The 230,686-nt window shown below is 43.0% G+C and carries 189 protein-coding genes, 2 tRNA genes and 2 pseudogenes; 100 read left to right on the top strand and 93 right to left on the bottom strand.

Annotated features, from left to right (window positions below):
- The first annotated feature begins 45 nt into the window (after positions 1 to 45).
- The 5 genes from CH367_RS09645 (at position 46) to CH367_RS09625 (ending at position 5,679) form a co-directional block, all read left to right on the top strand.
- Positions 46 to 1,083: an NAD-dependent epimerase/dehydratase family protein gene (locus CH367_RS09645; protein ID WP_100762281.1), complete on the top strand. Its 1,038-nt coding sequence runs from the start codon at positions 46 to 48 to the stop codon at positions 1,081 to 1,083.
- Complete coding sequence (locus tag CH367_RS09640) at positions 1,080 to 1,784, top strand: glycosyltransferase (protein ID WP_100762280.1); 705 nt, start codon at positions 1,080 to 1,082, stop codon at positions 1,782 to 1,784. The genes CH367_RS09645 and CH367_RS09640 overlap by 4 nt, the downstream gene beginning before the upstream one ends.
- A gap of 3 nt (positions 1,785 to 1,787) precedes the next feature.
- On the top strand, positions 1,788 to 2,987 hold the full coding sequence (locus CH367_RS09635; protein ID WP_100762279.1) for an AZOBR_p60025 family cell surface glycopolymer formation protein: 1,200 nt from the start codon (positions 1,788 to 1,790) through the stop codon (positions 2,985 to 2,987).
- Positions 2,988 to 3,062: 75 nt separating this feature from the next.
- Positions 3,063 to 3,833 carry a tetratricopeptide repeat protein gene (locus CH367_RS09630; protein ID WP_100762278.1) on the top strand — a complete coding sequence of 257 codons (771 nt, stop codon included), beginning with the start codon at positions 3,063 to 3,065 and terminating at the stop codon, positions 3,831 to 3,833.
- A 169-nt stretch (positions 3,834 to 4,002) separates the two neighbouring features.
- The gene (locus tag CH367_RS09625; RefSeq protein WP_100762277.1) at positions 4,003 to 5,679 is read left to right on the top strand and encodes an acyl-CoA dehydrogenase family protein; all 1,677 of its coding nucleotides are present in this window, start codon (positions 4,003 to 4,005) and stop codon (positions 5,677 to 5,679) included.
- A gap of 101 nt (positions 5,680 to 5,780) precedes the next feature.
- On the opposite strand, the gene CH367_RS09620 is transcribed toward CH367_RS09625, so the two are convergent.
- From CH367_RS09620 to CH367_RS09610, 3 genes are all read right to left on the bottom strand, one after another.
- A complete protein-coding gene (locus tag CH367_RS09620) occupies positions 5,781 to 6,980 on the bottom strand; it encodes an adenylate/guanylate cyclase domain-containing protein (RefSeq protein WP_100762276.1) in 1,200 nt (399 codons plus the stop codon).
- A gap of 10 nt (positions 6,981 to 6,990) precedes the next feature.
- Positions 6,991 to 7,317, bottom strand: a complete 327-nt coding sequence (locus CH367_RS09615) for a 7(1) septoil knot domain-containing protein (RefSeq protein ID WP_100762275.1) — start codon at positions 7,315 to 7,317, stop codon at positions 6,991 to 6,993.
- Positions 7,318 to 7,536: 219 nt separating this feature from the next.
- A complete protein-coding gene (locus CH367_RS09610) occupies positions 7,537 to 7,863 on the bottom strand; it encodes a 7(1) septoil knot domain-containing protein (protein WP_425268825.1) in 327 nt (108 codons plus the stop codon).
- Between the two features lie 282 nt (positions 7,864 to 8,145).
- Between CH367_RS09610 and CH367_RS09605 the strand changes: the two genes are divergently transcribed.
- A complete protein-coding gene (locus tag CH367_RS09605) occupies positions 8,146 to 9,705 on the top strand; it encodes an SDR family NAD(P)-dependent oxidoreductase (protein ID WP_100762274.1) in 1,560 nt (519 codons plus the stop codon).
- A gap of 62 nt (positions 9,706 to 9,767) precedes the next feature.
- Here CH367_RS09605 and CH367_RS09600 read toward each other — a convergent pair whose 3' ends face one another.
- A complete protein-coding gene (locus CH367_RS09600; RefSeq protein WP_100762273.1) occupies positions 9,768 to 11,069 on the bottom strand; it encodes a UvrD-helicase domain-containing protein in 1,302 nt (433 codons plus the stop codon).
- Positions 11,070 to 11,206: 137 nt separating this feature from the next.
- Here CH367_RS09600 and CH367_RS09595 point away from each other — a divergent pair, with 137 nt between their 5' ends.
- From CH367_RS09595 to CH367_RS09585, 3 genes are all read left to right on the top strand, one after another.
- Positions 11,207 to 11,539 carry a TOBE domain-containing protein gene (locus tag CH367_RS09595; protein ID WP_100762272.1) on the top strand — a complete coding sequence of 111 codons (333 nt, stop codon included), beginning with the start codon at positions 11,207 to 11,209 and terminating at the stop codon, positions 11,537 to 11,539.
- A 93-nt stretch (positions 11,540 to 11,632) separates the two neighbouring features.
- The gene (locus CH367_RS09590; protein ID WP_100762271.1) at positions 11,633 to 12,277 is read left to right on the top strand and encodes a DedA family protein; all 645 of its coding nucleotides are present in this window, start codon (positions 11,633 to 11,635) and stop codon (positions 12,275 to 12,277) included.
- Positions 12,278 to 12,323: 46 nt separating this feature from the next.
- Entirely contained in the window at positions 12,324 to 13,331 is a 1,008-nt protein-coding gene (locus CH367_RS09585; RefSeq protein ID WP_100762270.1) for a hypothetical protein, read from the top strand.
- A 77-nt stretch (positions 13,332 to 13,408) separates the two neighbouring features.
- Here CH367_RS09585 and CH367_RS09580 read toward each other — a convergent pair whose 3' ends face one another.
- Positions 13,409 to 14,554 (bottom strand): DUF1577 domain-containing protein, encoded by a 1,146-nt coding sequence (locus tag CH367_RS09580; RefSeq protein WP_100762269.1) that lies wholly within the window; start codon positions 14,552 to 14,554, stop codon positions 13,409 to 13,411.
- A 434-nt stretch (positions 14,555 to 14,988) separates the two neighbouring features.
- Between CH367_RS09580 and CH367_RS09575 the strand changes: the two genes are divergently transcribed.
- Together CH367_RS09575 and CH367_RS09570 are read left to right on the top strand one after the other, a co-directional pair.
- On the top strand, positions 14,989 to 15,324 hold the full coding sequence (locus tag CH367_RS09575; RefSeq protein WP_100762268.1) for a hypothetical protein: 336 nt from the start codon (positions 14,989 to 14,991) through the stop codon (positions 15,322 to 15,324).
- 38 nt (positions 15,325 to 15,362) lie between these two features.
- A complete protein-coding gene (locus CH367_RS09570) occupies positions 15,363 to 17,597 on the top strand; it encodes a carbonic anhydrase (RefSeq protein ID WP_100762267.1) in 2,235 nt (744 codons plus the stop codon).
- Between the two features lie 9 nt (positions 17,598 to 17,606).
- On the opposite strand, the gene CH367_RS09565 is transcribed toward CH367_RS09570, so the two are convergent.
- Entirely contained in the window at positions 17,607 to 17,843 is a 237-nt protein-coding gene (locus CH367_RS09565) for an aldo/keto reductase (RefSeq protein ID WP_244284534.1), read from the bottom strand.
- Between the two features lie 196 nt (positions 17,844 to 18,039).
- Here CH367_RS09565 and CH367_RS09560 point away from each other — a divergent pair, with 196 nt between their 5' ends.
- The 3 genes from CH367_RS09560 (at position 18,040) to CH367_RS09550 (ending at position 22,913) form a co-directional block, all read left to right on the top strand.
- Complete coding sequence (locus CH367_RS09560) at positions 18,040 to 18,423, top strand: hypothetical protein (RefSeq protein ID WP_100762265.1); 384 nt, start codon at positions 18,040 to 18,042, stop codon at positions 18,421 to 18,423.
- Between the two features lie 175 nt (positions 18,424 to 18,598).
- A complete protein-coding gene (locus CH367_RS09555) occupies positions 18,599 to 19,828 on the top strand; it encodes a TolC family protein (RefSeq protein WP_244284533.1) in 1,230 nt (409 codons plus the stop codon).
- The gene (locus tag CH367_RS09550; RefSeq protein ID WP_100762263.1) at positions 19,794 to 22,913 is read left to right on the top strand and encodes an efflux RND transporter permease subunit; all 3,120 of its coding nucleotides are present in this window, start codon (positions 19,794 to 19,796) and stop codon (positions 22,911 to 22,913) included. The genes CH367_RS09555 and CH367_RS09550 overlap by 35 nt, the downstream gene beginning before the upstream one ends.
- A gap of 77 nt (positions 22,914 to 22,990) precedes the next feature.
- Here CH367_RS09550 and CH367_RS09545 read toward each other — a convergent pair whose 3' ends face one another.
- The 4 genes from CH367_RS09545 to CH367_RS09530 form a co-directional block, all read right to left on the bottom strand.
- Positions 22,991 to 23,911, bottom strand: coding sequence for a lipase family alpha/beta hydrolase (locus CH367_RS09545; protein ID WP_100762262.1), 921 nt, complete (start codon positions 23,909 to 23,911; stop codon positions 22,991 to 22,993).
- Between the two features lie 429 nt (positions 23,912 to 24,340).
- Positions 24,341 to 25,261: a lipase family alpha/beta hydrolase gene (locus CH367_RS09540; protein WP_100762387.1), complete on the bottom strand. Its 921-nt coding sequence runs from the start codon at positions 25,259 to 25,261 to the stop codon at positions 24,341 to 24,343.
- Between the two features lie 237 nt (positions 25,262 to 25,498).
- On the bottom strand, positions 25,499 to 26,392 hold the full coding sequence (locus CH367_RS09535; protein ID WP_100762261.1) for a hypothetical protein: 894 nt from the start codon (positions 26,390 to 26,392) through the stop codon (positions 25,499 to 25,501).
- A gap of 129 nt (positions 26,393 to 26,521) precedes the next feature.
- Positions 26,522 to 27,346: a hypothetical protein gene (locus CH367_RS09530; protein ID WP_100762260.1), complete on the bottom strand. Its 825-nt coding sequence runs from the start codon at positions 27,344 to 27,346 to the stop codon at positions 26,522 to 26,524.
- A 262-nt stretch (positions 27,347 to 27,608) separates the two neighbouring features.
- On the opposite strand from CH367_RS09530, the gene CH367_RS09525 reads away from it, so the two are divergent.
- Complete coding sequence (locus CH367_RS09525; RefSeq protein ID WP_100762259.1) at positions 27,609 to 28,832, top strand: hypothetical protein; 1,224 nt, start codon at positions 27,609 to 27,611, stop codon at positions 28,830 to 28,832.
- Positions 28,833 to 28,934: 102 nt separating this feature from the next.
- On the opposite strand, the gene CH367_RS09520 is transcribed toward CH367_RS09525, so the two are convergent.
- Complete coding sequence (locus tag CH367_RS09520) at positions 28,935 to 29,759, bottom strand: hypothetical protein (RefSeq protein WP_100762258.1); 825 nt, start codon at positions 29,757 to 29,759, stop codon at positions 28,935 to 28,937.
- Positions 29,760 to 30,038: 279 nt separating this feature from the next.
- Entirely contained in the window at positions 30,039 to 31,115 is a 1,077-nt protein-coding gene (locus CH367_RS09515; RefSeq protein ID WP_100762257.1) for a PA0069 family radical SAM protein, read from the bottom strand.
- Between the two features lie 153 nt (positions 31,116 to 31,268).
- Here CH367_RS09515 and CH367_RS09510 point away from each other — a divergent pair, with 153 nt between their 5' ends.
- The 3 genes from CH367_RS09510 to CH367_RS09500 are packed head-to-tail and all read left to right on the top strand — an operon-like array spanning position 31,269 to position 34,005.
- Entirely contained in the window at positions 31,269 to 31,556 is a 288-nt protein-coding gene (locus CH367_RS09510) for a metal-sensitive transcriptional regulator (protein WP_100762386.1), read from the top strand.
- A 14-nt stretch (positions 31,557 to 31,570) separates the two neighbouring features.
- Positions 31,571 to 31,780, top strand: a complete 210-nt coding sequence (locus CH367_RS09505) for a heavy-metal-associated domain-containing protein (RefSeq protein ID WP_010575996.1) — start codon at positions 31,571 to 31,573, stop codon at positions 31,778 to 31,780.
- Positions 31,777 to 34,005: a heavy metal translocating P-type ATPase gene (locus CH367_RS09500; RefSeq protein ID WP_100762256.1), complete on the top strand. Its 2,229-nt coding sequence runs from the start codon at positions 31,777 to 31,779 to the stop codon at positions 34,003 to 34,005. Before CH367_RS09505 ends, CH367_RS09500 begins: the two co-directional genes overlap by 4 nt.
- Before the next feature lie 58 nt (positions 34,006 to 34,063).
- On the opposite strand, the gene CH367_RS09495 is transcribed toward CH367_RS09500, so the two are convergent.
- Positions 34,064 to 34,687 carry a glutathione S-transferase family protein gene (locus tag CH367_RS09495; protein WP_100762255.1) on the bottom strand — a complete coding sequence of 208 codons (624 nt, stop codon included), beginning with the start codon at positions 34,685 to 34,687 and terminating at the stop codon, positions 34,064 to 34,066.
- Between the two features lie 110 nt (positions 34,688 to 34,797).
- Positions 34,798 to 35,253, bottom strand: a complete 456-nt coding sequence (locus tag CH367_RS09490) for a GyrI-like domain-containing protein (RefSeq protein WP_100762254.1) — start codon at positions 35,251 to 35,253, stop codon at positions 34,798 to 34,800.
- Positions 35,254 to 35,467: 214 nt separating this feature from the next.
- Here CH367_RS09490 and CH367_RS09485 point away from each other — a divergent pair, with 214 nt between their 5' ends.
- Complete coding sequence (locus CH367_RS09485; RefSeq protein WP_100762253.1) at positions 35,468 to 36,178, top strand: PAS domain-containing protein; 711 nt, start codon at positions 35,468 to 35,470, stop codon at positions 36,176 to 36,178.
- Between the two features lie 72 nt (positions 36,179 to 36,250).
- Here CH367_RS09485 and msrA read toward each other — a convergent pair whose 3' ends face one another.
- The gene (msrA, locus tag CH367_RS09480; protein WP_100762252.1) at positions 36,251 to 36,847 is read right to left on the bottom strand and encodes a peptide-methionine (S)-S-oxide reductase MsrA; all 597 of its coding nucleotides are present in this window, start codon (positions 36,845 to 36,847) and stop codon (positions 36,251 to 36,253) included.
- Positions 36,848 to 36,993: 146 nt separating this feature from the next.
- Between msrA and CH367_RS09475 the strand changes: the two genes are divergently transcribed.
- Positions 36,994 to 38,250: an NAD(P)-binding protein gene (locus CH367_RS09475; RefSeq protein WP_100762251.1), complete on the top strand. Its 1,257-nt coding sequence runs from the start codon at positions 36,994 to 36,996 to the stop codon at positions 38,248 to 38,250.
- 4 nt (positions 38,251 to 38,254) lie between these two features.
- Here the strand turns inward: CH367_RS09475 and CH367_RS09470 are convergent, their stop codons facing one another.
- Positions 38,255 to 39,094 carry a class I SAM-dependent methyltransferase gene (locus CH367_RS09470; RefSeq protein WP_100762250.1) on the bottom strand — a complete coding sequence of 280 codons (840 nt, stop codon included), beginning with the start codon at positions 39,092 to 39,094 and terminating at the stop codon, positions 38,255 to 38,257.
- A gap of 222 nt (positions 39,095 to 39,316) precedes the next feature.
- Between CH367_RS09470 and CH367_RS09465 the strand changes: the two genes are divergently transcribed.
- Positions 39,317 to 39,892, top strand: a complete 576-nt coding sequence (locus tag CH367_RS09465; RefSeq protein ID WP_100762249.1) for a hypothetical protein — start codon at positions 39,317 to 39,319, stop codon at positions 39,890 to 39,892.
- A 163-nt stretch (positions 39,893 to 40,055) separates the two neighbouring features.
- Positions 40,056 to 40,586, top strand: coding sequence for an SET domain-containing protein (locus CH367_RS09460; protein ID WP_100762248.1), 531 nt, complete (start codon positions 40,056 to 40,058; stop codon positions 40,584 to 40,586).
- Positions 40,587 to 40,607: 21 nt separating this feature from the next.
- Here CH367_RS09460 and CH367_RS09455 read toward each other — a convergent pair whose 3' ends face one another.
- A complete protein-coding gene (locus CH367_RS09455; RefSeq protein WP_100762247.1) occupies positions 40,608 to 41,207 on the bottom strand; it encodes a DUF2179 domain-containing protein in 600 nt (199 codons plus the stop codon).
- Between the two features lie 217 nt (positions 41,208 to 41,424).
- Here CH367_RS09455 and CH367_RS09450 point away from each other — a divergent pair, with 217 nt between their 5' ends.
- Positions 41,425 to 43,509, top strand: a complete 2,085-nt coding sequence (locus tag CH367_RS09450; RefSeq protein ID WP_100762385.1) for a cellulase family glycosylhydrolase — start codon at positions 41,425 to 41,427, stop codon at positions 43,507 to 43,509.
- A gap of 231 nt (positions 43,510 to 43,740) precedes the next feature.
- On the opposite strand, the gene crcB is transcribed toward CH367_RS09450, so the two are convergent.
- From crcB to CH367_RS09380, 13 genes are all read right to left on the bottom strand, one after another.
- Positions 43,741 to 44,124, bottom strand: a complete 384-nt coding sequence (crcB, locus tag CH367_RS09445) for a fluoride efflux transporter CrcB (protein WP_100762246.1) — start codon at positions 44,122 to 44,124, stop codon at positions 43,741 to 43,743.
- Between the two features lie 54 nt (positions 44,125 to 44,178).
- Positions 44,179 to 44,685, bottom strand: a complete 507-nt coding sequence (locus CH367_RS21000; protein ID WP_244284542.1) for a hypothetical protein — start codon at positions 44,683 to 44,685, stop codon at positions 44,179 to 44,181.
- 58 nt (positions 44,686 to 44,743) lie between these two features.
- Complete coding sequence (prfB, locus tag CH367_RS09430) at positions 44,744 to 45,847, bottom strand: peptide chain release factor 2 (protein ID WP_100762245.1); 1,104 nt, start codon at positions 45,845 to 45,847, stop codon at positions 44,744 to 44,746.
- A gap of 55 nt (positions 45,848 to 45,902) precedes the next feature.
- Entirely contained in the window at positions 45,903 to 46,748 is an 846-nt protein-coding gene (locus CH367_RS09425; protein WP_100762244.1) for a hypothetical protein, read from the bottom strand.
- 3 nt (positions 46,749 to 46,751) lie between these two features.
- Positions 46,752 to 48,032 (bottom strand): phosphoribosylamine--glycine ligase, encoded by a 1,281-nt coding sequence (purD, locus tag CH367_RS09420; RefSeq protein WP_100762243.1) that lies wholly within the window; start codon positions 48,030 to 48,032, stop codon positions 46,752 to 46,754.
- The gene (locus tag CH367_RS09415; protein WP_100762242.1) at positions 48,022 to 50,670 is read right to left on the bottom strand and encodes a valine--tRNA ligase; all 2,649 of its coding nucleotides are present in this window, start codon (positions 50,668 to 50,670) and stop codon (positions 48,022 to 48,024) included. The genes purD and CH367_RS09415 overlap by 11 nt, the downstream gene beginning before the upstream one ends.
- A 91-nt stretch (positions 50,671 to 50,761) precedes the next feature.
- Positions 50,762 to 51,235: a DUF1801 domain-containing protein gene (locus CH367_RS09410; protein WP_244284532.1), complete on the bottom strand. Its 474-nt coding sequence runs from the start codon at positions 51,233 to 51,235 to the stop codon at positions 50,762 to 50,764.
- 37 nt (positions 51,236 to 51,272) lie between these two features.
- Entirely contained in the window at positions 51,273 to 52,064 is a 792-nt protein-coding gene (locus CH367_RS09405; RefSeq protein WP_100762241.1) for a TetR/AcrR family transcriptional regulator, read from the bottom strand.
- Between the two features lie 68 nt (positions 52,065 to 52,132).
- Positions 52,133 to 53,785 carry a cytidylyltransferase domain-containing protein gene (locus CH367_RS09400; RefSeq protein WP_100762240.1) on the bottom strand — a complete coding sequence of 551 codons (1,653 nt, stop codon included), beginning with the start codon at positions 53,783 to 53,785 and terminating at the stop codon, positions 52,133 to 52,135.
- Positions 53,760 to 55,304, bottom strand: coding sequence for a spiro-SPASM protein (locus tag CH367_RS09395; RefSeq protein WP_100762239.1), 1,545 nt, complete (start codon positions 55,302 to 55,304; stop codon positions 53,760 to 53,762). Before CH367_RS09395 ends, CH367_RS09400 begins: the two co-directional genes overlap by 26 nt.
- A gap of 49 nt (positions 55,305 to 55,353) precedes the next feature.
- Complete coding sequence (locus tag CH367_RS09390; protein WP_100762238.1) at positions 55,354 to 56,391, bottom strand: putative peptidyl-prolyl cis-trans isomerase; 1,038 nt, start codon at positions 56,389 to 56,391, stop codon at positions 55,354 to 55,356.
- Between the two features lie 78 nt (positions 56,392 to 56,469).
- Positions 56,470 to 58,545 (bottom strand): methyl-accepting chemotaxis protein, encoded by a 2,076-nt coding sequence (locus CH367_RS09385; RefSeq protein ID WP_100762237.1) that lies wholly within the window; start codon positions 58,543 to 58,545, stop codon positions 56,470 to 56,472.
- Positions 58,546 to 58,728: 183 nt separating this feature from the next.
- A complete protein-coding gene (locus CH367_RS09380; protein WP_100762236.1) occupies positions 58,729 to 60,804 on the bottom strand; it encodes a methyl-accepting chemotaxis protein in 2,076 nt (691 codons plus the stop codon).
- 362 nt (positions 60,805 to 61,166) lie between these two features.
- On the opposite strand from CH367_RS09380, the gene CH367_RS09375 reads away from it, so the two are divergent.
- Together CH367_RS09375 and CH367_RS09370 are read left to right on the top strand one after the other, a co-directional pair.
- On the top strand, positions 61,167 to 61,583 hold the full coding sequence (locus CH367_RS09375) for a hypothetical protein (RefSeq protein WP_100762235.1): 417 nt from the start codon (positions 61,167 to 61,169) through the stop codon (positions 61,581 to 61,583).
- Positions 61,584 to 61,669: 86 nt separating this feature from the next.
- Positions 61,670 to 62,071, top strand: a complete 402-nt coding sequence (locus CH367_RS09370) for a hypothetical protein (protein WP_100762234.1) — start codon at positions 61,670 to 61,672, stop codon at positions 62,069 to 62,071.
- Positions 62,072 to 62,194: 123 nt separating this feature from the next.
- On the opposite strand, the gene CH367_RS09365 is transcribed toward CH367_RS09370, so the two are convergent.
- Positions 62,195 to 63,412, bottom strand: a complete 1,218-nt coding sequence (locus CH367_RS09365) for an aspartate kinase (protein WP_100762233.1) — start codon at positions 63,410 to 63,412, stop codon at positions 62,195 to 62,197.
- Between the two features lie 123 nt (positions 63,413 to 63,535).
- Between CH367_RS09365 and CH367_RS09360 the strand changes: the two genes are divergently transcribed.
- Positions 63,536 to 65,350: a sodium:solute symporter family protein gene (locus CH367_RS09360; RefSeq protein WP_100762232.1), complete on the top strand. Its 1,815-nt coding sequence runs from the start codon at positions 63,536 to 63,538 to the stop codon at positions 65,348 to 65,350.
- 38 nt (positions 65,351 to 65,388) lie between these two features.
- Here CH367_RS09360 and CH367_RS09355 read toward each other — a convergent pair whose 3' ends face one another.
- Positions 65,389 to 65,889: a DUF4442 domain-containing protein gene (locus tag CH367_RS09355; RefSeq protein ID WP_100762231.1), complete on the bottom strand. Its 501-nt coding sequence runs from the start codon at positions 65,887 to 65,889 to the stop codon at positions 65,389 to 65,391.
- A 197-nt stretch (positions 65,890 to 66,086) separates the two neighbouring features.
- Between CH367_RS09355 and CH367_RS09350 the strand changes: the two genes are divergently transcribed.
- From CH367_RS09350 to CH367_RS09340, 3 genes are all read left to right on the top strand, one after another.
- Positions 66,087 to 68,825 (top strand): TonB-dependent receptor plug domain-containing protein, encoded by a 2,739-nt coding sequence (locus CH367_RS09350; protein ID WP_100762230.1) that lies wholly within the window; start codon positions 66,087 to 66,089, stop codon positions 68,823 to 68,825.
- Between the two features lie 135 nt (positions 68,826 to 68,960).
- Positions 68,961 to 69,710, top strand: a complete 750-nt coding sequence (locus tag CH367_RS09345; protein ID WP_100762229.1) for a YebC/PmpR family DNA-binding transcriptional regulator — start codon at positions 68,961 to 68,963, stop codon at positions 69,708 to 69,710.
- A 104-nt stretch (positions 69,711 to 69,814) separates the two neighbouring features.
- A complete protein-coding gene (locus tag CH367_RS09340) occupies positions 69,815 to 70,312 on the top strand; it encodes a crossover junction endodeoxyribonuclease RuvC (protein ID WP_100762228.1) in 498 nt (165 codons plus the stop codon).
- Between the two features lie 40 nt (positions 70,313 to 70,352).
- Here CH367_RS09340 and CH367_RS09335 read toward each other — a convergent pair whose 3' ends face one another.
- Entirely contained in the window at positions 70,353 to 70,883 is a 531-nt protein-coding gene (locus tag CH367_RS09335; RefSeq protein ID WP_208861985.1) for a rhodanese-like domain-containing protein, read from the bottom strand.
- Between the two features lie 250 nt (positions 70,884 to 71,133).
- Between CH367_RS09335 and CH367_RS09330 the strand changes: the two genes are divergently transcribed.
- Positions 71,134 to 72,000 carry an alpha/beta fold hydrolase gene (locus CH367_RS09330; protein ID WP_100762227.1) on the top strand — a complete coding sequence of 289 codons (867 nt, stop codon included), beginning with the start codon at positions 71,134 to 71,136 and terminating at the stop codon, positions 71,998 to 72,000.
- 37 nt (positions 72,001 to 72,037) lie between these two features.
- Here CH367_RS09330 and CH367_RS09325 read toward each other — a convergent pair whose 3' ends face one another.
- The 4 genes from CH367_RS09325 to CH367_RS09310 form a co-directional block, all read right to left on the bottom strand.
- Entirely contained in the window at positions 72,038 to 73,237 is a 1,200-nt protein-coding gene (locus CH367_RS09325; protein ID WP_100762226.1) for a serine hydrolase domain-containing protein, read from the bottom strand.
- 69 nt (positions 73,238 to 73,306) lie between these two features.
- The gene (locus CH367_RS09320) at positions 73,307 to 73,840 is read right to left on the bottom strand and encodes a hypothetical protein (protein ID WP_100762225.1); all 534 of its coding nucleotides are present in this window, start codon (positions 73,838 to 73,840) and stop codon (positions 73,307 to 73,309) included.
- Between the two features lie 11 nt (positions 73,841 to 73,851).
- Positions 73,852 to 74,625, bottom strand: coding sequence for a type III pantothenate kinase (locus CH367_RS09315; RefSeq protein WP_100762224.1), 774 nt, complete (start codon positions 74,623 to 74,625; stop codon positions 73,852 to 73,854).
- A gap of 1 nt (position 74,626) precedes the next feature.
- On the bottom strand, positions 74,627 to 75,385 hold the full coding sequence (locus CH367_RS09310) for a biotin--[acetyl-CoA-carboxylase] ligase (RefSeq protein WP_100762381.1): 759 nt from the start codon (positions 75,383 to 75,385) through the stop codon (positions 74,627 to 74,629).
- A 509-nt stretch (positions 75,386 to 75,894) separates the two neighbouring features.
- On the opposite strand from CH367_RS09310, the gene CH367_RS09305 reads away from it, so the two are divergent.
- Complete coding sequence (locus tag CH367_RS09305) at positions 75,895 to 76,485, top strand: DUF1554 domain-containing protein (RefSeq protein ID WP_165783255.1); 591 nt, start codon at positions 75,895 to 75,897, stop codon at positions 76,483 to 76,485.
- A 167-nt stretch (positions 76,486 to 76,652) separates the two neighbouring features.
- Here the strand turns inward: CH367_RS09305 and CH367_RS09300 are convergent, their stop codons facing one another.
- Together CH367_RS09300 and CH367_RS09295 are read right to left on the bottom strand one after the other, a co-directional pair.
- Positions 76,653 to 77,978 carry a thiolase family protein gene (locus tag CH367_RS09300; protein WP_100762222.1) on the bottom strand — a complete coding sequence of 442 codons (1,326 nt, stop codon included), beginning with the start codon at positions 77,976 to 77,978 and terminating at the stop codon, positions 76,653 to 76,655.
- A gap of 43 nt (positions 77,979 to 78,021) precedes the next feature.
- Positions 78,022 to 78,882 (bottom strand): acyl-CoA thioesterase, encoded by an 861-nt coding sequence (locus tag CH367_RS09295; RefSeq protein ID WP_100762221.1) that lies wholly within the window; start codon positions 78,880 to 78,882, stop codon positions 78,022 to 78,024.
- A gap of 183 nt (positions 78,883 to 79,065) precedes the next feature.
- Between CH367_RS09295 and CH367_RS09290 the strand changes: the two genes are divergently transcribed.
- The 4 genes from CH367_RS09290 to CH367_RS09275 all read left to right on the top strand — a co-directional run bounded on the left by CH367_RS09290 (position 79,066) and on the right by CH367_RS09275 (position 82,023).
- Positions 79,066 to 79,680 carry a TetR/AcrR family transcriptional regulator gene (locus tag CH367_RS09290; protein WP_100762220.1) on the top strand — a complete coding sequence of 205 codons (615 nt, stop codon included), beginning with the start codon at positions 79,066 to 79,068 and terminating at the stop codon, positions 79,678 to 79,680.
- A 202-nt stretch (positions 79,681 to 79,882) separates the two neighbouring features.
- Entirely contained in the window at positions 79,883 to 80,278 is a 396-nt protein-coding gene (gene msrB, locus CH367_RS09285; RefSeq protein ID WP_208861990.1) for a peptide-methionine (R)-S-oxide reductase MsrB, read from the top strand.
- A 141-nt stretch (positions 80,279 to 80,419) separates the two neighbouring features.
- Positions 80,420 to 81,358, top strand: a complete 939-nt coding sequence (locus tag CH367_RS09280; protein ID WP_100762218.1) for an esterase/lipase family protein — start codon at positions 80,420 to 80,422, stop codon at positions 81,356 to 81,358.
- 158 nt (positions 81,359 to 81,516) lie between these two features.
- Entirely contained in the window at positions 81,517 to 82,023 is a 507-nt protein-coding gene (locus CH367_RS09275; RefSeq protein WP_100762217.1) for a hypothetical protein, read from the top strand.
- A gap of 169 nt (positions 82,024 to 82,192) precedes the next feature.
- On the opposite strand, the gene CH367_RS09270 is transcribed toward CH367_RS09275, so the two are convergent.
- Positions 82,193 to 82,453 carry an RNA recognition motif domain-containing protein gene (locus CH367_RS09270; protein ID WP_010575944.1) on the bottom strand — a complete coding sequence of 87 codons (261 nt, stop codon included), beginning with the start codon at positions 82,451 to 82,453 and terminating at the stop codon, positions 82,193 to 82,195.
- Positions 82,454 to 82,484: 31 nt separating this feature from the next.
- Positions 82,485 to 82,666: pseudogene (locus CH367_RS20995) on the bottom strand (hypothetical protein); the annotation flags it as partial.
- A 93-nt stretch (positions 82,667 to 82,759) separates the two neighbouring features.
- Between CH367_RS20995 and CH367_RS09265 the strand changes: the two are divergent.
- On the top strand, positions 82,760 to 83,314 hold the full coding sequence (locus tag CH367_RS09265) for a GNAT family N-acetyltransferase (RefSeq protein ID WP_100762380.1): 555 nt from the start codon (positions 82,760 to 82,762) through the stop codon (positions 83,312 to 83,314).
- Between the two features lie 196 nt (positions 83,315 to 83,510).
- A complete protein-coding gene (locus tag CH367_RS09260) occupies positions 83,511 to 84,611 on the top strand; it encodes a fatty acid desaturase (RefSeq protein WP_100762216.1) in 1,101 nt (366 codons plus the stop codon).
- Between the two features lie 102 nt (positions 84,612 to 84,713).
- Here the strand turns inward: CH367_RS09260 and CH367_RS09255 are convergent, their stop codons facing one another.
- A complete protein-coding gene (locus CH367_RS09255; protein WP_100762215.1) occupies positions 84,714 to 85,166 on the bottom strand; it encodes a DUF1801 domain-containing protein in 453 nt (150 codons plus the stop codon).
- A gap of 193 nt (positions 85,167 to 85,359) precedes the next feature.
- Positions 85,360 to 85,953 carry a TetR/AcrR family transcriptional regulator gene (locus CH367_RS09250; protein ID WP_100762379.1) on the bottom strand — a complete coding sequence of 198 codons (594 nt, stop codon included), beginning with the start codon at positions 85,951 to 85,953 and terminating at the stop codon, positions 85,360 to 85,362.
- Between the two features lie 105 nt (positions 85,954 to 86,058).
- Here CH367_RS09250 and CH367_RS09245 point away from each other — a divergent pair, with 105 nt between their 5' ends.
- Entirely contained in the window at positions 86,059 to 86,496 is a 438-nt protein-coding gene (locus CH367_RS09245) for an acyl-CoA thioesterase (RefSeq protein ID WP_100762214.1), read from the top strand.
- Between the two features lie 188 nt (positions 86,497 to 86,684).
- Complete coding sequence (locus tag CH367_RS09240; protein WP_165783254.1) at positions 86,685 to 87,830, top strand: epoxide hydrolase family protein; 1,146 nt, start codon at positions 86,685 to 86,687, stop codon at positions 87,828 to 87,830.
- An 83-nt stretch (positions 87,831 to 87,913) separates the two neighbouring features.
- Here the strand turns inward: CH367_RS09240 and CH367_RS09235 are convergent, their stop codons facing one another.
- Positions 87,914 to 88,789, bottom strand: a complete 876-nt coding sequence (locus CH367_RS09235) for a LysR family transcriptional regulator (protein ID WP_100762212.1) — start codon at positions 88,787 to 88,789, stop codon at positions 87,914 to 87,916.
- A gap of 99 nt (positions 88,790 to 88,888) precedes the next feature.
- Here CH367_RS09235 and leuC point away from each other — a divergent pair, with 99 nt between their 5' ends.
- The 4 genes from leuC to CH367_RS09215 all read left to right on the top strand — a co-directional run bounded on the left by leuC (position 88,889) and on the right by CH367_RS09215 (position 93,111).
- Complete coding sequence (leuC, locus tag CH367_RS09230) at positions 88,889 to 90,301, top strand: 3-isopropylmalate dehydratase large subunit (protein WP_100762211.1); 1,413 nt, start codon at positions 88,889 to 88,891, stop codon at positions 90,299 to 90,301.
- Complete coding sequence (gene leuD / locus CH367_RS09225) at positions 90,298 to 90,888, top strand: 3-isopropylmalate dehydratase small subunit (protein WP_100762210.1); 591 nt, start codon at positions 90,298 to 90,300, stop codon at positions 90,886 to 90,888. Before leuC ends, leuD begins: the two co-directional genes overlap by 4 nt.
- A 216-nt stretch (positions 90,889 to 91,104) precedes the next feature.
- Positions 91,105 to 92,118 carry a UDP-3-O-(3-hydroxymyristoyl)glucosamine N-acyltransferase gene (gene lpxD / locus CH367_RS09220; RefSeq protein ID WP_100762209.1) on the top strand — a complete coding sequence of 338 codons (1,014 nt, stop codon included), beginning with the start codon at positions 91,105 to 91,107 and terminating at the stop codon, positions 92,116 to 92,118.
- A gap of 84 nt (positions 92,119 to 92,202) precedes the next feature.
- The gene (locus CH367_RS09215; protein ID WP_100762208.1) at positions 92,203 to 93,111 is read left to right on the top strand and encodes a DMT family transporter; all 909 of its coding nucleotides are present in this window, start codon (positions 92,203 to 92,205) and stop codon (positions 93,109 to 93,111) included.
- Between the two features lie 145 nt (positions 93,112 to 93,256).
- Here the strand turns inward: CH367_RS09215 and CH367_RS09210 are convergent, their stop codons facing one another.
- A complete protein-coding gene (locus CH367_RS09210; protein ID WP_100762207.1) occupies positions 93,257 to 93,478 on the bottom strand; it encodes a hypothetical protein in 222 nt (73 codons plus the stop codon).
- A gap of 368 nt (positions 93,479 to 93,846) precedes the next feature.
- Here CH367_RS09210 and CH367_RS09205 point away from each other — a divergent pair, with 368 nt between their 5' ends.
- Both CH367_RS09205 and CH367_RS09200 read left to right on the top strand, forming a co-directional pair.
- A complete protein-coding gene (locus CH367_RS09205; RefSeq protein ID WP_100762206.1) occupies positions 93,847 to 94,458 on the top strand; it encodes a hypothetical protein in 612 nt (203 codons plus the stop codon).
- 210 nt (positions 94,459 to 94,668) lie between these two features.
- A complete protein-coding gene (locus tag CH367_RS09200) occupies positions 94,669 to 95,286 on the top strand; it encodes a hypothetical protein (protein WP_100762205.1) in 618 nt (205 codons plus the stop codon).
- Positions 95,287 to 95,322: 36 nt separating this feature from the next.
- Here CH367_RS09200 and CH367_RS09195 read toward each other — a convergent pair whose 3' ends face one another.
- Positions 95,323 to 96,216, bottom strand: coding sequence for a LysR family transcriptional regulator (locus CH367_RS09195; RefSeq protein ID WP_125226113.1), 894 nt, complete (start codon positions 96,214 to 96,216; stop codon positions 95,323 to 95,325).
- Between the two features lie 94 nt (positions 96,217 to 96,310).
- Here CH367_RS09195 and CH367_RS09190 point away from each other — a divergent pair, with 94 nt between their 5' ends.
- The 5 genes from CH367_RS09190 to CH367_RS09170 all read left to right on the top strand — a co-directional run bounded on the left by CH367_RS09190 (position 96,311) and on the right by CH367_RS09170 (position 103,397).
- Entirely contained in the window at positions 96,311 to 97,300 is a 990-nt protein-coding gene (locus CH367_RS09190; RefSeq protein WP_100762378.1) for a zinc-dependent alcohol dehydrogenase family protein, read from the top strand.
- 117 nt (positions 97,301 to 97,417) lie between these two features.
- Entirely contained in the window at positions 97,418 to 97,966 is a 549-nt protein-coding gene (locus CH367_RS09185) for a glutathione peroxidase (RefSeq protein WP_100762203.1), read from the top strand.
- 55 nt (positions 97,967 to 98,021) lie between these two features.
- A complete protein-coding gene (locus CH367_RS09180; protein ID WP_425268827.1) occupies positions 98,022 to 98,909 on the top strand; it encodes a ChaN family lipoprotein in 888 nt (295 codons plus the stop codon).
- Between the two features lie 41 nt (positions 98,910 to 98,950).
- Entirely contained in the window at positions 98,951 to 101,824 is a 2,874-nt protein-coding gene (locus CH367_RS09175) for a transglycosylase domain-containing protein (protein ID WP_100762201.1), read from the top strand.
- Positions 101,814 to 103,397 (top strand): hypothetical protein, encoded by a 1,584-nt coding sequence (locus tag CH367_RS09170; protein ID WP_100762200.1) that lies wholly within the window; start codon positions 101,814 to 101,816, stop codon positions 103,395 to 103,397. Before CH367_RS09175 ends, CH367_RS09170 begins: the two co-directional genes overlap by 11 nt.
- A 531-nt stretch (positions 103,398 to 103,928) precedes the next feature.
- Here CH367_RS09170 and CH367_RS09165 read toward each other — a convergent pair.
- Together CH367_RS09165 and CH367_RS09160 are read right to left on the bottom strand one after the other, a co-directional pair.
- Positions 103,929 to 104,013, bottom strand: a tRNA-Tyr gene (locus tag CH367_RS09165).
- Positions 104,014 to 104,023: 10 nt separating this feature from the next.
- Positions 104,024 to 104,096 (bottom strand) — tRNA-Thr (locus tag CH367_RS09160).
- A 158-nt stretch (positions 104,097 to 104,254) separates the two neighbouring features.
- On the opposite strand from CH367_RS09160, the gene CH367_RS09155 reads away from it, so the two are divergent.
- From CH367_RS09155 to CH367_RS09135, 5 genes are all read left to right on the top strand, one after another.
- Positions 104,255 to 104,641 carry a hypothetical protein gene (locus tag CH367_RS09155; RefSeq protein WP_100762199.1) on the top strand — a complete coding sequence of 129 codons (387 nt, stop codon included), beginning with the start codon at positions 104,255 to 104,257 and terminating at the stop codon, positions 104,639 to 104,641.
- 61 nt (positions 104,642 to 104,702) lie between these two features.
- Complete coding sequence (locus CH367_RS09150; protein WP_100762198.1) at positions 104,703 to 105,527, top strand: transketolase; 825 nt, start codon at positions 104,703 to 104,705, stop codon at positions 105,525 to 105,527.
- Positions 105,528 to 105,692: 165 nt separating this feature from the next.
- Positions 105,693 to 106,628, top strand: a complete 936-nt coding sequence (locus CH367_RS09145; protein WP_100762197.1) for a transglutaminase-like domain-containing protein — start codon at positions 105,693 to 105,695, stop codon at positions 106,626 to 106,628.
- Positions 106,629 to 106,696: 68 nt separating this feature from the next.
- Positions 106,697 to 107,656 (top strand): polyprenyl synthetase family protein, encoded by a 960-nt coding sequence (locus CH367_RS09140; RefSeq protein WP_100762196.1) that lies wholly within the window; start codon positions 106,697 to 106,699, stop codon positions 107,654 to 107,656.
- A gap of 81 nt (positions 107,657 to 107,737) precedes the next feature.
- Positions 107,738 to 108,244, top strand: coding sequence for an SRPBCC family protein (locus CH367_RS09135; protein ID WP_100762377.1), 507 nt, complete (start codon positions 107,738 to 107,740; stop codon positions 108,242 to 108,244).
- Positions 108,245 to 108,277: 33 nt separating this feature from the next.
- Here CH367_RS09135 and CH367_RS09130 read toward each other — a convergent pair whose 3' ends face one another.
- Entirely contained in the window at positions 108,278 to 109,024 is a 747-nt protein-coding gene (locus tag CH367_RS09130; protein ID WP_100762195.1) for an LIC10920 family plasminogen-binding lipoprotein, read from the bottom strand.
- A 142-nt stretch (positions 109,025 to 109,166) separates the two neighbouring features.
- On the opposite strand from CH367_RS09130, the gene CH367_RS09125 reads away from it, so the two are divergent.
- The 4 genes from CH367_RS09125 (at position 109,167) to CH367_RS09110 (ending at position 115,444) form a co-directional block, all read left to right on the top strand.
- The gene (locus CH367_RS09125; RefSeq protein ID WP_244284531.1) at positions 109,167 to 110,336 is read left to right on the top strand and encodes an LBF_2804 family protein; all 1,170 of its coding nucleotides are present in this window, start codon (positions 109,167 to 109,169) and stop codon (positions 110,334 to 110,336) included.
- Positions 110,337 to 110,475: 139 nt separating this feature from the next.
- Entirely contained in the window at positions 110,476 to 113,979 is a 3,504-nt protein-coding gene (locus CH367_RS09120) for a PAS domain-containing protein (protein ID WP_100762194.1), read from the top strand.
- Positions 113,980 to 113,992: 13 nt separating this feature from the next.
- Positions 113,993 to 114,403, top strand: a complete 411-nt coding sequence (locus CH367_RS09115) for a response regulator (protein ID WP_100762193.1) — start codon at positions 113,993 to 113,995, stop codon at positions 114,401 to 114,403.
- Positions 114,404 to 114,421: 18 nt separating this feature from the next.
- A complete protein-coding gene (locus tag CH367_RS09110) occupies positions 114,422 to 115,444 on the top strand; it encodes an MBL fold metallo-hydrolase (protein WP_100762192.1) in 1,023 nt (340 codons plus the stop codon).
- An 82-nt stretch (positions 115,445 to 115,526) separates the two neighbouring features.
- On the opposite strand, the gene CH367_RS09105 is transcribed toward CH367_RS09110, so the two are convergent.
- From CH367_RS09105 to CH367_RS09090, 4 genes are read right to left on the bottom strand one after another with little or no spacing between them, the layout of a single operon-like run.
- Complete coding sequence (locus tag CH367_RS09105) at positions 115,527 to 116,642, bottom strand: sensor histidine kinase (RefSeq protein ID WP_100762191.1); 1,116 nt, start codon at positions 116,640 to 116,642, stop codon at positions 115,527 to 115,529.
- Positions 116,643 to 116,693: 51 nt separating this feature from the next.
- Positions 116,694 to 117,461 carry a ribonuclease H-like domain-containing protein gene (locus tag CH367_RS09100; RefSeq protein WP_100762190.1) on the bottom strand — a complete coding sequence of 256 codons (768 nt, stop codon included), beginning with the start codon at positions 117,459 to 117,461 and terminating at the stop codon, positions 116,694 to 116,696.
- A 2-nt stretch (positions 117,462 to 117,463) separates the two neighbouring features.
- Positions 117,464 to 119,209 carry an apolipoprotein N-acyltransferase gene (locus tag CH367_RS09095; RefSeq protein WP_165783253.1) on the bottom strand — a complete coding sequence of 582 codons (1,746 nt, stop codon included), beginning with the start codon at positions 119,207 to 119,209 and terminating at the stop codon, positions 117,464 to 117,466.
- The gene (locus CH367_RS09090; RefSeq protein ID WP_100762189.1) at positions 119,209 to 120,264 is read right to left on the bottom strand and encodes a lipase secretion chaperone; all 1,056 of its coding nucleotides are present in this window, start codon (positions 120,262 to 120,264) and stop codon (positions 119,209 to 119,211) included. The genes CH367_RS09095 and CH367_RS09090 overlap by 1 nt, the downstream gene beginning before the upstream one ends.
- Positions 120,265 to 120,350: 86 nt before the next feature.
- Here CH367_RS09090 and CH367_RS09085 point away from each other — a divergent pair, with 86 nt between their 5' ends.
- Complete coding sequence (locus CH367_RS09085) at positions 120,351 to 121,373, top strand: NAD(P)-dependent oxidoreductase (protein WP_100762188.1); 1,023 nt, start codon at positions 120,351 to 120,353, stop codon at positions 121,371 to 121,373.
- A gap of 15 nt (positions 121,374 to 121,388) precedes the next feature.
- Here the strand turns inward: CH367_RS09085 and CH367_RS09080 are convergent, their stop codons facing one another.
- From CH367_RS09080 to CH367_RS09070, 3 genes are all read right to left on the bottom strand, one after another.
- Positions 121,389 to 122,210, bottom strand: coding sequence for an Fpg/Nei family DNA glycosylase (locus CH367_RS09080; protein ID WP_100762187.1), 822 nt, complete (start codon positions 122,208 to 122,210; stop codon positions 121,389 to 121,391).
- A 97-nt stretch (positions 122,211 to 122,307) separates the two neighbouring features.
- Positions 122,308 to 123,207 carry an SPL family radical SAM protein gene (locus CH367_RS09075; RefSeq protein WP_100762186.1) on the bottom strand — a complete coding sequence of 300 codons (900 nt, stop codon included), beginning with the start codon at positions 123,205 to 123,207 and terminating at the stop codon, positions 122,308 to 122,310.
- Entirely contained in the window at positions 123,185 to 123,913 is a 729-nt protein-coding gene (locus CH367_RS09070; RefSeq protein ID WP_100762374.1) for a DNA alkylation repair protein, read from the bottom strand. Before CH367_RS09070 ends, CH367_RS09075 begins: the two co-directional genes overlap by 23 nt.
- A 163-nt stretch (positions 123,914 to 124,076) precedes the next feature.
- On the opposite strand from CH367_RS09070, the gene CH367_RS09065 reads away from it, so the two are divergent.
- Both CH367_RS09065 and CH367_RS09060 read left to right on the top strand, forming a co-directional pair.
- Positions 124,077 to 124,607, top strand: coding sequence for an acyl-CoA thioesterase (locus tag CH367_RS09065; protein ID WP_100762185.1), 531 nt, complete (start codon positions 124,077 to 124,079; stop codon positions 124,605 to 124,607).
- Between the two features lie 15 nt (positions 124,608 to 124,622).
- Positions 124,623 to 125,129 (top strand): MarR family winged helix-turn-helix transcriptional regulator, encoded by a 507-nt coding sequence (locus tag CH367_RS09060; protein ID WP_100762184.1) that lies wholly within the window; start codon positions 124,623 to 124,625, stop codon positions 125,127 to 125,129.
- Between the two features lie 14 nt (positions 125,130 to 125,143).
- Here the strand turns inward: CH367_RS09060 and CH367_RS09055 are convergent, their stop codons facing one another.
- Entirely contained in the window at positions 125,144 to 128,653 is a 3,510-nt protein-coding gene (locus CH367_RS09055; RefSeq protein ID WP_100762183.1) for a response regulator, read from the bottom strand.
- Between the two features lie 424 nt (positions 128,654 to 129,077).
- On the opposite strand from CH367_RS09055, the gene CH367_RS09050 reads away from it, so the two are divergent.
- Entirely contained in the window at positions 129,078 to 131,459 is a 2,382-nt protein-coding gene (locus CH367_RS09050) for a PAS domain-containing sensor histidine kinase (protein WP_100762182.1), read from the top strand.
- Between the two features lie 33 nt (positions 131,460 to 131,492).
- On the opposite strand, the gene CH367_RS09045 is transcribed toward CH367_RS09050, so the two are convergent.
- Positions 131,493 to 132,170, bottom strand: a complete 678-nt coding sequence (locus CH367_RS09045) for a flagellar filament outer layer protein FlaA (protein ID WP_100762181.1) — start codon at positions 132,168 to 132,170, stop codon at positions 131,493 to 131,495.
- A gap of 87 nt (positions 132,171 to 132,257) precedes the next feature.
- Here CH367_RS09045 and ompL47 point away from each other — a divergent pair, with 87 nt between their 5' ends.
- The 3 genes from ompL47 to dinB all read left to right on the top strand — a co-directional run bounded on the left by ompL47 (position 132,258) and on the right by dinB (position 135,308).
- Positions 132,258 to 133,352 (top strand): multi-beta-barrel domain surface protein OmpL47, encoded by a 1,095-nt coding sequence (ompL47, locus tag CH367_RS09040; RefSeq protein WP_100762180.1) that lies wholly within the window; start codon positions 132,258 to 132,260, stop codon positions 133,350 to 133,352.
- A gap of 84 nt (positions 133,353 to 133,436) precedes the next feature.
- Positions 133,437 to 134,192: a ComF family protein gene (locus CH367_RS09035; RefSeq protein WP_100762373.1), complete on the top strand. Its 756-nt coding sequence runs from the start codon at positions 133,437 to 133,439 to the stop codon at positions 134,190 to 134,192.
- Positions 134,193 to 134,219: 27 nt separating this feature from the next.
- Entirely contained in the window at positions 134,220 to 135,308 is a 1,089-nt protein-coding gene (dinB, locus tag CH367_RS09030; protein WP_100762179.1) for a DNA polymerase IV, read from the top strand.
- A 9-nt stretch (positions 135,309 to 135,317) separates the two neighbouring features.
- Here dinB and CH367_RS09025 read toward each other — a convergent pair whose 3' ends face one another.
- The 7 genes from CH367_RS09025 to CH367_RS08985 all read right to left on the bottom strand — a co-directional run bounded on the left by CH367_RS09025 (position 135,318) and on the right by CH367_RS08985 (position 145,152).
- Positions 135,318 to 136,346 carry a hypothetical protein gene (locus CH367_RS09025; protein ID WP_100762178.1) on the bottom strand — a complete coding sequence of 343 codons (1,029 nt, stop codon included), beginning with the start codon at positions 136,344 to 136,346 and terminating at the stop codon, positions 135,318 to 135,320.
- A gap of 4 nt (positions 136,347 to 136,350) precedes the next feature.
- The gene (gene rsx / locus CH367_RS09020; protein ID WP_100762177.1) at positions 136,351 to 137,748 is read right to left on the bottom strand and encodes an LIMLP_03685 family anti-sigma factor; all 1,398 of its coding nucleotides are present in this window, start codon (positions 137,746 to 137,748) and stop codon (positions 136,351 to 136,353) included.
- A gap of 2 nt (positions 137,749 to 137,750) precedes the next feature.
- Positions 137,751 to 138,272: an RNA polymerase sigma factor gene (locus tag CH367_RS09015; RefSeq protein WP_100762372.1), complete on the bottom strand. Its 522-nt coding sequence runs from the start codon at positions 138,270 to 138,272 to the stop codon at positions 137,751 to 137,753.
- Positions 138,273 to 138,617: 345 nt separating this feature from the next.
- Positions 138,618 to 139,940: a sigma factor sigX-regulated lipoprotein SrpA gene (gene srpA / locus CH367_RS09005; RefSeq protein ID WP_100762175.1), complete on the bottom strand. Its 1,323-nt coding sequence runs from the start codon at positions 139,938 to 139,940 to the stop codon at positions 138,618 to 138,620.
- A gap of 284 nt (positions 139,941 to 140,224) precedes the next feature.
- A complete protein-coding gene (locus tag CH367_RS08995) occupies positions 140,225 to 142,105 on the bottom strand; it encodes a RecQ family ATP-dependent DNA helicase (protein ID WP_100762173.1) in 1,881 nt (626 codons plus the stop codon).
- Between the two features lie 9 nt (positions 142,106 to 142,114).
- Positions 142,115 to 144,172 (bottom strand): bifunctional tRNA (5-methylaminomethyl-2-thiouridine)(34)-methyltransferase MnmC2/FAD-dependent 5-carboxymethylaminomethyl-2-thiouridine(34) oxidoreductase MnmC1, encoded by a 2,058-nt coding sequence (gene mnmC, locus CH367_RS08990; RefSeq protein ID WP_100762172.1) that lies wholly within the window; start codon positions 144,170 to 144,172, stop codon positions 142,115 to 142,117.
- Positions 144,172 to 145,152 (bottom strand): LIC10647 family lipoprotein, encoded by a 981-nt coding sequence (locus CH367_RS08985; protein WP_100762171.1) that lies wholly within the window; start codon positions 145,150 to 145,152, stop codon positions 144,172 to 144,174. The genes mnmC and CH367_RS08985 overlap by 1 nt, the downstream gene beginning before the upstream one ends.
- Positions 145,153 to 145,271: 119 nt before the next feature.
- Here CH367_RS08985 and dusA point away from each other — a divergent pair, with 119 nt between their 5' ends.
- The 9 genes from dusA (at position 145,272) to CH367_RS20720 (ending at position 154,658) form a co-directional block, all read left to right on the top strand.
- Positions 145,272 to 146,291 carry a tRNA dihydrouridine(20/20a) synthase DusA gene (gene dusA / locus CH367_RS08980; protein ID WP_100762371.1) on the top strand — a complete coding sequence of 340 codons (1,020 nt, stop codon included), beginning with the start codon at positions 145,272 to 145,274 and terminating at the stop codon, positions 146,289 to 146,291.
- Between the two features lie 33 nt (positions 146,292 to 146,324).
- Complete coding sequence (locus CH367_RS08975) at positions 146,325 to 148,265, top strand: PP2C family protein-serine/threonine phosphatase (RefSeq protein ID WP_100762170.1); 1,941 nt, start codon at positions 146,325 to 146,327, stop codon at positions 148,263 to 148,265.
- Between the two features lie 538 nt (positions 148,266 to 148,803).
- Positions 148,804 to 150,135: a hypothetical protein gene (locus CH367_RS08970; protein WP_244284530.1), complete on the top strand. Its 1,332-nt coding sequence runs from the start codon at positions 148,804 to 148,806 to the stop codon at positions 150,133 to 150,135.
- A complete protein-coding gene (locus tag CH367_RS08965) occupies positions 150,110 to 150,436 on the top strand; it encodes a hypothetical protein (RefSeq protein ID WP_100762168.1) in 327 nt (108 codons plus the stop codon). Before CH367_RS08970 ends, CH367_RS08965 begins: the two co-directional genes overlap by 26 nt.
- A 2-nt stretch (positions 150,437 to 150,438) precedes the next feature.
- Positions 150,439 to 151,059, top strand: a complete 621-nt coding sequence (locus CH367_RS08960; RefSeq protein ID WP_100762167.1) for a hypothetical protein — start codon at positions 150,439 to 150,441, stop codon at positions 151,057 to 151,059.
- A gap of 137 nt (positions 151,060 to 151,196) precedes the next feature.
- A complete protein-coding gene (locus CH367_RS08955; RefSeq protein ID WP_125226111.1) occupies positions 151,197 to 152,042 on the top strand; it encodes a hypothetical protein in 846 nt (281 codons plus the stop codon).
- 54 nt (positions 152,043 to 152,096) lie between these two features.
- The gene (locus CH367_RS08950; RefSeq protein WP_100762165.1) at positions 152,097 to 153,191 is read left to right on the top strand and encodes an SIR2 family protein; all 1,095 of its coding nucleotides are present in this window, start codon (positions 152,097 to 152,099) and stop codon (positions 153,189 to 153,191) included.
- Positions 153,192 to 153,438: 247 nt separating this feature from the next.
- Positions 153,439 to 153,813, top strand: coding sequence for a hypothetical protein (locus CH367_RS08940; RefSeq protein ID WP_100762163.1), 375 nt, complete (start codon positions 153,439 to 153,441; stop codon positions 153,811 to 153,813).
- A gap of 125 nt (positions 153,814 to 153,938) precedes the next feature.
- On the top strand, positions 153,939 to 154,658 hold the full coding sequence (locus CH367_RS20720) for a hypothetical protein (RefSeq protein ID WP_125226110.1): 720 nt from the start codon (positions 153,939 to 153,941) through the stop codon (positions 154,656 to 154,658).
- Between the two features lie 403 nt (positions 154,659 to 155,061).
- On the opposite strand, the gene CH367_RS08925 is transcribed toward CH367_RS20720, so the two are convergent.
- Positions 155,062 to 155,310: a helix-turn-helix domain-containing protein gene (locus CH367_RS08925; RefSeq protein WP_425268819.1), complete on the bottom strand. Its 249-nt coding sequence runs from the start codon at positions 155,308 to 155,310 to the stop codon at positions 155,062 to 155,064.
- Between the two features lie 186 nt (positions 155,311 to 155,496).
- Between CH367_RS08925 and CH367_RS08920 the strand changes: the two genes are divergently transcribed.
- On the top strand, positions 155,497 to 156,687 hold the full coding sequence (locus CH367_RS08920; RefSeq protein WP_125226109.1) for a hypothetical protein: 1,191 nt from the start codon (positions 155,497 to 155,499) through the stop codon (positions 156,685 to 156,687).
- Positions 156,688 to 156,738: 51 nt separating this feature from the next.
- On the opposite strand, the gene CH367_RS08915 is transcribed toward CH367_RS08920, so the two are convergent.
- Both CH367_RS08915 and CH367_RS08910 read right to left on the bottom strand, forming a co-directional pair.
- Positions 156,739 to 157,077, bottom strand: a complete 339-nt coding sequence (locus CH367_RS08915; RefSeq protein ID WP_100762159.1) for a hypothetical protein — start codon at positions 157,075 to 157,077, stop codon at positions 156,739 to 156,741.
- A gap of 65 nt (positions 157,078 to 157,142) precedes the next feature.
- A complete protein-coding gene (locus tag CH367_RS08910) occupies positions 157,143 to 158,786 on the bottom strand; it encodes a hypothetical protein (RefSeq protein WP_100762158.1) in 1,644 nt (547 codons plus the stop codon).
- Between the two features lie 496 nt (positions 158,787 to 159,282).
- Here CH367_RS08910 and CH367_RS08905 point away from each other — a divergent pair, with 496 nt between their 5' ends.
- Positions 159,283 to 159,654 (top strand): hypothetical protein, encoded by a 372-nt coding sequence (locus CH367_RS08905; RefSeq protein ID WP_244284529.1) that lies wholly within the window; start codon positions 159,283 to 159,285, stop codon positions 159,652 to 159,654.
- 34 nt (positions 159,655 to 159,688) lie between these two features.
- On the opposite strand, the gene CH367_RS08900 is transcribed toward CH367_RS08905, so the two are convergent.
- The gene (locus CH367_RS08900; RefSeq protein WP_100762157.1) at positions 159,689 to 160,561 is read right to left on the bottom strand and encodes a tyrosine-type recombinase/integrase; all 873 of its coding nucleotides are present in this window, start codon (positions 160,559 to 160,561) and stop codon (positions 159,689 to 159,691) included.
- Between the two features lie 707 nt (positions 160,562 to 161,268).
- Here CH367_RS08900 and CH367_RS08895 point away from each other — a divergent pair.
- Positions 161,269 to 162,372: a DNA cytosine methyltransferase gene (locus CH367_RS08895; RefSeq protein ID WP_100762156.1), complete on the top strand. Its 1,104-nt coding sequence runs from the start codon at positions 161,269 to 161,271 to the stop codon at positions 162,370 to 162,372.
- 2 nt (positions 162,373 to 162,374) lie between these two features.
- Here CH367_RS08895 and CH367_RS08890 read toward each other — a convergent pair whose 3' ends face one another.
- The gene (locus CH367_RS08890; RefSeq protein ID WP_100762155.1) at positions 162,375 to 163,391 is read right to left on the bottom strand and encodes an O-methyltransferase; all 1,017 of its coding nucleotides are present in this window, start codon (positions 163,389 to 163,391) and stop codon (positions 162,375 to 162,377) included.
- Positions 163,388 to 164,827, bottom strand: a complete 1,440-nt coding sequence (locus CH367_RS08885; protein WP_100762154.1) for an ATP-binding protein — start codon at positions 164,825 to 164,827, stop codon at positions 163,388 to 163,390. Before CH367_RS08885 ends, CH367_RS08890 begins: the two co-directional genes overlap by 4 nt.
- A gap of 260 nt (positions 164,828 to 165,087) precedes the next feature.
- Here CH367_RS08885 and CH367_RS08880 point away from each other — a divergent pair, with 260 nt between their 5' ends.
- Positions 165,088 to 165,498 carry a very short patch repair endonuclease gene (locus tag CH367_RS08880; protein WP_100762153.1) on the top strand — a complete coding sequence of 137 codons (411 nt, stop codon included), beginning with the start codon at positions 165,088 to 165,090 and terminating at the stop codon, positions 165,496 to 165,498.
- 474 nt (positions 165,499 to 165,972) lie between these two features.
- On the opposite strand, the pseudogene CH367_RS20990 reads toward CH367_RS08880, so the two are convergent.
- A pseudogene (locus CH367_RS20990) lies at positions 165,973 to 166,187 on the bottom strand (IS481 family transposase); the annotation flags it as partial.
- A gap of 160 nt (positions 166,188 to 166,347) precedes the next feature.
- Here CH367_RS20990 and CH367_RS08870 point away from each other — a divergent pair.
- Entirely contained in the window at positions 166,348 to 167,208 is an 861-nt protein-coding gene (locus CH367_RS08870) for a DUF5677 domain-containing protein (protein ID WP_100762152.1), read from the top strand.
- A 33-nt stretch (positions 167,209 to 167,241) separates the two neighbouring features.
- On the opposite strand, the gene CH367_RS08865 is transcribed toward CH367_RS08870, so the two are convergent.
- Genes CH367_RS08865 through CH367_RS08850 form a run of 4 tightly spaced genes read right to left on the bottom strand, consistent with a single transcriptional unit; the run spans position 167,242 to position 171,599 of the window.
- Entirely contained in the window at positions 167,242 to 167,838 is a 597-nt protein-coding gene (locus tag CH367_RS08865; protein ID WP_100762151.1) for a tetratricopeptide repeat protein, read from the bottom strand.
- Positions 167,839 to 167,840: 2 nt separating this feature from the next.
- The gene (locus tag CH367_RS08860; protein ID WP_100762150.1) at positions 167,841 to 169,202 is read right to left on the bottom strand and encodes a Kelch repeat-containing protein; all 1,362 of its coding nucleotides are present in this window, start codon (positions 169,200 to 169,202) and stop codon (positions 167,841 to 167,843) included.
- Between the two features lie 31 nt (positions 169,203 to 169,233).
- Complete coding sequence (locus CH367_RS08855; protein WP_100762368.1) at positions 169,234 to 170,649, bottom strand: SBBP repeat-containing protein; 1,416 nt, start codon at positions 170,647 to 170,649, stop codon at positions 169,234 to 169,236.
- 38 nt (positions 170,650 to 170,687) lie between these two features.
- Positions 170,688 to 171,599 (bottom strand): LA_3334 family protein, encoded by a 912-nt coding sequence (locus CH367_RS08850; protein ID WP_100762149.1) that lies wholly within the window; start codon positions 171,597 to 171,599, stop codon positions 170,688 to 170,690.
- A gap of 294 nt (positions 171,600 to 171,893) precedes the next feature.
- Between CH367_RS08850 and CH367_RS08845 the strand changes: the two genes are divergently transcribed.
- From CH367_RS08845 to CH367_RS08820, 4 genes are all read left to right on the top strand, one after another.
- Positions 171,894 to 178,727 carry an RHS repeat-associated core domain-containing protein gene (locus CH367_RS08845; protein ID WP_100762148.1) on the top strand — a complete coding sequence of 2,278 codons (6,834 nt, stop codon included), beginning with the start codon at positions 171,894 to 171,896 and terminating at the stop codon, positions 178,725 to 178,727.
- Between the two features lie 793 nt (positions 178,728 to 179,520).
- Positions 179,521 to 179,799 (top strand): hypothetical protein, encoded by a 279-nt coding sequence (locus CH367_RS08835; protein WP_100762146.1) that lies wholly within the window; start codon positions 179,521 to 179,523, stop codon positions 179,797 to 179,799.
- An 851-nt stretch (positions 179,800 to 180,650) separates the two neighbouring features.
- Positions 180,651 to 181,499, top strand: coding sequence for a CPBP family intramembrane glutamic endopeptidase (locus CH367_RS08825; RefSeq protein WP_100762144.1), 849 nt, complete (start codon positions 180,651 to 180,653; stop codon positions 181,497 to 181,499).
- A gap of 74 nt (positions 181,500 to 181,573) precedes the next feature.
- A complete protein-coding gene (locus CH367_RS08820; protein WP_208861984.1) occupies positions 181,574 to 182,332 on the top strand; it encodes a Rossmann-fold NAD(P)-binding domain-containing protein in 759 nt (252 codons plus the stop codon).
- Positions 182,333 to 182,373: 41 nt separating this feature from the next.
- Here CH367_RS08820 and CH367_RS08815 read toward each other — a convergent pair whose 3' ends face one another.
- A complete protein-coding gene (locus CH367_RS08815; RefSeq protein ID WP_125226108.1) occupies positions 182,374 to 184,704 on the bottom strand; it encodes a PQQ-binding-like beta-propeller repeat protein in 2,331 nt (776 codons plus the stop codon).
- 597 nt (positions 184,705 to 185,301) lie between these two features.
- Between CH367_RS08815 and CH367_RS08810 the strand changes: the two genes are divergently transcribed.
- The 3 genes from CH367_RS08810 to CH367_RS08800 all read left to right on the top strand — a co-directional run bounded on the left by CH367_RS08810 (position 185,302) and on the right by CH367_RS08800 (position 188,639).
- Positions 185,302 to 186,555: a hypothetical protein gene (locus CH367_RS08810; RefSeq protein WP_244284527.1), complete on the top strand. Its 1,254-nt coding sequence runs from the start codon at positions 185,302 to 185,304 to the stop codon at positions 186,553 to 186,555.
- Positions 186,556 to 186,603: 48 nt separating this feature from the next.
- Positions 186,604 to 187,569 (top strand): MBL fold metallo-hydrolase, encoded by a 966-nt coding sequence (locus CH367_RS08805; RefSeq protein ID WP_100762142.1) that lies wholly within the window; start codon positions 186,604 to 186,606, stop codon positions 187,567 to 187,569.
- A gap of 80 nt (positions 187,570 to 187,649) precedes the next feature.
- Complete coding sequence (locus tag CH367_RS08800) at positions 187,650 to 188,639, top strand: cytochrome-c peroxidase (RefSeq protein ID WP_100762141.1); 990 nt, start codon at positions 187,650 to 187,652, stop codon at positions 188,637 to 188,639.
- 452 nt (positions 188,640 to 189,091) lie between these two features.
- Here the strand turns inward: CH367_RS08800 and CH367_RS08795 are convergent, their stop codons facing one another.
- Complete coding sequence (locus CH367_RS08795; RefSeq protein WP_100762367.1) at positions 189,092 to 190,372, bottom strand: citrate/2-methylcitrate synthase; 1,281 nt, start codon at positions 190,370 to 190,372, stop codon at positions 189,092 to 189,094.
- A gap of 116 nt (positions 190,373 to 190,488) precedes the next feature.
- Between CH367_RS08795 and CH367_RS08790 the strand changes: the two genes are divergently transcribed.
- From CH367_RS08790 to CH367_RS08760, 7 genes are all read left to right on the top strand, one after another.
- A complete protein-coding gene (locus CH367_RS08790; RefSeq protein ID WP_100762140.1) occupies positions 190,489 to 191,586 on the top strand; it encodes a helix-turn-helix domain-containing protein in 1,098 nt (365 codons plus the stop codon).
- A gap of 94 nt (positions 191,587 to 191,680) precedes the next feature.
- The gene (locus tag CH367_RS08785) at positions 191,681 to 192,682 is read left to right on the top strand and encodes a M24 family metallopeptidase (RefSeq protein WP_100762139.1); all 1,002 of its coding nucleotides are present in this window, start codon (positions 191,681 to 191,683) and stop codon (positions 192,680 to 192,682) included.
- A gap of 59 nt (positions 192,683 to 192,741) precedes the next feature.
- Positions 192,742 to 193,581, top strand: coding sequence for a metal-dependent hydrolase (locus CH367_RS08780; protein ID WP_100762138.1), 840 nt, complete (start codon positions 192,742 to 192,744; stop codon positions 193,579 to 193,581).
- Positions 193,578 to 194,402, top strand: coding sequence for an SDR family NAD(P)-dependent oxidoreductase (locus tag CH367_RS08775; RefSeq protein WP_100762137.1), 825 nt, complete (start codon positions 193,578 to 193,580; stop codon positions 194,400 to 194,402). Before CH367_RS08780 ends, CH367_RS08775 begins: the two co-directional genes overlap by 4 nt.
- A 9-nt stretch (positions 194,403 to 194,411) precedes the next feature.
- Entirely contained in the window at positions 194,412 to 195,398 is a 987-nt protein-coding gene (locus CH367_RS08770; protein ID WP_244284526.1) for an alpha/beta fold hydrolase, read from the top strand.
- A gap of 127 nt (positions 195,399 to 195,525) precedes the next feature.
- Entirely contained in the window at positions 195,526 to 196,560 is a 1,035-nt protein-coding gene (locus tag CH367_RS08765; protein WP_100762136.1) for a hypothetical protein, read from the top strand.
- Positions 196,561 to 196,576: 16 nt separating this feature from the next.
- On the top strand, positions 196,577 to 197,086 hold the full coding sequence (locus tag CH367_RS08760; protein WP_100762135.1) for a C40 family peptidase: 510 nt from the start codon (positions 196,577 to 196,579) through the stop codon (positions 197,084 to 197,086).
- 33 nt (positions 197,087 to 197,119) lie between these two features.
- On the opposite strand, the gene CH367_RS08755 is transcribed toward CH367_RS08760, so the two are convergent.
- Positions 197,120 to 198,325, bottom strand: a complete 1,206-nt coding sequence (locus tag CH367_RS08755) for a DUF445 domain-containing protein (protein WP_244284525.1) — start codon at positions 198,323 to 198,325, stop codon at positions 197,120 to 197,122.
- Between the two features lie 24 nt (positions 198,326 to 198,349).
- Complete coding sequence (locus CH367_RS08750; RefSeq protein ID WP_100762364.1) at positions 198,350 to 199,237, bottom strand: alpha/beta fold hydrolase; 888 nt, start codon at positions 199,235 to 199,237, stop codon at positions 198,350 to 198,352.
- 139 nt (positions 199,238 to 199,376) lie between these two features.
- On the opposite strand from CH367_RS08750, the gene CH367_RS08745 reads away from it, so the two are divergent.
- Positions 199,377 to 200,378: a class I SAM-dependent methyltransferase gene (locus CH367_RS08745; RefSeq protein WP_100762365.1), complete on the top strand. Its 1,002-nt coding sequence runs from the start codon at positions 199,377 to 199,379 to the stop codon at positions 200,376 to 200,378.
- A gap of 43 nt (positions 200,379 to 200,421) precedes the next feature.
- Here the strand turns inward: CH367_RS08745 and CH367_RS08740 are convergent, their stop codons facing one another.
- Positions 200,422 to 201,321 carry an EAL domain-containing protein gene (locus CH367_RS08740; RefSeq protein ID WP_100762133.1) on the bottom strand — a complete coding sequence of 300 codons (900 nt, stop codon included), beginning with the start codon at positions 201,319 to 201,321 and terminating at the stop codon, positions 200,422 to 200,424.
- Between the two features lie 222 nt (positions 201,322 to 201,543).
- On the opposite strand from CH367_RS08740, the gene CH367_RS08735 reads away from it, so the two are divergent.
- Positions 201,544 to 202,296 carry a hypothetical protein gene (locus CH367_RS08735; RefSeq protein WP_100762132.1) on the top strand — a complete coding sequence of 251 codons (753 nt, stop codon included), beginning with the start codon at positions 201,544 to 201,546 and terminating at the stop codon, positions 202,294 to 202,296.
- Between the two features lie 76 nt (positions 202,297 to 202,372).
- On the opposite strand, the gene CH367_RS08730 is transcribed toward CH367_RS08735, so the two are convergent.
- From CH367_RS08730 to CH367_RS08670, 12 genes are all read right to left on the bottom strand, one after another.
- A complete protein-coding gene (locus tag CH367_RS08730) occupies positions 202,373 to 203,056 on the bottom strand; it encodes a response regulator (protein ID WP_100762131.1) in 684 nt (227 codons plus the stop codon).
- Positions 203,057 to 203,060: 4 nt separating this feature from the next.
- Positions 203,061 to 205,688 carry a sensor histidine kinase gene (locus tag CH367_RS08725; RefSeq protein ID WP_100762130.1) on the bottom strand — a complete coding sequence of 876 codons (2,628 nt, stop codon included), beginning with the start codon at positions 205,686 to 205,688 and terminating at the stop codon, positions 203,061 to 203,063.
- Positions 205,685 to 206,269, bottom strand: coding sequence for a potassium-transporting ATPase subunit KdpC (gene kdpC, locus CH367_RS08720; protein WP_100762129.1), 585 nt, complete (start codon positions 206,267 to 206,269; stop codon positions 205,685 to 205,687). The genes CH367_RS08725 and kdpC overlap by 4 nt, the downstream gene beginning before the upstream one ends.
- Positions 206,270 to 206,279: 10 nt before the next feature.
- Complete coding sequence (kdpB, locus tag CH367_RS08715; protein WP_100762128.1) at positions 206,280 to 208,361, bottom strand: potassium-transporting ATPase subunit KdpB; 2,082 nt, start codon at positions 208,359 to 208,361, stop codon at positions 206,280 to 206,282.
- A gap of 10 nt (positions 208,362 to 208,371) precedes the next feature.
- On the bottom strand, positions 208,372 to 210,045 hold the full coding sequence (gene kdpA, locus CH367_RS08710; protein WP_100762127.1) for a potassium-transporting ATPase subunit KdpA: 1,674 nt from the start codon (positions 210,043 to 210,045) through the stop codon (positions 208,372 to 208,374).
- A 9-nt stretch (positions 210,046 to 210,054) separates the two neighbouring features.
- Positions 210,055 to 210,144 (bottom strand): potassium-transporting ATPase subunit F, encoded by a 90-nt coding sequence (locus CH367_RS08705; protein WP_100762126.1) that lies wholly within the window; start codon positions 210,142 to 210,144, stop codon positions 210,055 to 210,057.
- 128 nt (positions 210,145 to 210,272) lie between these two features.
- Positions 210,273 to 215,483 carry a trifunctional serine/threonine-protein kinase/ATP-binding protein/SpoIIE family protein phosphatase gene (locus tag CH367_RS08700; RefSeq protein ID WP_100762125.1) on the bottom strand — a complete coding sequence of 1,737 codons (5,211 nt, stop codon included), beginning with the start codon at positions 215,481 to 215,483 and terminating at the stop codon, positions 210,273 to 210,275.
- A 65-nt stretch (positions 215,484 to 215,548) separates the two neighbouring features.
- A complete protein-coding gene (locus CH367_RS08695; protein WP_100762124.1) occupies positions 215,549 to 217,627 on the bottom strand; it encodes an NAD(P)-binding protein in 2,079 nt (692 codons plus the stop codon).
- Between the two features lie 67 nt (positions 217,628 to 217,694).
- Positions 217,695 to 218,618, bottom strand: a complete 924-nt coding sequence (locus tag CH367_RS08690) for a hypothetical protein (RefSeq protein WP_100762123.1) — start codon at positions 218,616 to 218,618, stop codon at positions 217,695 to 217,697.
- A 222-nt stretch (positions 218,619 to 218,840) separates the two neighbouring features.
- On the bottom strand, positions 218,841 to 220,562 hold the full coding sequence (locus CH367_RS08680) for a hypothetical protein (protein ID WP_100762121.1): 1,722 nt from the start codon (positions 220,560 to 220,562) through the stop codon (positions 218,841 to 218,843).
- Positions 220,563 to 220,703: 141 nt separating this feature from the next.
- Entirely contained in the window at positions 220,704 to 221,807 is a 1,104-nt protein-coding gene (locus tag CH367_RS08675) for an LIC_10091 family lipoprotein (protein ID WP_100762120.1), read from the bottom strand.
- Position 221,808: 1 nt separating this feature from the next.
- Positions 221,809 to 222,693 (bottom strand): formylglycine-generating enzyme family protein, encoded by an 885-nt coding sequence (locus CH367_RS08670; RefSeq protein ID WP_100762119.1) that lies wholly within the window; start codon positions 222,691 to 222,693, stop codon positions 221,809 to 221,811.
- Positions 222,694 to 222,845: 152 nt separating this feature from the next.
- Between CH367_RS08670 and CH367_RS08665 the strand changes: the two genes are divergently transcribed.
- From CH367_RS08665 to CH367_RS08645, 4 genes are all read left to right on the top strand, one after another.
- Positions 222,846 to 224,372 (top strand): M14 family zinc carboxypeptidase, encoded by a 1,527-nt coding sequence (locus tag CH367_RS08665; RefSeq protein WP_100762118.1) that lies wholly within the window; start codon positions 222,846 to 222,848, stop codon positions 224,370 to 224,372.
- 2 nt (positions 224,373 to 224,374) lie between these two features.
- On the top strand, positions 224,375 to 225,268 hold the full coding sequence (locus CH367_RS08660) for a DMT family transporter (RefSeq protein ID WP_100762117.1): 894 nt from the start codon (positions 224,375 to 224,377) through the stop codon (positions 225,266 to 225,268).
- Between the two features lie 362 nt (positions 225,269 to 225,630).
- Positions 225,631 to 229,653, top strand: coding sequence for a DUF4132 domain-containing protein (locus CH367_RS08650; RefSeq protein ID WP_244284524.1), 4,023 nt, complete (start codon positions 225,631 to 225,633; stop codon positions 229,651 to 229,653).
- A complete protein-coding gene (locus tag CH367_RS08645) occupies positions 229,650 to 230,189 on the top strand; it encodes a hypothetical protein (RefSeq protein WP_100762116.1) in 540 nt (179 codons plus the stop codon). Before CH367_RS08650 ends, CH367_RS08645 begins: the two co-directional genes overlap by 4 nt.
- Positions 230,190 to 230,686 lie beyond the last annotated feature (497 nt).

Genomic DNA, 230,686 nt, shown 5'->3' with positions numbered 1-230,686 from the left:
TCGATTTAGAATTTTGTAATTTTAGAATATAGAAAAGGGATATTTATGGCAAAGAAAGTTTTAGTAACCGGCGGATGCGGATTTTTAGGATCTCACGTTTGCGAATTGTTTCGTAAACAAGGTTGGGACGTAATCAGCTACGATAGTATGACCAAATACGAACTGAAAAGAACCGGTTACGGCACCGAAGCCACAAGAGAATACAACTGGAATTATCTCCAAGGAATCGGAGTCACCATGGTCAAGGGCGACATCCGAAATCTGGAACACCTTTTAGACCGAACTACCGGTTGCGATTTTATCGTTCACACGGCGGCGCAACCCGCGATGACGATCTCTTGGGAAGATCCCGAGTTGGACATGACGACTAACGTTGTGGGAACCTTCAACGTTCTCGAAGTCGCGCGCAAAAGAAACATTCCCGTCGTAAATACGAGCTCCATTCACGTTTATGGAAATTCGATCAACGACAGTCTTAAAGAAGGCGCGACTTCCTATGAAAGAACTCCGGTTGCGATCGGAGAGGATCAGCCTGTGATGATCGGAGAAATATCTCCGCTACACGCGTCCAAGATGAGCGCTGAACACTACGTAAGAACATACGTCGACATGTATAAGATCAAGGCCGCAAGTTTTCGTTTTACCGGAATTTACGGAGAACGTCAGTTCGGCGGAGAAGACCACGGTTGGGTAGCGAACTTTGCGATCCGTTCCGTGTTCGGTTGGCCTCTGAGAATTTTCGGAACCGGTAAACAAGCCCGCGACATTCTTTACGCCGCGGACGGAGCCGAAAGTTATCTTCGTTGGTTCGAAAATCCTACTCCGGGAGTTTTTAACATCGGCGGAGGACCGGATCATAAAATTTCTTTATTAGAATGTATTCATATGATCGGGGACATTCTCGGTAAAAAACAGGAGATTCAATTCGACGTGGAAAGACCGGGGGATATGCGTTACTTCATCTGCGACATCACAAACGCGAAGAAGTTCGGATTCAATCCTAAGTTTAAACCGAAAGAAGGCGTTGAAAAATTGATTCGTTGGATCGAAGCCGATAAGTCCGTATTCGAAGTTAAAAAATGAAGAATCTGGTCGTAATTCCGGCTTACAACGAAGAAGAAACCATTCAAGAAGTCGTGGAGAGGGCGCTCGTTCATTCGGACGTCCTCGTCGTAGACGACGCGTCCAAGGACAAAACTCCGACCATTCTAAAGGCTCTGATCAAAAAACATCCTAAGAAACTGTTTACGATCCGTCACGAGAAGAACACTCATATCCCCGGCGGTATTCAGGACGGGATGAAATTCGCCGTCGAAAAAAAATACGATTCCGTAGTTACGATGGACGCCGGACTTTCTCACGATCCTTCCAAACTTCCCGAGTTTATCAAAACCGAAGCGGATCTTGTGATCGGAAGTCGTGTAACCTCGGACGGGGTTCCACTTTACAGAAAGCTAATATCTTTTACTGCGGCAAAGGTGATGAACTACTGCATTTCTCCGGGATTTTTCGATCTATTCGGTTATCGTCTGAAGGATTGTACTTCGGGTTACAGAAAGTATTCCAAAAGGGCGTTTACCTGGATCGCAGAATCCAAACTCGAATCCATCGCTTTCGACTTTCACATGGAAGCGCTTTCGATCGTAGCAAAAAACAAGGGAACAATCCGTGAGATCGGAATTCATTACGTGTTTTCCAATTCTTCCTTCAATCGAAGAGTGTTGAAACAGGCGATCGGGTTCGCGCTCAAACTTCTCCGCAGAAAACTCGGTTTAGCAGGTTAGAATATGCAGAAATTTGAATCTTTGCTTAAAAAGATCGATTCTCCCTTAAAGGGTTTGATTCTTCTTTTGGGTCTTTACGGTTTCGTAACGTTGTCTCTTTGGTCCCGTTACGAATGGAATCCTTCTTCGATGGTAAACTTCGGGGAAGAATTCATCAAAAAGAACCAAGAAGAATCTCCGAGCGGGGTGATCGCTTTTAAGGGCAAGGAAGGAGATCTTGGAGCCGGTTACGACGGTCAGATTTTTTATTACTATTCCAGATCGATTTCAAATTTTAGTTTTCAATGGCCCGATGGTTTTGACGCGACTTATCGCGCTCCTCGGATCGGTTATCCTTTGCTCATCTCCGTCTGGGGAATTTTCGGTAAATGGGGAAACATCGCGGGGATGTATATTCTCAGTTTGTCCCTGTTATATCTTTCTTATTTGGCTCTTCGAGTTTTGTTAAGGGACAAATCGCATTGGGCGATATTGTATCTGATTTCTCCGTTTACGTTGGCGAGTTATTCCGTTCTTGTTAGCGATACGATTATGGTTTCTTTGATCGTTCTCGCAATTTATTTTTACGAGAAGGAAAGTTATATTCCGTTTTATCTTCTTTCCGGTCTGGCCTTGGTCACGAAAGAACCCGCGTTATTCTATCTTTTCTCCTTAGGGCTGGCCGCGCTTTCGAGAAAGGACGTAAAGAAGATGTTGATCGTAGGTTCCACCTTGCTCGTTCCGGTTCTTTGGCAGATCTATCTCAAATACACTTTGCCGAACTGGACTCCGACGAGACTTGCGGTTTTTATGATTCCTTTCGAAGGAATTTTTAAATATCTTTTGGAACTTGCCGGAAGTTTTACGAGCGGGGGAGGAATCAAACAAATCGTGCGTTCCTTTTCCAAGTTTCCGCTCGTACTTCAGTTTATTACGATGTTCTTAATTCCTTTTACCGGCTCTTGGAAAAAAGGAACGTTTTACAAGGTCGGTTTTTCTTTGGTGATTCTGATGATCGCGATCGCAAATCACTATCACTTCTGGTCCGAGTATATCAACACGATTCGTCTTTTTACCTTTGCGGTTCCTTTGTATCTTTTTATCAAGGCCGAGGACGAGAATATCATCGATCGTCCTTTTTTGATTCTTTTTTTGATCAACCTGGCTTTGATTCTGGCGAGACTTACGGTTCTTTACAAAGTTCAAGACTACGTAATACGATAATTCTCAAAATTTAAGAATTCTTTTTTGACAAACTATTCTGAATCGTAAAATAGAGGCCCGATAGGAAGGGCCTCTATGACGTTCAACGTAAGAATTCTATTCTTCTTAATAATACTTTTCTGTTTTTCTACATTCTCCGTCGGATCCGAACCGGAAGGCGCTAAAGAATCTTCCAAGAAGAAGGATCAATGTGCCGAACTCTACAATCAAAAGAAATTCGAACAAGCCCTGGACCTTTGCAATCAATCGGTCAAGTTGAATCCTAAGGACGATAACGCGATCGATTTCCGGGGTTGGGTCAAAGTGAATTTATATAAATACGAGGACGCGATCGTCGATTTCACGGAAGCGATTCGATTGAATGCGAACAACAGCCAAGCAATTTTCCATAGAGGATACACGTATTACTATATGGGAGAATACAAGAAGGCTCTCACGGACATCAACGAATCCATTCGCCTCAATCCCGAATTCAATCGATCTTATTTGATGCGAGGAAAAATCGGTAACGAACTTCAAACCTATCCGGAAGCGATCGAAGACTTGAATCGTTGTATCGAAGTCGATCCGAATTGGGTGGAGGCCTTGGTGGAACGCGGAGCGGTTTCGATCCGAATGAGTAAATTAGGAGACGCTTATCAAGACTTCGATAAGGTCATTCAACTCGATCCTAAAAACCCTCGTGCGTATTACAACAGAGGAATCATTTTGGTTTCGGTGAATTCTACCGAAAATCCGGATTTTAAAAAGAACGGTTGTAAGGATTTGTATCAGGCCTATACCTTGGGGCACGATAAGGCCGCCAAAGCGTTGGATCATTTCTGTTCCGAATTCTTAAAGAAGTAATCCGTCATTTCGACATAATCCATCGAATTCTTTTATTCTTTCGGATTCTACATCCGTTGAAACCTCCTTTCGTTCCTTGAGAATGCACCTCAAAAAGCAAATGACAGGGGGAGAAGTCGTGATTTTGTAGTTATCAGATTCGAATTTTTTACATCAGGATTAAAAACCCATGAGCGCAACTAATACCGCCGTTGATCAAGCGACCGCGAAAAAAGCCCTTTCTATCTCCGCCGGAGTGATTGTGGAAGTTACAAAAGCCCTGGCTGCACGTTGCAGTGTGAACGGAAAAGTTTCCGTGGATAAGATGGATGCGAACCAACTCGTTCAGTATCAAATCGCGTGGCTTACGGCGGAACAAAAAATCGCCGAAAAGTTTGTGGATTACGCTTGGGATGCGTCTCGTGGAACGGGAGATCTCGAACAAGAAATGGCGATCGTATTCGCGGCGGAAACCGTAAATCATATTCGCACTGAAATTAGCTCCCGTCCTTCCGAATACGGAATCAAAGCGTCCGATCTCGTTTCCAAAATCTTCAACGATGAAATCAATCAATTCTTAGAAAACGCGATGGCGATTCAAAACTATAACGAGATCGCGGATAAGATCGTTGCCAAAGGTCACTTCGGAGCATACGGTCTCGACGACGATCACGAGATGTTCCGCGAAACTTTTAAAAAGTTCGCAGAAGACGTTGTTATGCCGCACGCGGAACACGTTCATAGACACGACGATATCATTCCCGAAGACATCATCGGGGGACTCAAGGATATGGGATGTTTCGGTCTTTGTATTCCCGAGTCTTACGGCGGAATTCAACCGAATGACAGACCCGATAACCTTTCCATGCTCGTAGTAACGGAAGAACTTTCCAGAGGCGGTTTGGGAATCGCGGGATCTTTGATCACAAGACCTGAGATCATGTCCAAGGCCCTTCTCAAAGGTGGAACTCAGGAACAAAAAGACAAGTGGCTCCCGCTTCTCGCTACCGGAGAAAAAATGGCGGGGATCATGGTGACCGAACCGAATTACGGTTCCGATGTTGCCGGAGTTTCCGTCACTGCAAAACCGGCTAACGGCGGTTGGGTGATCAACGGAGTTAAAACTTGGTGTACGTTTGCGGGTTACGCAAATCTTCTTTTGATTCTTTGCAGAACGGAATCCGATCCTTCCTTGAAACACAAAGGACTTTCGATTCTTCTTGCTGAGAAACCGAGCTTCCCGGGTCACGAATTTACTTATACTCAACCGGAAGGCGGAAAGATCGAAGGAAAAGCGATCGGAACCATCGGTTATCGCGGTATGCACTCTTTCGAAGTTTCCTTTGACAACTACTTCGTTCCCGCAGAGAATCTGTTAGGCGGAGAAGAGGGAAGAGGAAAAGGTTTCTACTTCCAGATGGAAGGTTTTGCGGGAGGAAGAATTCAGACTGCGGCACGCGCCCACGGTGTGATGCAAGCCGCTCTCGAAGCCGCTCTTCGTTACGCTCAAGAAAGAGCGGTATTCCAAAAACCGATCTACGAATACAACTTAACGAAATACAAAATCGCGAGAATGGCGGTGATCCTTCAGGCTTCCCGTCAATTCGCAAATCACGTAGCGAATCTTCTCGACGACCACAAAGGTCAAATGGAAGCGACTCTGATTAAATTCTACGCTTCCAAAGTCGCCGAGTGGGTGACTCGTGAAGCGATGCAAATCCACGGCGGTATGGGATACGCGGAAGAATATGCGGTTTCCCGTTACTTCGTAGACGCTCGTGTATTCTCCATCTTTGAAGGGGCCGAAGAAGTAATGGCTCTGAGAGTAATCGCAAAATCTCTGATGGATCAGTACGCGGCGGGTTGATCTAAGATCGATTCGGCAAAAGAGAATCGGATTCAGATTTTTGAATATTTAAAAAACTGAATCCGGTTTTGAACGATGAAAAAGGCGGGTTTTCCCGCCTTTTAGTTCCGAGGAGAATAGATATTTCTTTTTCCGGTGATTCCTTTGAGTTGTCGCTCTCCGAGAAGTTCAAAATTCTCCATTCCGGTTTTAGTCGCAAATTCTTCAGTCGTCAGAATATTCTCACCAAAATCCTTACAGAAAGATTCCACACGGAACGCCTGATTGACAGCGTTTCCGATTACTGTGAAGTCGAGTCGATCTTTGGCGCCTACGTTTCCGTAAACGACATCGCCCACGTTCAACGCCATACCCAAATGAATCTGAGAATCCGGATGTTCTAAGTTCCATTGTATTACGGAATTCTTAATCTTGCGAGCCGCGCTCAACGCCGCCAAACACGCCTTATGCGGATCTTCTTCGGCCGGAAAAACCGCGAGGATCGCGTCTCCGATGAACTTAAGAATTTCGCCCTTTTCTTCCTGAATCGGTTGAGCCGTGAGTTCGAAATAGTTGTCCAAAACTTCCACGATTTTTTTAGGAGAATTGTTTTCGCTCAAAGACGAAAAGTCTCGTAGGTCCGCGCAAAGAATCGCGGCGTAGATGGTTTCTCCGGTTCCTCTTCTGAATTCTCCGGATAAAACTCGTTTGGATGCGTTCGGTCCGAGATACACTTCCAACAATTCGTTGACCGCGAATTTTCTGGATTCCAAATCCAAACGCAAAGATAGAACGCTTCGAATGGAATTTAAGGCGTCGATTTGTTCTTCCGTAAATCCACCGGGTGCGTCGGTCGTCCAAGATATCACACTTCGTATGTCGGTACCGAAAATGGAAACGAAGATACAATAGTCGGTTCCACCTTTTTCTTGTAAGTCGACGCAGATGGGATAGGATAGATCCGCGTCGGGTCCGGTCAACTTGCAACGGATAAAATCCCTTTGTCCTTCCCGGATCAAAAAGATAGGGCTGTCCCTGTATTGCTGTTGTTGTAATCCGTCGTGTGGAATTAATACGACTTGAGTTTCTTCCCCTCTCGTCCAGATGATCGATCTCACCATCACTTCCGGATGCATCGTGGGTATACTCGTAAAAAATCTCCAGACGGGAATTCCCGCTTCGATGATTTTTTGATTGAGAGTTTCGATCAGTTCCTTTGCTTCCAAGGCTCTCGACTCGGGGCTGGACAACCAGTTAAGAATTTCTTTCATTCCTTCTCTTCGTTCCGATATTCTATTTTGTGTTAGACGATTCACGTTCATCAGTCCTGCGTTATTTGAGTCCCGGAGAAGAGGAAACGTATTCTATCTTAACGTCCGGAAAACTAGTGACGAACTTTATCTTCGTATTGGGTGAGGATTCAACCATTTTCCATTTTCCGCAAGAATCCGGGAAGGACTCCACGACCTTAACTTTTAGATCGGAAAAAGAATCCACCACTTTCACTTTGACGTCCGGGAAACTCGTAACGACTTTGATTTTGCCGTATAATTTTTTCCCGTTGAACGTGCAGTCGCCGGCTATGTTTTTATTCTTTGCTTGAACCCCGTTTGCGATGACGAAGAAGAAAAGACAAAATGAGAATAGAATACGTTTCATACACAAGACTCCGTTTGGATTCGGGAAATATAGGTTGGAACGATTCAAACTCGAAGCGGTTCCAAATTGAAACGAATCTCGATTTGTCTTTGTGCTTTTTTGAAGGGAAGAACGGATTTTTAAATAGAGATAGGATTTTGTTTTGATATTATGTTTCGAATTTCGATTTACAAAAAATGAATTCTTGTAAATCGAATTTCATTTTTCCAAACGAGAGACTTAATTCTCTCCCGGAAAGCTAGTCACGTATTGGATTTTTATATCCGGAAAGCTGGTTACGAATTGAACCTTTGTATCCGGAAAAGAATCTACGATCTCCCATTTACCGCAAGAGTCCGGGAAGGAGGTTACTTTTTGAACTTTTAGATCCGGAAAGGAAGTCACTTCCTGTACTTTTACGTCCGGGAAACTCGTTACGATCTGAATCTTTCCATAAAGTTTTTTACCTTTGAATGTACAGCCGGATTGAACGTTGCCGGCGTAAGCCGTTCCGACCGCGATCATCATAAAGATTGAAAACAGTATCAACAATACTTTTTTTGCCATTCGATTCTCCTTGGGCTTCGAATATAACCTGGAAATTAATTATTGAAACTAATTTTTGATGAACGATATCAAAATGGCAATGAACGCTCCCTAATTAGGATGATTCTTTAGAAATAGAGATCGGATGGATTCTCCATCGGATCGTCTTTTCACATCGCCGCTTCGTCAATCACGCGGGCATTTTGTCTCGAAATTGAGTTGCTCAATCGACTCTTTTTTTCGGTATAGTGGAATGAAGGAAATCGATCGAAACCCGTAACAAGGGAATCGTCGACGACGTTTATGAGCGATTCTTCAAAGAACGGAAAAAACAAACTCACCATCGAAGAGATTCAGGAATGCGTTCGATTTCTCGAATCGTTGACCGAAAATCCTGAACTGCTTACTTCCATTCCCGAAAAAGAAAGAATCGCGTTGATGATCGTCGCCGGAAAAATTTCCCGCCCCGATCGAAACGAAATTAGAATTCGCAATAAAACGATCAAACATTCCAGAAAGAAAGAAATCGTAACTCTGGAAAAAAAAGCCAGAGCGCTTACCGGAATCCGCGCCGCAAGAACCGCAACGGTATTCAAGGCTCCTTTGCAAATCGCCGATCAAACCGATATATGGAGAAGCGAAAACGCACCCGAACTTTCCTCTCCTCGCAATTGTTACGTATGTAAAAAAGAATATACGCGTCTTCATTTCTTTTACGATGCGATGTGCCCCGAATGCGGAGAATTGAATTACAAAAAAAGATTTCAAACCGCTTCCTTGCACGGTCAGGTTGCGTTGATCACGGGGTCGAGATTGAAGATCGGTTATCATTCCACCTTGATGTTGTTGAGAGCCGGGGCGACCGTGATCGCAACGACTCGTTTTCCGGTCGATGCCGCATTACGTTTTTCTAAAGAAGATGATTTTAAACATTGGTCCGATCGTCTTCAGATTTTCGGTTTGGATCTAAGACATACGCCGAGCGTGGAACTTTTCGCAAGTTATATCGAAGAGACCGTCGATCGTCTCGATATTCTCATCAACAACGCGGCTCAAACGGTAAGAAGACCTCCGGGATTTTATTCTCATTTGATCAAATCGGAACAATTAGAATATCATGATTTACCGGAAGAGGCCGCTTCTCTTTTGAAACTTCATAAGGATTGTAAGGATCGTCTTACTTCCTTCGGAGGTGTGAACCTCGCCAACGAAGCCGCACTTCCGGTAAGTTGGAACGGAAAGGTTCCCGGAGTTGGAATTCGTTCCTCCGCTCAGCTTTCTCAGATTCCGTATTCTCACGATAATTCTTTCGAACTGGAAACCGTGTTTCCCGAAGGCCAGATGGACGCGGACCTTCAACAAGTCGATCTTAGAAAGACGAATAGTTGGAGACTCAAGCTCGGAGAAATCCAAACCTCGGAGATGTTGGAAGTGCAACTCGTAAACGCTGTCGCTCCTTTCGTTCTTTGCAATCGCCTTGTCGGCATTATGCGAAGGGAGAATACGGGACAAAAACATATCGTAAACGTTTCCGCAATGGAAGGAAAGTTTCATCGATTTAAAAAAGAGGACAGACATCCTCATACGAACATGGCGAAAGCCGCTTTGAATATGCTCACTCATACTTCTGCGAGCGATTTCGCCAAAGACGGAATTTATATGAACGCAGTGGATACGGGTTGGGTTACCGACGAGGATCCGATCGAGTTGTCTCAGAAGAAACAGGATCTGCACGATTTTCAACCACCTTTGGATATCGTGGACGGGGCCGCAAGAGTTTGTGATCCGTTCTTTGACGGAATTCTCACCGGAAAACATTGGTGCGGGAAATTCTTAAAGGATTACTTTCCGATCGATTGGTGAGAACGGAAATTCGCCGATCTTTTCGGATCGAATCTATATTTGTATGTCATAATTCTATAATATCATTCCAAATCTTCCGGCTCCGCTTTTTTGATCCGTTTGAAATAACCGAAAAATTCGTTTTCGATCGTTTCTCTTCTTGAATTTTTGGCCGCTCCTAAAATCAACAGACGATCTTCGGCTCTCGATAAACCGACATACAAAATTCTTCTTTCTTCTTCGATCGTTTCCCGCGGAGAATCGGGTCTTGCGTTCCAACCGTCCGCGAGATCGACGAACACCGTATGAAATTCCAAACCCTTGCTCGCGTGGATCGTCATCAAAAAGGATTCGGGAACGCCCGCTCGGATATATTCGCTAATTCTAAAGTTCGATCGACACAGAATTTTTACGTCGCCTTGCGAAGAATGGATGGCGCGAGCCAGATAAGGAATTAGATCGGCCGCTTCTTCCATCAAAATTCTCCTTACAAAACCTTTTCCCTTGCGGGAAGGGAGAACTTCCTTTTCGATTTTTTCCAGATTCTTTTCGATCGGGATTGCGGATACGCGGATGATTTCGGGTAAGGAACGATAGTTCGTGCTTAAAAAATGAATCTTACAAGGATCGAAATACTTTTGAAAATTTAAAAAGGCTTTCGGTTCCGCACCTCGAAAGCTGTATATACTTTGAGAATCGTCTCCGACTACGACGATCGAAGCGCTGTCCGACAACAGTTGCAGGAACTTGAGTTGTTCCAAGTCCGTATCTTGAAATTCGTCCACGATGATTTTTTGAACGGAACGTTTGGACTCGAATGTCCATTCTTCCCCGTTTTGCAAACCTTCCAAAAATCCGCTCACCAAGTCTTCGAAGTCCAGATAACCTTCTATCTTCTTATACTTTTGATAAGCGACATCGAGATTCTTTTTGATTTCGGAAAAATGTTCTTGGATATAAGGAACGTTCTCCGCCCAAAAAAGTTCGTAAGGGATTCCTCCGATCTCGTCCCGTTTTTGTTTTAGATATTCCTTATAGAACCGATTCTTTTCTTCGGGAGGAAGAATTTTCGGTTTTTGTTTTTTGAACTCGGGATGCCATCGCGTAAGCGCATACAAACAATACGCGTGAAACGTTTGAACTCGAATGGAATCGTTGTCGGTCGCGTTGCGGATTCTTTCAGAAATTTCACCTGCGGCCTTTTTCGAAAAGGTCAATACTAGGATCGATTCTTCCGGAAATAAGTTTTCGACTAAGATTCTTTCGATGATCCCCACCATCGTACTCGTTTTTCCGGAACCCGCGGCGGCCACGACTTGAACGAATCTCGTATCCTCTTCGATCACCGCTTTTTGGGCCGGACTGTATTGAACTTTCTTTTTCATTCCTTTCCCTCGTTCGAATACGGTTCCGGCTTGCGTTTCGACGAAGGGGAGAATTCAATTTTTTTGATGTTCTATGGCGGAGAGAACGGGAAAAGTGCTGTACTTTTACGAAACAAAATCGGAAGTTAGGAGGTAGAATGATGACTCAAAGTCCGGTCCACATTCTTCCCAGAAAACGAACCCGCTTCCGTGCCACGGTTGCGTCCGTGCATCATCACAAAAATCCGGAACAGTCTAGAATTCTTCTCCAAGACATTTGTCTTTTGATTTCGGGGAAATCGGTGATTCAATCCCAGTTGTTTTACTTATCCCGAAAATTCCAATCCATGAATCTCAAAGCGGGAGACGAAGTGGAATTCGACGCGAGAATCAAACCGGATCGTAACGGTTTATCTTCAAACTCGATACGACTGAATTATCCCACGAAAATATTTCGTTATAATCCGGGAAAAGAACGTCTTCTTTTTTAGTCTTTTACGCGTTTGACTTGCCTGCTCGACGATAAATTCTATCCTAAATTGAATTTACAATAGAACCTCGCTCGTCCGAGCAGGGGAGGCATTTTGGAAACCCTTAAGTTTTTTCTCGATTTCTTTCTCAACCTGGAAACGCATTTGGATACGATCATTCAAACGTATCAAAGCGGCACATACGTTATCCTATTCTTGATCATCTTTGCGGAAACCGGTCTGGTTGTGACTCCGTTTCTTCCCGGAGATTCCCTTCTTTTTGCGGTCGGCGCGTTTATCGCAAGAGGTTCTTTGGATTTGGGAAGTACTTTGATTCTTCTCATCATCGCGGCGATTCTGGGCGATACGGTGAATTATGCCGTTGGAAATTTTACCGGCGAAAAGATATTAGAAAAAGAGAAAATACCTCTGATCAAAAAGGAACACTTACAAAAGGCCCATAGTTTTTACGAGACATACGGCGGAAAAACCATCATCATCGCGAGATTTATCCCCATCGTGCGCACTTTTGCTCCCTTTGTCGCCGGAATCGGTACCATGACGTACGTTAAATTTATTGCATATAATGTGATAGGTGGAATTCTTTGGATTTCAATTTTCATTCTCGGCGGATATTATTTCGGAAACCTGGAGTTCGTAAAAAGGAATTTTAAAATCGTAATATTCGCGATTATTATTATATCCGTTTTGCCCGCGGTGATCGAATATCTAAAGGAAAGAAGAAAGAGCAGAGCTTAAAAAGTTTTTCCCATTCAAAAAAGCTCGCTCGGGTTGTTGCAAAACGATGAACTTAAGAGAAAGTTTTATTTCCAAATTCGCGGCGAGCTTTGTGAAACCCAGATTCGAAATCTGGTTCGCGGCCATTCTCATTCCCGAAAACGATCAGGCATTTTGGGTAAGATATTCCACTCTGAATCCGAGAAACAACCGCGATCTTTTTCCCACGGGAGCGCTTTGGGCTTCTTTGTTCGATCGCAAAAATCCGAAAAATCATAGAACCATTGCACAATGTTTTCCTTATGAAAACGTTTTGATAGGGGAGAATGCGATCGAATTTCCGGATGCGTCCGTCGGTCCGGATCACATGCGCGGTTCGATTCAAACTTCCCAATCAGAAACCTTATCCTGGGATTTGGAATTCAGACACAAATTGGAACCCGCGGGTCATCTTCCCCGTTGGTTGGAAAAAACTCCGATTCCTAAAACGAGAAGTATCGTTTCCTCTCCGTTTACGGAAGTCGCGGGTGAAATTCAACTCGCAAAGAAGAAATTCACATTCCAAAATGCGAATGGACATTTCAATCATATCTGGGGAACCAATCGTGTTGCTGAATTGTTTTGGATTTTTGTTCCGAAGTTTGATAACGACTCGGACAACTGGTCCTTAGAGATTGTCACGGTTCGTCCTCAACCTCTTTCGCCCACTTTGACCTTTGTTACTCTTTTGAAGGACGGGGTTCCGATTCATCAGCATTCTTTTTTTCGTTCTTTGAGAAGTAAGACCAAGGTGGAATATCCGAAACTTTCGTTTCAAACCCGTCTCGACGATTACGAAATTACCGTGGAAGGGGAAATGGACAAAGATCAGATCGCGGGTTATATCTATCGCGATCCGGATGGAAGCCCCCGATTTATCGAACAAAGCGATATTGGAACGGTTCGTTGCGTTATACGATACAAGGGTAAGGAGATCGTTCTCAACGCGAAACAGGCCGCCGGCGTGGAATTTCACGGAATGCGGCCTTGGAGAACGGATCACAAGTATCTGGACCCGTATCAAACACAATTTTAGAATATTCTGATATTCGTTTGTAGTTTTGCCAAGTTAACAGACCGCAAGATCGAGCTCGTTTACGGATCGGCGCTTGGCTACGGTTGGCCTTTGCTCAGAAGGTTGATGTTCGACTCGTATCTCGCTCTTTCTCCGGGTAGATCCGATTTTCCGGTCAATTCTATCCCGAGAATGAGATGATTGTTTGCGTCCTTCGTAAACCAGCGGATCAAACCGTGTACCGTAAAAGGCGCCTGCATTCTGAAGAATATATCGAAAACAAAACCGTCCTGTTTCGGAAGGGTTTCGATCAGATGAGGGTGATCAATTTTTACTTTGATTCCCCCTTTGGAAGCTTCCAAAATCTGAAATCGTTCAGCCGTTTTCATGGTGTTCGATTCTTTGATTCTTTCCACCATGTCCTTTGCCAATACCTGAAGTTCCTGCGCGTATTTTTCGGTAAGGGCTTGTTCCTTGCTCTGAACCGAAAAGTAACCGATCGGAATTTGTTCGTCGGCGTGGTTTACGTAAATGATCGGAACGATCAACTCTGAAACGATTTTTTGATCCTTGTATTTCCGTATGCAGGAAGATAGATCGTCGTCCACTTCCTTTTCGTAATTGATTCTTCCCTGTCCGTTGTTTTTGTAAGAATTCGGATCTTGTGTGTTTTCGATGAGAAGATATTTGAAAGTTTTTTTGACGATCTCGAACTTACGATCCAAACCGGGACGGAATGTGTCGATGCTCACGATGTCCTTGGTTCTTTGTTTGAGTCGATTTTTATAATCCTCGAAGTTGACCTTAACCAACGTGGGAATGTTGAACATATTGGCTTCGATGATCGTCTTCGAAGAAACCACATTGGTCATATAAACGGAACCCGGCTTGACGGGAAATCTTTGGTTGTCTCGATTCTTTCTTGCGATCGCGAGCTTTTCCACCTTAAGAGAAAAAACCGATTTTTCCAATTTTTGAAGGAGAATACATTCGAGCTGAATGTACTTAGCTAAAATCATATACAGAACGAAGTTGTTTCCTTCGGGAGATTCTTCCACGTTCGGAAGTTGGACGAGAATTTTTTCACCGCCCTCGAGAATCTTTTTGATGACCGCTTTTCGATCGAAAGGATCGATCTTGAAAGTGAGTTCTTTTTCCAATAAATACTTCGTGATGACGTGATTCTTTTGCTCGATGGATGTGATGATGTCCATCTCTCGTTTCACTTTCTGCAGATATTCCATTGCGTAATGCGTCTTTTAGGAGGATTTTTATGTGAGCATCCGTTCGGGGAATGATTCAGTAAACGAAAAATTGATAACCCAAATTATAAAAAGATAATGCTTCTTATAATGTTGAGAAAAGACTAAGAATTGTCATAAAATAATTTACTGCCCTTCTTTCGCACTCTTGGTGGAAGTTTCTTCGGGCTTGCCGAAGGACAAATATTGAATTCGTGAAAAAATTCCATTCTTCCGATACAATTCGAACGGATTCTTTGCTGAAAAAATGGGCAAATCTGGAATCAAAAACGGTCTAAGAAAAAGATTCGATCCAATTATAACGAGAATTGATTTGCCTGTAGAGGCGCTCTGATTTTGAGTTTCATACGGGCGGCTTTATAATCTTCGATTCTCCGGAAACGGGATTTATAAAGAGCGATCCGATTTGAAAATCTATGAAATTTCTTTCTTACAGTAAGCATAAACTTTTCGTTCTTTTAAGCGCGTTTTTGATTCTTGTTTGTTTGGCTGTTTTGATTCAACCAAACGGCTTTGTTCAGAACGATTCTCCGGTTGCTACCGCAAACGAGTCTTCCGAAACTCCCGAAGCGGAAGCCGAAAAGGAAAAATCAGCCGAACTGAAATTGGAGGATCTCGCTTCTCAAGACGATGGATTCTCCCTTCACTACGATTTGGAACCCGCATTTTACGGCGACTCTTCAGATTGGATCGTCATTCAACATTTTTCCGAAATAGAAAATCCACCTCCAGAACTCCGCATTTCGATTTAACGTTTCGAAATTTTCGGGCCTTGCCCGCAGGAGTTATCATGAATATCTTTCATTCTTTTCCTCGTGTCTCTTGGGACGATCTGAGACACGATTTATCTTCCAGTTTGGTCGTCTTTTTAATCGCGTTGCCTCTTTGTATCGGCATCGCGTTCGCTTCGGGCGCTCCGATCATTGCCGGTTTAATCGGAGGAATCGTGGGCGGAACGATCGTTTCCTTGATCAGTAAATCCCCTTTGTCGGTAAGCGGTCCCGCCGCCGGTCTTACCGTGATTGTTTTCGATTCCATTAGAACATTAGGAAGTTTTAATGACTTTTTATTCGCGCTTTGTATCGCCGCGGTTCTTCAAATCCTTTTGGGTTTTGTGAGAGCGGGGATTTTAAGCAATTTCTTTCCTTCTTCCGTCGTAAAAGGAATGCTCGCCGCGATCGGAGTCGTTCTGATTTTAAAACAGATCCCGCACGCGATCGGTTACGATATGGATTACGAAGGGGATATGGATTTTTTCCAGAAAGATAGGGAAAACACGTTTTCCGAAATTTTGACCGCGTTCTATCGTTTTACGCCGGGGGCGGTCGTTATTTTCGTCGTTTCGATGGTTTTGATTTTAGTTTGGGAAAAACTGAAATTACATAAGAAATTTATAATACATGGTTCGTTGGTGGCCATTCTTGCAAGCGTTTTGTTAAACGAAGTCCTTACCGTGTTCGGTTTCGGAATCGCGGTAGGCCCGGAACATTTGATTCAACCGATTCAATTGAACGGTTTTCAGGATTTGTTTTTGGACGATTACTTCCCGAGTTTCTCCCAATGGAAGAATCAAGCGGTCTATATCGTCGCGATTAAAATGTGTCTCGTCATGAGTTTGGAAACTCTTTTGAATCTGGACGCGATCGAAAAATCGGATCCGCAGAGAAGAATTGCCTCCAAAAATCGAGAGCTGATCGCACAAGGAACCGGGAATTTATTCTCCGCGATTCTCGGCGGTCTTCCGATCACTTCTGTGATCATCCGAAGTTCCGCAAACTTGCAAGCGGGCGCGAGAACAAAACTTTCCGCTTTTCTACACGGGTTGCTGATTTTGTTTTCCTTGATTTTGATTCCGACTTGGATCGCTAAAATTCCTTTGGCTTCTCTTGCGGCGGTTTTGCTCGTAGTCGGTTATAAACTTACGGATTATAGAATTCTCAAAGCGCAGTTTAAAAAAGGAACCGATCAGTTTCTTCCGTTTATCGCGACTTTGATCGGAATCGTTTTTTCCGATATTCTCATCGGGATCGGAATCGGTTGTTTGTTTTCGGTTTTCTTTATCATGAGAAGAAACGTTCTCAATCCTTACGAGTTCAACAAAAAGGACAAGGCATACGGCGTCGAAGTAAGAATCGATCTTTCCGAAGACGTTTCCTTTTTGAATAAGTCGAGTATGTTGTATAAACTCGATAAGGTTCCGGATAACGCGCATTTGATCATCGACGGCTCCAAGTCCAAATACATCGATCCGGACGTTTTGGAGATCATCGAAGATTTCAAGATCAGCGCGGAGTCGCGTAACATCAAATTGGAAATCATCGATGTGACCGCTTCGTATGAGAAGATCAAGAACAAACCTTTCGATTTGGTCGCTCAACAGGATTACAAAAGGCTTTTTGTAAACAATCGCATTTGGGTGGAAGAGAAACTTCTAAAAGACCCGGATTACTTTAAGAATCTTGCATTGGGTCAGGCCCCTCAGTATCTATTGATCTCTTGTTCGGACAGTAGAATTTCCGTGAATGAAATGACCGGAACAAGCGCGGGCGAACTTTTCGTTCATAGAAACATCGCGAACCTTGTCGTCGATACGGATATGAATCTGATGTCCGTTCTTCAATACTCCGTGGAAGTATTAAAGGTTCGGCATATAGTCGTTTGTGGTCATTACGGTTGTGGCGGGGTTAAAGCCGCGATCGACGGAAAGTATCACGGTTTGATCGACGCTTGGTTGAGAAACATCAAACAGGTTTATCGAATGAATCGTAAGGAACTTTCCGGAATTTTAGACGAGGACGAAAAACACGAACGTCTTGTCGAACTCAACGTAAGGGAACAGGTCTACAATCTTTGTATGACCACGATCGTTCAAAACGCATGGAGTCAGGGAACCGATCTACAGTTACACGGCTGGGTTTACGATATCAAAGAAGGGAAAATTCTCGACCTAAACATAGATATCGATAAGGATTTTCACGACTACGATATCTTCCGTTATCAGTTCGAAACACATTCGAAAAGTTGAAATCGTTTTTTAGGGAACCGGACGTCCAGCTCCGGCTTCCCAGATGCGGAACCATTCTTCCGTGGTGAACGCGATATCGAAGGCACCCGCGGCGGACCGGATTCTTTGCGGATCGTTGGTTCCTAAAACGGGAACCAATCCGGAAGGATGTTTGAAAAACCAAGCATACAGAATTTGATCGGCCGTTTTTCCTTTTTCGGAAGCGATCGCGTTCAAGGTTTCCAAAAGAATCAAAGCCTTTTTCAAAAAAGACGTATGGGCTTCCGGTTTGTTATTGGGAATTACGGTTGGGATTTATTTTTATTTTTCCTGAATTCTCAGATTTTAAAAATAAGAACGAGAATGATTTTCTTTTTCGACGAAAGGTTTTTGTCCCTTAAGGATCTGTATAAGAAGGAAGCTTTTTCCGTTGACAAGAGTTTAGGAACAGTAAGCTGGACTTATGGGTTCCGCATTTTTCAAAACCTGGATCGGATGCACTTTGTTGTCCGTTCTCATTTTGACTTTGAATTGCGGACCTATCTGTTGTCTTCAAACCGAGTTTGAAAAACACGATTCCGTTTCGACAAATCCGATTCCTTGTCAACAGGAACAAAATTCTCAGGGAACTCCGAGTTGTGATTGGGATCCGGGCTCGCTCGCATTGTCCGAAAAAGATTCTCAATTTTCCAAACTCATACGGATCTATCTTCCTTCTCATTTTTATTCCGCGAACGTATTCTTTTCATTTTTGATTTCCATAGAACGGGTCGAATTCGTTTCTGAAATTACCGTTAAAGTTTCGGACTTTAAAAGCTCCCTCGATACGATCCGACTTCTGATCTAAACATACCTCCAAAATTCTTTTATTTTCCGGTGATCGATTCGGGTGAACCGTAGGTTTTTCCGTTTCGATTTCCGTGAATCTTTCGTTTTAAGGAGGTTTTATGCGATTGAAACGAAAACGCGCTCTAAAAATTTGCGCGACTCTATCTATTATTTTTATTTTTTCGATTTTTGTTATGCGACTTCATGCGGATGTGAGTTCGCAATTGGACGTACAAGGCATCGTGGGTCTGGCGGAAAAAAATTCTCCCCTGCTTCTTTCGTTGAACGCGGATTTGGAAGCTCTTTTTTATCAACGCAAACAACAGGGCAAAACGCAAAACCCTTCGTTGACTTTGGATTACGGACAAAGAAGCGCCGCGAACGAAAGCGGTTCCGAATATGCGCTTCAATTCGAACAACCCGTGTATTTTCCCGGAAAGAAGGAGCTTCGTCAGCTTCTTGTGGATAACGATTCGAGAATCAAGGAGATTCAACTTGCGGAAGCGAGCAACTCCATTCGGTTCAACGCGATCAAGTTCGCTTATCGTTATTTGGTTTCTGCGGGTAAAAAAAATCACGTTAAGGAACGTTTGAGAAGATTGTCGATCTTGGAAAGTTATATCCGAGCGAGACCGTTCATCACTCCTCAGGCGAAGACGGATCTTTTTATCATTCAAAGAAGGGTCTTGGCGCTCAGAAAACATTTCAACGACCTGGAATTGGATGCGAACAAACAATACGAAGCGATGAACTTGTATCTGATGTTGGAAGCGGTTCCTTCTTTGAGGATTCCGTTTTTTTCGGAAGGAGTTAAGTTTGATTTTAACGATCTTCAAACGAAGGCGATCGCAAGAAATCTAACGTTGATGGCGGCAAAGGGAGAAATCGAACGAGCCAAGACGGAACTCAATCTTGCAAACTTGGAAAAGTATCCGGACTATTCCATCATCAGTCAGGTAGGCGAGGATAAATCGGGGGTTGCCAACCGATTTTACGACTTCGGTTTAAAATTTAGAATTCCGGTATGGGATCAGTTTCAGAATAAGATTTCCGCCGCCGAGGTCAATATAAAGTCCAAACAAGGAATTCTTCATCATCAGGAGAATCTTGTAAAGACCGCGTTCAAACAGGCTTTTCTGGATTACGAACAATCGAAGATCAATCTTAAACTCTTCAATCTTTCCAAGTTAGACGACATCGAAAGCGATCTGATTTACGCGGACGTCGAGTTCAAAAAGGGAAGAATTCTGATGATGAGTTATCTCGAATTGGAGAATCAGCTTCACGAAACACATCACGCGATTTTGGACGCGCAGATCGCTCATATAGAAGCTCTTCTCAATCTTCTCCATATCACCAACGAAAAAGAAATCATAGGAACTTTTAAACATGCTGTCCAGACTTTTGAATATCAGCTTAAATAATCCGATTCTCTCCTCGGGAATTGTTTTTTCTCTATTCGTTTATTCCTTCTTCACTTTGAAGGAGGTTCCGATCGACGCGGTTCCGGACATCACCAACACACAAGTGATTGTGATCGCAAAGACCGGTTCCTTGGATCCCGAACAAGTCGAGAAGGTGGTCACCTTTCCTCTCGAAACGGAGTTGATGGGAATGCCGAATCTGATCGATGTTCGTTCCGTATCTAAATTCGGATTATCTAATATATCTTTGATCTTTAAGGAGAACACGGATATTTATCAGGCCCGAAGTATGGTTTTGGAAAGAATCGCAAGCGCAAAGGAAAAACTTCCTAAAGGGATCGCGCCTACGATCGTACCGAATACTACCGGTCTCGGTGAAATTTTCTTTTATACGGTCGAGGCGAAACCCGGAAGTAAACTCGCGTCCCTTCCCGAGAAAGATCGTTTGCTTTATCTGAGAACGATTCAGGATTACACGGTTCGTCCTCAGTTGAAAGCGCTCGTTCCCGGAATTGTGGAAGTGGATTCCAACGGAGGATATGAGAAGGAAATTCATATCGATCTGAATCCTTTCAAGATGAAAACTTGGGGAATCACGATCGATCAGTTGATCGGAGAATTGTCCACGATCGGTGAAAGTTTCGGCGGTGGTTTTATCGAAAACGACGGAAAGGTCGCGATCGTTCGCGCATACGGAATCAAAAAGAATTTGAATTCTCTTTCCGAAGTCGCCGTACGAAGAACGTTAACCGGTTCTCCGATACGAGTAGGAGATATCGCGGAGGTTAAGGAACACGGCAAACAACGATTAGGCGGCGCAAGTTCCGAAGGAAAAGAGATCGTGTTGGGAACCGCGATGATGTTGCGCGGAGAAAACAGTTATCAAGTCAACGCGGATTTGAACAAGGCCGTTTCCAATCTGAATCTGCCGGAGGACGTTCAGGTTCGGGTTTTACTGGAAAGATCCTTTCTGATTCATTCCACGATTCGAACCGTACTTCGAAACCTTTCCGAAGGTGCGATTTTGGTCGTGCTTACCTTGTTTTTTATTCTCTTCAACATCAAGGCCTCGATCATCGTCGCGATGATCATACCCGGATCGATGTTGTTGACCGCGATCTTTATGAAGATCTTCGGAATCTCCGCGAATCTCATGAGTTTGGGAGCGATCGACTTCGGGCTTCTCGTGGACGCTTCGATCGTCATTACCGAAAACGTTCTGACTCGCTTCGAAAGGGAAAATATTCTTAGCAAAGAAGACAAGATCAAAACGATTCTAAGCGCGTCCTTGGAGGTTTTAAAACCCGTTTCATTCGGGGTCGTTGTGATTATGCTCGTGTATGTTCCGATCTTAACATTAGACGGAATACCGGGAAAGATGTTTAGACCGATGGCCGAAACTGTTTTGTTGGCTCTCGGATTCAGTCTTTTGTTGGCTGTGTTCTTTCTTCCTCCTCTTTTGTATTTTTTCGTAACTCCGACAAACGGTCACAAGGCGAACGAAAAGATCAAAAAGGGAAGAATAGTAACGTTGTATGAAACCTATCTTCCGATCCTTCTCGACAAACCGAAACCGATCATACTCGGATCTCTGGCGTTTTTTATTCTCACCTTGTTTGTCTATTTTAGAATGGGAACGGTCTTTCTTCCCAAGTTGATGGAAGGGGACTTGATGCTCGTGATCGTACGGGAAGGGGACATCAGCACGGAAGAGAGTTTGAAGGAACAAAAGGAGGTGGAAATTCTTTTGATGGGAATGCCCGAAGTCAAAAGTGTCTTTTCCAGAATCGGAACGAGTTCCGTAGCAAACGATCCGATGGGAACGTTCAACGCGGATACGTTCATCATTCTTAAAAAAGAATCTCTGAACGACCTGATGAAATCGGACAATTGGGAGAATTTTTTAAACCGAATTCACCAAAAGGTTCAAGATCGATTCCCGAGTTCCGAGTTGACGCTGAGTCAACCTTTGGAAGCGAGATTCAACGAACTTCTCGAGGGAAGCAGGGCGGATATCAGCGTAAGAATTCTCGGTAAGAATTTAAACACTCTTTTGGATCTTCAAGGTTCGTTGAAGGAAACCTTACACAAGATTCCGGGCGCGGCGGAAGTGGAACTCGATCCGATCATGGCGCTCAGAAAGTCCACCGTAATCGACATAGCTCCCGATCCGAGTAAATTAAAATATTATAATGTATCTCTTCCGTTGTTCAACAGCGTGGTCGAAGCGTCCATGAGCGGATTCGAACTCGGAGGATATTACGAGGAAGAGGTTCGATTTCCGATTAAAATCTGGCTCTCCGAAGACTTTAGAAACAGAGAATCAGAGATATCGGATATAGGAGTGGGGACCGCGGACGGAGGAATGATTCCGATCAAACTACTCGCGTCGATCGAAAAAAAAGACAAGGTCATGACGATCTCCCGGAATAAGTCCAGAAGATTCGTTGCGGTATCCGTCAACCTCCGAGGAAGAGATCTCGAAGGATTTTATTCCGAAGCCAAGGAAAAAATATCGGGTATGAATATTCCGAGCGGTTATTCGGTTTTTTGGGGCGGACAAATCGAAAACTTAGCCAAGGCAAAGGAAAAGTTATCCGTGATTCTCCCCGCGACGTTTCTTATGATCTTTGTGGTTTTGTATCTCGGACTGAAATCGGTTCGACAAGCCTTGCTCGTATTCTTCTGTGTTCCGTTCGCGTTGACGGGAGGGATTTGGTTTCTCTTTTTGAGAGGAATGGACCTGAGCGTTTCCGCATTCGTAGGATGTATCGCGTTATCCGGAATCGCTGTCTTAAACGGGCTTGTTAAGCTGGATACGATTCACAGGATCCGAGAAGATAGAAATCTTTCGGTAAGAGACGCGGTGCTTGAAGGAGCGACGAGCAGAATTCGACCCGTGATCATGACGGCATTGGTTGCTTCTTTCGGTTTTATACCGATGGCCTTCGGTTCCGGACTCGGATCGGAGGTGCAGAAGCCGTTGGCAACCGTGGTTATCGGAGGAATCGTTTCGTCCACGATTTTGACCCTCGTGATTCTCCCCGTTTTTTACTATTGGATGGAAAAGAATTCAGAAAATTAGAATATTCTAATGTTGAATCTGCGTTCTGCGAAACTTCCCGAAACCGGAAACGATCTCGGGAAGTTTTTTAAAACGAATTACTGATTCGATTTTGCGTTGGACGCCATTTTCAAAAAGTAAGCGTTTGTGTCATACCAGAGTTGACCTAGATAAAGCGCGTTTGTCGCTTCCAAATGGTCGATCCCCGTGGTAAGCAACGGGATCGAAGGTCCGCCTTTCCAAGTTCCCCATCTTTGAGAAGAATCCGGAACCACACCGTCGTTCGCGACGCTCATTCCGTAGAAAGGAGCGCCGATCGCACAAATCGGTTGCAGAAGACCCATCGCGGGATGTTGAACCAGATCAGCGACGCTAATCGTTGAACCGTAAGAGAAATACTTCACTCCGGAAACGTTCGGCGCAGAAGCGTTAAACGTTTTCGCTCCGTCGGTTGTGAGCAATTTTAAAGCGGCGGTTGCGTTTTGGCTGGAATCTCCGTAAACCACTCCTGCAAGAGCATCGATGATCGTGGAAACGTATGGAAGAGCCCAGCTCGGGATCACTGCCAAAACGATGTTTGCGATCGGACTTCCTTGGTGAGGAGTGTTGAGAGTGGTCACACTTGCGACCTTGCTACTCATGGAAAGGTTGGAAACCATATAACGCGCATCCAGTCCACCTTGAGAATGTCCGATGATATGAACCTTCCCGGTATAATTGTTCGCGGCCATCGCCGTGAGGATTGCGGTTTTTAATTGAGAAGCTCTGCTTGCACTGGAGTTCAACGCAGTAACGGACGGAGTTAAAACGACCGCGCCTTGACCCGTTAGATACGCCGCATTTCCACCCCAATAGTCGATCACGGTAGAATTGTTTCCCCAACCGAACAAGCCGTGAGCCAGAACGATCGGATAACTTCCCGAAAGAGCTTTCCCGGAAGAACCACCGCCGGATGCGGACAACACACTTGTTAACAGAAAAACAAGCGAAACACTTAATATTCTCATCACACTTTTCATTTATATGTACCTCATGCGCTCCTTATGAGCGCAGAAACAAAATACAAATGAACGAACGGTGTTCAAGAATAAATTGTTAAGCGACATGATTTTGTTTAAAAAACGTATTCGATTACGTACGTCCGTTATATAAAATAAATTTAGAATATTCTTGGAGCTGTATATTCTAAAAATAGAATATATTTTCTAGTCGATGACAAATTTTGTGCGAGCCTGTCGCAGAATCGTTGCGTGATCGTTTTTACGAGGGGACTTTTGGATTCTGAAACGAATCCGTCGATGGAATTCTCCAAAAGAACGCCCCGTGGTTTTGGAAACCACGGGCGCGAAAAATCAGAGGAATTGATCTACGTATACTCTCGGAAGAACGATGTCGTCGTTTACGGACAACGAACATTCTTCCTTAAGTGCGAATGCTGGAATGCTATCTTATTGATTGCTCTTTGCGTTGGACGCCATTTTCAAGAAATAAGCGTTGGAATCATACCAGAGTTGACCCAGATAAAGCGTGTTAGGCGCTTCCAAGTGATCGATCCCGGTAGTTAAGAGAGGAATAGAAGGTCCACCTTTCCAAGTTCCCCATCTTTGAGAAGAATCAGGAACCACACCGTCGTTTGCGATGCTCAATCCGTAGAAAGGTCCACCGATCGCGCAGATAGGTTGCAACAATCCCATCAGAGGATGTTGGATCAGATCCGGAACTGAAATTGTGGAACCGTAAGAGAAATACTTCACGGAACCGTTGTTCGGAGTGTTCGCATTAAACGTTTGGAGATTTGCGGTAGTAAACATCTTCAAGGCCGCAGAAGCGTTTTGATTGGATTGACCCAGAACGACTTGAACCACGGATCCAACGATTGTCGAAACGTAAGGCAACGCCCAACTTGGAATTACGGAATACATGATGTTTGCGATCGGGCTTCCGTAGTGAGGAGTGTTCAAAGTAGTTAAGGAAGCGATCTTACTTCCCATTCCGAGGTTTGCGATCATATAACGGGAATCCAATCCACCTTGAGAATGTCCGATGAGATGGATCTTTCCGGTGTAATTGTTTGCCGCAAGTCCCGCTAAGATTTGAGTCTTAAGTTGAGTCGCTCTTGCGGAGCTGGATTCAAGCGAAGTAACCGTCGGAGTAAATACGGTTGCGCCTTGGTTTCTTAAGTAAGCGGCATTTCCACCCCAGTAGTCTGTGATTGTGGAGCCGTTTCCCCAGCCCAGAGTCCCGTGTGCGAGGACGATTGGATAACTGCCGGAAAGAGGTTTGCTGGAAGAGCCCCCACCGGATGCATACGTAACGTTCGTTATTAAAAACGCTACAGCTAACAAAATTCTCAAATTCACTTTTCTCATTTTCTTCACCTTATTTATTTTCAATTCGAAACGAGTGGAACGTAGCGTGAGGGAAGAATCGATCAAGTAAAAAATAAAAACGAACGGCACTTATACGGAAATTATTTTCCGTTTATATATTGTTATATCGAACGTTCGTGATGTGAAGGGTGGCGCTACACGCAAATTTTAAAACGACAAGGATCTTGAAACGAAGATCTATTAGAATCATCTAAAATTCTAATTTCTATTTCGGTCTTATCGGCCGCTACAATCCCGGATTTGCCGGACGTTTGTTGTCTTTGGAGAATCTGAAAACGATCTCCGAGGATTTTTTTCCATAGGGGAAGGACTTTCGTCGGAAGGGCTGATTCCCACCGGACCAAAGGAGGTGGCCGGAGTAAAACAAACCGGGAACTCGCTCGCTTTTTCAAAACGATCCTTTCCGTTTGTAAGAAAGAAAACGGATTCAGAAACTTGAATGTAGATTTTGTCCGATTTGGAAGACCATCTGATTTTATGAACCGGGGTCTCCTTCCATTCGGGAAGATTCGTTTTTGAAGTCGGTTTAAATTCAGAATCTCCATTCTTACTCAACCATACAAGTTCGGGTTTTAGGAATTCGAGATCGTTGTCGAGAACCGCGACCACAAGCGCCAAAGAATTTCCATCGGGAGAAGGAATCAGTTGGATCGCGACTTGGCCCGGCGCAAGATAAGAAGACAAAACCAGTTCCTTCTTGTTGGCGAGGTCGATCCCGGAAGGGATCCGAGAATAACTTCCGTATTCATCGTCTTTTCCGCCGATCCAATAAACCGACTTCGTATCGGAATGATAATAAACCGTACCGGGTAAAATCCATGAGGAAAACGGAATCTGATTTACGGGTTGAGAAGATTGAATCGGATCGAAAATCCGAATCATAGAATGATAATTTCTTTTGAGAGTGGTTCCCATAAGCGGGTTCCAAGAATCCTTTTCCTGGTAGAGGGTTTCCAGCTGAACGATTTCTTTTCCCGAGGAAGACCAGCCCCTTTCCAGGGACAGGGAAGAATTCTTCCACGTCAAAAACGAACAAGAGGATAAGTAGAATGCGGCGATCGTCGCAAAAACGCAAAAACTTGTATATGAGGTAGTATTTGCAAATTTCATAATATTATACTGAACATTCGAATCGGAGGAGGGGTTTTAAGGAATCAGACCGGAGCGAATTCTTTTTCGTTCCGATCAGGGCAACCCCGCTCAAGAGGAGCGGAATTGCGCATATCGATCGAAAGCGGATTATCTCCAGCCTTCGTTTTTTAACTCACTGTGGTTGAGATACAATCCTGAAGTTCCAACTGAAGGAGCTCTTGTATGTCCCTGAAACTGAGTGTAAGTTACATTCGAGTTAAAGGGCCAAATTCCTTCGCTTTGTGTCAGGGAAGACTGGCATTTACTTAAGCCGCCCGCCTTGTTGTAAGCGCAGGAAGAATGAAAAGCAACCGCGTAGTCGTCCTCACCGGGAAGAATTAAAGAAGCACCGATCATTCCCTTATATCCAGGAACCTGGTATACGGTAACACCGGCGGTGTTGTTGTGATTGTATGCTCCTCTCGCAGTAGAAACGATCAGGGCTTTGTCCATCGCGTTTCCAGCAAACCCGAAAGTGATTCCGTTCAGAGCCGAAGCAAGTTCGGATCCGCCGGATGCGGCGGCCAGCGCGGTAACTTTTGTGAAGTTGTATCCGCGGCTGGAAGCGCTCGCTCCCAAGTTAGCAAGCCAATACTCGGTTACATAACAACCCGCACTGTGACAAACGATCTTGCAAGAGTTTGAGCCTTTGCAATACGTGTTTACCACGGTGGTAAAGTTGGTTTGCGCTCTCGCGCTTCCGTAACTTCTTGGATCGGAAGTTCCGTCGTAACCCACAAATACCTTAGCTCCTGAAACAGAATTTACACTGCTTCCCCAGTAATTATTCACATCCACAGTTCCGGTTCCGTTGTGATTCTTATCAGACTTTCCGTGAACGAACACGGTATAAGTTTGAGCGGAAAGAGCTCCCGCAAAAAGAAATACACAGAGGGCCAGTCCCATCATTCGCTTTGTTTTCCAATTTCTCATCTTTTTTCACTATTCTCCATTTCTTTGGAGAGAAGATACCTTCTCCCGCTCTAAAGATTTGACTCTTCTAATTTTAAGTCAAGTGCAAGTAGTGAATTTTATAAATAACGGACAAAATAAAATAATTTATTTAAAAAAACGCTAATTATAAATAAAGACAAATGTAGTTGCCCCTACTTAGGGAGAATTTACCCTGTTCTCCGAAAAATAAGAATCGAAATGCGTTAGTCGCTCTTTTCTGGGAGTTAAGGAAGAAGAATTCATGAAAACGGGAAATAAATATGTGATCTATGGGCTGATTGTGTCAGCGGTTTTAATTCTAACGGTGTTCGTTTTCTGGCCGGAAGAAAGAGGGGGATCTTGGTTCGAGTCCGACCTGGAAAAAAAAGAAAGAGCGGAAAGAATGGCGAAGAATTCTCCGCCGGGCGGTTCCGGCTCGGCTTTTGATTCCGGAGGTTCGGGGGGCACCTTACAAGACATAGACGACTCCGTCCCTATGGAAAGAATATTAGAAGATTATAAAGAATGGTCCCAGTATCCTCCGAACTCGAGACCTCTCACCAAATACAACGACGATTTGATCAAACCGTTCTATATACAGACTACCGCGATTCCGATGGCGGATTCCGTGGATTCGAAAGAAGCGAACGGTTATACCTGTCAGTTACAACCTATGACCTGGGCGGTGATCGGATCTCAGGACCAAATGCGCATAACGTTTGAATGCAGGGGACCCGAAGGAAAACGGATTCCCGTGGATATTAAAGGCGCGCGTATGTGGAGAGAATTCGACGGTGAAAAATTCGGAGCCTTAAGTCCGGATTACGGAGACAACGGCGTGAACGGGGACGATCTCGCAAAGGATTTGCTCTATACGTTCCAATGGAAGCCGACCGGGAAAGATTGGGGCGATATGATCTTAGAAGTGGAATTCCGTTACGCTCCCGGATTTAAGAAAACCGGAAAGTTAAACACGTCGTTCTTTTCTTCTCCCGGGAAACCGGCCGAACTGAGCGGGGCGTTTTCGGATACGACGAGCGACGGTTCTCTTGTGGTTCGAGTGGGTGTGAACGTTTATAAGGCAGGGAACTATCATCTCGAAGGAAATTTAAAACACGCGGAGACCGGGGAATATATCGCTTGGGGAACCTTCGATTCCAAACTGCCGTCCGGTTACGGAGAAGCGGAATTCTTATTTTACGGAAAGTTAATACGCGATTCCGGTTTGGACGGTCCTTACGTGCTGACGGATGTAAGAGGGCATAGGGTCAATCTTGCGATCGATCCGGAATGGTTCAGTCAAGGAGAAGCGGGTTTGAAAAAGATCCAAGCCGCTAAGACCGTTGAACCCGATCGAGAGTTGATTCTTCCTTATAAGGACTTTTTTAAAACGAAGTTATACGACGTGAAACAGTTCACTTCGAAACTCTGGGACAGCAACGAAAAACAGAGAAGGATCAAAGAATTGGAAAGTATGGAAAGATAAGAATATTCTAAAATTGGAATATTTAGTTTGACCGGATTTCGGTCGAAAGGCAATCCCGCTCGAAGGAGCGGGATTTTTTTTCTTAAAAACGAAATCGGAGGATTATCTCCAGCCCTCGTTTTTAAGTTCGCTGTGATTCAGATACAAACCGGAAGCTCCCACTGAAGGCGCTCTGGTATGTCCTTGAAACTGCGTGTAAGTCACGTTCGAGTTGAAAGGCCAAACTCCTTCGCTTTGAGTCAAAGAGGACTGGCACTGGCTGAGTCCGCCCGACTTGTTGTAAGCACAGGAAGAATGGAACGCAACCGCGTAATCGTCTTCACCCGGAAGGATCAAAGAAGCTCCCGCCATTCCCTTATAACCGGGAACTTGGTAGAAAGTAATTCCACCGGTGTTGTTGTGGTTGTAAGCTCCTCTTGCAGTAGAAACGATCAGAGACTTGTCCATCGCGTTTCCAGCAAATCCGAAAGTTGCGCCGTTCAGAGCGGAAGCGAGTTCCGATCCGCCGGAAGCCGCCGCTAAAGCGGTTACTTTCGTGATGTTATAACCTTTGCTCGAAGCGGTTGCTCCGAGGTTGGATAACCAATATTCGGTTACGTAACAACCAGCACTATGGCAAACGATTTTGCAGGAATTGGATCCCTTGCAATACGTGTTCATTACCGTAGTAAAGTTGGTCTGAGCACGAGCGGTTCCGTAAGTTCTTGGATCGGAGGTTCCGTCGTATCCGACAAATACCTTAGCTCCCGAAACGGAATTCACACTTGTTCCCCAGTAGTTGTTAACGTCGGTTGTTCCTGTGCCGTTGTGATTCTGATCGGACTTTCCGTGAACAAACACGGTGTAAGTCTGAGCAGAAAGCGATCCTGCCATAAATAGCAGGGCACATAAAATCAACCCTACGCTCTTCGTTCTTTTGTTTTTCATTCTCTTCACTATTCTCCTGATATATAAATTAGGAAGGAGTTCCGCAGCATTGTTCAAAACTTACGCGAGTTTAGTCAAGTCCAACTGGAATCTTTTTTAAATAACGGGTAGAATAAAAAATAACTTCATGTTTTTATGATTTTGTTGTTCAGACGAATCGAGTTTCTAAAAAACAATGTTAGTTATCTTTGTTTGTCTTAAAATTGTTAAGCGAAGTGGGCTGAGGCGTGTTGGGAACGAATTTTTTGACCGAGAATTAGAAAGAATTCTCTTTCTATGTCACTGTAATCCCGGAATGAACGATTCTCCTTTTGTTAAGCGAATTCGGTATAGATCAGGAATTCGGAAAATTTTTTTGTTAAGCGACATTCGATCCTCGAGTTCGAGGCGTTTTCGCGCGTTAAAAAATCTTTTCCAAAGCATTTCGGCGTAATTTCCGCTTCCGATCATCCGGGTTTTGTAATCGGAATCGTAGAGTTTTCCTCCCCGAGCTTGTCGTATTAAATTTTCGACCTTATCCTTTTTGAGGGGATAATTCTTCTCAAGCCAATCCATAAACAAGGGAGCGACCTCGTAGGGAAGTCTCAAAAAAACCATTCCCGCGCTTCTGGCTCCGGATGCTTTAGATTTTTCTAATATTCTTTCCAGTTCTATATCGTTCAGTCCGGGAATCATCGGAGCGGCCATCACTCCGGTCGGAACTCCGATTTCGGAAAGTTTTCGAATCGCTTCTAGTCTTCTTTCGGGGCTTGCGGTTCTCGGTTCCATTCTTTTCCATAACTCGGAATCCAGCGTTGTTACGCTGATGAAGGCCTTCACTAAATTCTCGGATGCGAGTTTTTCCAAAAGATCCAAATCGCGGGTGATTAAAAAGGATTTGGTGATCAACGCGACCGGTTGTTTGAATTCCAAGAATACTTTGAGAAGTTCTCTCGTGATTTCCAATTTTCTTTCCGCGGGTTGATAAATATCAGTAACACCCGCGAGTTGAATTGTATGGACTTCTCCTTTTTGTTTCGAAAGATATTTTCGTAGAAGTTCGGGAGCGTTTTTCTTCGCGAATATCTTGGTTTCGAAATCGATTCCGGGCGAAAGATCCACATACGCGTGATTCGGTCTTGCGTAACAGTAGATACAACCGTGTTCGCATCCTCGATACGGATTGATGGATTTCGTAAAAAACAGATCGGGAACGTCGTTTTCGGAAACGATCGTTTTGGCCTTTTCTTCGAGAAGAACGGTCTGAGGCGACATTCTATCATCTTCAAATTCGGGATCCGTTTCTCTGGTTCTGGATTCGAAACGTCCCGCGATTTTGGACTGAGTTCCCCGGTTGATTTTGGGTTTTTCGATCATATTCTTATCAAGGTAAGGGTATACTAATTATAAAAATAGTAAACAAAAAATAAGTATTTTGATGCGAAGTTGAAATATTTTTTCTTAAAAAAAGAATTTCTCGGAATCCGATTTCGTTTTAAAATGTCTATAGTATAGGGGGGTATGGTAGATATGAAACCGAAACACAAACTTCATTCGGATCCGAAGGTTAAGGAGAATCTGATTCTTCGTTTGAAAAAGATCGAAGGGCAGGTCCGAGGGATTCAAGGGATGATCGAAAGGGAAGAATACTGCGACGACGTTTTGAATCAGTTGTCTTCCACGAAGTCGGCCTTGGACGGAGTTTCGAAAACTCTTCTCAAAAGCCATATCCAAACCTGCGTTGTCGAAAGATTTCAGCAGAACGATTCCAAGATCCTGGACGAGTTTATGACGACCGTGGATCGCATTCTTAAATAAATCGGAGGAGAACTATGAAAGAAATTAAATTATCCGTGGAAGGTATGACTTGTGCGCACTGTTTGAAAACCGTCGAGTCCGCTCTTAAGGAAGTCGGATTAACGGGAAAGGCAAGTTTGGAAAACAAGGAAGTCGTTTATCAAGGCGAGGGAACTTCGGAGGAATTGTCCAAGGTTAAGGCGGCGATTCTCGAAGAAGGTTATACTCCGGGCGAAGTCAAATGAGTTCCGTGAAAGATTCTCCGTCCGAAGGTGTTACCCTCGATCTAATCGGGATGACCTGTGCGAACTGCGCGCTACGAATCGAAAAGGGTCTTAAAAAAATTCCAGGAGTTACGGACGCAAGGGTCAACTTCGCGATGGAGACCGCAAAGGTGGAGTTCGATTCTTCCGTAAACGAACGGATCCTTTTGGATAAGGTGGATTCCCTCGGTTATCGCGCTCTGGTTCACGAAGAGTTGGAACTTCACGGCGAAACTGAAAAGGCGCACGAAAAAGAATTCAAAAACTTGAAAGTTCGTCTCGCGGTTTCCGCCGTTCTGTCCCTTCCTCTTCTTTTGAGTATGATCGGACATTTCGGGAAAAATCAACTTTCCGAATATGTATCTTTTCTAATGAACCCTTGGCTTCAATTCGCGCTGGCGAGTCCGGTTCAATTTTGGATCGGCGCTTCCTTTTATAAGGGCGCGTTTCGAGCCTTAAAAAACGGAAGCGCGAACATGGACGTTCTCGTGGCATTGGGAACATCGGCGGCGTATTTTTACAGCGTTTATCAATCCATTCTCACGTTCGGCGCACATCATCACGGAGAAGTTTCTCTTTATTATGAAACTTCTTCCGTGCTGATTACGTTGATTCTTTTCGGAAAATTTTTGGAACATATCGCAAAGGGCAAATCATCGAAAGCGATTCAATCCTTGGTCGGTTTGCAACCGAAGAACGCGAACATCATACGAGACGGAGAAATTCAAGAGATTCCTTTGCTCGCCGTAAGACCGGGCGATCTTCTTTTGGTGAAGGCGGGTGAAACGGTTCCCGTGGATGGAATCGTGGAGGAAGGAAATTCTTCCGTCGACGAATCGATGTTAACCGGTGAAAGTATTCCCGTGGAAAAAACGATTTCGAGTTCTTTGTTCGGCGGTTCGCTGAATCAAAACGGAATTTTAAAACTCAGGGCTTCCAAAGTAGGAAAGGATACTTTACTTTCTGGGATCATTCGAGTGGTTCAAGAGGCGCAAGGTTCCCGAGCTCCGATTCAAAGGATCGCAGATCGAATTTCCGGGATCTTTGTTCCCGTTGTGATTTTGTTTTCGATCGTCACTTGGGTTCTTTGGTATGTTTGGTTCGATCCTTCTAACTTTGCGGGAGCTTTGGAGAAGGCGATCGCGGTTCTTGTGATCGCTTGTCCTTGTGCCTTGGGTTTGGCGACTCCGGTTTCCATTCTCGCCGGATCGGGTAAGGCGGCCACATTGGGCGTTTTGTTTAGAACCGCAGAAGCATTAGAAATTGCTCATAGAGTCCAGACGATCGTTTTCGATAAAACCGGAACCTTGACTTACGGCAAACCGGTTTTGAAAAGTTTGGAGAGTTTAAATTCGACGGAGGAGAATTCTTATCTGGCTCTGGCCGCGTCTGCGGAACAGAACTCGGAACATCCTCTTTCCAAGGCGATCGTTGAGTTCGCAAAGACGAAAGGAATTTCCCTTTCGATTCCGAAGAGCTTCGAGACGATTCCGGGCGGAGGAATCTCCGCGATCGTCGACGGAAAAAACATTTTGATCGGAACGGATCGTCTGTTTGGAGAAAGAGGAATCGAATTAAAACAGGAACTGCTAAATCTAAAACAAAAAAGAGAATCGGAAGGTTCCACCGTGGTTCATCTGAGTGTTAACGGAATTCATTCCGCGATTCTTACTTTGGCGGATACGATCAAGGATTCCACACCGATTGCGATCGAAAAATTAAAATCCCTCGGTATGGAAATCTATATGATCACCGGAGACAACCGAAGAACCGCAGATTCGGTCGCGAAGGCTTGTGGCATTGAACACGTGTTAGCCGAGGTTCTCCCCGAAGGAAAATCGAACGAGGTCAAAAATCTCATGAACTCGGGTAAGGTTGTCGCGATGGTAGGAGATGGAATCAACGACGCTCCCGCCTTGGCCGTCGCGGATCTTGGGATCTCGATGGGAACCGGAACCGACGTCGCTATGGAATCGTCGGATGTGGTCATCATGAACGGGGATTTGATTTCGATCGCGAACGCGTTTGCAATGAGTAGAAAGACCGTTTACAATATTCGTCAGAATTTGTTTTGGGCCTTGTTCTACAACGCACTCGGAATTCCGATCGCCGCCGCAGGTTTTTTGGCGCCTTGGATTGCGGGAGGTGCGATGGCGCTCAGTTCTGTTTCGGTCGTTTTAAACGCGCTCAGACTGCAAAGAAAATAAACGATACAAAATAAAAAAAGAAAAACGGAAAATTAGAAAATTCTAATCTTCCGTTTTGTTATTTTTTTAAGGCTCCGTCCACCCATTCTTTGTAAGAATAAAGATTGCTGATCTTGGAGATATAACCGGAAGCTTCGGGACCGAGTGAAATTCCGTATGTGAGAAATCTCCCCACAACGGGCGCGTAGAAAGCGTCCGCGATCGAAAATTCTTTCCCGAAAAGAAAAGGTCCTTTGTAAGCGGCCAGACATTCCTTCCAGATGGATTCAATTCTTCGAATGTCTTTCCAGGCTTCGTCCGGAAAAGTTTTGCCGTGGAGTTTTTCCACGATATTCATCGATAAATTCTTTCTTAGATCGGAAAAACCGGAATGCATTTCCGCGACGACGGAACGAGCGAAAGCCCTTGCGGCCTTGTCTTTCGGCCATAGATTTTTTTCGGGAAAGGTTTCCGCCAAATATTCAACGATGCTCAGAGTGTCCCAGATCTTGACGTCTCCGTCGATCAGAACCGGAACCTTACCCGCGTTCGAATAGTGTTTTATCTTTTCGTAAAACTCGGGAGTGTTCAACGTAAGGGAAATTTCGGTAAAAGGTATTTTATTTTCTTTGAGTAGAATCCAAGGTCGTAAGGACCAAGAGGAGAATTTTTTATCTCCGATTACCAGTTGAAAATCTGCCATAGAACCAATTTCGCTTAACGATTGGATCTTGAAAATTGAAATTCAAAATTCTTAAGCTCAAAAAACTCTTCAGGTTCGTTGATAAACCCGAAGAGTTCCGCCGATTGTATTTATCTTTTTTCGGAAAGATATAATTTAACCTGTGTTTCCGGAGTCGCCGTAAAATCCATCGGATAGATTTCGTAGTCCACCGCAAAGGCGCGTTTGCCTTTTACATCTTGGCTCGCCCATACTTCTTGCCAAAGTTGAATTACGATCTCCGGACTTTTTCCGGACGCGGTCGTGAGTTCCAAATAATTTCCTTCGGGTAATTGAAACGTTTCAAAGGAACCTTTTTCATCGGAAGGAATTCCGATAAAGTAAGAATATTCTCCGTTCTCGTCGCTTTCGTAATTCGAATAAACCGCGTAGATGGAATCTCCCGCGTTCTGAACCCTTGGCAATACTTCTTGAAAGAATTTTCCCCAGACTTCCGGGATTTTTCCGTTTGGTCCCATCTCGTCCGCGTTTTTAGTGCGGCTTCCGACTCCTATGAGATTCTTTTTCGGCATCGTACATTCTTTCATAATTTCCTCTCGATTTGGCCGAATATCGGCGGTCCTAGAAAATCGTCTATTACCTAACTAATTCGTTTTCCTGATTTTTATCAATCCCTCAAAGGACTTTTGAAAGCCGCTTAGGTTTGACGGATCGAAGACTTCGTATGAATACTTAGGTATGTTTATGGCGGTTCTTTACGAAGGAGAATCGTTTATCTCTTAAGGGATAGGGAGAATCTTTATGTGTGTTGAAAATCAAAACGGAGAAGGCGCGGGTGGAACGAATCTTTCCTCGATATTAACTTCTTACTTTTATCAATATCCACATGCGATGTTCATCACGGATCGGGAAGGTACGATCGAATATATCAATCCGGTTTTTGAGAATCTTTCCGGTTACAATCGAAACGAATTGATCGGTAAAAATCCGAAAGTTTTTCAATCGGGAACACACGGTTCCGAATTTTACGAAGAGTTCTGGAAAACCATTCTTTCCGGAAAGGAATACGAAGGAGATTTTTTAAACCGAAACGGTTCCGGTGAAACGATTTCTTGGAAGGAAAGAATCACTCCGCTTCGTGACGAGGCCGGGAATATTTCAAATTTCTTATGTAGAGTGGATCTGCCTTCGAACGGATCGGCGATGGCCGTTTCTTCCCAAGGAAGTTTCGTTTCCGCCGAGGCGGTTCAAAGCGGTAAAATTAGAGAATCCCTTTTTCCGAAACTGCAAAAGGAATACGGACTTACCTATCAAGAAGCCAAGATCTGCGAACTTCTTGTCGCCGGTCAAACGAGAGACAGTCTTGTCCGTCAGTTGGGCGTACATTCAGGAACTCTAAAGAACCATCTCAAGGCGATTTACAGAAAAACGATCGAAAAAGATTTGAAGGAGCCGGGTCAGGGCAGGGACAAACTGCAAAGACTCACTATGTTTTTGATTCGTCTTTGTTAAGCGACATTCTTAAATATTAGAATTTTATTAAGAACGGATCGGGTCCGAAAGGATTTCGATCCGTTTTCGTTTTTAGTGTTTGCCCCAGAGATTCTCCAGATACGCCTCTCTTCCTGAACCTTTGCGATACGCCTTATAATGATCGGGGTTCGTTTTGTAGTAGTTCTGATGATACCCTTCCGCGGGATAAAACGCCGTAAAAGGAATGATTTCCACCACGATCGGCGCGGAAAATTTTCCGGACTTTGCGATCTCTTGTTTGGATTCTTCGGCGGCTTTTTTCTGAGCTTCACCGTGATAAAAAATTCCGGTTCTGTATTGATTGCCTCGATCCGCGAATTGTCCGCCGTTGTCAGTCGGATTGATCTGTTTCCAAAAAACTTTTAAGAGATCCGCGTAACGGATCTTGGACGGATCGAATTCTATCTGAACGCTTTCTCTATGGCCCGTTCTTCCGTAACCCACGTCTTCGTAAGTAGGATTCACTTCCTTTCCGCCGGAATAACCGGAAGTTACGGAGATGACACCCGGAAGAGATTCGAAAGGACCTTCCATACACCAAAAACAACCTCCCGCGAACGTGGCCTTTTCCGTTTTAGGAGCCGCGAACAAAGAGGAAACAAAGAACAACGATGTAAAAAAGAAAATTAAAACTTTAGAGTGGAACATTCCGACCCTCCCGAATTGAAATTCGATCCCTTAACGGATCGGTTACACGAGGAATACGAAACAAACTCTTGTTTACATGTTTTTCATTTCGAAAGAAAAAAATTCCTATGTTTTCTTTCGGAGAATCTAATTCTAAGAAACGAAATATGAAAATCGCAATCTTAGGAAGTGGAATCGCGGGACTCAGCGCGTGTTGGTATCTGAGTAAAGAACACGAAGTCGTTTTGATCGAACGTCATTCTCTTCCGGGAATGGACGCGCACGGAACCGATGTCGCGTTAAAGGATAAGATCTTTCGATTCGACGTTCCTTTCCGAGCCTTCAAACAAAATTATTATCCCTGTCTGATCGAAATGTACAACGAAGCGGGAATCGAATTCAGACCCGTGGATTATTCCTTTTCGCTCAGCGAAAGGGACGGCTCGACTTATTTTCAATTCTCCACATTCGGACTCGGCGGAAATTTTTATCCGTTCGTTTCTCCGGTTTGTTTTCAAAGCGGAGAATCCAGAAAAATCTTTTCGGATTCGATTCGGTTTTACGGAGAATCCGCAAATCAATGGGAATCTCTCAAAGGTGAACAACTTACGATTTCCGCATTCCTACAAAGGTTCGGTTACTCGAAGGCATTCGAAGAAAAGTATCTGGTTCCTATGTTCGCTACGATCAACACATGCACTCTGAAAAGCGCTAAGAATTATCCGGCTGAAGCGGTGATCCGTTATCACGCAAAAGGTCTGAAGTTCCTTCGTTTTTTAACCGCAAGTCACGGAACGAGAGACATCACCGAAAGGCTTTCGGTGGGCGCGAAAGAGGTTCGATTGAAATCCAATCCCAGAAGAATCGAACTCAACGGTAAAAAAGTTTTTGTTTCTTTCGATCAGGGAAAGGAAGAATTCGATCGGGTCGTGGTCGCGACTCCGGCCAATCAGGCGATCGGACTTTTACCGGACGAGATGCAAAGGGAAAAAGAACTTCTTTCCTCGTTTCGTTACGAAGAATCCGAAATTCTGATGCACACGGATTCTTCCTTTATGCCCAACAAAAAAAGACATTGGGCTCCTCTTTGTTTTACACTTTCACCGGAAACCGATAAACCTTCGGCTACGATCCTTTTGAACAAGGTTCTTCCCGAAATCGGAAAGGCCGAAATCTTTCAGACATGGAATCCTTTGGAAGAACCGAAAGACGGAACCTTGATTTCCCGATCCAGATTTGAAAGACCGATCATCGATCTCAAAAATCAAAAGACCATCGACGAACTGAAGAGCCTTCAGGAACAACCGGGAAGAAAGGTTTGGTTCTGCGGATCGTATGCAAGATATGGAATTCCTCTTTTGGAAGCGGGTGTTTCCACGTCTTTGGACGTGACTCGTTGGGTCGAGAATTCGATGCAGTCTTAAAAATTTAAGCCGTCTTCGGTTTCACGGCCGCGTAAAGAACGAACTGAAAGTAGCGGCTCATCCGGGAGCCGCCGAGAAAATCCGCGAAGCTCGAATACTTACGCGCGATTCTTTTCGGTATCTTCGGGTCCGCTGTTTTGTGTTTCAGAAAGTTCGCAAACCCTTGGAACATATCCTTATCTAAAAAATCGAAACCGTCTACGGCAAAGCCCGAAGATTTTAAAATTTGAGAAAGAGAATCAGTTGTGACCCGATTTTTTTTCGGAATGGAACTTAACGCACAGATCCGATCCCGGAGCCATGAATCGAACATGCCGAGTTTGGAATTCTTCAAGATCAACTCTGCGGAGATCAAAGCCCCTCCGGGTTTGAGAATTCGAAAGGCTTGTTCGCAAAATTCCTTTCGATCCGTAAAGAAGACCGCGCTGTCCAGACAAAGGATTCGATCAAAGGACTGATGCGTAAATGAGACGATCGTATTTTCGATCGGAGCACAGATTAGTTTCGGGGAAGAATCCGCCCGCAAGTCTATCAGATTTTTTGCAAATTCCACTTGGACCGCGGACGAGTTGACTCCGGTAAGATCGGAGAAGTCGACGGAGAATTCTTCCTTCCAAACAAAGAATTGATCTCCGCAACCGAAGCCTAAGTCCAAAACCTTGAGTCCTTGTTCGAGTTCCGCCTTCTTACCGAGAAGAATCGCTAAGGTTTTACAAGCCTCCGGATAATCGGAAGTGTTCTTCCAGTAACCGAAGTTTGCCCAGGAGGAATTTTCCGGATTGAGATAAAGATGTGCGAGAGTATCGGGAGCCTCTTCTTGTTTTTTATTTTTGAAGAAGGACATTGCGAAAAATTCTCCCTTGAAAAGTATTCATATTCTTTATCCAATCGCCGATTCGAGACGTTTTAAGAAAATCGAGCCAATTTCCGAAAAGGATTTCGGTTTTAAAAATTAAGTTGTGGTTCCGATGTCGCATTAATAAATAGCTAAACATATATTAAGTTCTGTCGATAGGTATTTTAGGACCGTCTCGGGATTTAGAAAACGGAAAAATCGAAATCGATCATGTTGCTAATCACACTTTTAGATCCGACCCAAGCAAAGAGCAATTTGTTACTGCGTTGGAAAAAGAAACTCAATCGTAAGAAGGTCTATCCCGTTCTTATCTTTCCGGAAGCGTCGATCCATCTCGAAAGGCTTCACACTCTTGCAAAAATTTCTTCCAAACAGAAAATTTCAACCTCGAGTCCTGTTTTCTTTCATACGGACTCCGTTTTGAAGTCTGCGGACTTTCTTCTTTCGGATAGAATTCCGAAGGGCGAAAAAATTCTTCCGGTCTTTGTGGACTTCGGATCTTCTTCCAAGGACAAGAAGGGAAAAGGTTTCGAAGAACAAGTGGAACTTCTCACAGAAAAAATCGGCGATCGATTCTCGGCCTTGTGTTTTTTAGAGACCGGCAAAGCGCAGTCTAACCTCGAAAGATCCGGAAATCGGAACTGGCTCTTTCACAAGTCGTCCTTGGTCGTGGAGATCGGTGGAAACAACTTTAAGGTTTTAAGAAAGGACTTGCCTCAAGCGGAAGAAGGAGATTCTCCTTTGGAGACTTGGATTCCCGGAGGTCTGCTCGAAGATCGGTCTTAGGAAATTTATTTACATTTTCGGAATGGGATTTTTTTTTCAAGGACCGCAACCGGGGACTTGCATTAAATATTACTCGAATTCAGTATTTTAATTGAAGTTTTTTTTATACCATTCTTGATAGATAAAAATTTTGCCATTGGCGATAAACGCAGGGATCATCTGCATGATCGAGAAACGAATCAACAAATTCGGGGAGAACGGAACCTTCGCTACGAAGAAAATCCCCAAAGGAACCTTGCTGTTCAGCTACAGCGAGTGGATCGAGGACGAAGAATTTGGCTGGAAAGTTCTAACGGTCGACGAAGCCGAGTCGCTTCCCGATTCCGAAAAGGACATCTTCATGAAATACGGATACGACGTGGACTTCGGTTTAGTGACCGGGCCTACCAGCGATCAGTACGTAATCAACCATTCCAACTTCATGAATCACTCCTGTGATCCGAATATGTGGTACGATCAGGACGACAACATCGTTGCAAAGCGTGAAATCCGCGAGGGAGAGGAACTTACCATCGACTACGCGAATTTTATCGTGAACTTCGATCAAACCTTCGAGTGCGGTTGCGGGTCTGCAAGTTGCAGAAAATTCATCCGAAAAGACGATTGGAAACTTCTGATCAACGAGTATCAGATGAACTTTCCGAAATTCATCCAAAAAGAAATCAAAAAACTCTACGTCAAAATTCCAGTATAGAACCGACTTTAAACGAAAATCCTACTTCCTAACCTTTAGAATTCTTTCCAGGATTCCTCTTCGGAGAAGTCCTGGGGAATCTTCGGACACAGCCGAACTGGTGCTTCGGGCGTTTTCGATCGAATAGAAAACGTCCGGTTCCACGTTCTTGACGATCTTCATCGCCTGAATGATCTTCTTTCTTCTTAAAACCGTAAAAACGATCTTCACGGGACCGCGACTTCCATGTCCGTCCATCGTCGTAACGCGATAACCCGCATCGGAAAGTTGGTTCGCAATCTCTTGTCCGTTTTGAGGGGAGATAATTCTCAAAAGAGAATAACCGATCGCCAACTTTTCTTCGAGGATCATTCCGATAAAAGTTCCGGTCGCGAATCCACCGGCGTATGCGAGATAACAAAATACGTTGTTTAGATTTTTGATGACCTGAGTGATTACGATCACCCAAAGAAGAACCTCTAAAAATCCGAGCGACGCCGCGATCGCTTTCTTTTCCCGAGTAAGAAGAATGACTCGGATCGTTCCGATCGATACGTCGGTCACTCTCGAAAGAAAAATAAAACAAGGAAGAAGAACGTAATCGAAGATAGGATTTCCGGGAGAAGGGAAGCTCAGTTCCATACAAGACAAGGATTATCGAAAGAATCAAACTCGTCGAGGAGAATTGATCCGTAAAATCGCCCTAACCCGGGCTTATGATAAACCACTTATAAACGGATTAAAAAACGGGAATAGAAGTGAAAAAATAAATTTTCGATTTCGTTTAACGTTCTTCTTTTTATATCGAAATTCCGATTTGCGATTTCTTTTTAATACGAAGTCGATAAGATCCCTCCTCATGAAAAGATCCGCGTTGTTCCTTCTTTCGATTTGTATCTTCGTTCAACAAAACTGCGGAACGAACGATTCCAAACAAAATCCGATTCTTCCGTTCCTTTCGAACGGATCCGACGTTTCGGCGTTATCGCAAAATTCTCAAAACCCGAATATAACGTTTCTAAACGATACAAGCTCCGGAATTTCTCACAGCTTGGATTATGGAAATCTTCCGGAAGCGAGAAGGATCGTAATCGGAGAAAAAACGTATCAAACGAAAACGGATCCGATCTTTTTGGACTCACTCGGAAGAGAAGCGTATTTCAGAGGTTTTAACATCTCCGGAAATATGAAGCTGGTTCAACACGGATTTAAGCCGTTTCAAAACGAATCCGACGCGGAGATCGCGTTTTCAAGACTTGGAAAAACCACCGGATCGAATATGATCCGATTTACGATCGCTTGGGAAGGAGTGCATACCGGGGTTGATACGATCGATTATTCTTATCTGGATGCCGTGATCGCACAAATGAAAAAGGCGATCGCTTTGAAAATGTATGTCTTGGTGGATTATCATCAGGACTTGTTTTCAAGAAATCTTTTTAATAAGAATTCCTGGTACACCGGAAACGGAGCGCCTCGTTGGGTGACTCCATCGGGAACTTATCCCAACGAATACTGCGGAATCGTTTGTGCGAATTGGAGTCAGAACAATCTTACCAACGAAGCGATCCGAAAAGGATTTCGGAATTTTTGGAACGATGTTTCGTTCAACACATCGTCGGGTCCGAGAAATATGCAGACCGAGTTCGTATGGCAGTTAGGAAAGGCCGCAAAGTATATTCAAGAAAAGTTAACTGCCGAAGAGTTTGATTACGTTTTGGGAATGGATCCGTTTAACGAACCCGTCGACGGAGGAATGGAAGGGTTGTCCGCGGCTCAATGGGACAATCAAAAGTTGTGGCCTTTTTATAGAAGAATTCGACAGACTTTGAGCGCGAACGGCTGGGAAACAAAATCCGTATATGCGGAACCTCTTGTATTCTGGAATACGAATGTAGGGAGCGCGATCGTTCCTCCCACTGGAGGAGGTCATTTGACTACGTTGCCCGGAGCGGGTTTCGTTTTTAATTCTCATTTTTACGACGCGGGAAGAATGGGGACCGATCTCACTGGAATCGACAATGCGACTTACTTTAAATATTTGGACGAGATTCGTAAAGAAACGAGATTTCTAAAGATTCCCGTGTTTTTAAGCGAGTTCGGAATGTGGTTGAACGGAACCGGGGCCAAGGATACGCCTAGGATGATCTCGGCCGTTTATCAGGCGATGGAGATTTCCGACGTCGAACAAACGACTAAGACGCGTTATGCTGACTTTTATTCTCTGCTGGTTTCGGGGACACAATGGCATTGGGATTATTACTATGACAATCATTTCGAATATATGAATGGCAACACTTCCAAGCTGATCACGAAGAAGGACGCTTGGAACGACGAGAATTTTTCGGTGATCGGAAACTACGGAACGACTTGGAACGTCGACTCGAAGGCGATTCAGCGAGCATATCCGAGAAGATCTCAGGGAAGAATTCTCAGCTTTTATTACAATACGTTAGGCGCCGATTCCTGGAACAACGTGTATGCTTGGGGTGGGATTCGACCGAAAATCGGAGGAACCGTTTCCTTCGGCGATAGACGTTTTGCGATTTTGATTTGGAAAGGAAGAAGTTCGGACGCGCCCACGGAGATTTTTATTCCTTCTCATTTTTCGAGTTCGAATCTGGTCGTCGTTTCCGATTCCAAGATTTACAACAAAACCTTGTCTTCTACGATTCAAAACGTTTCGAACGAATCGATCTTGATCGCCGATCCGAATCGCGTCGCCGATTCCGGTTCGCTTTTTGTTTCCTGGAACGACCCGGATGCGGGAGAAGATTCAGAAAAAATACATTACGTTTTGATTGTGGATGGAAACGGAACCTCTTATACGGATGATTTTCTTACAAGTCTGCAGACCGATTTGAATCAGAGAATTCTTACCGAGAAAAAAAGCCCCGTCTATCTGGTCGGCAAGATGACTTACGGCGGTTATCCCGCGCAGTAGGCGAACCACCGTAAGTGAAGAGGGAAGAATCGAATATAAGGAGAATGGAATGTTTTCGAGAGAGCTTTTGTCGGAGTTCCGACGAATAGGGGAGGGAATTTGAGTTGTAAAGATTGTGATTTTCTGATATGGAGAATTTGTTCGGAATTGCCCACAAGCCCACCACCGCCACCCTAACTCGGGTGGGGGCTTTTTCGTTTCACTGCGGACTTTGTCGGAACTCCATTCCTTCTAAAAACTTCTCACCGTCCAAACGCCTACGAGCGCCAACGCGATACCGCCGATCACGCTGAGTCCGATATAACCGAAAAATAATCCGTAATGTCCCGACTTAAACATCTGTAAGGTTTCGTAAGAGAATGTGGAAAAGGTGGTAAAACCTCCGCAAAAACCCGAGGCTAAAAAGAATTTCCACTGAGGGTCCAAAATTGGAAAACGATCGAAAATCGCGTAGATGATTCCGATCAAAAAAGAACCGAACAGATTTGCGGTCAAAGTTCCCCATGGAAGCGCCAAGCCGAGAACGTTTCCGAACCCGTATTGCAAAAGATAACGAAACACACTTCCCAGCGCGCCTCCCAATCCGATCCATAACAAGGTTCTTTCGAGAGTCATGATAAATTTTGAATATAATTCATTTTTAAAGTAGAATCGGGTTGTTGTCGAAGTTTAAGAGGCATCACCTGAAGTGCCCGGTGCGGAATCGTTCTTGTCGGTTTCGGTTTCGGTTTCGGTTTCGGTTTCGGTTTCGGTTTCGGTTTCGGTTTCGGTTTCGGTTTCCTGATTCCGTTCCTTAAAGTATCGATAAATCTGATAGATCCCGACTCCGAGGGTTACGATCGAATCGTCCACCGGACCCGGAAGTAAGTTCGGTGCGATCCAATAAACGAGAATGATTAGAACCGGCCAAAAGATTCTCAGCGTTTCGATCGGTTTGGAATCTTTGATCGCAAACCAAAGGCCGAGAATCAGCGCGAGCAGAACCGCAATCACGATTCCGGCGAACAAAAGAATATGTTTCCCGGCGAGTATAGTCCAATCGGTAAACGAATGAGCCCGACCGTAATCGTCCTTTAGGACAAAAATCGTAACGCCTACCGCAAGAAACAAGGTCAGAAAGGGAGTCAACATCCCCCACAAACAACCGTATTTGATTTTTCCCGAAGTTTCTGACATATTCTGTTTTTTTAATGTTTCAAACAAACTCGAATCGATTCGAAATTCGGTCCGATTTTTATAAAGTTTTCAGATAAGCGAGAATGAACGGTTCGATTTCTCCGTCCATCACCGCCGCGACGTTTCCGGTTTCGTGATCGGTTCTATGATCTTTGACGAGATTGTACGGATGGAAAACGTAACTTCGGATCTGAGAACCCCAAGAGATGTCCTTTTTCTCTCCGGATTTCTTTTCCAATTCTTCCTTTGCTTTTTCCTGTTCCATCTCATAGAGTCTCGCTTTTAACATCTTAAAAGCCGTGTCCCTGTTTTTGATCTGAGATCTTTCATTCTGACAAGCCACAACGATTCCGGTTGGAAGGTGTGTGATCCGAACCGCCGAGTCGGTAGTGTTTACGTGCTGACCACCCGCGCCCGAGGAGCGATAGACATCCACGCGAAGATCCTTGTCCTCGATTTTGATATCGATATCGTCGTCGATTTCCGGACTTACGTGAACCGATACGAAGGATGTATGTCTTCTTTTGTTAGCGTCGAACGGAGAAATACGAACGAGTCTGTGAACCCCATTCTCCCCTTTCATAAAACCGAAAGCAAAATCGCCTATCACGTGTAAGGTGGCGTTCTTGATTCCAGCTCCGTCTCCCGCTTGGATGTCTATTAGAGAATACTGATATCCTTTCTTCTCGAAATAACGCATATACATTCTGAGAAGCATTTCAGCCCAGTCCTGACTTTCGGTTCCACCCGCTCCCGGATGGATGTTCAAAAACGCCGGTTTTAAATCCTCCGGATTTTTGAGCGCTCCGAGAAGTTCAAGCTCTTCGAACTTTTCCTGAAGTCTGTTGTATTCCGCGGAAAGTTCGCCGACTCCGTTCTCGCCCTTTTCATCCAAGGTCAGATCGACTAAATCAGGAAAATCTAATATATCTTGTTGGATCGTAAACCAAGGTGTGAGTTTTTTTTCCAGTTCGTTCTTTTTCTGACTTACGATTCTCGCTTCCTCCGGATTGTTCCAGAGGTCGGGATCTTCCGCCTTTTCGTTGAGGGACTTAAGACGATCCTTGTCTTGTTCGAGGTTTAAAAGTTTCCAACGATTGAGAAAATTCTCCTGTAATTCTTTGGAGACTCTTTTAAGTTCTTTTGCTGACTTTACTTCCATAATCTTTGCTTATAATTGAATTTGATTGGTTCCGAACGTATAAATACGAGCGGACTCATTGAAAAAGAAAATCTTCTTTATTCTCTCTTTCTTGTTCCCAGGAAAAAACCGTGTCCCTGAGTTGCGGAGTGTTGCCTTCCACGGTGGCTACTAAGATATATTCTTCTTTTTTTCTGAATTCTTCGGGGTTCTTTTTTAAGATCAATTTTCCGGAGCGGATTAGATCAAGAATGTGAAGTAAAAACGGATCTTTTTCCGTTCTGGAAAGTTCTTTCATCGCGGTGTAGAACGGGGTGATTCCCTTGTGAAACCAATCCACGATTTCATTCTTCCCGCTCGGCCAAAGTTGATTCAATTGAATCGTCTCTTCGCGAAGCAGTGACTTTCCTTGAAACGGTTTTTGAAGATGTCTACACTGAAAGTAAAGTTCGTGATTGATCTCTCTCGGAAACGTTTTTCCGTAACCGGAGCCGATCCATTCCACCCAAGCCTTTTTTTCTTTGGCGGGCAGGGAAGGAATGAGCGCGAATAGATAATTCTGATTTTTGAATATTCGAGAAGTTGAAAGATGGTCCAGTACTTCGTAAGGAATCATAAACTGTCCCTTTTGCCATTCCAACACCAAAGGAATCTTATCCACGTCCAGATATTCCACGGGAGTTTCCGTATGAACGACGTCCCCGAATTGGGTGAGAATGTAAATAAAGGAAAGAAGTTCCTGACGATTCATCTTTCGGATCAACGTATCGGGATCCAAGTTGCGATGCAGAGCGTGTCTCAGTAGATTGTATTGTTCTACGGGAAATTGTACGGGAGAAAGAATGATCCCAAGAAATTTTTCCATTTTCTTGAGGCTATGTCTCTCCACGAGATCCAGATTTCCAGAAATCAAAAATGGCATAGGTTAAAGGGCTCTGTGTCCGATGTCTTTTCTATAAAACGTTTTGGGAGCCTGGATTTTTTCCAGGAAGGAATAAGCCTGGTTTACCGAACTCTTTAGATCGGTTCCTTGAGCTACTACTCCGAGAATTCTCCCCCCGGATGAAAAAACTTTTCCATCTTTTTTTAACGTTCCCGCATGAAAAAGATAAACGTTTTGACCAGGCGTTTCCGGAAGATTTAACGGAATATTTTTTTCGTAAGAATCGGGATATCCTTGCGCGGCGAGCACCACTACCGTTGCCGCGCCGCTTTTTACGGCCGCTTTGACGTTTTTGATTTTACCCGTGGAAGCTGTATAAAGAAGTTCTAATAGATCTCCGTCGAACATAGCTAATACACATTGTGTTTCGGGATCTCCGAATCTGCAGTTAAACTCAACAACTCTCGGTTCTCCGTCCGAAGAAATCATCAAACCCGCGTAAAGAAGTCCTCGATAAGGATGCCCTTTTTTGCGGAAAGTCTCGAACATACGATCGAATACGCGTTCTTTCACTTTTTCTAATATAGTTTCGGTGACTACCGGTGCGGGACAATACGCTCCCATTCCTCCGGTGTTCGGTCCTTGATCTCCGTCGAAGGCTCTTTTGTGATCCTGTGCGGCGGGTAGAAGAAAGTAAGAATCTCCGTCCGAAACTGCGAAGATGGACGCTTCTTGTCCGTCCATAAATTCTTCGATGACCACTTGATTGCCGCTTTCTCCGAATTTTTTGTCCTCGAAGATTTCTTTGAGCGCGTTAACCGCCATTTCTTTGGTGGTTGCTACGGTCACACCTTTGCCCGCGGCCAAACCGTCGGCTTTGATTACGATCGGAATCGACTTGGATTCCAGGTATTTTAAGGAAGAAGAATATTCCGTAAATGTTTTATACTCTGCGGTGGGGACGTTCGCTTCCACCATCAGGGATTTTGCGAAATCCTTGGAACCTTCCACTTGAGCGCAATAGGAATCAGGACCGAACGTGGGGATTTTAAGCTCGGAAGCCCAATCCGCAAAACCGGCGACCAAAGGATCTTCCGGTCCCACCACGATAAAGTCGAAAGGATTTTGTTTCAGATACGATTGAACCGATTGTTTGTCCAAAACGTTAAACGAATTCGCGGGAAGAATCTCCGAGTCCGGAAAACCTCCGTTTCCCGGAAAAACCTTCAATTCGCTTAACAATGTTGAATTACGAAGATGAAACGCGATTGCGCTTTCTCTTCCGCCGGAACCGATCAAAAGGACTTTCAACTTAGCTTGCAAGATTTTGAATCCCCTTTTTGAGAACTTCCACTTTGTCTGCGAGAGTCTTTAGTTTTTCCCTTTCTTTCTCGACCACGTCGGGAGCGGCTTTCGAAAGAAAACCCGGGTTAGCGAGTTTCGCTTCGAGTTTTTCCTTTTCGACTTCGGATTTTTGAAGTTCCTTTTCAAGACGCGCTTTTTCTTTTTCCACGTCGATCAATCCTTCGAGAGGAAGAATGATTTCTCCCTTTGCGAAGTGGGAAACCGAATCCGTCTTTTGAATCTCATAAGATTCTTCGATTCGAATCGATTCGAGACGAGCGAGTTGTAAAAGAGAAACTTCGTTTTCGCGGATCGAAGAGATTGCAAGATCGTCTCCCGATTTTACGATCGCCTTACACTTCTTATCGGGAGTAACTCCGTTTTCGGAGCGCATAACGCGGATTTTTGTCACGATCTCCTGAAGAAGATTCAACTTCTGAACGCCTAACGCGTCGTTTGCGATCGGATACGCGGAAGGATACGGAGTTGTCGCGATGAATTGATCCGAAAATACCGAGTGAACTTCTTCGGTTAAGAACGGCATAAAAGGATGCAAAAGTCCTAATGCACGAGTGAGCACGTCCGCGAGAACCTGTTTTGCGACTTCTGCGGAGCGAGGAGAAACTTTTCCATACGCTCTCGGTTTCACGAGTTCTATATACCAATCGCAGAAATCTCCCCAAACGAATTCGTAGATCGCCGCGGCCATTTCATAAAAATGGAATTTAGAATGCGCCTTGTCGTATTCTTCCAAGCAATGATTGAATCTGGAAAGAATCCACTGATCCATAGGTTCGAGATCTTTTTGGATTTCGGGAGTGATTCCCGTCGGCGTAAAAGATTCTTCCAGGTTCATAAGAATGAATCGGGAAGAGTTCCAGATCTTATTGCAGAAAGAACGATAACCGTCTAACCGCGATTCGTCGAAAAGAATGTCCTTTCCTTCCGGAAGCGTAGCCGCTAGGAAGAATCGAAAGGAATCCGTTCCGTATTTTTCCATCATCACAAGAGGATCGATCACGTTCCCCACGGACTTGGAGAATTTTTTTCCGTCCTTGTCTCTCACCAAACCGTGTATGAGTACTTTATGAAATGGTGGAGCTTGCATGAACTTCATTCCCATCATGATCATTCTGGAAACCCAGAAGAAGATGATGTCGAAGCCGGTCACGAGAACGGAAGTAGGGTAGTATTTTTTTAAGTCTTCCGTTTGATCCGGCCAACCCATCGTGGAAAAAGGCCAGAGCTGTGAAGAAAACCAAGTGTCGAGCACGTCCGGATCGGGTTCCACTTCTTTGGAACCGCAGGAAGGACAAACGGTCACGGGAGTTTCGGAAACCTCGATGTGTTTACAAGTTTTACAATGATATGCGGGAATTCTATGGCCCCACCAAAGTTGTCTGGAGATACACCAATCTCGAATGTTGTTCATCCATTCGAAAAAAGTTTTTTCCCACATTCTCGGGACGAATTCAACCTGACCGGTTTGAACCGCTTGTACCGCAAGATCGGCAAGAGGTCTGATCTTTACAAACCATTGAGTCGAAAGATACGGTTCGATCACCGCACCACCTCTCGAGTTATGACCGACCGCGTGCATGTGGTCTTCGATTTTTTCGATCAGACCTTTCGCTTCCAGATCGGCCACTACCTTTTTGCGGGCGTCGAAACGATCAAGACCCTTGTAAGCGCCCGCGTTTTCGTTCATCGTTCCATCGGGGTTCATTACGAGCAAAGGTTTGAGCCCGAGTCTTTGACCCGCCTCGAAGTCGTTCGCGTCGTGAGCCGGAGTGATCTTAACAAGACCGGAACCGAATTCCTTATCGACGAAAGAATCGAACAACAGAGGAATCTGTCTGTTCGTCAACGGAAGATCCAACATCACATCCTTAAAGGACGCATAACGTGTATCTTCCGGATTCGCACAAACCGCGACGTCGCCGAGCATGGTTTCGGGTCTTGTAGTCGCCACGACTAAGAACTGATTCGGTTTGCCGTGAATCGGATATTTGATATGATAGAGTTTGCCTTTGGTTTCTCTGAACTCCACTTCGAGATCGGAGATCGCCGTTTGAGACGCGGGACACCAGTTGATGATTCTTTCACCGCGATAGATCAAACCTTCGTCGTAAAGGGATTTAAAAACTTTGAATACCGCTTTGGAAAGACCTTCGTCGAACGTGAATCTTTCTCTGGACCAATCTACGGATTCTCCCAAAAGTTTTTGTTGGCGTGTGATCATGCCGCCGGAATGATCTTTCCATTCCCAGACCTTGTTTACGAATTCTTCTCTCGTAAAATCGGTTCTCTTTTTTCCTTCTTTGGCGAGTTCTCTTTCAACCACCATCTGAGTGGCGATACCCGCGTGATCCATACCGGGAAGCCAAAGAGTGGACTTACCTTTTTTACGTTCGATTCGAACGAGAATATCCTGAATCGTATGATTGAGAGCGTGACCGATATGCAACGATCCCGTAACGTTGGGAGGAGGGATGACTATGGAGAAAGATTCTTTCGAATTCGGATCCGGTACAAAGGACTTCTTTTCTTCCCAGAGTGAAATCCATTTACTCTCGACTTCTTTCGGTTCGTAGCGATCGCCTATTTGCTTTTTCATGGCCGTTAAAAAGCAGGTTTTCCTACTTTTTCCCGGGGTCAAGAGGATTCAAACGGAACCGTCATTCGCCGGCGAAAAATTGACCCTCGGCCTAGTTTTTAAACGAACGAGTATTTTGTCTCAAAGCGCTTTTTTTAGAGGGAGAATTTCTTTGAATCGGCATTCTTCCCTTTCCGTTTAAGGACTTCGTTTTAGATTTTAGAACGGATCGGATCGAACTTTGAATTTCCTTCCAAGGAATCGGGTCTTCGTCTCGAATCGTAAAACGGAATTTGGAATCGATAAGGCTTGGAAATTTCTTTCTTATTTCGGTCAACGGAACCGATTTGCAGATATGAATCGAGATCGAATTCTTGTGGGCGCCGAACGCGATCCAGTTTTCGTTCAGATGATACGTGGGAATTTTCTGGTCCATCGATTCCAGAATTTCGGGAAAACATTCTATGATCCACGCACGGATCGAAAGCATTCTTTCCTTTTTGATTTCAATCTGAGAATCTATATAACGCGAGATTCCGGACGACATAACGAAGGTGGGAACGGGAATGAATGAAAAAAAACACATAACAAATCGGTCAAAAAATAAATTCCAAAATGAATTTCTATTTTGCCTTTCCTCCTTTAGAGTTTGAAGACTTTAGAGGATTCCGTTTCGCGTTGTTTTTATTCGATTGTTGTTTTTCAAATTCTCGGGAAAACTTCCGAAGGTTTTCCGCGGCGGCGATCATTTCCTCTTTTGGAAACGGAAATTCGATCGGCACTTTGATCCCGAGTATGGATGAGAATAGGTCGTGTGAATTTTTTTCGTTTTCGAAAATCAGATCCGGATCGGTATCGTTCAATCCCAACATGTAAAGCGCGAACTTTTCGTTTTGAACGTTGCCCATCGCCACGATCATTTCCGCTAAAAATACGGGAGGCATCTGATTCGAGAATGATCCGTCCTGTTGTCCTTCCCGAATCAGATCGGAAAGAAAAGCGATGTCCCTTTTGATCATTTCCTTTTCCAGATTCGATTTGAGGATCAGGTTTTCGGGGAGATAAATCGCCTTTAAAAAGAAGAATATCATTTCCGGATTTTGTTGAACCCAATCGAAATGAAGTTCGTGAATCAGTTTCAATTTATCTAATGTGTTTTTCGGTTTTCGCGCCGCTACCGATTCGAGAAGATTCCGAGTAAGTTCGTCGGAAAGCGTTTTGATCAGCTCCATCAGCAATTCTTCTTTTGAGTTGAAGTGATGGTAAAACGTCCCTTTGGCGATTCCGAGTTCGTCGATGATGTCGTGGATCGAGGTGCTTTCGTAGCCCTTGGTAAAGAAAAAGTTTTTCGCGCAACCGAGGATGTCCTCTTTACGCTCCTTTCCCTTTTGTTTGTTTAGATTTTGTTTTTCCATATTCAGGAAACCGACCGACGGTCGGTCTATTTTCTGGGACCTGGCTCGGCCCGGTCAATCAAAAATTTTTAGGGAAAATGTAGGAACTCCTCTATTTTCCGGAGCAAAAGAGAATATCCGTTTCCGCCAACGACCGACGAAGCGGACCGCAAGCCCGACGATTTACGTAAGTCGTCCTCATCATGGCTCGAAATTTTTCCGAAATCGTTTGAACCCAATTCTCCGGCAAATGGGATTCCATATTCATTTTCGCAGAGAGAAGAAAGGGAAGAATGAACCGGCCCGATTGAAAACGTGCAGACCTTTTTGTTCAAGAAGACGGCCTCGAAGAGGGATTGACCGAAGTAACCTACAAAGCCCGACGAGCAAGCCAAAAGATTTTGGAACTCGAAGCGGGAAACACGAGGAACAAATCGGATCGAATTCTCGTTGGTCGGAACTCCGCCCACTCGAATGATATGCGTCGGTCCAAGACGTTCCCGGGCTTTGCGGTCACGGTCCTCTTGCTCCTCGCGCGCGATCAAACTCGAAAGAAAAGAATCCAATTCTTTCGTGAAGTCGAAGCCGATATTTCCCGCATAACATAGAATATACGGATCGGTCTTTCGTTCCACGTTTCCAAGAGCCGGTGCGATCAAAATTTGGTCCAAAGAAAATTCGTTCCGGTTTTCCGGATGAGGAAGCAGATCGTAGTGTCCGTATTTTTTTCTTTCCGGTCCGAAATGATCCAAAAGGAGAACCTTGGTTTTTGAATATTCGGGAACCGGAATGTCCCTGGAATCGACGATCAATAGGTCGATTTCTCCGTCGTTTGGAAAATCGCGGAACCAGATCGTTTCTTTCGAAGACGACGACAAAAGTGCGAATAGAATTCTGGATCGTTCGAAATGACCGCTTCCGAATTCTTTCGGATTTCCGACCATAAAACCGATCCTGGATTTTTTTTCCGTACCGGATTGCGGAGTTTGAAAACGGATCTGTTCCACGTCTTGATTTCCCGAAAAAATGTTCGGATCTTTTTCGTAGAGTTCGATACATTCCTTCGCGCCGAAAAACGGATTCGTTTTGTTCAGAGATTGGAAGATTGCGGATGTGGTCTCGAAATCTTTCGGTTCGTCCACGGTCAAACGGAGCTTGGGAAGAATCTCCTTTTCTTTTTCGGTAAGTAAGGAGGATATTTTAAGAATTCCGAATCGATCCGGATTCTCCTTGATATGAAGACTTACGTGTTCTTTATGTCTTTCCTCAAGAACGTTAGGCGCCCATTGTAAAGCTTCGCGGGTAAAAATTTCCCCGCCCATTCCCAAGGGAAGTCCGGTTACGTAGGCAAGATCCGATTTCGAAAAGATAAACGTCTGTAAAAGTTGATCCAAATGAAGAGTGTCGTAAAACGGATTGTCCCCGGTAAGACGCAGGATCGATTCCGCTTTGTAAAATTCGGAGGCGTCCAAATATCTCTTTCGTACGTCCAAAAGATTTCCGGCAAACCAATGATACTTTCTTTTTTCCAAAAAGGAACGCAGTTCTTCGTCTTCTTCCGGTATAAGATAAACGATTTGTTGTTCGGGTAGGACGGTTCGAATTCTTTCCTGAATTCTATCGATGAGGGTTTTGCCGGAATCGGGCGGGAATTCCTTTAAGACCTTACCCGGAAGTCGGGTCGATCCGGTTCGAGCTTGGACAAACGCGTAAATCTTACGCGTTGAATGTGTACCACTCATCGCAACTCAAACAGGGAGCGCCCGTCGTTTCGTGTTTTCCGTTTAAGGAATTCGCAAAGGAGGGAAGTCCCTTTTGCCAAATCTGTATTAAGGTTTCGTTATGTAGGTTTCCGGATTCTTTTCCGTGGGTTTGTTTACATACGGAGACGCTTCCGTCCGAATTCACGTAAAGATCCCGATTGAGATGCCAACAGAATTCTCTTTGGATCGGAGTTAGATCGGTCACTCTTTTCTCCGGCATCAAACCGGCGTAACGATTGTATTTTTGAAGGACAACTCCGTAACCTTGTTTTTCGGTTTCGTCTACCCAGGTTTCGACCTCGTCTTCGGCTTCTTGAATTTTTAAGAACTGAAGGAAGATCCGATTCTTAGGAAAAACTTTTTCCAACTTTTCCAAATTGGAAAGAACCCGATCCAATTCTTTTTTGCCGTATAGTTTCGCGTATTTTTCAGGGTTGCGGGTCGTGAGGTTTACGATCCAAGTGATCTTTTCCTTGGAAGCCGGGTCTAACACATTCAAAAAATTTAAAATAGGATTCAGATCCGTATACAACGCGGTTTCTATCATCAATTCCTGAAGAAGATTCGAGGAAGAATCGAGAGCGGTCGATACGAGTTTCGTAAACTCCGGATGCAAAAGAGGTTCTCCGAGTCCGCCGAAACAAACGCTGTACTCGTTGGAAAAGGATTCCTCCTGTTGTTTGAGAAGGTTTTCCAAAAGAGCCGGGGATAAAAACGTTCCGTCCTTTTCGTTGGAAACGAATTGTCTCGGACAAAAGCCGCAGGTGAGTTCGCATCCTCGATAAACTTCGAGTTCCAGATACGAAGGCCCGGTTCTAAAAACTTCCGGATGGGATTCGATCCAAGGTTTGATTTCGGAATATTTCCATTCTTCCTTGGATTTTAAAAATCCACGAACCAAGTTTAAGGATCTTTTGTTTTTTAAAGAAAAGTCGAGTCTGTACTGACGCAGGTCGGGCGCGTGATAAAAAATCTCAACGTCGAAATGGTTGATGTTTTTATTCAGATATTCCTGCGCTCCGTTTTGAATCGTGTCGGGGATCGCATTCGTAAATTCTCTCGAAAGAATCGTAGGTACGATTCCGGAAGGAAGATTTTCGCTGTAAGAATACTGGGAAAGATATCGATCGTGTCTTGTGTAGATCTCGGCGCTTAGGTCCGAGTCCAAACAAGGAAAAAGTCCGGTGAAATAAAAAAACGAAGCGTCGTCCCAATCCGGATCTCCGGTTCTGGAAGCCGGAAGTTCGCCTGAAACTTTTTTTAGAAAGGCGATCTCGGAAGAGTTTTCCAAAATCTGAATATTCAAAAAATCATATGCATTCGGTTTTGAATCGAAGGGCCAGGAGTTGAAAAAAACTTTCGAATCGGGGAGAACTTCCGAAAGTTTCTTCAAGGAAACGAGAAGCAGATTCTCCCTTTCCGCAGAAGACAAGGAACTCAAAAGAGAAGCCGTTTCCGGATTGAAAAAAACCGCAGAATGGGAAATCGGAAATTTCATGGCTTGAATTTAGTATCGGTCTGACTTTCGGAACTCGTAATACTCAAAATCAATCCAGGTGAAACGTCTCTTCTTTGAGAGGGATTTTATTTTCCTTTCTGTAAGAATCGTCGAAGATCTGGATCGGAATTTCCGCTCTTGATTCCTTCAACCATTTGTGAAACGTGTCTTCTTCCTTGTCGCGGTAAAGAATGTTCTGAATTCCTCCGCGTAGGTTTTCCATCGGAGTCGGTCTTTTCCCCTCGATTTTGAGTATGCAATATCTCTTACGTTCGTCTCGGAACACATCGGAAACTCCGCCGTTGGGAAGAGGGGCCGCGATCGTAGCGGTGACCTTGCTGTATTTGTAAAGATCAAAGGAAGAAATCCATTCGACAAGACCTCTTCTGGATCTTAAGGCCGGATCGTTTCTCGGAGAGCCCGCGACCAGCGCAAAGGAAGAAGGATCTGCGACGACGGACTTTCTGATTTCGGAAACTTCTTTATAGAGTTTGTTTTCTTCTTGGACCGAATCGTTTTCGGGCGCGATCGAAATGATTCGGTATCGAATTTCAAATCCTACCTTGTCCTTGTTTTGATTGTACCAGGTTCTGATCTCGCTTTCGCTCGGAGGAGGAACCGCGATTTTCAATTGGAGAAGTTGTCCCTTTTTGATTTGATACGGAAGTTCCGTAACCCAGAGTTCGAAAGGCATTCCGGAAGAAGCTTCCATCGACTTTTCGAATTGTTTACGATTGGTGATTCCCATCACTTCCATTCTTTTTTCGATTTCGGAATCGACTCTTTGTTCGTTGACTTGGATCGATTCTTCTTCGGAAACCACGTCGACGATCGCGCGGTCGATTAGAAAATCTATGATTCTCGTTCTAAGCGATTTACGGAAATCCTCGTGTTTTAAATGTTTTTGAAGACGGTTGTATTTTTCGCCAGCGTCGTCCAGATCCAGTTCCGAAATGGAAACCGTTCCCACGGTGGCGATTACCCGATTTAAGGATTCGGCGGTTTGAACCGGTTTTTGAAGAAATAGGAACACAAACATTCCTGCAAAGAAAAGGGTTTTTGCGTATGTTTGTTGTGAACGGTTCATGCACGGCTCCAAGGGTTAAATTGCCTTTGATCTGTAAGATCCTAAGCAAGATCCCTTGGTTCAACCGTTTTTCAGGATTTAGTTGGTCTTAAACTTGCCTACCAATTGACCGAGGTTCTCGGCTTGTCCGTGCATGTTTCCCGAGAATGACGTGAGATCGTCCGCACCCGCGGCGATTTCCTGGGTTCCGTCGGAAATGCTCACGATCGTTTTTGTGATTTCATCGGTTGCACGTTTTTGTTCGAGAACGGCTTCTTCGATTTGTAAACTGAAAGTCATAAGTTCGTTTGCGCTCTGGGAAATTTCTTTCGTGTTTTCTTCCTGAGTTTTGACCGAGGTAAGAACGTTCTTCGCATAACGATCGAATTCTTCGACTTGTTCTCTGAGTTTTTTAAGAACATTAGACGCTTCTGACACTTTCGTATTTCCGTTTAATACGGCGTTGTTTGTGGAGTTTACAAGAGCTCCGATTTCCTGAACGCTCGTAGAAGTTTGAGACGCGAGTTTTCCGATTTCTTCTGCAACCACCGCAAATCCTTTTCCGGCTTCACCGGCTCTTGCGGCTTCGATCGCGGCGTTCAATGCGAGCAAGTTTGTCTTCTCTGAAATTTCGGTGATGATGGAAAGAATTTCCGTAATCCGAGACGCGCTGTCACCGATCGCGGCCATGGCGCTTGTCGAAGCGATCATTGCGCTTTCTCCGGTCACACCTTGTTCTTTGGATTCTGCGGCGAGTTGAACTAGATCCTGCATTTCACGATTGATGTTCGCAATTTGTTCCTTGAGTCGATCTACGTTTCCGTCGATTTCTTTCATACTGGAAACCGCTTTCTCCATGGACTTTCCGACGTTTTGTGCGGAAGCCGCGAGTTCTTCGACGGCAGCCGAAGATTCTTCCGCGGCGGACGCTTGTGTTTGCGCGACATCGGAAAAACTTCTCGAAGAATCCGCCATCTTCTCCGAAGTTCCTTTGAGAGTGTGAGCAGAACCTCCGATTTCACGAACGACCTTGAGGAGATTCTCCCGCATCTGATTCATCGAATGAAGAAGGGTTCCGATTTCATCGGAGCGATGATACGTTTTCTCCACGACGAGATTTCCCTTTGCGATTTCTTCGGAGAAACCGATCGCTTTGAGAAGTCCGGTAGTAATCAATTTTTGGAATATAAAACTCAAACAAATTAAGACCGAAATTAAAATCAAAATCGCCGAAATATAACTTTTGAAAAGAATGCTCAAGACTTCGCTTTGATAAATGGAATCGGGAACGCTGACCTGCATCACCCAATATCGTTTGTCCTTTCCTACGTGAAACGGAAAGTAGTAGTGCGTATGTCCTTCCGAGTTGTATGTGAAATTCTTTCCTTCGTGTGCGAATTTTAAAAAATTATCCAGTTCGGCTTTGTCCGGAATTTTCTTTCCGATCAAAGAAGGATCTTTCCCGTTGACTCCATATAATCCGCTTGGAGAAATCAAAGTCATAAAACCCTGACCGCGAAACGGTTTTTCTTCTCCGAATTTTTTTTGAAGTTCTTCGATTCTTAAGTCGATCCCACAGGCTCCGCGAAAGAACCCGTCCTTGCTGATCGGTGCGACGATCGAAAGCATCATCACTTCTTGGTTGCCCGCTTTATACAGATACGGTTCGGATACGAAGTAGGTGTTGTTCTTTTTCGGAATCTGATAGTAGTCTCCGCTTCCGTCTGTCTTATCGTAGTTGATGGAAGGTTCAATGAGCGCCTTGCCTTTTTCGCCGGATTGAAAGATATACGGAACGAATCTCCCGGTTGAGTCGTGCGCGGAAGCGTTTCGATATTGGGCGTCTTTTCCGTCATAGAGATTCGGTTCGTAGACAAGCCAAAGAGCGAAGAAGGTGGGGTTTCTTTCGATGACTTCCTTCATAGAAACGATCAACAGTTCTCGGGAAGGGGAAGTAAAAATCAAGGGAGAACGAAAGCCTCTCGCATAAAACATCGCGGAGTCGAGAATGTCCTTCACTTCCAAGGACCAACGTTCGGAAGTGATCGCGGAATTACTTTCCACTTCGGATTTAAGATTTTGATACGAAGTGACGGAATTAATCGCGGCAAGGATGCTGAATCCGATAAACAAAACCACCGACAAATAAAGCGATATACGAACTCGAATACTCATACCTTTCCACCTTTCTTACTTCCAAATAGGGAAGGGATATTGTAACAAGAATGTAAAACTTATCAATTCAAATAATAGTCTTCCGCTTTGTGCTCTACTAAGAATTATAATTTACGATATGTTTTATAAATCTAAGAATCGAACGTGATTCTGTTCCTTTGCTTCCGAACGCGACCTTCCGTTTCAGTTTGTCTTAAACTTGCCGATCAATTGCCCGAGGTTCTCGGCTTGTCCGTGCATGTTTCCCGAGAATGACGTGAGATCGTCCGCACCAGCGGCGATTTCTTGGGTTCCGTCGGAAATGCTCACGATTGTCTTTGTGATTTCATCGGTTGCACGTTTTTGTTCGAGAACCGCTTCTTCGATTTGTAAACTGAAAGTCATAAGCTCGTTTGCGCTCTGGGAAATTTCTTTCGTGTTTTCTTCCTGCGTTTTCACGGACGTTAAAACGTTCTTCGCATAACGATCGAATTCTTCCACTTGTCCTCTGAGTTTTTTAAGAACGTTAGACGCTTCTGAAACCTTTGTGTTTCCGTTTAATACGGCGTTGTTTGTGGAGTTTACAAGAGCGCCGATTTCCTGAACGCTCGTAGAAGTTTGAGACGCGAGTTTTCCGATTTCTTCGGCAACCACCGCAAATCCTTTTCCGGCCTCACCGGCTCTTGCGGCTTCGATAGCCGCGTTCAACGCGAGTAGGTTTGTCTTCTCCGAAATTTCGGTGATGATGGAAAGAATTTCCGTGATCCGGGACGCGCTGTCACCGATCGCACCCATTGCACTTGTGGAAGCAACCATCGCATTCTCACCCGTAACACCTTGTTCTTTGGATTCCGCGGCGAGTTGGACGAGGTCCTGCATTTCACGATTGATGTTCGCGATTTGTTCCTTGAGTCGAACCACGTTTCCGTCGATTTCCTTCATACTGGAAACGGCTCTTTCCATGGACTTCCCGACGTTTTGTGCGGAAGCCGCGAGTTCTTCGACGGCCGCCGAAGATTCTTCCGCGGCGGACGCTTGTGTTTGTGCGACATCGGAAAAACTTCTCGAAGAATCGGCCATCTTTTGAGAGGTTCCTTTGAGTCTGGAAGCGGATGCTCCGATTTCACGAACCACCTTGAGAAGATTCTCCCTCATCTGATTCATAGAACCGAGAAGGGTTCCGATTTCGTCTTGTTGTTCGTGAGAACTTTGTGCGACAAGATTTCCCTTTGCGATCTCTTCGGAAAAACCGATCGCTTTGAGAAGACCGGAAGTAATCAATTTTTGGAATATAAAATTCAAACTAAGAAGAACGATAACCAAGATGACTAACGTAGTAACGAAACTTTTGAGTAAAATCGAAATGATATCGTCCCTATAAATGGAATTCGGAATGCTAACTTGCATCACCCAGAATCTTGTTTCCTTTCCGATATGGAACGGAAAAAGATAATGTGTATAACCTTCCGCGTCCGCGGTGAATTTTTTTCCTTCCTGACTCAGTTTGAGATAGGTCTCCATGTGTTCTTGTGGAATCGATTTTCCGACCAAGGTTTTATCAAGACCGTTGACTGCATAGATTCCCATCGGAGAAATCAGAGCAACATAACCTTGATCTCGAAACGGTTTCGTATCTCCGATCAGTTTCTGCAATTCCTCCAATTGATAATCGAGGCCCGCCATTCCATAGTAGTGGCCGTCGGCGCTGATCGGAACGATCAATGAGATCATGAGAATGTTGACCTTGGATTCGATTTCGTAGTAATACGGATCGGTCACGAAAGGAGCGTTCGTTCTTTTCGGAACCTGATACCAATCTCCTTCGGGTCCGGTGCTATCGTAGAATTTACAGGCTTCGAGTACGATTTCTTCTTTCGTTTTACCGCGATGTAGATAGGGAAGAAATCTTCCGGTTCCGTCGTGGCCTTCCGTGTTTCTATACAAAGCGTCCTTACCGTCGAACGCGTTCGGTTCATAGGCGACGCTCGCACCGTAAATATTTTCATTTCGCTTTAATATTTCACGAAGAGAAGTGATGACCTGAGGTCGAGTCGGTGTTGCGAACATCAAAGGAAAACGAAATCCTCGGATCAACGCCATCGTAGTGTCTAAATAGTCTTTTACTTCAAAAGTCCAGCGTTCCGCCGTAACTTCGGAACCGCTGATCACTTCTTTTTTAAGATTCTGATACGCGGTATAAGAATTAAAGCCCGCTAAAACCGAGAATCCTATAAAAAGAACTACGGACAGATAAAGTGAAATACGAAAACGAATGCTCATTGCATGCTCCGAAGGAGTTACTCAAGAAATAGCAAAAGATGATTAAAAGAGGATGGGACGAAAAGCTCGAGCAAAATATTGCCAACTTATAAAAAATTCATAACATTTTCCCGTTGATACGAAGAATTTTTCTCTATGTCTCATTTAAGTTTGAGGAGGGGCTTTGCCGAACACAAAGAGTCGTTTCAAAGCCGAATTTGATAAGCGAAATCGTAAAATGGAGACCAAGTTCCCGCATAAAAAAGCGGTACTCACCGATTCTTCCCCGATTAACGGTTGTCCGATCCCAATTCTTTGATAAGTTAGAATGAAATAAACAGACTTTTCGAGTTTCCTTCAATCTACTTTGGAGGTTTTAAATCATGTCGCTTTCAGCGCGCAAATTGCTTTTAAGAATCAACGGGATCATGCTTATGATCGCTTCCGTCGTCGCGTTTTTGGTTCTCGATATTCTCGGGATCTTTTTCGGCAAAGGACCGGCCCGATTCGTTTTGGAAGGCCAGGAATTTATGGGAGTCGGCGCGTTCGAGGCTCACGGACTCGCGTTTATCCTCGCGGTTCTTTTGTTTAAGGCGGAGCCGAAACGTTCCTGGCATATCGTGGCGATCGCAGTCCATTCTTTATTAGGAACAGCTAATATTCTTATGTGGGGAATTTTCGTCGCCATTCACAATTTGCCGATGGGTTACATCACGACCGGGATGCACTGGACGTTCGTCTTTCTTCAACTACTCGCCGTTTTGTGGACGGACGATGAGAAAAATTCCGGATCGATTTGAATCTTTAAAAGAATTTTCTTTCGGATAAAAATACTCGAAAGAATTCACGCGCACGAGTTCCCTTTTTACGAATACTCGGAGGTACTATGACAGTTTCCACACGCAGGTTGATCTTACGAACGAACGGGATCGTTTTGATGATCGCTTCCACGGTAGGTTTCTTTGTGCTCGATATATTAGGGATCTATTATGGGTTTGGCCCGGAAGGTCGAATTTTAAAGGGACAAGAGTTTTTAGGAATCGGCTTTTTCGAAGCGCACGGTCTGGCTTTTATTCTCGGATTTCATTTGTTCCGCGCAAAACCCGAACGAATCTGGCATTTGACCGCTATGGCGGCGCATATGACAATGGGAACCGCTAATTTACTTTTTTGGAAAAGTTTTATCGTTTCGGGAAGTATTCCGATGGGTTACGGAACTACGGGAATGCATTGGTTTTTCGTTTTGTTGCAGTTGATCGCCGCAATTCGAACTCCGAAAGAGGAATGATTTCCGTTGCGATAACTTTGGAAAAATAGATTCAAAATTTAGAATGTTCCGGATTTCTAAAATAACAAAGACCGGCTCCGTTTGGAGGTCCGGTCTTTTTTTGTCACAAGCTGTATTGTTCGGTTATGCGGAAAGGCCGAATACGTCGTGGATCTTGTTGATCGCAACCTTCGCCTGATCTTCGGGGATCACACAGGAGATTTTAATTTCGGAAGTGGAAATCATCTCGATGTTGATTCCGTTATCCGCGAGGGCTTTGAACATTCCCGCCGCAACTCCCACGTGAGATTTCATTCCCACTCCGACCGCGGAAACGATCGCGATACTTTCGTTGATCTCGGGCTCTTTCGCGTTATGCGCCTTTGAGAATCCCTGAAGGATCGGTTTCGCTTCGAGGACGTCCTTTTTAGGAATGGTAAAGGAGATCGTATTGATTCCGTTATGCGGAGAGGATTGTACGATCATATCGACAAGAATATGTTTAGAGCTCAATTCGCCGAAAAGTCCGGCGGCTAATCCCGGTTTGTCGGGAACACCCGCGATGGTGATTCTTGCTTGATCGCTTTTTGCGGTGACTCCGCTTACTTTTAATTTTTCCATGATTTTATCCTCGCTCACTACAAGCGTTCCGACGTTTTCGTTGAAGCTGGAACGAACGTGAATGACCACGTCGTAGTTCATTCCCAATTCAACGCTTCTGGAATGAAGAACACCCGCGCCTAAACTCGCGAGTTCGAGCATTTCTTCGTAAGTGATCTGCGTATGTTTTTTTGCGTTCGGTACGACTCTCGGATCGGCGGTATAAACTCCGTCGACGTCCGTATAAATTTCACATTCTTTCGCGCCGAGAACCGCCGCGACTGCGACAGCGGAAGTATCGGAACCGCCTCTTCCCAAAGTTGTGATGTTTTCTTCCGCGTCGATTCCTTGAAATCCCGCGATGATGACTACCTTTCCTTCTTTGAATGCGGAATCGATTCGGGAACGATCGATCTCCATGATCTTCGCATTGGAGAAGTTTCCGTCCGTTAATAATTTGATTTGAGAGCCCGTAAAGGAAGTTGCCGGAACTCCGATTTCCCAAAGAGCCATGGCGAGAAGGGCTGTGGAAATTTGTTCTCCCGTGGAAAGGAGCATGTCCATTTCCCGTTTAGGAGGGTTCGATGAAATTTTAGCCGCGAGATCCACGAGTTCGTCCGTGGTATGTCCCATCGCGGAAACCACGACTGCGACTTGTTGTCCTTTGTCGTGGTAAGACTTGATTCTTTTTGCAACGTTCTGGATTCTTTCCGGGGTTCCCACGGAAGTTCCGCCGTATTTTTGAACGATGATGTTTGCCATAACCTTGAGAGTCATGTTTTTCTTTCGGGACGGGGGATCAAGAGAATTCGATTTTGATTCTCCGATTTTGGAAAGAGGGTTTCGTTCTTAGGAAAGGCTTTAAAACTGACGAAAGAAGAAAATATGTTCAGTATCCTCGATTGGTCCATTCTTTCCTTGTATCTCCTCTTTGCGTTCGGCGCGGGAGTTCTGCTTTCTCCGAAAGCGGGCAAAAGTCTCGTTTCTTATTTTGTAGCCGATCGTAAACTTCCATGGTGGTGGCTCGGGACTTCGATGGTTGCGACTACCTTCGCCGCGGATACTCCTCTTGTGATCACGGGTTTTGTCGCGGCGGATGGAATTTCGGCGAACTGGTTTTGGTGGAGTTGGGCGATCGGTTATATGGCCATGACCGTTTTTTTTGCGGGTAAATGGAGGAGAATGGAAGTTCTCACCGACGTGGAGTTCGTCGAACTTCGATACGGCGGCAAACCGGCCATGATCCTTAGAATGGTCAAAGCGTTCTACTTGAGTATATTAGTAAATTCGATTGTACTCGGATGGGTTTTTAAGGCGATGTCCAAGATCACCGGTCCGTTTTTGGATTGGAAGGATCTGATCGGCGCCGACGCTTTTTCGATCGTTCAAAGCGTATGGCCTTCTTTTCTAATATTCGATTCTTTGAATAATACGATCACGGTTTTGATTCTATTTTTAGTGGTCGTGATCTACAGCAGTATGGGCGGGATTCAAGGTGTGATTCTTACCGATCTGGTTCAGTTCGCTTTGGGGATGGGCGGCGCGATCCTATTCGCTTTTTATGCGGTTTCCAGTCAGGGAGGAATTTCCGGTCTTCTCACGAAGATGGAGGAAGTTTATCCGGACAAACACGAATCGATTTTGAGTTTTTGGCCGGACTTTCAGGACGCCTCGTTGCCGTTTTCAGTTTTTCTAATATTCGTTTCCGTTCAATGGTGGGCCCAGTATTATTCGGACGGTTCCGGTTATCTCGCACAAAGAATTCACACCGCAAAAAATCCGAAGGAAGCGGAGAAAGGTTCCCTTTGGTTCAACGTCGCCAACTTTATGGTCAGAACCTGGCCTTGGGTTTTGACCGCGCTCGTCACGTTAGTCGTCTTTCCATTGCACGATCCTACGAGATATTTTTCGGAAGGACAACTCGTTGCGGGTGATCGCGAGATGGGTTATCCCGTATTGATGAAGCTCATTCTTCCGAGCGGAGTTTTGGGAATCGTATTTGCGAGTTTAATGGCGGCATTTATGTCGACGGCCGATACGCATATCAACTGGGGCGCGAGTTACCTCGTGAACGATTTTTATCTTAGATTTTTACATCCGAGCGCGGACGATAAAACTTTGGTGAGAGTGAGTCGGATTGCGGTCGTTCTGATGTCGATCATCGCGATCATCGTCGCGACTCAGATTCAATCGATTGCGAGCGCGTGGAAATTCCTTTTAGCGTTCGCATCGGGGATGGGTTTGCCTCAGATTCTCAGATGGGTTTGGTGGAGAACCAACGCATGGACGGAACTTTCGGGAATGATCACCGCGTTGATTCTTTCTTTGATCTTATATCCGATGTTTCCGGACGTCCGATCGGAATATCTTTTGTTCTGGGTTGCGATCGGTTCCGTGATCGTATCGATCGTAGTCACTCTGTTGACTCCTCCCGTTCCGCAGGAAACGTTAGACGCCTTTGTAAAAAGGGTCGAACCGTTCGGATTTTGGAAAGGGCAGGACAGCAAGGAAAAGTTGAAGGAATTTCAGGAAAGAATCGTTCTTTGGATTCTCGGGACGGTTGCGTTGTTTTTCGGAATGTTTTCCTTGGGATATTTTTTCCTTCTGCAGTTTCCACAGGGAATTTTTTGTCTGATCGGTTTCGCGCTTTTCGGAACGGTTTACTGGAAAAAAGAATTCGGCATTCGAGCCAAAGTATAATATTCTAAATTTAGAATATTGAGAACGTGTGGATCGTTTTATTTTTTGGGGATCGACACGTTTCTTTTGGAGAAGTCCGGTTTTTTGCGAACGTAGATCGTCTTGCGAACCTGCGCGATCAGAGTTCCGTTTCCTTCAAGGACGTCGATGTCTATGTCGAAATTCGTCTTTTTCTTCTGGTCGCATTCTTCCTTGATCTTTCGGATTTTTTCCGACGGAATTTTGATGTCCGCGAAAACGTCTTGTGATGTCGCTTTCACATAACGTATGGAACCGTCCGTGTCCCATAAAAGATACGGATCTCCCAGATTGTGTTTGAGTAAAAACAATGGAATCGGGTCCACAAACGGATAGAGAGAACCTCCGAAATGGGTTCCCATCAATCCTCTTGTTTTGCGATTGAGCGGAAGTTTGACCTTCATTTCCCGAAAGTCTTCCGAGATTCGTAAAACTCTTCCTCCACAACGCCAATAGACGGGCCATTGCAAAAGCATTTTGAACTGAAAGAAAAATACGGATAAAAAATTGAGTAGGTTCATAGGAAATATATAGTTTTATATCAAACTAATTGAAATAAAATGTCAATATTAAATTTCCTACCTCGGAGATTCGGCCTGGAAAAATTTCTTTCGATCTTCGAGATTTTGACCGGATTGCGTTTTGGAAGCGTTTTCCGAAGGAATTTATAGATTGAAAAACGAGTCCTTCCCTATTTTTTGAACCATTCGGGAAGAATATGAAAGAATCGGCTCCATTCACATCGACGTTGTTTTTGATTCTTTCTTGGACTTTTGTTTTCTTTTTCCATTCTCCCTTGTTCGCGCAAAAACCGTTGCAAGTCGAGGTTGTGATCACCGATGAAACCGGGAATAACGCTGTTTCAAACACCCCGGTCGTATTTCAGGAAATCGGAAAGTATCTCATCACAAACGGAGAAGGTTCGGTGAAGGTCGTTTTTCCCGCTCCGGGAACTTACAATCTGAGAATCATGACTTCCGAAAAGGTTTTTAAAAAAACCGTGACCGTGGAATACGACGGCCAGAAAAAATTTCTTTTCGTCCGTAAACCCGTTCCCGGCGAGATCAACGTCTACGGCGATAAGGATTTGGAATCTCTTTCGAGATATACCTTGAATCAGGAAGAGATTCGAAGATTGCCCGGCGCTCAGAACGACGCGCTAAAGGCCATTCAAACCCTTCCCGGAATCGCGGCGGTTCCTCCGATCGGTTTGTCTTCTTCTTCGTTTAACAATTTGGTGAACAGCGTCGGGAACTCGAATCCGTATTCGAACAGCGAACGCGGTTTTTTGGTGATGCGCGGAGGCGGAACACTCGCCAACGGTTATTATCTGGACGGTTTTCCGATGACTTATCCGTATCACCTGGGAGATCAATCTTCGGTACTAAATAATAATATTATAAAGTCGTTTAATATTTACTCGGGCGCCTTTCCGGTGCAATTTGGTTTTGCTACGGGCGGTATAATCGATATTCGCACCCCGGACGTGGTCGCTAAAACTTTCTCAGTCCTGAATTTGAACACGTTTCTTTCCGACGTTTATCATCAGAATAAAATCTCCGAAAATATATACGCGATCGTTTCCGCGAGAAAATCCTATCCGAACGTTACGATGTTGAAGTTGTATCCGGAAGGAATTCCTCAGGACGCGAAATACGCCGACTACGAGGATTATCAAGCCAAGTTCAATTGGAAACCTGGAAACAATCATACGTTCAATGTTCTTCTTTTCGGGGCCAAAGATAAACAGAAATATACGAAAGCCCAGGACGATTTCGAAAACAGTAAAAAAGAATTCTTAGGTCTTTCCACTTTGCAGGAAGCCGCGTCCGGTCGTCCTCCCGTAGGTTTGGAACGTTTGTTTCGAACGAGCGGTCTTCGTTATACGTACAATAATAAATCCTGGTTCGAAACCTCGGTATCCCTTTCGAACAATTACTTTCGAGAGAATTTCGAAGTGAACTTCAACAATCCGTTGACCGCGGAATTGATCTTCGGTCTTCAGAACGTCACCACTCAGAATATTAACTTTTTGGAAAATAATACGAGAGTCACTTTGATTGAAAGACATCTAACGTTTCGATTCGGAGGACAACTCAGGGAAAAGACGATTCAACTGCAAGGCGAGGACATCAAATCCTCGAACGCCACGTTTCTGGACTTTTTCAACAGTCTTTTGGATTCCAATCGTCAGTTCCGAGCTTTGATCGAAGGGGATCATATCCATACGAGAGAGATCGCCGGTTTTGCCGAACTGGAATTTAAGATCGGCGGTTTCAGCATTCTTCCGGGTTATAGACACGACTACTACGATAAGGTGCATGAGAAGAGGGACGCGTTTCGCGGAAGAGCGGAATATGAAATTCTCAAGACGGGTACGAAATTTTTGGCGGGAACGGGAGAACACTACAACGCTCCGTTGCAGATCGAACAGTATTCCGCGAGATCGGGAAATCCGAATCTGAAGATGGAACATTCGATTCATTCTTCCGTGGGAATCGAACAACGAGTCTCCTCCGATTATATCATCAAGGTGGAAGGTTTTCACAATCAGTATTCCAATCTTGTAACGCCGGATTCTTACGTTCAAGATCCCTATCAACCGAACAACGAAAAGAGGGACATCGTAAATCATACGGCCGACGTTGAAAAAAATCCTTACGTCATCCGAAGTATGAATTATTCGAATTCAAGAGACGGTTTTTCCAGAGGTGTTGAGTTTTTTCTAAAAGCGAATCAAGGTTCGGCGAGAAGATTCTTCGGTTGGATTTCGTACACCAATTCCGTTTCAAAAAGAAACAACCACCAACCTCAACTCACCGATGACGAGGAAAAACAAAGAACAAAAGACAATCGAGGTCATAAACTTCAGTATCAATGGCACGAGGGCGGAAATTATCTCAACTACTACGACGACGGAAAGTTCGAATTGCTCGTGGATAACGACAAACTGCTGTTATACGATTACGATAGAACGCATATTCTCAATATCGTGTTCGCTTGGAAGTTCGGTCAGAGTTGGCAGATCGGAAGTAAGTACACGTATCTTACGAACGTTCCGATCACTCCGATCGTAGGTTCGAACAAGGCCGCGGCGATCGCTTCCACGGGAATCAATTTATACAATCCGAAATACGCTGACTACTATAACTCGGGAAGATGGCCCGACTTTCATCAGCTTGATATTCGTATCGATCGTTTTATGAATTATCAATGGGGTTACGTGAACACGTATATAGAACTCATCAACTTTTTCGGAAATAGAAATCAGATCAGTCAAACATTCAATAACTTCGGAGCTTATTCCAGGGACGCCGTGACCAATCCGCTAACCGGAATAACAACTCCGAGCAATCCCGCTCCCGTCTACAATTCCAATTACATCGAGTCTACGTCGATCGGGGGAAAGGTGAAATACTATCCCTTGATCAGTATCGGAATTATGATCAAGTTTTAGGATTTTCCGATCCGACTCGGCCATCGCGCCGAAAAGGATGGACAGAATGTCTTTTTTTTGATTTCTGGAAAGTATCATTTAGAATCAACCTTGCTTGATTCAGTCATCAAAAGCATTTCATAGGGGATAGTAATCATGTCCGGACATTCGAAGTGGGCAACGATCAAACGTAAGAAAGACGCGATCGATTCCAAACGCGGAGCCATTTTTACCAGAGTAGGAAAAGAAATCACAGTAGCCGCAAAGATGGGAGGAGGAGATCCGGAAGGAAATCCGAGACTTAGACTCGCGGTACTGAAAGCCAAGTCAGTGAACATGCCCAAAGACAATATAGAAAGGGCAATCAAAAAGGGAACGGGAGATTTGGAAGGAGTCACTTACGAAGAGTGTCTCTACGAATGTTTCGGACCCGGCGGAATCGCGATCATGGTATCGGCGGTTACCGATAAAAAATCGAGAACAACTCCCGAGGTCAAAAGTATTCTCACCAAGTTGGGAGGTTCTCTCGCAACTTCCGGATCGGTGAGCAGACTTTTTGAAAAGAAGGGAGTGATCGTTTTGGAATCCGCTCAGATCGGAGAAGACGAACTCGTCGATCTCGCGGTCGGAGCCGGAGCTGAGGACGTGATCAACGAGGGAGAAGTTTACAGAGTCATCACCGCTCCCGACGATTATGAAACCGTTCTTCACGCATTGAACGAAAAGGGACTCAAAGCGGAAGAATCCGAAATTCGGTATATCGCTTTGGTCAGTTCGGAAATTGCGGACAAGGAAGTTGCAGAAAAGATAATGAAGTTGATCGATCAACTCGACGGACACGACGACGTTACTTCCGTTACTTCCAACTTCGAATTGGCGGCGTCGCTCGAAAAAGAATTTGAGTGATCCTCTAAAAAATCCTTCCATCGTTTCTCCCTTCCTTCTTCGGAAAGGGAGAAACGGATCTTCCCGCCTTTCTTTTATCCTATTTTCTTTCCGGAGTTTTTAACTTGAGAATTATCGGGATCGATCCGGGTTCGCATAGGGCCGGTTATGCGGTTTTGGAAAAAGCTTCTTCTAAGATCCGAATTCTTACATACGGAACCGTCGAGGTTCCTTCGGGAACTCCGAGTCCCGATAATCTTTTGATCCTTCGCAAAGGTCTTGCGGATATATTGGAAGAATACAAACCTTCGATCGCTTCGGTTGAGGAAATGTTTTTTGCGAAGAATAAAAAAACCGCGTCGCGTGTGTTCGAATCCCGAGGCGTTCTTTTGCTTACTTTAGCAGAATTGAATATTCGAATTTTAGAACCTACCGTTTCTCAAATCAAAAAAGGAACAACGGGGAGCGGGACCGCAGACAAAAAACAGATTCGTCAAGCGTTGAAGATTCTTTTGAACGTGGATCTTTTGAAAGGTCATGACGATTCTTGGGACGCGGTCGCGGCCGCCTACGTTGGGCTTTCGATGAGTTTCAGCCCTTTGCTCGGGACTCGGATTCGTTAGTCGTCGTATCTCCGACAACGAACGATTAAAAAAAACTGGATTACTCTACTTCGCTTCCCTCGAAAGGAATCTTTGTCGTTTTGACGTCCAAAAGCGGACCGAGTTCGTAGACATTCTGATAACCGTACGCTTTGAGCGAAACGAAGGTGGAAAGATTTAAAGACGCGGCGGGAGCTTTTGCGGCAAAGGCTTGCGGACTTCCGGTGAAATTGTTATTGCAGTATATTAGAACTTTAGAATGTAAATTCGGAATTACGTGAGCGAGGGATTCTTTCGTGAACTCCGTAAACGGAAGACTGACCGCACCTCGAATATGTCTGAGTTTGTAACGGGATTCGGAACGCGCATCCAAAAGAACGACGTCTTCGTTTTCGATCATCTTTAAAAAATCCTCTTCCGTAAGGCGTTTGGCCTCTCTTTCTTCCGAGGAGGAATTGACCGTATTTTGAAACGTTTTGTAATCGATGAGCCGATTCGGAATTCTGTTTTTGGATTTGATCACCGTTTTCTCCTTCCCGATTAAAATGCCGCTTAAACAAAAACCCGTTACCAAAATCAAAAGAGTTCTCATAATTTCCTCCGAATCGAATTTGATCTTCGGGTTCGAAAAATCGGATGTCAACCCGGTTTTTCAAAAGCGTTCCATACGGATAACAATCGATATCGATTTTCTTTGAACGGAATCGGTTCCCATCTTTATAAAGTAATCTTTACGAAGTCGCCGAATTTAGAATGAACGGTTAACGTGTCTTATTGTAAAAATATTTTCAAGAAAGTAGCTTTCTAAAAATTGGTAAATTCGAAACACCGGAGGTTGAAACGTGAACCAGAATCGAATCGAAGGTTTTGTAAAATCCAAAGAATGGAATCTTCAATATATCGCCGAAGGACAAGGTCCGGATCTTTTCGTAATCGGAAGCGCGCTTTATTACGATCGAAGTTTTTCTCAAAACCTCCGCAATTCTTGCAGAATGATTTTTGCGGATCATCGGGGTTATGCCGAAGGAAGTTCTTCTTCGAATAAGAATGATTTTTCCCTGGATATCATTTTGGAAGACATGGAACGAATTCGAAAAGAACTCGGTTTGAAGCAGATGATTTTACTCGGACATTCCGGTCACGGCTATATGGCTTTGGAATATACAAAAAAATATCCGCAAAACGTATCCCATCTGATCCTGATGTGTACGGCTCCCGATCTTTCTAAAAAAAGTCACGAATTGATCGAATCCTATTTTCAGGAGAATGCCTCCGCGGATCGTAAAGAATATTTCGAAGAACGTATGTCCAAACTTGGAGAAGCGATTTCGAAAGATCCGCAAAACGCATTCAAATTATTTAATGTGTATGCGGGTGCGAGAAGTTGGTACGATTTCAAATATGATTCTTCCTGGCTATGGAAGGATATTCCGGTGAACACCGCCTTCTTCGATCATGTTTGGGGAGAAATTTTTCGGGACATCGATATCAAACCGGGACTCGATCGGATCGAAGTGCCCGTTTATCTCGCCTTGGGAAAATACGATTATCTGATGCCTCCCGCTCATCTTTGGGAATCGGTCTTACCGCTTTTTAAAGATATTACCCTGCGCTATTTCGAGAAGAGTGGACATACACCTCAGCTCGAAGAACCGGGAGTTTTCGATCGTGAAATTCTTTCTTGGTTAAAGGAAAAGAAGGCGTTCTAAAGGCGCCTTCTTTTTGTTTGAACTTCGCTTAACAAAATCAACGGATTGCTTGCGAGATCGATCTTGCAATAAAAGGCCATTGATAGTTTTGATCCGGCTCGCTTCCCAGGCGAACGATTACAGTATTCGTCGCCGGAGAAACGTAGATCAACTGACCCAGATTGCCTCGAGCCATAAAATCATAGGATTGATCCGGATTTTTTAAACCCCACCAGTGGTATTTATAATAACCGCCTAGTCTCGGCCAAAACGGAAAGACCTTCCATTCTCTTGTATCTTTCGGATTTGGAGAGGTCGCTTCTCTGATCCAATGTTCGGAAAGAATTTTTTTGCCGTTCCAATTTCCGCGATTTAAAAACAAAAGACCGAAACGCGCAAGGTCGACCGCGCTTGCTTTGAAGCCGACGAGGGTTCTTTCGAAACCTTTTTCAACGCTGTCCAACGTCCAAAAGGAATCGAACTCCATTCCCATGGGTTCCCAAATTTTTTTCTGAGTATATAAGGAAACGTTCATGTTCGTTGTGCGTTCTAAAATGATTCCTTCCAAAATCGGATAATAGTCATTGTAGTTGAAGGAATCTCCGATCGGATTTTTACCGGCCTTTAGCGTTGGAACGATTCCTCTCAAATCATTTCCGTAAAACGTTTGAATATCGGGTGAGAATGGAATGAACAGAAAGAAAGTATCTTCGATTCTTTGATAGTCGATCCCCGAAGACATAAGCATCAAGTCGCGAATCTTCAAAGAATCCAGTCCCTTGTTTTTTAATTCGGGTATATATGTGATTACCGGATCGTCGACGCTTTTGATTTTACCTTCTTCGATCGCGATTCCGATCAACGTCGATAGGATCGACTTGGAAACCGAGAATACCGAATGAACCGAGTTTCTTTCGGAGTTCTTTCCGTATTTTTCGAGAACCACCTTGCCGTCTTTGACGACGATTAAAGCGTCGGTTTTTGTACGTTGAAATAGATCCTCCAAGGTGGAAGATTCTTGTCCTTTCATCGTTTGGAAGCTAAGAATATTAGGAAAAGTGAATTCTTTGTTTTCGGGAAGATTTGAAACGGGAGGAGAGGTGGGGACTTTTTTTACGGGGAAAATATCGTTGGTTTTTGTATTCGGATAAACGTTTGTGATCGCCCTGTAGTAGGTTCCGTTCGAATCACAACCCGTGAACAAAAAAACACAAACGCAGACGCACGCGGCCGAAATCAAAAACAATTTTCGATTCATCAAAACCACTCCGGAATTTTTTTGTTAAGCGACATTTGGAATCCGAGCGAACTTTGATTAGATTCGAACTCAACCCGGAAGGTTTAAGGAAAACCATTCTTCTTGGGAGGATCGCGTTCTTTGTTCGATCGAAATTTTCGCCGCAATTTTTTCTTGTGCGCGCCGAATCGAAGCGGTAACCCAAGAATGAGAAATCGAATTTCCGGCGACCCCGAGTTGTTTCATCAGCTCGGCGACTTTCTCTCCTCCGAATTTTTGGAACAAGGGTTCGTCGAGTGAGGAAAAAACAGTAACCTCTTTGAACTTCAGGGAAAGAAAAAGATCCTGTTCCGTTTTACGAAGAGGATGATGTTCGCAGAAGATCGGAGTTCGGCTCGCGAGATCGACGACGGAAAGTTCGTGCGCGTAGGCGAGGTTCGGAGAATTCTTCCCTAAATCAAGAGCGGTTTGAAAGTTCTCCAACGAATCCTCGAACCAAAAAACGAACAGGTAAGAATCGTTTTTACGAAGAAGTCTTTTACATTTTTCTAATTTAGAATTTTGTGAAATCCAAACCTCGTCCGTAATCGGAACGGACGGTTGACGTTTGAGAAAGTCGAACATTTGTTTTGAACTTATTTATTCATCTCATGAAGGATTTGTAGACCGCGTAGAGTCAAAAGCGGATCGATTCTATCGAAGATTCCCGGATGAGCCGCGTCGATTACCGTGACCAAACCGCCGGTTCCGATCACTCTGTAATCGTTGCCTTTGTCCTTTTTGATTTCGCGAATGATTCCTTCCAAAAGACCGATCCAACCAAAAAAGAATCCGGCTTGAATCGATTCGATCGTCGAATCGCCTAAGATTTTTTCCGGAGATTGAAAAACGATCGGCGGAAGTTGAGAAGTGTTTCGAGTCAACGCGTCCATTGAAACTTTCAAACCGGGCGCGATTACTCCTCCGAGATATTCGGGTTTTTCGCTGACCACACAAAATGTGGTCGCGGTTCCCAAGTCGATGATGATGGATTTTCCGGGAGAATCGATCACGGATGCCGCCGCGTTTACGAGACGATCCGCTCCGATTTCATAGGGTCTTGGATAAGCGATCGAAAAAGGAAGATTCATCTGATAGTGAACGCGAACGGCTTCGATCTTAAACCAATCCACGAACATTCTATCCAAGATCGGGTTCAAAGTAGGAACGACACTGGAATAAATTCCGCCCGTGATCGCTTCGTTTTCGATTTTAAATTCTCTTAAGAATCCCTTGAAGAACAGTCCGAGTTCGTCGGACGTTCTATCTTTTCGGGTAACGGTTCGTTTGTGAAAGAGGGGAGTGGTCTTTCCGTTTTCGAAAATTCCGAAGACCGTGTTCGTATTGCCTACGTCGACTACTAAGAGCATTTTAGTTTAGAGAATGGAAATCCTCCGGGCTGTCAATGAAATCCAGTCGGGTTCCGGAAGGAGTTTTTAGAATTAGGGAGCCGTTTTCGCCCAATCCTTCCAACACGCCTGTCAAGAGTTGTCCGTTTTCCGTATAACTTACGGACTGACCCTTCCAAAGAAGGAGTTCGTTTAACAAAATCAGCTCTTTTTTTCTGCCGTCCGAATCTTTCCAAAGAAGAATCGCTTCGTTTAAAAACGGAATCAGCTTTTCCAAGATCTCGTTTTTTTTGCCCGCTCGATCCGGGTTCGTATTTAAGAACCCCGCGTCCGTGAGATGAGAAGGAATCGACTCTACGTTTCCGAATAAGTTCAATCCGATTCCTATGATTAGAGTGATGGACGGACCTTCGATCTCCGACTCTATTAGAATTCCTGCAACCTTTTTCTTTCCTCTGTATAAATCGTTCGGCCATTTGATCTTAATGTCCCGTGTAAGTTCGGGATAAACGGAAAGAATCGCCTTACAAAGAGCCGTTCCGATAAACAGAGAAAGTCCCGGTCCTCCGTCGAAATTTTCGAGACCGATTTTTCCGGAAAAGATCAGAGATTCTTCTCCGAATACTTCCCAGGTTCTATCCTTTCTTCCTCTTCCCGCGGTTTGTTCCTCCGCGACGATCCAAGTTCCGTGCGGGAACTCTTTGCTTTTGATGACTGTGTTTGTCGATGTTACCGATTGTAAGAAGATTCCTTTTTCCGGTTGAAGTAAAACATTCTGCATGGCCAATACCATCCTTGCTTCGATCGAATGCGCAAGAAGAAAAATGCTCCGACCAAAATCGGTTAATGCGAAATGATAAAGTGGATGAAGGGCGTTTTGTCTTTTTAAATCTGCGAATTGATTTCGCAATATAGCTCATATTTTAAGCAAAGAATGGAATGGATCCCTTGATTCTCTGTCCCTATGGCAGTTGAGTAGAATGATGATTCTATATTTGAAAGAAACTAGGAGTTCCTACATTCAAATGAGAATCCGGCTGAACATCGTTTCCTAGAATGTAGGAACTGCAACAGAAAGGAGCGGATCGCTTGTATTCCGGTTAAAATAGAAGTGAATTATAAATATTAATATTCTTATTATATTTTGAATTGACATTCTTTTTGATTTTATAATTTATTTGCGGTATGAAATCAACCTTGAAATCACATCTAACGTGTTTCTCTTTAATTCTTGTTATACTATCCTTTCTGACTATCCAATGTAAGTCATCGAACGATGACAACAACGTTGTGATCGCCGCTTTGGTCCTGTTAGTCGCTCAAAATAGCGCGGCCGGCGGATCGAGCGATTCGAAACTTCGAGTTTTCGTAACCGCAACCTCCTATGACGGAAACCTCGGTGGAATCAACGGAGCTGATACGAAATGTTCCACGGATGCGAACAAACCTTCCTCCGGGACGTATAAGGCTTTTATCACCGGAGACTCGGGCGGTTTGGGAAGAAGATATGCGTGTATTAACGACGGCGCAGTGTGCCCGAGTAACCCGACCACGGGAGCGAAGAACTGGATCTTGCAAGCAAGTAAGGATTATTACCGAGTCGATCAAGCCACAAAGGTGTTTACGACCGACGCGAACGGATTGATTTCAACCGTAAGCAATCCGATACAAGCCACGGCGGCTTCGTTTTGGTCCGGCTTTGTCGCAACCACGACGGATTGGTCTGCGGCCGCAGGCGCCACTTGTGGAAACTGGCAGAGCAACGCATTCGGTAACAATGGAAATGCGGGACAAGCAAACGCGGCAACTGTCGCATTAAAAGGAAGCACGGTTCCTGCTTGTGATTCGGCTCCTCAAAAACTTCTCTGCGTCGAACAATAATCGTTAAACGATCCATAATAAAGAATAAAGAACAATATAAAACGGCGAGAACGAAACATTCTCCCGTAAAAGAAAAAGCCCCGAATCAATCGGGGCTTTTTTAATTTCCATTCTTCCTTGCGGAAGAATGGAGTCGATTATCACTTTAGAAAAATCTAAAGTTCTAATTAACCTTTGTATCTTTCGATCAACATAGATCCTGCGATACCACCGTGAGCACAAGCGGTAATCATGACCTTGTTAGCAGAAGGATCTTCTTTCAAGTCCATGATCGCGTTTGCGATCAAACGGATTCCGGTCGCTCCGAAAGGGTGACCGATCGCGATAGAGCCGCCGTTCGGGTTTACTTTCTTTGCGTCGAAGGATTTTTCCCAATCCCAACCGGTATCCATTTTGATTTGCTCGAGAGCGCCAACCGCAGTCGCGGCAAAAGCTTCGTGGATTTCAACGTAGTCCACATCTTGCATTTTGATTCCTACGTCGTTTAAGAGAGCTTCGGTAGCCGCCGCTTGTCCGATTCCCATGTTGTTAGGATGAACACCTTTCATGTTCCATCCGGAAACGACAGCTTCGATCGTAAGACCGAGCTCTTTCGCTTTTTCAACGGTCGTGATGATCACACCCGCCGCTCCATCGGAACGAGGACTTGCGTTGAAGATGGAAACCGTAGGTCCGTGGGATTTTTTAAGATCCTTTGCATACTTGGTTTTGAATTCTTCGAACTTCATCGCAGGGTTATCGAACATAAGCATTGCGCGTCCCATACGAGTCGGGTTTTCCACCAGACCTTCACGGAGACCGACAGCTTCGTCGATCGTAAGTTCGTTACCTTCGTCGTCTTTCATAGGGATGATGTAAGGAGCGTATTTTCCAGCTTTAGAAGCTTCTAATGCTCTTTTGAAAGATTCGAAAGCGAGTTTATCTTGGATCTCGCGGGAAAGAGCGTAGTTCTGAGCTACGATCTCTGCAGTCACCTGCATACCGTAAGAAGTTTCTCCGTCTCCGAGTCCGTCTTCCAACGTGTCTCTGAGTTCAACGCCTTCCGGAAGATTGTCGGGAAGAAGTTTTTTGAGCTTATCAAGGGAACCCGCTTTTTTGTTCAAACGAGCGTTTTTAACGATAAAAGGCATGGAAGTTTGGGATTCTTCGCCGATTGCGAGGAACACTTCGCCTTCACCTAAAACGATTCTACGAGCCGCTTCAGCGACAGCTTCCATACCGGATACGCAGTTGTTCGCAACGGTGATACAAGCGATTTCGTCTCTCATTCCTACCAGGTTCGCGATCACTCTTGCAGAGTTAGGCGCGTTACTGAATCCTTCTCCAACAACAACTCCGTCGATTTGAGACGGTTTCAATTTGCTTTTAGCGAGAATATCTTCTGCGACTATTTTCCCCAGGTGATGACCAGGGTATGGTCCCAGAGCTTTCGCGATCTGAGCAAAAGGAGTTCTTCTTGGCGTACAAATTGCCAAAGGTTTTGCTAATTTCATTTTCTTTCTCCAGACTTCAAATTCTTAAATATCAATCCTATATTCATTTTTGAGAATATTCAAAATTCTCAACATAATCGCCTACGAGTCTTTGAAACTCTTCGGGCGCTTTTTTCGGACGAGACTTGGAGACTGAAACCACAAGCTGTTCGTCCTGGACCGCGAAATATCTCAAACCCGTTTCCACGTCCGTGACTTCGTGTCTCATGTAGCTCCGGATCTTTTCGAAAGAATGGATCCAAGTGCTTACTTTGATTTTTCTCCCCGCGGGAACGGGATGAAAAAAACGGAACACGCCGCCCATAAAAAACATCGTGGTATCCATTTCCACGAATCGATCGAGAGTCAGACCCGTCTCGGTTGAAAAAAACCATCGCGAGTCCTCAACGATTCTCCAGAGATAAGCCGGGTTGTATTCGCCGAAAATGTTTCTCTCGCTGTAGAGAGTGATCATTTCCGTATCCACGGTTTTGCAGGTTCCTCGAAAATCGGGGATCTGCTGAAACTGATCGAATCCGGTAATCTCCGTTTTTTCGAAAGGAAGAAGGTCGATCGGACTTCCGCCCTTTTCGGAAAACGTAAGAGTTTTGATCTCCGCCGCAGGAGTCCCCGAATCCGATAAAACTTTTTGATCCCAAAAAATTTTACCGTCTTTTAAGGGGAACGCCTTGGTTTCCGTTCTCAGATTGGCGCCTTCCATCTGTTGTGCAAGGAAGCGAATTTGAGACTCCAAAGGATGAATCGCAATCCCTTGTGACAGAATCTCCCTGAGTGAAAAACCGTTCTTTTCCAGGGTTCGAAACCTGCCCTCGAGGCAGAAGTTTTCGTAAGTCCGGCTCGTAACATGTCTCTGGGTGTCCAGATCGGATATCCGAGTCACGAGTTGAATTTCATCCGCGATCATATCGGCCCTCCACACTGCTTAGGAGATTCTGACCCTAGTTTAGACCGAGCTAAAATTAGATCAAACAAAAAAATACAGAACGTTCGTTCTGTTTTTTTATTTCGAACTTTCAAAGTCATTGACAGAACTTTTTTCCGGTTGGAAAATGAACCTCATAGGTTACGGAATCAACTACGTTCAATCATGAAAACTCAACCGCGTAAAAAGAAAGAATCTGGAATCGGCGTTCGGGAAAGAATTTTAGATACGGCCACTTCCCTTTTTTACAAACAGGGTTTTTCGAATACCGGAATGAGACAGATCATTCAGGAATCCAATTCCGTAGCGGCCAGTCTTTACGATCATTATCCATCCAAAAAAGAATTGGGTCTCGCTTATCTCGCGCGTCAGGAAGAAAAAACTCTCAGCGATCTTCAAGGATTGATGGATCGTTATTTGGATCTCGGAGAATTCTTAAGAGCTTGGGTGATTCTCAAGGAAAAACAAATCCGTCACGGAGAATTCGTAGGTTGTCCCTTTGCGGGTTTTGCGAGTCAGGTGATGGATTCCGATCCGGAATATACGGAATTCCTAAAAGACATAGTAACCAAATGGACTCGTATGATCAGCGATTATCTTCAGAAGGCGATCGGTTCCGGTCAGCTCAAAAGAAGTATGGACATTCAATACGTTGCGAGAAGAATGCTCATGGCCTATCACGGTTCGGTAACGATGTGGAGAATGACTCAGGAACTTCGTTATATCCGCGAAATGGAAGATTCTCTTCGGGAAACCGTGGAAGAATATAGAATCTTCTAAAAGTTCTCCGTTTTCAACGTCGCTTTACAAAGATTCAAGAATTCCGAACACTTTCCTTTTTAGTAACCAGTCCAAGTTTCAAAACGAATCAATCGATATGACAAACAGGATTTTACTCGCGTTAACGGTCGGGTCGTTGATATTCGTCGCTTGTCTGGACACGGACGGCGATTCGAACAAATCGAAGAAGAAAGGAGGAAAGATGAATTACGAAGTCAATAAGTCCGAAGACGAATGGAAAAAAGAACTCACGCCGGAACAATATAGGATTTTAAGACAGAAGGGAACTGAAATGGCTTTTACGGGCGCCCTGTATCAAAATCACGAAAAGGGAACTTACGTTTGTGCGGCTTGCGGCGCGCCTTTATTCTCCTCCGAAACCAAATACGAATCCGGTTCCGGTTGGCCTTCGTTTTATCAACCGGCCAAAGAAGGTTCGGTAGAAGAAGAAAGAGATTCCAGTCATGGAATGGTAAGAACCGAAGCGCTTTGTGCGAAATGCGGAGGACATTTGGGTCACGTATTTCCGGACGGACCGAGACCTACGGGATTGCGTTATTGTATCAATTCCGCTTCCTTAAAGTTTAAGAAAGAATAGATCCTATCCCTATAAAATTTCCGGGAACGTTTTCGTTACGATCGTGTTGTCCCGGAAAAATTCTTCCCTTCTTTTTTTGATTTTCAAGTAGTTGCTCGAAGAAAATAATACCTAAAACCGGAATCAACCGGGAGTAACTTCATGAATGATCATCTCGCCTATGTATCCGACAATCGTTCCGTACGAAATCCGTTCCTGCAATTTTTAGCGGAAAAATGGTATACGATTCTTTATCTCTGGCACGCGATCATAGGAATTTTCACGGAACTCGAAGATTCTCCCGAAGGAGATAAACGTCCCGTCGTTTTGGTTTCGGGATTTTTAGGAAGAACTCTTTCTTGGGAACCGATGCTCAAACATCTTTCGGCGAACGGTCATCCCGTTTACGTCGTTCCGCTCGGATTTCAAGTCGGAAACATCCGAAGTAAAAGTAAGATTCTCGAAAACTTTCTGATCGATAAGAAAATTAAGGACTGTTATATCGTCGGTCACTCGATGGGCGGTTTGATTTCAGCGGGTCTTACTTACAAAGGACGAGATCGAGTTAAGAAAATTTTCATCGCGGGAACTCCGGTACGCGGAACGTATCTCGCATACTTTGCGCCGATTTTTATCAGCTGTTGGCAGATGATGCCGAACTCGAAATTCATTCAGGAAGTCGGCGATGTTTTTGAGAAGTTGCCTAACGTGCAGTCTGTATTCACTCAAAAAGATCAGATCATTCTTCCTTCGGAGAATTCTCGTCTGGGACATTTCGACGACGTAGAACTTCCGGAAGCAGGGCATTTGAACCTATTTATGGGTCCTCTCGGAATCGAATGTCTTTTCGACCTGATCACCGCAGAAGAGAATAAGGATCCGAAACCGATCATTAGAAAAGTAGAATCTTCTAAACCACAAGAATCTCAAGCCGCGAAGGCTTCGGCGAAAGCGTCTTCGAAAGTTCCTGTTAAGACCTCAGCTTCTACGGCGAACTCGAAGAAAAAGACCGTCGCTAAAAAATCTTCTCCTGTTTCTAAAACCTCAAAAGCAAAACCCACACCCAAGAAAAAAGCCCCGGCAAAAAAGAAGAAACGTTAATCGTCATTCTTCCCAACCCATAAAAAAACGCCCGAAGATTTTCTCCAAGGCGGTGTAAATTATATAAAAACTTATTATGAGGATAATTTGGCAGATTCTCTAAGTAAAATCACTGTTGAGTATTATAGAAGAAGAATTAAATTTGCTGGAGAAAAAGAATGAAGGTTTTAAAATTTTTATTCATAAGTGTAATGACTGCGATGACTATATTGCCCAATTCGAATGATGAAGTCAAAAAATATGCACTTGAATACTTTCAAACTATCGTTAAATACAATTATTTAAGTTTAAATCCGAGTGCGGAATTTGAGGAAAAAGTAGCAAGTAAATATTATAATTCTTCAACAATGCTAAATCCAGGTGGAAACGCGGACTACGTAGCTTACTATTTTATCGAAAAGTATTCAATACAATGGGTTAAATATAGAGAAGAAAAAGATAGATATTTAATAAGTATGATTTGTGATTCTCCGATCCAAATGATGAAAGGTGGAAAAGTTCGCAAAAAAAATACGAAGGTAGAATCGCGGTTTAGTGTTGGCCGTAAAGAAGGGCAATTTTATATTTCAAGCGATCCTACTGTAATGGTCACTAATGCAGAAGGTGTCGCGGTCTTATGCGAAAGAGATCCGAGCGATGAATTTTGTAAGGTAAAATTAAAATAGCATATGTCCTATTTCAAAAATAGTAGAAACACACCGAGCTTGGTAAAAACCAAATGACTTCGAATTTCCCATTCCCAACCCATAAAAAAACCGCCCGAAGGATTTCCTCCAAGGCGGTTGAACGAAAGAAAGAATTCTTTCTAAAATAATAATTTCTTAAATTACTAAATTAGAATCTTTCGCCTTTCGGTTTAGCAACGTTTACTTTCAGGTTGCGAGTAAGAACGTTTTTTCCGTCCAGATCTTTAATCGCTTTGTCCGCTTCGTCCTTGTTCGGCATTTCGACAAAGCCGAAACCTTTGGATTTTCCGGAATACTGATCGGTGATGATTTTAACGGAGTTCACGGTTCCGTGTACTCTGAAAAGATCACCTAACGTGCCTTCGTTGAGATCGTAAGAAAGATTTCCTACATAAATATTAACTGACATATTTTCCTCGTGTCGTTATAAATTAATCAAGTTATCTTGATTTAAAAACAGCGTTTCCCTGAAACGGGAAGTAGAAGAATTTTAGAGATGCAGGACTTAGAAAGAAGAGCAAACTTTAAGATAGGACTACGTTTTAGAAGTTAGAAAATCGATTGAATAACTGGAATACTTTGTCCATACTATCGGCTGAATTTTCTTTGGCAATACTAAATTTCTTTCCTTTCCACTTCGAAAAAACGATTTTCCCGTTTGTTAGAACGAAAAGCGGGTTCGGAAGGATTTCGATTTCAATCAAGGACCGAAAGAATGATTCTGGAAACAGAACGATTGATTTTAAGAGAATGGAAGAACGAGGATTTGGAACCGTTTTATCGAATGAGTTCCGATCCGATCGTGATGGAATATTTTCCATCTCTCTTAACCAGAGGCGATTCTGAAAAATTCATAGAAAAGGTTCGATCGCATTTCGAAAACTTCGGTTACGGTCTTTGGGTTTTGGAATCCAAATCCGGGGGAGAATGGATCGGCTTTACGGGATTTATGAACGTTTCATTCCAAGCTTCGTTTACACCCGCGATCGAAATCGGCTGGAGACTGGCTTCTTCTTTTTGGGATCGAGGTTATGCGAGCGAGGCCGCTTCGGTTTGTCTTTGTTACGGCTTGGAAGAATTGCGATTCCCGAAAATCGTTTCCTTTACTTCTATCTTAAACGTTCGGTCCCAATCCGTGATGAAAAAAATCGGCCTGAAAGAAGCGGGTTCCTTTTCTCATCCGAATCTTCCCCAAGAACATATTCTTTCCAAACACGTTTTGTATCAGATTTCACAATCCGAATGGAAAGAATTCCGTTCTACGTTCTAAAGAACGGGTTCGGTCCAGCCTTTTTCCAAACTGAAGAATGTAGGAACTCCTTCAAAACGTTTTCGAAGGCCTCTCGAAAATTGTGGGAACTCTCACAATTTGTCACAAAACCTCTGAATTTTTTTCTTGCCAGAATTGGATCATTAGCTAACGTTGTTCATTAGTTAAGTGAACGCCGTTCGTTAAGGAGAACGTTATGGAAGTGAAAATGAAAAACAACCCTCCGCCAAAGGAAACACTCGGATCGGTTCGAGAAACCCTGTCGGATGAAACTTTTGCAAATCCTGCCTACAAAGGGATCGGTTACTTTTTGAGAGATCTGTTTTTTTTCGGAGTGATCATCACTCTCCTGTGGAACGTGAACAGCTGGTACATTCTTCCTTTTTTATGGTTTTTTGCCGGAATGACGATCGCGGCCTTATTCGTAGTCGGTCACGACTGCGCTCATGAAGCGTTGTTCAAAAGCAAATTTTTACAGTATTGGGTCGGCCAAATCGCGATGCTTCCTTCCTTGCACGCGTTCAATCAGTGGGCGTACGGACACAATAGAATTCACCACGGACATACGATCAAAAGACAAGGCGACTTCGTATGGCATCCCGCGACCGCCGAAGAATATGCGAAATTTGGAATATTCAGAAAATTGATGCATCGATTCTTCTGGTCGGCTTGGGGCGGCGGCTTTTATTATATGGTCGAAGTATGGTTGAAAGGAATGGTTCTTTTCACCGCTCCTATGAAAGAAGCGGGCAGGGACAAGTGGATCATGATCTCTTTCGCTCTGGCTTCTTCCGGTTTGGTTTTTTATTTCGGCGGTTCGGCAAACGGGGTTTTCGACGCCGGCGCGGGTTTCTGGATGTTCACAAAAGTTTGTCTTGTTCCTTTTATCGCTTGGAACTACTTTATGGGAATCACGGTTTACGTTCATCATATTCATTCCGAAATTCCTTGGAAAACTAAGGAAGAATGGACTCCTTATTACGGACAGATGAAAGGAACCATCAACTACCACATCAATCCGGTGATGAACTTTTTCTTTCATAACATTTTCATTCACATGCCTCATCACGTGCACATGAAAATTCCTTTCTACAATCTGAAACGTGCATTGAACGAAATCAAAGCGGTTTACGGAGAACACGTTTTGGAAAGGGACACGATTTTCGGAGATTATTTTAAATCGACTTCTCGTTGTAAGGTGATCGATTCCGAAACCGGAAAATGGATGACTTACCGTGAAGCGAGAAACGTGGAAACGGATACGGACGAGGAAGAATTGGAGATCATTCCCGCGTAATAATGCGTAACGCGTAAGAATTTTCTATCTAAGAATTTTCGAAACGAAAAAATCCCGAAACGACGGATGCATAGGATGTGCTCCTTTGTTTCGGGATTTTTTTTACTTCTTTTTTCTTTTATCCAGATGATACGTCAACGCGAGAGAGATACAAACGCTCAGTTCTTTTTTGGGAAGAGGGTCTTTTACGTTTAAACGAATCGCCCGATCTCCTTCGAAATCGAATCGTTTCGGAAACAGTTCTCGAAAGGTGGAAACCAAGTTCGTCTGACAATGAAAGTAGATCGCGTATCGATTTTCTTCCGCAGGAATTTTGTCGATTCGGATCGTACTTCCGCTTTTTGTAACCGGGGTCAGATAACTCGGTTGTCCCCACTTTAAGGTTTCCTCCAAGTTTCCTACACCGTCGATCGAGCCCGCAGTTTCAATGATCAGTTCCCTAAGCAGTAGTAATTTTTCCCGAACCGCATCGGGATATTCATTAAAAACTTCCGCAACCTTTGGATTCGTAAAACGAGAATGACCTGTATTTGTTTTTAGTTTTTTAGCGGGCATAAAGAAGAGCCTAACTCTTGGAAGAAAACTTATTTCCGAATTCTATCACAGCAAGTCGTTTTTATACAAAGATGGGCGCGGCTTTTACACGGTCCATTCTTACCAGGACAAAAGACGTCATATATTGCAATGCCAGCGAACGCGGGATCGTTCGATTCTGAAAACGGAAGTTTAAAAAGTTTGAATGTGAATTTTAAACCGCTTCTTCCAGTTTGAGAAGTTCCATTTCCAAGCGGTCTATAAACTTTTTATTCCCGGTCGCTCCGTAGAGTTGCATAGCGCCTTGATATAAAAACAACGCCTTTTCGGAAAACTCAAGGGCCGTTTTGGAATTGAGTGACTTTTTCTTTTTCCAAATCGGACGGGAAAAATACATCGTAAAGCTTCGGTTCCAGCGATCGATGGATTCTAAAATTCTTTCCCTGAGTTCGGGTTCGTGACGGGTTTGTACCGCAAAGTTTGCGAGAGGACAACCGAACCGATATGTGGTTCTCAATCGTCTTTGGATAAATTTAATCCACGCCTCGACAAAGTCCTGATATTTGTCGTATTTGTTCATCATGATTTCGGCTAATCCGATGATCTGATTTTCCTGAAAGGTAAGATAACCGATCCCGAGATCCTTCTTGGACGGAAAATAACGATATAGACTTTTTTTAAACGCTTCCGCTTCGCTTAGGATCTCGTTGATACCCGTGTCCGAGTAACCTTTTTCATAAAAAAGTCGTACGGTCGCTTTGAGGATACGTTCCTTTGCGGGATCTTGTTTTTGGAGCGTCTGTTTCATGGTTTTTTGACCGTAATGACCGAAGCATAAAATGGTAGACAAGATTGTCTACCATTTTGTAGGATTCCAAAAGGTAGACAGACTGTTCTACCATAGGAGAAGATCATGGAAACTCTTGAAAAGAAACAGGAAGTTCAAAAGGAAATTAAGTTATTTTCTCATACGGTTAAGGTGCGCTGGGTGGATTTGGACGAAAACGGTCACGTAAACAACGGAGTGTATCAGAGTTATTTTCACGAAGCGAGAGTGGCCGCGTTTGACGAAACCGGTTTGAGTTTGACAGAACTTAGAAAACGAAACATAGGTCCGGTGATTTTAAAAGCCGAGCTGGAATACAAGGCGGAATTAAAATATCCAGAGACGACTCGGATCACCACTCGATTTGAGGCGCAGAAAGGAAGTAAGGTTTTAACCATTCAAGAGCTTTACCGCGAATCGGACGGCGTTCTGATTTGTTCCGCTAAGTTTTACGGTTTGTTTTTGGATCTGAAAAGAATGCGTCCCTATAGGGTTTCGGACGAAGAAGCGGCAAAACTCGCTTAAAAGATTAGATCAATCCATTCGACTCTTGATTTATATTTTGACTTTGGGAAGAATTTCTCGAAGTCAAAAAAGAATTGATACCGGAAAAGATTCTCCGATATAATTTCTGATAGAGAATCGAACGTTAGACGAAATCTTGTGATGCAATTTCACGTTTCGCCTTTCGTCCGTGTTCGGAGGTATCAATCTTGAGTAAAAAGAATTCCGTTTCCAAATTTACCGTTCATATTCCGGACGAAGAAATCGAAGATCTTAAGAATCGGTTAAGAAAAACACGATGGGTTCCTTCGATCGAAACATCGAATTGGGCCGACGGAACCGATTCTGATTATCTTCACGATCTAATGCGACATTGGGCGACCGATTACGACTGGCGTTCCCGCGAAAAACAAATTAACAAACTCGATCATTTTATCGCCGAGATCGAAGACACAAAAATTCATTTTATACACACGAAAGGAAAAGGAAAAAATCCGATTCCTCTTTTATTGATGCAGGGATGGCCGAGTAGTTTTATCCAGATGTCGGATATCATTCCGCTTCTTGCAGAATTAGAAAACGATAATATTCTTACCTTCGACGTAGTCGCCGTTTCTTTGCCCGGTTATTTATTCTCGGAGATTCCCAAACAACATGGGATGAGTTTTACTCGGATCGCGGACTTGGTTCACAAATTGATGACGGAAGAATTGGGTTATCAAAGATACGCGGCGCGTGGTTCCGATCAAGGCGCGCTTGTGCAACAACAGCTGGGACTGAAATATCCGAATCATATCATCGGTTTACATCGCACCGGAATTACTCCGTTCTTGTTTCCCTTGCCGAACGATCTTTCCGAAGAGGAGGTCGAATATCAACAAAAGGTCGTTTCTTGGGCTAAATTAGAAACTTCTTATGCAACTTTGCAAGGGCTTCGTCCTGAAACCTTAACACCCGCGCTTGCGGATTCTCCTGTCGGTTTAGCAAGTTGGATCCTCGAAAAGTTTTATCGTTGGGGAGATTGCAACGGAGATCCGGTTCGACATTTCGGAAGAGATAAGTTATTGGATAATCTTTCTTTGCATTGGTTTTACGGCGCGGGTGCGGCATCGATTCGATTGTATCGAGAAGTGGGTCGTAATCCGGGGCTCAGCGGTAAGGTCGAAGTTCCAACCGCGATCATCATGCCTTTGCGGGATGGAATTACGGTTCCGGCTCCCCGCAGATGGGCGGATCGTTTTTACGATGTTAGGCGATGGACCGTTATGGAACGGGGAGGACATTTTTCGGAATGGGAAGTTCCCCGCGAAGTCGCCGATGATATTCGAGATTTTTTTAAAACAATCACCGCATAAATCGATTTTGGTCGTTTGAAGGTCCCGGTACGTTTTGGAAGACAATAGTTTCGGGTGTTCTAAACGCTTGTAACTGATCTAGTTTAGAATCGTTTCGATTCCTGTATGATCGCGTCCGCGAGTTTTGATAAACCGGGCCGGATCGTCTTCTTATGACAAAGAAAGAATTTTCTTTCCACGATTAGTTCGGGAATCGGAATCACTTTGAGTTTCGGGGTGAGGCTGTACTCGGATAAAAAACCGATTCCGAGATCCGCTTCGACACTTTTGATGACGGACTCGACGCTTCTCAGTTCCATTCCGATTTTGGGACGGAATTCTTTTCCGAGAGAACGAATTCTTTTTTCAACCGCCTTTCGGATGGCGGACGCCGGATGAAAGAACACGAAGGATTCTTCTTTGATATCTTTTAAGGTTTGTTTTTTCTTTTGAAAGATCGGATCTGTCTTCGGAGCGACGGGCACGATTCGATCCGAAAGAAATTCTCTGGAAACAAGTCCGGGTTCGTTTACCGGTCCGGTGAGGATTCCCAAATCCACTTCGTTTAACAAAATCGATTCTTTTGTTTCCAAGGAATCTCCTTCTCGTACGGAAAGTACGAGATCGGGATGATCTTTTCGAATCTTCTTTAAAATTTGGGGAAGAATCCAAGCGGACACGGTTCCTCCCGCGGATATGGAGAATTCTCCCGAAAGTTCCCGGCCCGGTTCTTTCATGCCGGATCTTAATTCTTCCCAAAGCTCCTTCATTCGGATCGCGTAACTTAAGAATACTTCGCCTTCGTGCGTTAGGCGGACTTGTCTCGGGCCTCTTTCGAAAAGTAAAGTTCCCAATTCTTTTTCCAAAAGAAAAATCTGACGCGAAAGCGCGGGTTGTGTGAGGCCCAATTTACCCGCGGCCTTTTGAAAGGTTCCCGCGTCCCTGATTTCGAGGAAGTATCGAATCTGTCTGAATTCCATTAGATTCTGAATCTATAACTTTTAGTTATAATGTCAATCAATCCTATTTATTTGCATTATGTTATCGGGTCTGCTATCTTCTTTTTATCGGGAGGAGTTATGGCCGGCAAAACATTATACGATAAGATCTGGGAATCCAGAGTCGTCGTGAAGGACGGAGAAGAGGACATTTTGTATGTGGACAGGCATCTTCTTCACGAAGTGACCTCTCCTCAGGCGTTCACCGCTTTGAAGGAAAAGGGAAGATCGGTTCGAAAAACGGAAAGAACCTTGGCGATCATGGATCATAACGTTTCCACGAGAAACCGGGATTGGAACGGCGCGGGGGAAATTTCCAAAAAACAGATGGAACTTCTTTCCAAGAACTGCGCGGAATTCGGCGTAGAACTTTTGGACATCCATCATCCCGATCAGGGAGTGGTCCACGTAGTCGGACCGGAGATGGGACTCACGTTACCCGGAACCGTAATCGCTTGCGGAGATTCTCACACTTCTACACACGGGGCGTTCGGAGCTTTCGCCTTAGGAATCGGAACCAGCGAGATCGAACACGTTCTTGCAACTCAGACGATTCGTTTGAAAAAATCGAAAAACCTTTTGATCCAAATCGAAGGAGAACTTTCTTCGGACGTTTCCGCAAAGGACTTGGCTCTCTACTTGATCGGAAAGATCGGAACAAACGGAGGTCAAGGTTATGTGATCGAATATACGGGCGATGCGATCCGTAAAATGTCCATGGAAGGAAGAATGACTCTTTGCAATCTTTGTATAGAAGCGGGCGCGAGAGCCGGTCTTGTGGCTCCCGATCAAACCACGTTCGATTATCTGAAGGGACGGGATTATTCTCCGAAAGGAGAAGCGTATAATCAAAAAGTAGAATATTGGAAAACCTTAAAGTCCGACGAGGACGCCGTATACGACAAGAAGATCGTATTGAATGCGGAAGAGGTTTCTCCGATGGTCACTTGGGGAACCAATCCGGGGCAGGTTGTTCCGGTTTTATCCAAGGTTCCCGATCCGGATTCTTTTTCGGACGCGGAAGCGAGAGCCGCCGCGAGAAGATCCATCGAATACATGGGATTAGAACCTGGAGAAGAACTGAGATCCGTAAAGATCGACAAAGTGTTTATCGGTTCCTGCACGAACGCACGTATCGAAGACATCCGTAAGGCGGCAAAAACCGCGCAAGGAAGAAAGGTTTCGTCTAACGTTACGGCGATCGTGGTTCCGGGTTCGGGAAGGGTCAAACGCCAAGCGGAAGCGGAAGGTCTGGATCGGATTCTGATCGAAGCCGGTTTCGAATGGAGATTACCCGGTTGTTCGATGTGTCTCGGAATGAACGACGATTATTTACTTCCCGGTGAACGATGCGCGTCCACTTCGAATCGAAACTTCGAAGGACGACAAGGAAGGGGAGGTCGCACACATCTGGTAAGTCCGGAAAGTGCGGTGGTTGCGGCGATTTTGGGAAGATTCGGGACCGCAAAAGAATTGGAGGAACAAAAAGTATGAATGCATGGACAACACATAAAGGAACCGCAGTTCCTTTGTATAGAAAGGACATCGATACGGATCAGATTCTTCCGAAACAATTTATGAAAAAGACGGAGCGCACCGGATTCGGAGTACATCTGTTTCATAACTGGAGATACACGGATGAGGAAGGTAAAAGGGAAAATCCGGATTTTATTCTCAATCAAACGCGTTATAGAAACGCGAGCGTTTTGGTTGCGGGAGAGAATTTCGGATGTGGTTCGAGCAGGGAACACGCTCCTTGGGCTTTGGCGGATTACGGTTTTAAAGCGGTGATCGCCCCTTCCTTTGCGGATATATTTTTCGGAAACTGCGCGAAGAACGGGATCGCATTGGTGAAACTTTCTCAAAAAGAAACGGAGGAAATTCTTTCCTATGTGAACGAAAGGGAGAATGCGGAAGTTTACGTCGACCTGAACGCGTTAGTCGTCACCGTTGGGAACAAGATATATAATTTCGTTTTGGCGGATTCTTTGGTGAACCGGATTCGAAACGGTTGGGACGACGTGGATTTGACGATGAAGCAGATTCAAAAAATCGAAAGTTTCGAATCGGTTCTCGTTTAAAAAGCGAGATAAAACGCGGGTTTAGTTTCAAGAATCCGCATATTCTTTCCGAATCGAAAGGATATTGCGGATTGAATTCGAACCCAAATAAGATTCGGATTTTAAAAAAAGGTTCCACATTTAAAATACCGAACGGTGTCCGTTTCTATTTTTGTATCGAATTATAATTTAAAAAACGAGTTGAGTCTCCTTTTTAGATAAGAAAAATTTGATCTCATGAAAGCCAAAGACTTAGCGAAAACACTGGGTGTAGAACTTAAGGGTAACGGCGAAACGGATGTGATCGGAGTCGGAGACATCGAAAATCATTCCACCGTTCAATCGGATCGAATTTATTATTTCGAAGCGAAAAAATATTTCAGCTCCAATCCAAAAGCGAAAGAGGTAAAACTCGCACTCACCATTTCTGCGTTAGCCGATGAATTTCCTTGCGCGTTGATCGTTCCCGACAATCAGGCGCGAATCAAATTCATAGAACTACTTTCTCTTTTTGAAAAAAAACCGAAGCCCACCTCGTTCATCTCGAACAAAGCGAGCATTCATGAAAGCGCAAAGATCGGTAAGAACGTCACGATCATGGACTTTGTTGTGATCCAAGAAAACGTCGAGATCGGAGACGATTGTCAAATTTATCCGAACGTCGTTCTCGAAAGCGGAGTGAAGATCGGAGAAGGAACTGTGTTGAAATCCGGAGTGGTCGTCGCTTACGATTGTATTCTCGGGAAACACAATCTCATTCATTCGAACACGGTCATCGGCGCGGACGGTTTCGGTTTTTATGATAAAGCGGGAGTTCGTTATAAGGTTCCTCAAATCGGAAATTCGGTGATCGGAGATTACGTGGAAATGGGAGCTTGTTGCACCGTGGATCGCGCAACGATCGAAACGACCTCGGTTGGAAATTATACAAAGTTCGACGATCACGTTCATATCGCTCACAACTGCAGAGTGGGGAATTACGTTTTCATCGCGGGCGGAACCGTTCTTGCGGGTTCGGTGACGTTGGAAGACGGAGTGATTATGGGAGGTCAAGCGGCCGTTGCGGAAGGAATTACGATGAAGAAAGGATCGATTCTTATGGGAATGTCCGGTCTTACCGAAGACAGTTCGGAAAAGGTCGCCTACTTCGGAATTCCCGCAAAACCCGCGTTGGAAATGCATAGAATTCATTCTTCAATGGCGAAACTTCCGGAGCTTGTTCGAGAACATAGAAACCGTTCTAAGAATTAAACCGACTCGTTTTTTCGATTTGCAAAGTAAGGGTTGAATCTGCTTTCCGATTCCTAAGATTGGTAAAAGAGGTTCCAATCCTTTATGCCATCGAATGCAAGCGCTAAGTTCTACGTTCTTCTCGTAATCGCAATGATATCTTGGGGTTTTGCCTGGCCTTCGGCGAAACTAATCGTAGGAGATCAACATCCGAACGTAATCATCTTCTGGAGATTTTTAGCGACCGCGATTTCACTTCTTCCCATCGTTCTATGGAGAAAGGAATCGCTTCGTCTTCCGAATAAGAAGACCTTGTTTCAAGTCGCGATCGGCGGAGTTCTTTATACGATCTACAATCAATTCTTTCTTTTGGGTTTGAAGAACGGACTTGCGGGCGCTGGTGGAGTTCTCGTAACGACGATGAATCCTATCTTTACGTATGTGTTCGTTCATTCGTTTCAGAAAAAACTTCCATCGGCGAGGGAAGGAATCGGTCTTCTGCTCGGGCTTGTGGGCGGTTGTATTCTTCTCAGGCTTTGGGATCTTGATTTGAATTCCTTGTTTTTATCGGGGAATATTTTCTTTCTTCTTTGCGCGTTTAGCTGGGCGTTCCTGAGCATGAACAGTCACAGTACGGGACAAACGATTTCTCCTCTCGTTTATAGTTTTTACGTGTTTACCATCGGGACGATTTTGGATTTGTTTCTTGCGATTCCGTACGGGGTGGAGAATGCCTTGAAAAGCGGACCTCATTTCTGGTTTCACATACTTTATCTTTCCGTAATATCCACGACCTTCGGTACCACGGTTTATTTTTTCGCTTCCACGAAGTTGGGTTCTCGTGTTGCGAGTTCCTTTATCTTTTTGGTTCCCGTTACGGCGCTTTTGGGGAGTTGGATTTTTTTAAACGAGATTCCGAGTTTTACCACCACGATCGGCGGAACCTTTGCCGTATTGGCGGTTTTTCTTTTAAACCGAACTAAGAGCGGAGAGGATAAAGAAGAAAAACATTAAGAATTTAGAATGTGATTTCGTCTTGGATCGAAACGGATCTTGAAAAGAATCGAAAGAAAATTAAAATCCGTTTCCGATTCGAGAATCGACTTTGTGCGCGGCTCCGAAGCGAACTTCGGCGGTTCCGCACAATCGCGGACTTCGTTCAACCCCAGCGACTTTTATAATAGTGGGTTCCGCTCGGGGCGATTTCAAAACCTTCCGGATGTTCCACAACCAGACTGGATTCTTTTAAGTCTTCCAAATGCGGTCTTAACTGAAACGCGGATTTTGCGGTATTGATTTCCAAGTCTTCCATCGTGGTCATTCTGCCGGATTGGGAAGCGTGATAGATGTCCTGAAAGATCTGAGTGGAAAGTGAATTCATAGGGATCTTTTCATCTTCGAAACTTTTTCAATTTTATGTCAAAGAGTTTTTATCCGCGTCTTTGCGAATTCATTTTGTTTTTACTGCAGTGTAAGGAATCGCCATTCTCCCCAAATCGGAGGAACCAAAGATATTTTGCCTAACGTGACTCGGAATCGAATCGTCGATTTGATCTTTGAACTTTTAAGAAAGAATACGTTGAGGTCGAACGTTTTGGCGATTTCCTCGAGGTGACGCGAAACAGGCATTTCCGCTCGAATCTTGAAAATTTTAAAACGAGTTTTCGTATTCGTTTTTTTAAATATTCCGTCTCTTCTTAAAGAAAAAGAATGGAAAATGATTCAACCCTAGCGGATAATTCGAAGCCTATGCGCAAAAAGAACCACATGCCTGAAACAAGAAATCCCGTCGAATTGGAAGAGTTTCTCTCGAAGGAAATGGAGAATCCATCCTTTGACGAATGGCTTTCCGAACTCGCAGACAAAGCGATCGACAACGATAAATTTGTGTGGAGCTTTTTGTATCAAGTGATGCGCGACGCGGATTCCGGAAGACTTTCCTGGGGTTATCACAAAAGACTTCTTTCCGGCGTAGTTCAAATTCTTTCCAGAGTGGGAGACAGCCGCGCATATCGTGCCATCATCAATTACGTTAAGTCTTTGGATCGTCAGATTCCGATCGGCGCTTTGGAATTGATCACCGATCTTTTACCTTCTTTTGCGGAAGTGGATTCGGATGAGATCTTAAAAATCGCGGCCATGCAGGATTCTCTCAAATCCGCGTTCGGTGTTTTAGCGCTTTTTCAACTGATCGTTCAGGATAAGATTCCTTCCGAAAAAACGGAAGAGATCCGAAACTTTCTGAAAGGATATAAGAATTATTCTTACTATTTGGATTTGGTGATCGAACAAGCGTTGGATCATCTCGACGCACAGGAAGAACCGAATCTCCTTACCTTTTTCGACGAGATCGCCGTTTAAACCTTTCACCGCCGCGTTCTTTTCTCGTTCGCGGCATTCCTTCTTCCTTTTTGAAAAACTCGCCGGAAAGAATTTTTTTCCGGTTGTTGATTCATTGAAAATTCATCGTTCGTTTTCGATGTCGGATTAAAATTTTTAAAAAGAATTCGACCTTTAAATCGATCGGATAAAATCTTTCAAAAATTTATTTTATAACGTTCGAGGTTTCGGATGAATCTTATCTTTAGAGGAATTCATTTTTTAGGCGGCTTTTCAGTCATCAATCGTTTGATCGGAGCGGTCGCTTGCGCAACGGTCGTGTTCGGAATCGCCGTGCCGGACATTCGTTTTCATTCCGCGAAAAACAATAGGACGGAATTTACGTTCGCGGAATTCATCGCCACTCCCGCGGATAAAATTCCGAGATACATCAAAATCAAGGACGGGGTTGTTCCCGCGAACAATTACGTGATCTCCACGAAGAAGGAAAGGCTACAACATATCACGTATCCGGTTGCGACCGCAGGTTCCGGTCTTGAAAAAGTGAAGGTCATCGTTAAGGACAGCGCGGTAACTCAGGAAGCCTTGGACGACGGAACGTATTTTTCATCTCCGACGTTTGCGATCGAAGGTAGATTCAACGATACTTCTCTCGATCTGGAATCCGAAAAAATTTATAAGGACATGGGTTACGTTCTCGACGATCATCTTTACGTCATCGAAAGAGGAAGTGAACCAATCGGATTTTTTCCCGCCTTATCATTGGCGATCGTTTCCTCATTGTTGGGATTGTTCATCGCGGCGACTTTTATTCCCGCAAGTCTTTGGAATAAATATTTTCCCGCTTAAACAAGGAAGAATGATTTTGTGTTTCGAGCAGGCGGATTAGAATTTCCAACCTGCGAGTTTGGATTCCAAAAATTCCTGAAATCGTAAAACCCGTTTCGACGGGTTTTCTCCCGAAGGAAACAAAAGACAAACGGAAGTATTCGAATCCAAAATCAGATTCGGAAATATCCGTTTGAGTTTTCCGGAACGTAAAAGATTTTCCACATCCCACAGAGAACGAAACAGAATTCCCTCCGCTCCTTCCGCGATCGTTTCGGTTAAAAAAGATCCGTTGTTCGATCGGATTCCCCTGTGTTTGGAAAGCTCCGATATTGTCCTTTTCGTTCCGGGAATTTTTACGTTCGCGTGTTCGTCCACGTACAATACATTATAATTTTCTAATTCTTGAATGTGATGAGGAATTCCCATCTTTTCCAAATACTGCGTAGAAGCGAGAACGACGATCGGATTCGGCATCAATATCTTACAACGATTCGTCCGAATCGGTTTCATGATTCGAATTCCCAAATCGAAACTGTCCTCTATTAGGTTGAACTTTTCGTTTCCGAATACGGTCTCCAATTGGATTTCCGGATAAAGATTTCCGAACTCGGAAACGACGGAAGGTAGGATCCTAGTCGCAAAGGGAGCGGGTGCGGTGATCCTGATTTTTCCTTTGAGCTCCTTCTCTATGTTCGCTTCTTTTTCGGCCATTCTCAATTCGTTTAGAATCTTGTCGGTTCTGAGTCTAAAACGGATTCCCGCTTCGGTGAGACGGATCGTTCTTGTCGTTCTTTCGAACAAAGTTGTTTTGAGGGCCCGTTCCAATCTGGAAATTCTTTTGCTGATCGTGGGCAGGGACGTGTTCGTTTTGCGCGCGGCCTTTGCAAAATTTCCTTCCGAACAAACGGCTTCGAACAACTCCAAGTCGGTTATACTTTCTAGATTCATTATTTCCAATTTGGAAATAATCAGTTTCAAATTCAAGACATTGTGGAAAGAATCGTTTCGGGTTAGAATCGTCGGTATCAAGGGAGAATGGTATATGAAAGCGATGGTTATCAATCGATTCGGCGGTCCCGAAGTATTCGAACCGGGAGAAGTTCCGAAACCGACCTTGGTTCCCGGTCATGTTTTGATCCGAGTCAAAGCGACGAGCGTGAATCCGGTGGATTATAAAATCAGAAAGTTCGGTCCTTCGATTGCGCCAGCGTTCCCTGCGGTTTTACACGGGGACGTGGCGGGAATTATCGAAGAGGTTGCGGATAACGTATCTCGTTGGAAAAAAGGGGACGAGGTTTTCGGTTGTGTGGGTGGTTTGATCGGGACCGGTGGAGCGCTCGCCGAATACATTCTCGCGGATGAAAGACTGATCGCAAGAAAACCGAAAAATCTGAGTTTCGAAGAAACCGCGGTATTGCCTCTCGTTTCCATCACCGCTTGGGAAGGTCTTTTTGAAAAAGGAAATATCCAAGCCGGAAATAAGATATTGATTACGGGTGGGGCGGGCGGAGTCGGTCATATCGCGATTCAACTAGCGAGATGGGCTGGAGCTCGTGTTCTTGCCACGGCGAGCGGCGATCAAAAACAAAAGCTCGTTGTCGAACTCGGAGCCGAAGCGGTTAGCGGTAGATCGGAAGAAGAAATCAAAAAGAAGGCCCTTGAAGTTTTCGGAAAAGAGGAATTGGATCTCGCGCTTGACACGGGAGGTGGAAGCGGTTTTGAAACGGCCATCGCTTGTGTGAAAAGAAAAGGAAAGGCGATTACGATCAACGGTTCCGGGTCGTTCAATTTAGGAAATGCTCATTCCAAAAGTCTGGATCTTGCGATCGTCTTTATGTTGATTCCTCTTTTGCACAACGAGGGAAGGGAAAAACACGGATTCATTCTCGGTGAAATCTCGAGGCTTGTGGAGAATGGAATTTTAAAACCGGTTCTGGATCCTGAAAGATTCTCCTGGTCGAAGATCGGAGACGCTCATCGCAAACTCGAAGAAGGAAGAACGATCGGCAAAATTTCCGTAACGATCGACTGAAGGGCCCTGTGCAATTCGACTTTTTCGTAAAGAAAGAAGAAAGAGGTTCTCATTTTTGAAAAACGATTGAAGCAAATCCCTGTTTGGATTTAAACTCATGGAAGAAGGTAATCGTTCATGCAGTCCAAACTTTTTGTTTTGTTTTTTATTTTAGGAATTCTTTTTCCTTTGGCCGGAGCCTTTGCAAAGGGAGGTTTTTACGACTTCAAAGTAAAGGACATCAAGGGCAACGAGGTCTCCCTTTCCAAATATAAGGGAAAGGTTGTGATGGTGGTTAACGTGGCTTCCAAATGCGGTTATACCTATCAATACGACAATCTGGAAAAGGTTTATAAAAAATATAAGGATCAGGGTTTTGTCGTGGTCGGTTTCCCGGCGAACAACTTCGGAAGTCAAGAACCCGGAACCGATAAGGAAATCGAAACCTTTTGCAGAATTCAAAAGGGCGCGAGCTTCGACATGATGTCCAAGATTTCCGTAAAAGGAAAGGATCAACATCCTCTTTATTCTTATCTGATCGAAAACTCTCCGAACCCCGGAGAAGTGGAATGGAATTTTGAAAAGATTCTCATATCCAAGGACGGAAAGATCGAAGCTAGATATCGTTCCGCGGTGGAACCGGACAGCACATCGGTTACGCAGAAGATCGAATCTCTTTTGAAGTAAGGTTCTTTTGAGAATTTTACAAACCGCGCGCACCGCGTATTTCGTATCTTTTTTCATTCTTTTCTGCGTAAACGTTCCCGTTTTTTCGGACACGATGCTCGAAAATCCGAAAGAACAGGAACAATCGCCGTCTCAACGATCTCCGATTTCCATTCAAAAGGGTTTAACCAAAATGGCGGTTCAGCCGGAGATGATTTTTGATACATTCAAAAATTATGATGTTTTAATATTCGGAGAAGAACACGACGACGTCGCCGGTCACGAAATTCGTTTGGATTGGTTTCGAAAAATCGCTTCACAAACTCCCGTGATTCTTTCCTTGGAGATGCTCGAGCGGGATCAGCAGAAAACCTTGGACGAATATCTGAACGGGCAGATCACCGAAAAAGCGTTTTTGAATTCTTTAAAACTTTGGCCGAATCATCTCAGGGACTATCATCCTTTTTTGAGATTCGCAAAGGAGAATCGAATTCCCGTACTCGCGTCTAACGTTCCGAGAAAATACGTGAACCTGGTTTCTTCTTCGGGTTTGGAGGAATTGTTTAAGGTTCGTTCCGTTTTTTTACCTCCTAAATATCTGATTCGTAAATTTTCCCAAGAAGCCTACGAAACAAAAATCAAGAATATTCTCAATGAACATCCGGGAATGGCGTCGGATGAAACGGTTCAGAGAAGATTTGTGGACGCGCAATATCTTTGGGACGCGGGGATGGCCGATTCGATTGCGAACGCGTTTTTGACGAAGGGCAGAAAGGTGATTCATATCAACGGTCGTTTTCACAGCGACGAGGATTTCGGTGTTCCGTTTCGGCTGAAAGAACTCGGTTTCAAAATACTTTCCGTTTCCATGTTTCCTCTCAAGGACGGGGACGTAGTTCCGACCGAAATTCTCAAGGGCTCCGATTTTACCGTCATTACCGAAAGGAAAGAAAAAGAGAATTAAGTGCTTGTCTGGAACCGGAAGATCCTCCGACAATTAAGAGGATGATGGACGCCGGAATTCAAACTCTGAGAAGCCCGCGGTTTTTGTGTCCGGAATGCGGAACGACTTCTCGGTTGCCGGAAGGAGTTCCCACAGGTTCGGTTTTCAGGCTCACTTGCTACCAGTGTGGTCATAAGGCTTTGGTAAGAATGGAACTTCCAAAACCTCCGCCTGCGTCGATCCCTTCCCGTGTTGAATCGATTGCTCCATCTAACGAAATCATTCGTCGTTCCGAATCTCCGAAAAATGTAGGATCTCCTACGTTCCAAACACCTCCTCAGTTAAAACCGCGCTCGGAACAACCAACTCCGTCGGAACCTTCTTTCTCGCCGAACACGTCTTCGTCGTCCGCGTCGTCTTCTCCATCGGAGCCGACCGGACCCGGAATTTTGGAAAGAATGGGAGAATCTTTCTCGCAGTTGCAAGTTCGACTGAGAGAGAAAGTGTGGGAACTCTCACAAAAATTCCAAAGCACACGAAGAGGTCCTCAACCGGATTCTCTTCTATCAAATTCTTCCTCTTCCGGCCCCTCGACGGAGGAACGACCGCTTCTCAAACGAGAAAAGATTTCCTTCGAGGAAAAACCGTTTTTCTCCGTAAGAAGAGAAATCGAAGAAAGCGGACAACCTCGCGTCAAAACGCTCGCAGAACGATTGAGAGAACAGGTCGCCGGAAAACGTCTTCAACTTCCGAACGTGGTTCTTCTTTCCGCAGGTGTCGTAGTATCTTTACTTTTGGTGGGAATGATTCTTTTTTGGGTCGGAGTCATCACCCGAGAAGCGGAACTCAAAGAGATGATTTCTCTTTTTTACAACCATCAGCCTTCCGTAATATACGATCGCGACGGAAAAAAAGTATCCGAGATCTTCGCGAAAAAAACGAGCAACTTAGAATGGGACGCTTATCCCGAAAATCTAAAGAAGATCGTTCTTTTGGTGGAGGATAGAAGATTTTTTTCTCACAGCGGAATCAATTATATGTCCGTACTTCGCGCGGTTTTCGTGAACATCACGAGCTTTCGTTTCAAACAAGGCGCTTCCACGATCACACAACAGCTCGCGAGAATTCTACTGGACGATCGCGAAAAAAGTCTCGTTCGAAAAATCAAAGAAGCTCAACTCGCTTTCGCGCTCGAATATTCGTATGAGAAAAAGCAAATATTATTATATTATTTAAACAACGTATACCTCGGGCACGGCGCTTTCGGTTTTGCGAGCGCCGCGGAATTCTATTTTAAGAAAACTCCCGCGGAATTGAACACGGAAGAGATGATCGTTCTCGCTTCTCTTGCATCCGCGCCGAATCGATTTTCTCCGTTGAAGAATCCGGATTTATCCAGACAAAGAGTCAACGCGATCATTCATTCTTTCCGCGAAGACGAAATCTTAAAGGAAAATCCCAAAACGAAACTCGACGAGATCTATCTTTCGTTTCACATGCGTTCTCCGGGAGAAACCGTATTCGGAAACAGACGCGACCATTCTCCGTACGTGACCGAACACGTTCGTAAGTTTTTGAATTCCTTATATCCCGATTCCAATATCTACGAGACGGGAGGGTTTTCGATCTATACAACGATCGCCGAACCGGTCCAAGCGGAACTTCCGAAGATCGTAAAGAATTACGTGGATAACGTACAAAAGACCGGGCTCGTTCGTAAAACAAAACTCACGGACAATAAGAATTCAAGCGAGACCGCGGTGTTTCGAAGATACGTTCAGGATCTTTCTCCCGCTCTCGAACTTTTTATCGATACGGATTCCTTCAGCGGAGAAAACGAGTCCGGTCTTCAAGTCGCGTTAGTCGCCGTTGATCCCGCCACGGGCGAGATTCTTCTGATGCACGGAGGTTCCGAATTCAAAGCGGACAATCAATTGGACAGAACGACCGCGATGAAACGTCAAACGGGTTCTTCGATCAAACCGATTTTGTATTCCGCCGCGATCGAAACCGGGTTGATCAACGCGTCTTCCCGGATTTTGGACGCGCCTTTGATCTATAGAAATCAAACCGGGAATTGGAGCCCTGAGAACATCGGGAATCAATACGACGGGGACATCAGCGTTAGACTCGCTTTGGCAAAATCGAAAAACACCGCTGCGGTTCAGATCGCGGAAAAACTCGGTATCTCAAGAATTCAGGATTTCTTTCAGAAATATTTTTTCCCGGATTCGAAAGTTCTTCAATCCAGATTTAGGGGAGATCTTTCTTTGGCTCTCGGTTCCTTGGAAATTTCTCCGTTGGAAATGGCTCTTGCGTATTCCGCGTTTGCAAACGACGGAACGGTCAAACGTCCTTATCTCATTCAAAAGATCACGGATCGTTCCGGCAAGATCATCTACGAAAGAAAATCCACGGACGAATTCGGTTTAAAAGTTCCCGAAGAGCGAAAGGTTTTATCCTCGCAGGTTTCGGAGATCATGATCGATCTTCTTCACGGAAGCGCAAACTCCGCCGGTGTGAGAAACACCGGATACAAGGGAGAAGTTGCCGGTAAAACCGGAACGACCAACGACAACCGAGACAACTGGTTCGTCGGAGTCAGACCCGGTTTGTCGATGGCGATCTGGCTCGGTTACGACGACCCAAGTTACGGTCTCGGCTCGTCCGCGTTAGGCGGAACCGTAGCCGCTCCTCTCTGGGGAACGGTCGCGAAAATTTTCGAAGCCGCCGAGGATTCGGACGAAAAAAGAAAATATCCGATCAGCGAACACGCAGTCACCGCTACCGTCTGTGAAGAATCCGGTAAACTTCCCGGACCTTCCTGTAAACATCCGAAAAAGGAACTTTTTAAAAACGGAACGGTGCCTTCCGAGGTTTGTCCTCTCAATCACGGAGCGGACGCAAAACGGGAAGTCCTCAGAAATGTATTCTAAAGTTTTTTATTTTATTCTAATATTCTTATTTTTGGTTTCGAACGCGGGTTCCGTTTCCTACGAAGACGCTTATTCGATGGAAAAGGAAGATCCGTTGTTTTCGATTCCTTTGTACGAAGAGCTTCTTAGAACCTCTCAAAAATCGGACGTAAGAAAGACCGCGTCTTCCCGGCTTTTTTTTCTATATGAGAAATATCGCAAATACATTCCCGCGATTCTCGTTATGAGTCGTTCCGGAAAGATCACGGACAAAAAAGGAAAATATCCTTCGATCGTTTCCGAACTTGCGAGCGGTTTAAACGTAAGTCCTTCCGCGCTCGCCTCCGTAATCTCCGGTTGTAGCAGACCGATTCCGAATCCGGACGCATTCTTTCAAGAAACACAAACTCCTTCTCTTAAGGAAGAATCCGTTTCCGAAGAGGCCAACAACACGACTAACGCACGGGGTTCCGAAGTAGGGAACGCGCAGTCGACGCAAGAGATGCCGTTCTTGTTTAGAATTCTTTCCCGAAAAGAAAACGCTTCCTTGTATAAGGCCTGTTATGCGGTGAAAATCAAAACGGGCGATTACGACGGCTGGGAAAAAATCCACGCGTTCGGCGAGGCGAAGGGAATTCTCACCCCCGAAACTTCTCTCGCTTTGAGAATCAGCTTCACGCTTCATTCGGGAAGAGGAAGCGCTTATAAAAGAATTTATTCCGGCGGTAAACTCAAATCGTTAAGCGAAGAGGGCAAATCGGATCTTTTATATCTTTACGGAAAGTTTCTGAGAAATTTGGGCAAATACGATTCTTCCGCGAGATACTTTTGGATGAGCGGTTCTTACGGAAACAAGGATCGTAGCAAAATCGAAACCGCAAAAACTCTTTTGGTTTCGGGAAGAAAACAGGAAGCCTGTTCGTATTTATCAAAAAGTTTTTTCCCGGGTGACGAATCCGAAGAACTTCTTTCCCGTGTTTGTTTTAAGAATTTTGAAAACAATCATCCCGGTCAGGATTTTTTAAAAGCGATTCGAATTCTAAACAACGACAACTCGGATCCGGTCTTCGAATACTTTCTCGGCAAAGGAACTTCGACTAAATCGGAGGAATCCGAACCCGAGGACAACGAGACTGCGTCGAACTACGGCAAACTCGTGGACGAACGATTATTCTCCGGTGAAAAAAATCCGACTCCGTTTTGGGATTATCGTAAGAAAGAAGGAACCTTGTATTTATCGGGTTCTCCCCAATTTCTTTGTAAGACGAGTCGTTCCGTTCTATTTAAGAAAAATCTAATACAACCTCAGAACTGTGTACCTTTCACCGAACTTTCGGCGGACTCGATTCTCTCCACTCCATTGTTTACTTCCGATCAAGATGAATGGAGTTTGCTTTTTGCGAATGCGGCTTACAATCCGGTTCTCGGTCGTGCGGTTTTTATGGGCGAGGGCGCCGAAGAAACCTTGCAGTTTTCCGGTTTGATCTATCGTAAATCTTTGAATCGATTTTTTCTGGAAGGTTATTCCGTGGACGGTCGTTATCGTCTTTACTCGATCGATTGGAAAAACGTTCAGACGAACGTGGGGGAATAGGCGAGGAGAATTTGGGTTAAACCGTTTTTAATAATTTATTTACTTGTTAGGTTATGCGGGCGCGCCCCTTTCGGGTCAGGCTGCTCCAGGCTCCGCGTTGCTACGGTCGCTACGCGACCAAGCCTTACGCATCCTTCGCGCGTTACATCGCCGGATTTCTTCAAAGATTTTTTGTTAGATTGGAAAATGTAGGAACTCATACATTTCCAGATCTTATCGCCGTATTCTACGCTTTGTATGAGTTCCTACATTTTTACGTTGAATTATTGAATTTCGACTTTATGTAGGAGATCCTACATTTATCGTTCTACGATAGATCGTTCGGGCGACGAATTTAGAATCGTTCCGATGGTTGATTCGCCTCCCCTTCGCTCGGGCAATCCTGCCTCGCTCGCGTAGGCTCGTCACAATGCTTGCTCGACTTCCTGTCTCGCATCGCTTCCTATGGGGCGCGACCGCATTGTTCTATTCGAATCCTTCCAAAGGATTCTTTTTTAATAATCTGATTGATTGTGAAGTTAAAAGAAAGAGTGGTGGGCAGGGAAGGATTCGAACCTTCGAAGACATAGTCAGCAGATTTACAGTCTGCCCTCGTTGGCCACTTGAGTACCTACCCGAAGAGAAAAAGCTGCCTATAGGAATCGAACCCACAACCGTCTGATTACAAATCAGATGCTCTACCAATTGAGCTAAGGCAGCAATTTGCTATGGAACCAGTATTTCGAGCTGTTTTCCTCGGTCAAATAAAAAAACCGAAGCGGGTCCTCTCTTCGTTTTTGCGGATTATTTCTTTTCCGCACAAGACTTCCTTTCGAAAAAGAGTTTTGAACACGAGGAGTTTGCCGAAAATGTAAGAGATGATTCTAACCCTGATTAATGTCGGAATGGCCCTTTCGGTCCTTTGTTTTTATACGGGTTATTATTTTCGTTTTAGAAAAAACGTTCTTCATCGAATTTTCAATCTGAGCGGAGCCTCTTTCAATCTGATCACCGCTCTTTCCCTTCTTTATATAAAGTATTTGGGCGGCGGATTGGAGAACGCGGGAATCGTTCCCGCAGTCGATCGATGGATCATCGATACACACAGAGCCTTCGCGGCATTGACCTTGGTTTTAATGCTTCTGATGGTTTGGTCGGGAATATCTCGAAAAAAAGAATTCCACAGAAAGCTACACTATATTTTCCTTCCTCTATACACCGTGATTTTCCTTTCCGGTTTGGTTCTGTTTCGTTCTACGAACTGACCTTCTTTCGGCACCTCGTTTCGAGGATTGGAAATCCGCATCTCATTCGCTTAGGAACAATATGAACGATATCAAAGAACTCAAGAGTTTTGCAAACGAACTCAGAAAGAGCGTGATCCGTATGGTGACCGCCGCAAATTCCGGTCACCCAGGCGGACCTCTCGGTCTCGCGGATATCTACGCCGTTCTATATAAGAAAATTCTAAATCATAAACCGTCCAATCCGGATTGGGAAGAAAGAGATCGTTTGATTCTTTCCAACGGTCACGTATGCGCGATCCGTTACGCGGCCATGGCTCATTCCGGTTATTTCCCCGTGGAAGATCTTTTGACTTTCCGTAAACTTGGAAGTAAGCTACAAGGTCACCCTTCCACACGTTATATGAACGGAATCGAAAGTTCTTCCGGTTCTTTGGGACAAGGTCTTTCCGTTTCCGTAGGTTTGGCCCTCGGTGCGAGATTCAAAAAACAAAATCATAAGATCTATACTTGTATCTCCGATGGAGAATGCGGCGAAGGAATGACTTGGGAAGCCGCTCAATCCGCCGTTCACTATAAACTGGACAACATGATCGTTTTTATGGATAAGAACGGAATTCAAATCGACGGTTTTACGAAAGACGTTATGAATCTCGAACCTCTGAACGAGAAATTTCTTTCCTTCGGTTGGAACGTATTGGAAGCAGACGGTCACGATATCGAACAGATCGTTTCCGCTTTTGAAAAAGCAAAACAACACAAAGGTTCACCCACCATCATTCTGTTCAACACGGTGCTCGGTAAGGGCGTTTCCTTTATGGAAAACAATCCGGGTTGGCATGGAACTCCTCCAAAACCGGAAGAAGAAAAGAAAGCTCTCGAAGAATTATCCGCTCTTTCCGCTTAAACGGAATTTTCCGATCTCCCCGCGTCCCTTGCGGGGAGTTTTTCAACTAAGAAATTTTTTTCCTAACTCACCTTTTAGCGGATTCGCTCTTTGTTCAATAGACCGTAAGACATAGTAATTTATATATCTCATTTCATTTTTTCCGATGACAAGTTTCATTCCGAATTGACTCATTTCGATTTTCGTAAAAATATATTGTTTATGCCCTCATCCGATTCTTATTATGAGTATCTTTCTTTTCCTCCCGATAAACTCGAAGAAAAATTTTATCAACTCGAGTTTGCCGGAACGGATGAAAAAATCCAAGTGATCCGCGAGATCGCGGATATGGTTCCTTGGCAATTTAAGATCAGCGAGTTCGTGGAAGAGTTTAAGGATCCTACTCTGAGGGTTTTTGCGCGTTCCATTTCCTCCGTGGTTCATTTGGAAAGAATCAATTCGCGTTATGCGCTTCTTGCGGGCAAGGGCCACGTAAACGATTACGGCGATTTGGAAGAGGCGGTCTTTCTTCTTTCTAGCGTGGGCGATCCCGACGCTTCTTATCACGAATTTAAAATCTATTTGGATCAACTCGCTCTGAGAGTGGAGGAGTTGTGCGATCTGAATCCGGAATACGTTTCCGAAGAACTGAAGGTCCATTTTTTGACGAGGGTTCTTTCTTCGGAGGAGAATTTTCAGGGAAACAACGATCAATACGACGACCCGAACAATTCTTTCGTAACCCGCATCGTTCGAACCCGTAAAGGAATTCCGATTTCCCTTTCTGCGATTTATCTTCTCGTAGCGCGCAGACTTTCTCTTCCTCTTTACGGAGTAAACATGCCTTTGCACTTTTTACTTCATTTCGATTCTCCCGATTACGAAACCTTTATCGATCCGTTTCACGGCGGAGTTCTGCTCGATAAGTCCACTTGTATTCGTTTTTTGGAAGCGAACAGTTTTACCCCGAGCGAAAGATATTTCACAAGAGCGAGCACTCTTTCCATCATCAAAAGAATGTATCGAAATCTGATTCACATATACCGTAAGGAACAATTTCGGGATATGGAAGATATTCTTTCCCGTCAGCTCCTGATCCTCGAAAACAAACTCAAAGCCTGAACTTCTGAAAAGAGTTCTTGCTTGAGCCTGTACAGTAATTTTGAATACTGTCCCCACGGGAAGGGGTAGTGAAAGCGTCTGTACTCAAAGATTCTCTGATTCGGAAATTCGATAAAAAGCTCGAAGCCATCATTCGGGAGGATCTCAAAATTCTCGCCGAAATCAAAACCTACACAATTCGATCCGGTGGAAAACGGATTCGCCCGATTCTCCATTACTGTCTTTGTCAACTTTTAGGTTATTCCGGCAAACACTGGCTGGACGTGGGCGCGATCGCCGAATTGATTCACTCCGCCAGTTTGCTTCACGACGACGTCGTGGACGAGGCGGAAACGAGAAGAGGACTTCAGAGCGTGGGTTCCAAGTTCGGAAACAAAACCGCGATCCTCGCCGGAGATTATCTTTTAGCCTGCGGAATCGATCATCTCAACGGTCTCGGTTATCCGGAATTGATGGACGTTTTCACACAGGTCATCAAGGATCTTTCGGTTTCCGAGTTGATCCAGATGGAATGGGAAAAAAATCCCAAAATCACTTTAGAAATTTATAATAGAGTTGTATACGGTAAAACCGCGTCCTTGTTCGGGGCCGTGAGTGTTTCCGCCGGAATCCTTTCCGAAAAAAACGAAAAAGAAAAAAAGAAACTCAGACAATTCGGAATCGATCTCGGTTCCTTCTTCCAGAAAAAAGACGACGCGATCGACTACTTCACACCCGCGAGCAAAAGCGGAAAGGTTCCTCTCAAGGATTTTTACAACGGTTTGTATACGTATCCGATTCTTCTTTTGTTGGAAAAGGCGGACAAAAACGACAAGAAGCTGGTGTATTCTCTTTTTGAAAAATCGGAACGGTCTCAAGGAGACGGCGTCGTTATCTTGAGTCTTCTTTCGCGTTATCAGATCCGTGAAAAAATGGACGCCGAGTTTCAAAACATCGCGGACAACTTAATGAAATTCTTAAATAGTTTCGCGGAATCTTCCATCCGCAATCTTCTCAAAGAACAAATCCTGAAACTTCTGGAAGAATAGATTTGCAATCCCGTCGAAGGGATTGTTTACTTGCTTCTTGAATTCCTTCCTTCAAAGGGAGAGTTAGGAGCCGTAAAAAAAATGACATCTCCGATTTATCCTCATCTCGATCCGAATTTGGATCTCGTCTTCGAAAGAATCGTGGACGTTCCTCGGGAACTCGTCTGGGCCGCGTGGACCACGCCAAAACATGTCGTTCATTGGTTTACGCCCGCGCCTTGGAAAACTCTCGATTGCGAAATCGATCTGAGACCCGGCGGAATTTTTAGAACCACGATGCAATCTCCGGAAGGGGAGAAGTTTCCGAACCTGGGTTGTTTTCTCGAAGTGGTTCCGCATGAAAGGCTGGTTTGGACGGACGCGCTTCAACCGGGTTATCGTCCTTCGCCGGATCCGGCACAACCGTTCGGATTTTTCAGTTGTGTTCTTACCTTCGAAGAACACGGTCAAGGCGGAACCAAATACAAGGCCACCGCGATTCACGGGAATCTAACGAATCGTAAAAAACACGAGGACATGGGCTTTCATCACGGATGGGGGATCGCAACGGATCAACTCGTAGAATACGTGAAAAAGGAACTTTTGTAAATCTTCGTTAGACTTTAAACGAAGAAATCAAAATCACTGCGTCGTAGTTGTGCTTCCGCCGGGAATCACGTTCGGCGCATTGCAGGAAATATTTCCGGTGATCGTAACCGCGGTTCCGCTTGCGGAAGCCGTGGAAACGCAGGTTTGGTTGTCCTGAGTAAAACACTGTTGTGTGGTCGTGATCGAAGTACAGTTTACGTTATCCGAAGTATAACACTGATTGAGAATTCCGGTCGTCGAGGAAGAATCTAGAAGTTTTCCCGTAAGAGAAACTTCGATCTCCATGTATTGAAGCGTTTGTTGTTGAGACCCGCCGCTACTGCTCGGATAAACCGGAATTCCGGAAGTTCCCCATTCCACCTTACCCACGTTACCCGTAACCGTTCTTGCAAAAACACCGCCCGAATAACTGAAACCTTGTTGAGGATCCACCGAACCTTGGTACTGGGAAGAATCGAATTGAAAACGAAGAACCAAGGATTCTCCCGTGGTTTTCATGATCAACTGGCTGGTAATCGTATAACGTGTGCTTGCCGTACCGGAGGTTCCTCCCGTGGTTCCCGTGGTACCGGTCGTGCTTGTGGAGGAAGTGGTTCCCGGAACTGCGACGCCGCAGGAAGAAATTTTATCCGAATCCACTTCTCCGTTGATGAAGATCACGTTTCCGTTCGCGGTAAGAACTCGTAAGTCCACCTTGTTCTGATCTTGATGATTGCAATTGAAAAGAAATGTCGAAGCTACGAAAGCGGAGAATAAGAATATAGAATGAGAACGTTTCATTAGGATGCCTTTAGGGTTCATACTGATCGAAAAGCGGATCGAGGTCAAGGATGAAATCTAACCCCGCTTTCCCGTTTCGACCCGTTATTTAAAAGATCGTTCCAACGGACCCGAATTCTGAAATAAAATTTGAAAGAATGGTTTGACAGATCCTAAAAATGGAATGAACTCCCCCGCGATGAAAATCGCTTCTCCCGAAGAAGAATACAAACCGGGACTCCTGGAAAGATGGGGCATCCGCGTTTTAGCGGATCTCGCGCGAAGAGACAAAAGATCTCCAGGCAACTGGGACGCCCGCGAATTCGGATCGGGTTCCAAAAAGGTCATAGGCTGGACCGTGTTTTGGGCCTTACACACGGGCTTTTGGACTACGTTCTTTATCATTCTCGTTGAAAAACTTTTTCCCGAAAATCCAGAACTCTGGTCTCCCGTATTTTTGGAAAAATGGACTTGGACGGGGCTTGCGCTTTTGCTCGGAACCGTTTTGGAATTTTATCTTTTGTATCGAATCGGTTTATCATCCGTGTATCGAATGACCCGTCTCGCGGGTTTGGATCTGCAGGAAGATCCGGATCTGATCACGAGCGTCAGCAATCTTCTTTCCAGACTTGCGCTGGAAATTCCCGATCCGGATCTCAAACTTTTGGGAATCGATCCGTATCGGCTCACGAACAAACAAAGTCTTTTTTTAACGACCCTTCTTTATAAGGCGAAGGTGTTTTTGTCGAACCTAGTCGCAAAGATCGTGATTCGAAAAATTCTCGCTCGAAATTCCTTTCGTGTTTACGCGGACTTCGTAGCCGCGCCGATCACCGCACTTTGGGACGCGATCGTACTTTACATTATTCTAAAGGAGTTGAGAACCCGTCTTCTCACTCGAATCATATCCAAAGAACTCGTCGACGATATTCTTTCCAGAAAAGAATCTTTGAGCAGAAACGCACAGATCGCTTGTATGACCGCGATCGGAAATTCGATCGTATTCACTCAAAGATTTCATCCGAACTTGGAATACATTCTCATCAAACTTCATAAGGCGTTTCAAATCGAGAATTATCATTTTCGTTTGGACGAATGGGAATCTTTCGAAAAACTTCTGCAAGATTTGAGCACGTCGGAAAGGGATTTCTGTTTAAAAATTCTGAGTGTTACCTGCTGTTTTGACGGGAAGATTTCCTCATTCGAAAAAAAACATCTTCCTTTGGTTTTCGGTAAGGATTCCGCGGAACGTTTGATTTGGGTTCAAAAATTAGCGGATGCAATCAACGACGGTGATCTTGAAAAATCCAGACAACTCGCCCGACTCGACTGAGAATTTGAATTCGAAAATCCTTTTCAATCTTTGGAATTTGATTTACAATCCGTCTATTCTTCTTTTAAGATTTTTTTCCGGTCTTTCTTGTACCGGACAATCGTCGTTTTTGTAATTCTGATTTGTTAATGAGGTAAGGATGCACGTCATCATTCAATGGCTTGAATCTATCTTCGAATCGATTCCGCTTCCGATTCTTGAAACATGGGGAAGTTTCGGATTTATCATCGGATTCTTTCTGATGGTTTCCGCGTTTACCGGTTTCAGTTTCAAGATAGAAGGCGGTCTCGGGATCAGAAGAGAGGTTCAGTTCTGGAACGCTCAGGCTCTTTTGAGCATTCCGTTTACCTTCATTCTCATTTTTATCACCGGTTATCTTGGTTCCTTTATCGTTTTGGTTCCGGGCGCTCAGACTTTCGAGTCCCTGAAAGATCTTTCCGTTTTTCTTTGTATTCTTTTGTTCGGCTTTCCCGCTTTGATCGCGGTTCCGTTTGCTTACGCTCTTTCGGATCTGATCGAAGGAGTTCCCGCGGGATTTCTTCTGGATTGGCTCGTGGGATACTTTATAAATCCTGCATGTTTTTGGGTCGCGTATCGATTGATAGGGAAGAATCCGGACTTTACGAAATGGAAGGTATGGTTTAAATATTTTCTGTTCGTGATCGTCTTCATGGCGATCGAACCCTTGCTATGGGGACATCTTTGTTCCAAACAATTCTCGCCCGCGATCTCTTATCGAAACATAACTCCGGCTTTATTCTTTACCACTTCGATCACGTGGGCGCTCGCACCGTTTGCGATGTTGATCTTTCTTCCGATCGCGAGAAAATACGAAATGTTTTGGGCGGAGATTCCGGAACACGTTCGTGAATCTTTCTTCGATTTTAAGAACGGAATTTGGAAACAGGAAAAAGAATCCGACGCCGAAGGAATTGCAAACCAAGGTCTTCCGATTCGGATGCTTTTGGTCGCTCCGTTTATTTTACTCGTGCTCGTGATGGTGGGTGCGACCGCATATTTGAATTTGAGAAGCGCGGAGACCGCCGCGGATAAACTCGCCGGAAGATTACATCAGGAAATTTCGGAAAACCTCAATCTTCATTTGGATCGTTTTTTAGAAAAAACTCAAAGTGAGAATCCATCCTCCCGTTTGGACGGAATCAATCATCTGTTAAAAGAGACTAACGTGTCCGCGCACGGACGTGCGATCATCATCGATCGATCGGGACGGGTGATCGGTTCTTCGAGACTCGAAAACGGAAAAACACCGATCGCGGACTCGGCTCCGGATCCCGTGATCGAAAACGCGATTTCCACCCTGAGAATTAAATTAGGAGATTTGAATGTTCTTCACGAGCCGATCCAATTTCAATTCGACGTGGTCACCGCAAAACCTTTGGCCTTGGAAACCTGGCTTACTCAGGCCACTCCGTATCAGGACAACAGCGGAAATCTAAACTGGATTTTGATCACTTCGATTCCTTCCGCTTATTATTTGGAAGGTGTGAGAATCGGAAGCAGTCAATCGGCCATGGTCTTTGCGGTCGCTTTGACTTCTTCCCTTTTGATCGCGGCCTTTCTCGCGGGTTTTGTAACCGCTCCGATCCGAAGAATTTCAAACGCAAGCCGGGCGATGGCAAAAGGGGATTTTGATCAACGAGTTCCTTCGAGTCGATTGGAAGAATTGGGATCTCTTTCCATCACGTTTAACCACATGGCCGAACAACTTCAGGAATCGTTTCGAAGGACCAAGTCCAGCGAGGAACAGTTCCGGGATCTTGTGGCAACCACCCCCGGGATCGTTTGGGAAGCCGACGCGGTGACGTTCACGTTTACGTTCGTCAGTCAACAGGTCGAAGACATGCTCGGTTACTCCGTGGAAGAATGGAAACAACCCGGATTCTGGGCGGAACATCTGCATCCGGAGGATCGTCAATGGGCCGTCGAATTCTGCGTCGCTTGCACGGGAAGAATGGAAGCCCACGATTTCGAGTACAGGTTCATAAAAAAAGACGGGGGATTCGTTTGGCTGAGGGACATCGTAAAGGTCATCGTAAAAAATAACCAACCGAAATGGCTCCGAGGTGTGATGGTGGACATCACCGAAAGAAAACAGATCGAAGCCAAACTTCTGGAAAGAAACCAGTTCATAGAATCGATCCTAGACATCACTCCCGATATATTATATATTTATGATATAGAAGAACGCAAGAACGTTTATAGCAACAATGGAATCGAGGTCGTTCTCGGTTATTCTCCCCAAGAAATGATGGAAATGGGGGAGGGCTTGGTTCAGATTCTGATGCACCCCGAGGATTTTCCGAAATACCTGGCCGAGGTCGTGCCTCAGTACGAACACATGAAGGATAAGGATATCATAGAACATTCGTATCGGATGAAACATAAAAAGACCGGGCAATGGAGATGGTTGATTTCCAGAGAACGGATCTATCAAAGAAATTCGAACCAAGGACCGAAACAGATTTTCGGAATCATCTACGACATCACGAAAAGTAAGGAAGCGGAAGAAACGATTCTCGATCTGAACGCGAATTTGGAAAGAAAGATCGACATACGAACCGGAGAACTCAGTAAATCCAACGCGGATCTTCGCGAAGCCGTGAACAATTTGGAAACGATTATGAAGGAATTGCAAGAGGCTCAGGATCAGCTTCTTCTTTCCGAAAAACTCGCGGCGCTCGGACAACTCGCGGCCGGAATGACACACGAACTCAACACACCTTTGGGTGCGATTCTTTCCTCGAACCGGGCGATCTTGGAAATTTTGATGAAGGACTTACGAGGAATTCCGGAACTTCTTTCCGGTTTCAACAAAGAAGAATCCGAATGTTTTAATATTCTTCTCGAAGAAAGTTTAAAGGACGCGTTTCAATCCGAAATCATTCCCGATCGAAGTTTAAAAAAAGAATTACATCAGTTGTTTAAGAACGCCGGGATGGAGGACTACGACGACGTAACGAGTTCCGTTTTGGATATAGGAGTATACAGACTCGGAGACAAGTTGATCGATCTTTTAAAAACGGATAAAAGAACGAATCTTTTGGCGACGATCGGATCCCTTTCCACGATCGTTCGTTTGAGCAACGTGATTTCGATCGCAAGCGGAAAGGCTTCCCACGTCGTGGAGGCTCTGAAGAATTATTTGAATCCGGGCGGAAACGAACAAGAGGAAGGAATCGTTCCGGTGGATATAAAATCCGAGATCGAGACCATTCTTACCTTGTATCATACGAAAATAAAATACGGAGTCGAGATCGTTAAGGATTATAGAACGGACGGGCTCTGTTTGGGGAACGGGAATCGACTCAATCAGGTTTGGATCAATCTTCTAAATAATGGTTTGCAATCCATGAATTACCAGGGGAAGATTGAAATCAGCCTGGAAGAAGAACATCCTTGGATCATAACCTCCTTTATAGATTCGGGGGCTGGGATTCCCGATTCGGTAAAAGATAAGATTTTCGAACCGTTTTTTACCACAAAAAAACAGGGAGAAGGAATCGGCTTAGGGCTCGATATCTGCAAAAAGATCATAGAGAAAATGGGCGGAAGAATAGAGTTTGAGAGTGTTCCCGGAAGAACAAAGTTCAGCGTGTGGTTGAAGTCCGCACGTTCGGTGTAAACGGAGAGATCTTTTGAAAGATAGTACAAAGAAGAACAACGCGATCCTTTGCGTGGACGACGAACCGATCATCCTGATCGCGTTGAAGCAGGAATTAAAAAAACAGTTCGGAAACGAATTTCAATACGAGACCGCGATCAACGCAAACGAAGCTATGGAAGTAGTGGACGAGTTGGTCGGAAACGGCGTTAACGTGATCCTCATTTTATCCGATTGGCGTATGCCCGGAATCAAAGGGGATGAATTCTTAATCTTAATTCATAAAAAATATCCTGGTATTCGTTCCATTCTCATCACGGGTCACGTCGACGAGGCGGCCGTGGAAAGAGTAAAAAAAGAAGCTGGAACGTATGCGGTTCTTCCAAAACCTTGGGATCCGAAACAACTCGCGGACGCGGTCAAAGTCTGTTGCGATCGAAATTAATACGACATCGAGAATTGAATGAAAATTCACCGCTATAATTCTATTCCGGAAGTAAAGGATATAGGAGACGGAATCTTTAAGACTGAAATTCCTCAGCCGTTTTATTCTCCGAACAACATCTATATTCTTCCCGACGGCGAGCCTACCATCATCGATTCCGGTTATATCGAAAATCTCGGTCTTTTGCAAAAGGCCTTAAAGACGATCGGTCTTTCCCTGAGCAAAATCAAACATATCATCTATACTCACAATCATCTCGATCATATGAGCGCGGCTTTGACCTTACGTTATTATACGGACGCGAAGTTGTATGCGATGACCGGAATGGCCGCTGAAATCGGAAACTACGTCGAGTTCGTTCAGGTTTTTCAAAGAGCGATGAGAAGACTCGTCTACAAAGGACACCACGATAATACGACCAGAGCCACCGAACTCAAAAGGGTCGACACCGGTATATTCGAATTTCATGATGCGTTGGAAAACTCGGAAAGGGTCGATCCGTATCTGGACTTCGACGTGGAACTCGTGGAAGGGGACGTCATCAAGGCGGGCGGAAGGGAAATCGGAATTCTTCATACTCCGGGCCATAACCGTTGGCATTTGACTCCGTATATTTTGGGCGAGAAGATCTACTTCACCGGCGACTTGGTTCTGCAAAACATATCCTCGATCTACGCGGAAATCGACGGAAACTTATACGATTATCATCAATCCTTGGATCGTCTTTCCAAATTGCCGATTCGAAGACTTCTTCCCGCGCACGGACCGGAGCCGGATGATCCGCAAAGGGCGATCAAACTACTTTCAAAAACTCTAAACCTTTTGGAAAGGGGAGTCGTCCGAAGATTGAAAGAGAACGATCAGGATCTTTCCACGTTGGTTCTCGAAGCGATGGGTGAAAAGGTCGCGAACAGCGGCTATTACAATACGGCGCTTGCCATTTTACATTCTTTGATCCGAAAGCTGATCGATCAGGGTCAGGTTCAGATTTTGGAAATCGATCCGCCTTATGAAAAATATCGTTGGATCGGCGGGGAATAAGAAAAGTCGCGTTGTTTCGTCGAGCGTTTGATCGATAACGGAAGCAGATTCCAAATCAAGCCTGTCGCCTAACGTCTAACGCTCACACGGCAAACTCAAGAACCGCAGTCAAACCACGATCGTTGGAAAGATTAAAAGTTCCGTGCATCTGTTTCGAAAGAATATGAATCAGAGTGAATCCGGTAGTGGAGGCTTTTTTGGCGTCGAAGGGCATCGGCATTCCGATTCCGTTGTCTCTTACGATCAATTGATAAACTTCCTTCGATCTAAAAAGACGGATTTCGATTTTCGGATCCGCGGAGTTTTGGAAAGCGTGGGTCAGGCTGTTATCGAGCAGTTCGTTGAAAATCATCGCGCAGGGGATCGCGGTTTCGATCGGAAGCGAAATTCGATCCGAATCGTTGAGAATCGAGGCTCTGGAATCCTTGTGTTTTTTCCCGGAATTCGCTACGATCTTGTCGATCACACCCGAGAATTCCACGCTGTGATAATTGTCCGATTTATACATGTAGTTGTGCACTTCGGACATCGCGAGAATTCTATTCTGAAATTCGAATAAAACGTTTTTTGAATTCTCTTCCTGATTGAGATGCAGATCCGCGAGGCCGCAAAGAACCTGGAGATTGTTTCTCACCCGATGGTGAATCTCTTTGATCAGTTCGTCTTTTTCGTCGATGTAAGTATTCAGGATTTGAACGGTGAGTAAGGCCATGATCGTGAACAACGTAAAGATCAAAACGGAGTCGATCGCATAACTCATCATCAGGGTTCCGTTTCTGGCCTGCAGAGCGAAGTAGCCGACCATTACGCTCAGGAAAAAGAAAGAAACATATATAGTAATTCTAATATTCGTAAAAAATAAAAACAGGATCACGATGAGCGGGAACGCGATTAGCATGTTGCCGTTCGGGTTTCCGAAAAACAATCCGCCCAAGATGTTCAAAATCCCCGAAGAGAGCGTTGCGGTCAAAGCGGATCGAAACATTCCTTTCCAAAGAAGAAATATCGAGGCGATGGACGCGATGAAGAATATGAAAAAACTCGCGGGAAAAAAATGAATGTCCTCGTGTAAAAACATTGCGAGGGCGATGAAATCCAACGCGACTGAAATGGAATTGAAAATGAAAAGATACCGAGCGCGGATCTTATGAATATAATCTTTGTCCGCGTATATATTTTCGAATCGCTTCCAATCCATATTCCCTTCGTCGCGGAAAATGCCGCAGTCTTCGACGTCAGGGATACAAAGTCAGGATTGAGACGGCTCCCTGAGAATCTCCCCGTAGAACGGGGTATCTTTCATCTTTAGATTATAACCTTTGACGAATAATATTTCAAGATTTACGGTGTCTTCCCGGTTGTAACCTTCCAAAATTCGAAGCGCGTCCGTATCGTCATAGTCAACATATTGTTTCCAAAGTTTTACCGCATCCGCGCCCGTTATAGAGGCTTCCTCGGGTCTTACGATTCCGAGAGCCTTCTCACAGCCTTTGAGTCCGCCTTTGATGCCGAGAGATCTTAAGAAAAACATAATATCGATATGATTGTTTCTGAATCGTACGTTAAATTCTTTTTCTAAAAAGGGAACGTCGAAGCCGATTCCGTTGTATGAAACGAAAATCTGATCCTGACGAAGGTTGTCCAAAAAGAAATCCAGGTTGAATCCTCGGATATAAGAACGGTATTCCGAACCGTCGAAGGTTCCTATGACCGTGGTTCTGTCCTCGCTTCCGAGCCCGGTCGTTTCTATATCCAGATACATCAGTTTATTGCGAATCGTAGGAAACAATCTCCAGTGATGTTTGGAGGATAGAACGTGGAAGAAGTAGAAAAAATTCTCCCGTTCCAATTCTTTTTTAGAAAATTCTAATGCGTCTAAAATCAGATTTCGGATGGGAATGGATTCGGATCTCAGATAATCCTTTAAGTCTCTCCAGTTGTGAATTCCCTTGGCCCAAAGATTTTTTTCCTCCGTCGAATCGATCCCGGGCAAATGACAAAAGGTATGTTCAAGCATTACTATTTCCTAATGGACTTCAAGAGAAAGGCGAATCGGATCGAAAGCGACAACACACAAAGAATCCAGAGCGGAACGTTTCCGAACATCGTATAAATTGTGGAACCGGAAGAACCCAATCGAATCGAAAAGGTTCTGATTCCGGTTTCGTGAAAACCCATCGGAGTAATGAGGGAAATTCCGCGAGCGTCCCAAACTTCCGAGATTCCGGAAACGGTGGAACGAATCAAGGGTAGGCCGGTTTCGATCGCCCTCAAACGGACGGTTCCGGAATGTTGGTTCGCTTCCAGTTCCGAGTCGAACCAAGAATCGTTCGTGATGTTGATCAGAATCTCCGGTTTTTGCCCGTCTTTGAAATAATCCAGAACCAATTCGGTGAACATCGCCTCGTAACACAATAAGGGAAGAATGGAATACGAATATTCTAAATTTCTAATTTTATCGAGTTGTTTTGTATCGGACGAGAAGGACGATCGGAATACTTCCGGATCGCCGATTTTGGAAATTTCCTTCGGATCGGGCGGCGCGATGGAAGTTTCGATTCGATTCTTATTTCCGATTAAAAGTTTCGGAGTTTCACCGGGAACGTATCGCGAAGTTTCCTTAAAGACCGAACGCAAAAAGGGAAGTCCCTTTTCCATCGGAAGATATTCTCCGAACGCGAGAAGTCTTCTTTTATCGTATCGTTCCGTACTTCCGTCCGAATTCTTAAAAAGACTGATTTGATTTCTGAGTTTTCCATGATCCATATTCAATTCGTTGAATAGAACGTCGGCGCCCGTTTGTTTGGAAAGATACAAAATCAATCCTTCCATCGTGGAAGAATAGATATGTTCGTTTCGATTTTCCTCCGAGTCGATCGTTCCGTGAAACGGAATCGAGGATTCCGGGATTACGATCAGCGACGGAGAATTTTCGGCGCTCATACTTCCTTCCAAAGCCAAGGACAAAACCTTGCTCATCGTCGAACCTAAAAAAGCACGATCCGCTTTTAAGTCCTTCGTTCCCGGAGAAGTGTCGGGTTGGATCGTGACGACCGAAATCGTTTTGGGTTTGTCTTCGTTCAACGGTCGATTCGCGTATCCGATTCGATACAGGCCGTAAGTGTATACGAATACGATTCCGATCGCACCGATGACGGCGATTTTGAATTCCTTGGATTTCTTTCGTTTAGAATGATTTAATAATATTATAAAAACGGAAGATAGGAAAAGAAGCAGAAAACTCAGTCCGTAAACTCCGCAGATCGACGCGAATTGTTCGAAAACGATCGAACCTCCGATCAGGTTTCCCCAATACCACGGAAAAATCTGATACGTCAGCGCGTCCGCGATCGTTCCCGCCGCGGGGAATACGAGTAAAACCCAGGGAGAGGACGCGGATTTTATTTTAGAAAAACGGAATATGATATAAAACGGAAAGAATTTCAGATGGGAGATCAACCCATAGAATAGAAAAAAGAAAACGGAAACGACCGGACCCGTTCCCGCGATTCTCGAAACCGCGCCCGGTATCCAAAAAAAAGTAACGTAGTTCAAAACCTGCGACAAAAACAAAAGCCACAAAGCGACTTTCCAAAACCGTTCCTTATCGAGGGAAAGAAATAAAAAAAGACAGGAAACGGAAGCGACCATTCCCGCTGAAAAAAAGGAAAAAGGAGAAAGCCCCAAAAGGGTTCCGAAACCGACTCCCAAACAAAGTAGGAGCCGGTAAACGATCGAATCTATCGGAATAAAACGGCGGATCATTAGTTTTGATTTTTCTTCAGTTCCTCTTCGTATTTAAGTCTTCTTGAATATTCTTCGGCTTCTTCTTTGCCGAGATTTTTGATTCTGATTTCCATCAAGGCCTTATCCCTCGCTTCTCCCTTTACGTTCGAATTTTTCTGAAGCCAATCCGATTCGTCGTGTACGGTTTGTTTTTCCTTCTTTTCCCTTTCTTCGATTTCCTTATAAACCGCGTCTATACGATCCGCTCCGTCCTTTCCGAAATATTTTTCACGGATTGTTCTCGTTTTCGTATTTCGATCCGAAGAATTCATCTTTTCCAATTCCTTGTCTCTCAGAAACATTTCAGTTTCATAGGTATTGTACTTAGGCTCTCTTGTCTTTACGGTATTGTAATATTGACCGTAGACATTTTTTCTGAATTCTTCGTATCTAGACATTCTTTGATCGCCGTTTAAGGATTCGGTGTCTTTTAAAAAGCCGCTCAAGGAATCGCGATAGGTTTCCTCGGATTCTTCCATACCAAATACGAGCTTTGCGTCGCTTTCGGAAAAGAATTCCCTTCTTTTCTTTTTAACGATTTCGTATTTTTCGGCGCGGCTGAGTTTATCCGAAAGTTCGTATTCTCTCATGGTCGTTTCGTATTTTAAGTAACCCGAAAAAAGTTTCATAAGATATTCCGCGTCTTTTCCGGTGTAATGGTCGGCGATGAATGCTCGGATGATTTCGTTACATTGTTCGTAGACTACATTCTCGGGACATTGTCTTCTCAAACCCCAGAGTTCGGAGACCAAGTTGACTTCCCCGGTTGAAGCATACTGCATCAAGTCGTCGAACGAAAGCCAGTTGCCGTTCTCGTCGAAAATTCTTCGAGACGTGTCGACTACGGCTTGGTTTAAGACCCATTCTCCCGATTCGGTTCGTTGCAACGTAAATTCTCCTTCGGGGTCGCTCGACGAGAAAACGCCGGGGCCTTTGCCGCCGCTGAAAAAAACGAACCAGATCAACGCGATCAAGACCACGGAGATCAAACCTATAACTGCCGGGAATGTAATTCTTTCCTGAAGGGATTTCATGGACCTGTGATTGTTAAAAAAATCTTTCTCAAGGCAAACCTTTTTTGTTTTTTCTGAAAAAGCGGTTCGGATGAAATGACAAAGTCGTGCAACAAAAAAGACCGATTCTTTATTATCCCGAAGGAACCACGGGCGCCCGAGAGATCTTTTCCGGTTTTGAAAAATTGGAAGTGCGTTCGTATTCGATCGACCGCATCGATACGTTGGCAGAGGAAGAACCTTCCGTTCTGATCGCCAATACGAGGTTAAAGGTGAACCGTGAAAGTATAGAACGGTTTCCTTCGGTAAGAATTTTCGCAACCGTAAGTTCCGGTACGGACCACGTGGACTTTAACGCCCTCAAAGAATCGGGAAGAATTTTTTTAAACGCTCCGGGTTGTAACGCCGATTCGGTCGCGGAATATTGTTATGCGTCCCTTTTGGAACGTTTCACCGAATCCGAACTGAAAACCCGAAAAGTCGGAATGATCGGGCACGGAAACACAGGTAAAGAATTTCATAAAATTCTAATATCCAAGGGGATAGACTGCGTTTTTTACGATCCGTTTTACAAGGCGGAATCCTCTCCCTTAAACGAGGTTTTGAGTTGTTCCGTTTTGAGTTATCACGTTCCTTTGACCAAGGAGGGACTCGAACCGACCTTACATTTTGTGTCCGCTTCCTTGATCGATTCCCTAAAACCGGGGACCGTTTTTATCAATACGAGCCGAGGTGAGATTCTTTCCCGAGAGGCTTTCGATCGATTGATTGCAAGAAATGATATATTCAAAATTCTAGATGTGTTTGATCCCGAGCCGCCCGAACCTTCTTTGGGAAGAATTCTCGCGGATCTGGAAAATTCCGTTTTTACGCCGCATATCGCCGGTTACAGTCAATTGGGGAGAATGAGCGGAACCTATCGGGTCGCCGAGAAATTATCCATTCTGTATCAGGATCGTCCGCTTCCGTCCTTGGAATCTTTTTTACAAACCTCGGGTGATTTTAAAACTTCCACTTTCTTAAAGGAAGAGGATCGTCTTTTGCGGGATTCCTGGAGAAAGGAAGACGTATTTTACTTTGAAAGAAGACGGAATTCGTATCCGGTTCGTTTGGATTGGGGATTGGTTTAAAATTCGGATCGCTAGTTACCATTTGATGAACTGTTCGCCTTTGGCCGGCTGGCAAGTCGGACAAAAGAAAGAATCGTAACCCAATACGTTCGCTCTTCGGATCGTCGTTCCACAAACGGGGCAGGGTTCGTTTTTTCGATTCCTCACTTTAACGTGATCTCGAACCTTTACGTCGAGGGGCGCTTGTTTGTTGCGAATGTATTCGATCGAACTTGAAAGAACCTCTTTGATACTTTTGTATAAAAGTGATTTATCTTCGGGAGAAAGTTGATTGCAAGGAGTTTTCGGATGAATCTTCGCCGCGAACAAAACCTCGTCCGCATAAGCGTTTCCTAATGCACTCAGTTTGGATTGATCCATCAAAAACACTCTGGTTTGTTGACGGCTTTTTCCCATTGCCTGGATTAAACTTTCTTCGGTGAATTCATCCGAAAGAAGATTCACACCTTGTTCCTTGTATTTTGGGATTTGGCCGATGTCTTCCGGCTTTAGAAAATAAACTTTTCCCATTCTTGTATCGTCCACGTAATTCAAAACGGGACCGTTCGTAAAAAAACGAACGCAAAGATCCTTTCGTTTATACTTAGGGTCGAGGGAAAATCGACCGGACAACATAGGATGTATGATTATATTCAATTTTTCGAATGCGAAATTTAGAAAGGGTCCGTTTCTTTCGATGGATTGAAACGAAGTTCCTTGGTAAACTTCTTCGGCGGTGGATCCGGTGAGATTGCGGACCACCAGAGGGTCCACGATTTCGATCGATTGTATGGTCTTGCCTACGAGTTCCGGGATCAATCTTTCCCGAATGACGACTAGATCCGGCAGTTCTGGCATAGTCCGATTGAACGCAGTTTCTCGCTTTCGTCAAGAAGTTGTTTATCTTTCCGGTTTGTTCGAAAAGGGAATGCGAAATTTGGAATACGAAAGTCGATCAATCGTAAGGAAGAATTCCTTTTTGTAATCCGTATTTGGAACACAACTCGTCGGTTTTGTTTTTGAGAGCGACTCTATAGTATTTGGGCATTTCGGAACCGTTGGAAAAAAATTTCCGATACTTTTCGATCAGATGAGGATAGTGTTTTTCGATCGCTTCAAAAACTCGGAACTTACTATCGGAAGAATCGTTTCCTCCGAAAAGGGTAAGGCTTGCCGGGAATATATATTCGATTCCGATTTCTCGAAAAGTTTGAAACATAAATTCGAGATTTTCTCCCTTGTCGCCGATATGCGGAAGAAGAGGCATCAAACTGACCCCGCTGTAAAAACCTTGTCTTAAAATTTCCTTTAAGGCGTTCAATCGTAAGCTCGGAGCGGTGGCTCCCGGCTCGAAAATACGCGCCACGGAATCGTCCAGAATGGAAAATGAAAACGTAATGAAGGATTTTCTGCTCAATCGGTTTTGTAGATCGTTCGGAAGGATCGCGGATTTTTCGATTTCGCTTAACAAATCGAGATCTCTCAAAACCAGATCCGATTTGGTAAGAATATGAACCGGAAATCTGTATTTTAGAATTATCTTAAGTAGTTCCCGCGTAAGTTCCGTTTGTTTTTCGATCTGAAGATAAGGATCCGTGGCCGAAGCGAGAACGATGATTCCGTATTGATTCTTTTTAGCGCGGTTCCAAAGTTGTTTGTCCAAAACCTCGGCGGCATTCTCCTTAACGGAAAGTTTATCCTCTATGTTCGAACCGTATTTGCTTCCGCCTATATAACAATACAAACAACGAAACGAACAACCGCTGTAAGGATTGATCGTATAATCGTCCAAAAACCAGGGATCTCTCCGTTTGGTTTTATTCAGAATACTTTTAATCCGAATATCTTGAGGCATATTTAGAGGAGCGGCCCAATCCGATTTTGATCTTCGTTTTAAAAAAGGTTCCGATGGTTTCGTCGGAATTCAAACGAGACTCGAACTTGGAGACTATGTCCGGATGAAATTTGGAAACGGTTTTTACGGCCCAGCCGATTCCTTTTTTGGTGTGAAAATCGTTCGTATCCGCTTTTGATAAAAGAAGTAGAAAGATTTCCTCCACGTATTTTTTTCGAAGTCCTTTTTTAACCGCGTAGTGCGCGGCCACTCCGACGGAACGGGAAATCCACGCGTTCTTGTGATCGAGAAATTTTTTTAATACGGGCAAAGTGTTTTCGGAATCGTACAAGAGAGAATAACCCATCACTCTTTCTCCGATGATATCGCAGACATACCATTCGTCGCCAAACACCATGTAGTCGATTGCCTTCTTTACGGATTGTTCGAAGTGTTTTTCCAAACGCAACTGAAGAATGATACCCGCGATGACGTTGCCGCCGATCGTTTTTCGTTCTATGATTTTATCGATCAGCGAAATTTGATTTCGTTCGGAAATTCCCGAGTAGAGTTCTTTGGCCGCAAACTCGAGCAGAGGAAATTTCACTTTTTTGGATAAAAGTTTCGAAACGATCGCGTCCGCGATCGCATTCTCGTTTTGATTCGAGGAACTCAAGATGGAGTCGAGGATCGATTTGATTTCTTTTTTGGAAGTGATGGAATCCATTTTCATTTCAAGCAAAGGTCAGAAAATGTATAATTCTCCGCCGAGGTCTTTGTCAACACACTAACTTTTTCTCAAAAATCGGTTGACGGATTTTAATTAATGTGTGTAATAGCACATGTGTATTTACAAGTGTGCAAATACACAATAAAGTTTGGAGGCGTTTATGCTTTCTACCGCCGATAAAATCGAATTATCCCCTTCCGGTATTTACAGGATTCGTTTTCAGGATTGTGATCCTTTCGGTCATCTGAACAACGCGCGTTATATGGATTATTTTTTGGAGGCCCGAGAGGATCATCTTCGGGATTACTACGGTTTCGATTTGTTCGAACACGCTTCCAGAGAAGGCAAATCCTGGGTAGTCAGTCGAACTCAAATCGCGTATCTCGAACCGGCAAAACAAAACGATCAGGTAAAGATCGTAACCCGATTGGTTTCGAAAGGGGATGGAAGCATTCGTAACGAAGATCTTATGTATGATATTTCCGGAAAGAGATTAAAGGCGCTTATCTGGATCGACTTCGCTTTTGTGGATCTGAAAAGAGGGAGACCGATTCGTCACGGAGAGGATCTCGGTCGGTTTTTCGATTCCGTTCTTTACGAGGACGCCGGACTCGAAAACGGAAATTTTGAAGAGCGCGTTCGGGAGATGAGACGTACAATGGCTCCGGGAGTGGAAGCGATTCCAGCTTAATTTCCCGGAGGTGGTATGGTCAAAAAAATGGAGCTTAAAAATTCCAAAAAGATTCTCAAAAAAGAATCCTTAAGTCCCACAAAGGACGAGCTCGTGACCGTAGGTTTGGGATGTCTTAATTTCAATTTGAAACGGGCGTCCCGAGCCATTTCCCAATACTTCGATCACGTTCTCGATAAGGTCGATCTTACTTCTCCTCGATTCAATATTTTAATGACCTTGGGTTCCACGGATGGAATGGAACTCGCTCCGATGGCGGAGCTTCTCGTGATGGATCGAACGACTCTTCTTAGAAATCTCGAACCCTTGGAAACTCTGGGTTATGTGGAAGACGTTCCTTCCGAAAACAAAAGGGCGAGAAAGGTTTCTTTGACTCCGGCCGGTTGGGAGGCGCTTCGCCTTGCGTATCCGGTTTGGAAAGAGGCGCACAACCATCTCGTGGAAAATTTAGGAACGACCGAATGGAAAACGCTCATCAAAGGTTTGAGAACGGTTTCAAAAAAAAGAATATTCGAAAAGTAGAAAATTCTAAATCGTTATACGAGCCATTTGAGGATTACCTTTGTAAAATCCGCCTGGACCGCGGGTTTGCTCACGTAATCGTCCATTCCCGCCTCGATACATTTTTCCCTTTCTCCGGCTACGATTCCCGCGGTTAACGCGATAATCGGAACCCTTTTGTCCATTTCCAAACCGCGAATCGCCTTGGTCGCTTCGTATCCGTTCAGATCCGGCATTTGAATGTCCATAAAAATCAGATCCGGAATCCATCTTAGGTTTTGTTCCACCGCTTCGAGTCCGTTCTGCGCTTCTATTATTTTTACGGTGGGGAGAATTCTCGTAACGATACTTTTTGTGAGAAGCATGTTGACCGGGTTGTCCTCGACGATCATGATCTTTGCGTATTTTCGAATTGTCGTATCGGTTTCGTTGTTTCCGATCTTCTGAGTTTTGTAGGACGGCTTTTGAAGAAGTTGATTTCTTCCCAAAAGATCGTAGAGTTGTCGAATATAAATCGGTTTTGTCAGCACTTCCTGAATTCCGTTTTGTTGAGAAGCTTCGATCGTTTCGGAATCGTCCGAAGCGCTACTCAAAAGAACGATGGGTTGTTCCTCCGGTGAAACCTTCAGTTTTTCGCGGATGATTTTGGACGTTTCCATTCCATCCAAGAACGGCATGTGATAGTCGAGCAGAATGATATCGTAACGTTTACCCGAGGCGATACTTTCGATCGCGTCCGTTCCGGTTTTGACGGACTCGCAGGGTATATTCCGTAATTGTAACATACCTTCGACGATCTTGCGGTTATTATCGTTGTCGTCTACGATGAGAACGTTCTTTATCGAATCGAGTTTAGGCCAGTTATCCTCTTCGTCGGATACGATTTCCATTTTCAGATCGAAGTAGAACTCGCTTCCTTTTTTCGGTTCGCTTTTGAGTTCCAATTTGGTTCCCATCATCGATAGGAGTTTGTTGGAAATAGTAAGACCGAGTCCGGTTCCGCCGAATCTTCTCGTGGTGGACGCGTCTTCTTGGGAGAATGCGTCGAAAATTCTTTTTTGATTCTCCTGAGCGATCCCGATTCCGGTGTCTCGAACGGAGAATCTCAAAACCATAAGAGAATCGGAAATTTTTTCCAGAACGTCGATCTTGAATTCGATTTCTCCTTCCTCGGTGAACTTAACCGCGTTGCTGAATAGATTCACGATGATCTGCTTCAATCGAACGCTGTCCGTGATTACGAGCTTCGGAACGGACGGAGAGATGTTGACTAGAAGTTCCAGATCCTTCTTGTGCGCCTGGAATTTGATCGTATTTACGATCTGCGTTCCGAGTTCCAAAATATCGGTGGTCTCGTGGGAAAGTTCTAGTTTGCCCGCTTCAATTTTAGAAAAATCTAATATATCGTTGATGATGTCCAAAAGCGAACCGGCGGATTGATACACGGTCATCATGTATTGGTGTTGTGTCGAATCCAGATTGGTTCGGAGCAATAGATCCGTAAAGCCGATGATTCCGTTTAAAGGAGTTCTGATCTCGTGGCTCATGTTCGCCAAAAATTCCGATTTTGCCGCATTGGCTCGTTCCGCGATCGCCTTGGATCGTTTGAGTTCGTCCCTTTGGAGACAACTTTCCGTGATGTCCTGAGTAAACATCATGATCCCGCCGATCGATCCGTCGAGTTGATACCAAGGTCTGACTTCCCATCGAAGATATTGATCGTGTTCCCAGCCTTCGGGCCTCCAGATGTCCTCGTCCTTTTTGATGACCTCTCCGGTTAAACATCGCTGATGTATATCTTTCCATTCTTCGCCTATGTTCGGAAAAACTTCGTAATGGGATAAACCTAAGATTTGTTTTCCCTGGAGATGATATTCCGCCATCCATCGTTGACTGACCGCGATGTATTTTAATTCAGTATCGAACATAGCAACCGCGGCGGGTGCGTGTTCCACGAACGCGAGAAGCCTCGATCTTTCCTTAAAGAGTTCTATCTCGGTTTTTTTTCTTTGATCTATGTCGTAGATCGCGCCGTAAATTCTCGTGCAGACTCCGTTTTCGAATTCGGCGTTGGCGACCGATCGAACCCAAAGTTCGTTTCCCTTTGCGGTCACCAATTGCATCTCGATATCGTAAGGAGTTCCGTCTTGAACGAGATGATTGACCGCATTCAAAACTTTCGTTCTGCTTTCTCCTTCCTTTACGAACTGAATCCCCTGATCCATCGTGGGAATAAAATCCGGTCCGACCTCGTGCATTTCTTTCGTAACCGCGGACCAGGTTCCTTGGCCCGTGGTTAAGTCCGCGTCCCAAGCTCCGATTCGAATGAGTTTGCTCGTTTGTTCCAAAAGAGCTTTTGCACGAATGAGTTCGCTTTCGAAATTCTTACTTTCCGTGATGTCGTGTGTGATCACCATCACCGAATAGTCCGGAAGTTCGACTGGAAGCGAAGTCACTCTTGTCCAAGTGATTTGGTTTCCTTCTTTCGGAATTCCGACCACGACGTTCTTGATGACTTTCTTTTCGTTTTTGGCGCGTTGACTCGGAAGCTCTTCCGTAACTAGCGATCGTCCATCGGGATTTATGTATGTCTTATTTTTATGAAGTCCTTTTTTTAGATCCTCTTCGGAAATACCGAGAATCTGTTCCAACATCGGATTGACTTTTACGATTCGGTTTTCCTTATCGAGAAGGGTTACGCCGACCGGAAGCGCTTGGAAAAGAGTGTTGAGTTCGATTTCACTTTTGCGAAGAAGATCGGTCGTTTCCTTAATCGGAGTGATGTCGCTCGAGATCACATAAAAGCCGTTAGGTGATCCAGTGCTCATATCGGGAATGTAATTCGTAAACGCGTATTTGAAGGATTTCCCGTCCGGCAACATCACCTTTCTTTCGAATTTTTGTTCCTCGCCTCGAAGAACACCTTCTATATAAGGAAGATTTTGTTGATACAAGGTTTCGCCCAAAACTTCTCGGATATGTCTCCCTATAATTTTTTGAGGACTTTTTCCGATCCAAGGAAGATACGCGTGATTTGCGAAACGGTTGATCAGATTCTTATCCCAATATCCGATCATGGACGGAAGGTTGTTGAGAATGGCGCTGAGTTGTTGTTCCAGACTCGAGGATTCTCCATACTCCCCAAGTTCGTCTTGGAGATCCACGGCTCCGATCAATCGAAACGGAAGATTTTTTTCGTTTCTTACTACTTGTATATGGGACTTGATCGACTTGATTCCGTTTTTTGAATGAAACGAAAGGGTAGCGGTCTCATCCAACGTAGAATTTACGGAAGTTTGTTTGAGCAGTTCGGAAATTTTTTGAGCGGTCGTATCGGGAATGAGAACGTTCGGATCGTCGAATTCTTCGGTTTCCTTTCGGTTATAACCGAGAGTGTAAAAAAACTTGGGATTACATCGAAAATTGGGAGAGGTTTCGACATCAAAAATCCAAATACCTTCGGCTCCGCGTTTTTGGATGAATTGAAAATGTTTCGGATCCGATTGAATCCAACGATAAAGTTCCTGTTCGAAGGGAGATAACATACGATCCGGATTTTTTGATTCTATAGATTGAGGACTCTATAAATCGTCAAAAAAAATCCAAGTCAAATTAAAATTCAAGAACGGAGTCGGGAATTATTAAAAGAGAATATAAATCGATTCTACAAGTTTCATCACTTGACCGAATCCCAAGAAAATTAGGTCATGAGCCGTTGCGGCCATTTCTTTTGGTTCCCTTTTGTTTCTTTTATGGCAAAATATAGAAGGTTTTTAATACCGATTTATAAAGAAAAACGGTTCTTTTTAAAATGGAAAATTAAGCCGATTTCAAAAGAAGAATATTCAAAAAATCGAATTTACTTTGCGACATGAAGATAAGATTGTTCGGGCAGAAAAAAAATAGAGTCATATCACGGAAGCGGTTCGACCGAGGATATCCCGTTTGAAGATACCCAACTTTTTAAAGATGCCGGTTTTTTCGGACGCGGAAAAGGATTTTTCCGTACGCTTGTTATACGGAATCATGTTGGCCTGTTTGGCGGTCGCTTTGAGTTATCGGATCTTACATCCGATTTTAGCGGAAAAACCGAAGGCGGTTTATATCGCGCCGTTTTTAATCAGCGTCGCGGTTGTGGTCTGTCATCTGATCGCAAAAAGCGGAAGAATTCTTTTAGCGTCGCACGTCCTTGTCGGGATCGAATGGATCGCCGCGTTTTCTTTGATGATTCGAGAAGGCGCGACTCAAACCATCGTCTTTCCGTTCTGTATCATTTTAATCCTCAGTTCCGCTTTGCTTTTGGGAATGAGGGCCGCATACATTTACACGTTTTTATCCGTAGGTTTAGGAATCGCGATCACCTATTTGATACAAACCGGAGCCATGATCCCGGCCGAGTCGCCCGGTGGACCTTGGTCCGCGTTGCTCGGAGAAATTTCGGCGTTTATACTCGTTGCGATTTTGATGCGTTACACTCTCGGCGGTTTTAAAAAGATAAAATTGGAATCTTCCGAAATTCAACGTTATGCGCAATTGGGCGGATGGAGTTTGAATACTCGAAATCTCGAACTCATTCTCACGAAGGAATATCAATATCTTCTCGGATACGAGGACGCGAAAGAATCCAAGTCCTTACCCTTGTCCGCGTATATGAACACGTATGTTGCGACCGAAGAGGATAAGACTAGAGTGCTTTCAGCGCTTTCCGAAAGTTTGAAAAGAAAGGACGAGCCGGATTTTTCAGTGGAGCTGACGTATCAAGTCCGAAGAAGGGACGGGGAAACTCGATTCTTTTCCGTCCAGGGAAAATTCAGGGATTCCATCGTAGCTTTCGGAACCGCGCAGGACATCACCGAAAAACATCTCGCAGAAGAAGCGTTAAAACCCACTCAAGAAATTTATTCCAAGGTGTTTACTCTCAGTCCGATCGGGACTTCCATTTCCTCGGTGGCCGAGGGAAGATATTTGGAGGTCAACGATAGTTTTTTGAGACTGTTCGGATACACGAGAGAGGAAACGATCGGAAAGACGAGTTTGGAACTCAACGTTTGGCCGGATCCCGAAGAAAGAAAAAGATATTTGGCGCTGATGTATGAGAAGGGATTTGTAGTCGACCAAGAAGTGATTCTTCAAGGTAAGAATGGAAAAGTGATTCACTCCGAATGTTACAGCACATTCGCGGAGATCAACGGCAAACTTTGTGTGATCAATCTCGTAAAAGACATCTCCGAAAAAAAGGAAGCCGAAGCGCTTCGAACCTTGAATAAGGAAATCGTAGATCAGAACGAGTTGATCGAGAAACAAAAACAGGAACTTGAGGAAATTCTAAAGGACTTAAAAAAGACCCAGAGCCAATTGATCGTATCCGAAAAGATGGCCGCCTTAGGACAGTTAGTCGCCGGGATCGCGCACGAAATCAACAACCCGATCGGGGTGATCAAGGCGGCAAACGATTCCATACAGAATTATTTCGACAGTTCCACGGATCGAATGACCCACGCTTCCGAGATTCTTCAGGGGTTGGACAAGAACGTGTCGAACGAACTCTACGCGTTTTTAAGGAAGGGGAAAAAAGATCAGGACATTCTTTCCCCGAAGGAAGTTCGAAATAGGATCAAGGAACTCGAAGGCAAACTGAAGGAAAGGGGATTCGAGAATTCCCATTCGATCGCGCAGGATTTGGTGGAGTCTGGGCTTGATTCTTCCCTGGGAGAATTTCCGAATCTGTTCGAACATAAGAACGCACAAGGATTGCTTCATTTCGCGCTCGAAGAAATACAGGCTTCCAAAAGTTCCAAGCTGATCGATATGTCCGTAAACCGCACTTCCAAAATCGTTTTCGCTCTGCGAAAGTTTTCGCACTTCGGATCGGAAGGAATCAAAACCTCCGTCGTCATTCAGGACGGAATCGAAACCGTTCTTACGATCTATCAGAATCAATTGAAAGTAGGGGTAGAGATCCGAAAATCCTACGGGGAAATTCCGCCAATTCAAGGTTATGCGGACGACCTCATTCACGTTTGGACGAATCTGATCTACAACGCGGCGCAGGCCATGTCCTTTAAGGGGATTCTTACCATTCGGACTTATAAGGCGAGGGAGAACGAGATCGAAGTTTCCATTTCCGATACGGGTCCTGGAATTCCATCGGCAGTGACGGAAAGAATTTTCGAGCCATTCTTTACCACAAAGGCTCCCGGCGAGGGTTCGGGACTGGGTTTGGACATCGCAAGAAGAATCATAGAATCCCACAACGGAACGATCCGATTCGAAACTTCTTCCAAGGGCACGACCTTTTTCGTGCGTCTTCCGATCGAGGATACGAATTCCAATTCGGATTCCAAAGCCTGAAGAACGTTAGACGGTCTTTGACCGGATTTTGATTCAGCGAACCAAGGTCTTATCGTTCAGGAACATTCGATTCTTATCCCGCACGATCGCGAGAATATCGTCGATCGCAAACAAATCTCGGGAACCTCGTTTCATCTCAAAAGGCGCTTCGTAAAGAAGACCTAAAAACTCGACCGGGTTTTGTTTCGTAAAAACGATATCGTCTTGTCTGATTTTGCGGACCACGTTGAGCCGGATTTTTTTCCAACCTTCAAAACTCAGATGAGTGATTAGAATTTTCTTAACTTCTAATGTGGAATCCCGAAGCAAAACGTATAAGGACGCGCCGGACCCGGAAGAATAGATATGAAACTGAAACTCCTGAACGAAACCTTTCGTCTTCCAGGATTGTTCCCAGAGAATTTCAAAGGATTGATTCTTTTCCGCGGGAACTTCCAAGAGAAGACTTTTGGAAGAATTTCTTTCCGGGCTGAGTAGAAGTGAGGAAGTTCTTATGTCCGGAAAATATTCTTCGGAAAGACGGGTCTTTAGATTTTTAGAACTCCATTCTTTCGTTTCGAAATCTTCCACGATTACTTGTTTCCAAATTTCAGCGGACGATTTTTCTTCGGCGACGAGTGGATTGGACAATTTGAATAAAAACAGGAACACAAGAAGAAGCCGATTTCGTTTCTCGGTAAAAGGAATGTGCAGGAGGGAATTTTTTTTCATAGAATCGGTTGACACGCTTCTTCCAAAGGTTTCCACTATCCGAATTATCGTCAAAAAACTAATAAACCTAATTCATAGGAGTGCAAAATGAAGGGTTCTTCTCTCGTAAGACTCGCAATCGCTTTTTTAATGTCCGTTTCAGTTTCGCTGGTAGCTCAGGAAGATCTGGACGAAAGCTCTGCCCCACAGGCAAATACTCAAGGACAATCCGGAAGTTCCACACCTGCAAAAACAACCGCTAAGAATTCCGGAACCACTCCGGCCGACGAAGCAAAGAATGCGGACCTTTATGTGAACTCCAAAAGTTCTTTTGAAATTTCCGCAAAGGACGATTCCAGCACGGTGGATTATATCGAGTATAAAATCGGCGAAGCCGACTACGCGAAATATACTTCTCCGATCACCATTCTTAAGGAAGGCGTAAATCGTCTTACTTACAGAGCTGTGGATAAGGCCGGAAACAAAGAGCCTGCAAAAGCTCTCGTAGTCGTAGTGGATAACACCGCACCGACCGTGAAAATCGCTCCGAGCGAAATTCTTTACAACCTCGAAGGATACAACTTCGGATCTAAGAACGTAACTTATACCATCGCCGCAACCGACGCTCTTTCGGGAGTAAAAGAAGTAAAATACTCCATCAACGGCGGAGATATGAGACCATACGACAGCCAGCCTATCAAATTGGAAAAGGCGGGTGTGAACCTGATTAAGTATTCCGCGGTGGACAACTCCGGAAATTCTTCATCGGAAGCGATTCTTGTCGTAACTCTCGACGATGCAAAACCTGAAGTTGAAATCCAAGGAAACACTCCTCTGGTGATCATCGACGGAAAAACATATTCCAGAAAAGGAAACTCTTTCACGATCAAAGCTTTGGACGGACAATCCGGAATTAAAAGAATTCTGATTAAAGTGGACAATGCGGCGGACTTCGTTCCTTATGCGGAACCGATCACGATCGACGCTCAAGGCGAACACACGATCGAAGCGAAAGCGATCGATAACGTAGGAAACGAAAGCGAAACTAAAAGAGTTAGCTTCTCCGTGGATGTAAACCCGCCTACAACACAAATTCGTAAAGTAGAAGCCGGATCCAACGGAAACAAACCTGCTGAGGCGGCTCCCGCTCCTGCTCCAACCAATACGAAACCGACTCAGCCGACAAACCCTCCTAAGAAATAAGAATCAAAAATTTCAAAGGATAAAAAGCCCGGACTTCCGGGCTTTTTTTATGCCTTCCCGATGTTTTCAAGAACCGTAAGAGGTATGAAACTTCGGAAACTATTGGATATATTCTTACCATCCACCTGCGAATTCTGCGGAAGATACGATCTCTTTTCCTCGAAGATCGGAGTTTGTAAACGATGTCATCTGGAAAACTCGGAACCTGCGATTTGTTTCGAAGGTTTATGCAGAATTTGTAAAGAACCTTTGAACAAGGGAGAATGCGCCTTCTGTTCTTCGAGAAACGTATTTTTCGAAGAGATGAAATTCTTAAGAAGCAGAACTCCGTTTCTCGCGAAGGTAATCAATCGAATCAAACACGGATCGGTCTATATGCTCTCGATCTATCTTTGCCTCGGCTTAAAGAAAGAATTGAGATCCTGGAAGGATCTGAACTTCGCAGGAATTCTTCTCATGCCTTCCACAAAAACGAAATGGTATCGAAGAAAAAAACGAAGACCTTTCGAGTCCTGCGACTTCGTCTTTCGAAGAATCCGAAAAATTCTTTCCATTCCCCGGATCGATCCGATCGAAAAGATCAGCGAAGAAAAACAAGCGGGCAAAAGTTTTGCGGATCGTTTCGTACACGCAAGGCTTGCATTTCGCATTAAACAAGAGTATAAAGAGAAGTTAAAGGGAAACTATCTCGTCGTAGACGACGTGTTTACGACCGGGGCTTCGGCCAACGAACTCGCGAGAATTTTAATCGGAAATGGAGCGGATTGCGTTCGAGTTTTGACCTTGATCCGAACGGAAGGCCGAGAATTTGAAATTAAAAAAGACGTTACAAATGTTTAGCTATTTGTAAACTGACTTCAACCGGATATGGAACCGCGCAAAATCATTCATGTGGATATGGATGCGTTTTATGCTTCCGTCGAACAAAGGGACTTTCCCGAGTACAAAGGAAAACCCTTGATCGTCGGCGGTCCTCCGAACAGCAGATCCGTGGTCGCGGCGGCCTCGTACGAAGCGCGCAAGTTTGGAGTTCGATCCGCGATGCCCTGTTCCAGAGCCGCACAACTCGCACCCCAGGCGATCTTCGTATTTCCCAGATTCGAAGTGTATAAGGAAGTCTCCCGTCAGATCCGCGAGATTTTTTTGGAATACACAGATCGTGTGGAAATGCTTTCCTTGGACGAAGGTTATTTGGACGTTACATTCAATAAAAAGAATATTCCATTTGCTGTAACTATTGCAAAGGAAATACGCGCCGAAATCCTGAAACGTACCGGTCTTACCGCTTCGGCGGGAGTCGGGAATTCCAAATTCATAGCCAAACTTGCTTCCGAAAAAAACAAACCGAACGGATTGACCGTGGTTCTACCCGACGACGTGGTTTCGTTTATCGATTCGTTGCCCGTAAACAGTTTTCACGGAGTGGGGAAGGTTACCGCTCAAAAGATGGAGGAACTCGGAATTCATACGGGAAAGGACCTACGTGCAAAGAACATAGACGAATTGATCAACCATTTCGGTAAAATGGGAATCTACTACTACAAGATATCCCGGGGAGAAGACGATCGGGAAGTTCAATCTTCGAGGGAAAGAAAATCTCTCGGAGCCGAAACGACTTTCGAACAGGACAAGGTGGATCGGGAGGACTTGTTGTATCAACTCCGGGAAGTGGCCTTTGAAGTGGAACGTCGTCTTAAAAAACGGGATTTTGCGGGACGAACTCTTACCTTGAAGATCAAGTTTCACGACTTCACTCAAAAAACAAGATCGAGGACTTTGAACGATCCCATCTTCGTAGGAACCGAACTCTATCAAACCGCGTCGGAACTTTTCGAGGAATTTTTCGAAACCAAAAACGAAAGAATCGTGGCGATCAAAGCGATCCGACTTTTAGGAATCAGTCTTTCTCATCCGAATCCGATGGACGAGGAACCGAGCTTGTTTCCAAATTTATAATATTCTTAATTATCTTTTGATGCCGATTCCGAACGTGAAGGACGGTTCTTGAAAATTGTAGGAATGTACGCTTCCGATCAGATCCGTTTTGCGGTATTGAACCGCCGCATTTACAAAATAAGAATCCGATTCCCACTGAAGCCCGGTCCCTGCAAAAACCGCGGTTTGTGTCAATGCCGCCGAATAAATTCCGCTATCGTAACTTCGACCGAATCCGATTCCGGCTTGAACGAACCAAAAAAGAGAATCCATAAGAGAAACATAATATTTAATTCCGGGTAAAACGGACAACGTGCCGATGGTGAACGCGTCGCTTCCTCGTTTTCCGTTTTTGTATCCTCCGAAATGAGAATCTAACAGAATCGATATAGTTGAGAACCCGGCAAGGCCTTGATACTCGGGTAAAGCGTTCAAAGTCGTGTTCGCAAAAATGCCCATAAAAGGAGAAATTCCCCGGTTCGGAAATGAAAAGGAATTCTGTTCGAGCCCGAGCGTAAATCCAAGATTTTGATTTCTACGATATTCTCCGATGAGGGAAATCGTTTTCACTCTTACGGAATAATTTCTTCCCAAATAAGGATCAATATAAATCGTCGTGGCGACGATGTCGACCGCGTTGTAACCGCGGTTGAAACTCATCCCTTCCGTGACATGGGAGTTCCATTCTCCCGCGTTCAAGGAATAGTAGAATTTTTTAATATTCACTTGTTTTTCCGGTTCGGTCGTTTTGAATTCCTGTTGTATCTCCGGTATTTTGATTTCAGCGATTAGAATCTTTTCCACGAGAGTTAGGTCCAACTTTTCCACATTGCCGTTTACGTCCTCGACCAGAACGTGATCTTCTCGAAGCGAGGTTTTGACGTTTTCGATCTTTCTTCCGTCTTTTAAAAGAAGAGTGTTTCCGAAAATCGAAGACGATGAAAAGAAGAAGCTTAGGATCGTCGCGAAAAATGCTTCTTTGATTCCAATCCCAACACGGCCAAGTCGAACGAAAAAGAATTTTCGAACCGGAGTATGAAACGAAAGAATCGAAATCATTTTTTCAAAACGAAATCGAATCTATGTCCGAAGATTTTAAGATTCTTTTTTTGCCGTTTTCTTCCAGAACGTATTGGTTTTCGTATTGAATCACGTTTCCTTTGAGAACGGTTCCGTCCTTTAAGGTGATCGTCTTGATTCCCAATCGGATCGGTTCTTCTTTGGGGACCGAAGTTTTGTTTTCGCGCGATTTTGACAAATTCTCCGTTTTTGATGTTTCCACTTTGGGAACTTTCTTTTCAGGTGTTGCGCCTTCGTCCGGCGCTTTCGGAAGCTCGAACGAATTCGAATCTCCGAATTTTTCGGCGATACTTTCCAAAGTTTGAATATTCTCGGGTTTTAATTCGATTTTTTTCCCTTGTGTCTGATTCTCCGAGATTTTCGTTTGAATCTCTTTTAAGGAGGATTGTATTTCCGGAGTGTAACTTCCGATCGATCGATTTCCGTATAACGTTTTAAGAAGATCCTCCTTTTGTTTTTCGGATAACTTTACGGTTTCTATTTCCAAAGAATGATCTGAAATCGTTTCCGAAGAAAAATCTTTCCAATCCGTTTGTTTTTCGATTTCGAACAGACGATCTACGCCGTTTTGTACGTTCGATGCAGTTGTGTTTTGGCCGGATTCTTTTCCGTAGGCGTATAGTAAGACCGGAAAAAGATAACGTAAACCGGAACGAATCCGAGCGGAACCTTCCCAAACGCTGATCTTATTTCGTTCTTCCGAAATTTCGATCAATACCTTGGTTCCGGTCAGTTGAATCGCGGTTCCGTTTACATAGAGATTCGTTTTGGAATGTGGGTCCTTAACGAATTCGCTTAACAAAAGATTTCCTTTTTGAACGAGGATCGATAAACGATAACCTCGATTCCTCGCATCCGTAACGGAATGAGCCAAGTCGACAACACGCGCTTCCGAATTCGGAAAAATTCGAAACTGAATCAAACCTTGTTCTCCGGCGATTTCGACGTCGCAAAACGAGTTTGCGTCGGTAAGAATCCAATCCGTTCTTACGGATTTTTCGTCGCAGTTTCCGCCAAACGTGAGTGGGAGTTTTTCTTCCTTACGAAATTCGTTTTGTCTGAAGATCAGAGATACGGATATGATCAGCGCGATCACGGCGGCCCAAGCGAAAATAGGATTTCTAAATTTATTCAAATCGAAAACTTTTTTGGAAAGGGCTTGCGAAGACGTTTCTTCGGATTCGAAAAGAATTTCTTTAAGACCGGATTTGTGCGTTTTCAAACCGTCTTGTATTTTAACGTAGGTTTCGTATCTTCTTTTGAATGTCGGATCGAGATCGATGATTTCGTTTAACCTTTCGTTCTCTTTATACGAGATTTCCCCGTATAGAAACAGAGACATCAGCTCTTCGAATTCTTCTTGTAGATCTTTTCTTTCCATGATTACAAAACCACTTTTCTTCTTTCTAATTCTTCTCTAAGCAGATCTAACGCTTTTAATAATTTTCTGCTGACGGTTCTTGAAGAGATGTTGAGCGCCTGCGCGGTTTTCTCCAAAGTATAGTTGTTGATTTCTTTTAACAAAATGATGCTTTTTTCCGGTTCGGGTAAGGTATCGATGATTTCTTTCAATTCCTCCTCTACGATCTTGGCTTCTACGTTCCTAATAAAATCATCTTCCACCGGAACGGATTCTACTGAAGCATTTTCTTGTAATAACAGATCTCTTTTGCGATTTTTTCGATAAGTGAAATAAGTATTCTTTGCGATTGCGGCGGCCCAAGTGTAAAAGCTCCCTTTTTCGGGAGAAAAATTCGGAAAGGCCTTATAGATATTCAAAAAAACTTCCTGAGCAATATCTTCCACTTCCTCAGGATCGTTGGAAAGATATCGAATTACCTTATAGATCGAATTCTTATAGTTTTGATAAAACTGGGAAAAATCGTGATCCTGACTTAACTTCATTTGAACCTTTTGCAATTGTGCACAGGCGAAGAATATTCCATAAAGTTGATATTCAATCCTAGTTTTTGTAGCTTCTTCGATAGGACTGAATTTGATCGACTCATAAATTTTTTCACGCCTGAGATATTTATCTTTTGAAAATAAATAAATCTTCCCTGTGAAATTTTAGGAATCACAAGAAAGATCTTATTATAAATTGGAAATTTATTCCGACATCGTTTCCGCTTGAAATGCTCGGTCCAAACACAAAAAGGAGCAAGAGCTCCTTTCTGTGTTTTTAGAATATAAGGAATCAAATTCTTTCTTTTGATTCACTCCACTCGATTCGAGACTTTCGAGAATCTTTCATTTGGTCTGACTGAGAATCGTAGGCAAATGGAAGATCAAGTTTCTTCTCGCGGTATTGGTTAGATTATCCGATCCGCTCGTCGCATTCGGTCTGTCCGCCGCGTCCGTTTGCGGGGAGAATACGTTGTCACCTGCGGTCGAATCCCAGAAGAGAACCTTGTCCACGGAGACATTGAACAAAAGACTTCCGCTTGCTCCCTTGGAGGTGTCGAGATCGACCACGAGAACGTAAGGATCGTTCGCGTTCAAGGAGGTCGCAGAAGTTGGAATTTTGAATTTCAGTTTTTTCGTTTTATCCGTACTCGCGACGCCGCTGATCGGCGCGTTTAAGAAGTCGTTCGGTCTTGTGAAATGTTCTTGTGGACCGATGCCGTTGATAAACGAACCGCTTCCCGCATCCGCGAACCCTTCGAGAAAATTACATCCCATACGCGGTGCGCTTTTCTCTTGTGTAGTCGCAAGATCTTGGAAAATAAAACTCGGAGTGGTCATGTAAGACGCATAACAGTCTTTCGTAAAAATCGGAGAAACAATATCGCCTCTTTCGGCGGTTCCCCAGACGACACCGGCGGCTCCGGGTGTTCCGGGTGGTGGAGCGATACCGTCAATCTTCGGATTGTTCAGAATTAGATCCACGTAACGATAAGAATTTTCCGTGACGTCGGCGGGTTTAAAGTAATAAGAGAAGGCTCTTGTCACGATCCCGACGCGATCGTAGTCTCCTCTTTCATTCTCCGGAATTTCCCGAATCGGAATCGGAATTGGATTCGCCGAGTTGATCTGAGTGATTCCTGTGGGAAAAAATGCGCCACACGGTCCGACGTTCGGCATCATAAAACTGAGTGCGCCTAAAAGCGCGTAGACATCAAAGGAAACAAAATTAGCATTTGCTAATGTTTCACTTCCTCTTGCAGGACCTCCCTTTGCTACGGATTTATAAGCCACGATTTTGCAAACTTGAATTCCAACCGCTTCCGGAGTTAAGAATTTATCGTTGAACCCGTCGCCTGCACCGTCTCCGTAAGCTTGCGGATTATCTCCGGCCAAATCGGTTAAGAATCCGGAGTCTTGTCCGATTCCATTCGGAAGGGTGAAAAAACGGGAAGAATCCTGCGTTCTTGCCGCAATCAAACCGTTCGTATTGGAAAAGTTAAAGGTCGCCGTTCCGTTCGGTCCGTTTAAAACGGAAGCCGCCAACAACAGTTCCATTGTGTTATCCTTTGTATCTTTTTTACAACTTGTGATCGCGAATAAAACCGCCATCGCAAACGAAACGATTCGTAGCAGTTTTCCTCGTGATTGATCTATATTTTGTTTCATCGTTTTGAACCTCCAATGAAATCACGAAAGAAATATAGAGAAGGTGGGAAACGAGTGAGACAGGTTGTCGGAAAAAAGAAAGGGGGTAGTTTGACACTACTAGGCGCTTTGTTTCAAAAAGCAATTCAGGTTATAAAGAAGAAATTTTTAAAAAAAGAAATTCGAATGAAAAAATGAGAAGGACCAAATGTAGGATCTCCCACGATTCGTTATGCGTTTTAGATTGGCTGTGTGTTTTACATTCGTTCGATGATTATCGGATATGAGATCGATCTAACGGATTCTCATCTCCATTTTTCTAAAATTCTTAAGATATCGTTTCCGAATTTTTCGACCTTGGCCGATCCCATTCCTTTGATGAGGGAAAGATCCTCCGGAGTTTCGGGCATGGCCTTTGCGATCTGAACGATCACCGGATTTTGAAGCACCATAAATTTTTTCCACTTTCTGCGTCTGGCTTCTCTGTCTCGATAATTCTTCAATTCTTGAATCGCGTTTTTTGCGGGAATGGATTTTTTTTCGCCTTCGGTTTGTTCGCTCGGATCCTTTTTTTTGCGCGGGGTTTTTATGATGACCGTAGAAGCAAGAATCAACTTCGGATATTTATCTCCGACGATTTTTACCTTTTTTTCGGAGATCCAATCGTCGAGGACTTTTAAGATCGCTTCTTCCGAAACAGACTTTAAAGAACCGTAATGTTGCAATCGATCCAGTTTTTTTCTAAGAATCTCGTTGGACCGGGAACCTCTCAATACGCCGGCGATCATTCTTTTTCCGAACTTGCCCGGAATCTGTTCGAGAACGTTTTCAATGACGTTCAATTCTTCGTTTGAAAAATCGTATTTTTCTTTTTCTTCTTTTTTCTGTTTTTTATCCTCTTCTCGTTTTAAGAATTGATCCCTTCCGCTTTCGACGAAGGAACGAGGGGATTCTTTTTCCAAACAGATATCGCAGGTTTGACAGGAAGAAATTTCTTCCCCGAAGTAAGAACAAAGAATTTGTTGTCTGCATTGATTCGAAACGGCGTATTCTTTTACGAATGAAAGAAGCGTTTCTCCTCCTTTGCGGTTGCTTTCCTTTCCGATGATAAAACTTTGAGTGACCAAATCGGACGGATGATAAAATAGAACGCAGTTCGAAGACTTCCCGTCTCTTCCCGCGCGTCCGGCTTCCTGATAATAGCTTTCCAAGGACGCGGGAGATTGATAGTGGACCACCAATCGAACGTCCGGGCTGTCGAGTCCCATTCCGAACGCGTTAGTCGCCACAAGCACGTTCGTTTTTCCCGCGCTGTAACCGTCCTGGGTTTTTTCACGGCTCGAATCCGTTCTACCCGCGTGATACTTTCCGACTTTGAATCCGTTCTTCTTTAGAAATTCGTAAACCGATTCCACCTTCTGACGGGTCGCACAATAGATGATCGCTCTTCCGTTCGCGGTTTTTTGAAAGTTTCCCTGGATCAATAGTTTTAACAGTTCGCTTTCCCTGGAAGTTTCGTTTTGCGGAAAACGGATCGAGAAGTTTAGATTTTCGCGGAAAAAACTTCCTTTGACGAGTGCGGGTTCTTTCAACCCGAGAGAATCGGATATGTCCTTGATGACTCGCGACGTCGCGGTGGCGGTTAACGCGATGATCGGAACGAACTTGGGAAATTTATCCCGAAGTTCGTAGAGTTTGCGATATTCGGGTCTGAAGTCGTGGCCCCATTGGGAAACACAATGGGCTTCGTCCACCGCGATTCTCCCCAAGGGAAGTTTGGGAAGAATTTCGAACACCTGGCGACTCAACGCTTTTTCGGGGGAAAGATATAATATTTTGATTTTACCGGTTGCGGCTCTGCTCAAGATTCTCAGTTGTTCGAGATCGTCTTGAGTCGAGTTGCAATACTCCGCGGGAATTCCTTTCGCTTTGAGAGAATCCACTTGGTCTTTCATGAGCGCGATCAACGGGGAAATCACGAGCGTCAGTGAGGATTGGTCGAGCACCGCGGGTAATTGATAGATCAGGGATTTTCCTCCGCCGGTGGGAAGAATGACTAACGTGTCCTTTCCTCCAAGTACGGATTGGATCGCTTCCTTTTGACCGACTCGAAATCGGGACATTCCCCAAATTTCTTTGAGAGAAGATTCTAAATTTTGAATGTGATTGTCTTGCGGTGAGTTCATCGGTTCGAATCAGGATTCCGATTCTTTGCGAATCTTTCGATAAAGAAATCGGGTCGGATGAAGCGATTCTAAAAGGGAAGATTCGACGGGAGCCGGTTCACCCAATATCAAGGATGCCAAAATCTCCGCACCTAAAAAAGAACTTAAAATTCCTCTGGAACCGAGTCCTCCGAAAACATACAAACCGGGAATCGTTTTTAATGCGGGGTATGTTTTCTTCGCGTTTTTGGGCAGATCGATTTCCTTGTATGTCCGCTTAAATTCTTTCGGATCAAAGATCGGGCCGATTACCGGAAAACGATCCGGTGTTTGTGCGCGAAACCCGACCTTTTCATCCAGAACGGAATCGGACCTGAAGTCGAACGAAGGATATTTGTTTTGCAAGTATTGCAAAAGTTGTTCCGTATCTTTTTTTCGAGGAAGAGGATCCAAATCGAACTCGTCAAAGGTTGATCCGAGAATGTGCTCTCCTTGTATCGCAGGTGTGAAGTAATGTTCCGCGCAAAGAATCCGGGAAAGTTTTGAAGATTCTTTCGTTTCCTTAAGAGATACGAGTTGGCCGCGCACTTTGCGGATCGGAAAGGGTTCCTCTTCGAACAGGGTCGCCACGAGTTTTCCGATCGAATGAGAATTGCAGAATATAACGGAATCTGCATGTATTTTTCGATCCGTTTCTTGAAGCGAAAGTTCCCAAAGAGGTGCGTTCGATGATGTCGATTTTGCACTCGAGGATTTAGATTCGATTTGTCGAATCGAAGTCACGGTCGCTTGGATGAATTCGATTCCGGTTTGATCCGTCATCTTCTTTGCGATGGATTGCGGTTGGGTCCAAAATCCTTTGGGAAAAAAGATTCCTTCTCCTAAATCGTTTTCGAAATCAGTTTTGAGTGCGCCTTTGGGGGCTATCGATTGATCCGCTTTTTTCCAAGAAACGATCTCCTCGGACAACGTATGATTTTCTATTCCTTTTTGGAAACGTTCCGAATTCATTTCCTCGGTGATTCCGTGGAAAAGTCCGCAGGTTGAAAATTGATCCCGGTCCGCAAACGAATTCAAAAATTGAAGAGCATATCGGAATGCGCGCAGAGTGAATAGGCTGATCGGTCCCGGAATTTTGGTAATGTGCGGATGCGAAATCGCGCCCGGAATTCCGGAGGCTTTTTTTGCGATCCCGGAAGGATCGATCAATAAAACTTGAATATTCCGTTTTGATAATGAATAGGCCAGCGCCGAACCCGCGATCCCGGCTCCTACGATCGCAACGGTTTGCGCTTGCGTTCTAGTTTGTGTTTTCGGATAGGATCGGATGCACCAAGGTTTTGCCGATTTGTCAAAAAGAGGCGCTGTGTTGTTCGGATCGTCTTCGATAAAATCGGCGTTGGATTCCGAAATTCTCCCGGTCAACATCTCCCTTTTTCTTCCGAACCCGGGACGTTTTTCCAAATCGAATCCGACTGAAGTTAAGGAATCTCTGACGATTCTCGCGACCGTAAACGTTGCGAACGTGGTTCCGATCTTGGAAAGATTCTTTAGATGAGATAAGGTCGATTCCTGCCACATTTCCGGATTTTTAGAAGGTGCGAATCCGTCCAAAAAAATCGCGTCCACTTTTCCGGAGATTTCGCGTAACGCGTCGGCAACGTCCCCGAGATAAAGGGTAAAGTGAATTCTTCCGTCCAAAAAACGAAAGTAGTTCATTCCGGGGATTAGATCCTCATAGGAACGTAAAAATTCTTCCTTGATCTCCGCGAGTTCGGGAAAAACGGAAAGCGCCTTGGAAATTTCTTCTCGGTTCAGGGGGAACTTTTCGATCGATATAAAATGAAGTCGAAACCGGTCCTTGTGTTCGATGTATTCTTTCCAGGTTGTGAAAAAGTTGAGCCCGGTTCCAAAACCCAATTCCAAAATACAAAATGAATTTTGAATATTCGAATTTCTCCATCTGTTTTGGAGATCGTTCCCTTGTATAAAAACGTGTTTGGTTTCCTCGAGTCCATTCTCCGGTGAAAAATATATATCGCCGAATTGTTCTGAAATAGGAGTTGAATTTTCTTTCCAGGAAAGCATCAGATTCTCGGGGGAACGGGTTCGGTTTGTTTCGGAGGAGAGGATTCGTTTCCGGGACCGCTGTCCTTGCGCAACAAATCGTCCGCGGTCGGTCTTGATAGTTGGATTTCCTTTCGAACTCCGACTCGATACGTGTCCATCGTCAGATAAAGATCGGGAACGGTTCCGCCGAGCGAAGTGGGAATCGTTTGTTTGATTGGGTCCCGATCCAAACTTCCCAAACTTGAAAACTCGAAATACAAATACGTATTATAAAATATGGAATCCTCGAAATATTGTCCGATGTTGTACTCGTATAAAAATCGAACTCCGGAAATCACGCGGTGTTTGTTACGCGAAGAGGAAACTCGAACTTCTTTTTCCAAGACGTCGAAGTCGTAGATGCTCGCTCCTAGGTTGAATCCGAGTCCCACGTTCCAATTTTGAAACTGCAAAAAAGCGAGATACAAGGTCGCATAAAACTGATAGTCGATGTAGAGATATTCCGCTTTTCTTCCAAACGGTTCCGGAAGAGGATAAAGACCGTATAACGTATGTTCGGTGAAGTTCGTTGGAATCCTTCCGTCGTCCGGAAAGTTCAGAAGATTTCCGCGAAACGTTCTCGGTGCGATAAAGGAAAAACTATACGCCATATAGTTTAGAATTTTGAAATATCCGGTGAACGGCGTTGCGGAAAGTCTTCTCGGAATCGAACCGATCGTATAAAAAGGAACCGATTTAAACGGATCTTGGTTTACGGTTCTGTCCGCGTTTGCGGGATCTTTGGTTCCTCCGCTACTTCGTACGAATTCTTGCAAGGGACTATAACTCGTGGAAAACGTGAGTTTTGTGGAATCCACACCGGCGGTAAGAATCACGGATTCCAAAAAGGATTCCAAACTTCTGCAGGAAGAATGAATCGAACAACAAATCCAGATCAAAAGAATCGAAATTCTTCGTAAGACCTTAGGGGATGTCTGATAAACTTCGGAAAGGCGCATTCTTTCCTGACATTGTTTTTGAATTCTTTCCGAATTCCAAGCCGTAAATGGGACGTAATCGGGACGGAGGTTCCTTGACCGAAGAGGTTTGTAAAAAAATTCTGGTGATTGAGTTCCTTATGTCTGAAAATGCCTCCAAAACTCCGAAACGATATCCTGTTTCGCTCGCTCCGATGATGGATTGGACCGATCGGCATTTTCGATATTTTTTAAGACTCGTTTCCAAACACACGTTCTTATATACCGAGATGATTCATACGGGCGCGATCCTACACGGAGATCGTCATAGATTCTTATCCTATAGTCCCGAAGAACTTCCGCTTGCGATTCAATTGGGCGGGGACGACGCGAAGGCTCTCGCGGAATCTTCCAAGATCAGCGAAGAATACGGTTATTCCGAAATCAATCTCAACGTCGGTTGTCCAAGCGACCGCGTGAGAGAAGGAAACTTCGGCGCTTGTCTGATGGAAACTCCACAAAAGGTCGCCGATCTTGTCTCCGCGATGGACGCAGTCGTAAAAATTCCGGTTACCGTAAAGTGTAGAATCGGAATTCCCGGAAAAGAAACCTTCGAGGATCTTTGTAAGTTCATAGAATGCGTTCGCCAAGCGGGTGTTAGACGATTTATCGTTCATGCGAGGATCGCGATCTTGGGCGGACTTTCCCCGGCGCAAAACCGTCAGATTCCTCCCTTACGTTATGCGGACGTCGAAGCCTTAAAACGAGAATTCCCGGATCTTCTCATCGAGATCAACGGAGGAATTCGAACAATCGCCGAGATGCGGGAACGATTGAAGACGAACGACGGCGTGATGATCGGAAGGGCCGCCTATGAAACTCCGTATCTTTTTTCGGAAGTGGATTCCTTGTTTTTCGGGGACGATTCTCCTGTTTTGAGCAGAAGGGAGATCGTTCTTCGTATGAAAGAATACGTGGAAGAAATCGTTCTCAAGGAAACAAACGGAAAACCGCATCACGCGCTCAGACACGTTCTCGGTTTGTTTCACGGCGAAAGAGGAGCGCGCAGTTTCCGGAGAATTCTCACCGAAGGAATGTATTCCGATTACTCGAACGATCTTCTGTTGAAGGCGATGCGGGAAATTCCCGACGATTCGTTGGATTTGATCTCCTCCGTTTAAATTTAACTTTACAGACTTGATGAAGAAGATAGGTTGATTTCCTCTTTTCTTATGAAACCGATCCTCTTCGGATATTTTCTATTATGTCTAATGGCTTTCGAGTTATACTCGAATCCGATCGATCCGGATAAGGTTCAACTTCTTTCGGAGGGTTGGGAATACCAGAGTAACGAAGGCAAACATTATAAATTGATATTGCCCGGAATGGGTCTGACCAGTCAGGGTTTTGAAATTCCGATCCGAGGATTTTATACGGTTCGAGTGGAATATCCGCTAACGTTACCTTCGGGTTCGCAGGGAATTTTTTTGGATCGGATTCAATCCGCGGATCGGGTTTACTTCAACGATAAGCTGATCGGTAAAACGGGGAATTTGGATCCGTATGACGCGGCTTGGTTTAGAAGTCGATTGTATAAGATTCCTTTGGAGTGGATCGAAAAAGGAAAATCGAATACGATCCGGGTCGAGATAGAATGTAGGGAACTCGGTTTTCATTGCGGAATCTTCCGAGGAATTCCGAAGATGGGCGACTATGACGAACTGAAGGACGCGTTGATTCAGGAAGACGCGTTACAACTCGTGTTGATCGTTCTTTTTCTCGGAGTGTTTTTACAACAGTCTATCTCTTATCTTCTCAACAGACAATCGAGGGCGAGTATCTTTCTTTCCTTGTCCGCGTTTTTGTTCGTCTTCTGGAGAATTCCTCTTTTACACAAGATGCACTACGTCGATGTTCCGTTCGGACTTCTGACGAGATCTTTCTTCTCTTCTCAGAGCGTGTTCCCCGCTTGTATATTATATTTTTTGTATGCACTTTTCAGAAAAAAAACCGGGGTCGCCGCAAAGATCGTTATGAAGTCGAGTCTCGTGCTCGGAGCTTTGCATCTTCTCGATCTGGACGGAACACAAAGGGTGATTCTCGTTTATGCTTGGGAAGGAATTCTCGTTTTTATGACGCTCTTTCTCATCCCAATCTTTTACGAAGAATTGAGAAGAAGGACGATGGAAGCCCTCATCATGGTCGGGGGTGTGGGATTGCTCGCTATCTTTGCGATCATCGACGTGGTCTTGGACAATCTTACGGGGAAGAATATGTTCTTATCCCAGTATGGATTTTTCGCGCTTTTGATCACGGGGGCGGTGAGTATTTCGTATCAAAACTCAAGAGCCCACGCGGAACTCAAAAAATTGAATTCCACCCTGGAAGCGAAGGTGGAACAAAGAACCGCCGAACTCAAACGGCAAAACCGGATTCTTCACGAAGAATTATCGATGGCGGCCGATCTTCAGACTCGATTGATTCCGCAGTTGGACGGAAGGATTCATAGGCTTTCGGTCAACTCGGTTTACATTCCTGTCGAGCAGGTCGGTGGCGATTTTTTAGATTATCATATTCTAAATGAGAAAAAGGTAATGTTCATTCTTTGCGACGTTCTCGGTCACGGAGTTGCGTCGGCGTTGGTTTCTTCGATGATTAAGGTTTCATTTTTGGAACTCAGTCGTAAACTCGACGAACCTTCCAAAATTCTTTCGGAACTCAACAACAGAATGTTTCAGGTTTTGGAGAAGAATTTTATCTCCGCCCTCGTTTGTCTTTACGATTTGGAAAAGGACGAATTCAGATATTCCATCGCGGGTCATCCTCCTCCCGTTTTGATTCGGGAAGATTCTGCGGAACCCGAGTTTCTCAAAGGAAGGGGAATGATCCTGGGAATGATGAAAACGATCGAACCGGAAACGTATACGGTCGCGCTTCGAACCGGGGATCGATTCTTTTTTTATACGGACGGCGTTACGGAAGCGCTCAGTCCTCAACGGGAAATTTTCGGAGAGGCCAGATTGTTGGAAGTGCTCAAGAATAATTTTTCCAGAAATCCGAGAAACTTGAACGAAGAGATTCTTTCCACGGTGAGATCTTTTTCCCTTTCCAAGATTCCGGACGATCTGACGTACTTGACTGTGGATATATTGTAGATATTCCTTTCTTACATTTCGCACAACGCCCAATCTCGACTCCAACCCGTTTCTTCGCAACGTCCTTGGAGCCAAGATTTCCACGGCTCATGTAAGAAGCGGAAAACTACAATCCATACCACCGTCCTCACTATCCAAATCACCTAAATCAAAATCACTCACTGCCAAAGATCGCTTTAACCTAAAATTCCCTCACTTAAACACTGACTACTATACTCAAATCACTAAGAACTTATTATCTACCCTTTATCCAAAGAATTGTCCTGACTGTAAAATTCCTCTGACTAAGGAAGTGTCCACGAGAGAGAACGTTATTCGTTGTCCTGAGTGTAATCACTTAGATTCAAGAACTTCTGGAACATTTTTAGAACATTTAAAATTACCGTTGTGGGTGTTCTCCTATCTTTTAATTGAATCGATTGAACTCTTTCCGTTAGGTCTTTCTGCTTCTGCGATCTGTAGAAAGTTATCCGTATCTAAGAACACTGGAACGTTACTTAAAAGAAGACTTCAGATCTTTTGTAGCGATTTGATTCCGTTGATTCAAGAAGAGATGGTAAAGGATTTAAAGAAGGCTTGGAAAGATACGAAATTGCCTGAAACAGGTGATTTAAAGCCTTTTATTGAAGGGTTACCAGTAATTCATACTGATACGTTAGCACTATTCTCAGCTTCACAAAGAGCGAATGGTTTCCGAAAGAGATTTAAACACAGAGGTCAAACTGCTTCTATTTATCTAACGGATTCGGTTGCTGAAGAGAAGGGCAAGTATCAGATCGGAACTCTTGTCCATACTCTTGCTATTAAGGGTGGTCCAGTAATACTTTCTTCCGTTCCTGATCAAAAACAGAAATCTCTACAGCCACTATTCGATTTCTTACCAGAGGATGTTCCTTTGTTTGCAGATGATGGGATTCCCTGGATGGAACGATACAACAAGAACTTCCGAAGTATCAATCATTCAGCTCGTGCTAAAGATGGTAAGAGAAATGTGTGGGCGAGGAATCGTTGGAGTAGAGATGGGATTCACAATCAGGTAGCTGAAGGAAATCAGAGAAGTATTAAACAATCATTCTTAGCTTCCTACAGTTACTTCAAACCTGAGAACAGCATTCTCTATCTGAATGAGTATTCAGCTTTGAAAGGAATTCGAGTCTATGGTTTAGAAAGACTCGTTGGAAAGAAAAAATTAGAGAAATTGTGGAATGTAGGGAAGGGATATAGGGTTTCTAAGAAGTCCCGTAGAGTTGACCAGAAACCTATAAATCTGCTAAAAAACCGTCAAAGTCTCATTTATCCACTACCAACAACTTTTACAAGATTTCATTCCGATCACAGTAGAAGTAGGAAATGCTTTCCTAAGAAATTTCAATTCCTATCCGATGAAAACCGTCTTTTCCCTCTCAAACAAGCTCACATTGATTACTTGGATTTTATGGAAACGGGTCCAAATCAAAGAAAACAAAAAGAAAAGTTCTATAACTCGATCGCTTATTCCATTTGGAGTCAACTGAGTTATGAATCCGATTATCAACTTTTAAAGAATGATTTTGCAGAATCAAGGACGCAAACACCGATGATTCGAATTCTTCAGAGATGGGCTAAACTTGGAATCGCGGAAATCAAACGAATCGGAAAGAGTAAATACGAAAAGAAACAATATGTAATTAAAAAGCTCATACCGGAATTGCCGGATGTTTTATATACGTTCGATCGAAATGAATACGAAAACCGTAACGGTACTGAGGAGAGCATGGAGATCGTTTTCGAGAATCCGATATTCGGTGGAAAGAATAAATATGGAATCAATAAGAAAAGAAGAATGGAACTATTAGGAGATCTAAATGTCCAAAGTAAAAAAGACAATTAAACCGAAAGCAACGTTTAAATTCACTGCAAATGATTTTTACGAACTTCTCGATAAATACGATCGCAAGTGTGCATTGACTGGTAGAATATTAACTCCGATGACCGCTGAAATTGAACTCATAGAGCCATATAAGAAGATTGGAATCGAAGAAAAAGAAAATCATTATCTTGTAGATAAAAGCATTTCTTATCTTGCTCGCCACATCTCTGAAGGAGAGATCATCGAGCTGGCGGTGGAAATAATTCGCTTTAGGGGATCTGAAAAAGGATATGTGATTACTGAAAAGAAAAAGCGAAAGTAAGGATGAGTATGGAAGTTGATTTTCCTAAGCATTCAATTCGAGACATCACCGATCGAATTCGAATTCGGTATTATCAGAGAATTAAATGGTCTTGGTATAGAAATCGTAAACATGAAAAAAAGAGAACTTGGTATCAATGTCTTTGCAGAAACAAAACGAAATTACTTCAGGTATCTTTAAAAGAGAGAGTTGTAAGTGATGTCGATCCTTGGAAGGGTTACCTCAGATTACAAAAAACAAAACTTAAATTCAGCTACGATTTATATACTTCATGGCAAGAAACTGAGATTCGGCTTTTGAATAAGATGAATCAAAGGAGTTTTATTAAACACAAAGGCGGGTTATGGGTTCATGCTTCTCGGATGCAAGTGCAGAAGATCAATGGAAGAAAAAGCCAAAGGGAGATATCATCATTCAAATCAGAAAAATATAGAATTAAAAAGCAAATCGATAAACTCAAGAATCTATATCGAAGAAAACCGTTGGATCAGGATGCTTTGAATTGGAGTAAAGCATTGATTTCATCCAAGGTAAAGTTTAATCATCGTTATAATAAAAATTGGGGTGAGGCCTGTGACGTTTTAGTAAGTAAGATGAATCGAAGGATCGAAAGAAAAATTTGATTAAAGATTGATTGAAAATATGGAAAGTCAAAAATCAATAAATAGGCTTCATGGATCGCGAAATCTTAAATACAATATATTTGCTGGAGTCTCAACTTCGAGATTACGTTAATTCTCCACGGAAACAAAATATGCTTATGATGGATAAAGAAATCTGGAACGCAATCTGCGTTTCAATGGACCTGATCGGGGATACAACGAATGCTATAGAGGAATATTTAAAACTTGATTCTTCAAGCATCAAATATTTGGCCATTTATGGAATTTTGCAAGCTTTGTATTTACAACAAGATGCTCTTCAATACATATACGAAACTTTGAATCTACCATTTACTTTGTCACCACGCCTTAGAGAGATGAGAAAAATTCGGAATAAGGTAGCTGGGCATCCAGTCAATGCGTGGAAAAAGAAATTTCAGTCCTTTCATTTTATTTCACAGATGGAGTCTTCTGCTCGTTTTGTTCAGTTGTTGTCAATCGACGCGAAGACAAATGATTTAGAATTTGAAAAGATTGATATCCATCAATCCATTCAAACGCAACTTGAGGAATTAGCGATTGGTTTACAGACAATTATTTCGGAACTGAATAAGGAAAATGAAAAGCATAAGAAGGAATTTAAAGACGTGAAGATTAAGACAATAATTGATAATATTATGCCATATGAACTTGGTAAAATCTATGAAAGCGCGCTCGGTGGAGATTATCCAGCGAGTATGGTTCTGTATTCACTTGGAAAAATCCGAACGACCTTACAAGCATTCACTGAAGAGTTAAAGAAACGAAATTTATTAGGTAATCTATCAGGTGTGGATTATTTGCTTACTCTTTTTGACCATCCGATTGCTGTGCTTGAGGAACATTATCAAGGTGCTAAAATTGTTCCTTCTGAAGATCGTTTCATATATTTCTTTTTTGTTGAAAAACATTTAAAGGAATTGGGAGAGATGGCAATGCAGATTGATGAAGAATATACTTCGTGACTAATATATTTCAAATTCAGATATAAGTTTTTTACTTTGGAAAATTAGTAATAAATGAATCAGATATTTAATAATAACAATGTGTATGTATTGGGTGCAGGCTTCTCTAAGGATGCGAATATGCCTTTAACAAAGGACTTTCTAATTCGAATGAGAGAAGCAGCGGAATGGTTAGAAACGAATGAAGATTCGCGATCAATCAAACATATTAGAGATGTTTTTGATTTTAGGCTGAAGGCTTCGGGAGCGGCTTATCGAGTAAATATAAATATTGAAGATATAGAACAGCTTTTTTCATTAGCAGCGGCAAAAGAAATATACTCCTTTAATGAAGCTATTGTTGAAAGTATTGCCGCTACTCTAAATTACTGTGAAAAAACCGGCGATCGTAAAAATATTGACCTAACTATAAGTAAAGAGTTTGCGAATAAGATACCAAAAGCAAATTTAAAAACCAATAATCTATCCGATACATATTCTTCTGATAGTTATGATTTCTATATAGGCAACATGCTCGGCTTATTTAAAAAGAATAACGTCGTTACCAATAATACTTTTATATCGTTTAATTACGATACTGTGTTAGAGAATAGCATTTGGAATTTAGGGCATAAAGTTAGTTATGGGATAAAAGGAATTGATGCACCGTCTGAATTGCATGATTCGGACAGTGGAATAAAAGTTTTAAAATTACATGGATCGATAAATTGGAAATTGAAGCCTAATTCAAGTGGACTATTTATTCAAGCATTTCGAAATTATGATGATTCATCTAAGTCAAAGGGAGATAGAATCCTTTTACCTCCTACGTGGCAAAAAACATTTTCTGGGCATTTACAGTATGTCTGGAATAATGCCATTTCTGCTATTTCAACTGCTACTCGGCTGATCATTATTGGCTTTTCAATACCGGAGACCGATATCCATTTTAAATATCTTCTTTCCGCTGGATTACAGGATAATATTTCGCTTAGAGAAATATTGTTTGTTAATCCTATGGAAGAGGATGAATTCACTGACAAAGCTAAAAAAATATTCCATAGTTCATTTTTGGAAACGGGAATCGTTCGCCATGTAAAGTCGACGGCCTCTGAATATTTAAAACAATATAATCATCTGGATAGAATAAACAGAAGGCCCGATTTATAAAATTTTTCGTTTAATTTTATATGAAAGCCTTAAATTATATTTATGAAAATTTAATACAGTTAACTGTTGAATACATAACGCAATATATGGTCGATTATTTCGGAATCGATATATCCGATTCAATGACCACAATATTTGTTTGCGGTACTTTGATATTATTTCTAATGATAACGTGGATCTTTTTTTATGGAGACGTACTTGAACTATCTAATGTGAAATGGAGCGATTCAAAAAAGGATAAATACTGATGGACTGGGAACCAATTACAATCGATGAGCTTTTCCAGAGAATTCGTGCCTCTGAGGAAAAATTACGTTCTGAACTTTCAAGATTTTGGAATCTTATTCAAATTTGTCCAACCAAATGGCAAGAGCAATCTTATGGTGAGGTAGGGGGAGGATTCTGGGCCGTTGGCATTATTGGAGAGTATGTAATTTGGTTTAACGACATTGAGGATGGGTTTAATATTTCTCGTTATAGAGAATATGGACGAATACATGAATACTGGTGTAATCAAGACGAGCTTCATGTGTCAGTCGAGAGGTTGTATAGTCTAATTCGGTATGGTGGTAATCTTACTGGCCAAGCAGGTCCGCCGGAAAGTTTAGAGTTTGAAGATTAATTCAATCGCTAATTTGCGTCGTAAAATTAGATGTTTCTACCACTCTTTAGTAATAATATAGGCGATGGTAGAATTGAAAATTACCTTCACTCTAATTGGGCGATTAAAGTTGTATTGTTGAGTGAATGAAATCAAATAAATTTATACTATATTCTATAATACTCTCAAGCTTAGTATTTCTATTCGTTTCTGGAACGGCAATTTTTCTTAAGTTTTCCGAAGATCGTGACCCAGAAATTCCGGATTCTGTAAGAAATGAAATTCGCAAAAGTGCTGAGAAGTTTCAAATTCCATCATCGCGTATTCAGTCGGTTGAAAGACGAATTCACACTGTATTTCAAGGAAAGGCAAGTTCTCCTAAAAATGAAGTAGATACTTTCAAAATCGTTGACGATCGATACATTTTGAAAGAAGGGCAAGGTGGAGAAAAAGAGCTTAGTCTATTAGGCTTTTTTCAATTATGGCAACGTTTGGATCTTCAATACGGAGGATTAACTATGCGAGTGCTGGAGGAAGTTATTCTTCCCAATTTAGACACTTTGGAAAAACCTAACGTAATCTTTTCTTTCAAGGAAAAATATCGAACTGAATTCAAATCGACGGATTCCTATACCGAATACTTAACTACTTGTAGAACCGGAAGTATCATTCAAGCAAGTAAGGTTCACAAGGATATCTCTGGTATTGCGATTCTGATTACCTGTAAAACTCAATTAGCAGGAACACCTGGAAGTAAAAGTCGTGGATATTACTTTCCACGTCTCGGGTGGTATTTTGCTACGAACTTCGAAAATGATTTTTACAAAGGTCATTATGAAATTCTTTCCGTTAAGCTTATTCAATAAAAAGCCTGAGCCTTATTTAAATTAGAGACCTGAGAAAACAATGCGTAAGTTTCTATCAAATTCGATCCCTCTAAAGGAATGTCCGAACTGTAATCATCGATATGGATTAGATTCCATTAAAAGGTTCGATGGCACAGAACGTTCAAGGTATTTTCGAATTATTTGTAAAAGCTGTAATCTATCCACTAATGAATTCCGTATTATAGAAGAAGCTAAATTGGAATGGAACAAATAAAACTTTCGATCGAAAGTCAAGGAGCTTGTTATAATGATCTTAATTTGCGATCTGCTAATTATATCGATTCAAAAATAGGTCATTTCAATTAGTAGAATTGGTAATTGCTTCTTTAAAGTTAAACGATTATTTTATATAAAGATGCAAATATTCGCATTGGATACGAACCTATATATCGAGTAAATCTTTCGGTTTCACTTTAAATCTTTTAGCTATTTTTAAAATTGTATTGATCGTAGTATTTGCTCGACCGGATTCGATCTCTTGAATAGTCCGAAAATGGACGGAAATTTCTGTTCCGTCGTCCATATCTTCCTGAGTAATTTCTCTTACTTTTCGTAAAGATTGAATTTTGTTTCCTAATTTTTTTCGAAATTCGTCACTTTCTATAGAAAATTCTTTTTTGCTCACCCACATTATTATGTGTGATGTTTAAATTGTCACCTACAGTCTATAATGTGGGTACTATGAATTAATTTAAAAGCACACTACAATGTGGGTAATGTTTGACTCTCCGGAGGCACACACTACAATGTGGGTAATGTTTGACTCTCCGGAGGCACACACTACAATGTGGTATATATTTTGCTTTTAGAGGTGAAAATGAAAATTAAGAGAGCTATTTTAGTTTTGATTCAGTGTTTACTATTTTCCATAGGTTGTAGTGGCTATCAAAACATAGCTGAAATAAAATTTAAAACAAATATGGAACTTGAAGCAACCTACTACGTAGTTGGAAAGCCGGACGAAGATAAATTAAAAGTAAATGCGAATTATTATAGATTCGAAAAAACCAAAAATATACGCGAATTGAATTCAATAACGATTTATGAGGATGGGAGAATATTCGGGATACATACTATAGTGCTGGGTAGAGAAAATTCTTTTAGCTCTTTATGTTTTATTAAAGATGCTGAGAACATTAAGACTGGAGAGGAGCTAACGTTATCACTCGATTGTAGATTTAATGGAATTGGTGATAAAGTTCAGTATAAGTTAAATATTAAAAAGGGCCTGAACGTTGTAGAAAACGAATACAAAAATCAATTTAAAAATATGGAGGATATTTACTTATTTTCTGGAGTAGGTATTACTTCGATTATTTTAACGAGAAATCCTGATAACCTATTTAAAGCCGGGAGCGAGTTAACCAATCTAGGGAAAATTGATCTCTATAAGTATTCCGTCGATTCAATTTACAATTTATCCGAAGAAGGAAATTTTAGAACGCTTTTGAACGCATATTTAACTAATAAGGATCTTAAATCTAAAGTTATGAATGAAATTGAAATTGATGGCAATGAATTTGAAATTAATGATAAAGCTAAGGAGTATGAGGATATTAGGAAAAAAGAATTTGTCTATCTTGAAAATGTCGGTCTTTCATTGGGTAAATATGATTTCAATAAACAGGGATATAACCTTTCAATAATTTTTGATAGTTCCGTGGGCGGTTATTTTGGACAAGCTCCATTTGAGTATAAAGGGATATATTCGGATGTAATATTTTTTCAAATTGCGGAGTCCGAAGCGAAGAATTTAAAGCTTAACGAATTTACTTACGTTGGTTTATTCAAACCTAAATTAGTTATCGAAAAAGAAAAGTATGTTCATTGCAATTCGAAAGGCATCACCATTATTACGAGTAAAGAATTTATGGATATGGCGAGTAATGTGGACCCGACAATAATTTGCAGAGAGAAGGTCGGATCATTTGCAAAGGTTAAACTAAATTTAGTTAAGTTCAAACTTCTAAATAAGAATAACGAAGTGATATTGGAAAAAGGTAAATAGAGTAAGCCCGATGGATCTCCCCTGGAAGAATCTCCAGGGGAATTATATATATTAACTCGCTTTTCTTTTCTTCTGATGGAAATTAAAGTCTTGTTGGTAATATTCGACTTTCTTCTCTAACGGATTAGAATTTTTCTTCTTCACGCTGTTTAGAGCATAGTCCTCATATACTTGATTATAGGAGGTTTTATTCAAAGAATAATTTTTATTCGGATCGGATACGATAATCCCTAAACCTTTTAAGGTTGATAAACATTTAATAAGAACTCTTCTGAAGTCGTTTATCTCAGTAAAATAGGAATAAATATCAGTACGATTTAGAGTTCCGTATTTTCTAAGTAAGTCGATTATTAAGAATCCGCGAATGCCTATTCCCGCAGTGTAAGCCAAATTTTGATGTCCATCTTGTGGAAAAAAGCGGGGTTTGGTGATGAGCTGTAAATTTTTAAGTTTAGTTAGATCGCATACTGTGATCCCTTTCGGATAAAGAAATTTTCCTTTTCATCCTTTTCCCACGATACATTATCTATAAAACCTGCAGCTTCGAATATTAGAAGGTATTTTCTCAATGTTTTAAAGTTTAAGCGACCTAATGAAATTAGAGTTAATTCTTTGAGAGGAAGGGTAATTGTAAAGTTGTTGGTAACGGAAGCCCAATTGTATAAAGTTTCTAAAGCAACTCTTGCTTTATCGGAATTTAAACCTTTATAAACACTAAAATCTATTTTTCTAATTAAACAAATCGATTGGAGAATCTTAATCCAGGATTTATCTTTCTTATTTAAGCTCTCTGGAAAATTCGACAAGGCAGTTGCTACTTGCAAGGCTTGGTTGAGAAAACTTGGATCTTCAATACAGCGAGAAGATTGGGGGAATGATTTATAAACTAAATACTTAATAAAAATATCTTCAAAATTACGAATTTTAAGGTTAGTTATGAAAGCCATTTCAACCTCAGATCTCTCGCCGGGTTTTGAGTTAATAACATTTTCTAATAATATTTTTGGATAAAGGTCATAGTTTCGATCTTTATAACTTTCCGCTACTTTTTGTTTATATAAGATATTATATATATACTCAGTCTCCGGAGTTTTTAAGTAAGCTTCTTTGATTAGATTTTCTTTCTCCCTGTTGAACCATTCCTCTATGCATTGCCTTTCTTGTACAGAATTCTTCGAGAAGATATCCGTATTTCCGGCGGTGAATTGAGTCTTTATATTTGAAAGATTCTTAGATACTTTGCTAATCGCTTTGCTTGAATTGGTTATCTGTAACTTCTCAATTTCATCTATGTTCTTTATGATTTCTAACAGCTTAGTATCTAATAATTCGTAATTAGATTTCAAAGTCTTCGATTTTTGGTTTTTGGATTTTGATCTCTTCGGTTTAAATATATATTCTAGGATCGGCTTTAATATACCATCGATATTGATGAGAGGGACATTTTTGGTAATCTTGTAATAACGATCTTTTGGAGGAGCATCTTTCTTTTTGACATTCTTCATTAAAATACCGGGTCCGTGGATCATTCCATTAGGAATAAAATCGATCTTAATTCTTCTTGCCCTTTTTAATTTATTTTCATCGTCTGCCTTTATTTCAAAATATTCAATGAAAGTTTGCAGTTGCTCTTCAGTTAGAAAATCCGCCGGGTCGATCGCGGTAACGATTCTCTCAAATATAGTCTTATTCGGAATTCTCATATAATAATGTTTTCCACAAGAAGGTGTAGTAACTGTAAATGTCTTATTGAATACTTCCTTTTCGAGTATCTCCCAATAAGTTCTAAATACTCGGTTAGACTTACAGAGGAATTTCAATTTCTCCAATGTGACTTGATAATCATCGAAATCTATTACAGTTATATCTGAATATTTAGGATTGAGATAGAATGAATAATTAAAATCTTCCTTCTTGTTTTTAGGATATTGGCTTTTAAGTCTCTCTTGAATGATCTTAGTATTCTTAATATTGTCATTATTTTCAAGATCGAATATGTCTATATAAGCCACTGCTTGTGAGAAAGATTTCCCTTTAAAGTCTTTGATCGAAGGTGTCAGAATTACTTCATGTTCTTCTATATGCTTAGTGTTTATCATTGGATGTTATCCTATATTTCTTAATTACTTAGAGTTTTATATTGTTAAAAAAAGTGTATTTTTTATTAGTTATATGTTATTAGAAAAAATTACACCTTTTCACAGTTTCGAATATATTAGTAAAACCATTTAAGTAATTATGAATGTTGGATAAATTATCCATTTCATCATTGATAATTTTTACGATATTTCGAATAAAGCTTTAACTATAGAATAGAGTACGCCTAAAGTAGTGAAAAGTTAGCGTAGAAAATTTAGGAGAAAGGAATATAGAGGAAAAATTGAATAGAGTTACTCTATTTTTTATGAATCAGTTTAATCTATTTAAACTGTTAACGTAAATTGGAAGTAATAAGCGATTTATCTTTTTAATTCCAATCTCGTAGATGTTTAGAACCATCGAATTCAGGTAGAGTGTAGAATTTACTAGTTGTGATTGGTGAATACTATCACTACACAAATCTTTTCCACTGTCGATGAAAAAATGAGAATCAGGATGGCTGTTGATATAATGAGTTATTTAAACTTCATGCTTTTGGGTTCGATTATTTTAAACCTTTTACTTCTATATTTTAGTTTTAAATTTTATTTAAAATTACGAGAGATTCAGCGGAAGGCTAATTTAGAATCAGAGCAAAGCGAGAATGAATTTAGTATCGATATCAAATATGTCGATAATTCATTTACTCTTTTCGGGGATGGGAAAGAATATTATGCTTCTATTCCCAGCTCCATGACTATTGATCAAATATTTGCAAGGGGTAGAAAGCGAGACACGGCCAATCGGATTTTGGTAGCAGAGACTTATGAGAGGAATAAATTAGCTAACAAAATAAAGAATGATCGAGCTAAACGAAAAAAAGGTTAATATTCGAAATATTCCAGTGGAAAGCATCTGGAATTTATTTAATAAAAACTTTTTCTAAAGTTTTTGGATTTAATTTCGCATGCAGATAGTATTTCGCAGTGGTGCTAATATCCTCATGTGAAAGTCTTTCTGCTATTGCTGGAATCGTTACTCCAGCTAAGAGTAGACTGCTGGCGTGAGAATGACGGCAGCCATGAACTGAGAATGGTTTTCCTAATATTCTTTTAGAGTATTTATTTATTTCCTGCCATAAGAATTGCCTAGAATAATACCCGTTAATTGATCTCAAATTCTTAAATAGAAACTCTTTAGGACTTATGAATCCGTTATGAAAGGTTTTTAGTACTTCTTGATAAAGTCTAACGGGAAACGCGTTTTGAATAGTTATTTCTTTCCCGCGCTTTCGAATAATCGTGATGGCTAAGGAATCATTTGAGACCGAACAGTCTTTAATCCTAATCCGTGTAAGTTCTGATACGCGAAATCCAGAATTATAAAAAGCCTTTATCATCAAAGATAACTTTTTAGGAGTATTTTTGCATAATAGCGAGACTTCTTTTTTGGTTAAGACTGCTGATTGTTTAACAGAATATTTCGTAGAGTCCACTTTCATTTCTTTAAAAGTAGAATCTAACAAACTTAGAAAGACGAGACTATTGGCTTTTCCAGGTAGGGAAGTTTTTATTCCTTTTTTAAGAGCCGACTTTGCAGCTCGGACGGTGGCTGCTCGAACACCTTTACTTTTTAAATAATTTAGATAGATTTGGATTCTTTCTGGAGTAATCGACTGCCCTTGGTTCCAAACGTTGAACTGTTTAATTTGTAGGTAATAAGAGTTGCGAGTATTTACGTTCGGTAAGTTAGGATTTCGAAGATTAGTAAGACGATTTTCTTGCGTAAGATCCATTTCGATAATATACCGAGGAGGGCACTTTGGTCAAGATACATTTTAGTAATAGTTAATCATTTACATAGGGATAGTATTCTTGATAGTCATTTTAAAACCAATGGCTTCTTTCAGATTATTTTAAAAAGAATTATTTAACCTAATAAGAAACTGATGAGTATGAAAACACAGTAATAGAAAATTAAGGTATGTTTCGGGAATTTTCAAAGGAATTCGGGAAAGGAATGAAATTCTAACCCAAAATCAAAAAAAATCATAATGATCGGGTGATTTCGTTTGATGGTGATAAGCTCCTCTAAAGATAGATCCCGAATGGAATGCAGGAAAGAGCACTCAATCGATCACGAGAGGCAGACTTTTCAATACAAAAGTTCCAATTACTGCTTTTCAAATTTTCGATAAGAGTCCGTTCCATACTTTGATGAAAACAGTATTAAAGTTTAAACGGTTTTTGCCGATAATGGTCGTAAGCATTGAAGAATAAAGACTCAATATTTTTCAAATTGTTTATCCCATAAAAAGAGATACGTTGAGTGTCTCTTACTTCGCATTCGAAAGGAAAACTATAATGCACAGCTTTTCTTTGTTTCGAAAAAGCAAGTGTAACTAAAAATCTTAAGGAAGATTTTTAGTTACTTAAAGATTCCCTTATGGATCGATAATCTTTGCTTGCCTGTAGGTATCTTGATACGGATTAATGTTTTAAAATGGCTAAAATTATAGATCTATTTTGTGGTGTTGGTGGATTAAGTCTGGGGGCAACCAGGGCAGGATTTGAATTATTGTATGGGATGGATAAGGATGAAATAGCCCTTGAAACACATAGAAAGAATTTTCCAAATGCAAAACATATTTTAACTGACATCAACTTACTTTCACCGAATGAGTTTGCTGATAGATACGTGAATCGTAATGTTGCCGGAATTATTGGCGGTCCTCCTTGCCAAGGATTTAGTGTGATGGGTAAAAGAGACGTTGCGGATCCTAGGAATAATTTACTTACTCAATTCATGAAATATGTCCGTGCAGCTCGTCCATTATTTTTTATGTTCGAAAATGTTCCTGGATTAATGCATCCTAGATATAATCATATTATAAAAAAAAGTTTTGATATAGTTAGTAATGAATATAATATTATTGGCCCTGTCTTATTAAATGCTAAGGAATTTGGTGTTCCGACGGATAGAATGCGAATATTTTGTGTTGGTTTTTTAAAAGGAAAGTCGAGAAAAATCAATGAAAATTTAGTATTGGCTCCTCCTAGAGGTCAAAAGCCGATATCTGTTAGCCAAGCTTTTAAGGGACTTCCGATAAAAATTAACAATGCCAACGATCAAATGGAGGATTGGAAAATAATTAAGAAAAACCTTAATGAGCCATATTCAAAATTTATTTATAGTAAAATACCTGCAAACGTTGGTGATGCAGAATCCTTAAAGAGATTCAAATTAAAGAATGAGGTTTCGGGTTTTATTGGGACTGCTCATTCAGAAGAAGTTATTAAAAGATGGTCTAAAATAAAAGCTGGACAAAGAGATTCTGTTTCAGGATGTAAAAGATTAGATCCAAAAGGCCAGAGTCCAACAATACGTGCTGGAACCGGTCCGGATAAAGGAAGTTTTCAAGCGGTTCGTCCACTTCATCCAAGTGAGAATAGAGTGATTACTCCTCGTGAAGCAGCACGTCTTCAAGGATTTCCTGATTGGTTTTTATTTCACTCAACTAAATGGCATAGTTTTCGCCATATTGGGAATAGCGTTAGTCCAATAGTAGCTGAAGAGATTTTATCGAGAATTATTAAGGTTATTTGATTTTAAAGTGTTATTCTAGTAAAGTGAGGGTAGTACCTGTATAACTTAATGTAGTCTTTTATTATGCTTTCGTGTTTGCTTTCTTCCTCATCTAGATCAAAAGGTATTTTTTTGATTAGAGATTCGAATTTACGGACGGGTATTTCTTTATCTAACCAAAGCTTTTCTTTTATAGTTAGTCCCGGTGCATTAAGCTCTACTATTTTATTCCAATCATTCGAATAGAATTCCCACGAATCTATCGCTGTTTCTTGAAGAAATTCCGATACATTCTCGGAAGGGATTATAATGCCCGTGAGTGTAAGCATTTTATGAAGGGAATCTTTGTAAATAAAGCTTGATAATGGTAAAAAAAGACGATCTGAATTTCCTTCAAAGGCTTTCTGAGTTGCGATTCGTAAAGCGTCTAACAAAACTTTTGGGTATTCTTCGTCATTCATTTTGGCACTTTCGGTAGTAGAAGGAAGATGATCTCTAAGTCTATTTTTTAGCTTTTCTAATCTTCTATTTCTTAGTATTTCAAGTTTTTCTTTTCCAGTCCTTATAATTTCCTCCTCGGAAATATCTTTAGCTTCTCCGAGACAATTAATATTTGCATTCAAGGTAATTTTGACTACATCGAAATCGGCTAGTTTAGAAAGAAGAGTCCGCAATTCATTTATTTGCGGACCTATGAGTTTTGGGTCAGCAAAGTCCAACCAAGTAATTGTCGATTTATTTGTCGAAAGACGATTAATAAAATCTATAGATTTTAATTTTTTGCAAATAATAGTACGAACTGGTTTATTAAACAATTGTCTTTTATATACAGATTCACTTTCTTCTAAAGAAATTAGATATTTATTCCCAAAAGTCTGATGTATTATTTTAAAATCTTCTAATGAATTACCTCCAAAACCAATGTATGCGTATTCTCTGATTGGTTTTTTCTTATCAACATATCTTAGTAACTCCATAAAAAGATGCCTATCAATCGATTTATTTGGTCGTATATGATAGGGTATAAATCCTCCACTCATTTTTTTTTGGACCCCTTTAAGACAAAATCAAAAGCTGCTTCTCCCACTGTGGCCGGTTTTTCGTCTTTAATATCAAAAAGGATATTTGAAACTTTTTCTATATCTTTAATTTTTTTTGTAAAACGGATAACTTTAAATTCTGCGCTATCTCTTTCCGGCTCTGGCAGTTTTGGAATAAATCTTTTTCCATCATATTTATTTCCACTAGATTTATCTTTGGTCCAATTTGTGTTTTTCTGCTTCGATAGTTTGCTTAAAATATCTTTTGGAGAATAGTTTTGGTTCGGCCGATGTTTTTTTTCTTCTGAGATATTTAATTTCCACTTATTAGTGTATTGAGTGAAGGTTCGTATGCCTTCGCGCATAAACTTTTTTGTATATAAATATAAATCAGAGCCTAAATCAATACCTCGTTTGGTCGTTGTTAGTGGAAGTAAAGATGCATCATCGCTTGAATATTGTACGATACCGGCTATAGCAATAAATTGATTGTGAAAATTTGGGACTGTTTCTTCGCCCCAGCCTGTAAGTCTAGTTTTATCGCTTTCTAAAACAACTCGATCATTACATAAAATTGTTATTCCGGCCTGCTCGGCCGAGTGACGTCCTTCTTGATCATCTTCTATTTCTTCAGCACTTGGCATAGGCCGATAAAAGCCAATAACTATATCAATGGTAACTTTTCCAGATTTGCCTTGATAATAATATGGTTGGAAAGTTTGATTATTATTTGAATCGCTATCAAAGTTGGCGATAAATTGTATACTTTTGGGTTTTACATCGTAGCTGTTTACTAAGATTTTAAAACCTTTTTCAAGTATAAGGCTATAATGACTAGAAATCCTTTGTATAAGTTCACTATAAAAATTGAGATTGGAATTTGCGAATTTTAAAGCGATTTCCGGCCTTATATGTTTCATCTTTATTGTTGTGCCGATTTCGCTTTGATTTTTTGAATTATGTTTTAATTCAAGCTCCCATTCGTTATCGTTTTCCATCCATTCTTTCGGAATGGAAACTTCAAAATTTTCGTTTTCAGTTGCAGAAATCACTGTGGCTTCAGAACAAATTTTAAATATAGCCCTCTTCATTCCTATGCCGTAGATGCCAATTGTATGAGAAGAGTTATTGTTAGAATTATTAGGTCTTCCTAATTTAAATGCTACTTCTTTGGCTATAGATAATGATATCCCACCACAATTGTCTTTAATCGTAAATGAAGACTTGTCAAAGATGATTTCTGCAAAATAGCCTTTGTAAGGCTCAGGGGTATTGGATAGATTATTCTTTCCAATTTTTCTGATTGCACCGTCGAGACAATTATCAATCAGGTCTAGAATAGCGTCTTCGAGTTCGATATCTCTGGTTAACATCTCGACGAAGAATCTTTTTGTTGGGGAGGCTTGGACCTTGTCGGGTTCAGGTTTATTTGTCATATTAAATCCATGATTGTCTTAAGAATAGCCTAACGGCTCGATATAATGCCACGACAACTACACTGATTTGTTATATTTTAAATCGCTTATCAAGGTCAATGAATTTTCGAATTTTAGTGCATTGTTAAATACTTTGAAACATAATTAAAGTAAGGACGATAATTCGCAGCTGAAATAATAGACAGTTTGATGTGCAAATAATATAAGAAAATTGAAATTCGAGTTATTAATTTTTTAATTTGAGTATTGAGTAATATGAAATGGATGTAGTTTCAGTTGACCGGCGATCTTGGATCATGTCGCAGATAAAAAGTAAAGGTAATTCTTCCACTGAATTATCTCTAATTAAGCTCTTTCGAATACATAAGCTCAAAGGTTGGAGAAGAAATATTTTAGTAATCGGAAAGCCCGATTTCGTTTTTCCTAATCATAAAGTTGCTGTATTCGCCGATGGTTGTTTTTGGCACGGGCATAACTGTAGGAATTTAAAACCTAAGTCAAATATTTCTTTCTGGGAAGAAAAAATTGAAAATAATAAGAACCGAGATAAAAAGATAAATAAAAAATTACGAGAAAGCGGATGGTCTGTTTTTAGAATTTGGGAATGTAATATTAAGAATGGAAAAATTTCGAAGAGATTGATTGATATGATACATTCAAAATCTTTATAATAATGAGTTTGAAATAAGTTTGTATACTTTAATTATATGCGAAGAGTATTTATTAACGAATAGTGAATGTTCCTTTGTTACGGAAAGTCTATATAATCCGTTTATTTACATATCTCCCATTATGTAAACAACCTTAGTCTACCTTCCCCTGTCAGAATATTGCGTACGTAATAGTATTTACCTGACCGTTCCTTTTGAAATAAATTGACTAATCTTCTGAGCTTGGTTCCTCGTTGGCTTCAATTTTGATTCCAGTGGTAAAAATTTGAAAAGGAGTTCTTCAGTTCAGCTTCTTCTTTAGTGAGCGCCTTTGTAATTGTATTCTTCAAATAAGATTTTTAAGTCGATCGGCATTTCCTCAATCGACTAGTAAAATTTAGTTCGACCTGCGATTCTGAAATACTCATAGAGTAAAGTTCGATGAAGTCGTTCGACCTATCCGTTACTCTGAGGTCGTCGGTTTTGTGTTCGATTAACTCTATTAGGAAGAAGTTCGTTGGTTCCTGGATTCGATCTAAGAGCCCCTCTGCTTCGTAGGTCGGAACGTTTCTTCGGATCTCGAAGAATGGCTGATGGGAATATCACATAATCTTGCAGGCTTTACTTACACTTTCTAATTCGTTAGCAAGCTCTAACAAATTTAGCTTTCTTCTTTTTGCTTTTTCTACCGCATTGGTGTTGGTGAGCATCGGGTTTCTGTGGAGTTTGAATAATTTGTGGTAAAATCTTTTTACTTTCAGAAGAAATCGGAGCTGCCGGTTTTACCGAGCTGTCAGGTGAATGCTATCACTACGCAGTCAGTTTACACTTTGTAGTAAGTTTTAATTTTAGGAGCTTTAGGTTGTGCTAATGGATTCAATAAATGATAAAATTAATCAAGTTCGTGAAACATATTTATCGCACGGACGTGATTTTCCGGTTTTGGAACAAATACATTCAGATATAATTAGAATGCATAATGAGATGCGAGCTAATAGAAAAATTTTTCTTAGAAAAGGAATTTTGGAACCAGTGGCAATATATTTAATTAATGCAATTTGTGAGTTTGATACTCAAATCATAAATTCTCTCAAGAATCGTCATTATAGTTCGGCTGAAGCTATGTCTCGCATATCCATTGAACACTCGGTGAATCTTCAGTATATTTTGAATACAAAGACAAATGATCGTGTTATTTCTTTGATGAAGCATTATATACTTGGGGCTAAAACAAAGGCAACAAAATGGAAGAACGATGCGCTTCGCCTTGATTTAAAGGAAGCAATTCCTCATGCAGAAGGTAAGATATCTCTATTTAACAATTATATAGATAGTAATCCGCATATAGTGTCTGATAAAGTTGCTGAATGGCCGGATGCAAAATCTCGATTCAGGGATATTGGACAAGAATATCATTACCACATTGTTTATGCATCAGCCTCTGATTCAGTTCATACGTTATCAGAAGATATATTTAATTTAATTACTTTAAATAGTTACCCAAAAGAGATTCAAGAAAAGGTTTTTGAAAATATATACTACCAAAGAATGTCTTTTGCACATTATTTATCTATTTACTCTTTGCTATACTGTTGTGGTTCGTTTGTGTCATTTTTAGAATATTTGAAGAATACGGATTTTCATAGCCGAATTGAAAAGTTTGTAAAAGTACTAAATCAAATTCTAGAAAAACACGAAAAGGATGACGTTCAAATTAAGGAGCCAATATGATATTATTGTAGAAGATCCTTGAATTTTGGAAGACTAGTTTTGATTTCTTTTGGAAATTAACTTTAACAAAATAAAACACTGAAGCAGAATCGACATTGATATCAAATTCAAGGTTAGGTAGAAAGAGTTTGATTTCTCTTGCAAAAGATGAATTTCATTTTTGATTTGTTTTAAAGATTTATTCATCTCTTGAAAGGGAATATTTATGCTTCCATTCTCACTCGATGTGGAGCCAAATCCGGAATAACGAGTCTTAAGAATTGGAGAAGAGGAGACATGATCCACAAGTTTCTTGTCTTTTAACTCCATATATCTGGCTCGAAGAGAAGGGTTGTTCGGCCAATTGGAGAAAGCTTTTTCGTAGTAAGAAAATGCAGTTTTAAATTTACGTTCCTTGTATTTCTGATCAGCTACTTTGATCCAAACTTCTGTTTGATAGAGTTGAAGGGTGACATCGTTCGGATTGATTTTTATCCACTCATCCAAAAGAGCTTGGGCTTCCTCCACTCGATTAGAATCAACGAAATCTTTAATTTGTTGATAAGAAGTATTTTCGTCCGTGCTTTGTTGCGGATAGGTAGAAGCAGAGAAGATAATTGAAAGCAAGATTAGACTTAGAACATTTTTCATCTTTATCTACTCAAAATAATCGCTTTATGGCCGTATCGAGCTACCGGCAGTGTAACTGTCTCTGTTCTCCACGGAGTCGTTGTCGGGTTTCCTAGATCCATAGAATAAACTTTATCCTGCGGAACATTCGTAAGATTGGCTCCACCAAACAGAAACGCTCTCCTAAGCTCGTAGGAGACTTCCATTGCGGGATAGTAAAGTGCGGTTGGTAGAATTCCACCTGCTGTATAATTGGAGGTGGTCGCTAAGCTATAATCAAAGGTATTGGAAGACGTAACTGAAGTAGGGGGTTGGAATACATCAGCTGTTGTCGATCCTCCAGCAATTAGGATGGCGGCTGGATCAGCAGGGTAGGTGTCCTTTGGATTCGGACGATAACAAGCCATCGCGGCTCCATACTTTGCTTGGCTGATAGTCGCTTCAACAAGGGAAGTGGTAGTATTTCCACTTGGAATATAGGCGTCTGAAGTATTAAATGGAAGGCCGTCCGTGTTTCGTCTTCCACCAGAGAAAAATAAAGTATCGTGAATTGCACAACCCGGCATATCTACTCTTTGAAATATCGCACTGTTAGAAACATACTTTAACCAAGTTCCATTGGTTCCTAAGGAAGGAGTGAACTTATACACCGTGTTTGCAAGTGTTCCTGTTGTCATGTCTACGGAGGTTGTCCCTGATATAATATAGATATCGTTTCCAGATGAGAAAGCGATTCCGCCCTGATGAGTGTCAGGCATAGAAGTCATTGTTTTCCAAACATTATTAAAGGGATCGTATTCGTTGACGGTATTGACTGCTGTGAAAGTTACTCCTGATTTTACTAAACCACCCATAACGTAGATCTTATTCTGATGAGAAACGATGTTGGAGTAAGCTCTTGGAGTAGGGACACTTGTTATTGATGGAATCCACTGGTTTGTTACGGGATCATATAAATCTACCTGAGCGATTGGAGATATTCCTGCTCCGAGACCACCTACGATCCAAATACCTCGTGTTTTCTGTGGTTGATCACTTACAAGAGTTTGGAAAGTGAGCATTAAAGGATTCGGAGGGGATTGTAAGTCTCCACAAAAGGCTGAATAGAAATAATTGGTCTGAGTTTCAAGGTTATTGATTACTACTATATGATCTTTCGAGTTCGTAATACTTGGCATGATTCCTTCGATACTTCCTTTGCCGTAAGCGACTGCGGCTGATGACTCTGCCTTACACTTAAAGATGAAAGTAGCACTTGTGGCTCCAGGAATTACGAGAGGAAAGCCATCGAGTTTATGTGTATCCAAATTGGAACCGTCAATGAGAGGTGATTGCCCACAGTTAATAAAGAAAAATAATAGTAAGAGAATAACAGTATATTTCATTCGATAATTCCGAAAGTGAAGATAGAGAATTTCATTGGTATTTTATTACGAACAGGTTTGATCCACTACCTGCAAGAGATTCCCCATTTAAAGGTCCATTTGTATAACCGGTTAAGTAAGGGTGTCCTTGAGGGTCGGTTGCGATTGAATAGGCTTCGGAAATATATCCTTTTTGTCCAGTAATTGAGGTCCAAATTTTGTTCCCACGAAAATCGTATTTAGTTAGGAATACATTACTTTTATCACTTGTCGGATCTGAATGGAGTTGATTGTCTAAATTGCCATTTGTGAAACCAGTTACATACAGTTCTTGGTCTTTTCCAACTTTGATTCCCATACCTGTAGAGGTCTTATTTGAAACTGCAAAGAGATTCCCAGTAAAGCCTACCTGACGGGTCCAAATTCGATTCCCACTACTATCAAATTTTATAATGAGCAAATCCAATACACCGCCAGATTTTATTTGATCGTCAATACTTCCGTTTGTAGATCCGGTGAGATAAATATTTCCAGACGAGTCTGTTGTAATACCATTTGAACGTGTATCCTTTCCAGCTGCTCCTGTTAGCTTCGTCCAAGCTTTATTCCCATTAGAATCGAATTGGATTAAGAAGGCATCGTTTGTTCCAGCAATAGCAATTCCATCCATAGTGGTCATATTACTACTTGTTAAACCAGTTAAGTAAATTTTTCCGTTGGGATCGCAAGCTATGCCAGTAGGTTTTGGACCGGCAAACAGCTTTGTCCATTGCTTTGTTCCGGAAGAGTTATACTTTACAATGAAATATCCGGCTCCACCGCCGGAAAAAGTTTGTCCATCCAGGCCACTTATTGATGTACCCGTTACATAGACATTTCCTATAGTATCTGTCGTTACTGATGAAGCGCTCGTGTAACCAGTTACGCCTAATAATCGGGTCCATTGTTTATTTCCATTGGAATCAAACTTAACAATGAAAAAATTACGATCGGCGAAATCAGGAGTTCCAAAGAATGCTTCTCCATCTAAAGCTCCATTTGTTTCTCCAACTGTATAGATATTCCCCGAAGAATCGGATATGATTCCGTACGCGATTGTTTGGTCTCCGGCGACTCCCATTAATCTAGTCCATTGCTTCGAACCTGAAGAGTTGTATTTCGTAATAAAAAGATCGTAAAAGCCTGTGATAACTTGGCCATCCACATTGCCACCTGCTTGCCCTGTTATATAAACATTACTATTCAAATCAGAAGTTATAGATTTAACTTGAACTCCTCCTGAGGTGCCTCCTAATATTCGAGTCCATTCTGGCTTCGGTCCTGGAAGACTGAAACCAGATAATAATTGTAAGAGAGAAAGTAACTCAAGATCACTCGACCCTTTTTTTTCATTTTTACAATTGGAAAATGCTCCGATCGTAATCAGAACTAATAATAGCTTACTAATTATTGATTTGATTTCGTTCATATCAATTTCCTTAAACATGATTTTAATGTTGGGTAGAATCATAAGATCAATAAAGCTCCGAATTCAATACCAGCATTGCAGACTTGACCAGTGGATTCAAAAATGCAAGTTGAACGAATTCCGGTTCGAAACACAACCGATCTGATTTGTAGGCCTTGCCATCCGATTTCAAAATAAACTGCTGGATTCGTTCCCGAAAGTTTCTGGCCGTTGCCGGAATATTGTACGGTCGATGAACCGATTCCAATATTAGAATAGAAATCCCAGATTAAACTTTCTCCAATGCGATATGAGCGATTGAAGTAAAAGAACTGATTTAGAAAAGTGTAATTCGATATATTCGAGTTGGATACTTGATATTCTAAGCGAATTCCTGGTCTAAATTTAAGTAGTTCAAAGAAAGCGGGTTCTAAATAAAATGCGCCGCCGAAGGTAGCCGGATTAGAAGCTCCAAGCGGAGAGCCATTCGCTAATGCTTGAATGGAGAATCCAATTTTGTGATTCCAGTTTTTATCACCTGTGTTTAAATACTTAGGATTTAAAACAGGATTGAGAGTTTCGGGTGCATCGGAAGATCGAATCTTGTTCTTATCTATATGTATAAAGCCTAGATCAGTTTTGATCATCAATTCCTTATCTGAATCTTCAGCGACAATGCCCTTGATGGTGCTACCGTCCTTTAATTGGAAAGAAGTGTAGTGATAAGAGGTGTCTGATCCATTTTTTGTAGGATCGATTGAAGCAAGATCCTTCCTCGGAATTTCATAACTCTTTTCCTTCCAAAGGAATTTTACTCGAATGTCGGATTCTTCTTGGAGTTTACCAATGAACGCTGAGCCGTCCTTCAGGATGATTTCTGCGGGATCAATCGTTGAGGTGCCAAACCATGAGGAAAATAGAAGAAGAGCAAATAACGTGCTTTTACGAGAGGAAAACTGGTAGTTGAACATAATTTAAGGAACTTATATGAGACAATTTAACTTATGAATTTCCTTAATTCGCAATTAAAAGGAATAAGCTAAGCCTATTAATGCGAAAAGGGATTCGATAAGTCAAAAACTCACCTAAAGGGTTATAGTCAAGTGAATCTAAACGACAGACAATGAAATTATGAATAAAGTAATGTATTTGAAAATAAATGAAAATATATTTGATAAAAGTATGTCGAAAAATCATTGACTCAAGCTGCTTAAAAAAGTCTCACTATGATACATTCAGACTCTTTTTAGGAAGCCAGTTATAAAATGAAATTTAACTCACCGATTTTTACCCGTGTAAGTATTCTTAAAGTTGTTCTCGCTCTCATAATTGCTTTTTCAAGTATCGCCGCTTTTCCATTTTTACAGATGTTCTCTCTTTCTGGTCCAAGTTCGGAAACGGGGATTCCCCAGCCTCTTCCTGAGATAGTCGTTGATTCTTTCGGAGCCTTGAATGCTTCCATTCCGATTCAAGTTCCCAAAGGAACCAAAGACGTAACTCCATCCATTGAGTTGCAGTATAATTCTTTTCAAAACGACGGATTGGTGGGTGGCGGTTGGGATCTATCAGGTATCTTAACGATTTCAATCGATCCATCAAAAGGAATTCACAATGATGGAAATGATGCTTATGTTAGCTTTGCTGGTAAGTTAATTCAAACTTCGAGTAATGTTTATCATACTAAAATTGAATCGTTTTTCCAATTTAAGAAATTATCCGATTCTTGGGTAGCTCAGGATCGCAATGGTACAAGTTATTATTTTGGGGAAGACGCTTCGACCGAAAACCCTAATTCAAATGCAACAATTCGAAACCTAAGCGGGAATTCCAGAATATGGGCCCTCAATCGTGTGAGAGATTTGCATGGTAATGGTTACAGTATAAAATATCAACCTTATAGTTCTTCAAACGGAACGCCAATCCCAGATAGAATCGAATACAACCAAGGTAATACAGTCATTCTATTTGAAATTGAAGATCGGACTGATGCGGTAGAATCTAATTTCTTGAATATCCAAGCTAAGTTGACGAAGAGAATTCGATCAATCTCTGTTACACAAAAACAAGACAATGGATCTGTCGTTGAAGCAGAGAGATATATGCTTACTTATGATAATAATCTATTTGATAAAAAAAATCGGCTTGCGGGTGTAGATCGTAAAAACTACGGACCCATTGCGTTCAATTATAATAACGATTCACCGACAGCTGGCTCCACATCGAAGTCCTCTCCTTCGGCGATCGACATGAGTTATCGTTTCGAAAACTCGTCTATCAAGTCGGATTGTGATTTTGCAGCTTTAGTATGCGCTTGTTCCGCCGATGCGACTTGTATGGCCGTCTCAGGTGGATTTGCTGGGTTGGCTTGCTGGGGTTATATGGATTCCATTGGCGATATGTGTGTTAACGGAATGGTAGGGTCTCAGACCTTCCTCGCAACTTTTGATCCCAAGAAAGCCCCCGAGCCAGTATGGATTTCAGGTAATAAAAAGAGCAACCAACTTGTACGCTATGATAGCTCCAATCCCGGTGCGACATCGCCGATCGGTGGAAAGACGTTTACTTTCAATGAAAAGTCGAAAGTTTTTCAGGGAGACATTGATGGGGATCTTATCTCAGACTTTGTTGCATTAGAGAATGATAATTTAGAATTAAATGTAAGTCTAAGTTTAACTGGTGCGAATTTTAATCCAATTAGTATTTCGACAATTCTAAAATCCAATCCAAATTCCTATCAAGGGCTTGTTGATCTCAATGCGGATGGGAAGAGTGATTTTATTCAAACTGATACTTCTAATAATTTCCTAATCTATTTGGCAACGGGCGGAAGCTTAAGTATAAATCCGATCGTGCTTAGTATTCCAGGAATTGGTTCTTCCTTTCGGCAATTTGTCGATATGGACAATGATGGAATTGCTGATTACGTTAGAATGACGGATAATCCAGATGGAAGTAAAAATTTAAGTATTTCTTTTCTACGATATAGTGGCGGGAGCTTTTCTGTTAGGACAACTACATCCAGTTATATTGGTGTGGCGGGAACGGAAGGGGATCGATTTCTTTCTGATTCCAATGGAGACGGCTATTTAGATCTAATTACATTCTCAGCTGATAATAATCTCTATGTTTATTTATCCGACGGTCATGTTGTAAGATCTCCATTAGCTTTTCCTGTTAGTTATACGACGCCTTATTACGAAGTATCAAGTAGTATTGCAAACAGTAAACGCTATTCGATGCGCGACATGAATTGGGATGGTGCTGCAGATCGAATTTCATTGGTCAATAATGGTTTTCAAATTGACCTATATAATCCATCTACTTCGTCTTTTGATACAACTTTCGAAGTGTCCAATGATGGGACCCAGGTTAAGCAGTTTGATGTGAACTGGGACGGTACTTTAGATTCTGTTTCGTTCTATACATTCTTTTTTAATGGAACTGGCTTTCACGTAAAGAATGGTTCTGATGATAGCAACACAGACGTTGTCTTTGATTATAACGAAACGGTTCCAGTTCCACCAAATCCGGCGTTGATGGCATCGGATAGCGCTAAAGTTTATAGTAACTTTGTGAATACTAAAACATTTGCCGATGTAGATGGAGATGCGAAGGCAGATTTTATCCGTTTTCAAAGTGGAACTATTTATGTTTCTTATTCTCGTAGTAAAAACAATGGTCTCTTTTATTCAAATGGGGGAGACGTTAGTTTCCAGGCGGCTTCTTTTTCAGTTGCAATGGATACGAATCTGGATGGACGCTCCGATTTTATTGGTTTCAGGGGGTCGATGCGAAATTTAGTCAATGATACTTTTGTCAATAATCTTCATTCATTTGAAAGGAACCAAACAGCTCATAGTAATGCTTTGAATATTGATTATGTTGAGCCTTCTTATTCCAAGAAAATTTCTCAAGGGCTCCTTACTGAAATATCAAGCATACAAGAAAAAGGAATTCAAATTAATTATGCGAATACCTATGATTCATCAAATTCAAGTGTGGTGAATGCAATTAATACGAGTTCGATAGGCGCATTCTTGAAGCCAAATTTAACTTCATATTCTGTAGCGACGAACGTATATACTCAGGTTGCCGATGGTCTCGGGGAATCGGAGTCTTATGTTTTTGAAAACGGAAGAACTTATATTCAAGATCAAGATAATCGTTCAATGATGGGTTTTGCAAAAATTACAATATCGGAGACCCTGACTGGAAGAAAAAATATTAGCCAGTACCAAGGCGCTAACCCTAATTTCGTCGGAATTGAAACTAAACGCGATGAGTATCTTAATAACCAATTAATCTCAACGGCAACTTTCGTTTACGGACAGGTTAGTAGTCCATTCGGGACAATAAATATTCGTAAAAATCAAGATATTTCGACCAAATATCAGAACGGAGCAGCTCTATCTACTCTGCAAGCGGATTATACATATGATGCTTACAATAACGTTCTTTCTAAGGTTATACAAATCGATGCAGATACTTCTCTAACTTTGAGAGAAGATTCTACCTATTTTGTATCTCTATCAGATTGGGTTTTAGGGGAGGTTGCCCAGTTTCAGAAATCGCAAGGCGGAAATTTGAGTTCTCAAACTGAGTTCGTATATTCCAATCATTTGATCACCGATCGAAAAACTTTGATTAAGCCTTCGACAACGGAATATGCTGTACAAACTTTCCTTTCTTATGATAGTTTTGGAAATCCAACGTCGATTCGAGATCCGAATGGTAATATTTCCTTGTTGGAATATGATGCAATTACCCACAATTACATTACAAAAACTACAGATTCTACGGGCTTACAAACGAGTCGAATTTATGATTATATTTTTGGAAAAGAACTTTCGGCCATCGATGCGAATGGTAATCGATCAGAAAATCTTTATGATTATTTTGGAAGACTGATTGGAGTTAAATATTCCGGTGAATCGGACTGGTCTGAAGTTGTTGAATACATTCAAACTGGAAGCCCGGCAGGAGAAAAAGTTAAACGAACAATTCATGATTTAAAAACTGGCGATTCATGGACACAGGAATCGCATGATGCTTTCGGTAGAACAATTAAAACGGAAAAATTAATCGCGGATGCAATTGTCTTTTCCCAAGATACCGTCTTTAATTCAAATGGCTCTATAAGGAGTAAGAATGAGCCTTACCTTGGAACTGCACCCTTTTTAACAACCGTCTATACTTATGATACTGAAAATAATGTGGTAAAAAGTTCCGATACTTCAGGCAAAATAACTGATATTAGTTATTCGGGATATGATACGACAACGATCGTGAGTGTGAATGGAACCCAAATTGATTCTTTAACTGAAACTAAAAATCAACTGAATCAAGTTTTGTCTAAGGTGAGGAATGGGAAAACAATAAAATACAGCTACAATCCACAAGGGTCGATTGCTAAGATCACTGATCCACAAGGGTTGAATACTGTTATTTCTTATGATCTACTTGGAAATAAACTAAATCAAACAAATCCTGATACTGGTGTTACGACTTTCATAAACTCTCCAACGGGCACTGTGTTAGAACAAAGAAATGCGAATGGATCATTCAGCACTTATCAATATGACTCTGCTGATCGTTTGACTAAAATAATAGGTCATCATTCTAACGGAACAACGCAGAGTGTACAATTTACTTATGATGAATCATCCTCAGGTAATGGGAAAGGTAAACTTACTTCTGTGATGGACTCTATTGGAAAAACGGAGTTTCAATACGATACAAGAGGCAATCAAACTAAAATAAAGAAAACCTTAAACCAAGAAGATTTAACTCTTATCTTCTTGAAAGATTATGATCTTGGAAATCGAGTCACTTCAGTTACATATCCAGATGGCACTGTAATTCACAATAATTACACTGTTAGCGGTTATCTAACATCAGTTACAATGGATACTGCGGATGGAAGTAGTATTGGGCATTCCGTTGTGAATTACGCGGGGCCACTAATGGAAGGCGGAAAATTTAAAGTCTTAAGAAATGTCGGAAATGGGGTACAAACAAATATTTATTTTGATCCTATTTTTAGAAGACCGACTGAAGTAATTAGCGGTTTAGATTCGGATATTTACGAAAGTTTGAAATATGAATATGATTTGGCAGGAAATATTACAAAAATTGAAGACCTGCGAAATCCTGGGAGAACTCAAATCTTTCAATATGATCAATTTAATCGTATAGTAAATTCAAACGGAAAATATGGAACTGAGGAATATCAATATTCTGACGACGGAAATTTAATTAAAAAGGGCGCAAATAATTATTCTTATAGCGGTGCTAATTCTCACGCAGTTACACAGATTAATTCTCCGCAAGGAAATCAACTTTATTCATATGATAACTCCGGCTTAATGACGAATAGAGATGGGGATACTTTAGAATATGATCCGATGGGAAAGCTTCAGAGAATTTTGACAAAAGATAGTGAGGTGATGACCTTTGATTATGATTATAAAGGTTCTCGCTTAAGAAAGAGCAAACAATCTGATTCATCAAGTGTAATTAGCATTGATGGTTTATATGAAATTAGTTTTCGACCTGGCTTTACTCCTCTCCATACAATTTATATTAAAGGTATTGAAGATGAAGTAGTCGCGCAAATTGGTCTTCAAAATGTAAGTCTATTGTCAGATGCTAATTTTTCATCAAAGGAAACAGAGTTTGCTGCATTTGCTTTAAGCCCTAAAGATTCGATTTGCAAAGGGATATCGATTGATTGTTTGCAATATTTTAAAAATCGTATTGTAAGCGAAGCGAATTATCCTATAGCCTTACGTTGGGTATTTGATATTAGGGATGGTAAAATTGGGAATAAATTCCGATTAGGAATCCTGTCATTGTTCGGGGTCTTCGTTATCTGTTTCGTTGGTTGGGTTTTATATGGAACTCCTAAGTTTAGGAATTTGAAGCCAATTGATGCAGGTGTGACCCCTATTTTAATTCTCAGTGTATTCATGAGTTTTAATTTCTTTTCTTGCGGGATTCTGCCGGGAACAGGAAGTAAAAATGGAGACCCTCCTTGGATAGCGTTACCCTCGACGATTCCTGTTGACACTCCTTCTGTATCCAATCCTGGTACTAGTGGTGGATCTAACTTAGGTGGAAGTCCGGTTCCTGGAATGATTTTTTTTCATCCGAATCATTTAGGCTCTATCACTATGGCGACAAACGGAGTAGGAAAACCTATTTCAGGTGGCTCGGCCATTGGAACCAGCTATGTTTCTTATAAGCCCTATGGGGAAATTTTAAGAACTGATTCTTATGGACCAGATGCCTTTCGATACAAATATTCAGGGCAAGAAGAAGATAAAGAAACAGGCTTACTTTTTTACAAATCGAGGTATTATGACCCTAACTTAGGAAGATTTCTACAAGCAGATTCGCATTTAGATTCTGAAAGCATAGTTGGAAGCAATTTATTTATGTATGTCAATGGCAATCCGATGCAATACAATGATCCGACTGGGAATAATGCATGGATTCATATGTTTAATCGTATAGTCGGTCATATGCTTGGTAAGAGTTTTGGAAAGAGTGGTCTCAATAAAATAGGTCATAATTTTTCACATGGAATTTATAATTCGATGGCTAAAGCTTCGAATTGGATAGCTGCACGAGTATCTGTAAAAAGCTGGCTTAGGCCCATCATTAGAGATAAAATGGTTAAGGATAGCCAAAAGACTTTTATACGTCAAACAGCAAGGGAAATTCAGAACTTAGCAATATGGACCGTCGCTACCGGAAATTATCAGATGGGGCAAACAATATTTAACGAAATTCTTTTGCCATCAATACAAAACGGCATTATTACGAACTGGGTTATTTTGCCGATTGCGGCTAATTTTCTAACGAATCAAGTCGGATCGCATTTGAACGAGATCGTAACTTCTTCTTCGGCAGCAGGTATTTTAACCGGTAGCGCCTGGGTTGGAGGACTTGTTTTAACATATCGAGTAACAACGCTTGCAATTCATTACTATAATATGTATCGAGATTTTGCTAAATTTCAAGAGTTGAATAAGAATGTAAGTACATTAACGTGTTTGGAAAAAAACAAGAGTAATAGCGCAATATGTTTTCTATGAAAAAAATCTTCACTTACTTTTATCTAACTCCTCTTCTACTGGTACTTTACTGTGCTGGTATTGGGGGAGACCAGATTAGTGGAAACGAAGATTTTAAAGAGCGATTTGAAACTACACTTAAGAGTAAATTACTATCCTGTAACATTTTGGATTCGAGTCTGAGCAATTATAGCATCTTACTGACAAAGAATAGCTCAACGAACCCGTTGTCTTTTCTCGGGCCGAGTTCTTATTATACGCAAAAAGATATAGATTTTTGTTTGAAGACTTTGATTTCTACCCCATGCGGATCAAACATTCAAGAATTTCTTTTGAATCATTCCCTGAATACTTTGATGTATTGTCGTCCTGAAAGGGCGTGTCTATTCGATAGAAGCCATTTTGGACAAGGCATGTGGTGTGTGAGATAGTAATTTTAGAAAACAATCCTCTATTTGTGATTCTACGATGAATTTGAATTCATATTCTTTTGAATATTGAGGCAATAAATAAAATTTTCATCGAATCTCTATAGACTGCTTTTATAAAATACTTAATGCGATCATTTAAAAGTTCTTTATTCATTCTGATACTTGTGATCACTTTTCTGACTTGCCTTCCGATGCGACGTATCGAATCCTACGGGGATAGGCAAGTTGATCTTGTCCTTTCCCTCAGTAATGAAGAGCTTTTCGCTAAATTCATAATAAAACACTATTATTATTTGAATCAATGACATTACAAGGCTGAGCTTGATTTTCTATCCCATACTCCAGCTATTATCAATAAAATAGAAATAATCCGAGACGGGAAAATGGAAGAGGTTCAAATTGTTAAGAAGCTTCCAATTCGGGCAATGGGGAGGACAAATCTATTGTCTGAAAAAATAGAAATCGCTATGACTGAAGAAATGCTTAAAAGTTTTATCAAGGATAATTCGTTAGTTCTTAATGTAGTGAGTCAATATAGATTAGGGACGATTACTTTGAGAGAGGATTCTATCAACTTAATTAGAGAATACATTTTCGAAATTGATAAGAGGCATCAGATAGAGGTGAATTGGAAATTAATCAGAATAAGAAAAGATTTTTAGATTTCTTTAACATTCTTAGGAATAGATGTAAAATGAAGGAAAGTTAGATGAAAAAATTATTTTTAATTTTTCTAATCTTTAGCTTTGCACATTGCTCGGATAAAGATTTAGGAAAAAAAGAAAATGCGAACTCCACTGATTGCGCCCTAGGATATATAGCTTGTCTTAGTCAGCATCAAACGTGTTCCGATAATTGTTTCACGAATAAACCTCCTACAATGACATCTGAACAATATTGCGCCTCTCAACTTTTAGCAGTATGCACAGAAAATTCTCTTTAGTCGCCGTATTTATTATGCTGAACAAAACCTGTCAGCCTGAGTCGAAAAAGATCGAAGACTGTAAGAAAACTGAAATTCAAACCAAATTCTGTTTTGATAGTATATCTTTGACAATTGCTGAGCGATTGTTGGTTAGCCAAATAAGAAATTCTGAAAAATTATTATTTTCATATCAGGATTAATTGTAATTTAACGTATCTTCAATGCTTCGAAGCGATTTTGTAAAATATTTCGTGAATTGTTCGAATGGAATTGATAAGAAAGCAGGTTCGAATTGTATCTGAAGTTAAAAATTAAAAATGTTGGTATTTAGAGACGGGCGCTTGACGATATTTGTAATCAACGCTTATGGTGAAAACCCAAACAACCTTAGAGTAAAATTTGTTGCAGTCATATCTCGAAGAGGTTTCCAGAAACTTGAAATCGAATAGATATAGGACATGAACTTGTTGTGAATGGACAAATCGGATATTTTTTAAAAAAATAATTACTATAATTCTGATATTTCGGGTTCGTGATTGGTGGCAATATGTCGATAGTCCGGGATTATAGTACTCCGAAGGAGACAGGGTGTATCCAAAAATTAAAAATGTAATCTACGTTACTTTATCATTCCTTATTGTTCAGTTTATTATCGCTCTGGTTAGCATTAGGGTCAGAAATTCTGCATTTTCTGAATGGGCTTCGAGTTACTCTTTATTGGGTTTAAGCAGTATCAGTTGTCTTCTATTCTCTTTTTATGCAATGAAGAGAAGTCAGATTAATCTTAAAGAGTTGTTAGTTATGAAAGTAAATTCTTCTAACTTCTTATTCGCTTCCTTACTAATTGCATTTGCATTGCATATTCTCGGAGCTTTTCTATCCGGTTTGATTTTGAGAAAAAGTGCTATATCGCAAGAAGTAGTAACAAGTTTTGTAACGAATGCGCCAAAGGACAATGTACAAGAAAATATGATTTTCCTCTATTTTACAACTATCGTATTAGCCCCTTTTTCTGAAGAAATATATTTTCGCGGATTTATATTTTGGGGATTGTTGAAGAATTACTCATTCCGAATTTCACTATTCGTTTCATCTATTCTATTTGCATTTGTTCATATTAATCCTTCGCAAATGCCAGGCGCAATTCTAATTGGGTTATTTTCCGGTTTTGTTTTATATAGGAGCAAAAATATACTTTTTTCTATCTTAGTTCATTTAACTTACAACACCCTTGTTTTTGTCCTTCCATTTCTTATCATCAATTTAGGTCTGCACAGTGAAAATTATTTTCATCTTAAGGTAGGTTGGTACACAATTGATTTGATTGATTTTTTAGGTTTTGTTTCGATTCTAATCGGTCTTCCTTTATTTCTAAAGTTTGATAAAAGATTGAAAGACGAATTCAATATTCCTGAAACAAGTAGAAGTTATCTTTAAAATTGCTATCACCGATCAAAATGCATGTGAGTATTAAGGTGTCCCAAAAGTTTTGAAGTTATAAAGGAAATATTATGAAAGTAATTATCACAGGTACAACAGGTATGGTAGGAGAAGGCGTTCTCCTAGAATGTCTGCAGAATCCAGAAGTTACCGAAATTTTGAGTGTAAGTCGAAATCCAATTGGCATTTCTCATCGGAAACTAAAGGAACTTATTATACCCGATTTTTCCAAATTACCTGAAAATGATAAAAGGTTAACCGGCTATGATGCCTGTTTCTATTGTGCGGGGATAAGTAGCTATGGTAAAACGGAAGAAGAATACCGACATATTACGTATGATACAACTTTGGCATTTGCTAAGGCTTTAAAGCCTAATTCTAAATTGACCTTTATCTATGTTAGTGGCGGTGGAACCGATAGTTCTGAAAAAGGGCGTTCCATGTGGGCTAGAGTAAAGGGTAAAACCGAAAATGACTTATTTAAACTTCCGTTTAAACAAGCATTTGGATTCCGGGTAGGCATTATGGAGCCAATTGAAGGTCAGAAGAGAGTCTTAGGATATTACGGTTACGTTTCTTGGCTTTTCCCTCTAATTAGAATTGTCTTACCAAAAATCATAAACAAGATGCAAGAGGTAGGTCAGGCTATGATCTACCTTACAAAAAATGGATATGAGAAGAGTGTAATAAAAGTAGAAGACGTTACAATTCTATCGAGACAAAGAGGTGTTAACGCCAGAGTGATCTTCCTTTTAATTTTGCATACAGTCTTTCAATATCAGTCGTTCTTAGAAGAATCGAGAATGACATTATTTAATTTGATGGCTTAAATCTTTATCGATTTGACTTAATTCTAACTTTAAAGCGAGTTTTATTGTGGCGAACTCGCTTTAGGGATTCTCGATATAGATCTGTGTTCTTCATCAAACGTTTTCCAGAATTGGCCACTCACAAAAATATCATTTTGAAAATCCGGCGAGAATAAAATGGAATCAACCGGTCCATTTGGATTCGGTAACCAATTTCTAATAGGTTCGGAAGAGGATTTTTTAAATGCAGTTAAGTTTTGAATTATCCTATCACTTGAATAAAATTGTCCGCCCACATAGAGTTGCGAATTGTAAAATTTTAAACTTGATATGGAGGATGAATTTGGATCGGCACAAATATTCGGATTCCAATCTTGAACAGTCGAATCATATAGATTTATTGCTGCTAAATTTGATCTTTTGTTGCCGGATACATCGCTAAAATGTCCACCAATATAAAGGTCAGAATCGATTGTTTCCATTGCCTTAACTTCAGTGTAAGTCTGACCTCCGGTTACTGCAGGGTTCCAATCTAATACTCGTCCTGTAGATAAGTCTACTGCTCCTATATTAGAACGAAAGGATTCGTTTAACTGACTGAATTGCCCGCCGATGTATAAATTTTCGTTAACGATTTTGATTACGCTAACAACGGAGTTCGTTTCTGCTTTCCAGTTTTTTACAGTGCCGCTTGATTCTTCTACAGCCGCTAAATTGTTTCTTGGAATTCCGTTTACTTGATTAAAAAAGCCGCCGAAGTAAACGACTCCATCTTTCACATCTATAGAAAGAACGCTGTGCGGATTTTCCGCATAGCTTGCATTTGCTTTCCAAGAAAGTACTCCCCCGGTCTCCGGATCAATGGCGGCTATTCGTTCCCTTTGATATGCACCTATTTTATCAAAAGTTCCGCCGACATAAATTCGGCTATCCGTTGCAAACATCGTTAGGATAAAGCTATCCGAAACAGGCTGCCAATCCGTTACGGTACCAGTAATCACATCTAAGGCAGCCAGGTTACTTCTTACTTTTCCTCCCACGCTCGAAAAAAAACCTCCAAGTCCCAATCGTTCGTTGTCCGTTGCGATCGCTAAAATGTAATTATCTAACTTTGGATGCCAATTCGTTAACTGAAAGTCATTTAAACTGTAAGCGGCACCATAGAGCCTCGTCTTTGAATTGATTGTTTTAAAGCTTCCGCCAACGTACAAGATATTTTCATGTAATTTTAGAGCATAAATGCTTCCATTCGGGTCTGGGTTCCAAGCCAAGGGAACGCCTGTTTGTGCATTAATAGCGGCAAGATATGGAAGCGATTGTCCTGCCACTTGAAAAAAACCGCCGCCAATAAAGACGATTCCGTTGGCAACTTCTACTTCTTCCACTGTACCGCTTGCGACCGGATTCCAATTTTTTAGTTCCGACGTAATCCTGTCAATGGCGGCTAAGCATACTCTTTCCTCAGATCCAACTTTAACGAACGAGCCTCCAATGTATGCGATGGATCCCTCCACCTCGAGATCAAAAACGGCTCCCCCATTATTTCCAGAAACAATTGGTGCCCAAGGATTGAGGCGATTCGTTCGCAAGTCAATGGACGCAAGATTTGATCTCGTTGCATTTTGAACGTTTACAAAAGATCCAGCTATATATAAAGTCGATTCCAATCTGCGAAAATTCTGTACCAAGGTTAAGTCGCTAACATAGTAACCTTGAGTGTCAAAATTCCAATTTTCATCAGCTTGGCCCATTGTTAAATCAAGCTTTGCTAAATTGCGGACATTCATTCCACCGATACTAAAGAAACTCCCTCCTACATAAAGATTCGATTGATAGACTACCATACTTTTGATTCCGGAACCGGAAGGCATTTGGGCGTCCCATTTTTCATCCCATGAATTATCCGGGTTAATGTGTATTAACCCGGGTCGATTTACTCCATTAACCTTTTCTAAATATCCTCCGACAAACCAACCTCCTTTTCCGTCGGAGACGATTGCCTCGATTTGCCCTTCTATGTATGGAAATTCGGGAAGAACATTCCCATCAGTATTTACTACAGCAAAATGTCCGGTTTCAGGTCCTACGTAATCAAAGAATCCCCCGATATAAAGAGTTTTGCCTTTTAAGACAGTTGAAAAAACGCGGCCATTTGTCACATAAAGGTCGTTTTTATTTCGGATAAAATTTGATGTAAATTGATTCCTTCCGATATTGACTAGATTAAAAATATTTAAATTATCCAAAGAGCCATTCGTTAGGGTTTCTTTATTTGAATGCGGATTACATCCAAATAAAAATAGTAATAATAAAATTTTAAGAAATAACTTATTTATCATTTTGAATCCTCTTTCCATTTTTATTGTAGCCTTGACTAATAATGATGCTTTCAATTGAAGCTTCAAAGAAGCTAAAGTTATAAGAGGTCTATCGATTATATTTGATTGTTTTTTTAGATATGGCAGGGTCTGGAGGGACGATTCTTTTAGTTTCTTGCTCCTTAATTATACTTTAAGACTCGATTGATAATTGATACGAAATACTTAAACTTATGTGAATGTGATTGTTATTGAAGACAGCTTAATAGTACGAGCAGAAAGTTTATTTGACTATAAATAGTTTTTTTTATGGGGTTCCGTCTTTATAAGGTCTTTCCGAAGAGATCGATAGTAAATTAGACGGTCATCCGTTCCTTTTAAGCGTTATAACACGATAGTCTTTGCAATCCGCTCTCCTTTTTTAAACCAGCGTCATAAACGACGGTGTTTTCTAGCAACCTCTATAGTAATAATATCGACGATCGTAAAACTGAGTAAAAATTTGTAGGAAAGAGGAAGGGTATTTTTCATTTACTACGCTAATTCGTTTAAGAAGCCGAAGAGAAAGAACTGAGTCGGACAGGTGCGAAAAGAATCTTCCGATCTGATTTGGAGTAAACCCTCGATATTTTTAGTTGACTTTGACTATGACAAATGTTAAGTATTTCGGTCATGTCAGGTGCATATTCCTTTCTTACATTTCGCACAACGCCCAATTTCGACTCCAACCCGTTTCTTCGCAACGTCCTTGGAGCCAAGATTTCCACGGCTCATGTAAGATGCGGAAAACTACAATCTATACCACCGTCCTCACTGTCCAAATCACCTAAATCAAAATCGCTCACTGCCAAAGATCGCTTTAATCTAAAATTCCCTCACTTAAACACCGACTATTACACTCAAATCACTAAGAACTTATTATCTACCCTTTATCCTAAGAACTGTCCTGACTGTAAAATTCCTCTGACTAAGGAAGTTTCCACGAGAGAGAACGTAATTCGTTGTCCAGAGTGTAATCACTTAGATTCAAGAACTTCTGGAACATTTTTAGAACATTTAAAATTACCGTTGTGGGTGTTCTCTTATTTACTGATTGAATCGATTGAACTGTTTCCATTAGGTTTATCTGCTTCTGCGATCTGTAGAAAATTATCTGTATCTAAGAATACTGGAACGTTACTCAAAAGACGACTTCAAATCTTTTGTAGTGATTTGATTCCATTGATTCAAGACGAGATGGTAAAGGATCTGAGAAAAGCATGGAAAGGTAAGAAATTGCCTGAAACAGGTGATTTAAAGCCTTTTATTGAAGGTAAACCAGTAGTTCATACGGATACGTTAGCACTATTCTCAGCTTCTCAAAGAGCCAATGGATATCGGAAACGATTTAAACACAAAGGTCAAACTGCTTCTATTTATTTAACCGATTCGGTTGCTGAAGAGAAGGGTAAGTATCAGATCGGAACTCTCTGTCATACACTTGCTATTAAGGGTGGTCCTGTTCTTCTTTCTTCCGTTCCTGATCAAAAGCAAAAGAGCCTTCAACCTCTATTTGATTTCTTACCAGAGGATGTTCCATTGTTTTCCGATGAGGGAATACCTTGGATGGAACGATACAACAAGAATTTCCGAAGCATCAATCATTCAGCTCGTGCTAAAGATGGTAAGAGAAATGTGTGGGCGCGGAATCGTTGGAGTAGAGATGGGATTCACAATCAGGTCAGCGAAGGGAATCAGAGAAGTATTAAGCAATCATTCTTAGCTTCTTACAGTTATTTCAAACCAGAGAACAGCATTTTGTATCTGAATGAGTATTCAGCTTTGAAAGGAATTCGAGTCTATGGTTTAGAAAGACTCGTTGGAAAGAAAAAGTTAGAGAAATTTGCGGAATGTAGGAAAGGGATTTGTAGATTAAACTTTGCCTGATTTTGTTTGGGTGCGCCGAGGTCCGACTTTACGACAAGGAGAATTCGTATGCCGCCTTACGAGAAGGAAGTCTTTCCGGGTTTATTCACCATCGATTGCGATTACATATCGCCCGGAGTCGCTTGCGCCTATCTGATCGTGGAAGGCGAAGAAGCGGCCTTTGTGGAAAACAACACCAACCACGCGGTTCCCATTCTTTTGGAAGAATTGAAAAACGCCGGACGTAAACCCGAGGACGTAAAATACATCATCGTAACTCATGTTCATCTCGATCACGCGGGCGGAACGGGGCTGTTGGCAAAACATTGCCCGAACGCGATCGTTCTCGCGCATCCGAAAGCCGCGACACATCTCATCAATCCCATAAGGCTCGTTCAAAGTTCCATCCAGGTTTACGGAGAGGAAAACTTTAAGAAGTTATACGGAGAAATTCTTCCCGTAGATCAACAAAGGGTGAAAAGTCCCGAAGACGGAGAAGAGATTCGGTGGGGAAAAAGAACATTAAAGTTTTATTATACAAGAGGACATGCGAATCATCATTTCTGCATATACGATTCCTTGAGCAACGGAATCTTCACGGGGGATTCGTTTGGACTCGGATACAAGGATTTCGCGACCGGTAAAAGTCCGGTTTTATATCCTTCCACAACTCCGACCGATTTCGATTCGGAAGAAGCGATGAATACTGTGGACAAAATTCTTTCCACGGGCGCGGACAAAGCGTATCTTACGCACTTCGGAGTTTGGAACGACATGGAATCCGGCGCGCGTCAGATGAAACAGGGTTTGCACGCGATGCAGAATATTCTTTCCTCCGGAGAAAGATCCGGATTGGAAGGGGAACCGCTTCTCGAATTCTGCACGGGAAGAATCAGGGCTTATTTGGAAAGGGAACTTTCCACGCAGGGAGTGAAACTCGGAGAAAAGGAGGAGATGTTGCTCGGGTTTGATTCTAAAATCAACGCCCAAGGTTTGGTCTTTCAGATTGAACGGAAAAAACGTAAGAAAGTCTGAAAAAGAATTGTTTTTTAGAATGATTCTAAATAAGATCTTGTTTTAGAATCATTCTAAAGTAATAGAGAGAGGAACTGGTTATGAAACAATCTACAGTGGGGTTGCTTTCCCTAGCGCTCCTGGGAAGCGTATTGGTGTCCTGTGGACCGTCGGAGAAGACGAAAAAGCTCATCGATGATTCCAAGAAAGTCTTCGGGACGATTCCCGACAAAATGCCGGGTGGAGAAGCCGATACCCCGGAATTGGTTCAGTTGGGTGAAAAGTTATACTTTGAAAAGAGGCTTTCGGCGAACGATACGCAGGCTTGTAATTCCTGTCATAACGTTGTCGGTAAAGCGGCCGGGGTGGATAATCTTCCGACTTCTCCCGGAGCCTTTGGGAAGAATGGAGACAGAAATTCTCCTACCGTTTTAAACGCGGGCTTTCACGTCGCTCAGTTCTGGGACGGAAGAGCGAAGGATTTGAAAGAACAAGCCAAGGGGCCGATTTTGAATCCGGTGGAAATGGCTATGCCATCCGCGGCCGAAGTCGAAAAGAAAATCTCCGCGATCGCGGAATACAAGGACCTTTTTGCAAAGGCTTATCCTAAGGATTCAAATCCGATCACTTATGAAAATCTTGCGGGCGCCATCGCGGCTTTCGAAAGAACTCTAAAAACTCAGGATCGATTTGACGAATTTCAAAAAGGCGATCACAAGGCGCTTTCCTCGGAAGAGCAGGAAGGTTTGGAAAAATTCTTAGCCACCGGTTGTACCGCTTGTCATATCGGACCTCTTTTGGGTGGGAACTCCTTCCGAAAACTCGGCCAGGTCAATCCGTATGAAAATACCGTAGACAAGGGTCGCCAATCCCTCACGAAAAACGCCGCTGACGCTTTTGTGTTTAAAGTTCCGTCTCTTAGAAATATAGCGATCACCGGTCCGTATTTCCACGACGGAAAAGTCGCAACCCTGGAAGAAGCGGTCAAGAAAATGGCTCACCTTCAACTCGGGAAGGATCTTTCGGATTCCGATACAAAGTCGATCGTAACTTTCTTGAAGGCGTTGACCGATAAGAACCGGTCTAATTAACTGGACTTACAGAATTGAAACCTATTCAGCCGGCGGTTGCTAACGCGATTAGCCGGTCTTTTTTTGTACTCTTAGTCCCGCCGATTTTTTCGTTTTTGGAAAGAATGTAGGAACTCCCTCGAAATCCTGCAAAGTCTTGTGGAGCTCCCGCGAAGTCTCATGGAACTCTTTTGAAGTTCGCAGAGATTTGTATGAGTTCCTATATTTATGTTCTCATTGCACTTATCGCAGGAATCCGAAAATCCCCCAACGCTCGAACATTCCCCTAAAAATGTAGGAACTACTTCGTTTTCGAAAAATTCTCCCGTTCCGTACGCAGTTTGTGGGAACTCTTACAAATCCCCGAAGCACAAAAAAACCCGAGAGAAAACTCTCGGCTCTTTCCCTTGCGTATTATTCCGCCGGTGCGAGCCGATGTTTCCATCTCGGGTTCTCGAATTTGAAAACGAAAATTATCTTTCCGAAAGCGGAATGTATTTCCGACCGATTTCTCCGGTGTAAACTTGTTTCGGACGAGCCTTGCTGTAATTACCGGAAACGCGTTGTTCTCTCCAGTGCGCTAGCCAGCCCGGAAGTTTTCCGATGACCTGCATCGCTGTGAACAATTCTTTCGGAATTCCGAGAGAATTAAAAATCACCGCGCTGTAGAACTCGAGGTTCGGATATAACTTTTGATTGATGTAATATTCATCATTCTGCATATACTCGTCGATCTTAAGGGCGACTTCCGCGATCGGATTCACTGGATGTTTTTTGTAAAAGTCGTGGAAAAGTTTTCCCGCGATGATCGCTCTTTTACTTTTCGAGTCGTATGCCTTGTGACCGAAACCGTTCGAGAAAAGTCTTTCCGAATCCCCTTTGAATTTTTCGAAATATTCGGGAACCGATTTTCTGGATTTGATGATGTCTTCGATAAGCCCGACCGCGGCAACCTGACGTCCGCCTTCTCTCGAACCCCAGAGCGCGTTGATCGCGGACGAGATGGAAGCGAACAAGTTCGCCTGAGTGGAACCGATCACCTGAACCGTCGTGTTGGAAACGTTTTGTTCGTGATCCGCGTAAAGAATCCAAAGCTGATTTAGAATACGATCCACTTCTTCCGTAGGAACAAAGTCCTTGGAAGGAATGGAAAACAACATATATAAAAAGTTCGTACAATAAGGATGTTTATCCAAAGGATAAACGAACGGCTCGCCTACGATCTTTTTATAGGAGAATGCCGCGATCGTTCTGATCTTCGCGAGAAGTCTCGCGGAATGATCGATTCCTTTGTCTAAGGATTCTTCGTATTCTTCCGGATAATAACTGGAAAGGGATGTGACCATCACCGAAAGAACCGCGAGAGGATGTCCCTTTCCCGGAAATCCGTCGAAGAGATTGATCATGTCTTCGTGAATCAAAGAGTGTCTGGAAAGTTTGAGGGAGAATTCCTTGAGTTGTTGTTCGGTGGGAAGTTTTCCGTAGATCAAAAGATAACTGGTTTCGACGAACGTGGAATGTTGAACTAGATCGGCGACGTCGTAACCGCGATAGTGAAGTTCTCCCGAATCGGGATCTCTTCTGGAAATGCGGCTCACGGCATAAGCGGTATTAAAAAAGCCCGGATCGTAGGAAATGAGCCCCGTCTTCTGATGAAGCTCACGAATATCGATTCCTTTTTTTCCATCGGTTCCGGAGATCAACGGGAACTGATAGGATTTTTCCCCAACTTTGATTTCAATGAATTCACTCATACCGATAGGGAACCTCAGAGAATGGTACGCGTCAATACTTCTAATTTTGCGAGAGTCGATTTTTCCCGTTTCTTCTGGACAAAACTTCCGGGTGGGCTTTCCTTCTCCCATTTCCCATGAGCGCACTCAACCCATCGGATCCGATCTGGTTCGGTCTTCATTTTATAATTCAACTTGGTCCGGCGTATTGTATTCTCCTTTTTTTCACGGAGTTAGCCAAACACAAACGGGGAGAAGGATTTTCCGGAATGTTTTTGCTCGCGCTCATCATGGCCTCCGCGGAATCCAGGATCGGTTTTGTGCAGATGCCCGGAACCGCATCCTATCCGTTTCTCTGGATATTTTTCTTTTCCTCTTTGCTCGCGATGGGACCCGCGCTTCTTCTTGTGGTGGGGAGAATGCTCCGCTTCAGTCTCGACGACAAGATCCCACTCAAGAGACATTTTATACCGGCGTATGTCGCGTTTTTCGGAGAATTGATTTTCTTTCTTTCTCCTTTCGAGGGAAAGTCGGAACTCATCGCGGATGCGTTTGTTCATCGAGGAAAAAATCCAGTTTCTCTTTTGATCGGAATCGGATATGTCCATCTAACTCTGTATTGTATCTACTCGGTTTATCTTTTTTGGAAGGCCTTTAAGGAAATCGACATTCATCTTTCGAGACTTGCTTCTTCTATGCTTTTGGTTACGATCGGTTCGATCCAATTATCCGGGATCGGATTTTATCTCGACGTCCCCGGCTTATTCGCATTCGCTTCGGTGCTGATGACCTTGGGGAACGGACTCGTTTTTGTTTTCACCGCGAGATATCCGAACTTCTTCGAATCTCTCAAGTCGGAACTACAGCAGAAACGATACGAAAAAACCCAGCTCGGCGGAATCAACTTGGACGCGATCAAACTTCGTCTCAACGAGTTGATGGAAGAAGAAAGGTCGTATCGAGACGAGGAGATTCGAATGCAGGATCTTGCCGAAAAACTTCTGATCACACCGCATCAGCTTTCTAGAATTCTCAACGAAAGTTACGGCAAAAATTTCAACGAGTTCATCAACGGATACAGAGTCATCGAGGCTAAAAAGATTCTTTTGGAAGAACCGGAAAAGACGATTCTTTCCATCGGATTCGAAGTCGGGTTCAATACGAAATCGACCTTCAACGCTCAATTCCTCAAAATCGCGGGAATGACTCCGGCGGAATGGAGAAAAAAATCCTAAAAATCGGTCGGAAATCATAAGATCGGACGATCACTCGTGTAACATGCGCTACAATTCTTTTCGATAAACCGTTTGCGGTTCTATCGGAGGGAGAATGTCTCGAGAATATTATTCGTCCTTGGACCTGGATGATTTCAAGAATGTGCAAAAACTTGCATATGATGCCGTGGAGTGGGTGCGCGAAAGACTCACCGTGGGAATGACCGAAAAAACGGCGGCGTCCTTGATCGATTCTTACATCCGTGAAAGAGGAGGAAAGAATTTCTTTCATTACGGTTTCGCGTGGTTCGGAGATAGAACCTGCTTCCGAGGTTTTCGAAGACCTCTTACCTTCAAAGCGATCGGCGGCGACGGGATTCTTCCCCATTTCGGTTTCGCGTTTCAACCCTCCGATCGTAAACTCAAGGAAGGAATGGCGGTCATCCTCGATGTTGCGCCTAACGTGAAAGGTGTTACCGCCGACGTCGGATATTCTTTTGCGTTCGGAAAAAATCCCGCCGTAGAACAAGGCCGCAACGACTTAAAAGGATTCAGATCCCTCATTTTGGAATTGGTCCGCGCCGAAAGATCGATGGGAGAAATCTATCGCAGTTGCAACGATCTCATCGCCGACCTCGGTTATTCAAACTGTCATACATTGTATCCCAACGGAGTTCTCGGTCATAAGGTCGGCCGTGTTCCCGGATGGAAAGTTCCGGGTGGAAGGGTTTTGGGATTTCCGCCTCAAACGTTTTTATATCTCGTTCCTCAAATCCTAAAAGGATTCTTATCACCTAACAAGAATTCGTCGCCTCTTTGGGGAGAATTCACGAAGACCCGAGTCGACGCCGGGCTCTGGGCCGTGGAACCTCATATCGGAAAATTCTACAAAGGCGCGCAAGCCGAAGAGAGTTTCGGAGTGAAGTGGGAAGAAATTCTCGTGGTGAGCGATTCGGACGCGTATTGGTTGGACGAGAATCTTCCTCACGTTCGTTATTGGGAAGAATCTTCCCCCAAGAAAAACAAAAAAGTCTCCGTCGCCCCGTTGCCTCGAACCAAAACGAAAGCAAAAGAGAAGACGAAAAAATCTTCCAAGGTTCGAGTTGGTGCGGCTTGAGACTTTGAAATGAAAGTAAATCAGAATATACGAATATACAAAACGGATTTGAAAACGATATGAATCAAACGAACGTCCTTGAAAAATCGGATTATCCGGTTCGAAAACCCAGGTTTCAATTTTCGGATAACGTTCCGAAACATTGGTGCGGAGACAACGCTTCCTTAACGCACGTTTTGAACGCGTGGACCATTCTTTTTCCGGAAGGGGAAAAGTATTTTATCAGAACGATTCAGAAATACATTCCTCAACTGAAAGAAGGAAAGGTAAAACGGAACGCGATCGCGTTTGTGGGCCAAGAAGCGCAACACGCCGGAGAACATAAGAAGTTTTGGCAAAACCTAAAGGATCAAGGATATAAGTTCGAAGGTTTTATGAACTTCGTGGTTTGGTTCGCGTTCGGACTTTTGGAAAAACTATTCTCCCAAAAGATGAACATGGCCGCGGTCGCGGGTTTGGAACATTACACTTCTCTTGTGGCCGATCTCGGATTGAGAAGCGGACTTTTAAAACAAGCGCATCCGGAAATGAGAAGACTTTTCGAATGGCACGCCGCGGAAGAATTGGAACACAAGTCGGCGGCCTTCGACGTTCTGAAGGAAGTGACGCAGAGTTATTGGATTCGTATCATCGGAATGAGCATCGCATCCACGATCTTTTTCGCCTTTACGTTTTCCGCGGTTCTGATCTTTCTTTGGCAGGACGGACTTTTGTTCCGCTGGAAAACCAGAAAGGAATTGTTTAAGCTTATGATTTCGGAAGAGAAGGTTCTCCCTTTGACCGTGATCGCGGCCTTGAAGTACTTTCGGTTTTCGTTTCATCCCGATCAGGAAGACAACTTATACTTAGCGAAAGAAATTTTTTCATCACAAGAACACCAATACAGAGAAGCAATATGAGCAAATTGAAAGATAAGACGATTCTAATCACCGGCGCGAACGGCGGATTCGGAAGAGAATTGACGAAACAACTTTTGGAAAAGGGAGCGAACGTGATTCTCACCGATCTCAAAGCTCCGAACACGGACGCGGATTTTTATCTGCACAGAAGATGGGACGAAAACGGAAAGAACGGTTTTAATCCCAAGTTCGTTGGAAAGATTCTCGGTAGTTTTTCCGGCGATCTTCAAACTCAAGAAGGTTGTAAGGACGTATATCAGAATACTCTAAAGCTTTCCTCCAAGGGTGTGGACGTGTTGATCAACAACGCGGGGCTCGCGTTTAAGGGCGGGCTTTTGGATGTTCCCGATAAAAATTGGAATCTGATTCTCGACGTGAATCTTTACGCGCCGATTCATCTGAGTCGTTTGTTCGTTCCGGCGATGCTCGAAAGAAAACAAGGACAGATCGTAAATCTTTCCTCGGTAGCGGGACAGGTTGCGCCGGGTGAACTGATCTTTTATTCGATTTCTAAATTCGGAATTCGCGCGATGGGCGAAGCGATGGACGCGGATCTTCGTAAAAAGGGAATCGCGGTGACGAACGTGTATCCGTTTTTTGCGGACACCGGAATTTTGAAATCGCAACAGTTCGGAAAACAACAAGACGTTCCTAAGTCGATTGTAGACAGCCCGGTCGCGGTCGTAAAGGCGATCGTAAACGGAATGGAAAAAAGAAAACTGCACGTCTTTCCGGGAATCAAATCCAAGACGATCAGTTTCTTCAACCGTATGACTCCGAATATCGTACATAAGATGACGAGCCTAAGCGATCGATTCTGATCCGTTACGATGTCTCTTAACAAAATCGAAGGAAAACCGATGATCGCTTTGTATCCGACAAAAAGAAAAACCTCGAAAAAAATTGATACGGAATCCCGTTTTAAAACGACATTCGTTCGAAACGGAAATCTGAATCTTTTTCTAAAATACAATACGACCGCGGAAGAAAGGCCGGATCGGGAAACGATTCTTTTTGTTCACGGTTATCCGGACGAACATTCGACTTGGGATCGCCAGCTCGAATTACTTTCGGAAGAATTCAACGTGGGCGCGTTCGATCTGAGGGGCGCCGGAGATTCCAGCAAACCCTCGGAACAAAAGGCTTACAACGCTCGGGAAATTTTTAAGGATTTCGAAGCGGTGATTCGTTTTTTAGGAAACGGAAAACCGATTCATCTCGTCGCTCACGATTGGGGGGCATTGTTGTCCTGGGCCTATGTGGGGGATTTTGAATATTCCAAAAACATTCTTTCCTACACCGCGATGGGCGGTCCGCATCCGATACTTGCAAGAAACTTAATGTTTAAATACTTCTTCAGTTTGAATCCGAAGAAGATGTGGTTGGCCTTGCGACAATCCGTCATGTCCTGGTATATCGTGTTTTTCCAGATCCCTTGGTTGCCCGGATTTTTGATGAGAAGATTGGCGCTTCCGGTTTGGAAGTATCTGATGTATGCCGCCGAAATTCCGAAAGAGGATCCGATGCGAACGTTTACAAAAGAACAGATTCTCAAAAGCGCGATCCATCCGATGAACTTATATAGGGAACTGATCCGAGGAAAATTATATCCGACTCCGAAACGGATCGAGGTTCCGGTTCGAGTTTTGATACCCTTAAGAGATATGGCGATCAGTCCGGAATGTTACGATTCTCACCGAGCGGTTTGCGATTCCTTGGAATTTTATCCGGTCGATTCCAATCATTGGATTCAAAAGGAACATCCGAATCTTGTGAGCGATCAAATTCGGAATTTCGTTCTTCGAAACGCGGGATAACCGCGTTTCCATTCTTACTTCATAAATCGGAAAAGGAAGCCCGGAAAAAAACATAGCCAGAGACGCGGCCACCCTGATTTTAGTATATTGATATACTAGTTAAGAAATTTATTTCGCCGCGACTTTCATGAACTTCAATTCTATTCGAAAACTTCCGATTTCATTCAAACAGATCGTTTCCATTCTTATCTTTTGTCTTCTTTCGTTTTCCACATTCGCGGAATCCAAAACGAAGAACTCGGACATTCAAGACGTCGTTCCTTTCGCTCAAGTCAACGCCGAACCGAAAAACGAACAGATTCCTTTGAACCCTCAGATCGCTTCCAAAGAGGAAAAAGAACCTCCGAGAAGAGTCGATCAAAGAAAAGGAACTTGGAGTTTTCAATGGGGATACAACCGGGATTCTTATACTCAGAGCGATATCAATTTTCGCGGACCCGGATATAACTTCACGTTAAAGGACGTTGTAGCAAAGGATAAGCCGGAAAAATTCAATCCCTCCGTTTATCTCAATCCGAGTCTTTGGGAAATTCCTCAGTATAACTTTCGCCTAACGTACTATTTCGCGGATAAATTTTTCATCGCATTCGGTCAGGATCACATGAAATACGTGATGAGCCGAGGTCAGGCGTCGAACATCTACGGTTACATCGATCCGCTTGCGATTCAAAGGGCGCATCTTGCGACTTCTTCGGATTCAGCGGTTTATCTTTATCTTTTTCCGGACGCATATAAAAAGTTGGAAGGATATCACAACGGAGAAACGATCAACATCACGCCGGATTTTTTGAAATTCGAACACACGGACGGATTGAATTTTCTTTACTTAGACGTGGGAATGATTCAACCTCTTTGGGTTTCGGCTAACGGTGAGAATGCGGTCAGTTTTGTTTCTTCGGTCGGCGGCGGTCCGATCATTTGTCGAAGCGACGTACGTCTTTTCGGAGAAGGTAAAAACAATCACTTTCACGCGTCCGGTTACGGTGTTTCGGGTTACGTCGCAACTCGCGCGGACGTTTTTAAATCCGTCTTTTTCGAGTTAGGCGCTAAGGGAGGTTACATAGACCTTCCGAATATCTTTACGAACGGACATTCAAAAGATAGAGCAAGTCAGAATTTCGGATTTTTAGAGCTGATCATTTTCGGCGGGGTCAATTTTTAATCCGTCTAAAGGAAGAATGATTCCGTCAAAGAAGATCTTATTTTTTTCGGTCTGCGTTCTTTCCGTTTTGTATGCGGTATTACACGCGGAGAAAAAAGAACTCGGGGAAGAATCGCTCCGCGACTTTTATCGTCAAACACACGGAATCGAAATCGAACCCGAGAACAACATCGCTCTTTATCGGGAAGTCTATCGTTGGTTGGGAACTCCTTACAAGGATTTCGGAACCGACGAATCCGGAATCGACTGTTCCGGTTTTACGAGTAAAATTCTTTCCAAGGTGTACGGCTCCCGTCTCAGCGGGCCGAGTTATACGATGTTCCCGCGAACCAATCCGATTTCCAAGGAAGAATTGAAGGAAGGCGATCTGATCTTCTTCACCATCTACGGGGATCGAATCAGCCACGTCGGGGTTTATCTGAAAGAAAAGAAGTTCGTTCACGCTTCCGTAAAAAGAGGGGTTACGATCAATTCAATCGACGAAGCGTATTATCAAAAATACTACACCGCTTCGGGAAGACTTTAATAAATATTAAGTTTTTAGAATATTCTATTTTAATCAAAGCATCATAAAAAACGCCTGACCGAGACCGACAAGGGCTCCGAGCGCGGCCCCCACCAAAATCAACAAAAGTTCGTCTTCCTTAAACACGGTCCGCAAAACGTCTTCGAAGTCGGCGGGAGGAAGCGACATCATCTTTCCCGAAAGTGTACATTCAAGATCGATCGCTTTTTCCACATAGTCTTCGATATGAGTCGTGAAGTTTTTCAGATTCTCCGTGATCTTCCGAATGATTTTTTCCTTCATACGGTTGTATTGATTCGAAGTAAAAGAAAGGGAAAGCGTAGGGCGAATGACCGAAGCCATCGTATCCATCTGTCTTTCGATCGCGTGAACGACCAGGTTGAAAACTTCCTCGGAGGCTTTGCCGAAAAACAATTCTTCCAAAATCTTTTCGGAACTGAGAATACGCGTTGCGAGCATTCTCGAATATTCTTCGGAAACTTCTTTTTGACGTTTGATAAAAAGTCCCTGAAAACGGAAGGGACCTATGCCGATCGGTTCCAAAGGACGAAAGATCAAAAAGAGCGCGAGCCAATTCGTGAGATATCCCACTATAATTCCCTGAACGGGTAGGGTCCAGAGCGCCGGATAAATCAGCCAAATTCCCATCTGGATCAAACCGAGCGCGAATCCGAAATAAAAACCGGAAACCTCTATAAATCGAAATTCTTTCGCGCCCACCTTCTGAAACATTTCGACCGTGAGATGAACGTTGTCCCCGGTCATATTACGGATTACTAATCCTTTTATGTCGAAGATTCTTTTGGAGTCCTTGCGTAAATCCTGAAACAGGGTCGGGATGGAATCCATAGCCTGTCTTTCGATTTCCTTCATCATGGAATTCTTAACTAGGTCCGGAATCAAATTCCAAACGAGAGGATTGAGTTCGTCCGAAACCTCTTTCATCGTTTCGAGAATCGTTTTTTGGATTTCGGGACGAAGATTCTCCTGAATCATCGTCGGGTCGACCTTGCTGAACATTTCCTCGACGTCGATGAGATACGTCGTCACGATGTCGACCGCCTTGCCCGCCATCTTTTCGGCCTTTCTCGGAATGATTCCCTGCCAACCAAGATAAGGAGGAATTCCGTAGAACTTCAACGGATAAAAAGTCATTTTTAACGCGACCCAGTTGGTGAACCAACCTACGAACGCGTAAGTGAACGGCATAAGCAATAAGGAAACGATTTCGAAGTTCAAAACGGACCTGAAGAAAAATGCACGTTATGCGGAATACTTAACGATGAATTTTTGAATCAACTCGGTGACAAGTTCGGGTTTTTCCCTATGAACCCAGTGATTGGAATCCAATTTATGAATTTCGATCTTATCCACGTAGTCGTATGAGTTTTCGTAAACTTCCGGTAATACGATAAAGTCCTTCTGAGGAACGATCAATTGCACCGGAACTTTTATGTTCGACGGAGCCGAGATCACGGTTCTTCCGAACAACAATTCCCGAAACAGATTGATCGGAGCCATCGTCGCACCGTAGATATCGTTTCTGCTTACCTTTCGAAGAGAATCCTTTTTGGGAACCCCTCCTAAGTCCATGATCAATTTGTAAATCGATTCTCCGAAGTTTTGCCAGATGAATTCTGGCAACATAGGAATCTGAAAAAACCAGATATACCAGGAACGAAAACCCTGATCGATGACCTTTCTCCAGTTTTCGATTTTAAGACTGAATAGATCGTCTATCATTCTTTTTCCCGCAAGCCACGGATGCGGACCCGAGATCGCCGTGAATGATTTTATATATCCTGAATATTCGGGATCACTAATGAACAACCATCCGAGCGCGGCTCCCCAATCGTGACCGACCAGGTGGACTTTTTTGTCCTTGGAAAGAAAACGAATCGCTTCCAGCAGATCGGGAAGAATCGCCGCGTAGTTGTACTCGGATTGTTCTAGGGGTTTGGACGAACGACCGAAACCCCGAAGATCGATCGCGCCCAGACGATATTGATCCTTTAAGGAATCGATTTGAAGATCCCAGGTTTTGTGGGTATCGGGATAACCGTGAACGAAAAGAATCGCGTCCTTGGAATCCGTTTCCGAATAGGAGAGAAACAATTTTACTTTTTGATTTTCGAGGTAAGTGTATTTCAAAATTTCTGCTCCCGCACGCGCATTGAAAAATAGGAAAACGTCCAACAAGGATCGTCCGATGCTTCAAATTTTCCAGTCTTTTTACGGACCCGCTTTTTGTTCTGATTGGATTTTGATACGGATTCTATATTCTGGTTCCATGTCAGAAAAAAGAACCGAAGAATCCGATTCGATTCACGATCCCGGAAATCCGATGGTGATGTTTCGCAACCGTCTTGCGAGAATGTCCAAACATTGGAAGAAGTGGGCTCGTAAAAGAAAGATAGAATGTTTTCGGATCTATGATCGGGACATTCCTCAGGTTCCGGTAAGCGTGGATATCTACGGGCCTTACTGTCAAATTTCCGCGTATAAAAACAGTTACGAAATTTCGGACGAGGAAAGAGAAAGGGAGAATGCCGAGATCGGCAAAGTTGTTTCCGATGTTCTCGGTTTAAACGCGGATCAGATCTTTTGGAAAAAAAGAGAACCCAAAAAAGGAAAGGAACAATACGAAAAACAATCCGAACAAGCGGAGCTTATGGAAGTGGGGGAGAACGGAATTCGTCTTTACGTAAATCTATCCGACTACCTCGACACCGGACTTTTTTTGGATCATAGAATCACAAGGGATCTCGTTCGAAAGGAATCGAAAGGGAAAAAATTTCTCAACTTATTTTCTTATACGGGATCGTTTACCGTTTACGCGGCGTCAGGCGGGGCCGTAAAAAGTCTGAGTGTGGATCTTTCCAACACGTATTCGGAATGGGCCGAAGAGAATCTGAAACTCAACGGATTTTCCCTCAGCAAACATCGTCTGCTCAGAGCCGACGTGATGGAATGGCTTCACACCGAAAGAAAGGAAGCGGATCGCGAAAGATACGATTTGATCGTCGTCGATCCGCCGACTTTTTCGAACAGCAAAAAGATGACGGACGTATTCGACATACAAAGGGATCACGTAGAAATATTAAATATTCTTTATAGAGATTTCGCGCTTCCGGGAGCCGTCCTTTATTTTTCCACCAACTTTAGAAAGTTCGAATTTTATGAAAACTCGATCCTTGGGGACAACATAAAGGACATATCCAAGATTACGATTCCGGACGACTTTCGAAACGAAAGGATTCACTATTGCTGGAGAATGGAAAAGCCGAGCTGAATCGTTTTTTTTGCGCGCCGCAATCGATCGACGCGTTCCTTTTTTAAACGAGAATATTCTTGGATTGAAAAAGATATCCTTGTACCAACGGAAATCTCATCTCCGCCGCGATCAAAAGATCCTCTTGAGTTTCGATTCCTTCCAGAATACACTGGATGTTCGATTCTCTCGCAAAATCCAAAAACCCCCAGGCTATGTTCTTATACGATTCCTTTGTTTTGAAAAGATGAAGCCAGTGTTTGTCGAATTTGATAAATTTAGAATATTCCAAAAAATCGAAACAAAAAAGGTTCCGTTTCCCGCCCATGTCGTCGAGAGCGATCGGAACGTTCGAATCCTTCAACGCGTTCAAACAAAAACGGGTTTCTTCGATCAATGTGGAATCCGTGTTTTCGATGATTTCGCAGACGACGTTCTTTCTTTTACTTAAAAGTTCGTTCCACGAATCCGCTTGCGCTCTGTTTTTACAAACGTGGGGATCCAGGTTGAGAAATAAATTCTTCCCTAGGGGACGATTTTCGATTTGAAACCGTTTTAGATTCGTCTCGAACTCGAAAAATAAATCCGCGTCCTTGTGCAATTCCTGAAATACGAACTCGGGTGAAATTCTTTCCCCCTCGATATAAAAACGTGCAAGCGCTTCGTATCCGAAAATTTTTCCCGTGTCCAAGGAGAGAATGGGTTCGTATTCGGAGTGAAAATTCTTCGTCTGCAAAATTGTGGAAAGTATTTTTAAAAGATCCGTTCCGTTTGTTTGTGAGATGGTTTCGGTTCTTTTTTTGTGCGAGGGACGAGGTTCTTTCGTTTCAAGTTCCGTGATGATTTCTTTTGCAGTCTCGTGTTTCGCATTCAAAGAGAAAAGATTTCGAACAAGTGGCTCGTTCAAAAACGATTCCGAAAGCACCAAATCAGTATTAGGCGAAAAATCCATAATTTCTTTCATATACGATGCCTCTTTTTTTCCAAGATACGGAGATGGATAAAAAAGTCAACATAAATGAGAATGAAACTCAATATCATATATTTACTTACATTGGCTTAAATTGTCAAACGGGGAGGGTTTGATTCCGATGAGATTTCAATTTTGAGAATATAAATTCCGATCCGTTATCGTTTTTACAATTTACTCAATCGTTAGGAAATAAGATTCTTCCAAAGTCTTACTATGAAACTCATCGTTTTGATTTATCGTTTATTGTTCGTGATCGGATTTGTGGTTTCGGTTTTCCATTCTTCCCTATTTGCGGAACCGAACGATTCCGAGTTGTCCATGATCGCGGATTCGCAAAGGGAACTTCGCAATCGAAAACGTTTTTACTTGGGAGGTTTCGGCATCAACGAACTTTCTTGGTTTCAAACCGGTTATAACATCAACGAAAAATTCTCCATTTCGTTTTTAGCACATCAAAGACATAGGGCCGATCATTTCGATTTGGATAGAACCGGTTATCAACCCGGTGCGGTCGCGTTCTCCTTGCAAAATAAGGAATATACTCAGAACCAATATACAATCGCTCTCGAATGGTTTCCGTTTTCGATTCCTTATTATCTAAGCGTCGGCATCGGCCAGGAATTTTATTTTCAGAGAGATCGTAAGAACGAGTTCTGGGTTTATTCGGACGGAAGTGCGGACGGTAAGAGTTGGTCCTATTCGATTTCCAACAAAAGGGCTTATGTGGCTCCGGGCGCCGGGATACGTTATGTGTTCTCTTCGGGGATTTTTTTAAACGGAGGTTTTAACGTTCTTCTGTTTATGAATAGTTCCGCACACGTTCAAAGAGAGAGTATTCTTTTTTACAATCAAAAACCGGACCCCGCGATTTTGGAAAGAATTTGGAAGGACGGTAAGGAACAGGAACTCGATCGTGCAAAAGGAATCGGGGTCCAATTGTTTTTATCGGCGGGTATTTCGATTTGATAAACGAAGTCGTTCGGATTCGACGGACGAACATTCTTTATAAATTGAGAATATTCTAAATTTTAAATCTATTTTTTTAGATATTAACCGAAAGCCGGTAACCGACTCCCGGTTCCGTTAACAACAAAGAAGGGTTCGAAGGATCGGATTCTATCTTTTTTCTCAAACTTGCGACGTGAACTCGAAGTGGTCCCGATTCGTTTCTGGCGAGCGGCCCCCAAACGTGACGTATGATCTGTTCCTGGGTCAGAACCTTTCCGGCGTGTTGAATCAATAAGGATAAAAAAGAATATTCGATCGGAGTCAAGTGTACGGTTTCACCCGATACTTGAACGTTTCTACTCGATAAGTCCACGTATAAATTTCCGGAAGAGAATATCGGAGAACCGGCTTCCTGCGTTTTGTTTCTAAGCGCGACTCGGATTCTTGCGAGCAGTTCTCCCATACTAAACGGTTTTGTAATATAGTCGTCCGCTCCTCCGTCCAACAAGGAGATTTTTTCGGCATCGGAAGATAACACCGATAAGACGATGACCGGAGTTTCGCTCCAGGTTCTGATTTCGCGTAACGCATCGACTCCGTTTCCGTCCGGAAATTGTAAGTCTAATAGGATCACATCGGGAGATTCGTTCGCGGCTTTGAGGATGGATTCTCGAATCGTTCCCGATTCGATCACATCGTAGTGCGAAGCGGTCAAACTGATTCGAATCATCTTTCGAATCCGATCGTCGTCGTCCGCGACCAATATTTTCGGTTTCATCGGATCAACCGGGTTTTACGGGAATCTCTATACAAAATCTGGCTCCTCCTTCTTTTCGGTTTTCGGCGATCAAGGTTCCGCCGTGTGTTTCCACGATGGACTTACTGATGGAAAGTCCGAGCCCGCTTCCAACATGGGATTGATTCTTACTTCTATAAAATTTCTCGAAGATTTTTTCAAGTTCTTCCTCGGGGATTCCGGGACCGTTGTCCTCTACGACGTATTGCATTTTATCTTTTTTGCATATAAGTTCTATGGATACGGGAGAACCTTCCGGCGAAATTTGAACCGCGTTGAATACCACGTTAAAAAGGGACTGTTCCATCAGGGTGAAGTCCATCCAAGTAGGAATCGGATTCTCGGGTAAACGGATCACACAACGGCTGTTTTTTACGGTTTGTCTGAGTCTTCGAACGACTACGTGTACGAGATCGGAAGGATCGTGCCAGTCCATTCTCAACTTTAAAAAACCGGATTCGTATCGGCTAATGTCCAATAGGTTTCCGAGTAGAAGGTTGAGAATCATACTACTTTCGTTGATTTCGTTTAACAATTCGTTGCGTGCTTCTTCGGCCGTTCCGATTTCCGGTTCCATCAATGCGGTCACCGCTCCTCGAATCGTGGACAACGGAGTTTTGAGTTCGTGCGAAAGTGAATTGAAGATGATCGTGTATAACCTTTCGGATTGATTGGCTAAGTATCTCGTTCTTGTTTCTTCGGATAACAATTCTCTTTCGAGTGCCAGCGCGATTTGATTTCCCATCGTGAGTAAAAGATTCTCCTGATCCAGGTTGAGTCGTTCGCCGAGAACGATTCCGACCACACCGATGACTTTTCCGGGGGCGACCATAGGGAAATAAGTTCCCGAGGATAAGGGCAACGTGTCCGTGAATTTTCCCGCAGGAGTTTTGTTTTTATAAACCCAGTTGGCGACCGCGGTTTCTTTCGCGTCTGGAAAAAAATTTCCTGCTCGGGAAGAATTGGAATCGATGTTTCCCTGATTTTCCAATAGGATCGTTACGTCGGTTTGAAATACCTTCCTTAAATTCTCCGCTCCGATTTCGGAGATCTGCCGGATTTCTCTCGCGTGTCCCAACTCTTTGGAAAGATCGTATAACGTTGTTAAACGAAGTTCCCGGTTGACCAATGTTTTTTCCTTTTGTCTCAGACGAGAAGTGACGTTGCCTATGATGATCGATATAAAAAGAAAGGAACCGAACATCAAAACGTCTTCCAGCTTTTCGATAAAAAAAGTATATCTAGGCGGAATGAATAAAAAATCCCAAAAGATTCCGGAGAGTAATCCCGCGAGAACCGTGGGGCCTTTGGAAAAAAAAGATCCGATGGCGGAAACGAAAAAGAGATATAAAAACGAGATACTCCAATAACCTGTGATCGGTTCCAAAAAAAGACTCAATGCAGTCGCCAAAAGAATCAATGTTAGGGACGCGACGTATTGTTTTCCTCCGGAAGAGGTTCTTAGAAAACGATCGAGTGCGGATTCTTCGCCGAGGTCACGGGGTTGATCGTACGGAACAAGACAAAGTTCGAAGTTGGTGGTCGTTCTGGTAAGTCTGGAAACCGTGGAGTTCCACCGGTTCCACCAGGATTGATTCCGTTTTGCTAATACGACACGGGTTATATTCTTTTGTTCCGCGATCCTGAGAATGGATTCTACGAGGTCCTCGTCGGCGGTGTAAAGAATTTCCGAACCGAGTTCTCTCGCAAAGTTCAGATTTTTTTCCAATTGACTTACGTTTTCTTTGGAAAGATTCTCCCTTGTCTGATTGTAGATAGTGAACAGTTCACCGTTTCGTTCGTATGCAAGACGTTTCGCATAACGTAATAAGGAATAAGAATCGGGACTTGCGTTGATCGCTACCAAGATTCTTTCCCTGAATTTCGTGGAATCGGGCGAGGTGTTTACGTGTCTCGCGGTATAGTTAAGTGCGGTTTCCCGAAGAAAGGAAAGATTCTCCTTTTTGAAAAAATGATCTCCGGCAAGATCCGCCTTTTCCGCGACGTATACCTTTCCTTCCTGCAGTCTTTTTCTGAGATCGTCCGGGGAAAGATCGATCAAAAGAATTTCATCCGCCATGTCCAAAACGGAATCGGGTATGGTTTCCCTGATTTTTACGAGCGCGCTTTTTTCCACGGCTTCCACTTGACTTTCCAAATGTTGAACATTCAAAGTTGTGAATACGTTTATGCTGTGATTGAGAATTTCGATTACGTCCTGATAACGTTTTACGTGTCTACTTCCGGTGATATTCGTATGTGCGAACTCGTCGACCAATACGACTTCGGGTTTTCGTTTGAGAATGGAGTCTATGTCCATTTCTTCGAATTCGATTCCTCTGTGTTGTAGTTTTTTTCGGGGAAGTATTTCGAGTCCTTCGAGTAGCTCTTCCGTTTCTTTGCGACCGTGTGTTTCTATGTAACCTACCACGACGTCTACTCCTTCTTTTTTTAAAGCGCGTGCGGCGTTTAACATCGCGTAGGTTTTTCCCACACCCGCGACCATCCCGAAAAAAACTTTCAGCTTTCCTGAAGATTCTTTTTTTTCATCTTCTTGAATCTTACGAAGAAGTTCGTCCGGATCTAAACGCGATTTTTCGTTCCACTCGGTCATTCTTTGATTGTTCCGAATTCGCCATCGAGTTTCAAGTTCAATCGCAAAACGTTGATTCGATTCTCGCCGATATAACCGAAGGAAGGTTTTTCGATCGATTCTTCCAGGATCTTTTTAAATCGAAGAATCTGTTCCGGCGTAAGTTTTCTCGCCACTGCGACACGATTCATTTGAAAAAGAACCGCGTCCAAGCTGAGATGCGGATCCAATCCCGAACCGGAAGCGAACAACAAATCGGGAGGAACGGTTTTCTGGTCCGGATGTGTTGCAAGAAGGAATTTTTTTCTTTCCTCGACGTTTGCCTTTAAGGAGGCATTGGTAGCGCTTGCATTCGAAGCGCCCGAAGGAAATGCGGAATAATCCGAAGCGGAAGGTCTAGACCAAACATATTCCTTTTTTGTAAACTTTTGTGCGATCCATTCCGAACCGACGATTTTATCTTCGATTCGGATTAAACTTCCGTTCGAACGCGAAGGGAAAAGGCGTTCCGCAAATCCGGTGATTACGATCGGATAAAAAATTCCGGTAATGAACGTAAGAACAAATAAAGTTCTGATTGCGATGGTTGCGTTTTTGAACATTAGATTCTCCTTAAACGATTCCCAATAAAACCAAGGTGATGTCGATCAGTTTGATTCCTATAAACGGAGTGATGATTCCGCCTAAACCGAAGATTGTGAGATTTCGTTTTAATATTTTGTCCGCTCCGAGAGGTTTGTAAGCGACTCCCTTCAAGGCCAAAGGAATCAAAGCGGGGATTACCAACGCGTTGAAGATCACCGCGCTCAGTACCGCGCTTTGGGGGGAACCAAGTCGCATTAAATTGAGAGCGGATAACGGTCCTTCCGTTCCGCCTAATGCGTAGAAACTTCCGAAAAGCGCCGGAAGAATCGCGAAATATTTTGCGACGTCGTTTGCGATGCTAAAGGTGGTCAGCGCACCCCTTGTCATCAGAAGTTGTTTTCCGATTTCCACGATTTCAATGAGTTTGCTCGGATTGCTGTCGAGATCGATCATGTTGCCCGCTTCTCTTGCGGTTTGTGTTCCGGTGTTCATCGCGACACCCACATCGGATTGTGCGAGAGCAGGCGCGTCGTTGGTTCCGTCTCCGATCATCGCGACGAGATAACCCTTTCCTTGTTGTTCCCGAATTTTTTTGAGTTTGGTTTCGGGAGTCGCTTCCGCGAGAAAGTCGTCCACTCCCGCTTCGGCCGCGATCGCCGCGGCGGTGAGTTGGTTGTCCCCCGTGATCATCACGGTTCGAATTCCCATAGTACGCAAGCTTGCGAATCGTTCTTTGAGTCCGCCCTTTACGATGTCCTTGAGTTCGATCACTCCGAGAAGTTTGTTGTCTTCCGCGACGAGGATCGGAGTACTTCCTTTCTGAGCGATTCTTTGAATTACGTCTTCCATCTCCGGTGAAATTTTTTGACTGAAGTTGTAGAGATAGATTCGAATCGCATCACCCGCGCCTTTTCGGATTCTTCGGATCACTCTTCCTTGTTTTTTTAAATCGACACCGCTCATCTTCGTCGATGCGCTGAACGGAATGAATTCTCCCTCCATCTCGGAAAGATTTCTTTCCCTGAATCCGAATTTCTCTTTTGCTAATACGACAATGGATCTTCCTTCGGGGGTTTCGTCCGCGAGAGAGGAAAGTTGCGCGACGTCGGCGAGATATTTTTCGTCGACTCCGCTCGCCGGATAAAACGCTCTTGCTTCGCGGTTGCCTAACGTGATCGTTCCGGTTTTGTCCAAAAGAAGAATGTCGATATCTCCCGCGGCTTCGATCGCCTTTCCGCTTTTTGAGATTACGTTAAACCGAATCAAACGTTCCATACCGGAAATTCCGATCGCCGAAAGTAAACCCGCGATTGTGGTCGGGATCAAACATACAAGAAGAGAAATTAAAATCGGAATCGGAAGATTCGCGTGTTGACCTCCTTCTTTTGCAACGAACTCGGCGAAAAAGGGAAGGCTGATCACAGCGATCAAAAATACGAACGATAAACCGGACAACAACATCGTAAGAGCGATTTCGTTCGGAGTTTTTTGACGTTTGGCCCCTTCCACAAGCGCGATCATTTTATCCAAGAACGTGTTTCCTTGTTCCGCGGTGATGCGGATCGTGATCTTGTCGCTTAACACTCTGGTTCCGCCTGTCACCGCGCTACGATCTCCTCCGCTTTCTCGAACGACGGGAGCAGATTCTCCGGTGATAGCGGATTCGTCCACGCTTGCGATTCCGTCTATGATTTCTCCGTCGCCGGGGATTGAGTCGCCTGCTTCGCAGATTACTATATCACCGATTTTTAATGTAGTTCCGGGAACCGTGGAAATGTCCTCTCCGATCAGTTTTTTGGCGATGATGTTCGTTCTCGTTTTTTTAAGACTGTCCGTTCTTGCCTTTCCTCTTCCTTCCGCGATCGCTTCCGCAAAATTCGCGAAAAGAACGGTGAACCAAAGCCAAAGACCGATCTGAAGATTGAAGGAAGAATAAACTCCTCCGTATAAGTCCTTGAAGACGATCCAAGTTGTGAATAACGCCCCTAGAAAAACGATGAACATCACCGGATTCTTTGCTTGAGAGCGAAAACTCAATTTTTTTAAGGATTGAATCGCGGCCTCCTGAAAAACGCCCGATTCCAAAAATACTTTCGATTTGCGGCTCATCCGATTCTCCTTAAAACGTTTTGCCTTGTAACATTATAAAATGCTCAAGTATCGGCCCGATGGTCAGAACGGGAAAGAACGTCAACGCGCCGACGATTACGATCACGAACAAAAGAAGAACATAGAACGTTCCTCCTTCCACGGAAAACGCTCCTTCGGACGAAACCTCGGATCTTTTTTTATCGGCCGAGCTTCCCGCGATTGCGAGCACGGGAAAAATCACTCCGAATCTTCCGAGGATCATCGCAATTCCTATTAGAATATTATAATACGGTGTGTTGACGTTCAGTCCCGCGAATGCGCTTCCGTTGTTGCCCGCCCCGGAGGAAAACGCGTATAAAATTTCGGAAAGACCGTGCGGTCCGCGGTTTGCAAGAGAAGAGACTCCCTCCGGCAAACTCACCGAGATCGCGGTAAAAAGAAGAATAACCGTGGACGGTAAAAGAATACCCAGGATCGACATTTGAATTTCCCGTTTTTCTATTTTTTTACCGAGGTATTCCGGACTTCGTCCCACCATAATTCCGCTTAAAAATACCGTAAGAAGAACGAACAGAATCATTCCGTACATTCCCGCGCCCACGCCGCCGAAGATCACTTCACCCAATTGAATATTCAGAATTTCTACTAAACCTCCGAGCGGAGAAAAACTGTCGTGCATCGCGTTGACCGATCCGTTAGACGCCACCGTTGTCGCCGTGGCCCAGATCGAACTGTTTAGGATTCCGAAACGAACTTCCTTTCCTTCCCAAAAGCCGAACGTGTTCGAGATCGGATTGAAAGAGGATTCGGAAAACCAAACCGCGAGAAGACCCAAACAAAAAACCGAAAACATTACGCTGAAGATCACCCATGCGTGTTTGAGATTGCCCACGATTCTTCCGTATAAAAACACGCAGGCCCCGGGTAAAATAAGAATGGAAATCATCTGCAGAAAGTTGGAGATCGGAGTCGGGTTCTCGAAAGGATGTGCGCTATTGACTCCGAAAAATCCTCCCCCGTTTGTTCCGAGTTGTTTGATCGCGATCTGCGAAGCCGCCGGACCCAAGGGAAGAATCTGAACATTTCCTTCCAAGGTTGTCGCCGTGATTGAATCCGAAAATGTTTGAACGACTCCGGAGCCGGTAAGAAACAAAGCGAGAATAAAGGATAAAGGAAATAGAATATAAAGAATTCCGCGAACAAGATCCTTCCAAAAATTTCCGAGTTCGGAATTCGAGTTCGCGGAAATCCCCCTTGCGAGAACGAGCAAAACACAAAGACCCGTCGCCGCGCTGAGAAAATTCTGAGTCGTCAAACCCACACTTTGAGAAAAGTAACTGAGGGAAACTTCTCCGCTGTATGCCTGCCAATTCGTATTGGTGGTAAAACTCACGGCTGTATTAAATGCGAGATAAGGGTCGAGCCCAGGAAAATTCCCTGGATTTAAGAGAAGAATATTCTGAAATAATAATATGATAAAAAGAAGAACGAAACCGAAAACGTTGAATAGAATTAGGGAAATCGTATATTCTTTCCAATTCATGTTTTTGCTCGGATCGATTCCGCAGATTCTATAGAGAATCGATTCGAACCGCAGTGTCGTGGACGAAGTGAAAACCTTGTACAAATACGCTCCCAATAAGGGAGAAAGCAGGACGATCGTAAAAAGAAAGATCGAAAGTTGAATCCATTCCGTAACCATAATATTTCCTTAGAACCTTTCCGGTTTGAAGACGGAATACGCAAGATAAACAAGACACAAGCCGCCGAGAGAAAGAGCGGCAATAGTTTCTAAATTCATAATATTTTCATTCCTGAATCGGACGCGGGCGCGTCTTTTTACATTCAAAGTAAACCACGGATTGCGGATTGAGTCAAGATCGCCCGGATTAAACTTAAGAAAAGTAAGTTAAGAAGTTGTTAAGTCGATTAGAGAATTTCGACGGAAAGGAAGGTGATGTCGTCTTGCGCTTGTTGGCCGGAAAGAAAGGATTGAACGTCCGCAAAAACCGATTTGACCATCTCGGGTACGGATTTGGAGGATTCCTTGAGTATGGATTCCAAAAGTCTGTCTTCTCCGAATTCTTCCTCGAATGAATTGAATTCCTCGACGATTCCGTCTGAAAAGAAAAATAACTTATCCCCTTTTGCGATTTCCAAAAACTGAGAATGATACTTTACCTTTTCCGAAATCCCGATGATCGGTCCGCTTTTGGACAATCTTGTAATCGTGGTTCCGGAAAGAAAAAATTGATCCGGATGTCCCGCGGCCGAGTAGGAAAGGGTTCCTTCTTCGGTATCCACGTCCGCGATGAGACAACTGAAGAAGGATTTGATTGCGCTGTATTTTGCGATGATCTCTTTGTTGAGTTCCGCGATCACTTCACCCGGAGGAAGATCGAGATACTTTAAACTTTCGTATTCCGATTTGATCAACATGGTGACTAACGCGGCTTGAACGCCGTGGCCGGTCGCGTCCGCTAAAAAGATTCTTACTCGGCCGGGAGAAATCTCCGCGTAGTCGTAGATATCGCCTCCGACCTCGTTCATCGGTATGTATTTGGTTAAGATGTATATGCCGCCTAACGTGGCTTCCGGTTTCGGGAGAATTCTATCTTGGATCTTCTGCGCATAGAGTAAGTCTCTCTGAATCAGATTGATCGTGTTGTTGAGTTCGGATGTTCTTTCGATTACCTTCTCTTCGAGTTCCGCGTACAGGTTCGCGTTCTCGATCGAGATGGCGGCTTGACCCGCGATCAGTTCCAAGGTTTGAATCCGATTTTCGGTGAACACTCCCTTGACCAATTGGTTTTCGAGATAGAGAACTCCCTTCAGTCCTCCCGCGTGGATCAGAGGAATACAAATCACGGACTGAGGTCTTTTTTCTTTGATGTATTGATCCGTGAAATCCTTGATCGAGGAAGAATCGAACCCGCTCGTCGAGATCATCTTGCCCGTTCTAAAAACGTAATTTAGATAAGAAACCGGATATTGTGTTTCGTCCAGCTCAGGAAGATTTTCCACTACGATCCCCGTGTCCCCGCTTTGACCCGCGAGAAAGACCATTAGATTTTTATTATGTAAGTGGAAGTAGATCGCTCTGGTCGCTCCGGCTGTTTCCATCGCGATCTGGATCAGTTTTTTCAGAAGATTGTCGAGGACGATTTCGCCCGAAAGAAGATTATACGTTTTTAATATGATTTCCTGGTCGAGATCCGGTGTTTGGTTTTGGAGTTTTCTGCCCATCGCCTCGGGGGAAAGCGAAAGATTGAGTCGGTTAGAAAAACGATTTTCCAGTTCGGCGACTTTTACGGACGCACCCCATCTCGAATAAAAATCGATTGAGTTTTGGATATAGTGGTTTCCAAGGGAGAAGTTTCCGATTTTGTAATGAAACTTCGCGGCTATTTCGCAGGACAACGCTTGAAACGCGATAAAACCCGATTCCTGAAAAAGTTTGATCGCTTTTTCGTAACCCGCGATCGTTTCGGAAATTTTTCCTTTGATTCTTTCCTTTTCCGCCTGGAGAAGTTCCAGAAAACCCATGAAGTTTTCGGGACAATCCTTACTCCATTTTTCGAAATGAGAAAGAACAAGTTTTAGTTTTTTTGAATATACGATTCTTTCCGAAAACGAGAATTCATGAAAGTTGGAAAGGATCGTAAGACCGTAATAAAACCAAAATTCGGCGAACGGAATCAGACCGAACGCATTCTGGATCAACTTCTCTCCTTCTTTACCCGCTTCCAGGGCCTTACGAAATTGTCCCGAAAAATAATAGAGTTTCGTTAAGTCGTGATAATAATACGAAAGTGCGGTATAATTCTTATCTTCCAAAATTCTTTTTTCGAATTCTTCGGTTTGAAACTCGGCGTCGTTCAAAGAATCAGGAGCGGAAGTTTTTCCGGAGAGGGCTTTGATGAACTGATGAGAACTTTTAGCGATCGTGGAAGCGAAGTCGTCCCTTGTCGCGGTGAAATATCTACCGGCGTTGTCGATGTCGGTTAATAATTCGTCGATCGGATACGAAGCGAAGATTTTTTTCTGCATCTTCGCCTGTATGCTGAATCCCGCGTAAAAAATATCTCCGTTCTGCAACGCCCCGTTGTGAACGTCGTCCAACAATCCTATGTCGAGCGTAATCAATCGTTTCCAGTGACAGAGATACGCGGCGTAGACGTATTGGATCTTCCACTTAACAAGATCGAACGGGATCTTTTCGTTGAGATCCATGGCGAGTTTAGAATAACGAACCGCCTGATCCAAATCCTTGAGGGCCTGATTTACGATCATTCCGTAACCGCTGTAAGCGATCGGACTACTTCTGGAAACTCCCTTGGTTAGGGAAGTATTAAACATTTTTAATACGATGAGCGCGAAAAGATTCTGATTGTAAGTGAACGCGGAAGGTCCGAGATCGGCAAACAGATCGATCAAGGCCTGGTATTCCGGTTCCCCATTCTCCTTTATATGGACGAGTTCCGAATCCGATTTGCCCTTTGATAAGATCAAAGAAAGAAAAAGTTCCTTAAAAAGAACCGCCGTAACTCGAAGCGGAGAGGATGGAATGCGGATCTTAAAACGTTTCATCGCGCGTAGTCCGGCCAACACCGCGCTTTCCACCTTGTTCATTTTGGAATAGAGTCGAACCTGGATCGCGTCCGCACGAATGTATTGCAGATCGGGAAGATTCAAATTTTCTAATGATTCCAAAAGTTGCATCGTTCTTTCGTAATTGTTCAGAAGATATTCGGTTTCCGCGGTTTCCAAAATTACGTTCGAATATAATTCGAGATCTTTGATAAGAGCTTCCTGATCGAGGGAATTTAACGCGAAGTTCAGATATTGAAGCGAACTTTCGTAAGAACCCGAACTTTTCGCCTGAAGCCCCGCCTTATAGTTGAGCATGGTGAGATTCTTACGAAGTGCGTCTTCGTCGATCGAATCCAAGGCTTGGTTCAAGTGATTGGTGATTTGAAACAGAACTCGGTTTTTCGGTTGAGGACCGTGTAATGTCAAAAGAGCGATCCCGACTTTTTTATGAAATTCCTTGCGCTTCCATTCTTCCAAAAGACTGTAAGCCGCTTGTTGAACCCGGTCGTGTGAAAATCCGAAAGCCTGTTCCGAGGAAACACTTTCTTCGAAAAGGGAATGATCCTGATTGTGCGACGGTGTTAAAAGGCCTTCTCGCACCGCTTCCCAGAGAATCTGATTGAGTTTTGCAGTATCAAAAAAACGTAATTTAGAAATGAATCCCGAAGTGAATCTTTCTCCGAGACAGGAACAAACTCCGAGAAGTTCCTGAACGCCCGGTGAAAGTTCACGGATTCTCTGACACAAAAGATCGATCACGTTATCCGCAACCGGAAGCTCCGAAACTTTTTCCAGATCCCATTTCCAGAGTTTGAATTCGAATTCGTACGAAATTGAGTTCGTTTTTTCGGAGGCTCTCAGGAGTTGAACCACCGCAAAAGGGTTGCCCAAAGTTTTTTTATGGAGAATGGACGCGACCGACTGGATCTGTTCCTGAGGTCCCGGCGCCAAATCCTGAAGCATTCTATAGATACTTTCCTCATCGAGCGGTTCGATCGTGATCTGACTTCTCGGAACCTTGTTGCTTTCGATGGATTCCAGAATTTTGGAGAACGGACTCAAAGGTTCTATCGCCTCGGGTCTAAAGGAAAGAATACATAAGAAATTCTTAATTTTTGAATATATCAAAAACGTTTCGATCAGTTTTAAACTCGCCGGATCGGCCCATTGTAAGTCGTCCATATAAAGAACGAGAGGACGGCTGAGTTCTGAGATCGCGCGGATAAAGTTGCGAAGAGTGAAGTAAAAACGGTTTCGATTTTCGTCGGGCGGAAGTTCCGCAAGTTCGGGTTGAGGACCGATGATGAATTCCAACTCCGGAATCTGATTCAAAAGAATTCTTCCGTTGGCTCCGGTGTATTGCAGGATCAACCTTTTGAATTCTCGGATATCCTTTTCCTGTTTGGAAAGAAAGATGGAAACCAAGTCCCGAAGAGAATGGATAAGCCCGCCGAACGGAACCGAGGTTTCATACTGATCGAACTTTCCCTGAACGACGATCCCGCCTCGTTCCGAAATACTCTTTAAGAACGATTTGGCGAGCGCGGATTTTCCGGAACCGGAATCTCCGGTGATAAAAACCAAACCGGTTTCTCCGCGAAAAACCTTATCCAAAGAGGATTCAAGAACCGATTTTTCTCGGTCCCTTCCGTAGAGCGCGGACGGATCGAATGTGAGTTCGGGAATATCCCTTGAGCCCGGAACAAATATAGAATTTCCGTCTCCGTTTTGAAAATCTCCGAGACAAAGTTCCAAGTCGTATATCAAACCGTTGATGGACGCATAACGTTGTTCCGGATCTTTTTCGAGTAATTTCGCGATGACGAGCGAAATGGAAACCGGCAATTCTTCCCGAATCGTATGAACCGGGGCCGGTTTTCTCGCGAGATGTGCGTGTAAAATTTCGTTTCTATCTTTCGAAGAAAAGGGAAGTGTTCCCGTAATCATCTGATAGAAGATGATTCCCAAGGAATAAAAATCCGTACGAAGATCCAATACACGGGAAAGTCTTCCCGTCAATTCGGGAGGAATGTAGGAAAGAATTTCCGCGGAAAGATCCGGGGTAATGGAGGGTGACGTGTCCTTGCCCGAAAAAGTGGCGGATGAGAAATCCGTAATACTAGCGACACCGGTTTCCGGTTGGATCCAGATGTTTCCGGGACGAAGCGCTTGGTGGAGAATTCTTTTTTCGTGAACCTCTTTGAGCGCGAGAGAGATACTCATGGCAATCTCAAAAAATTTCTCAACAGAATTAACACCATTTGGGAACATTCTCGCGAGAGGAAGAGCGCCGCTGTCCTCGATGACGAGAACGGGCGTGTCCTCGTGACGAATTAATTCCAGAGAATTCTGGATTCGAGGTCCTTTAGCAAAACTAGAAATTCTAAAGTCGTGATGGATCTTCTGAATGTCTTTGCGTGAAGGGTTTTTTTGACGAAGAAGTTTGAGAAGAACGTGCTTCCCCGATCTTTGATCCAGTGATCTGTATATCAGAAACTGATGATCTACGGAGAAGGATTCAAACGTTTCAAAGCCGGGGAGTTCCATCCTGGAAGAACTGTGATATTCTCCCTAGGATTAAAATCAAAAAGAAAAAAATCCCTTTCGGAAATTCAGAGAAAACATTGGGCCGCCTCGATGCCGCTTACGACGGTACTTTCTACACAACCGGCGTTTAACACCGAATTTTGAATCCAATCTCCGGTTATTACAAGATTGGAATATCCGTTAGCGCCCGCGGGAAGCCTATATTTTGTTGAACCTTTCACCGATAAGACATATCTTTCCGTGGGTTGAATGTTTAAACGGACATATTGCGAATCGATTCTTCTTTCTCCGAGCGCGGTCTTGTTCTGATCGATCAATAAATTCCAGTTGAATCCGGTCGACTTACCGTTCGGAGTCGTCGCGGGCCAAAGTCCTTTCGCATCTTGGTCAAGAAATTTCACAACTCTTTCCTTCAACTTTTTCATCTCTGCCGGGATGTCAGGGTTGGCTAAAGGATTCTTCGGTGTGATTCCCGAAGGAGAAGGTCCGCAGAAATACGCGAGATGATTCGGCCAAAGATCGTCCGGCCAGGATTCTCTTGCGATGAGATGGGTCATGTCGCACCAAGTATCGAAAGGTTCCACATACGATCCGAGAATCGGAGGTTCGTTCTTCCAATACTTCCATCCGAGACCGGCGATATCGGGATACATCCAAAGTTGGAATGCGTCCGTCAAACACGTTGTGATCGCTTCGGTCATGTCCTTCCATTGTTTGTTTTCTTTTAGGATTTGAGGACATACGAACGGAATCCCGCCTATTGAAATTCCGAACACGACCCGATCGAAATCCTTTCCGTATTCGAGATGGACTTCTTCCCGATCCTTCCAATCGGACCAATAGTTCTCGAGATCTATATGATCTTTTTTTAATGTTTCTCCTTCCACAATCTGATCGTAGAGAGGTTCGCTCGGCCAACAACCGAGACCCTTCACGTCGATCAGGGGAGAATATTCATCTTTCTTTAAGTTCACCTGTTTTCCGATTTTGATGGACTGAATACACGGTTTTCCGTCCGAGGTTCCGGGAATCACTTCCCTCACTCTATGAAAGAATTTTATGTTCACTCCCCGTTTTTTCAGGATCTCATAGATCGGAGTGAGAATGGTGTCTCCCATACCCGCCTGCATTCTATAAGCGACTGCACCCTTGTATGTGAATACCATTCGAAGCGCACCCTTAAGAGCAGTACCGGCCGCAAACGTATATTGGTCTACGCCGCCGAACACAAGGCCGTAGATCGCTTGAACGATCGCGGAATTGATCGTAAGTTCGCTCGCACCGTGACGTCTCAACCATTCTCTATAGTCGTAGTCGTCGATACTCTCGAAACCTTTTTCGAAAACCTTGTCTTCGATCATACCTTTGATGTTGGCAAGACTGAAGTCGATGAGAATCCAAAACCTTCTCGCTTCGGTATTGGATTCGATCTTGTTCTCGACTAATTTCCAGAGATGTTTTGCGAACTCATCCGCGATTTTCAAAAATCGATCGTGAGGAAAGTCGCCGCTCAGTTTGTCCAAAATTCTTTTTAACGTGAGAATGCATTTGCCCACCAGATCCAGACCGATGTCTTCCACGGTGTCCTCAACCCATTCCACGATTTGCTTCCAGATGCTTTGATTGTTTTCGTTTTGATGTTCGTTTTCGGGAAAAATATATTTCTGATTCTTTTTATAGTATTCGTTCACGTAGTCGAGAATCATCGACGGATACGTTTTCGGATCGGGAAGTTCCAACGTATCTCCCGGAATCTTATCGTTCATCGGAAACGAGATCGGCCAAGGTTGATAATTTCCTTTTACGTTTTCCTCCAATACGAAAAAGTTCGCGGGTTTAAACGCTTCTTCCCAAGTCGCCAAAGGATGAGTGAGAGGTCTTCCGATTTCCTCATAACACTTTTTAATGAGTTGAAAGGCGTGATCGTAAAAGCCGAACCAGATATGAAGACCGTGTTCCTCGATTCTGTTGTGGACTTCCTGGTTTCTTCCGCTCGCACATTTACCGCCGAGTCTCCAACCCAATTGATAAACCGTTATATCGTATTTTTTCTGCCAATCCGGTTGGGATGTGATTTCGTAAACCGTAACGAGAGAACTCAAGCCGCCCCCGAGGACGACTACCTTTTCCTTTTTATCCGCCATAAAAATCCCGCCTAACTCTCTTAAAAACGCGCAAAACGCTTTCGATTCTTTTTATATTCTAAAACTATCATGTGTTTTGATGGATGATCTTTCCGGGTGAGAAGTCGAAATCGAAATCACACCAAATTCCGAACTGAACCGGAACCGAGGTTCCTTTTAAGCCGAAATCGGAAACAAAAGGGAAATACGGATTGTCCAAAAGATCCAAAACGTAATTCCCTTCGAGAAGACCACCCTTGCGAAAATGAGTCACGTTGCTACTCGCTTCCACGATCGCTTGATAACAAGCCTGAGTCGGATTTGCCGCGTCTCTGAATTGTTTTAGAAACACCATTCCGAGTTCGGGAGAAAATAAGAAGTCGAGAAGATTGACTACAAGACCCATGCCGGGAATCGTAATCTTGGAAGGATCACCAAAAAGAATCTCCGCAAACTTGTTTCCGATCGCGGAAAAATTATCAAAGGATTCTTTCTTTTGAGAACCTCCGGGTGGACAAGTAAGAGTGAACATTCGTTGAGAAATCGCCTGACGATCCTTGCCGCGAGGAGTGATCGCATCCACGGAAAAGTATTCGGGAGGAACTTGAAGAGAAGGCATTTGAAAATCGCCTTGAATTTTATGAAAACCGTATATTTCTCTTCCGGTCGCCATCGCGGTGGGAATGTCCACAAAAAGATAGGGCTGATAAAAACGGATTCGAAGCGGGTCTTTTGCAAAAAGAGGAATCCAAAAACCCACGTCGGTTTCCTCCACCCAACCGCATTCGTTGCCGGGAACGAGATATTGTTGTTTGGCGAATACGAGAAATAACTTATCGGTGAACGCAGAGTAATGCGCGCTTCCGTTTGCGGGTCCGTTTAAGTCGCGATCTACGATCGATTGAATCGCATTCCGGTTTCCTTCTATGCAAAAAGAATAAAATTCCACCTGCTTCATCTGATAAGGCGGGGGAAGTTCCTGTTCGCCGCCGCGAACAACGTAATTTGCCATGTACTCTCCTATTTCTCGGGGTTCAAGGTTTCTTAGATTCCTTGAATATTGTAAATAATAAAATTACCGAAAACGGATGTTTATTTTGTTCTTTGTTCCCTTCTTTCGATTTTAAAAATAAAAAAAAAGAAGAATGCGGTTTTGAATTTTTAGATCCGATTTCGTCGACGGGGAATCGAGATGGAATGGAAGTCTTATGTCAAAAAGTCGAAGCGCGGTAGACTAACGTCGCTCAGGTGAAGAATATCTTCTTCCCGTAAGTTTGTGCCAAAGTTCGATCTCTTCGATTTTCTTTTTTCGAAAATTTTTAAATCGTTCCTGTGATGTCTCATTCCAGATTAGAATTTTATGATTTTCACAAGAAGAAACGAATGCGGGCTCACCAAATTCATATTTTAGAATATTCAAATCCAATCCCGGAAGAACCGCGAAGTTGTATTCCTGTTCGGGAGTTTTCGTAAACCAACTCCAAGAATTCTCCCAATATTCCGGATGTAAATCCGGCATATAGTTGTCCGCGCGCAGATTCGTTTCGGAAAAAATACGGATTCTTCTGGAAGTCCAAAAGTCCGCAAGTCCTCTTCCGAGACGAATGTTTCCGGGTTCTTCCGAAATCCGATCCAAACAAGCGGCCAAAACGTCCCGGTAGAAAGTCGGGTTTAAGTTTCCTTGAAACAAGATGAACAAAAGAGAAATAAAAAAGAATATATTGCAAAAAATGAATATTCCTTTTTTATAATTCATCATTAAACCGAAAAGAATATCTGCGAGAATTGGAATCCAAAAAAATAAAAGAGGCAACAGATATCGAAGATGAATTCCGTCTTTTTGGGAAATCCCGCTCAGACTGCCGATTACCACGATCCCGAACGTGGAAACAAAAACGCTTAGGATCAAAAATGAAAATCGATCGTAAGAATCGGAAGAAGTTCCGTTCGAGCCTTTCATTCTTTTTTCAAAAAAAAATTTCATGAACGTCAAGATCGGATAGGAGATCCATATAAACAAAAACGAAAACGGGGAGGATGCAAGTTGGGTTCGAAGCGTAACGAGAATCGGTTGAATCCAATTCCAAGAGGGAGTTCCACTATAGTATCCGGTTGGAATAAAAACAAAATCGGATTTGGTTAGGGTTCGATAAAAATACAAACCGAGTAGGGCGCAGAAAGTGGAAACGACAAGACCTTGAATCATGGATCGATTAAAATTTGTTCTGAGTTTTCCCAGACAAAAAAGAAAGAAGGGCGCGTTAAAGAACAAAAGAAACAAAGGATCGGAAACGATCAAAAGAATCTGCGCTGTTCCGAACAGAAACCAAAGAAAAAAAATGTTTCTCTTCTTAGGGTTTGAAAGGAGCTTCAAAAACGTAAAATTTACGAATTGGGATTTTGCGAAAACGCCGCTGGGATTTGAATTTCCATTCTCCCCAACTTCTGCGGATAAAATCGACAAACGTTTCCATGTCCCGAAACAAAGAAGAGAAAACGAAAGCGCGCCTCCGTGCGCGGCAAATCCCAAAACGGGAAAAAAATAAGAAGATACCGAGAATAAAATTAAAAAAATAGAATATACAAAAAGTATAATTCTATTTGTGTCCTCTTTTTCGGACTTTGTTTTTCGGTCCGCGTTTAGGAAAAACGAAACCGCAAACAACAAAAACAAGGCCTGAAAGGCATACGAAACGTAAACGCTGAGAAGGGAATTTTGGACTATGGCGTGGATCAAAAAATAAACCGCGACGTCCGGAACAACGAACGGAGAAGGAGTTAGGCTCCAACCGTAGAGCGGATTTCCGTCCGTGATTAAATCCTGATACAAAATGGCGGGATACAAATTGTCCGCGTTGAATGCGAGACGGGCGATTTCCGGATTGTTGTTTAACGAGATCAGGAAAATAGAAAGAGAAATGAGTAAAAGGATCGTTTCTTTTACGGAATTCTTCATGATACAAAATTCGATTCAGAGTGAATCGGCCATCGGAGAAGTGTAAAGTATTTTTTAAGAATTCGCAAGCGAGCTATAAAAAAGAAAAGCGGGCTTGAAGCCCGCTTTTGTATATTCAAATTTGATTGTATAGGATCGGTCTTACGGAGTGGTCGTAGCCGGTTTTGTTTGATTGGACGGCGTTGTAGTCGCAGGCGCCGGAGTTACGACCGGATCCTTGTCTACGACGGTGATTCCGTTTTTCTTATCCACGGTTCCGCCTTCGACCATGATTTGAAGGGAACGAAGACCGGGTTTGTTGCTCGCCAACCATTTTTGGAAATTGGAAATTTTTTGAACACAATAGTGAAAACCTCTGTCCGTAGAAATTTCGGAACCGGGAGACCAAGGAAAAAGATCTCTGCGAACGGAAATCGTTCTTACAACAAGAGACTTGTCGTCGACCGGAAGATTCAAAATCGAATTCTTAAATTCTTGCGGATACGCGAAGTATTCTTCCGCGTTGCTGAAGTAGATAATTCCCACTTTGTGACCGGCTTTTTTCAAAGTGTTTCCGATTCCGGTTAACGTTGTGTTTCCGAGTAGGTTTCCTCGAACCGGGAAAATTCTTCCCTCGACAGCAAGTTTGCGGATATAAGCGTATTGCGCGTCGTCGGTTTGAAACATTCCGTAATTGTATTTTTTGGAAAGCATCAGATTGGTTCTATGGCGTTTGCGGATAAACGGAGAAGCTTGTTTGTAAACTTTCTTGTAAACTTCCGGATCGGTAAGGGATGTTTGAATCAATTCAAGCGCTTCCTTTTCTCCTTCCTTTCCCCAAAGACGGATGAAGTCCTCTTTCTTTTCCCCTTTTTTCAAAAAGAGAATCGTGATCGTGTTTGCGTGAACTACGATCTGAGTGAAGTCCATTAGATAAATGAAATCCGATTTCGCCCAAGCCGCGATCGTAAGGTTTTGTTCCGAACCCACGCCCACATAGGCGTTTCCTACGTTTTGAACGTGAGGAATGAGAAGATCCAAACGATCCTCGTTGGATACGGTGGTATCACCTACGTCCCATTTGGTGGGAATGAGGACTTCTTGCGGGGTTTCCTTGAGAATTCCGAGTTTGGAAACGAGATCCTCTTCGCTTAACGCGGAGCGGCTTTGGCTTTCTTTGATCTTTTCAGAGCCAGAGCAGAACGAAAGTCCGAGAACGAGAAACGTAAGAATAAAATAAATTCCTAATTTAGAATTGTTGAACATGTTATTTGTTTGCATCCTTTGCACAACGGAATCCGAAGTGATGGTATTCCGGAAAATTTTCTGGGATATGGGATCTTCTTTTGGAACCTCTCGCATAACTTGCGGGCCACCACCAGGAACCGCTTTTTAAAACCTTTTTCGTATGGCCCGGACAGACATCTTTTCCGTCACAAGGTCCTTTCGGATCTTTTCCTCTACAAGAATCTCCGCAAGTTTTGAAGGAAGTGGAATACCAATCGGCGGTCCATTCCCAGGAATTTCCGGCCATATCATACAAGCCGTACACTCCGGGCGCTCTGGTTCCGACGTTTGCGGTCGGCATCAGATGAGGTTTCTCCGTTTTTTTGGCCACACATCCTTTGATGTCTCCGACTTCGATGATCGCTCTTTCGCAGGTCGCGGGTTCGTTTCCCCAAGGATATAAATTTCCGTTGGTTCCTCTCGCGGCCTTTTCCCATTCTGCTTCGGTGGGAAGACGTTTGCCCGCCCATTCGCAGAATTCCTTTGCGGTGTACCAGCTGATTCCCGCGGCGGGTTGTTTCGATCCTAAATACGGTTTACCATAACGTGGTCCGATGTAATTGCACTTTCCTGTTTTTAAACATTCCTGACATTTACCGGCGTTCTTGCACTTGTCGAATTCTTCGTTCGTGACTTCGTATGTGTCCATATAGAAGTCGCTGACATAAACCTTCTCTTCGGGTTTTTCATCCGATTCGTGTGTGTTGCTTCCTCGAACGAATTCTCCGGAAGGAATACATTTCATACCGGGGATTTCCTTGCCTCCGCAAGCCGCCGAATCGGCGAGAAGTCTGCACATACATCCCAAAGAAACCGCCGCTATCACCGCGGTTAAAAGAAGAATGTTACGAATTTTCGATTTCATGAAAGGGTTCCTGTTCTAAAGGATTCCCGATTTGGTAAGAATCATTTAGGATGAGGATAGACTGAAAAAGGAAACGGACAAAGCAAGTATTTTAAAAAATCTCTGGATTCTTGCGCCGATCGGGACAAACTAGTTCCGATCATTTAAAAAGAATGAAATCGTATTCCGCTCTTCCAATCCGTCTTTCGATAATCGTTGTTCTGAGCGCGATTTTATTCGTTTCCTGCGCCGGATTTTTTCGAAAGAAGATCCCGAATTCTCCCCTGAACGATCAAAGAAAAATGCTTCTGATTCGGATCGATCCGGGGCGTCTCGGAGAGTTCAGGGAGAAAACCGGAGGAAGATATTCCATCAGTTATCAGGAAACGGATTCGTATTATTCGGTGATGAATAAGGAAGACGTGGACAGATTCGGTTTTCCTTCTCCCGGTATCACGGTCGTCAAACAGTATCTTCCGTTTAAATATTATTCCGGTAATTATCAGGATCTGATCAACGAACAATTCGCCGGTCTCGAGGATCTCAAAAAAGGTTATAAGGATAATATATTAAATATTCATTATTTACTCGGAATCGCGAATCGTTTCTCGAAACAGGCCCGAGTGGAAGTAATCGGTAAAACGGCGAGGGGAAGGGAGATTCCCGCGCTTCTTCTGACCAACACGAGCGTTCCCGATAAGGAAAAAGTTTCGGTTCTGTTCAACTGCGCGCATCACGCGAACGAGGTCATCTCGATCGAACACTGTTACGATATCGTTTATTCCATTCTTTCCAAACCGAAAGAATATGATGAAATGCTAAACAAGTTGAAGATATGGGTCGTCCCTATCGTGAATCCGGACGGGGCCAGACATTTTTGGCACGTTTCCAATCTGATGGGTAGAAAGAACGGTTATCCGGGAATCGGTCCGGTCAACGACAAGATCAATCCTGGGGTGGATATCAACCGCAACTATCCTTTCTTCTGGGGAAAAACGGGAGGAGGTTATTCCTCTCCGAATCCTTCGAACTATTTTTACAGAGGGCCTTCCCCGGGTTCCGAACCCGAAACAAAGGCGATGATCGATCTCGCCAATCGGGAAAGGTTCGTAGCATCCATTAGTTATCATGCATATGCGAATTGTCTGTTGGTTCCGTATTCGATCGATTCTTTGAACAATCCCGAACCGGATATGGCCGGGGAATTGGGAAGAAAGATCGCGGCTTCGGTTGCGAGTCTCAATCCCGAAAAGGAATTCGAAGCGAGAAAGAATATTTATCCCATCGACGGGGTCGATCAGGATTATCTTTATTTCGCGCACGGAACTCTCGCGTATCTTCTCGAAACGACTCATCTCAATCCGGTTTATAAGGAAGTGGAGAAGGTCAACGTTTCCTTGAAGGAAACCTGGAACATTTTGTTAAACGAAGTTCTCGACGGAAGAAAGATCTTTTTAAAAGTCACGGACGAATCCGGAATTCCGATCGAAGCGAAAGTGGAAGTGGAACGAGTGAAATACTTTCAGGAAGAGGTTCGAACTTCCAATCCGAACAACGGATTTTTCTATCAGTTGTTTCCCGATCGAAAAGAAACAAAAATCCGAATTTCCAAGGAAGGTTTCGAACCCGTGGAAATCCGTTCCCGCCCGAACCGGGATTGGGAACCTCTCAAGATTATACTTAAGAAAAACAGAATATAATTATGTTTCGCATCGGACAATTCGGAAACGAGGCCTATCTCATACTTTGTACTTTGATTTGGGGCGGAACGTTTACCATGACGATCTTCGGACTTCGCGATACTTCTCCGTCGATCTTTTTGGGTCTTCGTTTCGGAATCGCAAGTCTGATCTTTCTTCCGTTCGCTTGGAAAGAATTCAAAAAAGGTAAAGTATGGTTTCCGGGCGCGTTTTTGCTCGGAATGTATTTGTATCTCGGGTTCGCCTGCGAAACGGTGGGATTAAAAACGACGACCGCGACAAAGTCCTCTTTTTTAATCGGAACGTTAGTCGTCATTACTCCGTTTTTAGAGGCGCTTTTCAAACGAAGGATGCCCGCCAAAGGAAATCTTCTCGGGGCCGCGGTGGTTTTTACCGGGATCAGTCTGATCTTTTTGGGCGAAATCGGAAGGGAAGGTTCCTTTCAAATTGCGAGCGGGGATTGGATCACACTCGGCGGCGCGCTTTTCTTTTCCCTGTATATCATTCAGATGGATCGAATGGGTTCGAACGTTCCGATCCGCGTTTCGGTTTTTTATCAATCCTTTGTCGCCGGTTTTTTTGCCTTGGTTTCCGTGATCGTTTTGCATTGGACCGGAATCGAAGAAGCGAAGTTGAATCCAAGCATGAGATTGATTCCCGGTGTTTTGTATAACGCGCTTTTGGCTTCGGTCCTTACCACGTTTTTGCAGACGAAGTATCAACACCACGTTTCTCCCACAAGGGTAGGAATCATTTTTTCTCTCGAACCAGTATTCTCTTCGATCATCGCTTATTTTTTGTTAGGCGAATCTTCGGGGCCGATTCGAATTGCGGGTTGTGCGATCGTATTCTGTGGTTTGATCTTGGCGGAATTGGTCGGAAAAAACAAAGAATAATACTAAAAAACATTTCGTTTTCCATTCTCCCTTGTCTCGCATTTGCCCATCGCCCGATCTGCGAATGGCTCGATATTTCATTTGTTATCGTTTCAACTCTTTTTCCATTGATTGTTTGTCGGAACAATTAAGAATTTCCGCTTCTTATAAAACGACATTCTGTTTTTGACCGGATTCATGATTCCGTTCGCCGAAACCTTTTCGATTTATATTTTATTAGAAATATTGAATATTCTATGTTGATTCTTTTCGTTTGTTTCCATTTAAAAATGACGTAAAAATCAAAAAAGGCTTGTTATAGAATCAGATTTCAAACCGGATGTTTGCTTGCAAAACGGGCAAATCCATTCTTAGGACCCAATATGATTCGCAACTTCATCTATCAAAAAGGAAGATCGGAAAAGTTCTTTACGATCGAGGTCGCTTCCGATTTCAAATCGATCGCAATTCTTCAAGGACAAAAACACGGAGACGCGAAAAAACCGGAAAAGGAAACTTTCGCATCCAAAGAACTCTGCGAGAAAAAAACGGAAACTCTCGTAAAGGCAAAACTCAAAGAAGGTTACGAAGAGGTTCCGATCGGAATCAAAAACGTAAATCCCTTCGATCTGAAGATTCTTGCGGACGCAAAAAAACAAAAGAGTGAAAAACTCAAGATCGACGTAAATCAATCCGTGGATTTGATGAACGAAATTCTCACCTTGGAGTTTTTGGAAGATTTAGAAATTCATAATGTATCGGAAATCCCGGATCGTTTGGGCTTGTTGAAAAATCTGAACGACCTTGAAATCCGAGACAGTAAAAATCTGAAAACGATTCCTTCTTCCCTGGGGGAATTAACCTCGCTGACAAGACTTACGATAGAACGCACCGGGATTTCAACTCTTCCGGATTCTTTGGGCGATCTAAAAAATCTCACCAATCTTTACGTTCAACACAACGAAAAACTCGAAGGGCTTCCGGATTGTATCGGTTCCTTAAAATCGTTAAAGCTTCTCTGGGCCTCCTACAACCGAGAAGGAGAAGACAAAAAAGGAAAACGCCCATTAACAATTTCGAATGCGATCGGAAATCTGGAAAACCTAGACGAACTCAATCTTTGTTCGAACGGGCTTTCCGAATTGCCTTCCGGTTTGGCTAACTTGAAAAATCTGACCGAACTCGAACTGAACTTCAACTTATTTAAAAATATTCCGGAATGTATATTCGAAATGGAGAATCTGGAAGTTCTTCAGATGATCTATTGTCCGATCCGTTCGATTCCGAAGGAATTTACGAAACTTGAAAATCTTTCCCGCTTAGAACTCGAAGGTCACGAGATCAAAAACGTTCCCGAAGAAATTCTGGAGGAAGGGGTGGAGGCAATTCGGGAATTTTTGAGCGATTCTCCCGAAAAAAAAGAAACGAGGTCGATCGTCTCCGAAGGCGCGGACCTCAAACAAAGTTTGGAATCGCACAAGGATTCTCTGGATAAATTTTATCGCGCCGTTAAAGGGAAGATGTATCAGGAGAATACGCGCAAAAAATTCGCGGAACTTCAAAAATATCTGCAAGGAGAAAGCGACCAGGTTCCCCAAACGGTTAAGGACGATCTTTATTACTTTCAGCCGATCACGGAAGTGTTGAGTTCCTTTAGAAATTGGTCCGCGGTCGATCATCGGATCCTCGCGTATATCACTCAGGGTTCTTGGGCGTTTGATAAGAATAAAAAGGGATTTTTCGAAAGTTTTTATCGATGGTTGGGCAGGGAGGTTACGGCGCATCCGGAGGATTCTTCCCTGTTTGCGGACGTTTTGAGCGCACTCAAACAACAAGGACAAGACGAGGCCGCGATTCTTTCGGAAAGAACGCATAACGTGGACGACTTCGTATTCACCGAAGACAAAAAAGTCACTTCGATAGGACGTTATCTTTTGGATCACGGGGAAGAATTGATGCCGCAGTTTTTGAAGGACAGTTTACCTTCTTCCTTCGTGGAATTGTATGTCCGAGAGGATTTCAAAAAAATAGAACCGCATCTCGAAGAGATCACGAAGATCAAGGAATACGACGGAACGGACGGTAAAAAACACATTCCGTTGGAGACGTTCGGAATTCTTACCCGAATCAAACCGGAACTTTTGGAACCGATCATTCTCGATCGATTCGAGAATATAGACTGTGTTTCCTGCAAAGCGGAGTTGATGTACGATCTGTACGAGGCGATGCCTAAAAAATATTCTGAAAAAACTTCCGAGTTCGCCAAATCGGTGTTAGTTTATATTTCCGAAAAGAAAAACTCGAACATAGATCGAGGGTATCGATTCTCTTGGTCCTTGACGAACGGTCGCAGATACGAGGACAATACTCCCGAGTTCATAGAATGGCTTCTTAAGAATTTCGGTTCCTCACTCAAGGATGAAGTATTCGCATACGTGGAAAAAACGAAGGTTTTGGATTTGAAGGTGACCGCGGTCGCAGTCAAGTATCTCGGTCAATCCGCAATCGACATAGCCGGCGAAGCCTTGGACATGACGATCAAAAACGACGATATCGCGGGTCATTTCAGACAGGCGTTCCAAATTCTTTCCAACTTGGATTATAACAAGTATTACGATAAGAGTTGGGAAATCGCGAAGAGCGAATTCAAAAAAGTAAGCGAAACCGCTTGTATGGCTCTGAGCAGATTGCCGGAAGAAACGGTCGTTCCCAAAGCGATCGAACTTTTAAAAGAAAAACAATCTCACGTTCGAGAAGCCGGCGCTCTTATATTAAGCTTATTGAATACTCCAAAATCGATCCAAGGTCTGAAGGTTTTGATCGAAACTGAAAAGAACGACGCGGTTCGAAACTTGGCTTCGGATCTGATCTACGATCAACCGAATTCGATTTCGGTTGCGGAAGCGAAAACTCGGATCGATATCGCAAAGAAATTGGGAAAACTCGAAAAACCGATCGCGAAGTGGTTGGACGAATCTAAACTTCCGAAAATTTTCTGGAAGGATAAAAAGCCTTTAAGCGCGGACGAGGTTCGTTATTTGTTCCATAGACAAAAAACGGTTTCGGAAATCGTTGTGGACAAGGAATTGCGGGACGTGATCGCGCTCGTGGACAAAAATTCCTGCAAAGAATTTTCCGAAAAACTTTTGGGTCTGATCCTAAAGAACGGAGGTTTTAAGGCCCCGAACCGTTTTGCGATCGGTGTTCTTGGGATTTTAGGAAACGATTCCATCGTGTCCACGATCGAAACCTTGGCGATCAAGGAAACCAATCTAAACGCATGCGCTTGTTTGGGTTTGATCCGTTCTCTCGACGCGGCCCTCGCTTTGGATTGGATCGCTCAAAAATTTAAAGCGAAATACCCGAACGTAAGGGAGGCCGCCGAAGAAGCGTTCGAATCGATCGCGTTCGGAATGGGACTGACTCCGTACGAACTTCAGGATAAAATGTTGCCCGATTTCGGATTCAAAGGTCTTAGCAAAAAATTGAATATTTCAAAAACGGAATATACTGTGAAAATCTCACCGAGTCTTTCCTTTGTATATCTGAACGGGGACGGCAAACCGGTCAAAACCCCGCCGAAACAAAACGAAACCGAAAAGAAAAAACAAAAAGAGGAGAATTCTCTTTTAAAGGAAACCGCTCGTCAATTCTCCGGAAACCTGGAAAACTCCATGGTCGTACAAAGAAAATGGTCCGTGGCGGATTGGAAGGAATTCTATCTCAAAAATCCCGTGGCGAACGCGTGTGCACAGAATTTCGTCTGGACGTTCGATTCCAAAGGAAAAGTCGAAACGAATCGGTTTCACTTGGACGGCGATAAAATTCTTACAATCGAAGACAAACCCGTAACGATCGACGAAAAAGCGAAGATCTATTTGGTTCATCCGTATTTGTTAAGCGAAGTGGAGAAAAAGGATTGGGCCGAAAAATTTAAAACGAAGGACGTTAAACCGACATTTCCTCAGTTGAATCGCCCGATCCATCTCGTTCCCGACGGCGATAAGGATAAGACGATGTCCCGCCAATTCGAGGACGGGGAAATTTCGGGAAGTACGTTCAAATACCGCGCTAAAAAATACGGATGGAGAAGGGGTTCGGTCGTGGACGCGGGCGAGGTTTCCTCGTATAAAAAGGTATTTCCGGGCGAAGAAATCGAGGTTTTCGTAAAACTCGAAGGGATGAACGTAAGTAGCTACGACTACGACGAAAAAGTCACGATTAAAGAATTCTTCTTCGTAAATTCCGGATCGATCAAAACGGGAAGTTACGTCTACGACGAACCGAGGGGAGAAGAGGATTTCAGATTGCATTCATTACAAAAAGTGAATCCGATTTTATATTCGGAAACCGTTTACGATTTGAAGAGAATTCTCGAAACCAAGGATAAAGACGACGAAGAATGAAAAGCGAACTCGCTTTGGAACAAAGATGCAGGGAATTGATCGGACAAAAGATCGAGAACGTGCAGTATTACGGAACTTTTGAAATATTCGAAAGTGCTCATAGTGTTTCCAGATCGGTTTATCTTTTCACATCGGATCAGAGGATTCATCGTTTCGGCTTCGAGGATGAATTCTCCCTTCGATGGGGTTTTGGCATTTCCGTAAAAACCGTCGTGGCCGTTTTTCCAAAGGACGACGAGGAACAACTTCACGAAGCCCGCGATCTTTGGAGAAAACAAATCGATTCTTCCCCGATCGTCGACGTTCGGCTTCATTGGAGATACATCGAAGACAGTCATCGTGTGTTGTTTCATTCTTACTCTCGAAACGATTATCCTCAGGATCTCGAGTTAATTCTGGAGAATGGAAAACGAATCTTTATCGGCGTCACTCGCATCTTAGAAGAGAATCGATGTAAGTTATTCACAAATCATCTTACCGTGTTCTTTGATCCGATTCAACGCGAAAGAATGTATAAGGATCCGATTCTTTGGTGAAGATGACTACGGCTGATTGACGGATTGCCTCGAGCTGAGTTTATTCTAATTTTAATATATTCAAAAATATGAATTCATTTTAATAGACCAAATAGTCTATTAAAAAATGCGATCCCATGCAAGAAATTGACCCGAGGAGAGGCGTGGAGCCGCTTTTTCAAAACCGATTTTCGGGGGAATTTTCGAAAAAATTTCTTCGATTTCACTCGGAATTCGGAATAATTTTTACAATAATTGCTTGCCGGGTCCGTTCGATTTTATAGATTGGTTTTTACGACGCTTTACCCATCCGGGTGAAGTTTTCAGCGAACAACTGGAGTAAAGTCAAAAGGGCGAATGGTTTCCATTCTCCTTTTTTGTTTTGTCTTCGGGAAACGCGATAGTTCTTTAACAACATATATACTGCGATAGAGAGGTTCTTAAGAGTAGAGGTGCTCTTGAGAACACAAAAATGTAAAGATTAGCAAAGACAATTTTGATTGAGTTGATATTGCGCA

Source organism: Leptospira barantonii (genome assembly GCF_002811925.1).
Classification (GTDB): Bacteria; Spirochaetota; Leptospiria; order Leptospirales; family Leptospiraceae; genus Leptospira; species Leptospira barantonii.
The sequence above is the reverse complement of the archived record's forward strand: the minus strand, read 5'-3'. Positions and strand labels throughout refer to the sequence as shown.

What these genes read in the sequence shown, in the direction of transcription:
- CH367_RS09395 (WP_100762239.1), bottom strand. Translation starts at nt 55,304, where the DNA reads ATGAAATTTCCGATTTCCCATTCTGCGGTTTTTTTCAATCCGGAAACG.
- CH367_RS09370 (WP_100762234.1), top strand. Translation starts at nt 61,670, where the DNA reads ATGACAGTTTCCACACGCAGGTTGATCTTACGAACGAACGGGATCGTT.
- CH367_RS08860 (WP_100762150.1), bottom strand. Translation starts at nt 169,202, where the DNA reads ATGAAATATACTGTTATTCTCTTACTATTATTTTTCTTTATTAACTGT.
- CH367_RS09235 (WP_100762212.1), bottom strand. Translation starts at nt 88,789, where the DNA reads ATGGAATTCAGACAGATTCGATACTTCCTCGAAATCAGGGACGCGGGA.
- CH367_RS08690 (WP_100762123.1), bottom strand. Translation starts at nt 218,618, where the DNA reads ATGGCAAATTACGTTGTTCGCGGCGGCGAACAGGAACTTCCCCCGCCT.
- CH367_RS08695 (WP_100762124.1), bottom strand. Translation starts at nt 217,627, where the DNA reads ATGGCGGATAAAAAGGAAAAGGTAGTCGTCCTCGGGGGCGGCTTGAGT.
- CH367_RS08645 (WP_100762116.1), top strand. Translation starts at nt 229,650, where the DNA reads ATGAAAAGCGAACTCGCTTTGGAACAAAGATGCAGGGAATTGATCGGA.
- CH367_RS09105 (WP_100762191.1), bottom strand. Translation starts at nt 116,642, where the DNA reads ATGGATTGGAAGCGATTCGAAAATATATACGCGGACAAAGATTATATT.
- CH367_RS08985 (WP_100762171.1), bottom strand. Translation starts at nt 145,152, where the DNA reads ATGCGCCTTTCCGAAGTTTATCAGACATCCCCTAAGGTCTTACGAAGA.
- CH367_RS08880 (WP_100762153.1), top strand. Translation starts at nt 165,088, where the DNA reads ATGGATGTAGTTTCAGTTGACCGGCGATCTTGGATCATGTCGCAGATA.
- CH367_RS09545 (WP_100762262.1), bottom strand. Translation starts at nt 23,911, where the DNA reads ATGAAAAGTGTGATGAGAATATTAAGTGTTTCGCTTGTTTTTCTGTTA.
- CH367_RS09620 (WP_100762276.1), bottom strand. Translation starts at nt 6,980, where the DNA reads ATGAACGTGAATCGTCTAACACAAAATAGAATATCGGAACGAAGAGAA.
- CH367_RS09320 (WP_100762225.1), bottom strand. Translation starts at nt 73,840, where the DNA reads ATGTTCGACTTTCTCAAACGTCAACCGTCCGTTCCGATTACGGACGAG.
- CH367_RS08725 (WP_100762130.1), bottom strand. Translation starts at nt 205,688, where the DNA reads ATGACCGAGTGGAACGAAAAATCGCGTTTAGATCCGGACGAACTTCTT.
- CH367_RS08960 (WP_100762167.1), top strand. Translation starts at nt 150,439, where the DNA reads ATGAGTATGGAAGTTGATTTTCCTAAGCATTCAATTCGAGACATCACC.
- CH367_RS08670 (WP_100762119.1), bottom strand. Translation starts at nt 222,693, where the DNA reads ATGAAATCGAAAATTCGTAACATTCTTCTTTTAACCGCGGTGATAGCG.
- CH367_RS08920 (WP_125226109.1), top strand. Translation starts at nt 155,497, where the DNA reads ATGAAAATTAAGAGAGCTATTTTAGTTTTGATTCAGTGTTTACTATTT.
- CH367_RS08820 (WP_208861984.1), top strand. Translation starts at nt 181,574, where the DNA reads ATGAAAGTAATTATCACAGGTACAACAGGTATGGTAGGAGAAGGCGTT.
- CH367_RS09530 (WP_100762260.1), bottom strand. Translation starts at nt 27,346, where the DNA reads ATGAGAAATTGGAAAACAAAGCGAATGATGGGACTGGCCCTCTGTGTA.
- CH367_RS09360 (WP_100762232.1), top strand. Translation starts at nt 63,536, where the DNA reads ATGTTCAGTATCCTCGATTGGTCCATTCTTTCCTTGTATCTCCTCTTT.
- CH367_RS09070 (WP_100762374.1), bottom strand. Translation starts at nt 123,913, where the DNA reads ATGGATTCCATCACTTCCAAAAAAGAAATCAAATCGATCCTCGACTCC.
- CH367_RS09100 (WP_100762190.1), bottom strand. Translation starts at nt 117,461, where the DNA reads ATGCTTGAACATACCTTTTGTCATTTGCCCGGGATCGATTCGACGGAG.
- CH367_RS08675 (WP_100762120.1), bottom strand. Translation starts at nt 221,807, where the DNA reads ATGTTCAACAATTCTAAATTAGGAATTTATTTTATTCTTACGTTTCTC.
- CH367_RS09055 (WP_100762183.1), bottom strand. Translation starts at nt 128,653, where the DNA reads ATGTTATCTCCCTTCGAACAGGAACTTTATCGTTGGATTCAATCGGAT.
- CH367_RS08965 (WP_100762168.1), top strand. Translation starts at nt 150,110, where the DNA reads ATGTCCAAAGTAAAAAAGACAATTAAACCGAAAGCAACGTTTAAATTC.
- CH367_RS09300 (WP_100762222.1), bottom strand. Translation starts at nt 77,978, where the DNA reads ATGAAATTAGCAAAACCTTTGGCAATTTGTACGCCAAGAAGAACTCCT.
- CH367_RS08700 (WP_100762125.1), bottom strand. Translation starts at nt 215,483, where the DNA reads ATGGAACTCCCCGGCTTTGAAACGTTTGAATCCTTCTCCGTAGATCAT.
- CH367_RS09450 (WP_100762385.1), top strand. Translation starts at nt 41,425, where the DNA reads ATGAAAAGATCCGCGTTGTTCCTTCTTTCGATTTGTATCTTCGTTCAA.
- CH367_RS09580 (WP_100762269.1), bottom strand. Translation starts at nt 14,554, where the DNA reads ATGGAATATCTGCAGAAAGTGAAACGAGAGATGGACATCATCACATCC.
- CH367_RS09120 (WP_100762194.1), top strand. Translation starts at nt 110,476, where the DNA reads ATGCACGTCATCATTCAATGGCTTGAATCTATCTTCGAATCGATTCCG.
- msrB (WP_208861990.1), top strand. Translation starts at nt 79,883, where the DNA reads ATGAATTACGAAGTCAATAAGTCCGAAGACGAATGGAAAAAAGAACTC.
- CH367_RS09460 (WP_100762248.1), top strand. Translation starts at nt 40,056, where the DNA reads ATGATCGAGAAACGAATCAACAAATTCGGGGAGAACGGAACCTTCGCT.
- CH367_RS09295 (WP_100762221.1), bottom strand. Translation starts at nt 78,882, where the DNA reads ATGATCGCGGATGAAATTCAACTCGTGACTCGGATATCCGATCTGGAC.
- CH367_RS09315 (WP_100762224.1), bottom strand. Translation starts at nt 74,625, where the DNA reads ATGCTCTTAGTAGTCGACGTAGGCAATACGAACACGGTCTTCGGAATT.
- CH367_RS09015 (WP_100762372.1), bottom strand. Translation starts at nt 138,272, where the DNA reads ATGAAGTTAAGTCAGGATCACGATTTTTCCCAGTTTTATCAAAACTAT.
- CH367_RS09080 (WP_100762187.1), bottom strand. Translation starts at nt 122,210, where the DNA reads ATGCCAGAACTGCCGGATCTAGTCGTCATTCGGGAAAGATTGATCCCG.
- CH367_RS08885 (WP_100762154.1), bottom strand. Translation starts at nt 164,827, where the DNA reads ATGACAAATAAACCTGAACCCGACAAGGTCCAAGCCTCCCCAACAAAA.
- CH367_RS08855 (WP_100762368.1), bottom strand. Translation starts at nt 170,649, where the DNA reads ATGAACGAAATCAAATCAATAATTAGTAAGCTATTATTAGTTCTGATT.
- CH367_RS08950 (WP_100762165.1), top strand. Translation starts at nt 152,097, where the DNA reads ATGAATCAGATATTTAATAATAACAATGTGTATGTATTGGGTGCAGGC.
- CH367_RS09555 (WP_244284533.1), top strand. Translation starts at nt 18,599, where the DNA reads ATGCGACTTCATGCGGATGTGAGTTCGCAATTGGACGTACAAGGCATC.
- CH367_RS09265 (WP_100762380.1), top strand. Translation starts at nt 82,760, where the DNA reads ATGATTCTGGAAACAGAACGATTGATTTTAAGAGAATGGAAGAACGAG.
- CH367_RS09625 (WP_100762277.1), top strand. Translation starts at nt 4,003, where the DNA reads ATGAGCGCAACTAATACCGCCGTTGATCAAGCGACCGCGAAAAAAGCC.
- CH367_RS09645 (WP_100762281.1), top strand. Translation starts at nt 46, where the DNA reads ATGGCAAAGAAAGTTTTAGTAACCGGCGGATGCGGATTTTTAGGATCT.
- CH367_RS09640 (WP_100762280.1), top strand. Translation starts at nt 1,080, where the DNA reads ATGAAGAATCTGGTCGTAATTCCGGCTTACAACGAAGAAGAAACCATT.
- CH367_RS09595 (WP_100762272.1), top strand. Translation starts at nt 11,207, where the DNA reads ATGATGACTCAAAGTCCGGTCCACATTCTTCCCAGAAAACGAACCCGC.
- CH367_RS08900 (WP_100762157.1), bottom strand. Translation starts at nt 160,561, where the DNA reads ATGGATCTTACGCAAGAAAATCGTCTTACTAATCTTCGAAATCCTAAC.
- CH367_RS09515 (WP_100762257.1), bottom strand. Translation starts at nt 31,115, where the DNA reads ATGATCGAAAAACCCAAAATCAACCGGGGAACTCAGTCCAAAATCGCG.
- CH367_RS08905 (WP_244284529.1), top strand. Translation starts at nt 159,283, where the DNA reads ATGGCTGTTGATATAATGAGTTATTTAAACTTCATGCTTTTGGGTTCG.
- CH367_RS08835 (WP_100762146.1), top strand. Translation starts at nt 179,521, where the DNA reads ATGGAAGAGGTTCAAATTGTTAAGAAGCTTCCAATTCGGGCAATGGGG.
- CH367_RS09050 (WP_100762182.1), top strand. Translation starts at nt 129,078, where the DNA reads ATGCCGGTTTTTTCGGACGCGGAAAAGGATTTTTCCGTACGCTTGTTA.
- CH367_RS08940 (WP_100762163.1), top strand. Translation starts at nt 153,439, where the DNA reads ATGGACTGGGAACCAATTACAATCGATGAGCTTTTCCAGAGAATTCGT.
- CH367_RS08650 (WP_244284524.1), top strand. Translation starts at nt 225,631, where the DNA reads ATGATTCGCAACTTCATCTATCAAAAAGGAAGATCGGAAAAGTTCTTT.
- CH367_RS09270 (WP_010575944.1), bottom strand. Translation starts at nt 82,453, where the DNA reads ATGTCAGTTAATATTTATGTAGGAAATCTTTCTTACGATCTCAACGAA.
- crcB (WP_100762246.1), bottom strand. Translation starts at nt 44,124, where the DNA reads ATGACTCTCGAAAGAACCTTGTTATGGATCGGATTGGGAGGCGCGCTG.
- CH367_RS09575 (WP_100762268.1), top strand. Translation starts at nt 14,989, where the DNA reads ATGAAATTTCTTTCTTACAGTAAGCATAAACTTTTCGTTCTTTTAAGC.
- leuD (WP_100762210.1), top strand. Translation starts at nt 90,298, where the DNA reads ATGAATGCATGGACAACACATAAAGGAACCGCAGTTCCTTTGTATAGA.
- CH367_RS09345 (WP_100762229.1), top strand. Translation starts at nt 68,961, where the DNA reads ATGTCCGGACATTCGAAGTGGGCAACGATCAAACGTAAGAAAGACGCG.
- CH367_RS09540 (WP_100762387.1), bottom strand. Translation starts at nt 25,261, where the DNA reads ATGAGAAAAGTGAATTTGAGAATTTTGTTAGCTGTAGCGTTTTTAATA.
- CH367_RS09350 (WP_100762230.1), top strand. Translation starts at nt 66,087, where the DNA reads ATGAAAGAATCGGCTCCATTCACATCGACGTTGTTTTTGATTCTTTCT.
- CH367_RS08665 (WP_100762118.1), top strand. Translation starts at nt 222,846, where the DNA reads ATGAAATCGTATTCCGCTCTTCCAATCCGTCTTTCGATAATCGTTGTT.
- CH367_RS09570 (WP_100762267.1), top strand. Translation starts at nt 15,363, where the DNA reads ATGAATATCTTTCATTCTTTTCCTCGTGTCTCTTGGGACGATCTGAGA.
- CH367_RS08925 (WP_425268819.1), bottom strand. Translation starts at nt 155,310, where the DNA reads ATGTGGGTGAGCAAAAAAGAATTTTCTATAGAAAGTGACGAATTTCGA.
- CH367_RS08850 (WP_100762149.1), bottom strand. Translation starts at nt 171,599, where the DNA reads ATGTTCAACTACCAGTTTTCCTCTCGTAAAAGCACGTTATTTGCTCTT.
- CH367_RS09425 (WP_100762244.1), bottom strand. Translation starts at nt 46,748, where the DNA reads ATGCCATTTTTGATTTCTGGAAATCTGGATCTCGTGGAGAGACATAGC.
- CH367_RS08810 (WP_244284527.1), top strand. Translation starts at nt 185,302, where the DNA reads ATGTCAGGTGCATATTCCTTTCTTACATTTCGCACAACGCCCAATTTC.
- CH367_RS09310 (WP_100762381.1), bottom strand. Translation starts at nt 75,385, where the DNA reads ATGCAGAATGTTTTACTTCAACCGGAAAAAGGAATCTTCTTACAATCG.
- CH367_RS09205 (WP_100762206.1), top strand. Translation starts at nt 93,847, where the DNA reads ATGCGCAAAAAGAACCACATGCCTGAAACAAGAAATCCCGTCGAATTG.
- CH367_RS09510 (WP_100762386.1), top strand. Translation starts at nt 31,269, where the DNA reads ATGAAACCGAAACACAAACTTCATTCGGATCCGAAGGTTAAGGAGAAT.
- CH367_RS09200 (WP_100762205.1), top strand. Translation starts at nt 94,669, where the DNA reads ATGAATCTTATCTTTAGAGGAATTCATTTTTTAGGCGGCTTTTCAGTC.
- CH367_RS09355 (WP_100762231.1), bottom strand. Translation starts at nt 65,889, where the DNA reads ATGAACCTACTCAATTTTTTATCCGTATTTTTCTTTCAGTTCAAAATG.
- CH367_RS09065 (WP_100762185.1), top strand. Translation starts at nt 124,077, where the DNA reads ATGCTTTCTACCGCCGATAAAATCGAATTATCCCCTTCCGGTATTTAC.
- CH367_RS09035 (WP_100762373.1), top strand. Translation starts at nt 133,437, where the DNA reads ATGAAACTTCGGAAACTATTGGATATATTCTTACCATCCACCTGCGAA.
- CH367_RS08795 (WP_100762367.1), bottom strand. Translation starts at nt 190,372, where the DNA reads ATGAGTGAATTCATTGAAATCAAAGTTGGGGAAAAATCCTATCAGTTC.
- CH367_RS09390 (WP_100762238.1), bottom strand. Translation starts at nt 56,391, where the DNA reads ATGAACCGTTCACAACAAACATACGCAAAAACCCTTTTCTTTGCAGGA.
- CH367_RS09600 (WP_100762273.1), bottom strand. Translation starts at nt 11,069, where the DNA reads ATGAAAAAGAAAGTTCAATACAGTCCGGCCCAAAAAGCGGTGATCGAA.
- CH367_RS08745 (WP_100762365.1), top strand. Translation starts at nt 199,377, where the DNA reads ATGTCAGAAAAAAGAACCGAAGAATCCGATTCGATTCACGATCCCGGA.
- CH367_RS08785 (WP_100762139.1), top strand. Translation starts at nt 191,681, where the DNA reads ATGTCTCGAGAATATTATTCGTCCTTGGACCTGGATGATTTCAAGAAT.
- CH367_RS08765 (WP_100762136.1), top strand. Translation starts at nt 195,526, where the DNA reads ATGAACTTCAATTCTATTCGAAAACTTCCGATTTCATTCAAACAGATC.
- CH367_RS08890 (WP_100762155.1), bottom strand. Translation starts at nt 163,391, where the DNA reads ATGAGTGGAGGATTTATACCCTATCATATACGACCAAATAAATCGATT.
- kdpA (WP_100762127.1), bottom strand. Translation starts at nt 210,045, where the DNA reads ATGGTTACGGAATGGATTCAACTTTCGATCTTTCTTTTTACGATCGTC.
- mnmC (WP_100762172.1), bottom strand. Translation starts at nt 144,172, where the DNA reads ATGCTTTCCTGGAAAGAAAATTCAACTCCTATTTCAGAACAATTCGGC.
- CH367_RS09135 (WP_100762377.1), top strand. Translation starts at nt 107,738, where the DNA reads ATGACATCTCCGATTTATCCTCATCTCGATCCGAATTTGGATCTCGTC.
- CH367_RS08800 (WP_100762141.1), top strand. Translation starts at nt 187,650, where the DNA reads ATGAAACAATCTACAGTGGGGTTGCTTTCCCTAGCGCTCCTGGGAAGC.
- CH367_RS09150 (WP_100762198.1), top strand. Translation starts at nt 104,703, where the DNA reads ATGAACGATATCAAAGAACTCAAGAGTTTTGCAAACGAACTCAGAAAG.
- CH367_RS09195 (WP_125226113.1), bottom strand. Translation starts at nt 96,216, where the DNA reads ATGAATCTAGAAAGTATAACCGACTTGGAGTTGTTCGAAGCCGTTTGT.
- CH367_RS09260 (WP_100762216.1), top strand. Translation starts at nt 83,511, where the DNA reads ATGGAAGTGAAAATGAAAAACAACCCTCCGCCAAAGGAAACACTCGGA.
- CH367_RS08790 (WP_100762140.1), top strand. Translation starts at nt 190,489, where the DNA reads ATGAGCGCACTCAACCCATCGGATCCGATCTGGTTCGGTCTTCATTTT.
- CH367_RS09475 (WP_100762251.1), top strand. Translation starts at nt 36,994, where the DNA reads ATGAAAATCGCAATCTTAGGAAGTGGAATCGCGGGACTCAGCGCGTGT.
- CH367_RS09500 (WP_100762256.1), top strand. Translation starts at nt 31,777, where the DNA reads ATGAGTTCCGTGAAAGATTCTCCGTCCGAAGGTGTTACCCTCGATCTA.
- rsx (WP_100762177.1), bottom strand. Translation starts at nt 137,748, where the DNA reads ATGGAAAGAAAAGATCTACAAGAAGAATTCGAAGAGCTGATGTCTCTG.
- CH367_RS09275 (WP_100762217.1), top strand. Translation starts at nt 81,517, where the DNA reads ATGAAGGTTTTAAAATTTTTATTCATAAGTGTAATGACTGCGATGACT.
- CH367_RS08995 (WP_100762173.1), bottom strand. Translation starts at nt 142,105, where the DNA reads ATGAACTCACCGCAAGACAATCACATTCAAAATTTAGAATCTTCTCTC.
- CH367_RS09630 (WP_100762278.1), top strand. Translation starts at nt 3,063, where the DNA reads ATGACGTTCAACGTAAGAATTCTATTCTTCTTAATAATACTTTTCTGT.
- CH367_RS09560 (WP_100762265.1), top strand. Translation starts at nt 18,040, where the DNA reads ATGGGTTCCGCATTTTTCAAAACCTGGATCGGATGCACTTTGTTGTCC.
- CH367_RS09605 (WP_100762274.1), top strand. Translation starts at nt 8,146, where the DNA reads ATGAGCGATTCTTCAAAGAACGGAAAAAACAAACTCACCATCGAAGAG.
- CH367_RS09210 (WP_100762207.1), bottom strand. Translation starts at nt 93,478, where the DNA reads ATGAATTCACTTTCCACTCAGATCTTTCAGGACATCTATCACGCTTCC.
- CH367_RS09400 (WP_100762240.1), bottom strand. Translation starts at nt 53,785, where the DNA reads ATGAGTGGTACACATTCAACGCGTAAGATTTACGCGTTTGTCCAAGCT.
- CH367_RS09250 (WP_100762379.1), bottom strand. Translation starts at nt 85,953, where the DNA reads ATGAAACAGACGCTCCAAAAACAAGATCCCGCAAAGGAACGTATCCTC.
- ompL47 (WP_100762180.1), top strand. Translation starts at nt 132,258, where the DNA reads ATGAAGGGTTCTTCTCTCGTAAGACTCGCAATCGCTTTTTTAATGTCC.
- CH367_RS08775 (WP_100762137.1), top strand. Translation starts at nt 193,578, where the DNA reads ATGAGCAAATTGAAAGATAAGACGATTCTAATCACCGGCGCGAACGGC.
- srpA (WP_100762175.1), bottom strand. Translation starts at nt 139,940, where the DNA reads ATGAAACAAAATATAGATCAATCACGAGGAAAACTGCTACGAATCGTT.
- CH367_RS09130 (WP_100762195.1), bottom strand. Translation starts at nt 109,024, where the DNA reads ATGAAACGTTCTCATTCTATATTCTTATTCTCCGCTTTCGTAGCTTCG.
- CH367_RS09060 (WP_100762184.1), top strand. Translation starts at nt 124,623, where the DNA reads ATGGTCAAAAAAATGGAGCTTAAAAATTCCAAAAAGATTCTCAAAAAA.
- CH367_RS09550 (WP_100762263.1), top strand. Translation starts at nt 19,794, where the DNA reads ATGCTGTCCAGACTTTTGAATATCAGCTTAAATAATCCGATTCTCTCC.
- CH367_RS09485 (WP_100762253.1), top strand. Translation starts at nt 35,468, where the DNA reads ATGTGTGTTGAAAATCAAAACGGAGAAGGCGCGGGTGGAACGAATCTT.
- dusA (WP_100762371.1), top strand. Translation starts at nt 145,272, where the DNA reads ATGTCTGAAAATGCCTCCAAAACTCCGAAACGATATCCTGTTTCGCTC.
- CH367_RS09175 (WP_100762201.1), top strand. Translation starts at nt 98,951, where the DNA reads ATGATGGACGCCGGAATTCAAACTCTGAGAAGCCCGCGGTTTTTGTGT.
- CH367_RS08780 (WP_100762138.1), top strand. Translation starts at nt 192,742, where the DNA reads ATGAATCAAACGAACGTCCTTGAAAAATCGGATTATCCGGTTCGAAAA.
- CH367_RS09095 (WP_165783253.1), bottom strand. Translation starts at nt 119,209, where the DNA reads ATGATCCGCCGTTTTATTCCGATAGATTCGATCGTTTACCGGCTCCTA.
- CH367_RS09385 (WP_100762237.1), bottom strand. Translation starts at nt 58,545, where the DNA reads ATGAGTATTCGAGTTCGTATATCGCTTTATTTGTCGGTGGTTTTGTTT.
- CH367_RS09290 (WP_100762220.1), top strand. Translation starts at nt 79,066, where the DNA reads ATGAAAACTCAACCGCGTAAAAAGAAAGAATCTGGAATCGGCGTTCGG.
- CH367_RS09535 (WP_100762261.1), bottom strand. Translation starts at nt 26,392, where the DNA reads ATGAAATTTGCAAATACTACCTCATATACAAGTTTTTGCGTTTTTGCG.
- CH367_RS08705 (WP_100762126.1), bottom strand. Translation starts at nt 210,144, where the DNA reads ATGAATTTAGAAACTATTGCCGCTCTTTCTCTCGGCGGCTTGTGTCTT.
- CH367_RS08760 (WP_100762135.1), top strand. Translation starts at nt 196,577, where the DNA reads ATGATTCCGTCAAAGAAGATCTTATTTTTTTCGGTCTGCGTTCTTTCC.
- CH367_RS08870 (WP_100762152.1), top strand. Translation starts at nt 166,348, where the DNA reads ATGGATTCAATAAATGATAAAATTAATCAAGTTCGTGAAACATATTTA.
- dinB (WP_100762179.1), top strand. Translation starts at nt 134,220, where the DNA reads ATGGAACCGCGCAAAATCATTCATGTGGATATGGATGCGTTTTATGCT.
- CH367_RS09470 (WP_100762250.1), bottom strand. Translation starts at nt 39,094, where the DNA reads ATGTCCTTCTTCAAAAATAAAAAACAAGAAGAGGCTCCCGATACTCTC.
- CH367_RS09185 (WP_100762203.1), top strand. Translation starts at nt 97,418, where the DNA reads ATGCAGTCCAAACTTTTTGTTTTGTTTTTTATTTTAGGAATTCTTTTT.
- CH367_RS08865 (WP_100762151.1), bottom strand. Translation starts at nt 167,838, where the DNA reads ATGAAAAATGTTCTAAGTCTAATCTTGCTTTCAATTATCTTCTCTGCT.
- CH367_RS08680 (WP_100762121.1), bottom strand. Translation starts at nt 220,562, where the DNA reads ATGAAGAATTCCGTAAAAGAAACGATCCTTTTACTCATTTCTCTTTCT.
- CH367_RS09610 (WP_425268825.1), bottom strand. Translation starts at nt 7,863, where the DNA reads ATGGCAAAAAAAGTATTGTTGATACTGTTTTCAATCTTTATGATGATC.
- CH367_RS08740 (WP_100762133.1), bottom strand. Translation starts at nt 201,321, where the DNA reads ATGAAAGAAATTATGGATTTTTCGCCTAATACTGATTTGGTGCTTTCG.
- lpxD (WP_100762209.1), top strand. Translation starts at nt 91,105, where the DNA reads ATGAAAGCCAAAGACTTAGCGAAAACACTGGGTGTAGAACTTAAGGGT.
- CH367_RS08770 (WP_244284526.1), top strand. Translation starts at nt 194,412, where the DNA reads ATGTCTCTTAACAAAATCGAAGGAAAACCGATGATCGCTTTGTATCCG.
- CH367_RS09025 (WP_100762178.1), bottom strand. Translation starts at nt 136,346, where the DNA reads ATGATTTCGATTCTTTCGTTTCATACTCCGGTTCGAAAATTCTTTTTC.
- CH367_RS08805 (WP_100762142.1), top strand. Translation starts at nt 186,604, where the DNA reads ATGCCGCCTTACGAGAAGGAAGTCTTTCCGGGTTTATTCACCATCGAT.
- CH367_RS09325 (WP_100762226.1), bottom strand. Translation starts at nt 73,237, where the DNA reads ATGAATCGAAAATTGTTTTTGATTTCGGCCGCGTGCGTCTGCGTTTGT.
- CH367_RS09255 (WP_100762215.1), bottom strand. Translation starts at nt 85,166, where the DNA reads ATGCCCGCTAAAAAACTAAAAACAAATACAGGTCATTCTCGTTTTACG.
- CH367_RS09190 (WP_100762378.1), top strand. Translation starts at nt 96,311, where the DNA reads ATGAAAGCGATGGTTATCAATCGATTCGGCGGTCCCGAAGTATTCGAA.
- CH367_RS21000 (WP_244284542.1), bottom strand. Translation starts at nt 44,685, where the DNA reads ATGTCAGAAACTTCGGGAAAAATCAAATACGGTTGTTTGTGGGGGATG.
- CH367_RS08735 (WP_100762132.1), top strand. Translation starts at nt 201,544, where the DNA reads ATGAAACTCATCGTTTTGATTTATCGTTTATTGTTCGTGATCGGATTT.
- CH367_RS09170 (WP_100762200.1), top strand. Translation starts at nt 101,814, where the DNA reads ATGTATTCTAAAGTTTTTTATTTTATTCTAATATTCTTATTTTTGGTT.
- CH367_RS09635 (WP_100762279.1), top strand. Translation starts at nt 1,788, where the DNA reads ATGCAGAAATTTGAATCTTTGCTTAAAAAGATCGATTCTCCCTTAAAG.
- CH367_RS09505 (WP_010575996.1), top strand. Translation starts at nt 31,571, where the DNA reads ATGAAAGAAATTAAATTATCCGTGGAAGGTATGACTTGTGCGCACTGT.
- leuC (WP_100762211.1), top strand. Translation starts at nt 88,889, where the DNA reads ATGGCCGGCAAAACATTATACGATAAGATCTGGGAATCCAGAGTCGTC.
- CH367_RS08910 (WP_100762158.1), bottom strand. Translation starts at nt 158,786, where the DNA reads ATGATAAACACTAAGCATATAGAAGAACATGAAGTAATTCTGACACCT.
- CH367_RS09215 (WP_100762208.1), top strand. Translation starts at nt 92,203, where the DNA reads ATGCCATCGAATGCAAGCGCTAAGTTCTACGTTCTTCTCGTAATCGCA.
- CH367_RS09245 (WP_100762214.1), top strand. Translation starts at nt 86,059, where the DNA reads ATGGAAACTCTTGAAAAGAAACAGGAAGTTCAAAAGGAAATTAAGTTA.
- CH367_RS08730 (WP_100762131.1), bottom strand. Translation starts at nt 203,056, where the DNA reads ATGAAACCGAAAATATTGGTCGCGGACGACGACGATCGGATTCGAAAG.
- CH367_RS09615 (WP_100762275.1), bottom strand. Translation starts at nt 7,317, where the DNA reads ATGAAACGTATTCTATTCTCATTTTGTCTTTTCTTCTTCGTCATCGCA.
- CH367_RS09520 (WP_100762258.1), bottom strand. Translation starts at nt 29,759, where the DNA reads ATGAAAAACAAAAGAACGAAGAGCGTAGGGTTGATTTTATGTGCCCTG.
- CH367_RS09380 (WP_100762236.1), bottom strand. Translation starts at nt 60,804, where the DNA reads ATGAGCATTCGTTTTCGTATTTCACTTTATCTGTCCGTAGTTCTTTTT.
- CH367_RS09075 (WP_100762186.1), bottom strand. Translation starts at nt 123,207, where the DNA reads ATGCCTCAAGATATTCGGATTAAAAGTATTCTGAATAAAACCAAACGG.
- CH367_RS09405 (WP_100762241.1), bottom strand. Translation starts at nt 52,064, where the DNA reads ATGGAAAAACAAAATCTAAACAAACAAAAGGGAAAGGAGCGTAAAGAG.
- CH367_RS09110 (WP_100762192.1), top strand. Translation starts at nt 114,422, where the DNA reads ATGAAAATTCACCGCTATAATTCTATTCCGGAAGTAAAGGATATAGGA.
- CH367_RS08660 (WP_100762117.1), top strand. Translation starts at nt 224,375, where the DNA reads ATGTTTCGCATCGGACAATTCGGAAACGAGGCCTATCTCATACTTTGT.
- CH367_RS09585 (WP_100762270.1), top strand. Translation starts at nt 12,324, where the DNA reads ATGAACTTAAGAGAAAGTTTTATTTCCAAATTCGCGGCGAGCTTTGTG.
- CH367_RS08955 (WP_125226111.1), top strand. Translation starts at nt 151,197, where the DNA reads ATGATGGATAAAGAAATCTGGAACGCAATCTGCGTTTCAATGGACCTG.
- msrA (WP_100762252.1), bottom strand. Translation starts at nt 36,847, where the DNA reads ATGTTCCACTCTAAAGTTTTAATTTTCTTTTTTACATCGTTGTTCTTT.
- CH367_RS09490 (WP_100762254.1), bottom strand. Translation starts at nt 35,253, where the DNA reads ATGAAAGAATGTACGATGCCGAAAAAGAATCTCATAGGAGTCGGAAGC.
- CH367_RS20720 (WP_125226110.1), top strand. Translation starts at nt 153,939, where the DNA reads ATGAAATCAAATAAATTTATACTATATTCTATAATACTCTCAAGCTTA.
- CH367_RS09045 (WP_100762181.1), bottom strand. Translation starts at nt 132,170, where the DNA reads ATGAAAAAAAATTCCCTCCTGCACATTCCTTTTACCGAGAAACGAAAT.
- CH367_RS09155 (WP_100762199.1), top strand. Translation starts at nt 104,255, where the DNA reads ATGATTCTAACCCTGATTAATGTCGGAATGGCCCTTTCGGTCCTTTGT.
- CH367_RS09375 (WP_100762235.1), top strand. Translation starts at nt 61,167, where the DNA reads ATGTCGCTTTCAGCGCGCAAATTGCTTTTAAGAATCAACGGGATCATG.
- prfB (WP_100762245.1), bottom strand. Translation starts at nt 45,847, where the DNA reads ATGGAAGTAAAGTCAGCAAAAGAACTTAAAAGAGTCTCCAAAGAATTA.
- CH367_RS09525 (WP_100762259.1), top strand. Translation starts at nt 27,609, where the DNA reads ATGAAAACGGGAAATAAATATGTGATCTATGGGCTGATTGTGTCAGCG.
- CH367_RS09410 (WP_244284532.1), bottom strand. Translation starts at nt 51,235, where the DNA reads ATGTGTTTTTTTTCATTCATTCCCGTTCCCACCTTCGTTATGTCGTCC.
- CH367_RS09335 (WP_208861985.1), bottom strand. Translation starts at nt 70,883, where the DNA reads ATGAGAACTCTTTTGATTTTGGTAACGGGTTTTTGTTTAAGCGGCATT.
- CH367_RS09280 (WP_100762218.1), top strand. Translation starts at nt 80,420, where the DNA reads ATGAATGATCATCTCGCCTATGTATCCGACAATCGTTCCGTACGAAAT.
- CH367_RS09455 (WP_100762247.1), bottom strand. Translation starts at nt 41,207, where the DNA reads ATGGAACTGAGCTTCCCTTCTCCCGGAAATCCTATCTTCGATTACGTT.
- CH367_RS09090 (WP_100762189.1), bottom strand. Translation starts at nt 120,264, where the DNA reads ATGAAATCCCTTCAGGAAAGAATTACATTCCCGGCAGTTATAGGTTTG.
- CH367_RS08845 (WP_100762148.1), top strand. Translation starts at nt 171,894, where the DNA reads ATGAAATTTAACTCACCGATTTTTACCCGTGTAAGTATTCTTAAAGTT.
- CH367_RS09415 (WP_100762242.1), bottom strand. Translation starts at nt 50,670, where the DNA reads ATGAAAAAGCAAATAGGCGATCGCTACGAACCGAAAGAAGTCGAGAGT.
- CH367_RS09365 (WP_100762233.1), bottom strand. Translation starts at nt 63,412, where the DNA reads ATGGCAAACATCATCGTTCAAAAATACGGCGGAACTTCCGTGGGAACC.
- CH367_RS08895 (WP_100762156.1), top strand. Translation starts at nt 161,269, where the DNA reads ATGGCTAAAATTATAGATCTATTTTGTGGTGTTGGTGGATTAAGTCTG.
- kdpC (WP_100762129.1), bottom strand. Translation starts at nt 206,269, where the DNA reads ATGTTCAAAAACGCAACCATCGCAATCAGAACTTTATTTGTTCTTACG.
- CH367_RS09465 (WP_100762249.1), top strand. Translation starts at nt 39,317, where the DNA reads ATGTTGCTAATCACACTTTTAGATCCGACCCAAGCAAAGAGCAATTTG.
- CH367_RS09495 (WP_100762255.1), bottom strand. Translation starts at nt 34,687, where the DNA reads ATGGCAGATTTTCAACTGGTAATCGGAGATAAAAAATTCTCCTCTTGG.
- kdpB (WP_100762128.1), bottom strand. Translation starts at nt 208,361, where the DNA reads ATGAGCCGCAAATCGAAAGTATTTTTGGAATCGGGCGTTTTTCAGGAG.